General features: G+C 61.2%; 244 protein-coding genes, 3 tRNA genes and 5 pseudogenes (1 of these 252 cut by a window edge). 145 read left to right on the plus strand and 107 right to left on the minus strand.

All coding sequences use genetic code 11. From position 1 onward, the window contains the following. Positions 1 to 52 precede the first annotated feature (52 nt). The 19 genes from V1290_RS00005 to V1290_RS00090 form a co-directional block, all read right to left on the minus strand. A complete protein-coding gene (locus tag V1290_RS00005; RefSeq protein WP_334362375.1) occupies positions 53 to 1,318 on the minus strand; it encodes a tyrosine-type recombinase/integrase in 1,266 nt (421 codons plus the stop codon). Beyond that, entirely contained in the window at positions 1,311 to 1,574 is a 264-nt protein-coding gene (locus V1290_RS00010) for a winged helix-turn-helix domain-containing protein (RefSeq protein ID WP_334362376.1), read from the minus strand. Before V1290_RS00010 ends, V1290_RS00005 begins: the two co-directional genes overlap by 8 nt. Before the next feature lie 390 nt (positions 1,575 to 1,964). Then, on the minus strand, positions 1,965 to 2,237 hold the full coding sequence (locus tag V1290_RS00015) for a hypothetical protein (protein WP_334362377.1): 273 nt from the start codon (positions 2,235 to 2,237) through the stop codon (positions 1,965 to 1,967). Beyond that, on the minus strand, positions 2,234 to 2,551 hold the full coding sequence (locus V1290_RS00020; protein WP_334362378.1) for a hypothetical protein: 318 nt from the start codon (positions 2,549 to 2,551) through the stop codon (positions 2,234 to 2,236). The genes V1290_RS00015 and V1290_RS00020 overlap by 4 nt, the downstream gene beginning before the upstream one ends. Continuing rightward, positions 2,544 to 2,870: a hypothetical protein gene (locus tag V1290_RS00025; protein WP_334362379.1), complete on the minus strand. Its 327-nt coding sequence runs from the start codon at positions 2,868 to 2,870 to the stop codon at positions 2,544 to 2,546. Before V1290_RS00025 ends, V1290_RS00020 begins: the two co-directional genes overlap by 8 nt. After that, positions 2,867 to 3,040, minus strand: a complete 174-nt coding sequence (locus V1290_RS00030) for a hypothetical protein (protein WP_334362380.1) — start codon at positions 3,038 to 3,040, stop codon at positions 2,867 to 2,869. The genes V1290_RS00025 and V1290_RS00030 overlap by 4 nt, the downstream gene beginning before the upstream one ends. 79 nt (positions 3,041 to 3,119) lie before the next feature. Beyond that, a complete protein-coding gene (locus V1290_RS00035) occupies positions 3,120 to 3,371 on the minus strand; it encodes a hypothetical protein (protein WP_334362381.1) in 252 nt (83 codons plus the stop codon). A gap of 211 nt (positions 3,372 to 3,582) precedes the next feature. After that, positions 3,583 to 3,939, minus strand: a complete 357-nt coding sequence (locus V1290_RS00040) for a hypothetical protein (RefSeq protein WP_334362382.1) — start codon at positions 3,937 to 3,939, stop codon at positions 3,583 to 3,585. Positions 3,940 to 4,082: 143 nt separating this feature from the next. After that, the gene (locus V1290_RS00045) at positions 4,083 to 4,430 is read right to left on the minus strand and encodes a DUF968 domain-containing protein (RefSeq protein WP_334362383.1); all 348 of its coding nucleotides are present in this window, start codon (positions 4,428 to 4,430) and stop codon (positions 4,083 to 4,085) included. Continuing rightward, positions 4,427 to 4,882 carry a hypothetical protein gene (locus V1290_RS00050; protein WP_334362384.1) on the minus strand — a complete coding sequence of 152 codons (456 nt, stop codon included), beginning with the start codon at positions 4,880 to 4,882 and terminating at the stop codon, positions 4,427 to 4,429. The genes V1290_RS00045 and V1290_RS00050 overlap by 4 nt, the downstream gene beginning before the upstream one ends. A 12-nt stretch (positions 4,883 to 4,894) precedes the next feature. Then, on the minus strand, positions 4,895 to 5,332 hold the full coding sequence (locus V1290_RS00055) for a hypothetical protein (protein WP_334362385.1): 438 nt from the start codon (positions 5,330 to 5,332) through the stop codon (positions 4,895 to 4,897). 1 nt (position 5,333) lies between these two features. After that, a complete protein-coding gene (locus V1290_RS36375) occupies positions 5,334 to 5,447 on the minus strand; it encodes a hypothetical protein (RefSeq protein WP_442895039.1) in 114 nt (37 codons plus the stop codon). Between the two features lie 31 nt (positions 5,448 to 5,478). Then, entirely contained in the window at positions 5,479 to 5,832 is a 354-nt protein-coding gene (locus V1290_RS00060) for a siphovirus Gp157 family protein (RefSeq protein WP_334362386.1), read from the minus strand. Then, positions 5,822 to 6,061 (minus strand): hypothetical protein, encoded by a 240-nt coding sequence (locus V1290_RS00065; protein WP_334362387.1) that lies wholly within the window; start codon positions 6,059 to 6,061, stop codon positions 5,822 to 5,824. Before V1290_RS00065 ends, V1290_RS00060 begins: the two co-directional genes overlap by 11 nt. A 46-nt stretch (positions 6,062 to 6,107) precedes the next feature. Next, the gene (locus V1290_RS00070) at positions 6,108 to 6,332 is read right to left on the minus strand and encodes a hypothetical protein (protein ID WP_334362388.1); all 225 of its coding nucleotides are present in this window, start codon (positions 6,330 to 6,332) and stop codon (positions 6,108 to 6,110) included. Next, on the minus strand, positions 6,329 to 6,610 hold the full coding sequence (locus V1290_RS00075) for a ribosomal protein L7/L12 (RefSeq protein WP_334362389.1): 282 nt from the start codon (positions 6,608 to 6,610) through the stop codon (positions 6,329 to 6,331). The genes V1290_RS00070 and V1290_RS00075 overlap by 4 nt, the downstream gene beginning before the upstream one ends. 103 nt (positions 6,611 to 6,713) lie before the next feature. Then, positions 6,714 to 6,941, minus strand: a complete 228-nt coding sequence (locus V1290_RS00080; protein WP_334362390.1) for a hypothetical protein — start codon at positions 6,939 to 6,941, stop codon at positions 6,714 to 6,716. Beyond that, complete coding sequence (locus tag V1290_RS00085) at positions 6,938 to 7,138, minus strand: hypothetical protein (protein WP_334362391.1); 201 nt, start codon at positions 7,136 to 7,138, stop codon at positions 6,938 to 6,940. Before V1290_RS00085 ends, V1290_RS00080 begins: the two co-directional genes overlap by 4 nt. A 5-nt stretch (positions 7,139 to 7,143) precedes the next feature. After that, positions 7,144 to 7,518, minus strand: coding sequence for a hypothetical protein (locus tag V1290_RS00090; protein WP_334362392.1), 375 nt, complete (start codon positions 7,516 to 7,518; stop codon positions 7,144 to 7,146). Positions 7,519 to 7,546: 28 nt separating this feature from the next. Between V1290_RS00090 and V1290_RS00095 the strand changes: the two genes are divergently transcribed. Beyond that, complete coding sequence (locus V1290_RS00095) at positions 7,547 to 7,879, plus strand: hypothetical protein (protein ID WP_334362393.1); 333 nt, start codon at positions 7,547 to 7,549, stop codon at positions 7,877 to 7,879. Here V1290_RS00095 and V1290_RS00100 read toward each other — a convergent pair. Then, positions 7,856 to 8,179 (minus strand): helix-turn-helix domain-containing protein, encoded by a 324-nt coding sequence (locus V1290_RS00100; RefSeq protein ID WP_334362394.1) that lies wholly within the window; start codon positions 8,177 to 8,179, stop codon positions 7,856 to 7,858. The two genes, V1290_RS00095 and V1290_RS00100, sit on opposite strands and share 24 nt — an antisense overlap. A gap of 88 nt (positions 8,180 to 8,267) precedes the next feature. Between V1290_RS00100 and V1290_RS00105 the strand changes: the two genes are divergently transcribed. From V1290_RS00105 to V1290_RS00315, 45 genes are all read left to right on the plus strand, one after another. Continuing rightward, positions 8,268 to 8,477, plus strand: coding sequence for a hypothetical protein (locus V1290_RS00105; protein WP_334362395.1), 210 nt, complete (start codon positions 8,268 to 8,270; stop codon positions 8,475 to 8,477). Then, positions 8,474 to 8,662, plus strand: a complete 189-nt coding sequence (locus V1290_RS36380) for a ClpX C4-type zinc finger protein (protein WP_442894951.1) — start codon at positions 8,474 to 8,476, stop codon at positions 8,660 to 8,662. The genes V1290_RS00105 and V1290_RS36380 overlap by 4 nt, the downstream gene beginning before the upstream one ends. Before the next feature lie 859 nt (positions 8,663 to 9,521). Beyond that, a complete protein-coding gene (locus V1290_RS00110) occupies positions 9,522 to 10,151 on the plus strand; it encodes a GIY-YIG nuclease family protein (RefSeq protein ID WP_334362396.1) in 630 nt (209 codons plus the stop codon). A gap of 60 nt (positions 10,152 to 10,211) precedes the next feature. Further along, positions 10,212 to 10,646, plus strand: coding sequence for a helix-turn-helix domain-containing protein (locus tag V1290_RS00115; RefSeq protein WP_334362397.1), 435 nt, complete (start codon positions 10,212 to 10,214; stop codon positions 10,644 to 10,646). Next, positions 10,639 to 10,812 carry a hypothetical protein gene (locus V1290_RS00120; protein ID WP_334362398.1) on the plus strand — a complete coding sequence of 58 codons (174 nt, stop codon included), beginning with the start codon at positions 10,639 to 10,641 and terminating at the stop codon, positions 10,810 to 10,812. The genes V1290_RS00115 and V1290_RS00120 overlap by 8 nt, the downstream gene beginning before the upstream one ends. Before the next feature lie 172 nt (positions 10,813 to 10,984). Then, positions 10,985 to 11,458: a VRR-NUC domain-containing protein gene (locus V1290_RS36385; RefSeq protein WP_442894952.1), complete on the plus strand. Its 474-nt coding sequence runs from the start codon at positions 10,985 to 10,987 to the stop codon at positions 11,456 to 11,458. Then, positions 11,379 to 11,612 (plus strand): DUF2312 domain-containing protein, encoded by a 234-nt coding sequence (locus tag V1290_RS00125; RefSeq protein WP_334362399.1) that lies wholly within the window; start codon positions 11,379 to 11,381, stop codon positions 11,610 to 11,612. The genes V1290_RS36385 and V1290_RS00125 overlap by 80 nt, the downstream gene beginning before the upstream one ends. After that, complete coding sequence (locus tag V1290_RS00130; protein ID WP_334362400.1) at positions 11,612 to 12,391, plus strand: hypothetical protein; 780 nt, start codon at positions 11,612 to 11,614, stop codon at positions 12,389 to 12,391. Before V1290_RS00125 ends, V1290_RS00130 begins: the two co-directional genes overlap by 1 nt. Positions 12,392 to 12,398: 7 nt before the next feature. Next, entirely contained in the window at positions 12,399 to 13,019 is a 621-nt protein-coding gene (locus V1290_RS00135; protein ID WP_334362401.1) for a hypothetical protein, read from the plus strand. Positions 13,020 to 13,060: 41 nt separating this feature from the next. Then, on the plus strand, positions 13,061 to 13,540 hold the full coding sequence (gene nusG / locus V1290_RS00140; RefSeq protein WP_334362402.1) for a transcription termination/antitermination protein NusG: 480 nt from the start codon (positions 13,061 to 13,063) through the stop codon (positions 13,538 to 13,540). Continuing rightward, entirely contained in the window at positions 13,537 to 13,788 is a 252-nt protein-coding gene (locus tag V1290_RS00145; RefSeq protein WP_334362403.1) for a hypothetical protein, read from the plus strand. Before nusG ends, V1290_RS00145 begins: the two co-directional genes overlap by 4 nt. Before the next feature lie 498 nt (positions 13,789 to 14,286). Beyond that, a complete protein-coding gene (locus tag V1290_RS00150) occupies positions 14,287 to 14,487 on the plus strand; it encodes a hypothetical protein (protein ID WP_334362404.1) in 201 nt (66 codons plus the stop codon). An 84-nt stretch (positions 14,488 to 14,571) separates the two neighbouring features. Then, positions 14,572 to 15,066: a hypothetical protein gene (locus V1290_RS00155; RefSeq protein WP_334362405.1), complete on the plus strand. Its 495-nt coding sequence runs from the start codon at positions 14,572 to 14,574 to the stop codon at positions 15,064 to 15,066. A 130-nt stretch (positions 15,067 to 15,196) separates the two neighbouring features. Next, positions 15,197 to 15,370, plus strand: a complete 174-nt coding sequence (locus V1290_RS00160; RefSeq protein ID WP_334362406.1) for a hypothetical protein — start codon at positions 15,197 to 15,199, stop codon at positions 15,368 to 15,370. Positions 15,371 to 15,987: 617 nt separating this feature from the next. After that, positions 15,988 to 17,190 carry a hypothetical protein gene (locus tag V1290_RS00165; protein ID WP_334362407.1) on the plus strand — a complete coding sequence of 401 codons (1,203 nt, stop codon included), beginning with the start codon at positions 15,988 to 15,990 and terminating at the stop codon, positions 17,188 to 17,190. A gap of 105 nt (positions 17,191 to 17,295) precedes the next feature. Beyond that, positions 17,296 to 17,418 carry a hypothetical protein gene (locus V1290_RS00170; protein ID WP_334362408.1) on the plus strand — a complete coding sequence of 41 codons (123 nt, stop codon included), beginning with the start codon at positions 17,296 to 17,298 and terminating at the stop codon, positions 17,416 to 17,418. Between the two features lie 17 nt (positions 17,419 to 17,435). Further along, positions 17,436 to 18,002, plus strand: coding sequence for a portal protein (locus V1290_RS00175; protein ID WP_334362409.1), 567 nt, complete (start codon positions 17,436 to 17,438; stop codon positions 18,000 to 18,002). Between the two features lie 62 nt (positions 18,003 to 18,064). Then, entirely contained in the window at positions 18,065 to 19,708 is a 1,644-nt protein-coding gene (locus V1290_RS00180; RefSeq protein WP_442895040.1) for a cell envelope integrity protein TolA, read from the plus strand. Positions 19,709 to 19,871: 163 nt separating this feature from the next. Beyond that, a complete protein-coding gene (locus V1290_RS00185) occupies positions 19,872 to 20,174 on the plus strand; it encodes a hypothetical protein (RefSeq protein ID WP_334362411.1) in 303 nt (100 codons plus the stop codon). Positions 20,175 to 20,190: 16 nt separating this feature from the next. Then, complete coding sequence (locus V1290_RS00190) at positions 20,191 to 21,276, plus strand: hypothetical protein (RefSeq protein WP_334362412.1); 1,086 nt, start codon at positions 20,191 to 20,193, stop codon at positions 21,274 to 21,276. Between the two features lie 12 nt (positions 21,277 to 21,288). After that, positions 21,289 to 22,251 carry a DUF5309 domain-containing protein gene (locus tag V1290_RS00195; protein ID WP_334362413.1) on the plus strand — a complete coding sequence of 321 codons (963 nt, stop codon included), beginning with the start codon at positions 21,289 to 21,291 and terminating at the stop codon, positions 22,249 to 22,251. A 15-nt stretch (positions 22,252 to 22,266) separates the two neighbouring features. Then, positions 22,267 to 22,830, plus strand: coding sequence for a hypothetical protein (locus V1290_RS00200; RefSeq protein WP_334362414.1), 564 nt, complete (start codon positions 22,267 to 22,269; stop codon positions 22,828 to 22,830). Positions 22,831 to 22,832: 2 nt separating this feature from the next. Continuing rightward, on the plus strand, positions 22,833 to 23,531 hold the full coding sequence (locus tag V1290_RS00205; protein ID WP_334362415.1) for a hypothetical protein: 699 nt from the start codon (positions 22,833 to 22,835) through the stop codon (positions 23,529 to 23,531). Next, positions 23,518 to 23,883, plus strand: coding sequence for a hypothetical protein (locus V1290_RS00210; protein ID WP_334362416.1), 366 nt, complete (start codon positions 23,518 to 23,520; stop codon positions 23,881 to 23,883). Before V1290_RS00205 ends, V1290_RS00210 begins: the two co-directional genes overlap by 14 nt. Positions 23,884 to 23,887: 4 nt before the next feature. Beyond that, positions 23,888 to 24,160 carry a hypothetical protein gene (locus tag V1290_RS00215; RefSeq protein WP_334362417.1) on the plus strand — a complete coding sequence of 91 codons (273 nt, stop codon included), beginning with the start codon at positions 23,888 to 23,890 and terminating at the stop codon, positions 24,158 to 24,160. Then, entirely contained in the window at positions 24,160 to 24,471 is a 312-nt protein-coding gene (locus V1290_RS00220) for a hypothetical protein (protein ID WP_334362418.1), read from the plus strand. Before V1290_RS00215 ends, V1290_RS00220 begins: the two co-directional genes overlap by 1 nt. Further along, positions 24,471 to 25,112, plus strand: coding sequence for a phage adaptor protein (locus V1290_RS00225; RefSeq protein WP_334362419.1), 642 nt, complete (start codon positions 24,471 to 24,473; stop codon positions 25,110 to 25,112). Before V1290_RS00220 ends, V1290_RS00225 begins: the two co-directional genes overlap by 1 nt. Positions 25,113 to 25,303: 191 nt before the next feature. Beyond that, complete coding sequence (locus V1290_RS00230; protein WP_334362420.1) at positions 25,304 to 27,763, plus strand: hypothetical protein; 2,460 nt, start codon at positions 25,304 to 25,306, stop codon at positions 27,761 to 27,763. Next, entirely contained in the window at positions 27,763 to 29,460 is a 1,698-nt protein-coding gene (locus V1290_RS00235) for a hypothetical protein (RefSeq protein ID WP_334362421.1), read from the plus strand. Before V1290_RS00230 ends, V1290_RS00235 begins: the two co-directional genes overlap by 1 nt. Next, the gene (locus V1290_RS00240) at positions 29,457 to 29,777 is read left to right on the plus strand and encodes a hypothetical protein (protein WP_334362422.1); all 321 of its coding nucleotides are present in this window, start codon (positions 29,457 to 29,459) and stop codon (positions 29,775 to 29,777) included. Before V1290_RS00235 ends, V1290_RS00240 begins: the two co-directional genes overlap by 4 nt. Next, entirely contained in the window at positions 29,774 to 30,166 is a 393-nt protein-coding gene (locus tag V1290_RS00245) for a hypothetical protein (protein ID WP_334362423.1), read from the plus strand. Before V1290_RS00240 ends, V1290_RS00245 begins: the two co-directional genes overlap by 4 nt. Next, complete coding sequence (locus V1290_RS00250) at positions 30,156 to 31,010, plus strand: tail fiber domain-containing protein (protein ID WP_334362424.1); 855 nt, start codon at positions 30,156 to 30,158, stop codon at positions 31,008 to 31,010. The genes V1290_RS00245 and V1290_RS00250 overlap by 11 nt, the downstream gene beginning before the upstream one ends. A 13-nt stretch (positions 31,011 to 31,023) precedes the next feature. Further along, positions 31,024 to 32,226: a hypothetical protein gene (locus V1290_RS00255; protein ID WP_334362425.1), complete on the plus strand. Its 1,203-nt coding sequence runs from the start codon at positions 31,024 to 31,026 to the stop codon at positions 32,224 to 32,226. Continuing rightward, positions 32,226 to 34,253 carry a hypothetical protein gene (locus V1290_RS00260; RefSeq protein WP_334362426.1) on the plus strand — a complete coding sequence of 676 codons (2,028 nt, stop codon included), beginning with the start codon at positions 32,226 to 32,228 and terminating at the stop codon, positions 34,251 to 34,253. Before V1290_RS00255 ends, V1290_RS00260 begins: the two co-directional genes overlap by 1 nt. A 130-nt stretch (positions 34,254 to 34,383) precedes the next feature. Beyond that, positions 34,384 to 35,100: a lytic transglycosylase domain-containing protein gene (locus V1290_RS00265; RefSeq protein ID WP_334362427.1), complete on the plus strand. Its 717-nt coding sequence runs from the start codon at positions 34,384 to 34,386 to the stop codon at positions 35,098 to 35,100. A 3-nt stretch (positions 35,101 to 35,103) separates the two neighbouring features. Next, on the plus strand, positions 35,104 to 36,126 hold the full coding sequence (locus V1290_RS00270; RefSeq protein ID WP_334362428.1) for a phage tail protein: 1,023 nt from the start codon (positions 35,104 to 35,106) through the stop codon (positions 36,124 to 36,126). Positions 36,127 to 36,277: 151 nt separating this feature from the next. Continuing rightward, a complete protein-coding gene (locus tag V1290_RS00275; protein WP_334362429.1) occupies positions 36,278 to 36,736 on the plus strand; it encodes a M15 family metallopeptidase in 459 nt (152 codons plus the stop codon). Between the two features lie 12 nt (positions 36,737 to 36,748). Continuing rightward, the gene (locus V1290_RS00280) at positions 36,749 to 36,940 is read left to right on the plus strand and encodes a hypothetical protein (protein ID WP_334362430.1); all 192 of its coding nucleotides are present in this window, start codon (positions 36,749 to 36,751) and stop codon (positions 36,938 to 36,940) included. Further along, positions 36,937 to 37,182 (plus strand): hypothetical protein, encoded by a 246-nt coding sequence (locus V1290_RS00285; RefSeq protein WP_334362432.1) that lies wholly within the window; start codon positions 36,937 to 36,939, stop codon positions 37,180 to 37,182. Before V1290_RS00280 ends, V1290_RS00285 begins: the two co-directional genes overlap by 4 nt. A gap of 4 nt (positions 37,183 to 37,186) precedes the next feature. After that, on the plus strand, positions 37,187 to 37,402 hold the full coding sequence (locus V1290_RS00290; protein ID WP_334362433.1) for a hypothetical protein: 216 nt from the start codon (positions 37,187 to 37,189) through the stop codon (positions 37,400 to 37,402). Continuing rightward, positions 37,399 to 37,575: a hypothetical protein gene (locus tag V1290_RS00295; RefSeq protein WP_334362434.1), complete on the plus strand. Its 177-nt coding sequence runs from the start codon at positions 37,399 to 37,401 to the stop codon at positions 37,573 to 37,575. Before V1290_RS00290 ends, V1290_RS00295 begins: the two co-directional genes overlap by 4 nt. After that, entirely contained in the window at positions 37,572 to 37,784 is a 213-nt protein-coding gene (locus tag V1290_RS00300) for a hypothetical protein (RefSeq protein ID WP_334362435.1), read from the plus strand. The genes V1290_RS00295 and V1290_RS00300 overlap by 4 nt, the downstream gene beginning before the upstream one ends. A gap of 8 nt (positions 37,785 to 37,792) precedes the next feature. Beyond that, on the plus strand, positions 37,793 to 38,239 hold the full coding sequence (locus V1290_RS00305) for a hypothetical protein (RefSeq protein WP_334362436.1): 447 nt from the start codon (positions 37,793 to 37,795) through the stop codon (positions 38,237 to 38,239). Beyond that, entirely contained in the window at positions 38,240 to 39,184 is a 945-nt protein-coding gene (locus tag V1290_RS00310) for a metallophosphoesterase (protein WP_334362437.1), read from the plus strand. A gap of 1 nt (position 39,185) precedes the next feature. Further along, positions 39,186 to 39,533 (plus strand): SprT-like domain-containing protein, encoded by a 348-nt coding sequence (locus tag V1290_RS00315; RefSeq protein ID WP_334362438.1) that lies wholly within the window; start codon positions 39,186 to 39,188, stop codon positions 39,531 to 39,533. Positions 39,534 to 39,643: 110 nt separating this feature from the next. On the opposite strand, the gene V1290_RS00320 is transcribed toward V1290_RS00315, so the two are convergent. From V1290_RS00320 to V1290_RS00345, 7 genes are all read right to left on the minus strand, one after another. Further along, positions 39,644 to 39,931 (minus strand): hypothetical protein, encoded by a 288-nt coding sequence (locus tag V1290_RS00320; protein ID WP_334362439.1) that lies wholly within the window; start codon positions 39,929 to 39,931, stop codon positions 39,644 to 39,646. 365 nt (positions 39,932 to 40,296) lie between these two features. Continuing rightward, positions 40,297 to 40,446 carry a hypothetical protein gene (locus V1290_RS00325; protein WP_334362440.1) on the minus strand — a complete coding sequence of 50 codons (150 nt, stop codon included), beginning with the start codon at positions 40,444 to 40,446 and terminating at the stop codon, positions 40,297 to 40,299. A 447-nt stretch (positions 40,447 to 40,893) separates the two neighbouring features. Beyond that, the gene (locus tag V1290_RS00330) at positions 40,894 to 41,091 is read right to left on the minus strand and encodes a hypothetical protein (RefSeq protein ID WP_334362441.1); all 198 of its coding nucleotides are present in this window, start codon (positions 41,089 to 41,091) and stop codon (positions 40,894 to 40,896) included. 56 nt (positions 41,092 to 41,147) lie between these two features. Further along, on the minus strand, positions 41,148 to 41,420 hold the full coding sequence (locus V1290_RS00335) for a hypothetical protein (protein WP_334362443.1): 273 nt from the start codon (positions 41,418 to 41,420) through the stop codon (positions 41,148 to 41,150). Positions 41,421 to 41,548: 128 nt separating this feature from the next. After that, positions 41,549 to 41,761, minus strand: a complete 213-nt coding sequence (locus V1290_RS36390; RefSeq protein ID WP_442894953.1) for a peptide chain release factor-like protein — start codon at positions 41,759 to 41,761, stop codon at positions 41,549 to 41,551. 720 nt (positions 41,762 to 42,481) lie between these two features. Next, the gene (locus V1290_RS00340; protein WP_334362444.1) at positions 42,482 to 42,700 is read right to left on the minus strand and encodes a hypothetical protein; all 219 of its coding nucleotides are present in this window, start codon (positions 42,698 to 42,700) and stop codon (positions 42,482 to 42,484) included. A 34-nt stretch (positions 42,701 to 42,734) separates the two neighbouring features. After that, on the minus strand, positions 42,735 to 42,953 hold the full coding sequence (locus V1290_RS00345) for a hypothetical protein (RefSeq protein WP_334362445.1): 219 nt from the start codon (positions 42,951 to 42,953) through the stop codon (positions 42,735 to 42,737). Between the two features lie 13 nt (positions 42,954 to 42,966). Here V1290_RS00345 and V1290_RS00350 point away from each other — a divergent pair, with 13 nt between their 5' ends. Continuing rightward, positions 42,967 to 43,185, plus strand: a complete 219-nt coding sequence (locus V1290_RS00350) for a hypothetical protein (protein WP_334362446.1) — start codon at positions 42,967 to 42,969, stop codon at positions 43,183 to 43,185. Between the two features lie 5 nt (positions 43,186 to 43,190). Here the strand turns inward: V1290_RS00350 and V1290_RS00355 are convergent, their stop codons facing one another. After that, positions 43,191 to 43,601 carry a hypothetical protein gene (locus V1290_RS00355; RefSeq protein WP_334362447.1) on the minus strand — a complete coding sequence of 137 codons (411 nt, stop codon included), beginning with the start codon at positions 43,599 to 43,601 and terminating at the stop codon, positions 43,191 to 43,193. 122 nt (positions 43,602 to 43,723) lie between these two features. Further along, positions 43,724 to 43,951 (minus strand): hypothetical protein, encoded by a 228-nt coding sequence (locus V1290_RS00360; protein WP_334362448.1) that lies wholly within the window; start codon positions 43,949 to 43,951, stop codon positions 43,724 to 43,726. A gap of 875 nt (positions 43,952 to 44,826) precedes the next feature. Between V1290_RS00360 and V1290_RS00365 the strand changes: the two genes are divergently transcribed. After that, positions 44,827 to 45,150: an H-NS histone family protein gene (locus V1290_RS00365; protein WP_334362449.1), complete on the plus strand. Its 324-nt coding sequence runs from the start codon at positions 44,827 to 44,829 to the stop codon at positions 45,148 to 45,150. Between the two features lie 774 nt (positions 45,151 to 45,924). On the opposite strand, the gene V1290_RS00370 is transcribed toward V1290_RS00365, so the two are convergent. Beyond that, complete coding sequence (locus V1290_RS00370; protein ID WP_334362450.1) at positions 45,925 to 46,176, minus strand: PilZ domain-containing protein; 252 nt, start codon at positions 46,174 to 46,176, stop codon at positions 45,925 to 45,927. Positions 46,177 to 46,433: 257 nt separating this feature from the next. Here V1290_RS00370 and V1290_RS00375 point away from each other — a divergent pair, with 257 nt between their 5' ends. Then, entirely contained in the window at positions 46,434 to 46,709 is a 276-nt protein-coding gene (locus V1290_RS00375) for a hypothetical protein (protein ID WP_334362451.1), read from the plus strand. A 55-nt stretch (positions 46,710 to 46,764) separates the two neighbouring features. Here V1290_RS00375 and V1290_RS00380 read toward each other — a convergent pair whose 3' ends face one another. The 3 genes from V1290_RS00380 to V1290_RS00390 all read right to left on the minus strand — a co-directional run bounded on the left by V1290_RS00380 (position 46,765) and on the right by V1290_RS00390 (position 47,583). Continuing rightward, positions 46,765 to 47,037 (minus strand): DUF3551 domain-containing protein, encoded by a 273-nt coding sequence (locus V1290_RS00380; RefSeq protein WP_334362452.1) that lies wholly within the window; start codon positions 47,035 to 47,037, stop codon positions 46,765 to 46,767. A 98-nt stretch (positions 47,038 to 47,135) separates the two neighbouring features. Then, entirely contained in the window at positions 47,136 to 47,393 is a 258-nt protein-coding gene (locus tag V1290_RS00385) for a hypothetical protein (protein WP_028346177.1), read from the minus strand. A 113-nt stretch (positions 47,394 to 47,506) separates the two neighbouring features. Continuing rightward, positions 47,507 to 47,583: transfer RNA gene (locus tag V1290_RS00390), tRNA-Arg, on the minus strand. A gap of 308 nt (positions 47,584 to 47,891) precedes the next feature. Between V1290_RS00390 and V1290_RS00395 the strand changes: the two genes are divergently transcribed. The 6 genes from V1290_RS00395 (at position 47,892) to V1290_RS00420 (ending at position 59,081) form a co-directional block, all read left to right on the plus strand. Next, positions 47,892 to 53,105, plus strand: a complete 5,214-nt coding sequence (locus tag V1290_RS00395; protein WP_334362453.1) for an alpha-2-macroglobulin family protein — start codon at positions 47,892 to 47,894, stop codon at positions 53,103 to 53,105. Between the two features lie 11 nt (positions 53,106 to 53,116). Further along, positions 53,117 to 55,261, plus strand: a complete 2,145-nt coding sequence (gene pbpC / locus V1290_RS00400; RefSeq protein WP_334362454.1) for a penicillin-binding protein 1C — start codon at positions 53,117 to 53,119, stop codon at positions 55,259 to 55,261. A 77-nt stretch (positions 55,262 to 55,338) separates the two neighbouring features. Continuing rightward, entirely contained in the window at positions 55,339 to 57,081 is a 1,743-nt protein-coding gene (locus tag V1290_RS00405; protein ID WP_334362456.1) for an ArnT family glycosyltransferase, read from the plus strand. A gap of 1 nt (position 57,082) precedes the next feature. Beyond that, on the plus strand, positions 57,083 to 57,928 hold the full coding sequence (locus tag V1290_RS00410; protein WP_334362457.1) for a phosphatase PAP2 family protein: 846 nt from the start codon (positions 57,083 to 57,085) through the stop codon (positions 57,926 to 57,928). 71 nt (positions 57,929 to 57,999) lie between these two features. After that, a complete protein-coding gene (locus V1290_RS00415) occupies positions 58,000 to 58,743 on the plus strand; it encodes a glycosyltransferase family 2 protein (RefSeq protein WP_334362458.1) in 744 nt (247 codons plus the stop codon). After that, a complete protein-coding gene (locus V1290_RS00420; protein ID WP_334362459.1) occupies positions 58,743 to 59,081 on the plus strand; it encodes a lipid-A-disaccharide synthase N-terminal domain-containing protein in 339 nt (112 codons plus the stop codon). Before V1290_RS00415 ends, V1290_RS00420 begins: the two co-directional genes overlap by 1 nt. A 3-nt stretch (positions 59,082 to 59,084) precedes the next feature. Here V1290_RS00420 and V1290_RS00425 read toward each other — a convergent pair whose 3' ends face one another. Continuing rightward, on the minus strand, positions 59,085 to 60,770 hold the full coding sequence (locus V1290_RS00425) for a Na/Pi cotransporter family protein (protein WP_334362460.1): 1,686 nt from the start codon (positions 60,768 to 60,770) through the stop codon (positions 59,085 to 59,087). A gap of 269 nt (positions 60,771 to 61,039) precedes the next feature. Here V1290_RS00425 and V1290_RS00430 point away from each other — a divergent pair, with 269 nt between their 5' ends. Further along, complete coding sequence (locus tag V1290_RS00430; RefSeq protein ID WP_028346170.1) at positions 61,040 to 61,285, plus strand: PilZ domain-containing protein; 246 nt, start codon at positions 61,040 to 61,042, stop codon at positions 61,283 to 61,285. A 171-nt stretch (positions 61,286 to 61,456) separates the two neighbouring features. After that, positions 61,457 to 62,284 carry a tetratricopeptide repeat protein gene (locus V1290_RS00435; RefSeq protein WP_334362461.1) on the plus strand — a complete coding sequence of 276 codons (828 nt, stop codon included), beginning with the start codon at positions 61,457 to 61,459 and terminating at the stop codon, positions 62,282 to 62,284. A 159-nt stretch (positions 62,285 to 62,443) separates the two neighbouring features. Here V1290_RS00435 and V1290_RS00440 read toward each other — a convergent pair whose 3' ends face one another. The 5 genes from V1290_RS00440 to V1290_RS00460 all read right to left on the minus strand — a co-directional run bounded on the left by V1290_RS00440 (position 62,444) and on the right by V1290_RS00460 (position 67,684). Beyond that, positions 62,444 to 63,727 (minus strand): AAA family ATPase, encoded by a 1,284-nt coding sequence (locus V1290_RS00440; protein WP_334362462.1) that lies wholly within the window; start codon positions 63,725 to 63,727, stop codon positions 62,444 to 62,446. Next, positions 63,724 to 64,464 (minus strand): CpaD family pilus assembly protein, encoded by a 741-nt coding sequence (locus V1290_RS00445; RefSeq protein WP_442895041.1) that lies wholly within the window; start codon positions 64,462 to 64,464, stop codon positions 63,724 to 63,726. Before V1290_RS00445 ends, V1290_RS00440 begins: the two co-directional genes overlap by 4 nt. 43 nt (positions 64,465 to 64,507) lie before the next feature. Next, the gene (locus V1290_RS00450) at positions 64,508 to 65,968 is read right to left on the minus strand and encodes a type II and III secretion system protein family protein (protein WP_334362464.1); all 1,461 of its coding nucleotides are present in this window, start codon (positions 65,966 to 65,968) and stop codon (positions 64,508 to 64,510) included. Positions 65,969 to 65,985: 17 nt separating this feature from the next. Next, positions 65,986 to 66,777: a Flp pilus assembly protein CpaB gene (cpaB, locus tag V1290_RS00455; protein WP_334362465.1), complete on the minus strand. Its 792-nt coding sequence runs from the start codon at positions 66,775 to 66,777 to the stop codon at positions 65,986 to 65,988. Between the two features lie 280 nt (positions 66,778 to 67,057). Then, positions 67,058 to 67,684 carry a GntR family transcriptional regulator gene (locus V1290_RS00460; RefSeq protein WP_334362466.1) on the minus strand — a complete coding sequence of 209 codons (627 nt, stop codon included), beginning with the start codon at positions 67,682 to 67,684 and terminating at the stop codon, positions 67,058 to 67,060. Positions 67,685 to 67,842: 158 nt separating this feature from the next. Here V1290_RS00460 and V1290_RS00465 point away from each other — a divergent pair, with 158 nt between their 5' ends. The 7 genes from V1290_RS00465 (at position 67,843) to thrS (ending at position 75,472) form a co-directional block, all read left to right on the plus strand. After that, positions 67,843 to 68,643, plus strand: coding sequence for an enoyl-CoA hydratase/isomerase family protein (locus tag V1290_RS00465; protein WP_334362467.1), 801 nt, complete (start codon positions 67,843 to 67,845; stop codon positions 68,641 to 68,643). A 9-nt stretch (positions 68,644 to 68,652) separates the two neighbouring features. Further along, positions 68,653 to 69,906, plus strand: coding sequence for a CaiB/BaiF CoA transferase family protein (locus V1290_RS00470; RefSeq protein ID WP_334362468.1), 1,254 nt, complete (start codon positions 68,653 to 68,655; stop codon positions 69,904 to 69,906). A gap of 50 nt (positions 69,907 to 69,956) precedes the next feature. Next, entirely contained in the window at positions 69,957 to 70,949 is a 993-nt protein-coding gene (locus V1290_RS00475) for a Bug family tripartite tricarboxylate transporter substrate binding protein (RefSeq protein WP_334362469.1), read from the plus strand. A gap of 10 nt (positions 70,950 to 70,959) precedes the next feature. Beyond that, entirely contained in the window at positions 70,960 to 71,442 is a 483-nt protein-coding gene (locus V1290_RS00480; RefSeq protein ID WP_334362470.1) for a tripartite tricarboxylate transporter TctB family protein, read from the plus strand. A gap of 11 nt (positions 71,443 to 71,453) precedes the next feature. Then, positions 71,454 to 72,980 carry a tripartite tricarboxylate transporter permease gene (locus V1290_RS00485; RefSeq protein WP_334362471.1) on the plus strand — a complete coding sequence of 509 codons (1,527 nt, stop codon included), beginning with the start codon at positions 71,454 to 71,456 and terminating at the stop codon, positions 72,978 to 72,980. Further along, complete coding sequence (locus V1290_RS00490) at positions 72,977 to 74,026, plus strand: 4-hydroxythreonine-4-phosphate dehydrogenase PdxA (protein ID WP_334362472.1); 1,050 nt, start codon at positions 72,977 to 72,979, stop codon at positions 74,024 to 74,026. The genes V1290_RS00485 and V1290_RS00490 overlap by 4 nt, the downstream gene beginning before the upstream one ends. Before the next feature lie 207 nt (positions 74,027 to 74,233). Next, complete coding sequence (gene thrS / locus V1290_RS00495; protein WP_334362473.1) at positions 74,234 to 75,472, plus strand: threonine--tRNA ligase; 1,239 nt, start codon at positions 74,234 to 74,236, stop codon at positions 75,470 to 75,472. Here the strand turns inward: thrS and metC are convergent. After that, positions 75,469 to 76,662, minus strand: coding sequence for a cystathionine beta-lyase (gene metC / locus V1290_RS00500; protein WP_334362474.1), 1,194 nt, complete (start codon positions 76,660 to 76,662; stop codon positions 75,469 to 75,471). The two genes, thrS and metC, sit on opposite strands and share 4 nt — an antisense overlap. Before the next feature lie 335 nt (positions 76,663 to 76,997). Here metC and V1290_RS00505 point away from each other — a divergent pair, with 335 nt between their 5' ends. Genes V1290_RS00505 through V1290_RS00520 form a run of 4 tightly spaced genes read left to right on the plus strand, consistent with a single transcriptional unit; the run spans position 76,998 to position 81,518 of the window. Then, positions 76,998 to 78,014, plus strand: coding sequence for an amino acid ABC transporter substrate-binding protein (locus V1290_RS00505; RefSeq protein WP_334362475.1), 1,017 nt, complete (start codon positions 76,998 to 77,000; stop codon positions 78,012 to 78,014). A gap of 24 nt (positions 78,015 to 78,038) precedes the next feature. Then, the gene (locus V1290_RS00510) at positions 78,039 to 79,244 is read left to right on the plus strand and encodes an amino acid ABC transporter permease (RefSeq protein ID WP_334362476.1); all 1,206 of its coding nucleotides are present in this window, start codon (positions 78,039 to 78,041) and stop codon (positions 79,242 to 79,244) included. Then, positions 79,241 to 80,764 (plus strand): amino acid ABC transporter permease, encoded by a 1,524-nt coding sequence (locus tag V1290_RS00515; RefSeq protein WP_334362477.1) that lies wholly within the window; start codon positions 79,241 to 79,243, stop codon positions 80,762 to 80,764. Before V1290_RS00510 ends, V1290_RS00515 begins: the two co-directional genes overlap by 4 nt. Before the next feature lie 10 nt (positions 80,765 to 80,774). After that, positions 80,775 to 81,518, plus strand: a complete 744-nt coding sequence (locus tag V1290_RS00520) for an amino acid ABC transporter ATP-binding protein (protein ID WP_057844192.1) — start codon at positions 80,775 to 80,777, stop codon at positions 81,516 to 81,518. A gap of 66 nt (positions 81,519 to 81,584) precedes the next feature. On the opposite strand, the gene V1290_RS00525 is transcribed toward V1290_RS00520, so the two are convergent. The 3 genes from V1290_RS00525 to V1290_RS00535 all read right to left on the minus strand — a co-directional run bounded on the left by V1290_RS00525 (position 81,585) and on the right by V1290_RS00535 (position 84,301). Next, complete coding sequence (locus V1290_RS00525) at positions 81,585 to 82,625, minus strand: cysteine synthase A (protein ID WP_334362481.1); 1,041 nt, start codon at positions 82,623 to 82,625, stop codon at positions 81,585 to 81,587. 90 nt (positions 82,626 to 82,715) lie between these two features. Next, complete coding sequence (locus tag V1290_RS00530; protein ID WP_334362482.1) at positions 82,716 to 83,945, minus strand: cyclopropane-fatty-acyl-phospholipid synthase family protein; 1,230 nt, start codon at positions 83,943 to 83,945, stop codon at positions 82,716 to 82,718. 56 nt (positions 83,946 to 84,001) lie between these two features. Continuing rightward, positions 84,002 to 84,301: a DUF1365 family protein gene (locus V1290_RS00535; RefSeq protein WP_334362483.1), complete on the minus strand. Its 300-nt coding sequence runs from the start codon at positions 84,299 to 84,301 to the stop codon at positions 84,002 to 84,004. Between the two features lie 402 nt (positions 84,302 to 84,703). Here V1290_RS00535 and V1290_RS00540 point away from each other — a divergent pair, with 402 nt between their 5' ends. The 9 genes from V1290_RS00540 (at position 84,704) to V1290_RS00580 (ending at position 97,626) form a co-directional block, all read left to right on the plus strand. Continuing rightward, a complete protein-coding gene (locus V1290_RS00540; RefSeq protein ID WP_334368895.1) occupies positions 84,704 to 86,164 on the plus strand; it encodes an efflux transporter outer membrane subunit in 1,461 nt (486 codons plus the stop codon). Next, a complete protein-coding gene (locus V1290_RS00545; RefSeq protein WP_334362484.1) occupies positions 86,154 to 87,557 on the plus strand; it encodes an efflux RND transporter periplasmic adaptor subunit in 1,404 nt (467 codons plus the stop codon). The genes V1290_RS00540 and V1290_RS00545 overlap by 11 nt, the downstream gene beginning before the upstream one ends. A gap of 48 nt (positions 87,558 to 87,605) precedes the next feature. Next, on the plus strand, positions 87,606 to 90,755 hold the full coding sequence (locus V1290_RS00550) for an efflux RND transporter permease subunit (protein ID WP_334362485.1): 3,150 nt from the start codon (positions 87,606 to 87,608) through the stop codon (positions 90,753 to 90,755). Further along, positions 90,756 to 93,860 (plus strand): efflux RND transporter permease subunit, encoded by a 3,105-nt coding sequence (locus V1290_RS00555; protein ID WP_334362486.1) that lies wholly within the window; start codon positions 90,756 to 90,758, stop codon positions 93,858 to 93,860. 36 nt (positions 93,861 to 93,896) lie between these two features. Further along, on the plus strand, positions 93,897 to 94,628 hold the full coding sequence (locus V1290_RS00560) for a tRNA-uridine aminocarboxypropyltransferase (RefSeq protein ID WP_334362487.1): 732 nt from the start codon (positions 93,897 to 93,899) through the stop codon (positions 94,626 to 94,628). 205 nt (positions 94,629 to 94,833) lie between these two features. Beyond that, positions 94,834 to 95,310, plus strand: coding sequence for a hypothetical protein (locus V1290_RS00565; protein WP_334362488.1), 477 nt, complete (start codon positions 94,834 to 94,836; stop codon positions 95,308 to 95,310). A gap of 425 nt (positions 95,311 to 95,735) precedes the next feature. After that, positions 95,736 to 96,596 carry a hypothetical protein gene (locus V1290_RS00570; RefSeq protein WP_334362489.1) on the plus strand — a complete coding sequence of 287 codons (861 nt, stop codon included), beginning with the start codon at positions 95,736 to 95,738 and terminating at the stop codon, positions 96,594 to 96,596. A 168-nt stretch (positions 96,597 to 96,764) separates the two neighbouring features. Then, positions 96,765 to 97,205, plus strand: a complete 441-nt coding sequence (locus V1290_RS00575; RefSeq protein ID WP_334362490.1) for a hypothetical protein — start codon at positions 96,765 to 96,767, stop codon at positions 97,203 to 97,205. 347 nt (positions 97,206 to 97,552) lie between these two features. Beyond that, positions 97,553 to 97,626 (plus strand) — tRNA-Cys (locus tag V1290_RS00580). Positions 97,627 to 97,684: 58 nt separating this feature from the next. Here V1290_RS00580 and V1290_RS00585 read toward each other — a convergent pair. Then, positions 97,685 to 97,864, minus strand: coding sequence for a hypothetical protein (locus V1290_RS00585; protein ID WP_334362491.1), 180 nt, complete (start codon positions 97,862 to 97,864; stop codon positions 97,685 to 97,687). A gap of 255 nt (positions 97,865 to 98,119) precedes the next feature. Between V1290_RS00585 and V1290_RS00590 the strand changes: the two genes are divergently transcribed. After that, the gene (locus V1290_RS00590) at positions 98,120 to 98,377 is read left to right on the plus strand and encodes a hypothetical protein (RefSeq protein ID WP_334362492.1); all 258 of its coding nucleotides are present in this window, start codon (positions 98,120 to 98,122) and stop codon (positions 98,375 to 98,377) included. A gap of 31 nt (positions 98,378 to 98,408) precedes the next feature. Here V1290_RS00590 and V1290_RS00595 read toward each other — a convergent pair whose 3' ends face one another. Then, on the minus strand, positions 98,409 to 99,062 hold the full coding sequence (locus tag V1290_RS00595; protein ID WP_334362493.1) for a TetR/AcrR family transcriptional regulator: 654 nt from the start codon (positions 99,060 to 99,062) through the stop codon (positions 98,409 to 98,411). Between the two features lie 101 nt (positions 99,063 to 99,163). Between V1290_RS00595 and V1290_RS00600 the strand changes: the two genes are divergently transcribed. From V1290_RS00600 to V1290_RS00610, 3 genes are all read left to right on the plus strand, one after another. Beyond that, positions 99,164 to 99,985: an NmrA family NAD(P)-binding protein gene (locus V1290_RS00600; protein ID WP_334362494.1), complete on the plus strand. Its 822-nt coding sequence runs from the start codon at positions 99,164 to 99,166 to the stop codon at positions 99,983 to 99,985. Between the two features lie 2 nt (positions 99,986 to 99,987). Further along, positions 99,988 to 100,473, plus strand: coding sequence for an anthrone oxygenase family protein (locus V1290_RS00605; protein ID WP_334362496.1), 486 nt, complete (start codon positions 99,988 to 99,990; stop codon positions 100,471 to 100,473). Positions 100,474 to 100,840: 367 nt separating this feature from the next. After that, positions 100,841 to 100,999, plus strand: a complete 159-nt coding sequence (locus V1290_RS00610; protein WP_334362497.1) for a hypothetical protein — start codon at positions 100,841 to 100,843, stop codon at positions 100,997 to 100,999. A 333-nt stretch (positions 101,000 to 101,332) separates the two neighbouring features. Here the strand turns inward: V1290_RS00610 and V1290_RS00615 are convergent, their stop codons facing one another. The 3 genes from V1290_RS00615 to V1290_RS00625 form a co-directional block, all read right to left on the minus strand. Next, a complete protein-coding gene (locus tag V1290_RS00615; RefSeq protein WP_334362499.1) occupies positions 101,333 to 101,590 on the minus strand; it encodes a hypothetical protein in 258 nt (85 codons plus the stop codon). A 140-nt stretch (positions 101,591 to 101,730) separates the two neighbouring features. Beyond that, positions 101,731 to 101,892 (minus strand): hypothetical protein, encoded by a 162-nt coding sequence (locus V1290_RS00620; RefSeq protein WP_334362500.1) that lies wholly within the window; start codon positions 101,890 to 101,892, stop codon positions 101,731 to 101,733. A gap of 735 nt (positions 101,893 to 102,627) precedes the next feature. Further along, on the minus strand, positions 102,628 to 102,777 hold the full coding sequence (locus V1290_RS00625) for a hypothetical protein (protein WP_334362501.1): 150 nt from the start codon (positions 102,775 to 102,777) through the stop codon (positions 102,628 to 102,630). Between the two features lie 233 nt (positions 102,778 to 103,010). On the opposite strand from V1290_RS00625, the gene V1290_RS00630 reads away from it, so the two are divergent. After that, a complete protein-coding gene (locus V1290_RS00630) occupies positions 103,011 to 103,637 on the plus strand; it encodes a hypothetical protein (protein ID WP_334362502.1) in 627 nt (208 codons plus the stop codon). Positions 103,638 to 104,122: 485 nt separating this feature from the next. Here V1290_RS00630 and V1290_RS00635 read toward each other — a convergent pair whose 3' ends face one another. The 4 genes from V1290_RS00635 to V1290_RS00650 all read right to left on the minus strand — a co-directional run bounded on the left by V1290_RS00635 (position 104,123) and on the right by V1290_RS00650 (position 106,093). After that, a complete protein-coding gene (locus V1290_RS00635) occupies positions 104,123 to 104,371 on the minus strand; it encodes a DUF3551 domain-containing protein (RefSeq protein ID WP_334362503.1) in 249 nt (82 codons plus the stop codon). A gap of 46 nt (positions 104,372 to 104,417) precedes the next feature. After that, positions 104,418 to 104,609, minus strand: coding sequence for a hypothetical protein (locus tag V1290_RS00640; protein ID WP_334362505.1), 192 nt, complete (start codon positions 104,607 to 104,609; stop codon positions 104,418 to 104,420). Between the two features lie 105 nt (positions 104,610 to 104,714). Then, positions 104,715 to 104,918, minus strand: coding sequence for a hypothetical protein (locus V1290_RS00645; RefSeq protein ID WP_334362506.1), 204 nt, complete (start codon positions 104,916 to 104,918; stop codon positions 104,715 to 104,717). A gap of 887 nt (positions 104,919 to 105,805) precedes the next feature. Further along, positions 105,806 to 106,093 (minus strand): hypothetical protein, encoded by a 288-nt coding sequence (locus V1290_RS00650; protein ID WP_334362507.1) that lies wholly within the window; start codon positions 106,091 to 106,093, stop codon positions 105,806 to 105,808. Positions 106,094 to 106,400: 307 nt separating this feature from the next. Between V1290_RS00650 and V1290_RS00655 the strand changes: the two genes are divergently transcribed. Next, complete coding sequence (locus V1290_RS00655; protein WP_334362508.1) at positions 106,401 to 106,982, plus strand: hypothetical protein; 582 nt, start codon at positions 106,401 to 106,403, stop codon at positions 106,980 to 106,982. A gap of 767 nt (positions 106,983 to 107,749) precedes the next feature. On the opposite strand, the gene V1290_RS00660 is transcribed toward V1290_RS00655, so the two are convergent. Next, positions 107,750 to 107,824 (minus strand) — tRNA-Asn (locus V1290_RS00660). Positions 107,825 to 108,097: 273 nt separating this feature from the next. On the opposite strand from V1290_RS00660, the gene V1290_RS00665 reads away from it, so the two are divergent. The 5 genes from V1290_RS00665 to V1290_RS00685 all read left to right on the plus strand — a co-directional run bounded on the left by V1290_RS00665 (position 108,098) and on the right by V1290_RS00685 (position 114,893). Beyond that, on the plus strand, positions 108,098 to 108,277 hold the full coding sequence (locus V1290_RS00665) for a hypothetical protein (RefSeq protein WP_334362509.1): 180 nt from the start codon (positions 108,098 to 108,100) through the stop codon (positions 108,275 to 108,277). Positions 108,278 to 108,415: 138 nt separating this feature from the next. After that, entirely contained in the window at positions 108,416 to 109,081 is a 666-nt protein-coding gene (locus tag V1290_RS00670; RefSeq protein ID WP_334362510.1) for a protein-L-isoaspartate O-methyltransferase family protein, read from the plus strand. 249 nt (positions 109,082 to 109,330) lie between these two features. Next, positions 109,331 to 110,737, plus strand: a complete 1,407-nt coding sequence (locus V1290_RS00675; protein ID WP_334362511.1) for a TolC family outer membrane protein — start codon at positions 109,331 to 109,333, stop codon at positions 110,735 to 110,737. A gap of 319 nt (positions 110,738 to 111,056) precedes the next feature. Further along, on the plus strand, positions 111,057 to 111,752 hold the full coding sequence (locus tag V1290_RS00680) for a PopZ family protein (RefSeq protein ID WP_334362512.1): 696 nt from the start codon (positions 111,057 to 111,059) through the stop codon (positions 111,750 to 111,752). Between the two features lie 273 nt (positions 111,753 to 112,025). Continuing rightward, on the plus strand, positions 112,026 to 114,893 hold the full coding sequence (locus V1290_RS00685) for a valine--tRNA ligase (RefSeq protein ID WP_334368896.1): 2,868 nt from the start codon (positions 112,026 to 112,028) through the stop codon (positions 114,891 to 114,893). 167 nt (positions 114,894 to 115,060) lie between these two features. Here the strand turns inward: V1290_RS00685 and V1290_RS00690 are convergent, their stop codons facing one another. Beyond that, complete coding sequence (locus tag V1290_RS00690; protein ID WP_334362513.1) at positions 115,061 to 117,367, minus strand: glycoside hydrolase family 113; 2,307 nt, start codon at positions 117,365 to 117,367, stop codon at positions 115,061 to 115,063. A 554-nt stretch (positions 117,368 to 117,921) separates the two neighbouring features. Further along, the gene (locus tag V1290_RS00695; protein ID WP_334362514.1) at positions 117,922 to 118,827 is read right to left on the minus strand and encodes an AraC family transcriptional regulator; all 906 of its coding nucleotides are present in this window, start codon (positions 118,825 to 118,827) and stop codon (positions 117,922 to 117,924) included. A 214-nt stretch (positions 118,828 to 119,041) separates the two neighbouring features. On the opposite strand from V1290_RS00695, the gene V1290_RS00700 reads away from it, so the two are divergent. From V1290_RS00700 to V1290_RS00710, 3 genes are read left to right on the plus strand one after another with little or no spacing between them, the layout of a single operon-like run. Then, positions 119,042 to 119,677 (plus strand): (2Fe-2S)-binding protein, encoded by a 636-nt coding sequence (locus tag V1290_RS00700; protein WP_334362515.1) that lies wholly within the window; start codon positions 119,042 to 119,044, stop codon positions 119,675 to 119,677. Positions 119,678 to 119,679: 2 nt separating this feature from the next. Continuing rightward, the gene (locus V1290_RS00705; RefSeq protein WP_334362516.1) at positions 119,680 to 120,657 is read left to right on the plus strand and encodes an FAD binding domain-containing protein; all 978 of its coding nucleotides are present in this window, start codon (positions 119,680 to 119,682) and stop codon (positions 120,655 to 120,657) included. Beyond that, entirely contained in the window at positions 120,654 to 122,768 is a 2,115-nt protein-coding gene (locus V1290_RS00710) for a xanthine dehydrogenase family protein molybdopterin-binding subunit (protein ID WP_334362517.1), read from the plus strand. The genes V1290_RS00705 and V1290_RS00710 overlap by 4 nt, the downstream gene beginning before the upstream one ends. 1,004 nt (positions 122,769 to 123,772) lie before the next feature. Here V1290_RS00710 and V1290_RS00715 read toward each other — a convergent pair. Then, positions 123,773 to 124,378, minus strand: a complete 606-nt coding sequence (locus tag V1290_RS00715; RefSeq protein ID WP_334362518.1) for a DNA-3-methyladenine glycosylase — start codon at positions 124,376 to 124,378, stop codon at positions 123,773 to 123,775. A gap of 154 nt (positions 124,379 to 124,532) precedes the next feature. Between V1290_RS00715 and lipA the strand changes: the two genes are divergently transcribed. The 4 genes from lipA (at position 124,533) to V1290_RS00735 (ending at position 128,737) form a co-directional block, all read left to right on the plus strand. Continuing rightward, complete coding sequence (lipA, locus tag V1290_RS00720; protein ID WP_334362519.1) at positions 124,533 to 125,492, plus strand: lipoyl synthase; 960 nt, start codon at positions 124,533 to 124,535, stop codon at positions 125,490 to 125,492. Between the two features lie 9 nt (positions 125,493 to 125,501). Continuing rightward, positions 125,502 to 125,975, plus strand: coding sequence for a type II toxin-antitoxin system RatA family toxin (locus V1290_RS00725; RefSeq protein WP_065744589.1), 474 nt, complete (start codon positions 125,502 to 125,504; stop codon positions 125,973 to 125,975). Positions 125,976 to 126,039: 64 nt separating this feature from the next. Further along, complete coding sequence (locus tag V1290_RS00730) at positions 126,040 to 126,954, plus strand: NAD(P)-dependent oxidoreductase (protein WP_334362520.1); 915 nt, start codon at positions 126,040 to 126,042, stop codon at positions 126,952 to 126,954. 109 nt (positions 126,955 to 127,063) lie between these two features. Next, positions 127,064 to 128,737 (plus strand): thiamine pyrophosphate-binding protein, encoded by a 1,674-nt coding sequence (locus V1290_RS00735; RefSeq protein WP_334362521.1) that lies wholly within the window; start codon positions 127,064 to 127,066, stop codon positions 128,735 to 128,737. Between the two features lie 7 nt (positions 128,738 to 128,744). Here V1290_RS00735 and V1290_RS00740 read toward each other — a convergent pair whose 3' ends face one another. Together V1290_RS00740 and V1290_RS00745 are read right to left on the minus strand one after the other, a co-directional pair. Further along, positions 128,745 to 129,347: a CinA family protein gene (locus tag V1290_RS00740; RefSeq protein ID WP_334362522.1), complete on the minus strand. Its 603-nt coding sequence runs from the start codon at positions 129,345 to 129,347 to the stop codon at positions 128,745 to 128,747. A 1-nt stretch (position 129,348) separates the two neighbouring features. Further along, positions 129,349 to 130,545 (minus strand): bifunctional 2-C-methyl-D-erythritol 4-phosphate cytidylyltransferase/2-C-methyl-D-erythritol 2,4-cyclodiphosphate synthase, encoded by a 1,197-nt coding sequence (locus tag V1290_RS00745; protein WP_334362523.1) that lies wholly within the window; start codon positions 130,543 to 130,545, stop codon positions 129,349 to 129,351. Positions 130,546 to 130,830: 285 nt separating this feature from the next. Here V1290_RS00745 and dusB point away from each other — a divergent pair, with 285 nt between their 5' ends. From dusB to ntrC, 3 genes are read left to right on the plus strand one after another with little or no spacing between them, the layout of a single operon-like run. Continuing rightward, on the plus strand, positions 130,831 to 131,832 hold the full coding sequence (gene dusB / locus V1290_RS00750; RefSeq protein WP_334368897.1) for a tRNA dihydrouridine synthase DusB: 1,002 nt from the start codon (positions 130,831 to 130,833) through the stop codon (positions 131,830 to 131,832). Next, positions 131,829 to 133,004, plus strand: a complete 1,176-nt coding sequence (locus V1290_RS00755) for a two-component system sensor histidine kinase NtrB (RefSeq protein WP_334362524.1) — start codon at positions 131,829 to 131,831, stop codon at positions 133,002 to 133,004. The genes dusB and V1290_RS00755 overlap by 4 nt, the downstream gene beginning before the upstream one ends. Before the next feature lie 9 nt (positions 133,005 to 133,013). Continuing rightward, the gene (gene ntrC / locus V1290_RS00760; protein WP_334362525.1) at positions 133,014 to 134,459 is read left to right on the plus strand and encodes a nitrogen regulation protein NR(I); all 1,446 of its coding nucleotides are present in this window, start codon (positions 133,014 to 133,016) and stop codon (positions 134,457 to 134,459) included. Between the two features lie 125 nt (positions 134,460 to 134,584). Here the strand turns inward: ntrC and V1290_RS00765 are convergent, their stop codons facing one another. The 3 genes from V1290_RS00765 to V1290_RS00775 form a co-directional block, all read right to left on the minus strand. Beyond that, positions 134,585 to 135,517 carry an MBL fold metallo-hydrolase gene (locus tag V1290_RS00765; RefSeq protein ID WP_334362526.1) on the minus strand — a complete coding sequence of 311 codons (933 nt, stop codon included), beginning with the start codon at positions 135,515 to 135,517 and terminating at the stop codon, positions 134,585 to 134,587. Positions 135,518 to 135,613: 96 nt separating this feature from the next. Then, positions 135,614 to 136,831, minus strand: a complete 1,218-nt coding sequence (locus V1290_RS00770; RefSeq protein ID WP_334362527.1) for an NAD(P)/FAD-dependent oxidoreductase — start codon at positions 136,829 to 136,831, stop codon at positions 135,614 to 135,616. A gap of 530 nt (positions 136,832 to 137,361) precedes the next feature. Beyond that, complete coding sequence (locus V1290_RS00775; protein ID WP_334368898.1) at positions 137,362 to 138,309, minus strand: helix-turn-helix transcriptional regulator; 948 nt, start codon at positions 138,307 to 138,309, stop codon at positions 137,362 to 137,364. Positions 138,310 to 138,785: 476 nt separating this feature from the next. On the opposite strand from V1290_RS00775, the gene V1290_RS00780 reads away from it, so the two are divergent. Then, positions 138,786 to 139,718 (plus strand): helix-turn-helix domain-containing protein, encoded by a 933-nt coding sequence (locus V1290_RS00780; protein WP_334362528.1) that lies wholly within the window; start codon positions 138,786 to 138,788, stop codon positions 139,716 to 139,718. A 28-nt stretch (positions 139,719 to 139,746) separates the two neighbouring features. Here the strand turns inward: V1290_RS00780 and V1290_RS00785 are convergent, their stop codons facing one another. Further along, positions 139,747 to 140,604: a catalase gene (locus V1290_RS00785; protein ID WP_334368899.1), complete on the minus strand. Its 858-nt coding sequence runs from the start codon at positions 140,602 to 140,604 to the stop codon at positions 139,747 to 139,749. Between the two features lie 375 nt (positions 140,605 to 140,979). Between V1290_RS00785 and V1290_RS00790 the strand changes: the two genes are divergently transcribed. The 4 genes from V1290_RS00790 (at position 140,980) to hflX (ending at position 146,622) form a co-directional block, all read left to right on the plus strand. Further along, positions 140,980 to 143,325 carry a sensor histidine kinase NtrY-like gene (locus tag V1290_RS00790; RefSeq protein ID WP_334362529.1) on the plus strand — a complete coding sequence of 782 codons (2,346 nt, stop codon included), beginning with the start codon at positions 140,980 to 140,982 and terminating at the stop codon, positions 143,323 to 143,325. Next, the gene (gene ntrX / locus V1290_RS00795) at positions 143,315 to 144,685 is read left to right on the plus strand and encodes a nitrogen assimilation response regulator NtrX (RefSeq protein ID WP_334362530.1); all 1,371 of its coding nucleotides are present in this window, start codon (positions 143,315 to 143,317) and stop codon (positions 144,683 to 144,685) included. The genes V1290_RS00790 and ntrX overlap by 11 nt, the downstream gene beginning before the upstream one ends. A gap of 300 nt (positions 144,686 to 144,985) precedes the next feature. Further along, on the plus strand, positions 144,986 to 145,234 hold the full coding sequence (hfq, locus tag V1290_RS00800) for an RNA chaperone Hfq (RefSeq protein ID WP_006020546.1): 249 nt from the start codon (positions 144,986 to 144,988) through the stop codon (positions 145,232 to 145,234). A gap of 11 nt (positions 145,235 to 145,245) precedes the next feature. Continuing rightward, the gene (hflX, locus tag V1290_RS00805) at positions 145,246 to 146,622 is read left to right on the plus strand and encodes a GTPase HflX (RefSeq protein WP_334362531.1); all 1,377 of its coding nucleotides are present in this window, start codon (positions 145,246 to 145,248) and stop codon (positions 146,620 to 146,622) included. 20 nt (positions 146,623 to 146,642) lie between these two features. On the opposite strand, the gene mazG is transcribed toward hflX, so the two are convergent. Further along, a complete protein-coding gene (mazG, locus tag V1290_RS00810; protein ID WP_334362532.1) occupies positions 146,643 to 147,494 on the minus strand; it encodes a nucleoside triphosphate pyrophosphohydrolase in 852 nt (283 codons plus the stop codon). Between the two features lie 130 nt (positions 147,495 to 147,624). On the opposite strand from mazG, the gene queC reads away from it, so the two are divergent. Further along, positions 147,625 to 148,335: a 7-cyano-7-deazaguanine synthase QueC gene (gene queC / locus V1290_RS00815; protein ID WP_334362533.1), complete on the plus strand. Its 711-nt coding sequence runs from the start codon at positions 147,625 to 147,627 to the stop codon at positions 148,333 to 148,335. A 56-nt stretch (positions 148,336 to 148,391) separates the two neighbouring features. On the opposite strand, the gene V1290_RS00820 is transcribed toward queC, so the two are convergent. Genes V1290_RS00820 through V1290_RS00835 form a run of 4 tightly spaced genes read right to left on the minus strand, consistent with a single transcriptional unit; the run spans position 148,392 to position 151,346 of the window. Next, entirely contained in the window at positions 148,392 to 148,778 is a 387-nt protein-coding gene (locus V1290_RS00820; RefSeq protein WP_334368900.1) for a nitrile hydratase accessory protein, read from the minus strand. Continuing rightward, positions 148,778 to 149,437 (minus strand): nitrile hydratase subunit beta, encoded by a 660-nt coding sequence (nthB, locus tag V1290_RS00825; RefSeq protein WP_334362534.1) that lies wholly within the window; start codon positions 149,435 to 149,437, stop codon positions 148,778 to 148,780. The genes V1290_RS00820 and nthB overlap by 1 nt, the downstream gene beginning before the upstream one ends. Next, positions 149,437 to 150,075, minus strand: a complete 639-nt coding sequence (gene nthA / locus V1290_RS00830; RefSeq protein WP_334362535.1) for a nitrile hydratase subunit alpha — start codon at positions 150,073 to 150,075, stop codon at positions 149,437 to 149,439. Before nthA ends, nthB begins: the two co-directional genes overlap by 1 nt. 53 nt (positions 150,076 to 150,128) lie before the next feature. Continuing rightward, a complete protein-coding gene (locus V1290_RS00835) occupies positions 150,129 to 151,346 on the minus strand; it encodes an MFS transporter (RefSeq protein ID WP_334362536.1) in 1,218 nt (405 codons plus the stop codon). 148 nt (positions 151,347 to 151,494) lie between these two features. Here V1290_RS00835 and V1290_RS00840 point away from each other — a divergent pair, with 148 nt between their 5' ends. Together V1290_RS00840 and V1290_RS00845 are read left to right on the plus strand one after the other, a co-directional pair. Beyond that, positions 151,495 to 152,301 (plus strand): enoyl-CoA hydratase/isomerase family protein, encoded by an 807-nt coding sequence (locus tag V1290_RS00840; protein WP_334362537.1) that lies wholly within the window; start codon positions 151,495 to 151,497, stop codon positions 152,299 to 152,301. 210 nt (positions 152,302 to 152,511) lie between these two features. After that, positions 152,512 to 152,889, plus strand: a complete 378-nt coding sequence (locus V1290_RS00845) for a rhodanese-like domain-containing protein (protein ID WP_028346093.1) — start codon at positions 152,512 to 152,514, stop codon at positions 152,887 to 152,889. Between the two features lie 71 nt (positions 152,890 to 152,960). Here V1290_RS00845 and V1290_RS00850 read toward each other — a convergent pair whose 3' ends face one another. The 4 genes from V1290_RS00850 to V1290_RS36395 all read right to left on the minus strand — a co-directional run bounded on the left by V1290_RS00850 (position 152,961) and on the right by V1290_RS36395 (position 157,052). Further along, positions 152,961 to 154,163: a Xaa-Pro peptidase family protein gene (locus V1290_RS00850; protein WP_334362538.1), complete on the minus strand. Its 1,203-nt coding sequence runs from the start codon at positions 154,161 to 154,163 to the stop codon at positions 152,961 to 152,963. Positions 154,164 to 154,606: 443 nt separating this feature from the next. Then, positions 154,607 to 155,089 (minus strand): transcription elongation factor GreA, encoded by a 483-nt coding sequence (gene greA / locus V1290_RS00855; protein WP_334362539.1) that lies wholly within the window; start codon positions 155,087 to 155,089, stop codon positions 154,607 to 154,609. A gap of 54 nt (positions 155,090 to 155,143) precedes the next feature. After that, positions 155,144 to 156,652, minus strand: coding sequence for an ATP-binding protein (locus V1290_RS00860; RefSeq protein WP_334362540.1), 1,509 nt, complete (start codon positions 156,650 to 156,652; stop codon positions 155,144 to 155,146). Between the two features lie 271 nt (positions 156,653 to 156,923). Then, positions 156,924 to 157,052: a hypothetical protein gene (locus V1290_RS36395; protein ID WP_442894653.1), complete on the minus strand. Its 129-nt coding sequence runs from the start codon at positions 157,050 to 157,052 to the stop codon at positions 156,924 to 156,926. Between V1290_RS36395 and V1290_RS36400 the strand changes: the two genes are divergently transcribed. From V1290_RS36400 to V1290_RS00915, 11 genes are all read left to right on the plus strand, one after another. Continuing rightward, positions 157,002 to 157,130 (plus strand): hypothetical protein, encoded by a 129-nt coding sequence (locus tag V1290_RS36400; protein WP_442894954.1) that lies wholly within the window; start codon positions 157,002 to 157,004, stop codon positions 157,128 to 157,130. The genes V1290_RS36395 and V1290_RS36400 overlap by 51 nt on opposite strands. A gap of 207 nt (positions 157,131 to 157,337) precedes the next feature. Continuing rightward, positions 157,338 to 157,604, plus strand: a complete 267-nt coding sequence (gene gvpJ, locus V1290_RS36405; protein ID WP_065744562.1) for a gas vesicle protein GvpJ — start codon at positions 157,338 to 157,340, stop codon at positions 157,602 to 157,604. Between the two features lie 20 nt (positions 157,605 to 157,624). Beyond that, positions 157,625 to 158,359 carry a GvpL/GvpF family gas vesicle protein gene (locus tag V1290_RS00875; protein WP_334362541.1) on the plus strand — a complete coding sequence of 245 codons (735 nt, stop codon included), beginning with the start codon at positions 157,625 to 157,627 and terminating at the stop codon, positions 158,357 to 158,359. An 11-nt stretch (positions 158,360 to 158,370) separates the two neighbouring features. Next, positions 158,371 to 158,616, plus strand: coding sequence for a gas vesicle protein GvpG (locus V1290_RS00880; protein WP_028346090.1), 246 nt, complete (start codon positions 158,371 to 158,373; stop codon positions 158,614 to 158,616). Next, entirely contained in the window at positions 158,613 to 158,936 is a 324-nt protein-coding gene (locus tag V1290_RS00885; RefSeq protein ID WP_334362542.1) for a gas vesicle protein, read from the plus strand. Before V1290_RS00880 ends, V1290_RS00885 begins: the two co-directional genes overlap by 4 nt. Further along, complete coding sequence (locus V1290_RS00890; RefSeq protein WP_334362543.1) at positions 158,933 to 159,718, plus strand: GvpL/GvpF family gas vesicle protein; 786 nt, start codon at positions 158,933 to 158,935, stop codon at positions 159,716 to 159,718. Before V1290_RS00885 ends, V1290_RS00890 begins: the two co-directional genes overlap by 4 nt. Beyond that, complete coding sequence (locus V1290_RS00895; protein ID WP_334360054.1) at positions 159,715 to 159,912, plus strand: gas vesicle protein; 198 nt, start codon at positions 159,715 to 159,717, stop codon at positions 159,910 to 159,912. Before V1290_RS00890 ends, V1290_RS00895 begins: the two co-directional genes overlap by 4 nt. Before the next feature lie 47 nt (positions 159,913 to 159,959). Then, positions 159,960 to 160,214 (plus strand): gas vesicle protein K, encoded by a 255-nt coding sequence (locus V1290_RS00900; RefSeq protein WP_334362544.1) that lies wholly within the window; start codon positions 159,960 to 159,962, stop codon positions 160,212 to 160,214. Between the two features lie 417 nt (positions 160,215 to 160,631). After that, positions 160,632 to 161,651, plus strand: a complete 1,020-nt coding sequence (locus V1290_RS00905; RefSeq protein ID WP_334362545.1) for a TRAP transporter substrate-binding protein — start codon at positions 160,632 to 160,634, stop codon at positions 161,649 to 161,651. Between the two features lie 19 nt (positions 161,652 to 161,670). Then, complete coding sequence (locus V1290_RS00910) at positions 161,671 to 163,569, plus strand: TRAP transporter large permease (RefSeq protein WP_334362546.1); 1,899 nt, start codon at positions 161,671 to 161,673, stop codon at positions 163,567 to 163,569. Positions 163,570 to 163,599: 30 nt separating this feature from the next. Next, entirely contained in the window at positions 163,600 to 165,249 is a 1,650-nt protein-coding gene (locus tag V1290_RS00915) for an acyl-CoA synthetase (RefSeq protein WP_334362547.1), read from the plus strand. 3 nt (positions 165,250 to 165,252) lie between these two features. Here the strand turns inward: V1290_RS00915 and V1290_RS00920 are convergent, their stop codons facing one another. From V1290_RS00920 to V1290_RS00950, 7 genes and pseudogenes are all read right to left on the minus strand, one after another. Beyond that, positions 165,253 to 165,885, minus strand: a complete 633-nt coding sequence (locus tag V1290_RS00920) for an antibiotic biosynthesis monooxygenase family protein (RefSeq protein WP_334362548.1) — start codon at positions 165,883 to 165,885, stop codon at positions 165,253 to 165,255. Positions 165,886 to 165,928: 43 nt separating this feature from the next. Beyond that, positions 165,929 to 166,735, minus strand: a complete 807-nt coding sequence (locus V1290_RS00925; RefSeq protein WP_334362549.1) for an MBL fold metallo-hydrolase — start codon at positions 166,733 to 166,735, stop codon at positions 165,929 to 165,931. Continuing rightward, positions 166,732 to 167,523, minus strand: coding sequence for a TatD family hydrolase (locus V1290_RS00930; RefSeq protein WP_334368901.1), 792 nt, complete (start codon positions 167,521 to 167,523; stop codon positions 166,732 to 166,734). The genes V1290_RS00925 and V1290_RS00930 overlap by 4 nt, the downstream gene beginning before the upstream one ends. A gap of 14 nt (positions 167,524 to 167,537) precedes the next feature. Continuing rightward, positions 167,538 to 169,478: a methionine--tRNA ligase gene (gene metG, locus V1290_RS00935; protein WP_334362550.1), complete on the minus strand. Its 1,941-nt coding sequence runs from the start codon at positions 169,476 to 169,478 to the stop codon at positions 167,538 to 167,540. A 52-nt stretch (positions 169,479 to 169,530) separates the two neighbouring features. Continuing rightward, positions 169,531 to 170,571 carry a DNA polymerase III subunit delta' gene (locus V1290_RS00940; RefSeq protein WP_334362551.1) on the minus strand — a complete coding sequence of 347 codons (1,041 nt, stop codon included), beginning with the start codon at positions 170,569 to 170,571 and terminating at the stop codon, positions 169,531 to 169,533. Beyond that, positions 170,568 to 171,255 (minus strand): annotated as a pseudogene (gene tmk / locus V1290_RS00945) (dTMP kinase). The gene V1290_RS00940 and the pseudogene tmk overlap by 4 nt, the downstream one beginning before the upstream one ends. A 2-nt stretch (positions 171,256 to 171,257) precedes the next feature. After that, complete coding sequence (locus V1290_RS00950) at positions 171,258 to 172,520, minus strand: D-alanyl-D-alanine carboxypeptidase family protein (protein ID WP_334362552.1); 1,263 nt, start codon at positions 172,518 to 172,520, stop codon at positions 171,258 to 171,260. A gap of 165 nt (positions 172,521 to 172,685) precedes the next feature. On the opposite strand from V1290_RS00950, the gene V1290_RS00955 reads away from it, so the two are divergent. Next, on the plus strand, positions 172,686 to 173,630 hold the full coding sequence (locus tag V1290_RS00955; RefSeq protein WP_334362553.1) for an alpha/beta fold hydrolase: 945 nt from the start codon (positions 172,686 to 172,688) through the stop codon (positions 173,628 to 173,630). 74 nt (positions 173,631 to 173,704) lie between these two features. Here the strand turns inward: V1290_RS00955 and V1290_RS00960 are convergent, their stop codons facing one another. Continuing rightward, entirely contained in the window at positions 173,705 to 174,628 is a 924-nt protein-coding gene (locus V1290_RS00960; protein ID WP_334362554.1) for a septal ring lytic transglycosylase RlpA family protein, read from the minus strand. A gap of 1,140 nt (positions 174,629 to 175,768) precedes the next feature. Here V1290_RS00960 and V1290_RS00965 point away from each other — a divergent pair. Continuing rightward, positions 175,769 to 176,392 (plus strand): hypothetical protein, encoded by a 624-nt coding sequence (locus V1290_RS00965; protein WP_334362555.1) that lies wholly within the window; start codon positions 175,769 to 175,771, stop codon positions 176,390 to 176,392. Between the two features lie 371 nt (positions 176,393 to 176,763). On the opposite strand, the gene V1290_RS00970 is transcribed toward V1290_RS00965, so the two are convergent. From V1290_RS00970 to V1290_RS00990, 5 genes are all read right to left on the minus strand, one after another. Beyond that, on the minus strand, positions 176,764 to 177,627 hold the full coding sequence (locus V1290_RS00970) for a S1 family peptidase (RefSeq protein WP_334362556.1): 864 nt from the start codon (positions 177,625 to 177,627) through the stop codon (positions 176,764 to 176,766). After that, positions 177,624 to 177,980 (minus strand): hypothetical protein, encoded by a 357-nt coding sequence (locus tag V1290_RS00975; protein WP_334362557.1) that lies wholly within the window; start codon positions 177,978 to 177,980, stop codon positions 177,624 to 177,626. The genes V1290_RS00970 and V1290_RS00975 overlap by 4 nt, the downstream gene beginning before the upstream one ends. 14 nt (positions 177,981 to 177,994) lie before the next feature. Further along, the gene (locus V1290_RS00980; RefSeq protein ID WP_334362558.1) at positions 177,995 to 178,735 is read right to left on the minus strand and encodes a hypothetical protein; all 741 of its coding nucleotides are present in this window, start codon (positions 178,733 to 178,735) and stop codon (positions 177,995 to 177,997) included. 145 nt (positions 178,736 to 178,880) lie between these two features. Continuing rightward, positions 178,881 to 179,393, minus strand: coding sequence for a hypothetical protein (locus tag V1290_RS00985; protein WP_334362559.1), 513 nt, complete (start codon positions 179,391 to 179,393; stop codon positions 178,881 to 178,883). Then, positions 179,380 to 179,871, minus strand: coding sequence for a hypothetical protein (locus V1290_RS00990; RefSeq protein ID WP_334362560.1), 492 nt, complete (start codon positions 179,869 to 179,871; stop codon positions 179,380 to 179,382). The genes V1290_RS00985 and V1290_RS00990 overlap by 14 nt, the downstream gene beginning before the upstream one ends. 354 nt (positions 179,872 to 180,225) lie before the next feature. Here V1290_RS00990 and V1290_RS00995 point away from each other — a divergent pair, with 354 nt between their 5' ends. After that, on the plus strand, positions 180,226 to 180,927 hold the full coding sequence (locus V1290_RS00995; protein WP_334362561.1) for a site-specific integrase: 702 nt from the start codon (positions 180,226 to 180,228) through the stop codon (positions 180,925 to 180,927). A 1,264-nt stretch (positions 180,928 to 182,191) separates the two neighbouring features. On the opposite strand, the gene V1290_RS01000 is transcribed toward V1290_RS00995, so the two are convergent. Further along, complete coding sequence (locus V1290_RS01000; RefSeq protein WP_334362562.1) at positions 182,192 to 182,647, minus strand: hypothetical protein; 456 nt, start codon at positions 182,645 to 182,647, stop codon at positions 182,192 to 182,194. Positions 182,648 to 182,868: 221 nt separating this feature from the next. Further along, positions 182,869 to 183,150, minus strand: coding sequence for a hypothetical protein (locus V1290_RS01005; RefSeq protein ID WP_334362563.1), 282 nt, complete (start codon positions 183,148 to 183,150; stop codon positions 182,869 to 182,871). Between the two features lie 389 nt (positions 183,151 to 183,539). Here V1290_RS01005 and V1290_RS01010 point away from each other — a divergent pair, with 389 nt between their 5' ends. Continuing rightward, on the plus strand, positions 183,540 to 183,698 hold the full coding sequence (locus V1290_RS01010; RefSeq protein ID WP_334362564.1) for a hypothetical protein: 159 nt from the start codon (positions 183,540 to 183,542) through the stop codon (positions 183,696 to 183,698). A 31-nt stretch (positions 183,699 to 183,729) separates the two neighbouring features. Here the strand turns inward: V1290_RS01010 and V1290_RS01015 are convergent, their stop codons facing one another. Then, complete coding sequence (locus tag V1290_RS01015) at positions 183,730 to 184,602, minus strand: hypothetical protein (protein WP_334362565.1); 873 nt, start codon at positions 184,600 to 184,602, stop codon at positions 183,730 to 183,732. Positions 184,603 to 184,789: 187 nt separating this feature from the next. On the opposite strand from V1290_RS01015, the gene V1290_RS01020 reads away from it, so the two are divergent. The 11 genes from V1290_RS01020 (at position 184,790) to V1290_RS01070 (ending at position 193,450) form a co-directional block, all read left to right on the plus strand. Then, positions 184,790 to 185,527 (plus strand): hypothetical protein, encoded by a 738-nt coding sequence (locus V1290_RS01020; protein WP_334362567.1) that lies wholly within the window; start codon positions 184,790 to 184,792, stop codon positions 185,525 to 185,527. A 57-nt stretch (positions 185,528 to 185,584) separates the two neighbouring features. Continuing rightward, entirely contained in the window at positions 185,585 to 186,001 is a 417-nt protein-coding gene (locus V1290_RS01025) for a hypothetical protein (RefSeq protein ID WP_334362568.1), read from the plus strand. Positions 186,002 to 186,007: 6 nt separating this feature from the next. After that, a complete protein-coding gene (locus V1290_RS01030) occupies positions 186,008 to 186,394 on the plus strand; it encodes a hypothetical protein (protein WP_334362569.1) in 387 nt (128 codons plus the stop codon). Positions 186,395 to 188,234: 1,840 nt separating this feature from the next. Continuing rightward, a complete protein-coding gene (locus V1290_RS01035) occupies positions 188,235 to 188,474 on the plus strand; it encodes a hypothetical protein (RefSeq protein ID WP_334362570.1) in 240 nt (79 codons plus the stop codon). A 257-nt stretch (positions 188,475 to 188,731) separates the two neighbouring features. After that, the gene (locus V1290_RS01040) at positions 188,732 to 188,959 is read left to right on the plus strand and encodes a hypothetical protein (protein ID WP_334362571.1); all 228 of its coding nucleotides are present in this window, start codon (positions 188,732 to 188,734) and stop codon (positions 188,957 to 188,959) included. A gap of 1,222 nt (positions 188,960 to 190,181) precedes the next feature. Beyond that, positions 190,182 to 190,394: a hypothetical protein gene (locus V1290_RS01045; protein ID WP_334362572.1), complete on the plus strand. Its 213-nt coding sequence runs from the start codon at positions 190,182 to 190,184 to the stop codon at positions 190,392 to 190,394. A 10-nt stretch (positions 190,395 to 190,404) separates the two neighbouring features. Next, positions 190,405 to 190,617 carry a hypothetical protein gene (locus tag V1290_RS01050; protein WP_334362573.1) on the plus strand — a complete coding sequence of 71 codons (213 nt, stop codon included), beginning with the start codon at positions 190,405 to 190,407 and terminating at the stop codon, positions 190,615 to 190,617. Positions 190,618 to 190,697: 80 nt separating this feature from the next. Further along, the gene (locus V1290_RS01055; RefSeq protein ID WP_334362574.1) at positions 190,698 to 190,874 is read left to right on the plus strand and encodes a hypothetical protein; all 177 of its coding nucleotides are present in this window, start codon (positions 190,698 to 190,700) and stop codon (positions 190,872 to 190,874) included. A 683-nt stretch (positions 190,875 to 191,557) separates the two neighbouring features. After that, positions 191,558 to 191,842 carry a hypothetical protein gene (locus V1290_RS01060; protein WP_334362575.1) on the plus strand — a complete coding sequence of 95 codons (285 nt, stop codon included), beginning with the start codon at positions 191,558 to 191,560 and terminating at the stop codon, positions 191,840 to 191,842. Between the two features lie 13 nt (positions 191,843 to 191,855). Next, a complete protein-coding gene (locus V1290_RS01065) occupies positions 191,856 to 192,065 on the plus strand; it encodes a hypothetical protein (protein WP_334362576.1) in 210 nt (69 codons plus the stop codon). Positions 192,066 to 193,183: 1,118 nt separating this feature from the next. Then, positions 193,184 to 193,450 (plus strand): hypothetical protein, encoded by a 267-nt coding sequence (locus V1290_RS01070; RefSeq protein WP_334362577.1) that lies wholly within the window; start codon positions 193,184 to 193,186, stop codon positions 193,448 to 193,450. A 354-nt stretch (positions 193,451 to 193,804) separates the two neighbouring features. Here V1290_RS01070 and V1290_RS01075 read toward each other — a convergent pair whose 3' ends face one another. After that, positions 193,805 to 194,719 carry a hypothetical protein gene (locus V1290_RS01075; RefSeq protein WP_334362578.1) on the minus strand — a complete coding sequence of 305 codons (915 nt, stop codon included), beginning with the start codon at positions 194,717 to 194,719 and terminating at the stop codon, positions 193,805 to 193,807. Between the two features lie 1,702 nt (positions 194,720 to 196,421). On the opposite strand from V1290_RS01075, the gene V1290_RS01080 reads away from it, so the two are divergent. Continuing rightward, positions 196,422 to 196,646, plus strand: a complete 225-nt coding sequence (locus tag V1290_RS01080) for a hypothetical protein (RefSeq protein ID WP_334362579.1) — start codon at positions 196,422 to 196,424, stop codon at positions 196,644 to 196,646. A 6-nt stretch (positions 196,647 to 196,652) separates the two neighbouring features. Here the strand turns inward: V1290_RS01080 and V1290_RS01085 are convergent, their stop codons facing one another. The 3 genes from V1290_RS01085 to V1290_RS01090 all read right to left on the minus strand — a co-directional run bounded on the left by V1290_RS01085 (position 196,653) and on the right by V1290_RS01090 (position 197,535). Continuing rightward, the gene (locus V1290_RS01085) at positions 196,653 to 196,865 is read right to left on the minus strand and encodes a hypothetical protein (RefSeq protein ID WP_334362580.1); all 213 of its coding nucleotides are present in this window, start codon (positions 196,863 to 196,865) and stop codon (positions 196,653 to 196,655) included. Between the two features lie 5 nt (positions 196,866 to 196,870). After that, entirely contained in the window at positions 196,871 to 197,101 is a 231-nt protein-coding gene (locus tag V1290_RS36410) for a DUF6894 family protein (protein ID WP_442894955.1), read from the minus strand. Positions 197,102 to 197,289: 188 nt separating this feature from the next. Beyond that, positions 197,290 to 197,535, minus strand: coding sequence for a hypothetical protein (locus tag V1290_RS01090; RefSeq protein ID WP_334362581.1), 246 nt, complete (start codon positions 197,533 to 197,535; stop codon positions 197,290 to 197,292). Between the two features lie 149 nt (positions 197,536 to 197,684). Here V1290_RS01090 and ligD (V1290_RS01095) point away from each other — a divergent pair. Next, positions 197,685 to 198,574: pseudogene (gene ligD, locus V1290_RS01095) on the plus strand (non-homologous end-joining DNA ligase). Positions 198,575 to 198,901: 327 nt separating this feature from the next. Next, positions 198,902 to 199,279: a hypothetical protein gene (locus tag V1290_RS01100; protein ID WP_334362582.1), complete on the plus strand. Its 378-nt coding sequence runs from the start codon at positions 198,902 to 198,904 to the stop codon at positions 199,277 to 199,279. Positions 199,280 to 199,282: 3 nt separating this feature from the next. On the opposite strand, the gene V1290_RS01105 is transcribed toward V1290_RS01100, so the two are convergent. Together V1290_RS01105 and V1290_RS01110 are read right to left on the minus strand one after the other, a co-directional pair. Next, a complete protein-coding gene (locus V1290_RS01105) occupies positions 199,283 to 199,495 on the minus strand; it encodes a transglycosylase domain-containing protein (RefSeq protein ID WP_334362583.1) in 213 nt (70 codons plus the stop codon). Then, positions 199,489 to 199,743: a hypothetical protein gene (locus V1290_RS01110; RefSeq protein ID WP_334362584.1), complete on the minus strand. Its 255-nt coding sequence runs from the start codon at positions 199,741 to 199,743 to the stop codon at positions 199,489 to 199,491. Before V1290_RS01110 ends, V1290_RS01105 begins: the two co-directional genes overlap by 7 nt. A gap of 983 nt (positions 199,744 to 200,726) precedes the next feature. Here V1290_RS01110 and V1290_RS36415 point away from each other — a divergent pair. The 4 genes and pseudogenes from V1290_RS36415 to V1290_RS01130 form a co-directional block, all read left to right on the plus strand. After that, positions 200,727 to 200,780, plus strand: a pseudogene (locus V1290_RS36415) (hypothetical protein); the annotation flags it as partial. A 227-nt stretch (positions 200,781 to 201,007) separates the two neighbouring features. Next, on the plus strand, positions 201,008 to 201,661 hold the full coding sequence (gene ku / locus V1290_RS01120; RefSeq protein WP_334362585.1) for a non-homologous end joining protein Ku: 654 nt from the start codon (positions 201,008 to 201,010) through the stop codon (positions 201,659 to 201,661). Between the two features lie 139 nt (positions 201,662 to 201,800). After that, on the plus strand, positions 201,801 to 203,015 hold the full coding sequence (locus V1290_RS01125; RefSeq protein WP_334368902.1) for a DNA topoisomerase IB: 1,215 nt from the start codon (positions 201,801 to 201,803) through the stop codon (positions 203,013 to 203,015). A gap of 90 nt (positions 203,016 to 203,105) precedes the next feature. Beyond that, positions 203,106 to 203,282 carry a hypothetical protein gene (locus V1290_RS01130; RefSeq protein ID WP_334362586.1) on the plus strand — a complete coding sequence of 59 codons (177 nt, stop codon included), beginning with the start codon at positions 203,106 to 203,108 and terminating at the stop codon, positions 203,280 to 203,282. Between the two features lie 204 nt (positions 203,283 to 203,486). On the opposite strand, the pseudogene V1290_RS01135 reads toward V1290_RS01130, so the two are convergent. Continuing rightward, a pseudogene (locus tag V1290_RS01135) lies at positions 203,487 to 203,833 on the minus strand (PRC-barrel domain-containing protein). A 519-nt stretch (positions 203,834 to 204,352) separates the two neighbouring features. Here V1290_RS01135 and ligD (V1290_RS01140) point away from each other — a divergent pair. After that, positions 204,353 to 205,237: a non-homologous end-joining DNA ligase gene (gene ligD, locus V1290_RS01140; protein WP_334362587.1), complete on the plus strand. Its 885-nt coding sequence runs from the start codon at positions 204,353 to 204,355 to the stop codon at positions 205,235 to 205,237. 171 nt (positions 205,238 to 205,408) lie between these two features. Here the strand turns inward: ligD (V1290_RS01140) and V1290_RS01145 are convergent, their stop codons facing one another. The 5 genes from V1290_RS01145 to V1290_RS01165 form a co-directional block, all read right to left on the minus strand. Continuing rightward, positions 205,409 to 205,693: a hypothetical protein gene (locus V1290_RS01145; RefSeq protein WP_334362588.1), complete on the minus strand. Its 285-nt coding sequence runs from the start codon at positions 205,691 to 205,693 to the stop codon at positions 205,409 to 205,411. Between the two features lie 124 nt (positions 205,694 to 205,817). Beyond that, positions 205,818 to 206,006, minus strand: a complete 189-nt coding sequence (locus V1290_RS01150; RefSeq protein WP_334362589.1) for a hypothetical protein — start codon at positions 206,004 to 206,006, stop codon at positions 205,818 to 205,820. A gap of 27 nt (positions 206,007 to 206,033) precedes the next feature. After that, a complete protein-coding gene (locus V1290_RS01155) occupies positions 206,034 to 206,285 on the minus strand; it encodes a hypothetical protein (protein ID WP_334362590.1) in 252 nt (83 codons plus the stop codon). A 416-nt stretch (positions 206,286 to 206,701) separates the two neighbouring features. Then, a complete protein-coding gene (locus V1290_RS01160) occupies positions 206,702 to 207,364 on the minus strand; it encodes an SOS response-associated peptidase (RefSeq protein ID WP_334362592.1) in 663 nt (220 codons plus the stop codon). A 546-nt stretch (positions 207,365 to 207,910) separates the two neighbouring features. After that, positions 207,911 to 208,933 carry a GTP cyclohydrolase II gene (locus tag V1290_RS01165; RefSeq protein WP_334362593.1) on the minus strand — a complete coding sequence of 341 codons (1,023 nt, stop codon included), beginning with the start codon at positions 208,931 to 208,933 and terminating at the stop codon, positions 207,911 to 207,913. 232 nt (positions 208,934 to 209,165) lie between these two features. On the opposite strand from V1290_RS01165, the gene V1290_RS01170 reads away from it, so the two are divergent. Then, positions 209,166 to 210,011: a RibD family protein gene (locus V1290_RS01170; protein ID WP_334362594.1), complete on the plus strand. Its 846-nt coding sequence runs from the start codon at positions 209,166 to 209,168 to the stop codon at positions 210,009 to 210,011. 129 nt (positions 210,012 to 210,140) lie between these two features. On the opposite strand, the gene V1290_RS01175 is transcribed toward V1290_RS01170, so the two are convergent. The 4 genes from V1290_RS01175 to V1290_RS01190 all read right to left on the minus strand — a co-directional run bounded on the left by V1290_RS01175 (position 210,141) and on the right by V1290_RS01190 (position 213,865). Further along, a complete protein-coding gene (locus tag V1290_RS01175; protein WP_334362595.1) occupies positions 210,141 to 210,542 on the minus strand; it encodes a 6-pyruvoyl trahydropterin synthase family protein in 402 nt (133 codons plus the stop codon). 9 nt (positions 210,543 to 210,551) lie between these two features. Next, entirely contained in the window at positions 210,552 to 211,541 is a 990-nt protein-coding gene (locus tag V1290_RS01180; RefSeq protein WP_334362596.1) for a zinc-dependent alcohol dehydrogenase, read from the minus strand. Between the two features lie 145 nt (positions 211,542 to 211,686). Then, entirely contained in the window at positions 211,687 to 212,754 is a 1,068-nt protein-coding gene (locus tag V1290_RS01185) for a glycosyltransferase family 4 protein (RefSeq protein WP_334362597.1), read from the minus strand. 100 nt (positions 212,755 to 212,854) lie between these two features. Next, on the minus strand, positions 212,855 to 213,865 hold the full coding sequence (locus V1290_RS01190; protein WP_334362598.1) for a class I SAM-dependent methyltransferase: 1,011 nt from the start codon (positions 213,863 to 213,865) through the stop codon (positions 212,855 to 212,857). Positions 213,866 to 214,010: 145 nt separating this feature from the next. Between V1290_RS01190 and V1290_RS01195 the strand changes: the two genes are divergently transcribed. Then, positions 214,011 to 214,961, plus strand: coding sequence for an EamA family transporter (locus V1290_RS01195; RefSeq protein ID WP_334362599.1), 951 nt, complete (start codon positions 214,011 to 214,013; stop codon positions 214,959 to 214,961). Between the two features lie 347 nt (positions 214,962 to 215,308). After that, positions 215,309 to 215,529: pseudogene (locus V1290_RS01200) on the plus strand (DUF892 family protein); the annotation flags it as partial. A gap of 90 nt (positions 215,530 to 215,619) precedes the next feature. Here the strand turns inward: V1290_RS01200 and V1290_RS01205 are convergent. The 3 genes from V1290_RS01205 to V1290_RS01215 form a co-directional block, all read right to left on the minus strand. Further along, on the minus strand, positions 215,620 to 216,477 hold the full coding sequence (locus V1290_RS01205; RefSeq protein WP_334362600.1) for an SDR family oxidoreductase: 858 nt from the start codon (positions 216,475 to 216,477) through the stop codon (positions 215,620 to 215,622). Positions 216,478 to 216,719: 242 nt separating this feature from the next. Then, positions 216,720 to 217,799 carry a glycosyltransferase family 4 protein gene (locus V1290_RS01210; protein ID WP_334362601.1) on the minus strand — a complete coding sequence of 360 codons (1,080 nt, stop codon included), beginning with the start codon at positions 217,797 to 217,799 and terminating at the stop codon, positions 216,720 to 216,722. A gap of 32 nt (positions 217,800 to 217,831) precedes the next feature. After that, entirely contained in the window at positions 217,832 to 219,154 is a 1,323-nt protein-coding gene (locus tag V1290_RS01215) for a glycosyltransferase (RefSeq protein ID WP_334362602.1), read from the minus strand. Positions 219,155 to 220,815: 1,661 nt separating this feature from the next. Here V1290_RS01215 and V1290_RS01220 point away from each other — a divergent pair. Further along, complete coding sequence (locus tag V1290_RS01220) at positions 220,816 to 221,016, plus strand: CsbD family protein (RefSeq protein WP_334362603.1); 201 nt, start codon at positions 220,816 to 220,818, stop codon at positions 221,014 to 221,016. A gap of 197 nt (positions 221,017 to 221,213) precedes the next feature. Here the strand turns inward: V1290_RS01220 and V1290_RS01225 are convergent, their stop codons facing one another. Next, on the minus strand, positions 221,214 to 221,378 hold the full coding sequence (locus V1290_RS01225) for a DUF3309 family protein (protein WP_108522349.1): 165 nt from the start codon (positions 221,376 to 221,378) through the stop codon (positions 221,214 to 221,216). A 168-nt stretch (positions 221,379 to 221,546) separates the two neighbouring features. On the opposite strand from V1290_RS01225, the gene V1290_RS01230 reads away from it, so the two are divergent. Further along, a protein-coding gene (locus V1290_RS01230) for a DUF1236 domain-containing protein (protein ID WP_334362604.1) crosses the window boundary here: on the plus strand, positions 221,547 to 221,920 show its 5' portion. Its footprint extends 400 nt past the window's final position; only the first 374 of its 774 coding nucleotides appear in the window; the start codon lies at positions 221,547 to 221,549; its stop codon lies beyond the right edge, outside the window.

Below are 221,920 nucleotides of genomic sequence, written 5' to 3' on the forward strand. Positions count from 1 at the left end.
ATTTCCTAACAAAACCAAACACTTACAAAACTGTCCGCTATCCGTCCGCTATTCAGGTTTTCGGCTTGTTCCTGTGATGGGCCCTGATGGCCATCACTTCCGCAGCCGCCTTGGCGTCGTTCCTCGAATAATTCTGAGTTTGCGAGACGTTACTGTGGGTTGCGGCCTTCCTGACCTTCTCCATGTCAGCGCCGGCCTCGGCCGCTTCAGTGATCGCCCCGCTTCTGGTGTCCATATTCTTGACGTGCTTCGGGACGCCCGCCGCGTTCGCCAGCTTCCGCCATTTGCGCCGGAACTCGGTATTGCGGTACGGCCACGCGTTGATCTCGCATAGGATGACCGGGCCCGAGGCCGGCATGGCGGCCCGTTCGGTCGTGCCGAACATGATCTGAAGCTCCTCCATGACCATCGGCGCCAGCCGCAGGTCGATCTCGACCTTCTTGGTGCGCTTGCTGGTGACGTGGCGCATAATCAGGTTCTCGTCGATCTTTTCCCAGCGCAGGCCGGTCACCCACTTTCGGACCTTTTTCTCGCCCTTGAACTTGACCGTCTGGATGACATCCGAGACGCCCGGCTCGTCAACGGGGATCCACTCACCAATGACGTCCTTCTGGCGCATGGTGCATTCAAACTGGATCGCCTGGGCCAAGGCAATGTAGGGCCAGCCGCGCTCGTGCGCCTTCTGCCGGATGGCTATCGCCTGAGCGGCTGATAGGACGACTTCCCTCGGCTTGGTCCCCTTGTAGCTCTGGCTCGATAGCGTCTCGGCGAGGCGGGCGCACTCCTTATCGTCCAGTAGGCCGGCGCCGAACCGGAATAGGGTGCGCAGGGTCGCGATGAACGCACCACCGGCAGACACCTTCTGCCCGTTGTCGCTCCATTCCTTGTACCAGGAAAGGATCATCCGGCCGCCGATCTCGGCAAGCATGACATCGCCAAACCGCTTGTCGATGCGCTTCAGCAGAGCTGCCTTGCCCTGCCGCGCGTCGTAGCGCTTCCTGTGGAAGGCCGAATCCGGGTCGGTCTGATACTTCTCAATCAGGTTGTGCAGCGTGACCAGCGGAAAAAGCTTGCCGCCAGCATCCCGCTCGCGCCCCCAGATAAGCATAGTCGATTGCAACTCATCGCACTGCGATGCAATTTCCAGCTTGTCGATCTCGTCGGGCTCCACGCCTTCCCAAAGCCGCTTGGCACCAGGTGCATAGCCGCGCTTCACCAAATCGCTGCGTGCTTGCCAATAGGCCACCCAGCCCTTCTTGCGTTCGCGCCAGACTAGGCCCGGCGCGTCCTCGACGCGGGGCGGCGTTCGTTCAGTCATCGCTGACCCTCCCTGCAGGTTGTGAGGTCGCAACTATAAGGCCATTACGCTTGTCCAGCCACGCCTTCACTGCCGGCCAATAGCGCCTATTGTTGAAAAGTGGCTGCTTGCGCGGGAAGCCGTACTTGCTCTCCAGGCCCGGCAGGATCTTGCGCATATACTTTTCCGGCACGCCAATGCGGCGGATCAGTTCTGCATCGCTCAGATACAGCTTGCCTTGTTCGCGCTCGATCGTATCGGCGGCCGGCATCGTCATGCTTCGCTCTTTTGGTTACCGGAAGACTGCGTTGACCAGTCCATGCACCGCTCGCTTTCCTTCTCTTCAATGCAAGGGATAGCCACGGCGGCGCCGCAAAAACGGCAACCGGATGGCTTAGGGACTAATATCCTGGCGTTCGGCGCCCACGACCGAATGCGCTTGGTGCGCTCTGCGTTCTCGTCGGCCGGTTCGTATTCGATCATTGGCCACCTTGCTCTTTCTGACTTCCCACATGATCGCGAAAGTGCTTCGGCTCCCGCTCAAGTGCATCTTCCATCTCTTTGAGAGAGATATTCAGTGCGATTTTCTGATCGGGGTGCAATCCAGGGCGACAGTCAAAACAGCGCTCCCAACCTAGCACGCACCCACAAGACAAAACCCTTTGCATCACTCGGATTCCTGGGGAGTGCGATGGACTACCTTGAGCCCGGCGGACGTCATGGCATCAATAACCGCCCGCTGCGCCAAGCCGCGTAGTCCCTCGTGGTAAAGGATGTCGCAAAGCATGGCCTCTGGGCTGCTCTTTGGCTCATCAATCTTGAGCAAGCCAAGGTTCTCCAGCGCCGCCACAAGCCTCAATGGCGTGAAAAACCATTCCTGACCGGGGACGTTGTACTGAAAGCATTCCTCGGCCTTCTTGACCGCTTCATCTCTAGTCATTGTGACTTTCCTAGTTGCGAAGTGTCCTCTGAGGTGCGGCGCTTTGTCAGTTCGGCGTGCGCACCCTCAACCAATTCGCCACCGCAGAACGGACACAGGTTCATGACCAGCCCCTTCTTGCTGTGCTTGCCGGATTTGAGGGTCACGAGATCGCGTGAAAACTCCATGGTTTTCATGTTCATCATTGTGTTCATCTTCGCGCCCTGGTAGCGCGTGCCGACGCCGCCAAGTTCAAGCACTTCGTCGAGCGCCCAGCACTGTTCGATGACACCCTTGGTGACCTTGCACGGCCATGGCTTCTTTGTTTCAGTCATCTTTGCCTCCACAGAGTGGGCGCGAGTGCGCTGATCCCAACCTGATCGCGTCCTCAATGATGTTTACGATCTCTTCCCTGGTCCATGTTTCATGCGCCGATTCCGAGAATAGGTCGGCAAGCAACCTCAGAGCATCTGCCGATTTCTGCGGTTCTGCGAGACCCAATGGTCGGCCGATGAAAGCAAGCAGGTGATGCGCGCAATTTTCAATCACGCCAGCGTCAATTTCTGATGCCCCAGCCAAATGATTGTGGCCGATCGTCAAGATGCTTTCCCCGTTCACGCTGACGGAAACTTCCCAGCTCTGGACCTTCGTCATCGCACCACCTGATCGTTAACGAGAACCCAGCAGAGCAAGCCCCAGGCAACAGCAGCCGGCGGGATCAGAAACAGCCATGCCAGCTTGCTCCAAAACCAGCCATAACCGCACATCGTGCAGCGCTCGCCGTTGAACAGGCAGAACCTGTGCTTGCAGCCGTGGCGTCTCATTTGCGCGCCTTCCTTCTGCGCTGGCTGGCGAGATACCGCGCCAACGCTTCCCTCGATCTGAACTTTGGTTTTCGGATTTTCATTCTTCGCCCCCGCGAGTGTGGAGAGATTCCGCGAGTGCGTCGGCCAGAATCTGCCGCAGTTCATCGCCGCGCCTCTGCTGCTCTTTGGTGGGCGGATTGCAAACGTCGCAGCGTTTGGAGCAATATTCGCAGTACGGGTCGTCCTGATCGACGCAGCAGCCATCGATGCAGTGATTGACGCGACCTTCGCCGCCGCAGTTCCAGCACTCGCCGTCATCGTAATGATCGTCGTAATCCGTGTCGCTCATGCTTCACCTGTCGGACGGAGTGGAGAGGATACCGAGCATGCATCTTCAACGGCGTTGCAAATATCGACGTTGGCGCAATCCGTTTCGTCAATGCAATGCGGGCAGCTTGGCGGCGCCTTGCGCGTCGTCGATGATTGCGCGCGCCGGTAATCGTTCTCTTGGCCGCAGCTCGGAACATCGTCGATGGTCATTGGCTGTGACCGGGGAGCACTCATGACAGAGATGCCAAATATCGAGCGCGTTTCAGCGCCCCGCCGAACGTGCGGTCTTTCCGGTCGGTGCCATTACCGAAGATGCTATGTCTGTCGATTGCGATGTCGCCAAAATTCTGAGGGATACAAACGAAGGCGCGGCGGCCGTCTCGACGATGGTCGAAGTGAGTTCCTCCAACGCATACGTCTTTGAAGCCCATGGCCGTGAAGTACTGCGCCAGCAGACAATGACCATTGCAGCCGTAATCGTATGTCTTGTCCGCCGGCTGCTTCTCCAACCACGCAATCAGGCTTTCGAGCGAGAACGGATCAGCCTTAACTTCGAAAATCGTCGCCCACTTCGGATCGTAAAGCATTTGAATTCTCCTGTTAAAATTCGCTCTCGCGGATTCCCTTCATAGCCGCGGTGTAGTCGGGATCAGCCACCAGGCTACGCCGACAATCGTCTCGCCGAACAGGGCGAGGAAAAGAGCAGCGGCAGCGAAGATCAAAAGCGCCTTCATTGGATGCCCCTCGTTGCAATCACTTCCTGCGCTAGTTCGTGGTTTCCGCTGGCGGCGTACAATCTCAATGCCAGCGACCACGGGTTGATGCCGCGCTCTTGCCAGAACTGGACTTCGTTGCAGGAATGCTGTTCGCGATGGCATCGGTTGCACAGCGGCAATGACCACATATCGCTCGGCTTCTCTTGCTTGCCGGTGTAATCCTTGCCCCAAAGCCTGTTTGCACTTCTCAGGTGCGCAGCCTCGGTCGAGGTGTTGTCGCCGCACGAGATGCAGATCAGCGAGCGGATAAAATCGAGGTGTTGTTCGTCGCGTTGACGGGGCAGGCGCTGTCTCGTTCTCATAGGTGCGCCCATTCCCGGTAAGCGGCATCAATCTGATGCCAGAGCATGCGGGCCTTATGGTTCACGCCAAGCTGCGATCGTGAGTTGACGCCACATAGCTTGCGAACCGCCTCGGCCGCCTCCTGCGCGGTCTTGGTGTCTATTCCGTGCTCGACCGCGAGGTAGTCTCGGAAGCGCGGTTCAGCACAACGAATGCCAGCTTGTGCGGCGGGCTGGACATCTCGCCAGTCAAGCTTGCCCTTGGGTTGCTCTTTCGGCAGTTCATCGTCGCCGATTTCCACCAGCGCAGCCTGGAAGCGTGTTCCCATAGCCGCGCTGGTTAGTCGTTGATCCATGTCCGCCGCCTGCACGGTGAATGTAATTTTCCAGTCGCCAGATTGAGTTTGGCGCATGGCGTCCTTCTTGAGCTCAAGAGGGATTGCGTTCACGAGTGCTCGTTCAGCGGCGGACATGACCGGGGCCTCTTATCGAAACTCAGGAGCGAACGGCACTTCGTCGTTCAACGACGCGCCGCCGCCGACCATGTTGTCCGACACGCCGCCAGTCATTCGGCGCGGACTTGTCGAGATCGGGTCTTCACGGGTCGGCTTGTTGTCCTTGGCGGTCGGAACACGGCACCGGATGGCGGGCGCGACCTTGCCTTGGAAATCGACCATCACGGAAAACAGGATAAGGGGCTGGTCGTACCAGTCTTCCGTGTCGTCGCCGTAGGCGTCGGCAATGGTGCCGGCATTGGTCTTATTGAGAACGACGCCCTTGTCCTTGCCCTTGAAGTACAGAACAGGCTTGGCATCGTCGCCGATCTTCTCGCGTTCGACGTTCGCCATGATGACCCTGACTTCACGGCCCTGGAGATCGGCGGCTTTCAAGTACTTTGATGGGAATTCTTCGGACATTTTCATTTCATTTGATCCTGATTGAGAGTGATGGAGTTGCGTTCGACAGTTGAAAGCCCGGAACCGTCTTTCCGGTTTTCAGCGCCTCCTTGATCGCCGTGCGGTCTGGAGTGCGAGAAATCTTGCAAAGTTCGTCGGGTAGAGACGCCGGGTCAGCCTCGCCAACAAGCTGCGCGCGTGCCCTTGCGAATGGTTATGGTGGCCTCTGGAAGCTCAAGCTTCGCCAGTTCGGCGCTCTCCATCAGTTTGAAGAGCAGATTGCGCAGCCCTTCCATCCGATGCAGCAAACGGGCCTTGCGCTCCTGCAATTCAGTCAGGCGCCCAGCCGTGCCTTCTGCTAAGGCTTTGCTGTCCTCGATGCGCCGCAAAAGCTGCGTGAGCAGTTCTTCAAACTTGGTTTCGCTCTCCAGGGACGCCAGCCAAGCTTCGTCATCCTCCAGCAGCTCAGGATGAGCCACTTTCAGGTTCTCGATTTGCTGGCGGACGACGAGCGGGTTAAGCTGCATGGGACCGCTCAACGGGCTTGCTGTTGTAGAGCTTACGGGCGTCGCGGACCGTCTTGAGCGCGTCAATCAAGACCTGCTCTGCTTTGTCGATCTCGGCCTCGGCGCGGGTTTCGAAGTTCCGGCGCGTGGTGAGCAGGCTCGTGAAGCCAGCCAAGAGCTGGGCATCCTGTTGCAGCCACATCGCCTTGGACTCGATCGCCGCCAAAATGCTTGATGTCTGATCGCTCATGACGCTTACCCCGCTGCAATTATGAAAAAGATGCCGAACATCGCGACTAAACAGAAAGCAGCCTCGTATCCGTTACACATGACGCCATTTCCTCACTCACTAGACGCAACTGAACTTCGTACTCGTCCGCCCGCACTTCGGCGAAGAAGGACCGCAAAAGGCTGTCCATCCGGATTTGGTCATCCAAGTTCTTGGTCCGCTCTTCCGGGGTTAGTCCGGCCTCTCGCAGTTGCTGCCAAACCGAAAGGGCGGCTTCGTCATGGGCGTTCATGCCGCGTGCTCCGACAAAGCTGGCCAGTAGGTCTCAACCGCGTCCTTGGACTCCTTGAGCGGCAGGCCGGTCAGCGCGCGATAGCACTTGATGGCTTCGATCTTGCTGGAGTTGCTCCGGATATGAGCCATCAGGGTGTTCACCACGACAGGATCGGCGCGGCCAACGCTGCTGACGGAGATCGTTGCCTCAATATCGCGAACGTCCTCGTATGAGAGAGGGCGCCCCGCAAGGGTCGTGATGACCGAAACCAAACGGCCGAAATCAATCTTGTCCATCACATCCACCTCCACCAAAACAGCCAAGGGAAGAACACTTCGAAGGGAAGGGGCGCCGGGTCTTTTTTGCCGCCCTGCAGGAGAATGAGCTTTGGTTTGCGCTTCATTCGGCCACCGCTTGTTTGCAGGTTGCGCAGGTGACATCATCGCCATCGCACTTGTAGGCAGCGTTAGCTGGGACATCGCGTTGACAGAGCGTCCAGATCAGCCGAACGCCGGGGTGAACGTTTGATCCCTCGCAGGCGTGAACGGAATCCTGCTTGTCGCGCCAGTAGATCGGCTTGCGGTCGATGGTGCGGAACGTCTGATTGCGGCCGAGATTGTCCATCACTTGAGCCTCCGCGCTTCGATCTGCTGCTGTTGCAGGCTCTTGAACTGAGTTGCCCCGCCGTCGTGGAAGGCTTCGCAATGGCGCTCATAAGCGGCCTCGGCGGCGTTCTGCTCGCACTCGTCGCAGATGAATTCGTAGTATTCATTCTCGGGGTTGGTGCAGTCTGCGCCGCAGCAGTCGCAGGCGGGATAGAACATCGTCGTTACTCCGCGGCCTGTGCGAATTCTGGGAAGTCGTGAGCCTCGAACTCGGCCAGCGCGCGGGCCAGAGCTACTTCGCGGGCTTTGGTGGCAAGCCGCTTCGTTGCAGCCCAAGCTTCCGAGCCGGCGCCGAAGTTGATGTTGGCTGCGTTGAGCTGGTCAGCCCATTCCTTGTCGGCGGCGTTGACCGCGTAGAGGAAGTTCATATCGGCTTCGTTGTGCGTCTCTTGGTCGTACACAACGGCGGCGACGGCCCAGACTTCGTATGGAGTGGCGGTCATCTGAATTCCCCCGATCATCTGCGGCGTGCTGCCGTGTGCATCTGATGGGGAGAAGAATATCACATCCTGTGATGGCGTCAACAAGAAAAATGACAAACTGTGATATTTCGAAGTTTAGGATGTGATGCAAATTGCAAGCAAGGTTAACTTTACAGCCGATTCAACCCGTGGCAGCATTATGGCTGTTAATAGACAATTAAGAGAAGATTTGACCGTTGTTCATGCTTCGTTCTTAGTGGTGACGGTCGAGAAGCGGGGGCTTTTTGGAATGGGAATGCCGCAACAATGGCACCGTCGCCACGCAATGATGCTTGCCAGTCAACTGCCGGAAAACAGCGATGATGCCCGTTTGGTCGTTAAGGCCATGACGGAGCTATTAGACACGTTTATGGCAAAGAGCGAGGGGGCGGCGCCCGCTCGGGCGGCGAACGTGCTACCGTTCGCGGGTAGCGGTTAGGCCTGTTTCCTCGGATTCCTTGGCCTCTTCAGCCTCGATTCGCTGCCGGAGGTCGAAGGAGAGGCCGCGTTTATCGCCCTCCCAGAGCCACATCGGATCGAAGCCGGGGATCTTCCGCGCGAGCTGAATAGCCTTGTCCATTGGCACCCGGCGCTTGCCGGTTTCGAACTGGCTCATGCCTGATTGAGGCCACCCGATTCGCGCCGCGAAGGCGCTCGCGGTGTCAATCCGCTCCGCCTGGCGAAGCCATCGAAGGCGCCGGCCCTGCTCTGCGAAAGGATAATCGGGTTCCGTACTCATACGGTCCAATCTTATACACAAAAGGAACTACGTCTAATTCCGATCTGTGAGGCTTGACTATATCACCCGATGTGATATTTTGGCTCTCATGGTCAAACAATTGCACACGGTCAAAGAGGTCATTTCGGAACTGGGCGGCCAAGATGCCGTCAAGCAGTTGACCAATAGCAAAAGCGCATCGCGCGTCCCGATGTGGAAGAACCGCAAGCGCTTCCCGGCCACGACATACACCGTTTTGAAGTCCGCTTTGCAGGAACGCGGGTTGTCCGCGCCCGATGATCTTTGGGGCATGCAATGAGTAACGGCAACTGTTCGTTCTGCGGCAAGCGTCACGATGAGGTGTTCCGCCTTATCAGCGCTGACGGCGCCAAGATTTGCAACGAATGCGTCGGGCGATGTGCCGACATGATCGCGGATGAATACCGCAAGGTTGCGAAGGAAGTTCAGTTTCCTCCGACATCAGACGATGGGGCTGGGGCATGAGCTGGTACGGGGTTTTTATGACGTGGGCGATCCTCAACGAGGTGCTGATCCTCGCCATTTTCACGGGGAGGGTGGGATGCCCAGACAATTCGGAATCATGAGCGACCGGCAACTCCCGGGGGGCAGCGAGTTGCCGGCCGCTAGCAGCACGAAGCAATACAATCGTGCTGATCTCTTTCTGTCAGGGTTCTCCCCAGACTACCGCGATTTAGGTCGCGGTCCTTTTATTCAAGCTGTGCTCGATGTCGGGGCTGTTCTTGCGTGCTTCCTTATCGTTAGCGCTGTTGCCCTGAGCATTCCGCTCAGCATCTTCATGCTTCTGATGTGTTCGTTCTAAGTACCTAACAACGTTCGCCGTTACAGCGGCGAGCGTCAAAAAGCTAAGTGTCTCGTTATCGTTCGCGTGAGTGGGTTTCTTCATGGTGAGAACATCAAACACCATAAGGATTCCAAATGTCGGAAAAGTCATCCGGAGTAAGCCAAATGCGTAGAGAGATCGCCATCGTCGCTGGCCCCAAGGACTGGGGTGATACCCGAGAGAGTTGGCTGGATCGAGTGCCGCGCGCAGTTTGCAAGGCCCTCGGAACCGAAAAAGAAACGGTCTCTTTCCGAACGGTTAAGGCGCTTTGGTACGGCGAAATAACAGACCCAGCACATTGGGCGGCAAGGGACATCCGGCGTGCAGCGGAGTTGATAGAGGCGAAGAGGGAGGCCGCCGATTTGGCTTCCCAGTATCAACAGATCGCTGGAGGAATGCGTGCGACGGACGAGAATTTTTATAGCACGGAAATTGATCGCCTTGAGCGCCTTGCTCGCATCATTGGCGGTTTGGATCGCGCCCTGAAATCAAGGGTGGCAAATGATCTATTTCATCTCGAACGGCAACGGTGCCATCAAGATTGGCTTCACCTCCGATCTAGAGCAGCGCCTATCGGCCTTCCGAACCACGATGCCGACTTTGGAAGTTATCGGCACAATGGAGGGGAGCCGGGGGCATGAGCGGACCTTACACAACGAGCTATCTAGCTCTCGGCTGACGGGTGAGTGGTTTAGCGACTGCGAACATGTCCGCAAGGTGATTGATGAGGCAATCAAGTATGGCGTCCATGAATGGAAGCCAGAGCGTTCCAACAAATATGTCCCGAGCGAGTGGGATGATCGCGCCTCGCAACTGGCCGAGATTATTTCCGAGGGGAAATCTACCTATCAGGTGGATGAGATCGAAGAGGCGTTCTCCATCCCTAAAGGGACGCTATGGAAGCTAAAGTACCGCCAGCACCGCGAGGTATCGGCCGGCGAATACTTCGCCTTACTGCGTGCTGCGGGCCGAGTGCTTGCTCTTAAGCGAGAGGCCCTCGAACAACAGGTCGATTTTGTGCGCTCGCTGGAATTGGAAGACGCCAGCAGCCACAACGCGCTGCTGGATGCGGAGCGCGCATATCAATCTATGACGCCTGAAATCCATATCGGATTCGATCCACCGAAATAAGCTGACCGCCTGCGCCAGCATCGCATTTGCGCGGGCAAGAGTAGGGGTAGGAAAATGGGAATGTCTAAAGGTATCGATTGCGACTTCATGGAGAAGTCGCAAAAGGCTACTGACGATCTATTATCTCTTCTGATTGAGCACCACGATTATTCAGTGCGCCATCGGTATGGCAACAGGCCCAAGCTGGTCAAGATTATCGCCCGCGACAGGCTGACCGTTGACGCCATCAAGAAGGTCGTCTGCGAGCACTTCGGCGTTGCTCATGAGGACATGATTTCGGCTCGCAGGAACCGCGAGGTACAGCGCCCGCGCGCTGTCGCGATGTATTTGGCGCGGGAATTCACCAGCCATGGCTTCCCGCCGCTGGGCCGGTTCTTTGACCGAGACCACACATCGGTGCTCCACAGCGTCAGGGTGATGGAAGAGAAGATCAGGGCGAACACGGACCCGATCGTCAAGGATGTCGAGTACCTCCGGGAGGTGCTCAGTGCCTAACAATCCGATCCTCGACCTGGTTGTGGATAGAAGCCCCGTGCAAAAGCTGATGCGCGTGGAAAAGCTGCGCGTCGAACTTCTCGAGCTTGGCTACGAGATCGTGCCGGCCAAGCCGGTTATGTCGGAGTTTTGGCGCAACAAGCTGGCGAAGCAGGCCGCCGAATGACGCCGATTTCAACGTTGATAATCCGAATGGCAAGGCTCCCGCGCAATCATCGGATAGCGCATCTGCGCTCGTTGGTGCTTGATCTCCCAGCTAGATCAATTCGGCGCCGGGAATTGGAGCATCTATTGCGGGATGAGATGACCAAGCAGCTCAAGGCTGAGAGCCGCGCCGCATGAAGCGACCCGAGCAGGAAATTCACAAGGCAGTCGTCGCGCATCTCAACGCGCGATCGGAGCCTCGTGTGTTCTTTTGGCACACCCCAAACGAGGGTAAGCGGGGCTGGGTCAACGCCGCCGCTCTAAAGGCCATGGGAATGACAGCGGGCGTGCCTGACTTGCTTATTCTTAAGGCGGGTCAGTTGCATGCTCTAGAATTGAAGGCTCCCGGCGGGCGCCTGACGCCTTCCCAGCGGCTAATCCTGGAGAGGATGGAATCCTGCGGCGCACAGACAGCCGTTGCGCATTCCATTGATGAAGCACTCGTGACCCTGGAGTTCTGGGGGATTCTAAAACGATCAGTTCAGTTGCGTTCTGCGTCATCCGAAACACCATTGCAGGGGCAATCAAATGAACGACCACAACGGACAACTGAAGGCGCTGGTCGAGCGGATCGAGAGCGTCAACGAGGATATCAAGGGCCTTACTGAAGACCGGAGCGACATCTTCAAAGAGGCGACCGGGCAAGGCTTCGACGCTAAAGCCTTACGCAAAATAATCGCGCTGCGGAAGCTTAGTTCCGAAGATCGAGCAGCCCAAGAGCAGATCCTGGAAACCTATTTAAGCGCACTCGGGATGATCTAATGGGGCGCTGGTTTCGAGTCCACGACGACCTCGTGGATGATCCAAAGGTGCAGCTTTTGTCCGGCGACTTGGTGAAGGCGTTGCTCAATTTGTGGTGCCTGGCATCGCAGAATGACGGCGTTTTACCAGCCATGTCGGCCATGGCTTTCAAACTCCGCATGAAGCCCCAACAGGTAGCAGTGGTCATTGCCGAACTTTCGAACGCTGGCCTCATTGACCGCGACGGCGACGAATACAGGCCCCATAACTGGGATAAGCGCCAGTACAAGAGCGATACGGACAAAACCGCAGCCGATCGGGCAAAGCGTTACAGGGCGAAGAACCGTGACGCGAACGTATCCGTCACGCGTGACGCTGACCGTGACGCTAACGCGTTACGCGAACGACCAGAGACAGAAGCAGATACAGAACAGAAACAGATAACCGAACCTATCGGTTCGGGCGCTGAGGCGCCTCCTATCGATCCGTCGCAAGCGGAGCGGGATTATTTCGCTCGAGGCAGGGACGTTCTCGGCAAGAGCGCTGGCGGACAGCTCGCCAAGCTTTTGAAACTCAACGGTGGGAACGTAGCCCTATCGAGATCAACGCTCGAATTGGCCGCTACGAAGCACGACAAAGCGGCATTCTTCGCCCGAGCGATCAGCCGCCAATCACAGGGGCCGCCCGCTGGGAAAGGCGGGTTTGTATCGGTTTTGATGGACAGACACAGGGAACGGCAAGATGGCACAGCAAGCGATTTCGAGGCAAAGCACGACGAGCGCGGTTTCGCCTCCGGTTGATGTTTGGATGGCGAAGGAGTTGGCGTTCCGTCGCTCTGCGATGATTGAGGGGCGGCTGCATGAACCGCTGCCATCGATCATTCGTGGCAAGATGGAAAACCGCCGTGCGGTGGTGATGTCGTCCACCCGCAGCGCGACACGGAATGAGATCGAGGAAACCGTTGCGGCGCTGATGATGGCATATCCATCAATGCGCGGGTTGTCCCACATCGAGGCTCAGGTTTTGATCCGCAAATATGCCGACGACTTGGCTGATATGCCGCTGTGGGCCATCAAGGCCGCGGCTAGGGATATCTCGCGCGGTGCCGTTTCGGACATGAGCCCGGACTTTGCGCCCAGTGCGCCGCGGGTCCGGCAACTCGCCGATGAACACCTGGAGTGGTGCAAGAAAGAACTGCGGGACCTGAAGGCGATCTTGACGGCAGATGTTGAGCCGCCGGCAAATCCTGAAATGAGGGCGCGGATCAATCTTGGATTCCGCAAGCTCCATGAGAATCTGTCTGGCAAATACGTGGTGCCGCCAGAGCCTCCCAAGCCTCAAGCGATGACCGCTGAGCAACTGAAGCAGCACTATCAAAAGCACGGCTTGGCGTTTCAGCCGAAAGAACAACCAGAACAAGCAGAGTAATCGCGCGTCCAACTGCATAACACATTCGGGGCAATACGAGAATGATTCACCGCACCACCGAGGCTCCCGATAGCGGAGCGGTCACCCCGGCTCTGGAGGATGACGCGCCGCATTGGGCGGTCTGCCGCGCGTTCTCCAACCGGGTCCACTGGCTACGGCCAGAGATCGAGAAAACCAACCACGGGACGTTTATGCCAACCTACGTCCGGGTGTGGTCAAGCGATGGCAAGCTGTCCATCCGAGAGCGGGCGCTGATGCCTGGCTATCTGTTCTTCATGACCAAGCCGAAGCTGTGGGGCGAGGTCAAGAACGTGGAGGGCGTCTATGACGTGCTGACCAACAACGGCAAAGCCAGCAAGGTCACGCCCGACGAAATGCAGCGGATGGTCCTCGGGCACATCCTCGGGACCGCAAACGAGGTTGATCTGGCGGGACTGGAGCGCCAGCGCGTGAGACAAAACGCGAAGCGGGATCGGGCTAGGCGGTCGCGTCCCAGCAAGCGGGCGAGGGCTGCGGCATGAGCGAGATGATTGAGCGGGTGGCAAAGGCCATCCAGAGACGAGCGTTGGAACGCGGCACCAACCCGGTCCATCCGGCGGCTATCCATCATTTGGCGGCAGCCGCCATCGAAGCAATGCGGGAGCCGACCGTTGAAATGCTTGTGGCGGCTCAAGAAGATTGGATGTGTGTTCGAGCCGCCGAGGAACGCGGCGATTTTATTTGGCGCGCAATGATCGACGCGGCGCTTAATGAGGGGGCTGAGAAGTGACTGACGCAACCGAAACAGATTTGGTTGAGTTGCGTATCAACGCTGCGGTTAGAAGGGCGCTTGAATCCGCAGCGGCGGCCGTGGAGAGGCTTTCAGGCAATCGACACTACCAAGCGGCGTACAAGACGGCAGCGCGCGCTGTGCGCTCCCTGAAGCCTGATTAGGTGGCGTGGGTGTGGACTGGGTGTGGGCGACAAATCGGATTGTATCGCGCATTACCGTCGTCAACGGTGACGTGGTTCATCCTTTCCGCCGGGCCTGCCAAAAATTCGGTTCAGGCCAGAGGGCTTTCTTTGCCCAAATTTCAATTCACAGTTCGGGCATCCTCAAGCAGACCGATAGAGCGCATCCCCCCTGCTGAACGGCCGTTTTACGTGCCGAGGCTCTCGACATGCTGAGGGTGCCCGAAACCCAATTCCAGCCGAGACGTTGAGCAAACTCGGTGCTGTGCACGGTGCTGATAGAGATCAGGTTCGCATCTGGTCGGCTGGAGTCAAAATGAGCGCTGAGATTATTCAATTCGTGCCGAGGCCAAATCCGAACAGGGCAACGGAAATTGACTCCACGAAGGGTTGGACGCTCCAGCCTGACCTGACGTGGAAGAAAAACGAGATCGTTCCATTCGGCGGCGCCGGCATTGACGGGATGGTCTACGAATCGTCGCTTGGGTTTGTCGCGCCAGACAAGGACCCAGCATGATTAGCTGCCCGCATTGGGGAATGTTTCGAGTCCACTCTTGGCCTGAGGACTTCTGGGTATTTATTAGCATGTCCGGCGGGCGGCGTGAATGAAAGCGACCTGGCTTGGTTCGCTGCAAGACTAGCGATAGCGGTACACGAAACACGAAGGTTAACCCCCGAAATGTCCGCATACGAGCTAAAGCAGGCTCTAAGGGACCTCCCGGGGATTGAGACCCTAACCATTAGCTACGCCGGGAACGGCAACCAACTGGTCACGATAGGCGATCAGACCGCAGAAGTCGGGCCGATGGCGAGCAATGAAGAAATCAGGCTTGCCTTTCTGAATCCATTCATACGAACCGAGAACACCAAGATGTCCATCAGTGGGTACGAGCCGGGAGCCATTAGGGCGCGCCTGGAAGCGCTGAAGAAAGCTGGCAAGGATCGGCGGGACGCAGCCATCGCCAAACTGGACGAGGCTGGCAAGAAGCATGAAGCGGTCTCTGAGGAGATCGAGCGGGTAGCGGGTCAGCTTGAGAAGGAAGCCGACGCTGCGCTTCAGGAGTTTGCCGAGTTCAGCAATGGCGGGCCGGCATGACGTATCCTGTAGGATATATATACGCTGGTCCGTTCATGTACCACCCAGACTCAACGAAGCATTGGCCGAAGGATCAGTGGGTCGTTTTTGATGGCAGCGACTGGGTGCCATTTAGCAAATGGAAGCGCGCATGAGCATTATCGACGAGCACGAGGAAATCAGGCGGCGCATGGAAGAGCTGAGGGCGGCGGCTCAGGAGTCACTGACTGGCACCAGCGCGCCTGTAACCGGCCAAGAGCCCAAGATAGGCGAGTATGCGGTTGGCTGGCCGTATACCGCCAGTGCGGACTATGACCCGGCTTGAAATGAAATCAAGTTTTCAAGATGGCCCACGGGGGTTCTAGACCGGGAGCAGGACGTAAGCCGGGCGCTGCTACGAAGGTCAACCAAGAAGCCCGGCAGAAGGCCCTAGAGGGCGGTATTAGTCCCCTCGAAATACATGCTGGGGCTGATGCGCAATGAGGAATTGGACCGGGAGACTCGGTTGGACGCTGCCAAGTCAGCGGCACCCTACGTCCACGCCAGATTGGCAGCGGTAGAGCATTCAGGCGGTATGACGCTGACGCATGAGGACGCTTTAGATGAGCTTGACGAGCCGGGAACGGACGATCAGGCGACGATTGAGGGATGATCTACCGCACTACGCCGAGAAGTGCCTTCGGATTAGAACCAAATCGGGGGCGATCGAACCGCTAAAGCTCAACAGGGCTCAGCGGTATGTCCACGATCAGTTGGAGGCCCAGAAGGTCAGAACCGGCCGTGTTCGAGCCCTGATCCTCAAGGGCCGTCAGCAGGGCTGCTCAACGTATGTTGAGGGGCGATACTATCATCGGGTTTCACATAGCCGGGGGCTTCGCGCGTTCATCCTGACGCATGAGGACGCTGCTACGCAAAACCTGTTCGAGATGGTCAACCGCTACCATGAGCATTGTCCACCCGCTGGTGAAGCCATCGACGGGCGCGGCGAACGCCAAGGAACTTAACTTCGACGCGCTAGACAGCGCCTACAAGGTCGGCACAGCCGGCACGAAGGGCGTAGGGCGGTCATCTACCTTGCAGCTCTTCCATGGCTCTGAGGTGGGGTTCTGGCCCCATGCGGATACTCATGCTGCGGGCGTCTTGCAGGCCGTACCTGACGAGCCTGGAACTGAAGTGATTTTGGAGAGTACGGCTAACGGCGTTGGCAACTTCTTTCATCAGAAGTGGCGCGATGCTGAGACTGGCAGAAGCGAATATATTGCCATCTTTGTGCCTTGGTATTGGCAGGAGGAGTATCGCAAGACGCCTGCTGAAGACTTCGCGCTCGATGAAGAAGAGCAGGAATACAAGGAACAGTACGGCCTCGACGAGGCGCAAATGTGCTGGCGCCGGGCCAAGATTGTTGAACTGAAAGACCCGGTGCTCTTCAAGCAGGAATACCCGGCGACTGCCGCCGAGGCGTTCCAGATGAGCGGGCATGATAGTTATATTCCTCCAGCTCTTGTTGCTAAGGCGCGTAAAGCCAAGTGCGAAGCGTCCGGCGCACTAGTGATCGGCTACGATCCAGCGTGGATGGGAAGCGACCGCCATTCCATGGCGTGGCGCAGGGGGCGCCAAGTTACGAAAGTCGAGTCGAAGCAGAAGTTTGACACGGTTCAGGGTGCTGGTTGGGCCAAGAAGGTCATCGACGACGACAAGCCGGCCAAGATGTTCATCGACGTGGGCGGCGTCGGCGCAGGCGTTTACGATCAATTGATGCACATGGGCGAGCCATACTCAACGATTGTTGAGGCGGTTAACTTTGGTTCCGCGCCCTTCGAGCCACAGCCACTGGACGAGCACGGGAAGCCAAGCGGCGGGCCGCTGAATCGGCGTGCGGAAATGTGGATGAAGTCCAAGGAATGGCTGGAAGACCCAGCAGGCGCGCAAATACCCGATAGCGACAGCTTGCAGGCCGATGCCTGCGGCCCGTCATACAAATACGACAGCAACACGAGGTTGGTTTTGGAGAAGAAGGAAGACATGCGCAGGCGTGACGCGCTCAGTCCTGACGAGTGGGATGCTGTGGCGCTGACATTTGCCAAGCCGGTCGCTCCGTCGAACTTCAACCGTGCCATCCGCTACCCCAATCAGGGCTACGCGTAATGGCCAAGATGTCCACGATGGACCTCAAGGCGATGTGCCGATGCCTGCGGCCCGTCATACAAATACGACAGCAACACGAGGTTGGTTTTGGAGAAGAAGGAAGACATGCGCAGGCGTGACGCGCTCAGTCCTGACGAGTGGGATGCTGTGGCGCTGACATTTGCCAAGCCGGTCGCTCCGTCGAACTTCAACCGTGCCATCCGCTACCCCAATCAGGGCTACGCGTAATGGCCAAGATGTCCACGATGGACCTCAAGGCGATGTTGGATGCGCAGAAGGCGGATTCGCTTGCCGCCATGAGCGCTGCTGATCTGGCTGCCGAGCGCTCTGACGCGATGGATTACTACCTCGGCGATATGTCGAAGGACATGCCGGCGCAGGATGGGCGATCGAAGGCCGTGTCGACCGATGTCGCCGATACCATCGAAGGGCTGATGCCTAACTTGATGGATATCTTTGCGGGATCTGATGAAGTGGTTCGGTTTGAACCCGTTGGGCCGGAAGACGAAGAGGCGGCGCAGCAAGAGACCGATTACGTCAATCACGTGTTCATGCAGCAAAACCCTGGCTTCATGGTGCTGTATTCCTTCATCAAGGATGCGCTGCTTTCAAAGGTCGGCATCGTCAAGGTTTGGTGGGAAGAGAGCGAACAGGAAGAGCGGGAGACCTATTACGATCTGACCGACGACCAGTTTGCGCTGCTGGCGCAGGCCGTGGCGGCATCAGGCGGCATGATGAAGATCGTTGAGCATAGCGTGAACGGGGAGGGCGACGCGCCCACCTCCAATCCGGAATACGAGGCGACCAGCTAATGGACGCCGTGACGCCGCAGACCATGATGTCTACCGCGCTGACGCCATTGCCAAAGCCGGTCATGCACGACGTGACCATCGTCACGACCAAGAAGCTTGCCCAAGCCAAGGTGATGGGCGTTCCCCCGGAAGAGTTCGGGATCGAGCGCGGCGCCCGCAACATCAAGGACTGCAACTACTGCTTCCACGAGGTCGTCACCAAGACTGAAGGCCAGTTGATCGCGGAAGGCTTTGACGAGAACCAGATCAAGGCGCTGGGCGATTATACCGGCTACACCGATATTGAGACGATCGCGCGGGATTCGATCAACGAGCATTTCGGATCAAGCGATGTCAACAAGTCGGCCCGACTGGTCAAGATCACCGAGCATTACGTTCGGATGGACTACGAGGGCAATGGTCGGCCTTGCCTGTACCAGGTCATCACCGGAGGAGATCAGGGCGAGATCCTGCGCAAAGACGGCAAGGAGTGCATAGAGCCGTTTGACGCGATCCCGTTCGCTACGACGACGCCGGTCCCGATCACCCATCGATTTTTCGGGCGATCGATTGCTGATCTCGTGATGGACATTCAGCGGGTTAAGACTGCGCTGATCCGCGGTGCTCTGGATAATCTCTATCTGCACAACAATCCGCGGGTTGAGGTGGCAGAGGCGATGGCCGGCCCGAATACGCTGGATGACCTTCTGGTGAGCCGGCCGGGCGGCGTGGTCCGTACCAAGAATCCGGGCGGGCTAAACTGGCAGGTTGTTCCGGACATCACCGGATCGGTCTACCCCATGTTCCAGTACATGGACGCGACCAGGGAAACCCGAACCGGCCTCTCCAACCAATCGCAGGGCATTGATGCCAACGCGCTGCAGAACCAAAGCGCGACCGCCGTCGCTCAGGTCTTCTCTGCCTCGCAGATGCGGATGAAGCTGATCGCCCGCATCATGGCCGAAGGCGTGCGCGACATCTTCGCGCTGCTGCACGGCACGATTCGCAAGCATGGCCAGCAGCAACAGACGGTTCGGCTGCGCAATACGTGGGTTCCGGTTGATCCGCGGCAGTGGAAAACCCGCGCAGATATGACGATCAACGTTGGTCTTGGGACCGGCGGCAAGGCCCAGCAGTTCGCGCAAGTGATGGCGTTGGCGAATGTGCAGAAGGAAATGCTTGCCGGCGGCAAGGCCAATCTGGTTGACGATCAGGCGCTGTTCAATACCGCGTCTGAATTGACCAAGATCATGGGCTACAAGAACCCCGATAAGTTCTTCAACGACCCGAGCGCTAAAAACCCGCAGACGGGTGAGTTGCTGCATCCGCCTGTCCCGCCGCCAGAAGACCCGAAGGTTACGCAGATCAAGGTGCAGGCGGAGCTGAAGAAGCAGGAAGACGAGCGCAAGGCTCAGATTGAGGCTATTCAGGCTCGGGCCGACATCGAGACCAACAATAAGAAGGTTGAAGCGGACATTATCCAGAATCGCGAAAAGGCGGCGATCGAGGAGAGGTTGGCGGTTCTTCAGTTCCAACTCGATAATGCGCGTGACCAGCGCGAGCACGACTACAAGATGGCGCAGTTGCAGGCCAAGACCGCCGCAGATCGCGAAAAGCACGAGCAGCAATTGGAAGCGGGCGTGTTCAAGGTGGCTGCCGGCGCTGAGGCCCACGGCCAGAAGATGGAGCAGATGAAGAACGCTCCCAAGCCGAAGGGTGGCAAGTGATCCGCATCAAGTCAGTTTCGATCCGCGAGCGCGATGTTAAGAACCCCGGCGCCAAATCGCACCTACAGTACGTCATGGAGGACGGCGAAGGGTGGGATTTAGCCCATTTCCGCCTCCATCATTTCGAGTCTGGCGATAGACTCGTTTTCCATCGGGTGGAAGCTTGAGCGACGAAATCGCCCTCCAGAAAGCCACAGCGCGGGCTGCACGCGCGCAACGGCTGCTTGAGGATGAACTGCTGGCCGAGGCATTCACCTCACTGGAAAGCTCTTATACGAGCGCTTGGCGGGCAACCACAATTGACGACGTATCCGGCCGGGAAAAGCTTTTCCTCGCCATCAACATCGTCGGCAAGGTCCGCGATCATCTGACGACCGTTGTCAATAACGGGAAACTGGCGGCGAAGGAATTGAAAGACCTTGCCGAGACGGCCGAGCGCAAGAAGCGCTTTGGAATCCTAACCTAACCACAAGGAACATCATTTGACCGACGAAACCGGCGCTCCCGCTGGAGGCGACGCTATTGCTGTCGTCCAGGCGCCCGCTGATACCGGCGCAGATCTATCCATTTCTCAGGCTGCTCGCGCCCTCGCAGCAGCCCGGCACAAGCCGAAAGAAGAATCCGCTCCCGTCGAGCAGCCCCAGGCTGATCCGGTTGAGCAACCCGAATTGGCGCAAGCCAACGCTGACCCGGAAACGGCCCCCAGCGAAGAACCCGACGCAGCCGACCCTCAGACACCTGAGCCCATCGAGCCGCCGAGGTCTTGGACAAAGGCAGAAAAGGAACGCTTTCAATCCTTGCCTCGTGAGACGCAGGAATATCTGCACGCTCGCGAACAGGAGCGGGAACGGGATTTTCGCCGTAGTCAGAACGAAATCGCTGAACAGCGCAAGGCAATCGAAGCCGAGCGCCAGAAGGCGGAACAGGTAAGGCAACAGTACGAGGCCCAACTACCGGGCGTCATGCAGGCGCTTCAGGACGCGCAGAACGGGGCATTCGCCGACATTAGAACCGTCGATGATGTCACCAAACTGGCGAACGAAGATCCGTTCCGATATCTGCAATGGCAGGCGCATCAGACAAAGCTGCAGGCTGTCAACGCGGAACTGGAGCGGGCGAAGGATGAAAAGTCGAAAGCTGAGCAATCCGAATGGGCAAACCACGTCCAGAAGGAAAATGCTCTCGCTGCCGAATACATCCCCGAGCTTGCAGACAAGGACAAAGGCCCCAAGCTGACGCAGCGCGTTGCGACTGAATTACTGCCCGAACTCGGTTTCAAGGACAGCGAACTCGCGGACCTGGCAAGTGGGAAGTCCAAGCTTTCCATCTATGACCACAGGGTTCAGCGACTCCTCGCCGATGCCGTGAAGCTGCGGGACATTCAGAGCGCCAAGACGGCTGTAGTCGCCAAGCCGCTTCCACCCGTTCAGAAGCCCGGAACTGCAAGGCCGCAAGGCAATGCACATTCCGAGCAAATCCAAGCCCTCACCCGAAAACTCAACGAGACCGGTGATCTTCGCGTCGCGCAGCAGCTTCGTGCGCTGCAGGCCAAGCGCCGGGCATCATAAGGACTTACGTTAATGGCACTTCCTACCAATACCTTCGCCACCTATGAGGCGATCGGTAACCGCGAAGACCTCAGCGATATGATCTATCGCATCGATCCGACCGACACCCCGTTCATGACGGGCGTCGAGCGGGAAAAGGCGACTGCGGTTAACCACGAATGGCAAACCCAGGCGCTGGCTTCCGTCGATACCTCTAACGCGGTTCTCGAAGGCGACGACGCCGTGACCGATGCCGTGACCCCGACTGTTCGTCTCGGCAACATCTGCCAGATCTCGGACAAGGTTGCCCGCGTTTCCGGCACGCAGCAGGCGGTTGACCACGCCGGCCGCGACAACGAACTCGCTTATCAGGAGATGCTGAAGGGCCTCGAACTGAAGCGCGACATGGAGTCGATCCTGGTCGGCACCAACCAGGCCAAGAACGCCGGCGCTGATGCGACCGCCCGCAAGACGGCCTCGATCCTGTCTTGGATCAAGACCAACACCAGCAAGGGTACCGCTGGCGGCGCGGCTGACCCGACGACTGCGGATGGTGCTGGTACCCGTACTGACGGCACCCAGATCGCATTCACCGAAGCCCGGCTGAAGACCGTTCTTTCGGCGATCTGGACCTCGGGCGGCAAGCCCAACATGATCTATACTGGCGCCTTCAACAAGCAGGTGTTCTCGACCTTCACGGGCCGTTCGACCCCGATGGAAGAGGCGAAGTCGAAGAAGATCGTGGCTTCGGTCGATGCCTACGATTCTGACTTCGGCGTGCTCAAGGTCGTTGCCAACCGCTTCCAGCGCACTCGCGACGTTCTGGTGTTGGAAATGGACAAGTGGGCGGTTGCCTACCTGAATGGCCGCAAGATGGTCTCGATCGCGCTGGCGAAAACCGGCGACTCCGACCGTCGCCAAATCCTCTCCGAATACTCGCTGGTTGCTCGCAATGAAAAGGCGAGCGGCGGCGTGTTCGACAACACCACTTCCTGATAGGAGCACCCACTAATGTCCACTATCTACACTTTCCATCAGGAATGCTCGGCCCTTTCCGAGGCTCCTGCGCGCACTGACGTTGTGCTGATGTATGACACCAGCGCCGGCACCACCAAGCGCATCACGACCGACTATCTGGCTGGCGCGACCTCCACGCCGGTCGATACCACGGCCACCACGCTGACGATTACGGCGGCGGCGCATGCCAACCGTACCGTGACCATCTCCTCTGCGGCGCCGATTGCGATCACGCTGCCGCAGGCGACGGGCACGGGCAACAAGTACCGCTTCGTTGTTGCGGTTGCGGCGACCGGCACGGCTTCCACCATCAAGGTAGCGAACGCTACCGACGTGATGATGGGCTATGCGTTTGCTGTGACAACGACCTCGGATAACGGCGAGGGCTTCAAGACCACTGCCACTTCTGACACCATCAGCATGAACGGCACCACGCTGGGCGGCGTTGTCGGCGACATCTACGAAATCGAGGATGTCATCACCGGCAAGTTCTCCGTGAAATGCTTCACGGCCCCCACGGGAACCGAAGCAACGCCGTTCAGCGCGACGGTCAGCTAGGCATGAAGCTGGATATGGCGGGCGTTTCCGTAATGCTCGCCATGCCAACCCATCGAGATATCCCGGCCGGTACTGTCGCCTCGCTCCTGGCAACGCAGGACCTTCTCACGGTCAAGCGCGTCCCCTTCGAGGTGCAGCTACAGGTCGGGAATTCTCTCGTTACCCACGCCCGTTCCAAGATCGCCCATACCTTCCTGCAATCGGACAAGTCCCTTCTGTTCTGGGTGGACTCCGACATTGAATGGAAGGCTGCCGATTTCCTCCGTCTTTGTGCGCTCGCGACCAAGATGGATGTCGTTGGCGGCGCGTACCCAGCCAAGAAAGACCCGATCACCTTCTTTCTTGATCCCTCAAGCGGGGGCGAGATCGAAAGCAATGAGTATGGCTGCTTGAAGATCGGTGGATGGGGCATGGGGTTTACCGTCGTCACCCGCCGCGTGATTGAGGCTTTAGCGGATAAGTCTCCCAAGCTGAAGTTTAACGGCGTGGATGAGCCGATTGCGCACATCTTCCGGTGTGATGAGCACAATGGATATGCGCGCGGCGAGGATATGGCGTTCTTTGCTGACGCGAAAGACCTCGGTTTCGAGGCGTTCTTAGACCCAAGCATCACCCTGGGCCATATCGGCTCGAAAACCTATACGGCCTCGATAGCGGACATGCTCAGGCCCATTGAAGGAGAATCTGATGGCACTTCCTGAAAACCGGCCGCTCAGCGAGGCGCAGGTCAGCGCGTATCTGGCCGACCTTTCGACGGCAAGCTCTGCATTCGTCGCCTCGCCGTGGCGCGGCAAGATCGTGCGGGTGCATTCCGTAATCGGCGCCGCGATCACTACGGCGAACGCGACGTGGACGATGGAAATTAACGGGACCGCAGTTACTGGAGTTTCCGTGACCGTCACGCAGTCCGGTTCGGCGGCGGGTGACGTGGATAGTGCCATTCCGACTGGCGCGAACTACGTCAACGAGGGCGACACGATCGAGTTTATCTCGGCCGGCGAGAGCGACACGACCAGCCCCGTGATGTTCACTGCCGTGATCGAGCGGGACTGATCCCATGCAGAAGCGCCTTAGCACAGTCCATAAGTTTACGATGTCCGGCACCTCACAGGCGACTGCTGCATTCGGGGCGCAGACTTACAAGGTGCGCGTCGCCACCCATGACCAGCCGGCCTATATCCGGATCGGCGACGGCACGCCTACGGCGGTCGATACGGATAGCTTGTTTCCGCTCGGCTGGTCGGAATGTTTTGACGTGACGCCCGGCCAAAAGCTTGCGGTCCTGCAGGCTGGCACTGCCGGCATTCTGACGGTCACGGAACTGACCTGATGGATGTTCGCTTCCACCTCGACAGCAACGGCCAAGACCTTGCGATTGAACATCGCCAAGACGTTGAACCTATCCTGGAGTGGAACAAGGAAGCGAGGCGAGACGAGCAGCAGAGCGATTGGGGCCGTCATGTCGCGCGTATCCCTAACGTGATCTATGTCAAGTGGTTCGATGAAGAGCACCGCAAGGGCAACACGCAATTGCGGATGTTCACGCCCGAGTTTGACGCGATCGTCCAGAAGAAGCTGCAGGATCCGGAGTGGGCGTATCTCCGGGTTGACCGTCCTAAATTGCAGGCGGGCTGGCGCTAATGGCTATTTCGACATACTCGGAATTGCAGAGCGCGGCCGCGAATTGGCTGGCGCGGGACGACCTTACGGCGCGCATTCCCGAGTTTGTCACGCTATGCGAAGCCAAGCTGAACCGCGAATTGTTCGTGCGGCAGATGGAAGTGCGGTCAACCACGACATGCGATACGAGCGACACTGAGCCGGAATTTATCTCGCTGCCGACAGACTTCCAGTCGATGCGACGGATCAGGCTCTCCAGCGTCACCGGCAAGCCACGGCTGCGGTATCTGAGCGGCACGCAAGCTGATGAATATCGCTACGGCAACGATAACACGTCGGGCCAGCCGTCGCACTTCACCATCATGGGCTCGGAAATCGAACTGATCCCGACGCCTGACGCCAACTACACGATCGAGATGGTGTACCGGAAGAACATTCCGGCGCTGGCGTCAAACAGCACCAACTGGCTGCTGACCTTGGCGCCTGACGTTTATCTCTATGGCACGCTCCTGGAATCGGCCCCTTACATCAAGGAAGACGAGCGTATTGCCGTCTGGGCCGCGGGCCTGTCCCAAGCGGTCGAAAGCCTCAACAAGCTTGGACAACTCGCGCAATACAATTCAGGCCCGATGACCATGACGGTTAGCGGGGTTACGCCGTGACCTGGACCGCCGAAGACCGAACAATCTGAAAGCTGGACCGCTATCTCCGTGGAAGAATACCCGCGCGTATTCAGCCCTCGCGTCTTTGCAACACGGGTTGTGTCCGGTCGGCGCGTTTTCGACACCGGCCCGACATCCGGCGTCTGGGATGCCCAAACCGAGCAATCTGAAACCTGGACGGTCGTTACCTAATGGCGCTTACGATCACTCATGCTCAGGTCGCCGGAACGGGCGTCGATGCTGACGCTATTGTAGACGGTGCGGATTGGGATGCAAACCACACCATCTCGGGAAGCGTTGCTGCGTCTGAGGTAACGAGCGGCGCCGCGCTTACCAAGACCGACGACACTAACGTAACGCTGACGCTGGGCGGCGGGCACGCAGCGGCGCTTCTATCTGCCACATCAGTCACCGTTGGCTGGACCGGCACGCTTGCGCTTTCCAGATTTTATAACGCCTCAGCAAGCAGGAAGATTCTTGCGCGGCAATCCGCCGGGGCAGGTGTGTTTGAGGAAACCACTGCTTCTTCTTTCCTCAACGTCCTCTATGCGGAAGACTATGGTGTTCTGGCTTCGAATACCGCGGCTGCAAACGACACTGCATTCTCCTCCCTGATTACCGCCATCGGGACCGGGGGCAAGCGGGTTATCTTCCCGACCGGCAAAATACAGTTTTCGACTGCCCTTAACCTGTCCAGCCTGACCAATGTTGTCTTTGAAGGCGGGGGCGGCCTTGACCTGACCTACTCTGGAAACTTCGGAACGGTCCTGCATTTTACTGGGACCGGCTCGGGCAACATCATTAATATGACGAACCACCGCGGCCTATGGTGGCGGGATATTCAGGTCGTTTATAGCTCCAACTCCTTTACTGGAACTGTCTTTAACTGTTCCACAACGTTTACGACTGGTTGCGCCTCCGGCTTTGAGCGTGTCCAAGTCTATCAGATCACCAATAACGGCCACACGGCTGGACAGTGCTTCTATCTCAAGAACAATGTGGATGTGACGTTCTATAACGTCTACGTCTCACACGCTAGCTACGGCTGGGTTGGGCTGTTCGATGGCGACGCCACATCGCCCACGAACGAAACCAACATGATTAAGTTGGTTAATTGCACATCCATCGGTCTTGGCAGCGCGGCAATCGTAAATCCGATCATCGGATGGAGTTGCTACGGGTGCAATTTTGAATTGGCCAACTCTGGCGCACCCGCTGGGTTTCTTGCGACTGGCGCCCATACCGTTACCAATCTCGGTCTTTATGGGTGCGTCTTTGCTGATAGCACTGGTGCCGGCACGTGGGTTGATCTTCCCGTCAATATTTTCAACTTCACGATGATTGGCGGAGCCGTTCTGACCGCCTCTGCCCCCAGCGGGACGGGTATGATTTTGGGCAACACCGTTTGCTCTGGTCTTGTTATCAACGGTGTTCTCTTCAGTGGACTTTCTACCGGAATTTCTTTGTCTGCTTCTGGGACTATTGCAAGCATCATCGGCAACGAGTTCCTGAGCACCACCACAGCTCTCTCAGGGGCGGCCAATCTTGACGCCACGTCAATCGTCATCGCCAACAACGGACTTAGCCCCCGAGCCATCGCTGCCAGCGCAGGTGGCACTGGCTTTACATCGTACACGACGGGCGATCTACTTTACGCAGATAGCGGCACGACACTTGCCAAACTGGCCGATGTCGCGACCGGAAATGCTCTCATCTCGGGAGGCGTCGGAACGGCCCCATCATGGGGCAAGATAGGCATATCAACGCACGTCAGTGGCCTTGGGACGGGAGTTGCAACATTCCTTGGCACTCCTTCGAGTGCTAATCTTGCGTCTGCGGTGACTGACGAGACCGGCAGCGGTTCTCTTGTATTCGCCACCAACCCGACGCTTCCCAATGGGTTTGTCGGACAGTCTACTGGCAATCCCTTTAGTTTTCGCGCGCCCTCGGGCGGCGATGTAGCTCTTGTTCGCTATAATTCCCTAAATGCTGGCGAGGCTGTTGGATTTGGCTTCCAAGATGCCGGGTCAACAAAGTGGACCCTGGGCAAGACGACGGCCAACGACTTTCAGATTGTTGATTTTGCTAACTCTGTTAATGCGCTAACGATCACTGACGGGGCGGCATCTGCCGGGTTGGTCACTGTTGGGTATACGACTGCCAGCTCTTCCTCATCTACGGGCGCGCTTGTTGTTAGTGGCGGCGTTGGTGTTGGTGGCGCGCTGCACATTGGAACGCCGCTCGCCGTCAGCAGCGGTGGTGTCGGCGTAGCTGCGCCATCCATATACATTTCAGCCAGCGCTAACGATGTCGATTTTAATTCCGTCGCAGATACGGCGCTGACGATTTCGCTACCGAGCGGTTATACACGGTACCGCCTCCAGGCGCTCATGATCTACGGCGCAAGCGCGGCAGCAACAAGTGCTCAGTTCGCACTATATACGGCGGCGGCAGCCGGCGGTACGGCGATTGTTACGCCAACGACATGCACGGTCAACACGGCATCCGCCGACACGGCGACGAGCCTTCAGGCCGTTGGCCCGTCTATCAATGCGATGTTTACTGATACTTCGTTGTTTTTCCGCATTACGACCGCGCACGGCTCTGCCGTCACCGCTGACGTAGCGCTTCAGATACAACCGCTCCCATAATGCCACTGCTTCCTTTCGGAGAATACCGCCCGGACGTTTCGGACTACGAAGGACAGGCAACCCGTCACATTCTGAACGTCATCCCGCGGGGTGATGGTTACGGGCCGTTTAGAGATTTTGCCATCCTTTCTCAGGCGCTTCCCGCAGCTTGTCGAGGGGCCTTCTACGCGCTGAAGTCAGACGGTTCGGTTGCGATCTTCGCCGGGACTTCTGACCGGCTCTATCTGGCGAGCAACACCGACTATTCGTGGACGCCCGTCAGCAAGGTCGCAACATTTACGGTCACGATTGCCTCTCCCGGCGTCGTTACCAAGACCGCGCACGGCTTTGCGGCTAACGACCCGTTTGTGCCGACCACGACCGGCGCGCTTCCCACGGGGATGACGGCAGGTACAAAGTACTTCGTCAAGACAGTTCTTTCTGCCGACACGTTCACGTTTTCAGCCACGGCGGGCGGGGCCGCGATCAATACATCTGGTTCGCAATCCGGCACGCACTCGCTAACGCATCTCTATTCGTCGCTGTCCTCGGATGCGCAATGGCAGTTTGTGCAGTTCGGCAATCTGGTACATGCGACCCAAGAGAACGTCCCTCTGCAGGTCTATGACCTGTCGTCGTCCAGTGCGTTCGCCGATGTCGCCGGGTCTCCGCCGCAGGCGGCCTATATCAGCGTTGTTGGTAGGTTTCTGGTTCTCTCCGGGCTATTGTCCAACCCGTATCGAATTCAATGGTCGGGCCTGAACGCAACGACCACATGGACCAGCGGGACGAACAGTTCCGACTTCCAGGACTTCCCGGACGGCGGCATTGTTCGCGGTGTTGCGGGCGGCGAAGCGGGTATCGTGTTCCAGGATCAGGCCATCCGGCGGATGAGCTATATTCCGGGCTCGCCGCTGATCTTCCAGATTGACCGCATCGCGGAAGGCAAGGGCCTGTTTGCGCCCTATAGCCTCATTCGTGCGGGTGAATTGATCTTCTTTCATTCTGCCTATGGTCTCTACAAGATCGCGCCGGGCGGCATCCCCGAACAGATCGGGCGCGAGAAGGTTGACCGGACGTTCTTTGACGATCTCGACAAGACAGAACTACGGATGTTCATTGGTGCGGCTGACCCGCGATCAACGCGGGTTTTCTGGGCCTACAAATCGACCTCGGGGACAACGGGACTTTACGACAAGATTCTTGGCTATGACTACGCGCTGGAGCGGTTCTTCCCGCTGGAGATGACCGGCGAATATATCCTTGGCATGTCGCAGCCCGGTATCACGCTGGAAAATCTGGACTCGATTTCCTCATCGCTCGATGCCCTCGGCGCCTCGCTAGACAGTTTTGCGGTTTCGACGCAGCCGCTGATTTCGCAGTTTTCGAGCGAGCACAAGTTGGGGTTCTTCCAAGGCACGAACCTTGAAGCAACACTTGAGAGCGGCGAGCAGGGCACGGACGGCCAGCGGATTCGCGTCAGGGGCTTCCGGCCGATCACAGATGCGCCAACCGTCTATGGCTCAGCCTCTTATCGGGAAACCCAGCAGGCGACGCCGACCTCTACGAGCGAAATCCTGATCAATTCGAGGACGGGGCGCTGTGACCTGAACAGGTCAACGCGGTATTCGCGGCTAAAGGTCCGCATCCCGGCCGAGACGACGTGGACCTATGTGGCTGGCGTTGAGCCGGACTTTGCGACGGAAGGCAAGCAGTGACGGTCTATTTGCCCGAGATCAATGAGACTGATCTCAAAAAGATCGTCCTGGCTTTGCAACAGCTTGGGGCCGGGCGGTCCAATGCTGTCGGGACGGTCACGCTGACGCAGAACTCGGCAACGACGGTTGTAACGACAAGAACCGGGACTTGTGCGCCTGGATCTGTTCCGATCCTGATCCCGACGACCGCAAATGCGGCAACCGAGTTCGGTGCGGGCACCTGGTACATTTCTTCGGTTGGCGTCGATACGTTCACGATAACGCACGTGAACTCTGCGACGGCAAGCCGAACGTTTTTATACGTGATTGTTGGATGAGCGTCGATCTACTCTGCGTCAACCCAGCAGACACTCAAAAGGTTTGGCCGCTGGCGCGCGATTTGATCCGTGCGGCGATCGAACGAACGGGCTTAAGCGACTTCGCCGATATCGAGGAAGACGTTCTCTCGGGCGATCAGTTGCTCTGGCTTGCGATTAGTGACCACATCGAGGCGGCGGCGACCACGCACCTTACGTGTGGCGTCTGCACGATAACAGCTTGCAGCGGACATCAGCGAGAGCGCTGGCTCCCCCTGCTGGCACAAATTGAGAAATACGCAAAAGACGAAGGCTGCAAGATGCGTATCTACGGCCGCGTAGGGTGGCAGAGAGTGCTGGACGGATATCACGTTGAGCATGTGATTTTGGAGAAAGACCTTGGGCGGTAAGAGCACTCAAAGCACGACGCAGCAGAGCACGACAGCACCTTGGGAGGCGGCCCAGCCCGCGCTACAGGGCATCCTGAGCCAGTTGCAGGGCAACCTCAGCAATACTGGCGTGACCGGCGCGGAAAGCGGGGCTCTCTCGACGCTGGTCAACAACGCCAACAGTGCCTCAGCGACCTATGCCCCGCAGATCGCGGATTACGCCAAGACGCTCTTGTCTGGTGGCGGCGCGACGGATCAGGCCGGCAACGTCAACGCCAACTATCAGCGCTATGTTGACCAGACCAACCCGCTCGCATCGAACACCAATTATAATCCCTATGACACGCCGGGGTTCCGCGACGCGATCAACACGGCGACGGCTGACATCACCAACAACACAAACGGGATGTTCGCAGCAGCCGGCAGAGACTTCAGCGGCGCCAATTCAATGGCACTTGGCCGGGGTTTGACGCAGGGCTTGGCGCCGACGATTGCCGCTCAGTACAATCAGAACATCCAGAACCAGCAGGGCGCGGCGGGCAATCTCTACAACGCCGGCAACACCAATGCGGGCATTCTGGCGGGGCTCCAGCAGCAGAAGCTCGCGAACCAGGGTGCGGGCGTTACGGCGGCGGGACAAGCGACCGACGCGGCGAATGCGGGCGCCAATGCGACGCTTCAGGCTGAAGCTGCGCGGCGCGGGATTCCCGTGCAGGCACTTGGTTTGCTCGCTCAGATCGGCATTCCGATTGCGGCGCTGGGTTCGCAGTCGCAAGGAACGGGCAAGCAGGAAAACCAGATGTCGGGGGCGGATCAGTTCCTGAAGCTATCGACCGGCATCACCAATCTTGCCAAGATTTTTTGAGGGCTGAAATAGAATGGGCCTGCTTGATTCTCTCTTTGCTGGCGGCACGGGCGGCGGCGGTCTTCTCGACTTCCTGCGCAACAACGCAATGAACCAGCAGTTCAGCGGCGGCTTACAGTCCGATCAGGCGCAATACGGGGTGCCGATGCAGGCGTTGTCGCAGGTGCCGGCAACTCCAGCGCAGAATGTGCCCCAACCTCCAATGGCGCAGCCGGTGCAGGCCGCTCCGAATGCTGGACCGACGCCAGCCGCGCCCCCGCCGATGCCGGCTAGTCCGACACAGCAGGGTCTTCCGCCAGCCTTCGGTGGCGGCGGCTCATTACTTGGTCGCATTGGTAGTCCTGATGGCCTTATTGCGAAGCTTACGGGCAATGATAGCCGCTCGGTCGCGCAGCAGAACCTCAAAGCGCAATACGACGCTCTTGTGCCCGTCCTTGGCTCGCAGAAGGCCATGCTCGCCGTGATGAACCCGGAGGCCGGCAAAATCCTTCTGGGGCAGGCGCTAGAAGCCAAGCTGCCGGAATATGGCGTTGTCCGGAAAGACCAGTTCGGGAATGAGATATACGGCTGGAAAGACCCCAAGAACAAATCAATTACGGAATACAATCAGCAGGCTAGTCCCCCCGCGGCGCCGTCTGCCATCCCCGCAGCACCTCCCGGAGTCGATCCAAAGATATGGCGCGACGAGCAGTCCAAGCGAGCGACTGGAGACGCGTTGCCAGCGAATTTTGACGATACCAGCAAGCTGCGTACCGAGCTTTCCAAACTACCATCGTATCAGAACATCTCGCAGGCCGCGCCCATCTACAAGTCCATGCGTGATGCTGCGGGCCGCAACACGAAGGCCGCTGACCTCAATCTGGTCTACGGCCTCGGCAAGATCATGGACCCCGGCTCGGTCGTTCGAGAGGGCGAAATCCACATGGCTAATAACGCGCAAGGTTGGCAGGAAAAGCTCAACGGCGTCATTGCGCAGATCAATAACGAGGGCGGCCTGACGCCCGCTGGCCGTCAAGCGTTGATGGCCGAAGCGCACAGCCGGATGCAGTCTTACAAGCAGATGTATGACCAGGACGCCGAGCGTTTTCGCGGCATTGCCACGCGCACCCGAGCAAACCCTGACGACGTTGTTCACGACTTCGGCGAGTTCCAGCCTTGGGTCGCCAAGTCCTCTGAGCCCGTTGTAATCGACGGCTACAAAATCAAGGCCAAGTAATGGGTGTATTCGAGATCACAGCCCCAGACGGCAGGGTCTACGAGATTGAGGGGGCGAGCGCACAAGGCGCATTGGCTGCGCTCCAGAAGCATCTAGGTGCTGCAGCCCCGCAGCCCGCCCCCGCCATGCAGGCCGAGGCGGGGCCTATGCCCTCAACAATGGAGGGAATGGGTGGAGTAGTGCAGGCCGGTCCTGATCTTGGTGAACAGGTCAGGCGGGTTGGCAGCAAGCTGGACGATTGGGCGAGGCTGGCAGCCAATGGCGCGACGTTCGGGCTGGCTGATAAGTTTGCGGGCGGCATGGACGCGCTGACCGGGCGCGCACCGTCATATGATGCTGGCGTAAAGGCCAATCGAACTGCGACGCAGGATGTGCGCAATCGGTTGCCGGAATCAGCTGTGGTAGAAGGAGTAGGCGGCCTTGGCGGCGGCATTGGCTTGATGCGGAGCGGCCTGACCTTGGCGGGCCGCGTTGGTCCGAACATGCTGCCTCGCGTGCTTGGTTATGGCGCGGAGGGCGGCGCATATGGTGCGGCGCATGGGGCGGGCAATACCTATTCCGAGAACCCGAAAGACTATCTTGAAGCGGCAACGAAGGGCGCGACCACAGGCGCACTAATCGGCGGCGGGTTGCCTGTAGCGGGCGCGGCAGCCGGCGGTCTCTATCGAACCGGGGCGGCGTTCCTCGGCCCCCGCGTTGAAGGGGCCAGCCGCGGCGCGTCGGCAATGCTCCGCGGCGCCGCTCAGGCTGACGAAGCAGGACTGCGCGGCCTATCCGAGATGGGGCCGGATGCGATGCTGGTTGATGCTGGTCCCGCCATGCTCGGTCTTGGTCAGGGTGCCGGCACTGGCGCGGGCGCGGGCCGTACGGCGCTGGTTGATGCGTTGCGCAACCGCGATGCGGGCACTGGACAGCGGCTGGCCCGCGCGCTGGATGAAAATCTTGGCCCATCGCCGATGCCCTCGCGGGTTGAGGCGGGGCTATCCGGCGACCGCGCTTTCATGGGGCAGGAGTATCAGCCATTGCTGCAGGGCGCTGGCCCCGTCAACACAAGAGGTCTGGCGGCGCAACTTGACGCCATGGCTATAGCCGAGCGGGGAGGTGCACAACGGGCCGCGCGCCAAGTCCGCGAGATGCTAAACGACCCGGTAGCTACGCGGGAGTTAGACCGCAACCCGGCGGCGCTTCTCAATAGCAGAGAGGCCATAGACGGCTTACTTAAAACAGAGGTTGACCCCAACACCATCCGCGTTCTCACGCAGGCACGGCAGGCGGTTGACGCTGAGCTGACTCGCGCAGTTCCCGGCATCAAATCGATAGACGCGCCAATCGCTGAATCCCATCGGCAGTCGGCCGCACTTCAGCGCGGCACTCAGGTCCTTGATAGTGGTAAAACCGCTATCAGGCCCGGCGAACTCTCCGACGAAATCAGGCTGTCGGCCTTACCGCAGGGCGAGATGATTGGCCCGTCTGCCGCCCCAACACGGTTGCGGCAGGGCACGCGAGCCGAGCTCGACCGGCTTGTCGGCACCAACGTCAACGACCTGAATACGCTAGAACGCAAGATCGGCACGCCGCAGGACTGGAACAGCCAGAAGCTCGGAACGATCTTCGGCGACGATGCGCGGGACGCCGTAGTTAAATCCCTGATGGATAATCGGAAGTTCCGGCAGTCTTACCAGGACATCGTGCAAAATTCCCAGACCGCCCAACGCATGGAATCCGCAGCGGCTATGAGGGGCTCGGAAGGCGGCAACGTCCCGCACGATACGACGATAACCGGCTTGGGGCTGAAGGCTCTCAATGCAGTAGCGAAGGCCATTGCCGGCGCCAGCAACGCGAGAACCAAGGATGAGATTGGTCAAATCCTGGCGGCGGAAGGTCCAGAGGTCCGGCGCATAGCGCAGGACTTGCTGAGGTCCGCTTGGTCAACGGGCCAAAATTCGCGGGCGATCATGCGGGTTATGTCTTCTCCTTATTGGATTTCCGCAACGACGCCTGTCGCCGGTCGTAAATCCACGCAATGAGGCACAGCGCCGGGAATCCGATCAGGAACGCCAAGTCCTTATCCCCGACGAATAGCTCCCATCGGTTAACTAGAAAGGCGACGAACGCGCCCAGCGCGAGCGTTGCTATGAACGCGGAAAATTCGATCATATGGGCCTGATAGACTCCATCATTGGCGTAGAGAGCGGGGGCAATCCCAACGCCACCAATCCTCGTTCGTCTGCGTCGGGGCTCGGTCAGTTCATCGATTCCACCTGGCTTGCGACCATTCGCACCGCAAGACCCGACATTGCTAACGGCAAATCAGATGCCGAACTTCTTGCCCTTAAGACCGACCCGCAACTCTCCCGAGAGATGACGGAAGCTTATGCGAACCAGAACCAGGGCATTCTAGCAAGGGCGGGTGTCCCCGTCACGGACGGAAATATCTATCTAAGCCATTTTGCCGGCCCTGGCGGGGCGGTGAAAGTTCTTCAAGCAGACCCCAGCGCGCCGGTTTCTGCCATCCTTGGGGATGCGGTCGTAAAGGCCAATCCATTCCTAGCTCGGATGACTGCAGGGGACTTGCAGGCGTGGGCGTCCAAGAAGGTCGGCGGTAGCGCGCCCCAAGCAGCACCCTCATCAACGGCTCCCGCTGCGGCTCCTGCGGGCCTTCTAAAGCCAGCCAATGCTGGTCTTTTGGCGCAAGCCCCGGTCTTTCCGGCCGCTACTCCGCAGGCCCAACCCGCTCAGGGCGGCGGCCTATTCGCCCAGATGCCAGCCGAGCAGGCCCCACAGGCCCAGCCGATCTTCTTTGCGCCCCGCCGCTCGCCCGATCTCTCCAAGCTCAAGGCTGCGTTCAAGCCGCCCGTTTTCTCCCGAGGATAATCAATGGCACTTCCGTTCTACAATTGGAGCCGCACGGCTGCGTCGAATGCCACGGCTGATGCAACCGTAAATTGGGCCGAAGGCATGGCGCCCAGCGCCGTGAACGATTCGGCCCGAGCTATGATGGCTTCTGCCGCTGGCTTCCGGGACGACATTGCGGGAGCTATCGCAACCGGCGGCACGTCAACCGCCTACACCGTGACATCGTATCAGGTCTTCAATTCGCTTGCGAACATGAACGGCCAGATGATCGCCTTCACGCCGCACGCGACCAACGGTGCAACGGTCACGCTCAATGTTGACGGGCTCGGGGCAAAGCCGCTGCGTTCGGCTCCCTCGGTCGAACTGCCGGCTGGCGTCCTGGTGCAGGGCTCGCCCTACATTGCGCTCTATAATTCGAGCGATGCCGTTTTCTACCTGCACGGCTATTACGTCAACCCGTACTCCATCCCGATCGCTGGCGGGATCGATTTCTGGGGCACGACCGCGCCGAACAGCTCGTTTGCATTCCCGGCAGGGCAGGCGATCAGCCGAACCACTTATTCAGCTCTATTTGCCATCATGGGAACGACCTATGGGCCTGGCGACGGGTCCACGACGTTCAACCTGCCGGACAAAACTGAACGTGTTTCGGTTATGAAGGCGGCGACGGCAACGCGGCTAACCTCCACGTATTTCGGCGGCGACAGCACAGCGCTTGGCGCAACCGGCGGTTTGGAGAGCAACACGCTTTCGCTCGCGAAATTGCCCACGGGGATTACTTCGGCGAACGCTTCGCAAGTCATCAATGTCAGCAATGCTCCCTCAACGAATTTCCCTCTGATTGGGACCACGACACCGACGACGTTTACTGGTGGTATTGGTTCGCAGTTTTACGCGATCCCAGTCGCAAACGGTACGATGTCTATTCTGAATCCCGGGCAGGTCACAAACTCTATCAGTGTTACGTCGAACAATACGAGCGGCGAGGCTCACAACAACGTTCAGCCCACCATCGTCTGCAACTACATCATTCGGATTATTTAGCTTCCGGCCACTTAGTCAGGTGGCGGGTTAAGAGCACGGCGCACAAAACAAGCAGCAAAAAGACTGCCGCCAAAGATCCGAAGAACCAAAGCATGTGGACTCCCTCCAGCCGGGGGGGATCCTACCACCACAACTCCACAGCGAGCAATAGATGACAACTTGGCCCACCCAGGCTGAGTGCCGGCGCTTTTACGGCGCGCCTGGCACGAACCAGACGATTCTGACCTTGCCATACGACATGACCTACGATGGCAAGGTCGTTAAGCGCATGACGATCAACAAGAAATGCGCCGACAGTGCGTTCAGGGCGCTGACTAAGATCGCATCAGAATACAGCGCCAGCGACCGAGCAAAGCTTGGGCTCTCGATCTTTGGGGGCTGTTACAACAACCGGCCGATGCGCGGCGGAACTCAGCTTTCGATGCACGCCTATGCCTGCGCGATCGACTTCGATCCGAACCGGAATCAATTGAAGTGGGGTCGGGATAAAGCCCGCCTCGCTCAAAAGGACTGCGAAGCCTTCTGGGCTGCGTGGGAAGAAGAGGGCTGGGTATCGCTCGGCCGCACCCGAAACTTCGACTGGATGCACGTACAGGCAGCCAGACTTTAACAGGAGAAAACCATGACTGCAATTTTTGCCTACATCATCAATCGCATGAAAGAGCCGTCCACCTACGCAGGTCTCGCGTCTCTGCTCGGCCTTGTCGGCGTCAATCTGGCCCCTGAGCACCTACAGGCGATTGTTTCGGTCGCGACCGCTATAGCCGCCGCTGTTGCCGTGTTCGTTCCCGACCTGAACAAGCCGGAAGCATGACCGCTTCTACAATTCTCTCGATTATCTCCGGAGTCCTCGCCCTCGCCCGCTGGCTGGTCGGTTACGCCGAACAGAAAAAGTGGATGGAGGCGGGGGCTGCGGAAGCAACTTTGAAGGGTTTGCAGGATGCAGACGAGGCTATCAAGGCGGGCAATGAGGCTAGGGCTGCCGCTCGCGCTACTCACACTAACGATCCCGCTAGCATCCTGCGCGACGATGACGGCTTCAAGCGTCCCGACTGACAAGGTGGCTTGCCAAGCCTTCAAGCCGATCTACTGGAGTGGCAAGGATACGCAGGCCACTGCTGCGGAAGTGAAAGAGCACAACGCCGCTTGGAAGGCCATCTGTCAGAAGCCAGGTGCGAAGTCTGACAAGAAGGTTGCCGCTCCAAAATCTGCTGGCGTGACGTTCAAGGACCGCTGGCATGAGGGCGTCAAAGTCGTGGCGACGGCATTTCGATGAGCGACGAACTACAACGCGCAATGGGCCGCGTCGAAGCCAAGGTTGATCTGCTCATTGAGCTAACAGGCAAGTACGACGATCGGCTGACCAAGGTCGAGCGCAAGGTGTGGTGGTCAAGTGGCGCTGCCGCAGTGATCGCCTTCATCACAACCAACCTCATCGGCAAACATTGATCGACTTCCGCGCCGGCATCATAGCCGTCACGATCTGCGCGCTGGTTGCTATCGCTGCGAACCGTCCGCAACCGGTCAAAGACAACCAAGTCCCGTATTGCGTGATTGTCGAGAAGGCCGCTCAGCGCGACCGGTTCGGCAATTGGCATGTGGGCTGGGGACAGGGCTACGGCCCGTGCTCATTGCAGGACATCTACCGCGAAATTTAGGGGTCATCATGCTTTTCGGCATCCTCCTTTTCATTGCCGGCGCATTCATCGCCACCCAGAACACACAGAGCAAGATCGCGTGGCCGCTGATTATCGCAGGCCTCGTGCTGATCGCGGTGCCGGTGAGAGCACAAGAACCGCACCAGCACCGCCCGCTGGATTTTCCGATCCATCACAAATTCTACAAGCACTGGAAAATGCCGGACAACCGAGCTGTTTCCTGCTGCAATGATGACGACTGCCGGCCCGCTGAAGCCTACATGAGGGGCGGCCAATGGTACGCCCGGCAAGAGGGCGATACAGGCGATTTCACGCCGATCCCCAAACACAAGGTTGACCTCGGGCTACCTGACAGCCCGGACAATCCCGATGGGCGCAATCATTTGTGCGGCAGGCGCTATGGCCCCGCTGCTGAGTTCACCACGTACTGTTTTCAGCCAGCAGCGGGGTACTGAATGGCCGGCAAGACATGCTCTGACGATGAGTTTGTAAGGCTATTCCAGACATACGGTGCAACGGAGACAGCAAGGCAACTAGGGTGCATGGAGCGGGCGGTTTACAAGCGCCGCGCCAATCTCGCGAGATTCGATCCGATCACGGCGCCGACGAAGCAGGCGATTAACTTCCCCGGTCGCCTGCCGCTTGAGATACGAAACGGAACGGCATTGATCGGGTCCGACTTCCATATCTGGCCTGGTGAGCCGTCAACCTGCCTCCGGGCCTTCAAGAAGTTCGTTGCCGACATCAAGCCATCCGCCGTCATCCTGAACGGCGACGTGATGGACTTCCCAAGGATCAGCCGGCACCCCCAGAATTGGGAGAAGGCGCCAGACCCGCAGGAAGAGATCGAATCCGTACAAGATCACCTCAACGATATCGTGCAAGCCTGCAAGCGCGGCGCTCACAAAGTCTGGACTTTGGGGAATCATGACGCGAGGTGGGAGGCAACGTTCGCTAACGCTGTCCCGCAAATGCGTGGCGTCAAGGGTGTGCATCTAGCCGACCATTTCTCCGGCGTTTGGCAGAAAGCAATGTCTTGCTTCATCAACGAGGGCGTTCCTGGCGGCGCGACGATGGTGAAGCATCGCTGGAAAGGTGGAATGAACGCCACCAGAGCGAATGCTCTAAATGCAGGCGTCAGCATGATTACGGGGCATCTCCATTCGCAGAACGTTCGACCTCTCTCTGACTATAATCGCTTTGATCGTTATGGGGTTGATACTGGCTGCGTGGCTGACAAGGAACATCGCGCGTTCAGCTACACAGAGGATTCAGCATTGGATTGGCGCTCGGGCTTTGCGCTCCTGACGTATCGGGACGGGATACTGATGCCGCCAGAGCTTATCACCAAGATGGACGCTAAAACGGTCTGGTTCCGCGGCCAGCTTCATAAGGTGTGATATGGCGCTCCCGCTGAATGTCGAGATGCTGGCGGCGGCCTATGACTATCTGTGCTGCACCCCGCCGTTCAACAAAATGAATATGCCGCACTCCGAGGACGTTAAGTTCTCCATTGGCAGACGGAAGAACGAGTTCGGGCGTTATCAGTGGATAGGCGGAGAACATCACATGGTGTTTTCAAGCCGAAACGTCGGGCGGCATATACTGCTATTGCAAACGATGTCGCATGAGATGGCGCACCTCTTCTTGGAAGTGAACGGCATGTGCGACGAACACGGTCCCGTCTTTCAGAAACTGGCAGATAAAATCTGCAAACATCATCCCGAATTTGACCGGCTGAACTTCTGATGGGCAAGACTCTCATTGTCGCGGTGGGTCTCGCCTATGCCTACATTGCGATTGAAGCACTCTTCAGGAAGAACTATCCGACAGCGATCATCTTTGGCGGGTATGCAGCGTCAAACGTCGGCCTTTGGCTGCTCGCTGACTAGGGCAGCATCTATTGCTCGTTCCCAATGAGCATCGAACATAACTTCCGTCCTATGGCTCAGTTCGTAATAGGCATTGCGTTGTTCGTCAGTCGGCTCCCGCATCGCTTCAATGGCCGCGCGGGCTTTTGCCCGCCAGAAGTTTCGCCCGCTCTCATTTAGCAGTGAATGCCAGCCACAATCCTCTGACTTAAACTCAGAGGCGCTGGTCTCAAAAGCCAGTAAGGCTTGCGCCACACGGTCAATCATTGCGCCCATGTAAAATCTCCTGAAAGTGCTTTATTTATAGCATTTCGCGACAAATCATGATAGTGTTTCCGCATGAAGCGAGACCGCATTTTCCACTGGGCCAGACATCACGCGCTTAACGATTGGATACAACTTGGCTGGGTCTTCTCAAAACCAAATGAAGTCATGCATCACCACGATTACAGCTTCCTCCTTGAGTGGCTTTGCGAGTGTCCAATCGTCCGACCCAAAGACCGCTAGGTTCTTCCGGATCACTTTCCCGGAGAAGGGAAAGCCAATGCTGAACATTGGGCCCGGCGATCACACGGTTCAGCGCTGGCAGCTCTCAATGGAAGAAATCCGCGGCCTCGTTCTCGACTGCCTGCCGGAACTTCTCAACTCCCGATGACCTCGTATTGAAAGGCCACGCCTTCCGGATCGTTCTTATCGAACCAGGCTTGAGCGGCTTCTGCAGTGGCGAAGACCTTCAGGTAGTCCTCGTGGCGGGCATCTTTGCTCGTATCGACATAGATCCAGACGGTCATCGAAGCTTCTCCCGCTCCTTCCTCGCAAACTCCCGAGCTGCTTCTAGAGCCTCTTCACGGCCCATCGTGACACTCTTCGAAATCGACCGCCGGCCGGCATTGTCATCCCAAAAGAACATTTCTCTCCCGCGAGGATACACGACCTCAAAGCTTCCAGTATCGGGAATCCCCTCTGGGCTGTGCGGAATGATGCGGACGGGATCGTCTTTAGCCATCCAGTTCATATATTTCGGGCATGGATATTCCAATAGACACTTCCAAATATGAATCTCAGCACGGCAAGCCCAAGGGGAAGAGATATTGGGCCTTTACAATTGTTTCGCCAAGCATCACGACCAGGGACAAATACTATCGGGTTCCTGAATCTATGGATTACAAGAAAGCCTGTGAGAAGGTGAGGGCGGTTGCGGCCATGCGGCGATCGGAACTGATCGTGCTGGAGCCGGACTAGCCCTTATATTTGGCTTTGAGCCGCTCTAACTCTTCGCGCTCGCGGTTCTCTACTTCGGCCTGTTGCCGCTCATCGGCCGAACACTGAGCCTCCAGATAGTTGCTCATGGCCTTCGCGTGCTGCTCTTGCAGCCATTCGATCGCGCGATAATCGACGCCCGGGACATCATGTTCCGTGAAATTCCACCCAAGCATCGAGCTTGTCTGTATGGCCGTGCATGCTGAACTCAATTTTCAGGCTGATACGGTGCTCACCCATTGTTTCTATCCTTGGCCAAGACCGAAAGCCCGGCACCCATCTCGCGGCACATGCCGCAGAACTCTGCGTGCCCGTCGTCAATGGGGTCCTTGCAGTTTTTGCAAGGCGCGGCCTTCCGTTTGCGAATGGCGTTGCGACTGGTAATCATCTTGTAGCCGTCCTCAAATTCGGCACAGCAACTGTTCATTTTGCCACGCGCCGTAACTCGGCAAAACTGCCCCTTCCGATCCTGCCGGTTCCAGTAATAGACGTAGGGGAAATCCATTTTGCTCTCGCGGGCTTTCGCTTAGGTCCGCTGGGCTCGTTTCCAGCCGATGCAATAGCCGGTAAAAACGCCAAGGCCCCAAAATACAAAGGCGGCCAATACAGGGTCTATCATCTTTCGGCTCCTGCTCAACTGCGAAAGTGTGGCGACGTGAGGCCGCCCAAGATCATATCCATCGCGATCGACCTATTGCGGTGCTGGGATCGCTCTGTCTTGCACTCGGCGGTTAGCCCGGTCGGCAGGTGCGTTACCCTCACCCCCGTTTCCGTTCCGACGTGCTGCCCTCCTGGAGGGCTTCTGCGGGCTACTTCCACCTTCAAGTCTTCAGGATTGATGTCCATCTCATCCTCGATCTTCGGTCAAGTCCGAGGTGGTGCAGGTTTCTTGATTTGAGCCAGACACCAGACGACCCACTTGGGCGGCACCTGTTGAATGATCTTTATCGCTTCTTCTCGGGTCATGTCGGTCAAGTGCGCTGGCGCGGTCGGAAGCGCCATTGGTTGTTACAACCACATAGCCCGCGTCGATAGCATTCCCGCGCCATCGTGGCGCCATCTGCGGGGGCGGGGCAGCGATAGCGATAGACGATCCGATAAATCCAATCATATCGGAAAGCTAATTCCTGTATCAGCCACAACATCATCGGCCCCCATTCGCGCTAGGCTCATAGAAGCTCGCGCCGCACTTTCTGCACATGGTTCTATGAAATCCGCTTGGCTCTGCGCTCTTGGGCACGGGTATCAGATCGTGGTCGCACCGGGCGACCCGAACGGCTCCCTTGGCTGCCTTGATCAGTTTATGTGTCACTGTTTCGCACCCCCATTCGAATCCGGCGGGGCGGGGAGGGGCATCCAGTGGGTCGCCCCTATGAACGGGCCGCGCCAAGTCGATCCCGTGACACACCACGACGTATCGATCCCATCGTAGTATCCGGATGCAACGATATTCCCGTCCCATCCTGCCAGATCGTCTTTCGAGCCGCCGACCTGCGGCCCGTAAAGCAGTATGGTTTTATCCTTCGGCGCCGTCTCGATTGGTTGCCAATTCATCTCTTTCCCTTTCTACTGAATATCGCCGACGTAATGCGCCACCTGTCGGGCGCGGACGATCTTGTATTTGCTGAGATCGCTGCCACCCGGAACGGTCCTCCAGAAGCGCTCTAGATGGCCCCTGGCTTGCCCCTCAGTGCTGAACACCTCGGATGTCCACATATCCCCGTAAGGGTTCAGGATGCCGTATCCGGTGTTGCTGGCTGTCTTCGGCCGCTTGTCCTTAGCCACTGTTTCCGTCTCCTTGCCAATCTGAGGAAGCGGCTTAGGCCGCCTCCTTTGCACGTTTGCGGTACATCAGGACAAGTTCGGCGCGCTCTCGGAGAACCTTCTCGATCGCAGCCTGATCTTCCGTTCCGCAAATCTGTTGCGCCAAGTCCCAAGCCACATCGATCCAGGCGGCCTTAGACATCTTCCATTCCCGCTCCACTTCATACATTAGGTCGGCGGGCATCATTACTGTCGGCTGGTTTTTGAGGTTCATTTCGGCTAATCCCTTGCTGATGTTTCGTACATACGATATATTCCGGCCTGTCGTCAATATCGTACATACGAAAAATGACATGGGACGCAAAAAACTTTGGACTACCCGCCTGACCCTACCGCTCGCCGCCGAGACGGTTGAGCGGCTGGACGCTGCCTTGCGGGATGGCGAAGCTCGGCTTGACTTGATCCGGGAGGCCATCGAACGGGAACTAAAGCGGCGCAAGGCGTAGCTCGGCTACTGAATTCCGGCCGGGTCGCAGATCTCGCATCTCGCGCGAGCGTCGCAGATCCCGCACTTGAATGGGTTCTGTGGGGTCTCCTTGTCGGCCGGGATTGGATACCCACAAGCCTGATTTAGCTGCCAATTCTCGGTTCCGTTGCGTTCAGCAAGAAGCCGCCAGTATTCGGCCTTGGTCCGCAATGCCTTGATTTCATCTACCAGCAAGCGCTCTGACCGCATGGACAGGCACCCTGTTTGTCGTTCCGCCACCTGATTCCCCACATCGTCGATGATCGATTCAAGTTCACTCATGTTCTCTTCATTCCTTAGTTTGGCCATATCGCGCGGGTCGGTCGGATCAACATCACAGACGCAATGGATGAAGCCGCAATGCCCGAGGCGTCGGCACCGTCCTAGAAGCATCATGTTCCACTCTTTCGGACAGCCGGCCTGATCGCTAGTGCAACAGGCCGAAGGTACAAAATCCCAGCATGAAGCCGCAGATTATGCCAACCGTCAGGCCACCAAGTTCAAAGTCATATTTCATCCTAGACTCCAATTTTCGGGCCGATATTGTCGAGTGCTGCAATAGCCTGAAGGGCTTGCAGCCGGTCGGACGAGCCAGAGATGACCTCCAGTGCGCCGCGGTATCGTTCGTTTTCTTGCCGTAGCCTGTGAATCTCGATCGCTGCGCATTCCCGCATGTTGACCCGGTCAAGGGCCGTGAGGCCGCATCGTTCGAAATCCATCAAGCGCTCGATAATGTCTCGCTCCATCAATCCCTCTTTGCGGCTCAATGCGTCAGTTGCTCTTTCGGATAGCGGACAGCTTTTGGCCTAAGTCATTGCCGAGCGCTGATAATTTCCTGATTGCGTCTGTCACCTAGGCACTCCGGGCCTCGTCTACTCCTGACCGCGAACACTCGAGCCGCCGCTTACCTCGCTTCATCGGCGCCATCACATCGCAAAACCAAAAGCGCGCCACGCGCTCGTCGGCATGCGCACAGTGGCTCACTGATCCGTCCGGGCTCCCTCAACCCAGCAGCCGGTAGATGATGCTGGTCGATGCACCGGCCAAGCAGAACGCCAGCGCCATACACACCAGCGCCTCGTCGCGATCGAATTCGGGTGGTGGCGGACTCAAGGGGGCCTCGCGCTCGGCCGTTCATTCATGAGACCGGGGGAAACGTATCGAGAGCGTTACGTTTCCTCTCGCCAGGCTATTTCGTGGTCGTTTGCGGCCGTTTCGGTTCCGCGGCAAAGCTCAGTGCCTGATCGCGCGATTTGCGTTCTGATAAAATCGTTATGATTCAATGGCTTTTTAAAGTTCCCTTAAATCATAAATGAGTTCCTGTTCAGGCCGCACCGCCGCGCGGCCCGAATAGCCGGGTGCCGCTCCTATCACCTACCCCAGGGAGACGCGCGCTCGGCTATTATGGGCGATTGTCGCCGCCGGCGCTTCCTTAATGATTGCGGGCGAAGAAAATCTGGTGCAGCTTCTTGGTGCATCTTCGAGCGGATTCCGTTATGGTTGTGTGTCACGATGCCAAGGGATGGAACTTTTCTGCCCGAAGGAGGTTCTAAATCAGCCCTATTCTACTCATGTTTTGCAACCAACGATGATAGCCATCGAATCATGATTGGGGACGGTCGTGAACCGGAAAGCCTTAAAATCAATGTCCACGGATGAGCTGTGGGCACTCCACGAAGAAGTAACCGCCAGGCTTGCAACGACTCTGCTTGCAGAGAAGCGCCTCCTTGAAGATCGCCTGAAGCAGCTCAAGGGCGTCGTCGAAGCTGAGCGCACGAAATCATCGACAGGGCGGCGTCCATATCCGACGGTCGTTCCGAAATTCCGGAATCCCGATCGGCCGTCCGAGACGTGGGCAGGCCGAGGGAAGACGCCTCGCTGGCTCGCTGCAAAACTGAAATCCGGCAAGCGGATCGATGATTTCCGAATTAGGAATGTAGCCTAGCTAGGCAGGTCTACGGTCGTTCGGTGGCGGCGTGGCTTGCACTTCGCCTGCGAGCGCGAGTTCTCGTTCGATTTGGAAATGCCGGGCTTGAAGCGTCTTCATGCTCTCCGGCACCACCTGCGTGACGTTGACCTGGGTTCAGATGCCGGCGTCACGGTCTCCCTTCAGCTTTGCTTTCTTTCAGCTTGCTTGGCGGGGATCTTGGCGGGGATCCTGGGGGCTCCGCATCGAGCGTCGTTTCAATACTCGTCTCAAAGGCTCTGACAATTCCCATGCGCGCGAACAGCATGGGTCCACGATCTTCGGCGGCATCAATAAGCATCTGGATGGCGAGCCGCCATTCCTGACGTTCGCGTTCGGGCTGAGGAAGGGTCCTTATGTAGTCGGCGGCGTCTCGCAGGGTTTGCGCTGGCGGCCCTTTCGGGAGCGGCACAGGCTGAGCGAACGGACGATCCCAAGACATGTTCGACCTCCCGTCACAAACTCGAAACGACCGACCGCAAACGATACGCGAAGGCGGCTCGCCCGTCATTAGCTTGCGTGCCGGTGGAACCGAAGGGATTCGACGCGGAGCCCCGCTGTTAGTTCCATTCTCCAAGGCTGTTTTGTCTCCAAGCCTGTTTTGCCTCCAAGCCTGTCTTGCCTGCTGCGGTCTTGCCTGACAGGACTTCTGGGCTTTGCAGGATACGCCTAGATGGCGGCTTCGAGCGAGTTGGCGCGTGAGCCGCCCGCGTCGGCGCAACGGATGCGGGATGGCGCCTGGTCGCAGATCGATCAGTTTTGAAACGCAACACCGACGAAATCGCCTTGCCGCCAGATTACGCGGCATTCGCGAATGTTGTGAAAATTGTCGAAGGTCAATTCGAAATTTAGGGGCAGCAGGTTGAGGTCGTGGAGTTCAATTCCAGCCCCGGAATTCGTGACATCCTGAACGCGGCAGGTGAAGACACCGCGCCGAGCGTCGAAGAACAGCAACGCGCTTTTCGAAATCGTCGTCCTTGCGACAGATCGGCGGTCGAATTCCATCTCGGCTACCAACGGTTCACGCAGCCCTGGCAAGCAGGCTAACGGATTGTCCCAGGGCGGCAATCAGGTTCGGCCTTTTTCGTAAACAATCAATTTTAATGATTGTAGAAAGTCGCGTTTATCGGGCGGAGCGGCGCCGTCACGACGGTAATAGTTGCGGCTTAAGCACAGCTCCGACCGTTCCGTTGGCGGAACTCACAATCGGGCTTGATGCGTCGCTGAAAGCCATGGCCCTCTGACATAGAGAGGGGAATCACATGGCCTTACGTTGGATGTGTGTGCTGGCGCTGTGTCTGGGTACATCAAGCGCCGCATTTGCGAGTGACCAGTCCGGTGTCTTGCGTCGAATTTCGTGTCCGGTCGTGCGTTACTACGTGGCGAAATACAGCGCGCCCGCCGCAGAGCACTGGGCACGGAGCAAGGGCGCGAGCGACGCCGAGATCGAAGCGGCCCGGCGCTGCCTGCAGTCCGACACGACGCGAACGGCTAGGGCACCACGAAGGCCGCTGGCGCTAGGCAGCTACGGCTGGTGAACAGCGGGCGGGAGTGGCGAGGTGCGAGCCACGCCCCATCGAAGCGAACCGATTTTCAATAGGACTGATACCGCTTCGGGCGCTTGCCGCGCCCGGCATAGTACGGGTTAACGACGCATTGCGCGGAGCGGCCCGATGCTGACGCCTGACACTGCGCCATGGTTCGATAGTGGCACTCGAAATAGTAGTCCACGAAGCCTTGGTAGACCTGCAGGCAAACGGGGTAGCTGGGATCGTAGGTCTGAGCTCGGGCGGGTGCGGGCAGGGCGATCGTCGCGGCCAAAATCGTCAGAGCTATTGCCGTGACGGGTGCGTGCGGCAGTTTCATCCCAATATCCTCCCAGCCTTCCTCGCAGAATTATCGCGGTTCTCTCCCCACGACAGAACACCAGCGCTCCGAGCTTATTCCAGCAGGCAGCACACTCGTCAGACTTCCCAGTCCTGAAATCCGTACTCGCGATAGATGACGGCGCGATCGGCATGGGGGTTCAGCCGGCACTTGGCCTGGGCGAGATGCAGGTTGATGGTCCCGGGCTGACAATTGGCTGCCAAGAGCTTCCGGATATCGTCCATCTGCTGGCGCGACTGCTGGGTCGGCTCGAGCTGCTCAAGTGCGACCAGCGCCGTCGCCAGCGCTTCCGTGACGACCCATTCGTCGTGGCCGGTGATTCCCTTTTTTGGCATGACGTCCGCATCCTTTGTCAGGGCAACGGAAGCAATCGCTGGCCGGCATCATAAGCCGAGAATCCAACCGAGACGAGAATGAAGTCGAAATTGCGGAAAAGCGCGAAATGGTATGGCGATCCCAGCAGGATTCGAACCTGCAACCCACGGAGTAGAAATCCGTTACTCTATCCAGTTGAGCTATGGGACCGTCGGGGCTGTCTCGCCGCCTTGAGCCTTTCTACCACTGCCAATATGAAAAATCCGCCTTCCCGCCAAGACGGTCGAACCGATTTCCTCAAGGGTGCGACAAAGCCAGACGGCGGGCCGTAGCCTCGGGCCTGCCCCAATATACATGCCTCCCCGCTGACCGTCTGCTACGGGACGGCCGCGACCGTTTGGACTGCCTAAGCCATGCATGCGACCCTTCCGCAAGCCTTCACCACCGCCATCAGTCCGTCACCTTTTCGCGCCTTTTTTGGTCGTTACGCGGCATCTGTCCGCGGCAAGGAGCCCATCATGATCGGTTTGGTTCGCGCCACAGTGATTTGCGCCACGCTGGCGCTTGGCCTGACGGCGGCGGGGGCCGCGGACAAGGCATTCAAGCGCGACGAGCTGGCCGATTCGGCCGTGAAGCTGGAGGCCCAGATCAAGAGCGAGGCGGGGCCGGTGGCGAAATCCTCCGCGACGCTGCGCAACGACGCCGACGCCGCCTTCAAGCGCGCCGACTTCCGGGTGGGCCTGCAGATCCTCGGCCAGATCGCGGCGACCACGCCAGAAGACAGCGCCAACTGGCTGCGGCTCGCCAAGACCATCTTCCAGATCCGCTCCGTCAGTTCCAGCGAACAGACCTTCCTCTATGAGCGCGCCTCGACCGCGGCCTACATCGCCTATCAGCGCGCCGGCAACCAGGCCGAGGAGGCTGATGCGCTGGCCGTGCTGGGCCGGGCGATGTCCGAGCGCAAGCTGTGGCGCCCGGCACTGGATGCGTTGCGGCTGTCGCTCGACATGCGTGAGGTCGCCGAGGTCCGCGGCCAGTACGAGAAGATGCGCGATCAGCACGGCTTCCGGCTGCTCGACTATACCGTGGATTCCGACGGCGCCTCGCCGCGCGCCTGTTTCCAGTTCTCCGAAGACCTCGCCAAGCGGGTCGATTTCGCGCCCTTCGTGGCGCTGGCCGGCACCGACAAGCCGGCGCTGACGAGCGAAGGCAAGCAGCTCTGCGTCGACGGGCTGAAGCATGGCGAGCGCTACAACATCAACCTGCGCGCCGGCCTGCCGTCCACGGTGAAGGAGAGCCTGCCGAAATCGGCCGAGTTCAACGTCTATGTCCGCGACCGCAAGCCGTTCGTGCGCTTCACCGGCCGCGCCTATGTGCTGCCGCGCACCGGCCAGCGCGGCATTCCGCTGGTCAGCGTCAACACGCCTTCGGTGAACGTCAACGTGTTCCGGATCGGCGACCGGAACCTGATCAACACGGTGGTCGACAGCGATTTTCAGAAGACGCTCTCCAGCTATCAGCTCTCCGATCTCGGCAACGAGCGCGGGGTCAAGGTCTGGTCCGGCGAGCTCGCCACCGCCTCGACGCTGAACCAGGACGTCGTGACGGCTTTCCCGGTCGACCAGGTGCTCGGAGATCTGCAGCCGGGCGTCTACGTGATGACGGCCGCCGCCAAGGGCCCGGGCAGCAGCAGCGACGATGACGGCACACTGGCGACGCAATGGTTCATCGTCTCCGACTTGGGCTTGACGGCGTTTTCCGGCAATGACGGCATCCATGTCTTCGTCAATTCGCTGGCTTCGACCGAAGCCGTATCTAAGGCCGAAGTGCGGCTGGTCGCGCGCAACAACGAGATCCTGGCCACGCGCAAGACCGACGATGCCGGCCACGTGCTGTTCGAGGCGGGGCTTGCGCGCGGCGAGGGCGGGCTCTCGCCGGCGTTGCTGACGGTGATGAGCGAGAAGGCGGACTACGCCTTCCTTAGCCTGAAGACCAATGCCTTCGACCTCACCGACCGCGGCGTGTCAGGACGGATCGTGCCGCCTGGCGCCGACGCCTTCGTCTATGCCGAGCGTGGGGTCTACCGGTCGAACGAGACCGTCTACCTGACCGCGCTGCTGCGCGACGGGCAGGGCAACGCCTTGGCCGGCGGGCCGCTGACGCTGGTGATCGAGCGGCCGGACGGCGTCGAATTCCGCCGCGCCCAGCTCCCCGACCAGGGCGCGGGTGGCCGCTCCATGGCCGTGCCGCTCAATTCGGCGGTCCCGACCGGGACCTGGCGGGTGCGCGCCTTTACCGACCCCAAGGGCTCGTCCGTCGGCGAGACCACCTTCATGGTCGAGGACTACATCCCCGAACGGATCGAATTCGACGTCTCGGCCAAGGAAAAGGTGATCAAGGCTGAGACCCCGGTTGAACTGAAGGTCGCTGGCAAGTTCCTTTATGGTGCGCCGGCGTCGGGCCTGCAGCTCGAAGGCGACATGCTGGTCGCCCCCGCAGCCTCCGGGCGGCCCGGCTATCCCGGCTATCAGTTCGGTGTGGAGGACGAGGAAACCGCTTCCAACGAGCGCACCCCGATCGAGAACCTGCCGGAGGCCGACGCCAATGGTGTTGCGACCTTCCCGGTGTCGCTGGCGAAGGCGCCGACCTCGACCCAGCCGCAGGAGGCGCAGATCTTCATCCGGATGGTGGAGACCGGCGGCCGCGCGGTCGAGCGCAAGCTGGTGCTCCCCGTGGCGCCGACCGCGGCCCTGATCGGCATCAAGCCGCTGTTCGGCGACAAGAGCGTCGCTGAAGGCGACAAGGCCGAGTTCGACGTGGTCTTCGTCAGCCCGGACGGCAAGCAACTGTCGCGCGACGATCTGCGCTACGAACTCTTGAAGATGGAGTCGCGCTATCAGTGGTATCGTCAGAATTCGTCCTGGGAATATGAGCCGGTCAAATCCACCAAACGCGTTGCCGATGGCGACCTGACGCTGACATCAGACAAGGCGGCGCGGGTGTCGGTCGCGCCGGAGCCCGGCCGCTATCGCCTGGACGTCAAATCGAACGAGGCGGATGGCCCGATCACCTCGGTGCAGTTCGACGTCGGCTGGTATTCCGACGGAAGCGCCGATACGCCGGACCTGTTGGAGACCTCGATCGACAAGCCGGAATACGCCTCCGGCGACACCATGGTGGTGTCGGTCAATGCCCGCACCGCCGGGAAGCTCACCATCAACGTGCTCGGCGACCGCCTGCTGACGACCCAGACCGTCGACGTCAAGGAAGGCACCCAGCAGGTCAAACTGACCGTCAGCAAGGATTGGGGCACAGGCGCCTATGTGCTGGCGACGCTGCGGCGACCGCTGGACGCGGCGGCGTTGCGGATGCCCGGACGGGCGATCGGGCTAAAATGGTTCGGGATCGACAAGAAGGCGCGCACGCTCCAAGTCGCGCTGTCGCCGCCACCGCTGGTTCGGCCCGGCACCAGCTTAAAGATCCCGGTCAAGCTGGGTGGGCTCAATCCCGGCGAGGACGCCAAGGTCGTGGTCGCCGCGGTCGATGTCGGCATTCTCAACCTGACCAACTACAAGCCGCCGGCACCCGATGACTATTATCTCGGCCAGCGCCGCCTGACGGCCGAAATCCGCGACCTCTACGGCCAGTTGATCGACGGTATGCAGGGTACCCGCGGCCAGATCAGGACCGGCGGCGATTCCGCCGGCGCCGAGCTGCAGGGCTCACCGCCCACGCAGAAGCCGCTCGCGCTCTATTCCGGCATCGTCACGGTTGGCGCCGACGGCACCGCCGAGATCAGTTTCGACATTCCGGAGTTCGCCGGTACTGCACGCGTGATGGCGGTGGCGTGGAACGCGACCAAGCTTGGCCGCGCCACCATCGATGTCACGGTGCGTGACCCCGTCGTGCTGACGGCGACGCTGCCGCGCTTCCTGCTCAATGGCGATAAGGGCACCATGAGTTTCGACCTCGACAATGTCGAGGGCGCCCCTGGCGACTACAGCATCAGCGTGAAGACCTCGGGACCCGTGAAGGTGACGGGCAATCCGACCACGACGGTCAAACTCGCGGCCAAGCAGCGGACCTCGATGTCGCTGGCGCTCGATGCCGGCGGCGCCGGCACCGCCAATCTCGACGTCGACATCAAGGGCCCGAACGGGCTGACGCTGGCGCGGCATTATGCGCTCGACGTCAAGGCGGCGACGCAGGTGCTGGCGCGGCGCTCGATCCGGACATTGGCGAAAGGCGAGAGCCTGACGCTGACTCCTGACATGTTCTCCGACCTCGTGTCGGGCACCGGCAGCGTCTCGCTGTCGGTCAGCCTATCCACCGCACTCGATGCGGCGACCATTTTGAAGGCGCTGGATCGCTACCCGCACGGATGCTCCGAGCAGATCACGAGCCGCGCAATGCCGTTGCTCTATGTCAATGATCTGGCGGCCGGCGCGCACCTGGCGATGGATACCGCCGTCGACCAGCGCATCAAGGACGCGATCGAACGGCTGCTGGCGCGGCAGGGCTCGAACGGCTCGTTCGGGCTGTGGTCGGCGGGCGGCGAAGACGCTTGGCTCGACGCCTATGTGACGGACTTCCTGACGCGGGCCCGCGAAAAGGGCTTTGCGGTGCCGGACGTGCTGTTCAAGAACGCGCTGGATCGCATCCGCAACTCCGTGGTCAATGCCAACGAGCCGGAAAAGGACGGCGGCCGCGATCTGGCCTACGGCCTCTACGTGCTCGCCCGCAATGGCGCAGCGCCGATCGGCGATCTCCGCTATCTCGCCGACACCAAGCTGAGCAATCTCGCAACGCCGATTGCGAAATCGCAGCTCGCCGCGGCGCTGGCGCTGGTCGGCGACAAGACGCGGGCGGAACGGGTCTATGCGGCGGCACTCGATGCGCTGGCGCCAAAACCGGTAATCGAGTTCGGCCGCGTCGATTACGGCTCGGCGCTGCGCGACGCGGCGGCGCTGGTCTCGCTCGCCAGCGAAGGCAACGCGCCGCGGGCGACACTGACACAGGCCGTTCAGCGGGTCGAAGCGGCGCGGGGGCTTACGCCCTACACCTCCACGCAGGAGAATGCTTGGATGGTGCTGGCCGCGCGAGCGCTGTCAAAGGAAACGCTGGCGCTCGATATCGATGGATCGCCGGTCAAGGCCGCCGTCTATCGCAGCTACAAGGCCGAGGCGGTGGCCGGCAAGCCGGTCAAGATCACCAATACCGGCGATGCGCCGGTGCAGGCGGTGGTCTCGGTCTCGGGCTCGCCGGTTACGCCGGAGCCCGCGGCTTCCAACGGCTTCAAGATCGAGCGCAGCTATTTCTCGCTCGACGGCAAGCCCGCCGACGTCACCAAGGCCAAGCAGAACGATCGCTTCGCGGTGGTGCTGAAGATCACCGAGGCCAAGCCGGAACGCGGGCACATCATGGTGGCCGACTATCTGCCGGCCGGTCTCGAGATCGACAACCCGCGCCTGGTGTCGTCCGGTGACTCCGGCACGCTGGACTGGATCGAGGACGGCGCGGAGCCGGAGCATACCGAGTTCCGCGACGACCGCTTCACCGCGGCGATCGAGCGCGCCAGCGACGACCAGTCGGTGTTCACGGTGGCTTACATCGTGCGCGCGGTCTCGCCCGGCAAATACGTGCTGCCGCAGGCCCATGTCGAGGACATGTACAACCCCTCGCGCTACGGCCGTACCGGCACCGGCTCGGTCGATGTGCGTCCGGCGAAATGAGCGATGGTGGGATGAGCGACGCGGCGTCACCACAATCTCAATCGTCATGCCCGGGCAAGCCCGGCCATGGCGGTGGTATTGGGCCTCGCCGCTTTTTCCGGATCGCCGTAACGCTGGCCTTTGTCCTCGTCGTCATCACGACCGCCTTCGCGGGTTGGGTCTACGCGCTGGGCCCATTGCCGCTGGAAGAGGCGCGCAAAGTCTCCACCACCATCGTCGATCGCAACGGCAAGCTGCTGCGCGCCTATGCGATGGCCGACGGACGGTGGCGGTTGGCGGTGGAGGCAAAGACCGCGGTCGATCCCGGGTATCTCAAGGTGCTACTTGCTTACGAGGACCGCCGGTTCTGGTCGCATGGCGGCGTCGATCCGCTGGCGCTGGGACGGGCGGCGCTGCAACTGGCGAGCCGCGGCCACATCGTCTCCGGCGGCTCGACGATTACGATGCAACTGGCGCGGCTGATGGAGCCGCGGCGCGAGCGCTCGGTCTACGCAAAGCTGCGCCAGATGGTGCGCGCGGTCCAGCTCGAGCGGCAACTGAGCAAGGACGAAATCCTCGATCTCTATCTGGCGCTGGCGCCGTTCGGCGGCAATCTCGAAGGCATCCGCGCCGCATCCATTGCCTATTTCGGCAAGGAGCCGAAGCGGCTTTCGCTCGCTGAAGCCGCATTGCTGGTCGCGCTGCCGCAATCGCCGGAACGCCGCCGGCTCGACCGTCATCCGGAAGCCGCCCACGCCGCACGGGACCGCGTGCTGGCACGGATGGTCGAGGATGGCGTGGTGTCGCAAGAGGACGCGGCGCAGGCCAAGGCGGTGGCGGTGCCGCGGCTGCGCAAGCCGATGCCGATCCTGGCGCCGCATTCCTCCGATTCCGCGATGGCGACGGTGAAAGGTACGCCGCTGATCAAGCTCACGCTGGATTCCGGCTTGCAGAAGACGCTGGAAGCCTTGGCGCGCGACCGTGCCGTGGCGCAGGGACCGAATATTTCAGTCGCCATCATCGCGGTCGACAACGAAACGGGCGACGTGCTGGCGCGCGTGGGCTCGGCGGATTATTTCGACGAGCGCCGCGCCGGACAGGTCGACATGACCCGCGCCGTGCGCTCGCCTGGATCGACGCTAAAACCGTTCATCTACGGGCTCGCGTTCGAGGATGGCTTTGTGCACCCCGAAAGCCTGATCGATGACCGCCCGATCCGCTTCGGCTCCTATGCGCCGGAAAATTTCGACATGACGTTCCAGGGCACCGTGCCGGTGCGTAAGGCGTTGCAACTCTCGCTGAACGTGCCGGCGATCGCGCTGCTCGACCGTGTCGGCTCCAGCCGGCTGTCGTCGCGGCTGAAGCAGGCCGGCGGCAATCTCGTGCTGCCGAAGGACGAAGCGCCGGGTCTGGCGATGGGCCTTGGCGGCGTCGGCGTTACTTTGCAGGACCTGGCGCAGCTCTATGCCGGGCTGGCGCGGCTGGGTGCGGCGCGGCCGTTGCGCGAGATCGTGCTCACCAAGGACGAGCGTGAGCCGCTCCGGCTGATGGACCACGCCGCCGCCTGGCAGGTCGGTAACGTATTGCTTGGCACGCCGCCGCCGGAAAACGGCGTGCATAACAAAATTGCGTTCAAGACCGGCACCAGCTACGGCTATCGCGACGCGTGGTCGGTCGGTTTCGATGGCCGCATCACGATCGGCGTGTGGGTCGGGCGTCCCGACGGCGCGCCAGTGCCGGGCCTGGTCGGCCGCACCGCCGCCGCGCCGATCCTGTTCGACGCCTTTGCGCGCACCGGGAAAATCCCTGCGGCGCTGCCGAAGCCGCCGAAAGGTGCGCTGATCGCCAGCAACGCCAAGCTGCCATTGCCGCTGCGGCGGTTCCGTCCGGTCGGCGAACTGATCCGGACCGGCAGCGATTCTGCGCCGCGCATCCAGTTTCCCCTGAACGGGTCGCGCATCGACGTCGACCGTTCAAGCGACGGGCAGGCCGCCGGGATGCCGGTCAAGGTTGCCGGCGGCGTGCTGCCGCTGATCATCATGATGAACGGCACTTCAGTCGGCGAGATCGACAGCCGTCGCCAGCGCCTGGTCGATCCGCCCGGACCGGGCTTTGCCCGGTTGACCGTGATCGATGCGACCGGCGCGGCCGATACCGTGGTCATCCGGGTACAGTAAGGAAAAACGCTCTGTTGACCACGACTTAGGGGTTTTGCGGTGTTGTTTGCACTGCGGTTTCATCGTATGCGAACAGCATGGTGGAAACCTTGCACCCCCCACGCTTTGGAGCGGGCCAACAGCCTGTAAAACCTGCGCATTCCGGCCGCAGGTTGGCCGTTGTGTTCGACTTCGCCACGGCGAGTCATTTTCGCGGCATCGTGTTTCTGGTGCTCTGCAGCATCGTGCTTTTCCTGCCCGGATTCTTCAACATTCCGGCAATCGACCGCGATGAGGCGCGCTTTGCGCAGGCGACCAAGCAGATGGTCGAAAGCGGCGATTTCGTCGACATCCGCTTCCAGGACGACGTCCGCTACAAGAAGCCGGTCGGAATCTACTGGCTGCAGGCCGCCGTGGTCGAAACCGCCTCGTCGCTCGGTCTGCCGCGCGCGCAGTTGCGCATCTGGCTTTACCGGATTCCCTCCCTGATCGGGGCCATCGGCGCGGTTCTCCTGACCTACTGGGCGGCGCTCGCCTTTGTTACGCGGCGCGGGGCCGCGCTGGCAGCACTGATGATGTGCAGTTCCGTCCTGCTCGGCGCCGAAGCGAGGCTAGCCAAAACCGATGCGATGCTGCTGTTGACCGTTGTCGCCGCGATGGGGGCAATGGCGCGGGTGTATCTGTCCTGGCAGCGTGGCGAGGATCCGGCGCGTCCGCCCTGGGCCCCGCCGGCGATCTTCTGGACGGCGCTGGCCGGCGGCATCCTGCTCAAGGGACCGCTGATCCTGATGTTCGTCGGGCTGACCATCCTGGCGCTCGCGATCCTCGACCGCTCGGCGGCATGGCTTTGGCGGCTGCGCCCGGTTTGGGGGCTGATGTGGACGCTGGTGCTGGTACTACCCTGGTTCGTTGCGATCTTCTGGCGCGCGGGCGAGGCATTCTTCTCCAATTCGCTCGGCGGCGACATGCTGAGCAAGCTCGGCGCTCAGGAGTCCCATGGCGCGCCGCCCGGCCTCTATCTGGTGCTGTTCTGGGTCACGTTCTGGCCGGGCGCGGCGCTGGCGGGAATGGCGGCGCCGGCGGTATGGCGCGCGCGGCGCGAGCCCGGCGCGCAATATCTTCTGGCGTGGCTGGTTCCGTCATGGATCGTGTTCGAACTGGTGCTGACCAAGCTGCCGCATTACGTGCTGCCGCTCTACCCGGCGGTTGCGATCCTCACCGCCGGCGCGCTGGAGCGCCGCGTGCTGTCGCGCTCCTGGCTGATGCGCGGTGCAGCCTGGTGGTTTGTCATTCCGGCCGGGGCATCCGTGATCGCCGTCATCGGCGCCATCAAGCTGACGCATTACCCGGCATTTCCGGCCTGGCCCTTCCTGGCGGCGGCGATGATTTTCGGCCTGATCGCGTGGTGGATGTTCGAGGACAGCCGCGCCGAGCGCTCGCTGCTGAATGCCGTGGTCGCGGCGATGTTTCTGGCGGTCGGAATCTACGGCATTGTCATGCCGTCGCTGACTGCCATGTTTCCAAGCGCCGAGATCGCGCGCGCGCTTCGCAACGTGGTCTGCGTCGGGCCGAAGGCGGCCGCCGCGGGCTTCCACGAGCCGAGCCTCGTCTTCATGACCGGTACCGGCACGCTGCTCACCGACGGATCCGGCGCGGCCGATTTCCTCGGGCAGGGCAGTTGCCGCTTCGCGCTGGTGGAATCGCGCACCGAACGCGCCTTCGTCCAGCGCGCCGAAGCGATCGGGCTGCGCTACAACGTGGCGACGCGGATCGAGGGCTATAACATCTCGCAGGGCAAGGCGATCTCGATCGCCATCTTCCGCTCGGAAGGCACGGAGTAAGATGGCTGCGAGCCCTTCTGTTGACGATTCCAAAAACTATCTAGCGCGTTTCTCCACGCTGACGTGGCTGTCATTGGCGCAGCTCGTGCGGTCGCCGTCGCATTCGCGGCGAGCCGAGGCCGCTCGCCGCGCGGCGCGTCACGTCTTGTGGATCTCGGCCGGTCTCGGCGCAGCGATCGTGGTGCTGATGTATGCGATCGACGCGTGGGAAATCGCCCAGATGCCAAAGCGCGGCACGCCCTCGCTGTGGTGGGTCCGCATTCTCACCGATTTCGGCAAGGACGAATATGTGTTGGCGGGGCTGGGAGGATTGTTGATCGCGGTCGCGATCACCGCACCGGCCCTGCATGGCATCCGCCGCTCATTGCTGCTCGGTCTCGGAACACGGCTGCAGTTCATCTTTTGCGCCGTCGCCGTGTCCAGTCTGGTTACCGAGGTGCTGAAGTACAGCATCGGTCGCGGTCGGCCATTTGTCGGCGGCGAGGCCAATGCTTTCCACTTCTCGCACTTCGCAGGCAATCCCGCTTATTTCAGCTTTCCTTCCGGCCACGCCACGACCGCCTTTGCGCTCGCGTTCGCCGTGTCGGTCATCTGGCCGAAGGCTCGCTTTGCGATGGCCGTCTACGCCCTCGTCATTGCGGCGACCCGTCTGGTGCTGGTCGCCCACCATCCGAGTGACGTGGTTGCCGGGGCCCTGGTCGGCATCGTCGGAGCGATGTTCGTGCGATACTGGTTTGCGGCCCGCCGGCTCGGATTTGTGATCCAGCGCGACGGCAGCATCGTGTCCCTTGCCGGGCCCTCGTCCGGGCGCCTCAAAAGGGTTGCCCGGGACGCTTTCGCCCCATAAAAGCGGACGCCGCCAGACGGCCCGATACGCCCGGTTCCGGGTCCTTCCAAACCAACCAGACGAGTGCCGATTTGACACCTGCCGACAGAGATGCGGTCGCCGTTTCAATCGTTGTACCGGTGCGCAACGAGGCGGACAACGTCGCGCCGCTGATTGCGGAAATGGTCAGCGCGCTCGGCAGCCGCTGGGCCTACGAGATCATCTATGTCAACGACGGTTCGACGGATGCGACCGCCGAGCGGCTGGCGGCGATGATGAAACAGTATCCGCAGCTTCGGCAACTGAAGCACGCCGCCTCGTCCGGGCAATCGGCCGCAGTGCGCAGCGGCGTGCGGGCTGCGCGCGGCGCCATCGTAGCGACGCTCGATGGCGATGGGCAAAACAATCCGGCGTTCCTGCCGGACCTGATTGCGGCCGTCGAAAAAGGCGACGGCCGCGTCGGTCTTGCGGCAGGCCAACGCGTCGGGCGCAAGGACACCGGCTTCAAGAAACTGCAGTCGCGGATCGCCAACGGCGTTCGCAACGCGATCCTGCGCGACGGTACCCGCGACACCGGTTGCGGGCTGAAGGCGTTCCCGCGCGAAGTGTTCCTCTCGATGCCCTATTTCGACGGGCTGCATCGGTTCCTGCCGGCGCTGGTGCGCCGCGAAGGTTTCGACATCGCTTACGTCGACGTGATCGACCGCCCGCGCCAATCCGGCGTGTCCAATTACGGCTTCTTTGACCGGTTATGGATCGGGATCATGGATCTTGCCGGCGTGTGGTGGCTGATCCGGCGCAAGAAGTCGACGCCCGTTGCGATCGAGGTTCGCTGATGCTGATTCAATTTGGCCAGGCGCTCGGCGACTATCTCTACGACGTGTTCGTCGCCAAGTTCGATTTCTGGCTGGCGTTCGGGCTGATCGCGCAATTGCTGTTCACCGCGCGGTTCCTGGTGCAGTGGATATCGAGCGAGCGGGCCGGACAGAGCGTGGTGCCGATGGCGTTCTGGTTCTTCTCGATGGGAGGCGGCATGATGACGCTGATCTACGGCATCGCCAAGCGCGAGCCCGTGATCATCATCGGCCAGTCGTTGGCCACGATCATCTATATCAGAAACATCATGCTGATCGTGAAGAACCGTGCCACCGCCTCGAAGACGCTCGATCGCTGACCGTCAGCGGCTCGGTGCCGCCGTGGGCAGCGCGAGCAATTCGCTTTCTGCGCTGCGATGGGCGGCGAGTTCGCCGGCGGCATCGAGCACGGGGTAGGCGACCGAGCAGATGTGCGAGTGGATGCGCCGGAGGTCGCGCAACACGTCGAGATGAAGCGACGTGGTCTCGATGGTTTCGGGCCGGCCTTCACGCAAGCGGTCGAGGTGCCGCTCGGTGGCGGCGAGCTCGGCATTGCGCAGCGCGGCCTTTTCGGCCAGCAGTTTTCGCGCTTCGTTGAGGTCACCCGACATGAAGACCCCGAACGCGATCCGCAGAGAATCCATCGTGCGCTTGTGGAAGGCGGAAAGCTCCTCCGCGCCCTCGGCCGAGAACTGGAAGCGGCGCTTGATCTTCTTGGTGGCCAGTTCGCTCAAATTCTTGTCGATGATGTCGCCGATATGTTCGAGGTTGATGGCGAAGGAGACGATCTCCATCGCCCGGTGTCCCTCGCGCTCGTCGAGACTGCCGCGGGTGAGCTTCGTGACATAGAGCTTGATCGCCTCGTCGAGGCTGTCGACGATGTTGTCCATCCGCGAGACCTCGTCGACCAGCGCGCGGTCGTTGGTCATCATCGCCGCCATCAACTTGCGCAGCATGATCTCGACGTGATCGCCCATATGCAGGGTTTCGCGGGCGGCATCCGCCAGCGCGAGGGAAGGGGTCTCGAGTGCGCTCTCGTCGAGATAGCGCGGACCTGTCGGGTCGGCTTCCTTGACGCGCTCGGGCAGCAACCTCTTCAACAGCCGCGCCATGCCGTCGAGCAGGCCAATGAAGAGAGCTGCGGTCGCAACGTTGAAGGCGATGTGGAACAGGGCGGTTGCCTTGGCTACATCCGGTTGCCACGCGATCAGAAGCTCCGCGATCGGCTGCAGGAACGGCGCCACCAGCAGCACGCCGACAAGCCGGTTGACGAGATTGCCGAGCGGAAGGCGATAGCTGGCGGGATTGTCGCGGCGCGCGCCCTCGACGATCGGATTGATGGCGCTGCCGAGATTGGCGCCGAGTACGAGCGCCAGCGCCGCAAAGGGGGTGATGAAATGCGCATAGGCCAGCGACATCACCAGCAGCACGCTGGCAACAGAGGAATGCACGAGCCAGGTCACGATCGCAGCGAACAGGATGCAGAGCACGGGATCGCCGGTGATGGCGTTCATGAATACGCGTACGCCCGGCGCGTTCTCCGCCGGCGCCAGCGTGTTGAGCAGGATGTGCAGCGCCAGCAGCATCAGGCCGAGCCCGATAAAGACGCGGCCGATGTCCTTGATGCGCGAGCGCGGCCCGGTGCGGAAGGCGACCAGACCAATGATGAACAGCACCGGCGCGACGGCGGCGATGTTGAACGACAGGATCTGCACGATCAGCGTGGTGCCGACGTTGGCACCGAGCATGATGGCGAGCGCAGGCACCAGGCTGACGAGCCCGTCCGACGTAAACGAACTCGTGATCAGCGCCGTCGCGGTGCTGCTCTGGAGCAGCGCGGTCAAGCCGAGGCCGGCGGCGAGGGCGGAGAAGCGGTTGCTCAGGGCCTTTGCCAATAACAGACGCAAGTTCGGCCCGAACGCGCGCAGGATTCCGCTGTGGACCATGTGCAAGCCCCACAGCAGCAATGCTACGCCGCCCATCAGGTCGAGAAGGACCAGGCTTCCCATGCGCGTCAGTTTCCGCCAAATCGAGTCGAGGGGTCAGGCTATCGCCTGACGAGGGGCGATCAACCCTTTAATTTGCCGAAAATTGCCGGGCACGGGCGCTGCTCGATCGTGGCTTGCCGGTGTTCGAAGGTTTTCGGCTCCGGATTCGGTAAACGGAATTCAAACGTATCAGTTACATTGCGAGCCGTCGCGCTAGGTCAATTCCAACAATTCTTCGGTAAAGCTGAGGGCACCTTCGGGTGAATCACTCCAGCAAGGCCAGGGTAGACATGTTAGCGAATCGCCGCAGAAGCGAACGACGTGCGTGCAGAAACTTTGCGAAAATACAGTTTGCGACCGGCGGATTGCCACGCGACTGCATGATTACAGACATGTCGGATGGCGGCGTGAAGATCATCGCCGAATATCCCGAAATTCCTCCCGAATTCACGGTGATCTTTTCGGAGGGAAGGCCGCGTCAGTGCAAGCTGGCTTGGCGGATCGGTTGCGAACTCGGCGCGCAATTCCTCGACTAGGCCGCTCGGTCGCCCCGCTGGTGCGGTCGGCCCGGAACGGGCCGGCAAGCGCATGCACGGCGCGAGGCGCCCGCAAAGGTCGCCAATTACCGCAAAAGCGGGCCAGCTTAACCGGAACTTAGGGTTAAGCTGTGAACACTTCTGGACAGTCGCCGCCGTGAGTCCCGCTACATGTTCCAGAAGTTGCCTCATCCGCTCCGCGTCACGCGGCTCCTTGCGTGCGCATCGACCCTGATCCTGGCGTTGGGGATTGGCGGCTGCCAGACCTCGGGACTGTCAGACATTACCGGTTCGATCGGCGAGAAGGCCGACACCGACCACGCCGCCGATCCGCGCCGCGATATCCAGCTTTACCAGGAACGCTATCGCGCCAATCCGAAGGATGCCGACGCGGCCCTGAAATACGGTAAAGCGCTTCGCGCGACAGGGCAGCGGTCGCAGGCGGTTGCGGTGCTCGAACAGGCCTCCATCGCCCATCCGGGCAATAAGCCGCTGCTCGCAACCTATGGCCGCGCGCTGGCGGATAACGGCAATTTCCAGCAGGCCTTCGACGTGCTCGGCCGCGCCCACAGCCCCGACGATCCCGATTGGCGGCTGCTGTCGGCGCAGGGAGCAACACTGGATCAACTCGGCCGATACGAGGAGGCGCGGCAATACTATGCGAGCGCGCTGAAAATCGTGCCCGACCATCCGTCGGTGCTGTCCAATCTCGGACTGTCCTACGTGCTTTCGAAGGATCTGCCCAGGGCCGAGGAGACGCTGCGCCGCGCCCACAGCCTGGCCGGGACCGATCCGCGGGTGCGCGCCAATCTTGCACTGGCGGTCGGCCTGCAGGGGCATTTTGCCGAGGCAGAAAAGATCGTGAAGGCCGATCTGCCGCCCGCCGAGGCGGCAGCCAACGTCGCGCAATTGAAGCGGATGCTGGCGCGAAAGGACAAGGAGAACGCGCGGGCCGAGGCCGACAAGATGCCGATCGCCGCGGCCCGACGCCTCGACTAGGCTGGAGCCTTTTCGGTTCTGATCGATTCAGAGCCAGCAGAGCCTGAATTCACCCCGGATCAAGTCCGGGGCAGGCTCCCGGATCAAGTCCGGGGCAGGCTTTCGCCCGAAAACGCGATCAGCGCCGCCGTCCGACGCCGCTGCGCCGTCATCCTTCGCTCACGCCCTGCGGGCCGTCGCGCCCTGCAGCTTCTTGATGATCGGTGCCAGGAACGAAATCCGCGACCGCTTGGTCACGGCATGACCCGTCATGCGCTGCGCGATCTGCAGGAACATCTGGGTGGTGCGATGCTTGGCGGCGATCTGCGCGATCATCTGGCCGTTGTTGGCGGCGGTGCCGAACATCTTCGAATCGAACGGAATGGCCGCAATCGGCTGGCTCTCGATTGCCTTGGCGAATTCGCGCGTGGATATCTCCGGACGCTTGTGCATGCCAACCTGGTTCAGGCAATAGAGCGGCGGGCGGTCATTGGGCCGCGCCGCCTTCAGCACGTTCAGCATGTTCTTGGTGTTGCGCATATTGGCGAGGTCAGGCTCGGCGACGATCAGAATGTCGTCTGCGCCGACCAGCGTGCGCTTGGTCCATGCCGACCATTGGTGGGGAACGTCGAGCACGATGCAGGGGGTCGTCATGCGCATCGTATCGAAGATCGCATCGAACGCGTCGGCGCCGAAATCGTAGACCTGGTCCAAGGTCGCCGGCGCCGCCAACAGGTTGAGGCGGTCGGTGCATTTCGCCAGCAGACGCTCCATGAAGGCGGAGTCCGGCCGTTCCTGCTGGAAGACGGCATTGGCAATGCCCTGAACCGGATCCTGATTGTAATCGAGGCCGGCGGTGCCGAAGGCAAGGTCGAGATCGATCACGACGGAATCGAGCGCGAGATCGCGCGCAATCGTCCAGGCCACGTTATGCGCGACGGTGGATGCACCGACGCCGCCCTTGGCGCCGACGACGGCGACGATGCGGCCGACGGCCACGGCCTCGGAGGCCGCGTACAGGCCGCATATTGCGCGCACGACATCGATGGGTTCGATCGGTCCGGTAACGTAGTCGCTGACGCCGCGCCGCACCAGTTCGCGATAGGGCGTGACATCGCTGGCGCTGCCGATCACGACGACGCGCGTTCCCGCGTCGCAGACGGTCGCGAGTTCATCGAGCCCTTCGAGGATATCGCTGCCGGGTTCGGTCTCCAGCAAGATCACGTTCGGCGTCGGCGCCGTGTGGTAAGCCTCGATGGCGGCGGCAATGCCGCCCATGTGAACTGAGAGGTGCGCCTTGCCGAGACGGCGGTCTTCGCTCGCCGCGCGCACCGCGGTTGCGATCGCCACACTGGCGCAAAAGGCCTGTACCGATACGCGCGGCGCCGGCGAGATGTATTCCTCGGGCTGCGCCGGCGTGTCGTCCAGTTGCTCGTCGGAGTTTTGAAAGACGCGGCTGATCATTTGCCTGTATCGCTGAGTTTGGCCTTCTCGGCTTCGGGATAGGTGGTCGCGGTCGATGCACCCTTGCGATATTTGTCAAAGGCGATATCGCGCCGCGGCGTGTAGGCGGCGGTCTCTGGACGCGGTTGCTCGAGGTCCGCCGGATTGTCGACCATCGCCGCGAGGTTGCGCTGGGTGGCGCAGCCGAAATTGTGGTAGGAGCGGTTTTCGTTATAGGCGACATTGTCGATGTTCGGCCCGAGGTCTTGCGGCCAGAGCCCGCACGGACCGGCCACCGCCTTGATCTTCGGATAGCTCAGCCTGATCGTCGGCAAGGTCCTGATATCGTCGGGGTGGTAGTGACGCCGCGTGATGGCGCGCGAGGGCACGCCGCCCGCCAACAGCACCGATCGGATTTCCTGATACGACGACGCGGCCGCGCGCGCGTTCGCCGTGTCGATCGGGACATCGGCGATGATTGCGCCGGTGCCTTCGCGCATCCAGGCCTGCGCCAGGCCCATGACGTCGGCGCGCTGCGGCCCCGAGAGGCCGCCGCGGCCTCGGCCGACGAACACGACGATCGAGTGGTCGGCTTCGGTTACGGCAATCGGATGACGGTGGCGGTAATCGTCAGATACGCTTGCGGTTGTCACGATTTCCGTGGACTGCCACGTGCAAGCGCCGAGTGTCGCCGAAAGGCCGAGAAGGGCGCCGAGCAGCCCCCCGGCCTTGACGCGATGGAGCGGTGTTCTGGTTATCATCGTTCTGTCCTCGTCCCCACGCGGTGAACAGTTCTGAAACTCAATCAATGATGAAGCCAAAGTTGCCCTGGACGCCGGCGACCGGATCGACGCGGGCGGCGAGGCCGTAGATGCGGTTGATGCGTCCGAGCAGCGTGGACTGGGAATCGGCAGCCGGCGCGAAGCCGTCATCGGGCCGCGACAGCTCTTTCTGCGCGACCGCGCGCACAACATACGGCGTCACGAGAACCATCAGTTCGGTCTGGTTGTTGACGAAGTCCTGGCTGCGGAACAGCGCGCCCAGAACCGGCAATTGATCAAGCCCGGGCAGGCCGTTGATGGCCTGCTTGGTCTGCTCCTGGATCAGGCCGGCCATCGCCACCGAGCCGCCGGACGGTACTTCCAGCGTGGTCTCTGCACGCCGGGTCTTGATCGAGGGAATGGTCGTTCCACCGGCACCGCCCGTCAGGGAGTTTTCCGTCGAGACTTCCGACACTTCCGTCATCACCCGCAGGCTGATCCGCCCCTCACTCAGGACTACCGGCGTGAAGTTGAGCGAGATGCCGAATTTCTTGAAGCTGACGGTCTGGACGCATTGTCCGATGGTGCCGCCCGTGGTCGTTTGGCAGGTCACGCCGGTCGGAATGGGAAATTCGCCGCCTGAGATAAACGTTGCGGATTCGCCGGAGATCGCTGTGAGATTGGGTTCGGCGAGCGTCCGCACGACACCGGCGGATTCCATCGCGCGAAGCGTCGCCCTGACCGACGGCGCCGAGCCAAATTGCCCGATAAGGCTATTGCCAGGGACGAGGGGCTGGTTGTTTGCCGTGAAGGGATTGTTATTGTTGAAGAGCACCGACGTGTTGCCAACATTCATGCTGGCGCTGAGATCGATGCCCATCTGTTTGATGATATCGCGCCGCACTTCCGCGACAGTGACCTTCAACATCACCTGGTCGCGGCCGCGAACGACGATCGAGTTGACGACCTTCTCGGATCCGCCGACCAGCCGTGCAGCGATCTCGCCGGCCTGTTGGGCTTCGACCGGGCTCGATACCGAGCCAGTCAGCAGTACGCTGTCGCCGACGCCCTCGATCTGAATCCCCGGCAACGACTGCCGCAGCGCGGCGCGCACGCCGTTGAGATCGCGTTTAATTGCGATGTCGTAGGACGCGATCTGCTGGCCATCGCCGTCGAAAAACACCACGTTGGTCTGGCCGACGGCGCCGCCGATGATGTAGGCGCGTTGCGGGGAGCGAATGACGGCATTGGCGATCTTCGGATCGGCCACCAGCACGTCTTTTACGTCGCGTGGCAGGTCGACGACCACCGACTTGCCGATGCCGAGCGAGAGGAAGCGCATCTTGACCGGGCCGATTGCGGACGTCGTGACCGGATCCTTCTCAGACTCGGCTGCGACCACGGGCAGCAGCGGCCCGAGCGTCAGCGCGGCGACAGCCGACAATAACAGGGTGCGCACCGCCACGGTTCGCATCGCTGACTGATTTTCCCCAAACTTCATATCGGGCGTCCTTTCGGTCACTTCTGTGCCGTCGTTTGATTGGCGACTCCGTAGCGAACCACGTTGACGCTCTCGTTTCGTTTTTGAGCCTCGGAACGGCCTTCGGCCGCGTTGACATCGGTGATACTGCGCAGCGCGAGCGACAGCGTGCCGCTCTGGCGCGCGCGCGCCAGAGTCTCGGCCTGCTCGGGCTTCAGTTCGAGTGTGGCGGTGCGGCCGACGAGGGAGTTGCTGCCCTCTTTTTCCTTTGGCGCCTGATCGATCGCCAGCACGCGGATGTTGGAGAGAATGATTTCCGATTGGGCGACGTCGGGTCCCTTGCTGTCCGGATTCTTTTCACGCTTGGAGAGGATGACGTCGACACGGTCGTTGGGCAGGATGAAGCCGCCGGCACCGGTTTCCGGCGAGATCTCGGTCGAGATCGCCCGCATGCCGGTCGGCAGGATGGCGGCCATGAAGCCGGAGCCGTTGGCTTTGACCAACTTCTGCTCGCGGATCGGCTCGCCCGCGAAGAATGGGCTGCGCGCGATCGAGCCTGCGATTTCCTTGATGGCTTCGGCCTTGCTGGCTCGGTTGATCAGATTGCTGCCGGCGGCCGCGGCAGGCCAGGCCTGCCATTGCAGGTCCTCGGGCTTGACCTGCTGGCCGAGCCCGATGTCGGACTTCGCGACCAGAATTTCCACCGTCGGCAACGGTGCGACAGGTTCGGCTACTGGTCGAGATGTTTCTTCCGTGCCACGGGCGAGATAGGCGGCAACACCGCCGGCACTCAATGCGATGGTCAGAACGACGACACGTGCGATGTTCATACGCTTTGCTACTCTTACGCAGGGACGTCCCAACTACACGGCAGATGGCGGCCATCCCCGGAGGTATGACTAGGCATCAAAGGTATAAGGGAACTTGAGGGTTGAATTATTTGGTCGATCGCACGGCGGGATTCGCCGTCATGGTGAACGGGTGGTTATCGTTTTGGGAAAACCGCTCCGCAAAACCCCGGGGTCGTCTCGGCGTGGGCGTAGCGACGGCCGAATGCGGGTAGAGATGGACGGGCGCTTCGGATGAGAATCAGCGTCAGGCTAGACGCTGCTATGATGCGCGAGCCTGATCTTGCGGCTCGGTCTCCGCGAAGCCAGCCTGCAAGACCTCCTCGCGCTTGTGGCGCAGATGCGCGCGCAGGATATGCGACAACCCCACGCCGTCGCGGCGTTGCAGTGCATTGAGGATCGCTTCGTGCTCCTGCACCGCCAGCGCCCAGCGGCGCGGTGTCATCGGCGTGACGTAGCGCGCACGCCGAATGCGGGCCGTGACGGATTCATATAGGCCTGACAGCACCGGGTTGCCGGCCGCGGCGATGATCGCCTCGTGGATGGTGCGGTTGCAGCGGTAGTATTGAAGAAGGTCGCGATCGCCGTAGTGCCGCACCATCGTGGCGTGGACGGCGGCGACCTCGGCGATATCGGCATCCGTGATGCGCTCACAGGCGAGCTCGCCAGCCAGGGCTTCCAGCCCCTGGCACACCTCGAACAGGTCGCGCATGTCCTTGTCGGTCAACGTGGCCGCGCGCGAGCCGCGGTTCGGCAGCAATTGAACCAGGCCCTCGGCGGCGAGCACCTTGAGGGCTTCGCGCAGCGGTGTGCGCGAGATCTGCAGCTTTTCACAGAGGTCGCGCTCGGGAATCCGCGCGCCCGGCGGGATCTCGCCATCGAGCAACATGGCGCGGACGCGGCCTACGACTTCCTCATGAAGCATCCCGTAAGATCCAATTTGCATGCAAAAGAGGTTATATCACCGGAATTATGCTAGTTCCAGCTTGATAAACCATATTTTTGCATTCAGAATTGATTAAGGTCGATTAAGAAAGGGCCGGCAGCATGGATCACGACGTGACTGTAGGGGAGGATGACCTCCTGTTTGCCCTCGATGACGGTATCGGCCGGATAACCTTCAACAGACCGCAGGCGCGCAACGCCTTCACCTTCGCGATGTACGAGCGGTTGGCTGCGATCTGCGAGCGCGCCAACCGCGACCATGGGATCAAGGTGCTGCTGCTGCGGGGTGCCGGCGACAAAGCGTTTGCCGCGGGCACCGACATCAACCAGTTCCGGGCCTTCAAGGCGCCGCAGGACGGGCTCGACTACGAGAACCGCATCGACCGCGTGCTCGGCATCCTCGAAACCTGCCGGGTGCCGACGATTGCCGCCATCAACGGCGCCTGCACCGGCGGCGGCGCGGGAATCGCGGCCTGCTGTGACCTCCGCATCGGCACCAGAAGCACGCGGATGGGGTTTCCGATCGCGCGCACGCTCGGCAACTGCCTGTCGATGTCGAATGTCGGCCGCATCACCGCGTTGATCGGCCCGGCGCGCGTCAAGGATCTGATCTTCACGGCACGGCTTGTCGAAGCCGAGGAGGCGGCCTCGGTGGGCCTGCTCAACGAGGTCGTCGATGATCTGGCCGCGCTCGACAGGCGCGCCGACAAGATCGCAAGGCTCGTTGCCGGCAACGCGCCGCTGACGCTGAGCGCGACCAAGCAGGCAGTCGCCCGGCTGCAGAAACGGCTGACGCACGAGGAGGGCGAGGACCTCATCCTGATGTGCTACACCAGCCAGGATTTCCGCGAAGGGCTCGACGCGTTTCTCACCAAGCGCGCGCCGCAATGGCGCGGCCAATAGGAGCCCTTAATGTCCCTTCAAAACGACACGACGCCGCGTTCGGGGCCGCTTGCCGGCCTCAAGGTCATCGATCTCACCCATGTGATGGCGGGACCGACCTGCACGCTGATGCTCGCCGACATGGGCGCCGATGTCATCAAGATCGAGAAATGGCCAAATGGCGACGACACGCGGCACTCGGTGCCACCGAAGATCGGCGACGAGGCAGCCTCCTTCCTGATGATGAACCGCAACAAGCGCGGTATCGTGCTCGACCTGAAGACCGCAGGCGGCAAGGAAGTGCTGCGGCGGCTGATCGCTGACGCCGACGTGCTGGTCGAGAATTTCGCGCCGGGCGCGATGGAGCGGTTAGGCTTCGGCTATGAGGAACTGCATCGGGATTTTCCGGCGCTGATCTATTGCTCGCTCTCTGGTTTTGGCCGAACCGGCCCGTACAAGCATCGCCGGGGCTTCGATCTGGTCGCCCAGGCGATGAGCGGCATCATGAGTTTCACGGGCGAACGGCTGGATGGTCCGCCGGTCAAATGCGGCCCGCCGCTGTCCGATATCACGGCCGGACTCCTCGCCAGCATGGGGATCCTGGCCGCCTATTCGCATCGGCTCAAGACCGGTGAAGGGCAGTGGGTGGAGACCTCGCTCTACGAGGCGGCGCTGGTTCAGACCTATTGGCAGTCGACGATTGCGCTCGCCAGCAACGTGGCGCCGCGCGCCATGGGCTCGGCCCATCCGCTCAACGCACCGTATCAGGCGTTCGAGGCATCCGATGGCTGGCTCGTGGTAGGCGGCGCCAACAAGAAGCACTGGCTATTGATGCTGGAAGCGCTTGGCGCGCTGGAACTGGCTTCCGACCCGCGCTTCGTCAACGGCTCCGACCGCATGGCGAATCTGAAGGAGCTCGAAGCCGAATTGAGCGGGCGTTTCCGCAAACAGACGCGGGCGCATTGGCTGGCGGCACTTGACGAGAAAGGCGTGCCCTGCGGCCCCGTGCACGACATGCTGGAAGCGTTGAGCGATCCGCAGACGCTCGCGCGCGAGATGGTGGTTGAGGTCGAACATTCGACCCTCGGACCGGTGAAGACGATCGGGCTGCCGGTCAAATTCTCGGCGACGCCCGGGAAGGTGCGTTCGGGCGCGCCTGTTTATGGCGAGCATACGCGCGAGGTGCTGCGCGAACATGGTTTTGATCCGGCGCAGATCGATGCGTTCGAGCGGGAGGGGGCGATCGTTGCCGCCTCGGCCGGCCGCAAGGAGCAGGTCGCCTGACGAGAAGACGAGAATACGAACGACAACAAGAAGCCTACCCGGAGGAAACCATGAAGATCACGTCAAAACTGCTGCTGTCCACGACGGCTTTCATGCTCGCGGGCGCGCTTCCGGCCATCGCGGCCTGGCAGCCGCAGAAGCCGATCGAGTTCGTCGCTACCGCGGGGCCGGGCGGCGGCACTGACAATCTTGCGCGCGCCGTCCAGAGCATCGTCACCAAATACAAACTGACCGACCAGCCGGTCGTGGTCGTCAACAAGGGCGGCGGCAGCGGGGCGGAAGGCTATGTCTACGGCAAGGCGTCCGCCGGCGATCCCTACAAGGTGATCTTCGGTACCTCGAACGCGTGGCAGCAACCGCTCGTCTCCAAGGTTGCCTTCAACTACACCGATCTCACCCCGATCGCCGCGATGGCGCAGGACGAGTTCCTGCTGTGGGTGAAACAGGACGCGCCCTACAAGACGGCGGGCGACTTTCTCAAGGCGGCGGCCGCGACCGAGTTCAAGATGGGCGGCGCGCAGTCCAAGGACACCGACGAGGTGCTGACGCGGATGATCGAGAAGGCGGCCCGCGTCAAATTCACCTACATCCCCTTCAAGAGCGGTGCTGAGGCTGCCGTGCAACTGGCCGGCGGCCATATCGATGCCCACGTCAACAATCCCTCCGAGAGCCTTGGGCAATGGCGCGGTAGCACCCAGCGCCCGCTCTGCGCGTTCAGCCCGAAGCGGTTGCCGCAGGGACCGAAGGTCACGACGTCAGAAGGCTGGAGCGACGTGCCGACCTGCGTCGAGCAGGGGCTTGCGATTTCGCAATATGAGCAGCCGCGCACGGTGTGGCTGCCCGGCAAGGTCAGCCCGGAGCAGGCGGCGTTCTACGTCGACCTATTGAAGAAGGTGCAGGCGACGCCCGAGTGGAAGGAATACATCGAAAGGACCTCGCAGGTTGATACCTTCCTGACCGGCGCTGCGCTCGACAATTTCATCAAGCAGGACCTCGAACATGTAAAGCAGGTCGCGGGCGAACAGGGCTGGCTGGTGAAGTAGGGCCGGACCGATGATATCACGACGCGCGCTCGAGATAGCCGCCGCGGCGCTGACCGGAATCTTTGGCGTCGTTGTCGTTGTTTCCAGCATCGACAACGGCATCGGCTGGTCGAGCGCCGGCGTCGACGCCGGTACGTTTCCGTTCCTAACCGGAATCATCATCGTGCTCGGCAGCCTTTACAACATAGGGCAGGGCGCCATGGGGCGCGGCACCCTCGCAGTGGTCAGGACAGCCATCACGCCATCCGAGTTGCGCCGCCTCGCGGGCTTGTTCGTTCCAGCCGCGATTTTCGTCGCCGTCATTCCAATGGTTGGAATGTATCTCGCCTCGGCGGGCTACGTTTTTGCGGTGCTGGCGTTGCCGAAACGACAATCGGTTTTGCGCGCGCTTGTCATCGCCGCGGCAACGCCGCTTGCGCTTTACGTCGTGTTCGAGCGCATGTTCCAGGTGTCGCTGCCGCACGGCGCGCTCGCCACAGCGTTCGGTTTCTGAAGGACGGGGCGATGGAAAACCTTCAATCGCTGCTGCACGGTTTCACCATCGCGGTCACCGTTCCGCACCTGACGCTGATGGTGATCGGCGTTCTGCTCGGCATTCTCGTCGGCGTTCTGCCCGGCCTTGGTGCGCCAAACGGAGTGTCGCTATTGCTGCCGCTGACCTTCGGCATGCAGCCGGTGTCGGCGATCATCCTGCTTTCGAGCATGTATTGGGGCGCGCTGTTCGGCGGCTCGGTGACGTCGATCCTGTTCAACATCCCGGGCGAACCTTCGTCGGTTGCCACCACCTTCGACGGCTATCCGATGGCGCGCGACGGCAGGCCGACGACGGCGCTGGCCACCGCTTTCGGCTCGGCGGCGTTCGGCGCGCTTGTCGGCGTAGTCCTGATTACGTTTTTGGCGTCGTGGGTGGCGCAGGTGGCGCTCGCCTTCGGACCGCCCGAATACTTCGCGGTCTATTTCCTCGCCTTCGCCAGTTTCGTCGGCATGGGCGGTGCGGCGCCGATCAAGACGGTGGTGGCGCTCGCGATCGGCTTTGCCATCGCCGCGATCGGTATCGATACGGTCTCGGGCAGCGTGCGGCTCACCATGGGTATCGACGAGCTGGTGAAGGGCGTCAGCTTTGTCGTTGCCGTGATGGGGCTGTTCGGTATCGGCGAGTTGCTGATTGCGGTGGAGGAGGAGTTTCAGGCCCGCGCGGTATCGTCGAGGGTGGATTGGAATGAAGTCTTCCGGGCGCTCGGGCGTCTGCCGCAGCACGGCATTGCGTTGCTGCGCAGCGCCGCTATCGGCTGCTGGATGGGCATTACACCGGGCGGTCCAACCGCGGCTTCCTTCATGAGCTATGGTATCGCCAAGCGCTTCTCGAGCAATGGCGCTCGTTTCGGTACCGGCGAGGCCGAGGGCATCGTCGCGCCGGAGACCGCCGACCACGCCGCCGGCACCAGCGCGCTATTGCCGATGCTTTCGCTCGGCATTCCCGGCTCGGCTACGGCCGCTGTCATGATGGGCGGGCTGATGATCTGGGGATTGAATCCCGGACCGATGCTATTCGTCGACCAGAAGGATTTCGTCTGGGGACTGATCGCCTCAATGTATGTCGGCAACATCGTTGCGGTTGCGCTCGTGCTGCTCACCGTTCCCGTGTTCGCCGCCCTGATGCGCATTCCCTTCGCCGTCATCGCTCCCCTGATCGTCATCATCTGCGTGGTGGGCGCCTATTCGGTCTCGAACTCCTATCTCGACGTCGTCCTGATGCTCGGCTTCGGTGTCGTCGGCTATCTCTTCAAGAAGCTGCACTATCCGTTGGCGCCGTTGGTGCTTGCGATCGTGATCGGCGACAAGGCTGAGGACGCGTTCCGGCAGGCCATGCTGATGTCGAAGGGATCGCTCGGGATATTCTTTGCAAACCGGCTGGTGACGACTCTCGTTCTGGCCGGGATGGCGTTGCTACTGCTTCCGCTCGCCCTGCAGATTGTGCGTCTGCTGCGAAAGCCGGACGAAGCCGCTGATGAAAAGGTGAGGACCATATGAAGCTGCATAGCCCCAGCAAGCCGGTGATCGCGCTGGCGATGGGAGATCCCGCCGGTATCAGCCCGGAGCTGACCGCAAAACTCGCCTGCCTCGATGAAATCCTCTCCCGCGCACGCCTGATCGTGATCGGAGACCGCCGCGTTTTCGACGAAGGCGCGCGCGTGGCCGGCGTCAGGACGGACCTGCCAAATGTAGCGCCATCGGCGGACCCGCGATCAATCGGCAGTGACGCCGCTTTTATGGACCTTGGGCATCTCGATTCCGCGACCGTCGAGCGTGGTGTCGCGAGCCAGGCCGGTGGCGCGTTCGCGCTGGAGAATTATCGTCGCGCGCTCACGCTGGCGCGTGACGGGCAGGCCGACGCCGTCTGCTTCACGCCGTTCAACAAGAAGGCGATGCGGCTCGCGCGCGCGGAGTATGACGACGAGATCGCGTTCTCCGCCGAGGTCGCCGGCCTGAAAACGCCAGCCAGCGAATTCAACGTGCTCGACAGGCTCTGGAATGCCCGCGTCACCTCGCACATCGCGCTCAAGGATGTGGCCTCGCGCCTCTCCGTCGAACGTATTCATCGCGCGCTGAAACTGACCGATGCCTGCATGCGACAGGCCGGCTTTGCCGAGCCCCGTATCGCGGTGGCTGGTCTCAACCCGCATGCCGGTGACGGCGGCAATTTCGGCCGCGAGGAGATCGATGTGATCGAACCTGCTGTCATGGCCGGCCGGGCCGAAGGAATAGCGGCGGAAGGGCCGTTTCCGGCCGATACGGTTTTCCTGCGCGCCAAGAACGGGGCCTTCGATGCGGTGCTGACGATGTACCACGACCAGGGCCAGATCGCGATGAAGCTGATGGGCTTCGATCGCGGAGTGACAATTCTCGGCGGCTTCCCGTTTCCGATCTGCACGCCGGCGCATGGCACGGCCTATGACATCGCCGGCCAAGGCGTCGCCTCGGTTGGGGCCAGCCGCGCGGCTTTGTTGCTCGCGGCTGAGATGGCGGGCGCGGCCGGGTTGCGAAATCGGACGCCAAGCGCTGGCGTTGACGCCTGAGCGTTTTACCGCCATATACAGAGCATGAAGAAGCTTCAGTCAGCCGCATTGACCACCACCGCGACCGCTTACGGCGGATCGCCTGCTGGTTGCGCGCGCTAGAGACAAGCGTACTTCACCCAGAAAAGGCCCCGCCGGCGACGGACGGGGCCTTTTCTGGTTTTTGGCGGTCACCGTCCGCGCTTTTTCCCATCAAGGAACACAGCCATGGACGATCTCGACCACAAAAATCTCGGCGTGAAGCTCAAACTCTGGCACCTTCAGGAAGATGCGCCGGGCATGGTGTTCTGGCATCCGCGCGGCTACGCGGTCTACCGGGTGCTGGAGGATTATGTCCGGCGCAAGATGCGCCAGGCCGGCTATGCCGAGGTCCGGACGCCACAGCTTCTGCCAAAGGAGTTCTGGGGCCGCAGCGGGCACTGGGACAAGTTCGGCGAGCACATGTTCCGGGTCGACGACGGCGAGCAGGCGATGGCGCTGAAACCAATGTCGTGCCCGTGCCACGTGCAGATCTTCAACAAGGGGCTGCGCTCGTGGCGGGAGCTTCCGATCCGCTATGCCGAGTTCGGCGCCTGCCACCGCAATGAGCCGTCCGGTTCGCTCCACGGCATCATGCGGACGCGCGCCTTCGAGCAGGACGACGCGCATGTGTTCTGCCGCGAGCAGGACGTGGAGCGCGAAGTCGCGTGCTTCATCGCCCTGCTGGGCGAGGTCTACCGGGAACTCGGTTTTCCCGACTACGAGGTGGCGCTGGCGACGCGGCCGGCGGTGCGTGCCGGCGACGACGCGACCTGGGACTGGTCGGAAGCGAAGCTCGGCGATGCCGCGCGGCGCTGCGGCCTCGTGCCTCAAATCAACCCCGGCGAAGGTGCGTTCTACGGACCGAAGCTGGAATTCGCGCTGCGCGATCGGCTGGGACGATCCTGGCAGTGCGGCACCGTGCAGGTCGACGGCGTGCTGCCGCAGCGGCTCGAGGCGTCCTACGTCGCCCCCGACGGCAGCCGCGCGAGGCCCCTGATGATCCACCACGCCATCTTCGGATCGCTCGGCCGCATGATCGCGATCCTGCTCGAGCACCACGGCGGCGTGCTTCCCTTCTGGCTGTCGCCAGACCAGGTCGCGGTCGCGCCGATCTCGAAAGACCAGGCCGGATACGGCGCGGACGTGCTGTCGGCATTCGAGGATGCCGGAATCCGGGCCGTTGCCTATGACGGCGCCGATACTCTTTCGCGGCGGATCGTGGCGGCGCATGACATGGCGGTGCCGGTGATGGCTATCGTCGGCGGGCGCGAAATGAGGGACGGCCGGGTAACCCTGCGCGAGCGCGACGGCTCACAGGCCGACGTTCCTCTGGCCGAGGCGGTGTCCCGCCTGCAGGCGAGGGCCCGGCCGGGCGCTCTTGCGGCTGAAGCCCTGGACGCTCGAGCTTATGGCTTCACGCCCTAGGCGGCAGCCCTCAATGCCGCAAAACCGCGATCGAGATCGGCCTTGAGGTCGTCGACATTCTCCAGGCCGATGTGGAGCCGCAGCGTCGGCCCGCCGGGGGACCATTTGGTCGCGGTGCGGTAAGGATCGCAGTCGAACGGGATGATGAGGCTTTCGAAGCCGCCCCACGAATAGCCCATGCCGAACAGCCTGACGGCGTCGAGCAGGGCATCGACCGCCTTCTGCGGTACCGGCTTCAGCACGATGCTGAACAGGCCGGAGGCGCCGGTGAAGTCGCGCTTCCAGATCGCGTGGCCGGGATGGCTTTCGAGCGCCGGATGCAAGACCTGCAGCACCTCGGGGCGGCCGGCGAGCCAGCGCGCCATTTCCAGGCCCGAGCGGTAATGTTGCGCGAGCCGCACCGATAGCGTGCGGGTGCCGCGCAGCGCCAGGAATACGTCGTCCGGTCCGGCGCAGACGCCGAGCAGGCGGATACCCTCGGTGAGCAGCGGCCAGGCTTTTGCACTCGCCGAAATCGTGCCGAACATGATGTCGGAATGGCCGCCGATATATTTGGTGGCGGCCTGCATGCTGATGTCGACGCCCTGGTCGAGCGAGCGGTGAAACAGTGGCGTCGCCCAGGTGTTGTCGTCGATGACGAGTGCGCCCTTGGCATGCGCGACTTCGGCGATGGCGGGAATGTCGCTCATTTCAAACGACTGCGAGCCGGGCGCCTCGACCAGCACCGCCCTGGTGTTCGGTTTGAACAGTTTCTCGATCCCGGCGCCGACCAGCGGATCGAAATAGCCGACCTCGACGCCGTAACGGGCCAGCATGCCGTTGCAGAAGTTGCGCGACGGCCGGTAGACATTATCGGTCACCAGCAGATGATCGCCGGCCTTCAAGACCGACAGGAGTGCGGTGGTGATTGCAGCAAGTCCTGATGGCGCGAGGCCTACGCCCGCGCACTGCGGGCCCTCCAGTGACATCAGCACGTCCTGCAGCGCCAGTGTGGTCGGGGTGCCGTGACGTCCGTAGGAGAATTCGGCGCGGTGGGCGTGCAGGTCCTCGGCGGTCGGGTAGAGCACCGTCGATCCGCGGTATACCGCTGGATTGACGAAACCCCTTTGTCCCTTGGTGTCGCGGCCCGCGGTGACCAGTCTGGTTTCGGGCTTTTGCGGGTTGGACGGACCGTCGTGCGAAAAGCTCATGCGTTTGCATTATCCAAGACGTTATGCCGCAGCCACAACTTGATCGCGAAAACACCGGCGAGCGGCGGCTCAAAGCCGGGTGCGTTAATAACAAGACACAGAAGAGGGCAGTCAACCCCTTGACCCGGCACGCCAGTCGTTCTGAGATGCGCGCCAACGAACAGTCGCTGCAAGTTGAGGGGCCTGCCGCGATATCAGATCCACCGCCTGACCGGACTGGCACGCTAAATGCACGGTCGGGACGACGCTTTTCAGCGAGGGATCAGCGGGTTGGCCCCACAACGTCAGGCGTTGCCTAAAACGATCTCCGGACGTCCCCTTGAAAGGCCTAACCCATGAAACGCGTATCTCTGGTTGTTACCCTTGCCCTTGCCGCCGGCCTCTCGGCCCAGGCCGCCTCGGCGCAAACCCTCAAGACGGTCAAGGACCGGGGCATGCTGTCCTGTGGGGTCAGCCAGGGCCTGCCGGGCTTCTCGACGCCGGACGACAAGGGTAACTGGACCGGGCTCGACGTCGACATCTGCCGGGCGATCGCGGCTGCCATCTTCAACGACGCGACCAAGATCAAGTTCGTCCCGCTCTCGGCCAAGGACCGTTTCACCGCGCTGCAGTCGGGCGAGATCGACGTGCTGTCCCGCAACACCACCTGGACGTTGTCGCGCGATACTTCGCTGGGCGCCAACTTCACCGGTGTTACCTATTATGACGGCCAAGGCTTCCTGGTGAAGAAGTCGCTGAAGGTGAATTCGGCGCTGGAACTCAACAGTGCGTCGGTTTGCGTGCAGACCGGCACCACGACCGAGCAGAACCTCGCCGACTACTTCAAGGGCAACAACATGAAGTACGAGGTGATCGCGTTCGCGACTGCCGACGAGACCGTCAAGGCCTATGAGTCCGGCCGGTGCGACGTGTTCACCTCCGACGTCTCCCAGCTCTACGCCGAACGCCTGAAGGTCGCCAACCCAGCCGATCATGTCGTGCTGCCCGAGGTGATCTCGAAAGAACCGCTCGGGCCGATGGTCCGCCATGGCGACGATCAGTGGTTCGATATCGTGAAATGGACGCTTTATGCGATGGTCGGTGCCGAAGAGCTCGGCTTGACACAGAAGAATGTGGACGAGATGGCCAAGTCCGACAAACCTGAGGTCAAGCGCGCCGTCGGCACAGACGGCAATCTGGGCGAGCAACTCGGCCTGACCAAGGACTGGATGGTGCGGGTCGTGAAGGCGGTCGGCAATTACGGCGAGTCCTTCGAGCGCAACGTCGGTTCCGGCTCCAAGCTCGGTATTGCCCGCGGCCTCAACCAACTCTGGAGCAAGGGCGGTATCCAGTACGCCCCGCCGATCCGCTAAGCGCCAGCGAGAGGGGCTGCGGCGATGGCCATCGAACCCCGAAAACCACCGTCGCAGCTACTTCCCAGGCTGCAGCGCGCGCTCGGCGGCCGGGCTGGCTGGAGCGGCTTCGTCCTCCAACTGCTGTTCGTCGCCGCGCTCGCATGGATCTCCTACGAGATCGTCGCCAATGCCCGTGCCAATTTGCAGGCGCAGCGGATCACCGCGGGCTTCGGCTTCCTTGCCAACAATGCCGGCTTTGACGTCAGCCAGAGCCTGATCCCCTATTCGGGGTCCGATCCCTACACGCGCGTCTTTGTGGTTGGCCTGCTGAACACGTTGCTGGTCTCGGTGATCGGCATCTTCTTCGCCACCTTGATCGGCTTCCTGGTTGCCCTCGGCCGGCTGTCGCCGAACTGGCTACTGGCGCGAATCTCGGGCGGCTATGTCGAACTGATCCGCAACCTGCCGCTGCTGTTCCAGATCCTGTTCTGGTATCTCGCGGTGCTCGCCGCTTTGCCCAATCCGCGACAGAGCATCTCGATCTTCGACAGCTTCTTTCTCAGCAATCGCGGCCTGGTCATTCCGAAGCCGATCGGGGAGCCTGGCTTCGAGCCGTTCGTCGTCGCCTTGCTGGTCGCGATCGTCGCCGCGATCATGTTGTGGCGCTACGCGCGCCGTCAGCTCTTCCAAAGCGGCAAGGTGATCAAGGTCTGGCCCTACACGCTCGGCATGATTGTCGGCCTGCCGTTGCTCAGCGTGCTGATTTTCGGCCTACCTGTCACGTTTGAGGTGCCCGTGCTCAGGGGCTTCAACTTCGCCGGCGGCTCACGCCTGATACCGGAATTCGTTGCGCTGACGCTGGCGCTGTCGACCTACACGGCGGCCTTCATCGCCGAGATCGTGCGTGCGGGCATTCTTTCGGTGCACAAGGGCCAGATGGAAGCCGGTTCCTCGCTCGGACTGCAGCGCGGTTCGGTGTTGCGGCTGATCGTGATCCCGCAGGCGATGCGCGTGATCCTGCCCCCGCTCACCAACCAGTATCTCAACCTGACCAAGAACTCCTCGCTGGCGGTTGCGATCGGCTATCCCGATCTGGTCTCGGTGTTCGCCGGAACCACGCTGAGCCAGACCGGGCAGGCGATCGAAATCATCGGTATCACCATGGGCGTCTATCTCCTGATCTCGCTGGTCACCAGCGCAATCATGAGTTTCTATGGATGGCGGATCAGCCGGAGCATGGGCGGATGAGCGACACGACCGCATCCAATTTCGTCCGTCAGGACCTCGTGCCGGAGCGGGCCGCGCCCGTGAAGACCACCGGGTTCATCGGCTTCCTGCGCACGCGGCTGTTCAATTCTCCGACCAATATCCTGATCACGATTGTCAGCCTGTTGCTGCTTTGGGTCACTGTCGTTCCGGCCGTGAAGTTCGCGCTGGTCGATGCGGTCTGGACCGGCACGGATCGGACGGCCTGTCTCGCTGAAAATGTTGGACGCCCGGTCGGCGCCTGTTGGCCGTTCATTCAAGCGAAGATTTACCAGTTCATCTATGGCTTCTACCCGGAGCCGGAGCGCTGGCGCGTCAACCTGACCTTCATTCTTGCCGCCATCCTGCTGGTTCCGCTGCTGATTCCGCGGCTGCCGGCCAAGGGTCCGAACGCCATTCTGTTCTTCGTGGCGTTACCTGTCGTCGCCTTCTTCCTGCTGCGCGGCGGTGGACTGGGGGGCTTCGGCGTGAGCTGGACCGCCGGGCTGCTGTCTGGCTTCAACGACAGCATCGGCGACGGCGGCAGGAAGCTGGTGGCCGCGGGCGAGGCGACGGCCGTTATCGGACCGCTGCTATGGGTCCTCGGCAAGCTGATCGTGCTGGCGAGCACGGTGATTGGCTGGGTGTTGCTGCCGCTGACCTGGTTGCGCGATCAGATCCAGGCCTTCGGCCGGCCGGTCTGGACCGACCTCGCCGCGACCGCGTTGATCGTGTCGGCGCTGCTGTTCTGGCTCGGTGGCGGCTTGCGGTCCGGCTGGCGTCCGCTCATCACCTGCCTTGGGGTCTTTGTCGCCATCGCCTTCGTGATCGCGGTGATGGGTCTCGACAGCGGTGGACTTCCGGAGGTCGACACGCGGTTGTGGGGCGGCCTGCTGGTGACGCTGGTGGTGTCCGTTGTCGGCATCGTCGCCTCGATGCCGGTCGGCATCGCGCTCGCGCTGGGGCGGCGCTCGACCATTCCGCTGATCCGAATCTTCTCGATTGCCTTCATCGAGTTCTGGCGCGGCGTTCCGCTGATTACCGTGCTGTTCTTTGCAACCTACATGCTGCCGCTGTTCGTGCCGGCCGGCTTCACCATCGACGGGCTGATGCGCGCCCTGATCGGCATCGCGCTGTTTGCCGGTGCGTACCAGGCCGAAGTCATCCGCGGGGGTCTGGCGGCGATTCCGCGCGGACAAGGGGAGGCGGCGAGCGCGCTCGGCCTGTCCTGGGCCAAGACCACGGCGCTGATCGTGATGCCGCAGGCGCTGCGCCATGTCATCCCCGGTCTCGTCAACAGCTTCATCGCGCTGTTCAAGGATACCTCGCTGGTCTCGATCGTTGCGCTGTTCGACCTGCTTGGCAGTCTGCGTGCCTCGTTCTCCGATCCGGTCTGGTCGACACCGACGACGCTGTTTACCGGCTTTGCCTTTGTCGGCATCATCTATTTCGTCTTCTGCTTCGGGATGTCGCGTTACTCGCTGTTCGTCGAGAACCGGCTGAACGCCCATCGTCGCAACTGAGTACATCACCATGACCGCAAACTCGATCGTTGGCATCAACGCACTCAACAAATGGTACGGCGATTTTCACGTCCTGCGCGACATCAACCTCGATGTCGCCAAGGGCGAGCGGATCGTGATCTGCGGCCCCTCAGGTTCGGGCAAGTCGACGCTGATCCGCTGCATCAACGCGCTGGAGGAATTCCAGGAAGGACAGATCGTCGTCGAGGGCATCGAGCTCGGTCCGAACCTGCGGCGGGTGGATGAAGTTCGCCGCGAGGTCGGCATGGTGTTCCAGAGCTTCAACCTGTTTCCGCACCTGACCGTGCTGGAGAACTGCACGCTGGCGCCGATCTGGGTACGCAACATTCCGAAAAAGGACGCGGAGGCGACCGCGATGAAATTCCTGGAGCGGGTCAAGATCCCGCATCAGGCCAACAAATATCCCGGCCAAATGTCGGGCGGTCAGCAGCAGCGCGTTGCCATTGCTCGCGCGCTGACCATGAATCCGAAGGTGATGCTGTTCGACGAGCCGACCTCGGCGCTCGACCCGGAAATGGTCAAGGAAGTGCTCGACACCATGGTCGACCTCGCCAAGGAAGGCATGACCATGCTGGTGGTCACCCACGAAATGGGATTTGCCCGCGAAGTCGCCAACCGCGTCGTCTTCATGGACGCGGGCCAGGTGATCGAGTCAAATACGCCGCATGAATTCTTCGCCAACCCGCAGCACGCCCGGACGAAGCTGTTCCTGAGTCAGATCTTGCGGCATTGAAGATGGCGAATGGGGAGCGGCGAATGGCGAACAGGGAAACGCCATTCGCTATTCGCCACTCGCCTCTTAAACCTTCTCGAACGGCACGTCGATCTTGGTACGCTTTTCCAGCCATGCCGGCACCGGCAGGTTCTTCGAGCGCATGAATGCCGGATTGAACAGCTTTGACTGATAGCGGCCGCCGGAATCGGCCAGCACGGTGACGATGGTCTTGCCGGGTCCGAGCTGCTTTGCCAATCGGATCGCGCCAGCGACGTTGATACCGGTGGAGCCGCCGAGGCACAGGCCTTCCTGCTCGAGCAGTTCGTAGATCACCGTTACGGCTTCCTCGTCGGAAACCAGGAAAGCGTCATCGACAACAGCGGTCTCGATGATGGGCGTGACGCGGCCGAGCCCGATTCCTTCGGTGATCGAGTCCCCTGGCGTCGATTTGGCCTGACCATGCTTGAACAGCTCGTACATCGCAAAGCCGTGCGGATCGGCACAGGCGGTCACGATGTCCTTGTTCTTTTCCTTCAGAAAGCGGCTGGCGCCCGCGAGCGTGCCGCCGGTGCCGACCGAGCAGATAAAGCCGTCGACCTTGCCGCCGGTCTGCTCCCAGATCTCAGGACCCGTGGATTCGTAATGCGCCTTGGCGTTGTCGAGATTGTTCCACTGGTCGGCGAACAAAACGCCGTTCGGCTCGGTCTTGCGAAGCTGGTCAGCGAGCCGCCGCCCGACGTGCTGATAATTGTTCGGATTGGAATAGGGCAGTTGCGGCACTTCGATGAGCTCGGCGCCGCACAGCCGCAGCATGTCCTTCTTTTCCTGGCTCTGCGTTTCCGGGATCAGGATCAGCGTGCGGTAACCGCGGGCGCTGGCGACCACGGCGAGCCCGATGCCGGTATTGCCGGCGGTTGATTCCACCACGAGCCCGCCCGGTTTGAGATCGCCGCGCTTTTCGGCCTCGAGGATCATCCATTTGCCGGCGCGGTCCTTGACCGACTGGCCGGGATTCATGAATTCGGCCTTGCCGAGAATGGTGCAGCCGGTCGCTTCCGAAGCGTGCTTTAGCTTGATGAGGGGCGTGTTGCCGATCGCTTCGATGACGTCTTTGTTGAAGGCCATGTTTTTGAAATCGCCGGTTCGTTTGCCTAATCGTTAGGCGACCCTAAAGGAGGGCCGCCAGCCATACAAGCCAGCGTTGGGGCAGGGCGATCAGTCCGATTTCGCAAACACCACCTGGCGCACGTCGATATTTCCGGACAGGAAACCGGCCTCGCAATAGGCGAGGTAATATTCCCACAGCCGCCGGAAGCGATCGTCGAAACCCGACGGCGTCAGGTTCGGCCAGGCCGCGCGGAAATTGCTTCGCCAGATCGCGAGCGTCTTGGCATAATCTTGCCCAAAGATGCGTTCGCGGATGACGGGAACGCCGAAGCGTTCGCCGAGCGTTTTCAGGATCTGCGGCGACGGCAGCATGCCGCCCGGAAAGACGTAGCGCTGGATGAAGTCGACTTCGCGGCGATAGGCCTGGAACAGGCTGTCCTGGATGGTGATGGCCTGGATACCGGCGAGGCCACCCGGCAGCAGGCGGTCGCGCAACTGTGAAAAATATTTCGGCCAGAATTGCTCGCCAACCGCCTCGATCATCTCGATCGAGACGATCCGGTCATAGCGGTCGCGCTCGTCGCGGTAGTCCTGCAGCTTGATCTCGACCCTATCGCCGAGTCCGGCGTTCTGAATGCGCGCCTGTGCGAATTCGCGCTGTTCCTTGCTGATGGTGAGGCCTACGACCTTGGCGCCGAACGTCTTGGCGGCGTATTCGGCAAAGCCGCCCCAGCCGCAGCCGATCTCCAATAGCTTCTGGCCCGGCCGCAGATCGATGGCCTCGGCGAGCCGTCGGTATTTGTTGTGCTGCGCAGCCGTCAGGTCGGGCGTGTCGTCCTCGAACAGCGCCGACGAATAGGTCATGCTGGGATCGAGCCAGGCCGAATAGAAGGCGTTGCCGATGTCGTAATGCGCATAGATGTTGCGGCGAGCCTGCCGCTTTGTGTTGCGGTTGAGCCAATGCCTGACGGCCTGGAAGGTGCGCGTCAACGGGTTGCCGATCAGCATGGTCTGCATCCAGTCCTGGTTGACGCAGAACAAATAGAGGAATTGCGTGAGGTCGGGCGTGTCCCATTCGCCGCGCAGATAGGCTTCCGCAATGCCGATGTCGCCGCCGCGCACGAGCCGCGAGGCAAACCCGTAATCGTAAATCTTCATCACGGCGGCAGGACCCGGCCCGTTGCCGCCCAACCGGACCACGCGGCCGTCGGCCAGTGTCACGTCGAGCGTGCCGTGTTGCAGCTTTGAACCAAAGCCCAGCGCCAGCCGGACCAGGCGGGGCAATTCCGGAAACGTCGCGTCTACAGTTTCCGATGTGACCGAAATCAACTCGGGCATGTGCGATCCATCGAATTGCGGTTTACCCGGGCTTCGCATGGCCGATCGACCCTGCTTCAATGCTTGGCACGGGGTGGACAACGCCGGCGAAGTATAGACGTTGATTTTTCCACTCGCCAAGCCGGTATTGAAGGCCGCGCCCTCCGGTGGGACCGGCCGCATGCCTCGTGGAAGCTGCAGAGCGCCGCGCGGTTGACGCAGAGCAGCAGCGATTGCCGGTTTGAGTCGGCCACGTCCAGATCGATCAGCAGGCTCGTCACGCGATAGCTGAAGCGATGGCCGATCGGCTGCGGCCGCGCATGCATGCTCGTGGAATCCCTATCCGGTCCATGCGCCGCAGAATCAGGGCCCTCCATTGCATGGTGCGAAATACGGCTGTTCCCGGAGTTTCAAATCGGCCACAGGCCGGACTCCACTGTGCGAGGACCCGGTGTTGGACGTCAGAACGGGGGAAAAACCCCATGAAATCTTCGTAAGAATTCGGCGGTCCTGCGGCGTCGCGACATCGTTCCAAGCCCTATAAAACAAGGGGAAGTGAGCTCTTTGTCGCCCGTTTTGCGCACCTGAACGTACGATCGGCGAGAGGCTGCGCGGGGCTGTCCGCGTGCTGATCGCAAGGCTAATATCGCGGTTCGGTTCCAACGGAAGCATCACCCCGTGAACGTATCGCAGCCCAACAGGAGAAGCGCTCATATTGCGCCGGGCCGGGATTTGCCCGGTGGAGAACGGGTGTGACCCAGCGAATTGCAACTGCTGCGATCGAAGGTTGGCCTGTTCTCATTCCGGGCGGCAAGCGGCTGGCGCGATCGCTTGCCGTGCTTGGCCTCGTCGCCAGCTCCGCGGGCTGCATCCTGACCAAGGACCTTCCCGACCCTGCGCTCGACATCCCCGAAGGCTACAAGGCGGCGCGGCTTTCGAAGGCCGCGGACGCACCGCCGACGCTCGACTGGTGGCGCGGATTTCGCTCGCGGGAGCTGACGGGCCTGATGGAGGAGGCGCAGACCGTCAATCTGGATATTGCGGCCGCCACCGCGCGGTTCAGGCAGGCCGATGCGCAGGCACGAATCGCGGGCGCGGCGCTGCTGCCAACTCTCAGCGGTACCGGTTCGGAGAGCTATTCCCGCACCTCCCGTTCGAGCGCCAGCGGCCTGTCCATTGGCGGCCGTGAGGTGGTCAACTATTCGGCATCGCTCAGCGCCAGCTACGAATTGGATTTCTGGGGCAAGAACCGCGACGCCGCCCAGGCGGCGGAGGAGACCGCGGTCGCCAGCCGCTTTGACCGCGACGTCATCGCGCTGACCACGCTGACGACGGTTGCCAATGCCTATTTCCAGGTGCTCGCCGCGCAGGATCGGATTCGTACCGCACAGCGAAACATCGCGAGCGCCGAGCGCATCCTCAACGCCATCAAGGAGCGCTTCAGAGCCGGCACCGGTACCGACCTCGACGTCGCGCAACAGGAAAGCGTGGTGGCCAATCAGCGCGCGCTGGTGCCGCCGCTGCGGCAGACGCTCGACCAGAACATCAACGCGCTGGCAATCTTGGTGTCGCGTCCGCCAGACTCCGTGCGTGTCACCGGCGGAACCCTCAATCGGATTGCCGCGCCGCGCGTCACGCCGGGCCTGCCTTCCGAGTTGCTGACGCAACGCCCTGACATCCGCCGCCAGGAAGCGCAGCTTGCCTCGGCCACCGCTAATGTCGGCAGCGCCCGCGCGCAGTTCTTTCCGAGCATTCAACTGACGGGGCAGGGCGGTTATCAAAGCTCGGCGTTGACGGCGCTGTTTCAGCCGCAAGCCGCGTTCTTCAGCATGGTCGGCAGCCTGACCCAACCGATCTTCGACGGCGGCAGGATCCTCGGCAATTTCGAGCTCACCAAGGCGCTGCAGGATGAACTGCTGCAGACCTACCGCAAGACGGTGGTGCAGGCTTTTGCCGATGTCGATAACGCCCTGATGTCGATCCGCCAGACCACCGAGAGGCTGCGGCTGCAGCGCGAGGTCGTGGCGTCGTCGCGGCGGGCGTTTGAATTGTCCGAGCAGCAGTTGCGGGCCGGGACCGCCGACATCGTCGTTGTGCTAAATACGCAGCAAACATTATTCCAGGCCGAGGATGCGCTGTCGCAGGCTCAACTGGCCCGGCTGCTGGCAATCGTCAGCCTCTATCAGGCGCTGGGGGGCGGCTGGGAGCCCAGGATGGAAAGGCCGGTCGATGCTCTTTAAGCCGGAAGTGAAAGACGACCCGAAGACGGCGGGCAAGCGCGTCGTGCGCGGCATTGGCCGGCGGATGGTGTCACTTTCGATCACGCTGTTGATCCTCGGCGGGCTCGGCTACCTCGGCTGGAACGCCTTTCAGCAGAAGCAGACCGGCCGTGGCGGGCTTGGCGCACGTCCCGATCTCCCGGTGCCGGTGCTGGCGGCTATGCCCCGCACGCAGGATGTGCCGGTCTATCTCGATGCCGTGGGCTCAGTCCGCGCGCTGAACACGGTGACGGTGCGCGCCCAGGTCGACGGCAAGCTGATCAAGGTGAACTTCGTCGAAGGTCAGGACGTCAAGCAGGGCGACGTGCTGGCCGAAATCGATCCCGTGATCTACCAGGCGCAGTACGATCAGGCGGTCGCGAAGAAGGCGCAGGACGAGGCGCTGCTCGCCAACCAGAAGCTCGATCTGGCGCGCTATCAGCAACTCGCCGCGTCGAATGCCGGCTCCAAGCAGCAGGCCGATACGCAGCGCGCCGTGGTCGCCCAGCAGGAAGCGCTGGTGCAGGCCGATCAGGCCGCGATCGACAATGCCAAGGCGATGCTCGGCTATACCAAGGTCATCGCCCCGTTGTCTGGGCGCGCCGGCCTGCGCCAGGTCGATCAGGGCAACATTATCCGCGCCTCCGACGTCACCGGCCTCGTCATCATCACCCAACTGCAGCCGATCGCCGTGCAGTTCAGCCTGCCGCAGCAGCAGATCGTGCGGGTCAACGCTGCCGCCGCCAAAGGCGTGCTGGCGGTGGACGTGTTCGGCAATGACGGCGTGAGCGTCATCGACACCGGTACGCTCAAAGGCATCGACAACCAGGTCGATCCGACCACCGGCACGCTGAAGCTGAAGGCGGAGTTTCCCAACGCCAAATTCCAGCTCTGGCCCGGACAGTTCGTCAATGTGCGGCTGAAGGTCGAAACGCTGGAGAAGGCGATCGTGGTGCCGAGCTCGGCGGTGCAACGTGGTCCGGTTGGGACATTCAGCTATGTGATCGGCCCCGGCAATGTCGCGACCGCAAAGCCGGTCGTGGTGACGCAGCAGAACGAAAACGATGCCGTCATCGCGAGCGGCCTTTCGATTTCCGATCGCGTGGTGACCACCGGCTTTGCCAATCTGTCCGACGGCGCCAATGTCTTGATTGGCACCGACGACAGGGCGCCAACAGCCGACCTCGCGCCGCGCAAGCGCAGCCGCAGCCCCGATGCCAAGGGAGACTCCAAGGCAGGTCCGGGCAAGGAGGGTCAAGCAAACGATGGCGAGCGCCGCGGCAAGCGCGAGCGCGGCGAGGGCGATCAAAAGGGACAAACCGGCCCGGCACCGGCCGAGCCAGCGCGCGGCGGCGCTGCGAAGTCGCAGCCATGATCGATGCGCCGCACGCCTGAAATGAATTCGTAAAGTGAGCACGCAACCATGAGCGTCTCCGAACCGTTCATCCGCCGGCCGATCGCGACCTCGCTACTCGGGATCGCGCTGATGATCGGCGGCGCGCTCGGCTACTGGGCGCTACCGGTATCGGCGCTGCCGCAGGTCGATTTCCCGACCGTGCAGGTGACGACGCAACTGCCGGGTGCCAGCCCCGACGTGGTCGCCTCGCTCATCACGGCGCCGCTGGAGCGCCAGCTCGGGCAGATTCCCTCGCTGTCCTCGATGCAGTCGACCAGTTCGTTCGGCGTCAGCCAGATCTCGCTGCAGTTCGACCTCAACCGCGACATCGACGGCGCCACCCAGGACGTCCAGGCGGCCATCAACGCAGCGGCAGGTATCCTGCCAAGGAATCTGCCGTATCCGCCGACCTACGCCAAGGTAAACCCGGCAGATGCGCCGGTCCTGACGCTGGCGCTGACGTCGGAGACGATTTCGCTGCGCGCCATGAGCGATATCGCCGACACCATCCTCGGACAGCGGCTCAGCCAGATTTCCGGCGTCGGGCGCGTTGCGATCCTCGGCGGGCTCAAGCCTGCGGTGCGGGTGCAGGCCGATCTGGCGCGGCTCGCCGCTTACGGCATCTCGATGGAAGATTTGCGCAGCGCCATCGCCGGCGCCAACGTCTCAGGGCCGAAGGGATCGCTCGACGGTGCGCAGCAGGCCTACACCATTGCCGCCAACGACCAGATCGCGGCAGCGGAGGCCTACAAGCCCATCATCATCGCCTATCGTAACGGCTCACCTGTCACGATCGGCGACGTCGCCACCATCATCGACGGGCTGGAGAACGATCGCACCGGCGGCTGGTATCAGGGCACGCCGGCCGTCATCATCGACATCCAGCGCCAGCCCGGCGCCAACGTCATCGAGGTCGTCAGGCAGATCCGCGACGAAATACCCAAGGTGCAGCGCGCGATTCCGGCCGGCGTCAATCTGACCATCGTCTCCGACCGCACCGTTACCATCCGCGCCTCGGTGCGGGATGTCCAGTTCACGCTGATCCTTTCCGTCGTGCTGGTGACGCTGGTGGTGTTGCTGTTCCTGCGGTCGCTGCGCGCGACCCTGATCGCGGGCGTGGCGCTGCCGTTGTCGCTGATCACAAGCTTCGGCATCATGTATTTTTCAGGCTTCAGCCTCGACAACCTGTCGCTGATGGCATTGACGATCGGCACCGGATTCGTGGTCGACGATGCCATCGTGATGATCGAGAACATCGTCCGTCACATGGAGAACGGCGAGTCGGTGATGGAGGCGTCGCTGAAGGGCGCCAGCGAAATCGGCTTTACCGTGATCTCGCTGACGGTGTCGCTGATCGCGGTCTTCATCCCGCTGCTGTTCATGTCTGGGTTGGTCGGGCGCATGTTCCGCGAATTTGCGCTGACGCTGACGATTGCGGTCGTGACCTCGGCGATCGTGTCGCTGACGCTGACGCCGATGATGTGTTCGCGGCTATTGAAGCATGTCGGGGAAGAGATGACGGTCCCGGGGCTTGCCGCCGTCAGCCGCTTTATCGACCGCATGGTCGCCTTCTACCATCGCACGCTGCTGTGGGTGCTGCAGCGCCAGCGCGCGACCCTTGTGGTGACGTTCGCCACCATCGCCGCGACGCTCTTTATGTACGTGATCGCGCCGAAGGGCTTTCTACCGCTCCAGGATACCGCCTCGATCACCGCAGTGACCGAGGCCGGTCCCGACGTCTCCTTTGCCGAGATGCAAAGCCGGCAGGCGACGGCGGCGGCCGCGATCCAGGCCGATCCGGACGTGGTCGGCGTCGTCTCCGTGATCGGGGCCGGATCGGTCAATCCGACCACCAATGTCGGACGTCTGGTGATGACGCTTAGACCGCGCGGCGAGCGGCACGATGATATTTCCGCGGTGGTCGACCGGCTGAAACAGCGCACAGCGAAAATTCCCGGCATGACCATCTATTTCCAGCCGGTGCAGGACGTGCAGATATCGACCCAGTCGAGCCGCTCGCAGTACCAGTATACGCTGACCGGCACCGATGCCGCGCAGGTGGCGCTGTGGTCGCAGAAGCTCGTTGCGGAGATGCGCCGGGAGCCGCTGTTCCGCGATGTCTCGTCGGAAGCTCAGGAGGGCGGTTTGCGCGCCGCGCTCGACATCAACCGCCAGCGCGCCGGCCAGCTCGGCGTCAGCCTCCAGGCGGTCAACGACACCCTCAACGACGCCTTTGCGCAGCGGCAGATTTCGACGATCTACGGCCAGGCCAACCAGTATCGCGTGGTGCTGGAGGCGATGCCGATGTACCAGCGCGATCCGTCGATCCTGTCGAAACTCTATCTCCCGGGGGCCGCGAGCACGACCGCCGGCGCGCCCGGCGCCCAGGTGCCGCTATCGGCGGTGGCGACGCTGACCCGCACTACCGCGCCGCTGGCGATCTCGCACCTCGCGCAGTTTCCGGCGGTGTCGCTCAGTTTCAACCTCGCCCCCGGCGAGGCGTTGGGCGATGCCGTCGAGGCGGTCAAGCGGATCGAGACCAGGATCGGCATGCCCGGCAGCATCGTCGGCGTCTACTCGGGCGATGCGGCCGAATTCTCCAAGTCGCTGGCCGGCCAGCCATGGCTCATTCTGGCGGCGATCGTTACCATCTACATCGTGCTTGGCGTGCTCTATGAGAGCTACATTCACCCGATCACCATTCTCTCGACGCTGCCGTCCGCCGGCGTCGGCGCCATTCTGGCGCTGATGCTGTTCGGGCAGGATCTGTCGGTGATCGGCCTGATCGGCATCATCCTGTTGATGGGCATCGTCAAGAAGAACGCGATCATGATGATCGACTTTGCGCTTGAAGCCGAGCGGCATCAGGGCATGTCGCCTTCCGAGGCTATCGTGCAGGCCTGCCTGTTGCGCTTCCGCCCCATTATGATGACGACGCTGGCGGCGCTGTTCGGCGCGCTGCCGCTGGCGATCGAAAGCGGTACCGGCGCAGAATTGCGCTTTCCGCTCGGCATTTCCATCATCGGCGGCTTGCTGCTGAGCCAGTTGCTGACGCTCTATACGACACCGGTGATTTACCTGGCGCTCGATCGACTCAACCGGAAAATTCAGAAGGCCGTGCCGGAGCCGGGGCCCACCGGGCCGCCGGTCGCCGGCGCCACCGAGGGGATGCAGTAGATGGCATCGATCTCGGAGCCCTTCATCCGCCGGCCGGTTGGCACCACGCTGCTGGCGATCGGGCTCTTCCTGGTCGGCATGGTCGCCTATGTTTTTCTGCCGGTCTCATCGGTGCCCAATGTCGACTTCCCGATGATCCGGGTGTCCGCCACGCGTCCCGGTGCCGATCCTTCCGTGATGGCCTCGACGGTTGCCGCGCCGCTGGAACGCCGGCTCGGCCAGATTGCGGGCCTTGACCGGATCACCTCGACCAGTTCGCTCGGGTCCACCAGCATCCAGTTGCAGTTCTCGATCGGCCGCAACATCGACCGTGCCGCGCGTGACGTGCAGGCGGCGATCAACGCCTCGCTGGCGGACCTGCCGACCGACCTGCCGTCGTTGCCACGATTCCGCAAAGCCAATCCCGCGGCCGCCCCGGTGTTCGTGCTGGCACTGACGTCGAAGACGCTGACGACGAGTGCGATGTACGACGTCGCCGATACCGTGATTGCGCAGCGCATCTCGCAGGTTCCGGGGGTCGGCGAAGTCAACGTCACCGGCGCCGACCAGCCGGCGGTGCGGATCGCGCTCAATCCGGTGGCGCTGTCGAATGCCGGGATCGCGACCGACGACGTGCGGCTCGCGATCATCAACGCCAATCCGCTGGGACCGGTCGGGATCTTCAACGGCGGCCGCCAGAGCGAGACGATCTCGACCAACAAGCAGATGCGTACCGCGGCCGAATTCCGCGACATCATCGTCAAGAGCTCCGCCGGCAATTTCGTCCGCCTCGCCGATGTCGCCGAGGTCGAGGATTCCGTCCGCAACAGCCGCTCGATCGCCTGGTTCAACAAGCAGCCGGCGGTCCTGATCCAGATCACCAAGCAGGGCGATGCCAACGTGATCGATACTGTCGATCGGGTGCGGGCGCTGCTGCCGGAACTGAAGCAGTGGCTGCCCGGCGGCGTGGAAATTTCGGCGCTCGTCGACCGCACCGGCACCATCCGCGCCAGCGTGCTCGACATGCAGTACACGCTGCTGGCGACGGCATTTCTCGTCATGGTGGTGGTGTTCGCGTTCCTGCGGCGGCTGACGCCGACCATTGCGGCCGGCGTTTCGGTGCCGCTGGCGCTGGCCGGCACCTGCGCCGGGATGTGGCTCGCAGGCTTCTCGATCGACAATCTGTCGCTGATGGCGCTGGCGATTTCCGTCGGCTTCGTGGTCGACGACGCCATCGTCATGATCGAGAACATGTACCGCAACCTCGAACATGGCATGGCGCCGTATCCGGCGGCGCTCGAAGGCGCCAAGCAGATCGGCTTTACCGTGCTGTCGATCAGCCTGTCGCTGATCGCGGCCTTCACGCCGCTGATTTTCATGGACGGGATCGTCGGCCGGCTGCTGCGCGAATTCTCGCTGACGCTGACCTTTGCCATCGTGGTGTCGACTGTCGTGTCGCTCACGATCACGCCGATGATTTGCGCGCATTATATCAAGGAAGCGACCTCCGATCGCGCGACCTGGTTCGACCGGCTGGTCGAGGGCACGCTGTCGCGCATCGTTTCCTTCTACACCTGGACGCTGCGGGCGGTGCTCGGCTTCCCGTTCCTGACCCTGCTCGTGTTCTTTGCCACCATTGCTCTGACGGTGGTGCTCTATATCAAGACGCCGAAAGGCTATTTCCCGACCGACGACAGCGGTCTTGTGATTGGCGCGACACGTGCATCTCCCGATACCTCGTTCCAGGCGATGCTCGGGCTGCAGCAGCAACTGGCCGACATCGTGATGGCCGATCCTGCAGTCGCCGCCATCGGCTCTTCGCTCGGCGGCACCGCCGGTCCGGGCGGCGGCGGCTCCAACCGCGGCACCATGTTCATCAGCCTGAAGCCGCCGGAGGAGCGGGCCGGCATGTCGACGGAGCAGGTGATCGATCGCCTGCGCAAGAATCTCTACCGGGTCGCCGGCATCCGCCTGTTCATGTTCGCGGCGCAGGACCTCCGCACCGGCGGCCGGCAAAGCGACTCCGATTACCAGTACACGCTGTCGAGCACGAATCTCGAGCTCCTGCAGAAATGGGCGCCGCTGGTCGCCAAGCGCATGGAGACGGTGGAGGGCATCACCGACATCTCCAGCGACCGCGACCCCGGCGGGCTGCAATTGTCGCTGGTGATCGACCGCAAGACCGCCTCGAGCCTCGGCGTTAGCGTCCAGGACATCGACAACGCCCTGAACAACGCCTTCGCGCAGCGCCAGATTTCGATCATCTATACCCAGCGCAACCAGTACATGGTGGTGCTGGAGATCGACCCGAAATTCCAGAGCGATCCTTCCAATCTGGAGCGGATTTATGTGGCAGGCGCCAACGACGCCCAGGTGCCGCTATCGGCCGTAGTGCGCTACCAGCGCGGCCTGTCGCCGCTTGCGGTGTACCACTCGCAATCGTTCCCCTCGACGACGGTCTCGTTCAATCTGCTGCCCGATGTGCCGCTGGAGGTTGCGACCTCCAATATCCAGCGCGCGGTCGAGGAATTGCACATGCCGGAGGGCATCCGCGGCAGTTTCGACGGAAGTGCCGGCGATTTCAACAAGACCAGCGGGCGGCAGCCGCTTCTGATCCTCGGCGCATTGGTGGCGATGTATATCGTGCTCGGTGTGCTCTATGAGAGCTTGGCCCACCCGATCACGATCATCTCGACCCTGCCGTCCGCGGGCCTCGGCGCGCTGCTGGCGCTGCAGGTGACGAATACGCCGCTCACCGTGATCGCCTTTGTCGGCATCATCCTGTTGATCGGCATCGTCAAGAAGAACGGCATCATGATGGTCGATTTCGCGCTCGATGCCGAGCGCCACCGCGGCCTGTCGTCGGCTGACGCGATCTTCGAGGCCTGCCGCGCCCGCTTCCGGCCGATCCTGATGACGACGATGGCAGCGCTGTTCGCCGGCATTCCGCTGGTCATCGCCACCGGCCCCGGCACCGAGCTGCGCCGGCCGCTTGGCATCACCATCATCGGCGGATTGGTCGTGTCGCAGATCCTGACGCTGTACACCACGCCGGTGATCTACCTTCTGATCGACCGGCTGCGGCAGCGATCCCGGCCGGCGGCGATCGCCGCGCCTGCCGAATAGTTGGATTACTGCCTCCGGAAAGCGTATAGCGGGCGGATGTCAGACCAATCCAGTTCCGAGGCCGGAACCGCGGTGGAGGCCGTTCCGGAGTGTCCGCGTTGCGGCAAGCCGCTGCCGCTCTGCATCTGCGACAGCGTCAGGCCGATCGAGAGCAAGATCTCGCTCCTGATCCTGCAGCATCCGCAGGAGCAGGACAGGGCGCTCGGCACCGCGCGGCTGACGGCGATGCACTTCAAGGACGCGGTCGTCAAAATCGGCCTGTCCTGGCCGAGCCTCTCCAAGGCGCTGGGACGGAAGATCGACGATCCCTCCCGCTGGGCGGTGCTCTATCTCGGCTCGGCCAAGGTCAGCGATCTCGACACCGATGCCGAGATCGTGGCGATCAACCGCAAGGGCGAGGTCGAGCCGCACCAGCGCGCCATCCTGTCCGGCATCGAAGGCGTCGTGCTGCTGGACGGCACATGGAGTCAGGCCAAGGCGCTGTGGTGGCGTAACGCGTGGATGCTGAAATGCCAGCGGATCATTCTGGGTCCGAAGCGCCCGTCGCGTTACGGCAAACTCCGCAAGGAACCACGCCGCGACGGCCTCTCCACCATCGAGGCCGCCGGCCTGCTGCTCGCCGGGGTCGAGAAGCGGCCCGAGATCGCGCAGACACTCAACGCCAGCTTCGATCGCATGCTGGCACGGTATCGGGAAGTTCAGGCGGAGATGCCGGAACTGGCGCCAAAGCCGAAGAAGCGGGACTATCGACGGCGCAAGCGCGCCTAACTCCGGACTCTCAAGCAAGAGCTGCGTCGACGAGGTCGGTGGATCCCAAAATGTGCAGTTGGCCCCGCAAAAACGTCATGACCATGATACCACCGCGTCGGTTCCAATGTCTGCAAGGATACATAGCGATCTGTGGACAAGGATGACATTCCCATTGACGATGATAAATTCTCGGCTCTCCGCGTAACAATTTGGAGCAAAGTCGATGTCTTTAACCACCGAAATTCTCACTCGTTCTCCATTGCTTGACGCTGATGAAATCGAAGGGGAAATCGGCACTCTCATCTACAACGCCCGGCGAGCGCCCGCTATCCGAGAACTACCCCACAGCGATGACCACCCGTTGCCGAAAGGCCCGATGCCCGACTATGTCGAGCACAAGGAAGGGGTCAATCAGGTCGGCAAACTCTCTGCCGAAGCTGTGGTCCGAGAATATGATGCGGCAGTGAAGGAGATTGAAGCACTCGGTGTGGAACTAACCGACGCCGCCAAACGATGTGAGGCGATGGTGGCTGGCGTTCACGCCATGGTGTCCGAGATCAAGGAACTGGCTGCGAACTATCGCGAAGAAGGCAAGCGCTACTTCCTGCAGATCGAGGATTGTTCCCTGATGACGTCCGAAGTCCGCACCGTCTGCGAGACGCTCAAGAAGAAGATTGCAGGTAGTAGTCTCGTCGCCTGATGTTCCGGCTGTGGCCGGTCTTGCTGGTGGCCGCGCCGTTCATCGTCGTGGCCATCAGCATGCTGTTGTAATCGCGCAACCGGGGCGCGGCGGCTTCAGGCTGTTTTTTACTGGCTGGCCGCTAATCCGGATCGCGGCCTATTGCGACCCGTCCAAGCCCCTGTGTCATCGTGGCGATATGTCGCCAACGCCGCGGCGGGCAACGGGGATCCATTTGCAGGCTTCATGGATTATCTGTGTCGACTGTATCCGAAGTCGAGCGCCACGGCGCGGCTCGTCTTCAGGTACATACGCGCAAGGCTCGAGATGACAAAAGCGTCGGGGGACCATGCCCTTGAAGTCATCGGAATTCGAGCCGCAAATTCTGCAATTGAACGGATGGAACTTGTCTCCTGTACGTTCTCCAGGGAAAGGATATTCGCGCATTGTCGTCTTCGATCAGCTCGCATCTCCCTTTCGGCGGCGCCGAAATCAGCCTGCGAAAGAAATTCCGCCTGTTCTTCACGGTCGGCATCATCGTCCTGTTACTCGGCGGCGCCAAGGCAATCGTTCACTATTTCGGATTCGAGTTCCTCGAGCTCAACGGGCTGGTGACCAGCGGCATTGGTGGCGCCATATTCATTATCGGCTTCCTGCTGTCGAGCATTCTCAAGGATTACAAGGAAGCCGAACAAATTCCGACGGCACTGCGCACCGCGGTCGAAGCCATCGACGGCGATCTGGAATGCTTCGCACGGACCAACGAGCGCTTCAATCTCAGGGAAGCGCGGCTGATCCTGATCGGGGTCATTGCAAAGCTGCGCGAAGGCCTGGACCGTGCCTACGACCACAAGAATATTGCCCCCGTGCTCGACGAGCTCAGCAAGCTGACGCCCATCCTCGGTCGACTGGAGGGCATGGGCATGGCTGCGAATTTCGTCGTACGTCTTCGCACCAATCAGGATGCGATCCGCAGGGTGCTGCTTCGCATCTACACCATCCAGCGCGTCGAATTCGTCCCATCGGTGCATGTGCTCGTACAAACACTGGTGTTCTCGATCATCGTCCTGTTGCTCCTGCTGAAGACGGAGGGTGATCCGGCAGCGGCCCTGCTGTTTGGATTCATCACCTACATGTTCGTCTACGTCCTGTATCTGATCCGGCTGCTCGAACAGCCGTTCGCCAAGGGACAGGGCTCCGTCGATGATGTCAGCTTCTTCCTGCTTGATGAACTGGAGGAGCAATTGCGGCGCTCGCTCGACCCCGCCGTTGCACGGCGGCGGCTTCAGGCAGTAGAGCGGGTCTGAGCAAGTGCACGATGTGTGGATGGCGCGGCGACGGTGGTGCGCCGTCCGCGTCCGCTATTTGTTTGCGCGGCCTGACCGCGCCAGGCAGGTTGGATGTTGCGGACACACGTTGCTCCATTCCGTCGCTCGCACTATGACTGACGCGTCGGATGCAAGCGGAGCAACGCGATGGAACTTGTGGCGCATTGGCGCCTGTCGAAGCAGGCTTTGATCGATCTCGTTTTCTTCTGCGGCGTTCCGATCGTGTTGGCAATGCTTTCGGTCGTTCTCGGACCGCATGCGGCCACCATGGGAGGCGCCGGCGCGACGCTCTATGTTCTCTCGCTCGCCATTGTGCCCTGGTGCCTGACCGGCCTCGCCACCCAATTGGTGAGCAAAACAGCCGGGCGAAGACTGCCGCTTTGGCTGATCGCAGCGATCGGCGCTATGGCCGCCGGCCCCTTCGTGTCGCTGTACGTCTATTTCGTCAATTCGATCGCTTTAGAGATTCTGGCCTGCGCTGGACGCTTTGCGGCCCGCGACGTTCAGCGCGGAACATCTCAAATCCGCCGCCCTGTCCGAGGGGCGGGCTATCGTTCTCTGGATCGCCTTTGTCATCATTTTCCATGAGACGCTGGGCTGGGAACGGTTTGCGGTACCGGCCAAGGAAACGGGCTGCGAAGATCGCTTTCAACTGAGCGGCGCCGAATGGACTGCGGAAGACGATGCGCTGCTGCGCTCGCTGATCGGGAGCGGCAAGCCCCCGAGGGCGATCGCGCTGGAAATGAAGCGGACGGTAGGGGGCATCCGCGCAAGGACCGCCAAGCTGGGTCTGCGGAATAATCGTCTTGGCGATCCGTCTGGAGGTTGAGGAGGCGGCCCTTTTCGAACGGTGTCGGTTTGCTAACCAGCGCAGGCAGGAATTGCGCTGCTTGGTTGCCTATCCGGGGCGGGGCGTATATGAGTGCGCCCGATGGGGCCACGTGGCGGAGTGGTTACGCAACGGTCTGCAAAACCGTGTACACCAGTTCAATTCTGGTCGTGGCCTCCATTCATATAATCAATGACTTAGACCGATTATATGAGAGGCCGCAGCAAGCCGGCCACGATCAGCAGGCGGCGTACCAGCTCTCAGGAAACGGAACCAGCGGCCAAGAGGCCCCATTGTCGTTGGCGGCGCGCGGCGACGGATAAAGGCGCTGGGTCTGGACCACGAAATCATCCTCCGGGGCTGGCGCAATGGCCGTCTGCACGGTTTCCAGCAGCAGATCGTATTCAACTTCGCTCATCGCGCTCTCCGGGTTCCAGAGGCGATGATCTCAAAAGTATTTTGTTCCCAGATTGAGCGGATCGTTCGAATTTTATCGATCCGGCGGCCGCGGCAAAGCTGGTTACTAAAGTGTTGAACTCTCCACGCAAACACTAGGTCCGCGCACGCGCGGCGCGTGTGAGAAAAATCACATTTTGCAGAATTCAACTCGCGTATTCGGCTTGGATGACGCCCGCCTTGTCAAGGCGGGGCCTGGTCCAGGGAGACGCGGGTCATGAAGGCAAGGTTTGCGCGAGGTGCGGCTATTCTCTGTCGTTCCCATCGGGCTTCGACGCTCGGCTTCCTGCTTACGCTGATGGCCACTGGTTCGGCCAATGCCCAGCAAGGCACGCCTGAACAGCGCCAGGCCTGCACGCCCGACGTCTACCGGCTCTGTGCCGGCGAGATCCCGAACGCGCGTGCGATCACCGCATGCCTGCGCCGGCAGAGGGCGAGCCTGAGCCCGGCTTGCGCTGCGGTGTTCGAGCGGTAAGGGCAGGGCGGTACGGCATCCGCCGACGTTCTCACATCTCCAGCGCCGCCAGATTCTTCGGCAGCATCCGCTTGAACAAGATGAGGATGCGGGCGGCTTCCTTTGTGTCCTGCGTGATGGCATGGCGGACGGTCGCCGCGATCAGCGTCATCATCAGTTGGGAAAACGAGGCCAGCGCAGTTGCTGATACATCGGGTGCGATCCGCCGCAGGGTGTCGCCGAGCAGCCCGGCGAGATAGACGCCGTCCTCCTCGTCAAGCTTTTGCAGCGCCCGGTCGGCCTGCGTCGCTTGCCAGATGTCGCGCATGACCGGCACTTCCATGAACATCCGATAGTAGCTGTCGGTAATGCGGCACAGGGCCGGGTGCAGATCCCGGGCAGCCCTGACCACGGCGAGATCGCGCCGCACGCAATCGCGGCCGATCGCGTTGTAGCGTTCCGCGAGCGTGCCGATGATCGCGGTCTTGTCCGGAAAGTACTGATAGAGCGAGCCGAACGGCACGCCGCTGCGTTCGACGACGTCGCTCATGCGGAAGGCTTCGCTGCCTTTCTCGGCCATCAGCTCTGCCGCGCATTGCAGGATTTTCTCGAACCGCTCGCGGCTGCGCTGTTGGGTCGGGACCAGCCGCGCCAACACGGGCGCAGCCGTTGCGGCCACCTTCTGTCCGGCTTTTCGCCTCGCCATCGGTTCTCTCACACAAATGCGACTTGACGTTATCAATACGAGAGTTTATCGGGTTTAGCAAATACGAGATATTCTCGCATTACCTTCAAAAGGAGCGATCCATGTCAGAACTCCCGATCCTGATCGTCGGCGGCGCGGGCAAGACCGGCGCGCGGGTCGATGCGCTGCTGCAGACGCGCGGCATCCCGACACGGCCGGTGTCGCGTTCGACACCTGTCCCGTTCGACTGGACCCGGCCCGAGACGTGGCCGGCCGCGTTGGCCGGCGTCTCGATGGCCTATGTCACCTACCAGCCGGACCTTGCGGTCGAAGGTGCCGCTGATGCGATCGCGGAAGTGGGCCGGCTGGCGCGCGACAATGGGCTCGAGCACGTCGTATTGCTGTCGGGGCGCGGCGAGCCGGGCGCGCAGCGGGCGGAGGCGGCGCTGCAGCAATCCGGCGTTCCCTGGACCATCGTGCGCGCAAGCTGGTTCGATCAGAATTTTTCCGAGGGTTATCTGCGGGAAGGCGTGCTCGCCGGCGAAATCGCGTTGCCGGCCGGCGCGGTGCCCGAACCGTTTGTCGATGCCAACGATATCGCCGAAGTCGCGGTCGCGGCGCTGACGGATCGGCGTCATGCCGGCAAGGTCTACGAGGTGACAGGACCGCGCGCGCTGACGTTCGCGCAAGCGGTCGCCGAGATCGCCGGTGCCGCCGGCCGCCCGGTCCGATACCGGCAGATCGCGGCGAAAGATTTTGCGGCCGGCATGCGGCCCCATATGCCGGACGACGTCATCGAACTGATGTTGGAACTGTTCACCGTCGTGCTCGACGGGCGCAATTCGGGCGTCGCACACGGCGTCGAGGAGGCACTCGGGCGTCCGGCGCGGGACTTTTCCGATTATGCCCGCCGAACCGCCGCAACCGGTGTCTGGAGGGCATGATCATGCTGCAGATGTTGATCGCCGGTCTGCTGTGGTTTTGCGCCATCGGCTGCGGTCTGCTCGCCGGCCTCTACTTCGCATTCTCGACCTTCATCATGACGGCGTTCGGCCGGATCGGACAGGCCTCCGGCATCGCGGCGATGAACGCAATTAACGTCACGATCGTGCAGTCGCTGTTCATGCCGATTTTCCTGGGAACGACGGCGGCGAGTGCGGCGCTGGCGGTGACCGCGCTGTTGCGCTGGAGTGAGCCCGGCGCGATGGCGATGCTGGCCGGCGGCATGCTCTATGTGCTCGGCATGTTCGTGGTGACGATGGTCTTCAACGTGCCCCTGAACAACGCGCTTGCCGCGGCCGATCCTGGAAGCCAGGAGGCCGCATCCCTGTGGGCGCGCTACCTGACGGACTGGACGTGGTGGAACCACGTGCGGACGGTCGCATCGACAGCGGCTTGCGCGCTGTTCATTGCCGCGATTGCGGCGAGGTAGGGCGCCGGCGATACCGGCAAACAAAAGCCGCCCGGATCACGGGCGGCTTCGCGTTGGGTAGTCGAGTGTGGTGTAATTAATTTCCGAAATTAAATATGGGGCCGCCATTCCAATGCGCCAAGCCGGGAAGCTGACCGGGCGCCAAGCAGGAACGGCCCTTGTGACTCTCCGTTCTTAAATGCGCCGGTTTACGCCGGTGGATTCTGACGAATGTGCAGTTTGTGCCAAGCGTTAGCTCCGTAGTTCTGCGGTGTGCATAATCTCTCGTTCACCCCTGTATTGCCAAAACTCCCATACATCCATCGACACTGCTTTTCATGATCGCGGGGACGACTTGGTGAGTGATTGGAAGTCTCAGTGGGATTCTATGACGATCGATGAGCTGTTTGAGCTCCGCGAACTAATGCAAGATGTCCTCAGCGAAAAACTGAAGGCCAAGAAGGCCGAGATCGAGCGTAGACTGCAGACACTCAATCGACCGTCGGGCGAAGGGACGAAGTCTCGCAACCCCAAGACCGATCAGTGAGAAACCCAGCTCATTGCCGAAGGGCTATCTGACGACGCCAAATGGGGCAGCTCTTGACCGCGTGTTGCAGCCTCCGCTGATCTTACCGTTTCCCTGAGCTTCTGAATTTCGGCCATTCGGTTCTTAAGATCGTTGGAGACTTGCTCAAGGCGGTGCATATGTACCCCGATTGACTGTTCCATGTTTGCACCTTGCACGCCACAAACGTCGGTTACGTCCCGTACAACACCGAACCTATCAAGCCTATTCCATCTGCTTCGTGACAGTCCGATAGATGAGGTCACATGTGTTATTTCTCCGGCGGACCGGCCGGACCGGGCTGGGAATCCGAAGCTATTTGGTCAGGTGCGCCAGCATGGCCTCACAGGCCTTCTCGGCTTCGGCAAACGTCTTAAAGGGTGATCCGCCTACCTTGATTGCAGGCCGGTTGAGATTGATGGGGCGCCAGGAAGCGACAAAGCCAGGCCGCCCGTGAAGTCCAGGACCAGTGGTACTCTCGTGACTAATCACAAATGAGAAGCCGCGCTCGCTCGCGCTCCATATCTCCAGCTCCTCTTTCGCGGGAGCAACGCGCCTGAAGTGCAGGGCCATCGCCACGATCCAGCGAGTCGCTAAACGGCCCAAGGGCTTGGGCGGAATCTCGCCCGAGACACACCATGCGGATTGGCATGTGTCTCGCCAAGATGGGGCGCGGGCTCTTTAGGCCATGAGGACTGAGGACGCCCTCTTACTCACGCTAGGCGGGTTTCTTTTTTCTTTCGATCGAGCGCAGCCGCTACCTGCGCTTGCCTGACCAACTCGCGCAAGAACTCCAATTCGGCGCGCTGCGTCAGAAGGATGGAGTAGGCGTCAATTCGTTGCTGAATATCAATGCGCGGCTGAAGAGAAGGCATTTAGAAAACCCCTCACTAACTAATACTAATACTTCATTGTGAAGAGGGGAGACGGCAGCTTCAACAGGATTCGTCTAATTTGAGAGCCACATCCGGAGTCTTACGGACGCTTCGATTTGTGCGCAGAGCCTTCGCGAAGAGGCCTCGAACTCAGGCAGCCTCTTTCATTCGCGGCGCAGGCAGGTGGTTCACGCGGACGGCCCTTTGTCACCGGCCGTACAGACGATCGGTCCGATTGAGGTCTAGTCTGCACACCCCCGGCAACATCCCCAAGCCGGGGGTTTCTCCAAGGTGCGGCGGCCCCGGAGCGTTGCGTATTGCCGGGGCCGCTCGCGTCACCCATGCGCTGGTACTGTCCGTATTCAGGCCCCGGTATCCTGATTTTGCTAGTGTCCTAGATCGACTGTTAACAAATGCGCGATTGCTGCCATTATGGCCCGTGCTCGCAATGAGCTTTTTTGGAGGAAAGAATGAAAATTTTTATCGTGGCATTATCGCTGGTATTGTTAAGTTCTGTGGTTCCAATGACTACAGCTTCAGCAGGTCGGATGGACGGCAAGGGCAACTGTTCGGGAGGAGTATGCACCGACAAGGGAGTGCTGTGTCCAGCGGGGACCTGTTCTAGGGCCGGAACACCACGTGCCAAGGACGCCAAATATTGTTCTGCTGCGAATTGTAAAAAGTAATGGACCATAACTTCGATTGTGATGAGGCCGCCTCAGTTGGCGGCCTCTTTCATTCGAGGAGCTCATACTCGAACGCGACGTCTTCCGGATCGTTCTCCTTAAACCAGGCTTCGGCAACATCTTGGCTCGCAAAGACCTTGACGTGATCAACGTCGCCAACTTCCTTGCTGGTATCGACGTATATCCAGACAGTCGTCATTGATCCCTCTTCAGCTTGCGCTTTCCCCAATGATGACTCTTGCGATCGGGATCAAAGACCCGTTCGACGTGACGGTTCAACGCCCGCATGACGCCGATCCGGGCCAACATCGTTGGACCGCGTTTCTCCGCAACGAGGATCAGCGCTCGCGCGCGCAGCGGAATTGCCGAATGACAGGGTTAAAGCTAACTTTTGCGGTCCGGTAAGATCGCGGCCCCGAAAAAGGTGCGGCCATGCTAAAGCGCTGGCATCTCTGGAATTTCTTCGGTTCCGCTTACTTGACACGGCTGTACTGGCTGGTGCGGAATCTCTTGCCGTGGGGCAACACCGTACAATTTGCCCTCATCTTTCCAGCCAGGATGGATCACAATTCCGTATTGCCCCCCAACGGAGGAGACCATTACCAAGGTGGCGGAATCGCGAACGTGGGCACCGTGCCATTCAACCCATTACTGCTGCAGGTTTCGGCTGTAATCGGAAATAACAACCTGCCGGGTCCCGGCCCCGCTACGGTGAGGGTAGGTCTTAAAATCTATGGTCCAACAGATCTGTTGTACCCCGGCGAAGTAACAGGCACTTCATTCGGCCTGAGTCTGGCCGCTATTCAGTCAGCTATCCCCGAAGTCACTGCCCGGACTTCCTACAACTACTTCGGCTTGGACACGATCTTGCGCTTTCACAATGGAGTCGCCGGCGTGAACACCTCAGTTGATATAAACTACACCGCGACACTGGGCCGAGCTTCGGCGACTTTCACAACTGTCTACACCAACGGCCAACAACCAAATTACGAAACGCCCACTGTTACTCCTGGCTTTAGGTACTCTGAAGTACGGCTCGAGCCAGTAGGGCCACCATAATCGAATTGAGTCACGTTATGTCGCTCTCCGTGCCCTCGCTGGCGATCCTGGACGGCATCGATGTGCCGGCGCCGGGGCGCTCGTGTTCGGGGCAGGAAGGCCGGGCTACTCGGGTGAAGTCCCAAGCGGGGAGATGGACAAGGCGGGGGAGCCACTTCAAGAACCCCAGGACCCTGCACGGACCTCCGGGACCGGCCGAACCGGGCTGGGACTCCCTTGGCGTGGCACCTTAGCCGGTGCACCGTTGCCGTGGCGTCGCGCGGGCCAGGGTGCGATGTATTCCCCGAGGATGCGCCTGGCATCCTCCATAGCCCGCAGTACGATGTCTTGATCCGGGGTATTCATGGTACGCGCCTTAACTAAGCGCGATTCAATCACATCCCCCTGGCGATGGCTCCTAAAGCGATCCTAGGATTTGCCAGACGATCGCCCGCACCAAAGTCACCAGCATCGCATAAGCGGTTCTGCGGCCAATGCGGTTCACTTTAGTTGACCCGGCGATGCCGCCGATAGCCCGCGGGCTCTTGCGAACTCGCGAAATATGGATTGATAACGCACTGTGCCGATCGGCCCGATGCCGACGCGTTGCATTGGGGCAGCGACGTGTAGCTGCATTCGTAATAGATGGTCCGGTCGTACAGGCGCAGGCAAACTGGATAAGCCGGATCGTACATCTGGGCAGTCGCCGGAGAGACCATCCCGATCGTTAAAATCGCCAAGGCCAGAATGCGCATCAGAGCCTCCTTCTGCATTCAGCCCAAGGAGTGCCAGCCTCACTCTTTAGCTGATAATCTCCTTGACCTTGATGCCCCGCAAGGCCTCGATGCAGTCAGCTACCAAATGCAAGAACTCATGCCGCTTTATGCTTTTCACCTGACGCCCTTCCATATTGATGAGAATGAACCTCGCCATTTCGTGGGCGACTTCAAACTGCGATTTGCCGGTAACCTCAACATCGATCCTTTCAGCCATTTCGCTCTCCGCTAGTTGGAATTGGAAAGCAGCAGCCTGTGGCGAACACCTTGATGTGCTCGGGATCGCCAACCTGCTTGCTGGTGTCGATGTAGACAAAGACGGTCATTGGTCTCTCTTCAGTTTGCGCCTGCCCCAGTGATGACTTTTGCGATCGGCGTTGAAGACCCGCTCGACGTGACGATTTAACGCCCGCATGACGCCGATACGGGCCAGCATCGTCGGCCCGCCGCTCTCCGCAACCAAGATTAGCGCCTCCATCGCCGCCTGCCATTCCGGCGCTGAGTGCTCGGCCTTCGGCAGATTCATGATGTAGGTAGCGGCATGTAGGTAGCGGCATCCTTCAACGTGAGGAGCCGCCGACCATCGGGAAGCGGTATTGGATCCTCAAACGAGGCGGACCAAGGCAATAAATCTACTCGGGCAATGATCTTGGGTGTTCCATCTTATCCAAGACTATCGGTAGCGGCTTGTCATCTTGTTCTTGTTTTGTACTATCGCCAAATGACGACCGATCGTGAAATCGACACCCTGTTCAGGCGGCTCCGGCTCTACGACCAGCTCGGGCGCCGGGCCGAAGGTCTTTTTCGAACAATCCAGAGAGTATCGAAGGAGAGCTATGGGCCTAGATCACGTCAGTTCCGAAATAGAGCGCATGCGCGTTCAGGTCGGAAGGCAGCGTAAGGAGATCCTCCAGCTTCAGCGTGCCGGCATATCGACTGCGCGCTTGCCGGTCGGCCACAGTAATTTGAGTCGGGCCACGTCGGTGGTCTCCCAAGCGACCGGTGGCGCTCGAAAGCCCGACAACAGATAGCGCTTTTTTTCACAGCAGACCAGGTGCGGTCTTTAAACCTGCGCGCAACGATCGACACTGGTTCATGAGCGTATTTTAGAAGCTTTCGATCGTCACTCTTGGACCAAGGTCGGCGCGGTGCACCGGCTCCTGCATTTCTTCGAGCAGTTCTGATCGCGGCTTCCGTGCGGTGAGGTAAGAGCTTGATCGCCTCCGCCACGGAATAGCGGCGTACGATTTCGTATTCATCAGACGTCCATCGATTGGTACCGTGGCTCATCGCTGTGCACTCTGGAGGGAGCATCCGGCGGCCACTATAGGTTGAGCGGGACTATGTCCGAAATGTGCAGGGGGACATCTCCCCGCTATCCACGCGCCGAAGCGCCCCGAAAGGGGATGGATTTTAGGTTGGGCCGAAAGCACTGATGAGCCCGATCACTATGGGGATGAGACCAGCGCAAATCCACAATGCGGGTGCACTGGAGCTTAGGCCGGCAATAAGGATCCAAAGACCGAAGCCGACGATGAAGGCCGAGATCGCATAGGCGGCCGCTTTTTCCATGTTCGATCCAACAGCAAAAGCGGGATCGACGCCTCTACGACTCTCTGCGAGCTCAAACGTTCCGGCGTGCGCGGGCCGTATGTCAACTTCGTTGAACGGTTTCCCCGCTTCGATGAGCCTCGTCGACACGGGCGGCTCCGGCTCCAAATCCTGATGTAGGTTGCGCGTTAGAGAGCTACGCTCTTGGCTCGGATCGACCTTCTTTGGCTTTAGCAAGAGTTCATCCTCAAGTGATCTGTACAGCGTGTAGTCCTCTCGAACCGGGGTTCGTTAACTTCGCGGGAATAGCATCTGATTAATCGCGGCGAGACATCCTCGCGGGTAGTAATGCGTAGAGCCGTCGCTGTCCTCCAGCGGCGGCTTTTTCGCGCCGGTCTGTTTAGGCTGGCTTGCCACCTATCGGCGTTCAGCTAACTTCGGTGCAGCGGAGTGTCCGATGAATTGGCGATCTGGGGCAAGGAAGGCAAGCCTATGGATCCTGGGGTCTCTTGGCGTCGGTATATTGGTTGCCAAGGCTATTGAAAAATGGGGAGACCGAATTGGGTATCTCGACGACCCCACAAAGGGTCTCCAGTGGGCGCTCGCCAAAGCTGCTGCAGTCACGGAACACTGGTTCTTCTATCCAGCTTTGACTTTCCTGATCGGATTGGCGATCGGCCTTTGGGCTGATGCGTTATTTCGCAGCAGAAGTGCCGAAAGGGAAGCGGAGCTTGCACTGCTGGGATACGATCTGAGGGAATTTTCAGGCTTCATTGTGGACCGGGCTGGCCAGATCAACCAACGGTGGCCGACGTGCATAAGTGACCGCATGACGGACCTGCAAGCCTTATTAAATCGGGCGCAGGGCGCTGGGCTAGCCGCTCCTCCGCCGGAGGTCATGCGGTTAAGTGACGATGGCGAGCACTTTGCCGGTTACCTCCACGAGGTGGGCACGTTTCTAATCAACAATCAGTTTGCGGAAGCGAAGAACGCCGCCATTCATTGGAATGCAGAGATCGAAAGATACGCCAGCCGTTGAGGCCCGATAGAACCGTAGGGCGCGGCAGAGCCCCGAACCGCAAGGGTTCCATTGCCGCTTGGAACCCCGCGCAAGGTTGGCAATTAAGCTTTTGTGAAGATGACCAAAGCAATCCGTCAGCTGGCGGTCACCGGAGAACGCGCGCAGCGGCGAACGCGGCTGACGAGTTTGTGGCTGATCAAATGAAATCTTTGGCCCAGGCCTTCAGAGCTCAGGCCGAAGTTATGAAGAAGAACAAAAAGAACAAGAAAAAGAAGAAATGAGTTTCTCGATAAAGGCAAGGTGCAAGGAGGGTGAAATCCTGCATCGCAGGAAGACCCCTGAGGCTGCGCTGAAGAAGGCTCGCGAAATGTCGCAAACTGGGTGCTACGACATTCACATCACCACGCCGGAAGAAAGAGACTACCATTCGTCAGAGTTTCCAGACCTACCTCGCACGCCCGTTGCGCGGCGATCATCTCAGCCGTCCCAGATCGGAGGGCATCGAAGCCGATAGGCTTTGATTGCCACTAGACTTTGGCCCGGCGTCATCGCCGGCTTCTTGTCGGGCGCTCTCGACTGGCCCCGAGCCCGGCATGCGGACTAGTGATAGATATTCGTCTAGCCGCGCCGTTCTGAGCGTGGCACGGGCCAGATGCGCGCGGCGAGGTTGTTCTCGCACTATCTCGATTATTCACACCATGCCTAAGTGGCCCCCAGTGTGGCCCCGATACTAAAAGAGCGCCTTTCGGCGCCATTTACATCTGGACTAACTATCTGAATTCATTTGGCTCCCCGGGCTGGATTCGAACCAGCGACCATTCGATTAACAGTCGAATGCTCTACCGCTGAGCTACCGAGGAATAGGCGAAACAAAGGTTCGCGAGCGGGCAGCGTATAACAAAGCCTCTCGGGCTTGCAAAGGACCAAATCACAGGCTGCGCATTTGCTTGACGCCGGACCGGAAAGTCACCGCACTACAACGGTTTGTTACCGCTTTCGTCCTCCGGGTAGACGGCTGGCGGAACCGGGCGCAGGGCAATTGCGTCATCTATAGGGGCCCTGGATCGGGGCCGCCAATTCGACTCAATCGGCCCAGAGCCTCTGTGGTGCCGGGTTTCACGGGAGCTGATTCGATGCCAGCCAAAGTGACCGAACTGACACGTGCGGCACCTCCGATCGTTCCGAGCGACATTCCCACCATGAGCGACGACGAATGCCTGGTTCGGCTCGCGCAAGCCGTTGAAGAACATGATGACGGGCATCTGGATGAGGTGGCGCGGCTGATCGCCCGATTAGCCGTCCCGATAGAGTAGGCGACAGCAGCGGCTTTTCCCGGCGGCGGTGGCTCGCAACAGGCGCCCGCATGTTGCGTTTTGCCGGAGCTTGTACCAAAGATGGCCCGGTTTCAGCTCCCCCGGCGGCAACGCCGCATGCTTTCAGGGTCTTCGCCTATGTCCGGTTTTGCGACCGCGCGCCAGAAAATGGTCGATGGTCAGGTGCGTCCGAGCGACGTGACCGATATCCGAATTCTCGATGCCATGCTGGCGGTGCCGCGCGAGGCCTTCGTTCCCGAAAACAAGCAGGCGCTGGCCTACCTGGATCTCGATCTCGACGTCAGCGAAGGGGGCTCGGCCAAGCGCTTCCTGATCAAGCCGGCAGTGCTGGCCAAGATGCTGCAGGCGGCCGAGATCAGGGCGACCGATCGCGTCCTCGTGGTCGGCTGCGCCACTGGCTACGCCGCAGCCGTGATCGCTCGATTCGCGGCCCAAGTGACCGCGACGGAGAGCGATTCGGCGCTGGCGGCGAGGGCACAGGCGATTCTGGCCGCCAATGGCTGTGGAAACGTGACCGTTCGGGCCGCGGCGCCGGCCGATGGAGACCCGGCGAACGCACCTTATGATGTCATCGTGCTGAACGGCGCAACCGAGATCGTACCGGAGCGGCTCTACGGGCAATTGCAGAATGGTGGCCGATTGGTGGGTGTTTTTGCGAAGTCGCTGCCCGCGCGGGCCACCATGGTGACCTGTTCGCACGGCGATTTCGGTCACCGGACGCTGTTCGATGCCGTTGCCCCGGTGCTGCCCGGCATGGAACTAGTTCCGGCCTTCGTTTTCTAGCCTTTCAGCCCTTTCCACGCCCAATAATCGCCCGTTGCGGCCAGCTAAATCCTGTTCGAAATCAGAAGTGTGGCCCGATTGCCCCACGTGAAGAGTTTCGTCGGCGGTTTGCTTGCGGGGGTGTTCCGTCCAGGCTACCTGCGGAATAAGGTGAGCCGGGACTCACTTCAAGTGAAGCGACGTTCGGTTAATGATCGTGTGCGATCATGTTCATGGGCCGGGCGTTCAAAAATGATTGGAATGCTTGGGATGCGTGGGGTGAAGGCATTTGCCGGGGCCGCGGCTTCGGCCCTTCTATTAGTGTGCATGGGCCCGACGCCCGTCTTGGCCGACACGATCGAGGCAGCGCTGGTGCGCGCCTATCAGAACAATCCGCAGCTCAACGCGCAGCGCGCGCAGGTGCGCATCACCGACGAGAACGTGCCGCAAGCGCTGTCGGGCTATCGTCCCAGGGTTTCGGTCACCGCGAGCGCGGGCTACCAATATACGGATACGCTCAGTACGCAGGGCGGCACCCCCACCCAGATCGTGAGAACCCCTATTGTCGGCGCCAATCCGCCGCGCAGCATCGGCGGGACCGTCACGCAGACGCTCTTCAACGGCCAGCAGACCGCGAACAGGACCAGAGCGGCGGAAGGCCAGGTTTCCGGCGCGCGCGAAGCGCTGCGGGCACTCGAATCAGCGGTCCTGCTCAGCGGTGCCACGATCTACATGGACTATCTGCGCGATTCGGCGATCGTCGAGGTGCAGAAGAGCAACGTTCGCGTGTTGGAGCAGACGCTGAAACAGACGCGCGACCGCTTCAATGTCGGCGAAGTCACGCGCACCGACGTGGCGCAGTCGGAGGCGCAGCTCGCCGCCGGTAAGACGCAACTCCTGACCGCCGAAGCCAATCTGACGACGACGCGCTCGAACTTCCGCCGCATCATCGGCAACGAGCCGCAAGCGCTGGCGCCGGGCTCGCCGGTCGACCGCTTCCTGCCGTCGACGCTGCCGGCGGCCGTCGAGCTCGGGCTGACGCAGAACCCGAACGTCACCGCGGCGATGTTCGGCATCGATGTCAGCTACCTCCAGGTCAAGGTGGCCGAAGGCGCGCTGTTGCCGACGGTCACACTGCAGGCCGCGGTGCAGCAGTCCTGGGAGCAGAGCCTGATCCAGTACCGCTCGTTCGGCGCATCGGTCACCACGCAGCTCTCGGTCCCGATCTATCAGGGCGGCGGTGAATATTCGCTGATCCGCCAGTCCAAGGAAACGGCGGCGCAACAGCGTCTCGTGCTCGATCAGACTCGCGACCAGACCCGCGCCAACGTGGTCACGGCATGGGGGCAGCTCGTCGCCGGCAAGGCGCAGGTCGCCTCCGCCCAGGCGCAGGTGCAGGCGTCGGAAATCGCGCTGAACGGCGTGCGCGAGGAAGCCAAGGCCGGACAGCGCACCACGCTCGACGTGCTTAACGCGCAGCAGGCGCTGGTGAATGCGCGCGTCGCGCTCGTCACCGCGCAACACGATCGCGTGGTTGCGTCATACTCGGTGCTGGACAAGATCGGACGGCTGACGCCGCAGGTGCTGAACCTGCCCACCACGATCTACGATCCGAGCGTGCACTATCATCAGGTGCGCGATAGCTGGGCCGGCGTTCGTACGCCCGACGGCCGCTGATCTCCGAGTACATTTCCGCACAGTCGGGATGAAATCGTCGCCCGGCGCCTGATGCGCCGGGCGCTTTGCTTGCAATCAATTGTGGCCATGACGTACCGTTTCCGGGGCGAGCTGAGCGATTCGTGGCCCGCGTCTTTGCATCTCATGGACGCGCGTCGGGTTGCGTTTTTGAGGGGAGCAGACCTCCCGCAGCGATGCTGCGGGCGGGCTTGATCTGGGGACAAGTCAGGCTTGTGCGGTGAAAATCCCGGCCTGCATTTCCGGAACCGGCAATTCCCTCTTGGCTTTGGTGTAAAATGGTTTCGATGTGGAGTCGGAGATGACGCAACCTGCAAAGGTCCAAGAGCCCTCGATGGAGGAGATTCTGGCGTCGATCCGTCGCATCATTGCCGACGACGAGGCAAAGCCTGCCGCTGCCAAGCCGGAGGCCGCTGCGGCGCCGCCACCGAAACCGGTGATGAAGGACATCCCGCCGTCGGCCATTGCCCCCAAGCCGGCTGCTCCGAAGCCTGCGCCGGCCCCGCCGCCTGCACCCGCGCCTGAACCGGTCGCCAGCAACAGCCAGGACGACATCGACGCGATGCTGGCGAGCCTCGATGCGGCAACGCCCGAGGCCGATATCAGGCCGGCGCCGCAGCCGGAAGCCGACGTGTTCGAGCTCACCGACGAGATGGCGCTGCCGGATCCGGCGCCACCGAAAGCCTCCTTCAACAAGATCGAGCCGGAGGACGACATCGAGTTCAGCGAGTCCCACAGGGGGCGGCAGCCAGGCCACGAGCCGCCGCCGTTCGAAGCACCGCAGCAGCCGATCTTGTCGCGCTCGACCGTCTCCGCGGTCGAATCCGCCTTCAATTCGCTGGCCAATACCGTGCTGAGCAATAACGCGCGGACGCTGGAAGATCTGGTCAAGGAAATGCTGCGGCCGATGCTAAAGTCCTGGCTCGATGACAATCTGCCGGGATTGGTGGAGCGGATCGTCAAGGCCGAAATCGAGCGGGTTTCGCGCGGGCGCTAGTCCCAAGATTGCATCAAGACTACATCGAGGCAGCCTCGGCGGCGTCGATCGCGGACCCCATCCGCACCTTCAAACCGGCGTTACCGCGGCTCCCCGCTGCCGCCGGACTTGAGTTGTCAGGTTGACTTGAGGCGCTGTGGCGGCTTTCTAGGGGCGGCCCGGCGCCTATCACATCAGAACCGGGCGCTACCACGTTGATTTGATTCACATTCTATGAGCGGACCGGCGACGGATTTGCTCAAGAACGCCCTCTACATCCCCAATTGCAGTGCCATGATCGAGAAAAACTACCAGCCCGCCGATATCGAAAGCCGCATGTCCCGGATCTGGGAGGAAAGCGGCGCGTTCAAGGCCGGCCGCCCGGAACGGAAAGATGCCGCGCCGTTCACCATCGTGATCCCGCCGCCCAACGTGACGGGCTCGCTGCATATGGGCCACGCGCTGAACAATACGCTGCAGGACATTCTCTGCCGCTTCGAGCGCATGCGCGGCCGCGACGTGCTGTGGCAGCCGGGCACCGACCATGCCGGCATCGCGACCCAGATGGTGGTCGAGCGGCAATTGATGGAACGGCAGGAGCCGGGCCGCCGCGACCTCGGCCGCGCCAAATTCCTCGAGCGGGTCTGGCAGTGGAAGGCGGAGAGCGGCGACACCATCGTCAACCAGTTGAAGCGCCTCGGCGCCTCCTGCGACTGGTCGCGCGAACGTTTTACGATGGACGAGGGGCTGTCGCGCGCGGTCGTGAAGGTGTTCGTCGAGTTGTACCGCGACGGCCTGATCTACAAAGACAAGCGGCTGGTGAACTGGGACCCGAAACTGCTCACCGCGATCTCCGATCTCGAGGTGCAGCAGGTCGAGGTCAAGGGAAGTCTCTGGTATCTGCGCTATCCGATCGGGGGCAAGACATTTAGTCCCGACGATCCCACGACCTTTATCGTGGTCGCGACCACGCGTCCCGAAACGATGCTGGGCGACACCGCGGTTGCCGTGCATCCGGAGAACGAGCGGATCGGGCATCTGATCGGGCAGCATGTGATTCTGCCGCTGGTCGGCCGCCGCATCCCCATCATCGGCGACCACTACGCCGATCCCGAAAAGGGCTCAGGCGCGGTCAAGATCACGCCGGCGCACGATTTCAACGACTTCGAGGTCGGCAAGCGTCACGGCCTGCCGCAGATCAACGTGTTCGATCGCGAGGGCTGCTTGGCCCTCGTCGACAATGAGGATTATCTGCGAAGCTTGCCGGAAGGCGCGCTGATGCTCGCGGAAGAGCTGCACAATGTCGATCGCTTTGCCGCGCGCAAGAAGATCGTGGCGCGGCTGGAAGATTTCGGCTTCCTGGAAAAGATCGAACCGAACACGCACATGGTGCCGCATGGCGACCGCTCCGGCGTGGTGATCGAGCCCTATCTGACCGACCAGTGGTATGTCGACGCCAAGACAATGGCGCAGCCGGCGATCGCGGCCGTGCGCTCGGGCGCGACCAGCTTCGTGCCGAAGAACTGGGAAAAGACCTATTTCGAATGGATGGAAAACATCCAGCCCTGGTGCATCTCGCGCCAGCTTTGGTGGGGCCACCAGATCCCGGCATGGTACGGGCCCGACGGCAAGGTGTTTGTCGCCGAGACCGAAGACGAAGCCGTTGGCAACGCACTCGGCTACTACGTCGAGCAGGAAGTCATCACGCCGGAGCAGGGCCGCGAGATGGCGCTGGATCCCGCCAAGCGAGAGGGCTTCATCACGCGTGACGAGGACGTGCTCGACACCTGGTTCTCATCAGGGCTATGGCCGTTCTCGACGCTCGGCTGGCCCGACGAAACGGCGGCAGTGAAGCGCTATTACCCGACCAACGTGCTCGTTACCGGATGGGACATCATCTTCTTCTGGGTCGCCCGGATGATGATGATGGGCCTGCACTTCATGAAGGACGCGCCGTTCTCGACCGTCTACATCCACCGCCTGGTTCGCGACGAAAAGGGCGCGAAGATGTCGAAGTCGAAAGGCAACGTCATCGACCCCTTAGGCGTGATCGACGATTTTGGCGCGGACGCGCTGCGCTTTGCGCTGGCGCGCGGGGCGGCTCACAACCACGACATCAAGCTGTCGCCGCAACTGGTCGAAACCAATCGCAATTTCGCGACCAAGCTCTGGAACGCCTGCCGCTTTGCCGAAATGAACGGCTGCGAGAAGCCGGACGGCTTCGATCCTGTGAATGCCAGGGAGACGCTGAACCGCTGGATCGCGCATGAAACCTCGCGCGCCACGCGTGAGGTGACCGAGGCGATCGAGGGCTATCGCTTTAACGATGCTGCGAATGCGATCTATCGTTTCGTCTGGAACGTCTATTGCGACTGGTATCTCGAACTCGCAAAACCGCTGCTGATGGGCGAGGAGGGCGCGGCGAAAACCGAGACCCGCGCCATGATCGCCTGGGCGCGCGACGAGATTCTCAAATTGCTGCACCCGTTCATGCCCTTCATCACCGAGGAGCTCTGGGCGGTCACGGCCAAGCGCGACGGCATGCTGGTGTTGGCGGAATGGCCGCGCAAGGTCAGTTCGGTTACTGCCGAGCAGATCGCCGCGATGGCGATGGCAGGGCCCGGCGATCCAGTGATTGCGCCGGCCATGGTCGCGCTCGATGCCGGCGATTTCAGCGATCCGGCCGCCGAGGCCGAAATCGGCTGGGTGGTCGATCTCGTCACCGCCATCCGTTCGGTACGTTCGGAAATGAACATCCCGCCGGCCACGTTGATCCCTTTGGTGCTGTCGGGTGCGTCCGAGGAGACAAAGGAGCGCGCGCAGCGCTGGAACGACATCGTCAAGCGGCTGGCGCGGCTGGCCGAGATCACGTTTGCTGACCGCCCACCGGAAGGCGCCGTTCAGTTGCTCGTGCGTGGCGAGGTTGTCGCTCTGCCGCTCAAGGGCGTGATCGATCTGTCGGCCGAAAAGGCCCGGCTCGACAAGGAAATCGTCAAGGCCGACGCCGACATCAAGCGCGTCGACGCCAAGCTCGGCAACGAGAAATTCGTGGCCAATGCGCCCGAGGAGATCGTCGAAGAGGAAAAGGAAAAGCGCGAGGCGGCGGTGGCACGCAAGGCAAAGCTGCAGGAAGCGCTGGAACGGCTGAAGCTGGCGTCGTAGCCACCAACCGCACGTCATTGCGAGGAGCAAAGCGACGAAGCAATCCATCTTCCGTTATGCCGCGATATGGATTGCTTCGCTTCGCTCGCAATGACGACGGAGGGTTCTCCGTCATCATCGAGCACTCCATCGATGCTGGACCGGCGTCAGGACCATCCCGATAAGCCTCACACGAACAGAAAATCGCCGGCGTGGAGTTGGCTCAAAGTCTTGTCCTGAATCTCGATCGCATTGTTGGCGTCGACCGTGATCACGACGCTGGTGCCAACCTCGGCCATGTGCGATTGGAGCGCGCTGAAGTCGGCAAACACGGTTTTGCTGAACTGAATGATATCCTGCACGCCATCTGTGTTCTGGAAATCGGCGACGGTGTCCTTGCCGAGGCCGGGGGCGAACACGAACGTATCGTTGCCGGTGCCGCCGGCCAGATAATCGTTTCCGCCAGCGCCGATCAGCCGGTCATTGCCGCTGCCACCGTACAGGAACTCGCTGCCCGTGCCGCCCTGCAAGCTGTCGTTGCCGTCGTCTCCAAACATTTGGGTTGCCGCCGGGCCGCCTTTGAGCTGGTCGTCGCCAGCGTTGCCGTGCATCGTATCCAGTCCGCCGCCGCCGGAGAGATAATCATTGCCGTCACCGCCATTCAGGACATTGGCTACCCAGCCGCCATAGAGCTGGTCTCCGCCGCTGCCGCCGTCGAGCAGGGCGCCAGTATCGCCGGTGCTGGCCTTGATGACGTCGTTGCCGTCGTCGCCATAGAGCTGATCGGTCGCCGTGGTGATGCCGGCGCCGCTGTTGATGGTGTCGTCGTCTGCCCCGCCGCGGATCACATCCGCACCGGGACCACCATTGATGGTGTCGTTGCCCGCGCCGCCCTGGATCGTGTCCGTCCCGGCGCCGCCGTTGATCACGTCCTTACCTATTCCTCCGTCGAGGCTGTCATTGTCCGTCGACGAACCGAAGAACAGGTCCTGATGGCCGGTCATGTCATAGTGGATGGACTTGTTCTGGTAGAGGTTCCATGTTCCCGGCGAACTCGGATTGACGCCTTCCGACACGGCAAGATGCTCGCCGTTGACGGTGATGTCCTTGATATAAAGGTTGCGGTCGCCATTGGCGTTGGCGATATCGTTGATGAAAGCGAGATCGAGGCTGGAGACGGTAGCTGGGTTGGCGAATGTGAATGTAAAAGTCTGGAAACCCGAAGGATCGGTCGCGCCGCGGAATTCGACCGTGCTGCCGATCTGCTGCCCGTTGATCAGGAGCTGCATCTTGGCGCCGACGCCGTCGACGACGGAGCTGTAGCCCGTCACCGTGACTGATGTCTCCGTGAGTTTCGGAATTGTATCGGGGCCGCCGGTAATGGTGTCGTCGCCCCCGTCTGACTTGATCGTGTCGTTGCCGACCCCGCCCGACAGCACGTCATTGCCGCCGCCGATATCTATCAAATCGGCGGAGGGAGAGCCCGTTAGGGTTTGGCCGGGCGGCTGGTGCTGACCTCCGTACCATTCGGTAATCAACCCCTGTGCAGGCTTGCCTGAGGGTGAATAGCCGATCGGGGAATACTTGTTGTTCGTATCCCAGTTCCAGATCGACGCGCCCCTGAACCAGCTTCCGCCTTCCGATCCCCACACCTGAAAGAAGGCATTGAAGGCATCGTATTGCTCCTGGACATCCTGCGTCGTGCTCTCGGCCCAGCCGCCCGGACTGATATTGGTTCCGTCGACACTGCGGTAGCCGGTTTCGGTGAAGAACACCTGCTTGCCGTACTGCAAGGCAAGGGAATGGAAGAAATCGACCGGCGACATGTGGTTCATCACCTTCGCCCAGTAGTCGTCGGCGGACATGGTGTTCCACGCATTGACCATCTCCTCGACGGTCGGGTCCGTTTTCGTCGTCAGCGGCGGATAAGCATTGATTCCGATGACATCGACCTTGTCCCAAAAGCTGACGTTGATGGCTTCGTCGGTCGCGGCCGCATAGGTGATCTCGCCCTGGAATACGGCGCGTACGGAATCGATGAGGTCGACCCAGTAGCTTCGATATTGGGGTCCGGATAGTTTGCCCAGCTCATTGCCGATCACAAACATGCCGACGCTTGCTTGTTCGGCGAGCTCCGCCATGTGAACCATTTGGTTCTTGTAGGAAGCAAAGAAAGCAGCGGGATCGCCCGGATTGAGCACGTATGCAAGCGAGCCGTCGAGGGCCGAGACCATGGGCTTCAGCGTGACCGAAAGGCCGAGCGCCTGCGCATTTGCAATGGCCTGCAGAATATTGGCGTCGCTCTCGGTCTTGTTGGGATCGGCGACGACGTCATTCGACGTCCTGGTTTGCATAAAGAGCCGCGGAGCGAGCTCGATCGAATTTGCATTCGTACCCGCGATCGCCTGCATGGCGGCGAGCGCGGAACCGGCGACGAATGCACCATTGTAGTTGGAGAGAAATCCAAATCCTTGAACAGGAAAAACGCCAGCCATCTACAGCTCCCTTTTACTTTGTAGTTTTCTGTTGCTGGTTGGAGGCGCGCCGCTATTTGCGCAAATTCACCACTCTGCGTGTTCCGCACGTTCGACGCAGCACAATTTGTGAGCACTTCACCGCGCAAAGCGAAACAGCAGGCCACACTTACGTGTGCAACGTGGGCGTGTCGTGACGGGATTAAGTCGATGTTGCGATTGTTGATGAAGCGACGTGCGTCGTTACGGCGATGTTACCATTTCAACTCAATTCGAAACGGCCTGCTCAGGAACTTCGACTCATTCAACCGACAACGCCATCGGCAGTTCCGCTGTCTTGGTGTGTGCCCATCCCACGCTTGCGATGATGTCGCGTTTTGCTCGAGCGTGCATACGGACGTCCGCCGGAGCGGACTCTGGCAGTTGGCAAACCTGTCAAGTTGAGGAAGTCTTGGTCTGGCGCAGATAGCTTAGAGACGTGCAGCTATTCCGTCCCGCGCAGCAAGCGTTGACCAGCGTCACGACGTTGGGCCGGGTTGCGGTGGACGGGCGTCTTGCGTGTCATGGCTATCACACTATCGATACGAGCGCCGCCACTCGCCTGGAGCTACACCCAGAGCTCTCGAGAAGGTGCGAGTGAAGTGACTTTGGTCTGTGAAGCCACAGCGTTCGGCAATTGTCTCAAGTGAGAGGGTCGAATTTCGGAGCAAATCTTGCGCGAGTTCGATCCGCCGTGCCAGTAGCCACTTATGTGGCGGCACCCCAGTCGTTATACGGAAGGCCCGGGCGAAGTGGCTGCGCGACAAACCACACTCGCGCGCGAGGTCGACGACACCAATCTTTCCATCGATGTGCGCCAGCAACATTTCCTTAGTCCGCCGCTCCTGCCATGGAGCAAGCCCGCCCCGGATCGGGTGAAAGACCATAGGGTTTTCGCCATAGAACGCCGTCAAATGCGCGAGAAGCGCCAGCGCGACATAGTCGACAAATAGCTGGCTCGCAGCATCGGGCCGCTCGAGAGCCGGGAGCAATCCTTCTCCCAGGTTCTTGATGACGTGGTCCTCGAAAGCTAGCCCTCTGCGAGCCCGAAGCGACCCGACCGGACGGAGTTCGTGCTCCTCCTGGAATCGATCGAGAGCTTCGCGCGAAGTGTACATCGAAATGCAATCCGCTGCCCCCCCATACGTCAGAGCCTCGTGCTGCTCATTGCGATCGAGAAGGAGAAATTGTCCGCTGTCGATTGGCATCCGGGGCACCGGCCGGCCATCGATCCAGTATGGGCAGGGGGGCAGAGGTTGCCGGTGCAAACAGATCATGTAACCGGCCTTGCGCTCGAACCGGAACGGTGTCCCGGCCTCGGATTCGCGCCAGAACATCCGTGTGGCCGTGACTTCCGCCATTTGCAAGGCGCGCATGACAAGCGCGGGTGATTGATTGAGCTCGACGGGACTAGCAGGACGCCGCCCGAACGTCCCAGTCATCGGAGTGCTCCACAATGATTGCGGGCAGTGAAAGTCTCAGCTTCACTGAAAGGTATGACACTTCCGTACAAAATGCAGCACTCCAGTCACTAGCGCATGAACGGCCACGCCGATATCTGCTCCATCTCCTCGGTCGCACCGACTCTCGCTGAACCAATACCGCCCGCGAGTGCACCGCTGACACCGCCAACCGCGGCGTGACGTAGGAGACTGTATGAATACATATGAGCAGGCGAGCTTAACACCTGACCCGGAAGCCGGCCATGATGACGGCCGGCGCGAATTGTCGCGCCGTTCGGTCCTGATTATTGCAGGGGGAGCCGCCTCCCTCGCCGCTCCGGGAGTTGCCGCACAATCGACACCGCCCGGAAGGTCTCGAAACGTGTCGACGGCATCGGTCCAATTAACAGTCAACGGCAAACCGCATCAGCTCGAAGTCGATCCCCGCCGCTCGCTGCTCGATGTGCTGCGCGAGACGCTCGATCTCACCGGCACGAAGAAAGGGTGCAATCAGGGCGCCTGCGGTGCTTGCACCGTCCTTCTCAACGGCAGGCGTATCGTCTCCTGCCTGACGCTGGCTGCGATGCATGAGGGGGCTGAGATCAAGACGATCGAGGGCCTTGAAACGAATGGCGAGCTTCATCCGCTCCAGGCTGCGTTCGTCGAGCTCGACGGTTTGCAGTGCGGCTTCTGCACCCCCGGACAGATCATGTCGGGAATAGGCTGCATCGCAGAAGGCCATGCAGGTTCGCCGGATGAAATCAGGTTTTGGATGAGCGGCAATATCTGCCGTTGCGGTGCCTATCCGGGCATCGTCGCTGCGGTCGCCGACGCTGCCAAGAGGGCCTGACCATGCTTCCATTCACGCTCGAGAAGGTGACCTCCGTCCAGGCCGCCATCGCCGCCGCATCGTCCGGCCGACGTTTCATCGCCGGCGGCACCACGTTGATCGACCTGATGCGGGAGGAGGTGGAGCAGCCGGCACACCTCGTCGACATCAACACGCTCCCGCTCTCCGAAATCCGCATCGAGGGCTCCGATCTCGTGATCGGCGCGCTCGCCCGCATGGCCGATATTGCCGCCCACCCCGACGTACAACGCCTGCACCCGCTCGTCGCCGAAAGCCTGATCGAGGGCGCCTCGCCGCAGTTGCGCAACATGGCTTCCATCGGCGGCAACCTGCTCCAGCGCGTGCGCTGCCCATACTTCCGGATGCACGACGCGCCCTGCAACAAGCGCACCCCGAACTCCGGCTGCGCCGCGATCGATGGCCTCAATGCCGGCCACGCCATTCTCGGCACGAGCAATCATTGCGCGGCAACGCATCCTTCGGACGTTGCCGTCGCGCTGGTCGCGCTCGATGCCACGATGCAGGTGAGGGGGCCACAGGGCGAGCGCAGCTTTCCGGTTGAGGAGCTGTTTCGCTTGCCGGGCGATACGCCGCATCTCGAACACACGCTGCTGCCTGGCGAGCTCATCCTCGCGGTGCGGGTCCCCGGCGGTCCGTTCAGCCGGCGGGCGCGCTATCTCAAGGTGCGCGACCGCGCTTCTTACGAGTTCGCGCTCGTATCCGCCGCCGCCGCACTCGATGTCGGGGACGGCTTGATCCGTCAGGCGCGGCTCGCTGTCGGCGGCGTGGGCACTCGGCCGTGGCGCCTGCGCACGGTGGAGAAAGTGCTGATCGGCAAGACCCCGGATCGCAAAATCTTCGAAACCGCCGCCCGGCTGGCGCTCGAAGGAGCCCGTCCGTTGTCGGGCAATCATTACAAGCTCGAACTCCTGCCCCGGACGATCGTCCGCGCTCTTGAAATGTCGGGAGAAGCCGCATGACGACGAACGTGATCGGAAAGCCGCTGCCGCGCGTGGATGGTCGCGCCAAGGTCACGGGCGCGGCGCGCTATGCGGCCGATTTCAACCAGGGCGGCCAGGCCTATCCGGTGATCGTCGGTGCCACGGTGGGGCTCGGCCGCGTGACCGGTATCGAGACCGCGCCGGTTGAGAAGATGCCGGGCGTCGTTGCCGTCATCACGCATCGCAATGCGCCACGCCTGCCATACGCACCGCACAAGAGCTATATCGATCCGGCGACAGGCGAGCGGCTGCATGTGCTGCAAGACGACCAGGTGCGCTTCTACGGGCAACCGGTAGCGATCGTCGTCGCCGATACCCTCGACCAGGCGGAGCGCGCGGCTGCGGCGCTGCGCATCTCCTACACGGCCGAGCGGCCGCTCGTTGATCCTGCCGACCCAAAAGCCCGACCTGTCGTTCCGGAAGCTGGGAAGCAGCCGGATGCGAGGCTGCCGGCCGACACCGCGCGCGGCAATGCCGACAGCGCGCTCGGGGACGCGCCGGTGAAGGTCGACGAGGTCTATGAAATCGCGCGCGAGAACCATAATCCAATGGAGCCGCACGCCACCGTCGCGGCCTGGAATGGCAATCGGCTGACGCTGTGGAGCAAGAGCCAGTTCGTCGTCAACGAACAGGCCGAGATCGCAGCCGTGTTCGGCCTGCCGCCCGAGAACGTACAGGTGATCTGTCCGTTTATCGGCGGTGCCTTCGGCACGTCGCTCAGGACGTGGCCGCATGTCACGCTTGCGGCCATGGCGGCACGACAGGTGGGACGTCCCGTCAAGCTCGTACTCACGCGCAAGCAGATGTTCTTCATGACGGGCCATCGGCCCCGCACCCTGCAGCGGATGGCTCTAGGCGCCACGGCGGATGGCAAGCTCACCAGCATTGTGCACGAAGGCACCGGCGAGACGAGCCGCTATGAAGAGTTCATGGAGGCCCTCACTTCGGTCACGAGCTTCCTGTACTCCACGCCGAACGTGCGGACCCGCTACCGGCTGCTGCCACTCGATATCGGCACCCCGAACCATATGCGTGGCCCCGGCGAGGCAAGCGGTGTCTTTGCGCTCGAATGTGCCGTGGATGAACTGTCGTACAAACTCGGAATCGATCCGATCGATCTGCGGCGTCGCAACGAGCCGGCGATCGATGAGGGCGAGAACAAGCCGTTCTCCAGCCGGTCGCTGATGAAATGCCATGATCTCGCCGCCGAACGTTTCGGCTGGTCGCGGCGGTTACCCGAACCGCGTTCGATGCGCGATGGCCGGCTGCTGGTCGGCATGGGCGTGGCATCGGCGAGCTATCCGGCCTTCCATGCGCCCGCGAATGCGCGAGCGCGGCTGCTCCCGGACGGCACCGCCGAAGTTGAGATCGCGGCAAGCGACATGGGCCCCGGCACCTACACGTCGATGACGCAGGTTGCCGCCGAGACGCTGGGGCTGCCTGTTGAACGGGTGCGTCTGAGCCTTGGCCGCTCTGACTATCCGCCGGCTCCATCCCATGGTGGCTCATGGACGATGGCCTCGGTCGGCTCTGCGATCCGCGCCGCCTGCATGGCCGTGCAGGAGGAAGCCGCAAAGCGCCCGCGGGACGGCCGACCCATCGAGGCTACGGCTTCGGCTCAGCGCGATCCCGATGTTGCGGCCCGATTTTCGATGCACTCCTTTGGAGCCGTATTTGCGGAGGTGGCCGTCGATCCCGATGTCGGCACGATCCGGCTGCGCCGCGCCGTGTGCGCCTATGGCATCGGCCGCGTCGTCAATCCGCGACTTGCGAGGAGCCAATGCATTGGCGGCATGATCGGCGGGATGGGCATGGCGCTGATGGAACGCACAGTCCTCGATCCGCGCGACGGCCGCCCGGTCAATGCCCATATGGCCGATTACCTGCTGCCCGTGAATCTCGACATTCCCCAACTTGAAGCGCACTTCGTCGAGGAGATCGATCCACACGTCAACGCCCTCGGCGTCAAAGGCCTCGGCGAGATCGCGCTCGTCGGCATGGCCCCCGCCATCGCCAACGCCGTGTTTCACGCCACCGGCAAGCGCGTGCGGACCTTACCGATCCGGATTGAAGATGTGCTGACGGTGTAGCTCCGTCTTGAGTGGCCGGGTCCGCTGGTGCAACTACGGTGACAGCACACAATCTTGCATCGAAGATCCGGCAGATCATCCGATGGGGCAAATCACTTCTGATTTTCAGAAATCAGGTCAAGCCCTGGAATCAAAAATATTCCGCTTCGCGCCAGACCCAAATCACCGGTAAAACTCCCGCCATCCCGTCCCGAGAAGAGGGGCGTTGGCCATCGTCACGAACGTTGGGACGGGTTGCGGTGGACGCGGCAGCGTCGGGCGCGTGGATGTGGTCGCAGGGCGGTTTTGCCGTGAGCGGACACAGCGCGCAGGACGTACGGCGCTTAAACGCCTCCGTCCGAATTTTGGCCGGCACGCACTTGGCCGGTCGGAATCTCTGGCAGAGGAAGCTGCGTACGGCAAAACCGTGTGGTCCTGGCACCCGTGGCTGGTGTCAAGCTGGCGGAGGTTTGCAGCGCTCAACCGAGTCATGCGAGCCGTCAATTCGTCAGTGATGGAGGCAAAAGGAATTCGTCTCCAGGGAGAGCGCGGCATAAGACGTAAACCCATCGCGCAGGGAATGCCGGGATGCTCCGGCTGTACCTGTATGCTCGTGTGCGCATTCTTGAAGTGCACCTTGTACACGAGACCGCGGGTGCAGCAAAGCACCCGGCATTCCCTGCGCCCTCTCACTCTTTGGGGGGCGAACGATTTGCAAAAGCTCGGGCGCATCGTGTCGCGAGAACGCCGACACGCATTCGCTGTCATCGCCCGGCTTGACCGGGCGCCCAGTATTCCAGAGACAGCGATGATTGAACCGATAGGCCGCGGCGTACTGGATCCCTGCCTTCGCAGGGATGACGATGGTGTTTTGTGTTGCTATCTCCACGTCATTGCGAGCCACCCGGTCGGCGCGAAGCGCCGCCGGATGACAGGCTCCGCGAAGCAATCCATTTTCACCTCATGCTCAGCGCGATGGATTGCTTCGCTGGCGCTCGCAATGACGGCCGAAGGAGAATCCGTTGTCAAAACGGTTTGCTCAAAAACCTCGACCCCTTCAATCCGTAGCGCCATGGCAGATCGACCGCTTTGGTGATGCCGATCCGCACGCCTGCGGCAATGTCGAGTCTGCCCATGCGTGCATGCAACGCAAATGGCGGCACGTCGAGTGGCAGTTCGTTATGCTTGATCGTAATCCCGAGCGCTTCGCAGAGCTTGCCCGGCCCCGAACACAACGCGCGCTCATCCTGCTGGCCGCGGCGGCGGCGCATCGCGGCAATGCCGTGGGTCGGCTGCAGCGCGCGTATCAGGACGGCGCTGGCCGAACCTTCCTCTTCGCAGACGAAATTTACGCACCAGTGGATGCCATAGGAGCGGTAGACATAGGCAAAACCCGGCGGGCCGAACATCACCCGGTTGCGCGGCGTCGGCCCGCGAAACGAATGCGCGGCCGGGTCCAGATGGTGATAGGCCTCGACCTCGACGATGGTGCCGCCGACGCCGTCGACCAGGAGCGTCGCGCCGATCAGGTCGGGCGCGACCTCATGCACGCTGCGGTCGAAAAACGAGCGTTTCAGCGGCTTGCCGAGCCGGAGGGCGGCGCCGCTGGCAGGCTTGGAGTTTTGAACCATTTTCAGGTGAGAATCGTTCGCGGAACAGGTGAAATTCGTCATTATCTTGCACGATCTGCTAGGTTTCGCGAGCTAGCTTGTGGTTTTCCGCAACAGAGTTGCAGCCGTCGGCGACACGGATTAGCTAGGTATTCTCGTAACATCCGGACTTAACATGGTCGTTCTCGTCGATACCGTCTCCCTGAACCAGGTTCGCCCGCGTCACCCCGAAAAGGTGAACCGGCCGGATGCGCTGTCGCCGCCGAAGCCGGACTGGATCCGGGTGCGCGCGCCGAACACTCGCGGCTATGCCGACACGCGAAAGATCGTCAAGGAAAACGGCCTCGTCACGGTGTGCGAGGAGGCCGGCTGCCCGAATATCGGCGAGTGCTGGGACAAGAAGCACGCCACCTTCATGATCATGGGGGACACCTGCACGCGGGCCTGCGCGTTCTGCAACGTCAAGACCGGCATGCCCGGCGCGCTCGACGCCAATGAGCCGGAACATGTCGCGGAGGCGACCTTCAAGCTCGGGCTGACCCACGTCGTGGTGACCTCGGTCGATCGCGACGACCTCGCCGACGGCGGCGCCGAGCACTTTGCGCAGACGATTCGCGCCATTCGCGCACGCTGCCCGACCACGACCATCGAAATTCTGACCCCCGACTTCCTGCGCAAGGAAGGCGCGCTGGAGGTGGTCGCGGCAGCGAAGCCCGACGTATTCAACCACAATCTGGAAACCGTACCGGCGCGTTATCTCACGGTACGCCCGGGCGCGCGCTACTTCCATTCGATCCGGCTGTTGCAGCGGGTCAAGGAGATTGATCCCACGATCTTCACCAAATCAGGCATCATGGTTGGCCTCGGAGAGGAGCGCCACGAGGTGCTGCAGGTGATGGACGATCTGCGCTCCGCGGACGTCGATTTCCTGACCGTCGGGCAGTATCTGCAGCCGACCCGCAAGCACCACGCCGTCATGCGCTACGTGACGCCGGACGAATTCGCGGGCTACGAGAAGGTCGCTTATACCAAGGGTTTTCTGATGGTGTCGGCCAGTCCGCTGACCCGCTCGTCGCATCATGCGGGTGAGAATTTCGCCAAGCTCAGGGCGGCGCGGGCTGCGCTACACGGTTGAGCGCGTCCAATGCCTCGCTTTTCCAGCAAGCGCCGGGTTCATCATACCGCGTCGCATATGTTCGATCTGGTCGCCGATGTCGAGCGCTATCCGGAGTTCGTGCCGCTGTGCCAATCGCTGAGGATACGGCAGCGGACGCAGAAAGCTGACGGCACTGAAGTCGTCGTCGCCGACATGACGGTATCGTTCAAGCTGGTACGGGAGTCCTTCACCAGCCGGGTGACGCTGGACCGGCCGAACCTGAAAATCATGGTCGAGTATTTGAAGGGCCCTTTCAGCAATCTGGAAAACCGCTGGACGTTCGAACCGAAATCCGAAACCGACTGTGACGTCGGATTCTTCCTGTCCTATGAATTCAAGAGCCGGATGCTGGCGATGCTGATGGGGACGATGTTCGATACGGCCTTCCAGCGTTTTGCCGCCGCGTTCGAAAAGCGGGCGGACGTGATTTACGGGAAGCCCGCCACCGGGACCCGAAGCTAGTCTCCGCAACTCGGCGCGATCGGCTCTCGGAAAAATTCCAGGAAACAACAACGGAACGGTTGAAATGACGACATTCGAGCGCGTTGGCTTTATCGGCCTCGGTGGAATGGGACGGGGCTTGGTCAAGAACCTCGTTGCCAAGGGCGTGGCGGTCGCCGCCTATGATCTCAACCCGGCGGCTGTGGCCGTTGCCAAATCGTTTGGCGCGACCGCTGCCAGCGGTCTTCAGGAAATTCGCGACAACTGCCGCATCGTCATGATTTGCGTCAACGAGGCCGAGGATGTCGAGGCGTTGATGACTTGCAGCGATGGGCTGCTTGCCAGTCCGGCGCCGGGATTCATCATCGTGGATCATACCACCGGCAGCCCGCAGATGGTCGCAAAGCTCGACCGCATGGTGCGGGCAGCCGGCGGTCGGTATGCCGAAGCACCGATGACGCGAACCCCGAAACACGCCGACATCGGCAAGGTCAACGTACTGTTCGGCGGCGAGCGCGACCTGCTCGACGACCTCAGGCCCTATTTTGAGCTCTATGCCGAAAACATCTTCCACATCGGCCCATTGGGACACGCGATCCGCCTCAAGCTCATTCACAACTATATCGCCTTCGCCAATGTGGCGGCGTGGTGCGAGGGGTTTGCGCTCGCGGCCAAGGACGGGCTCGACCTCTCGCAACTCATCCGCATCATCTCGGCAGCCGGCGGCAAGAGCGGCATGCTCGATCTTTACGGCCAGGCCACGCTCGATGGCGACTTCACCCCGCTGATGTCACTGGCGAACGCCCGCAAGGACGTCCGCTATTATGCGCGCTGGCTGGAGGAGGCCGGTCTGCCCGGGTTCATGGCTGAGGCCGTGCACCAGACCTACCGGCAGGCGGCGCTGCTTGGGCACGACGGCGAGTCCTGCACAGCCGTCATCAAGGCTTACGAGGCCGTGACTGGCGTGGACGCACGGGTGCGGCCGAAAGACCAACAATAGGGAAGATGCCGAGCCGCATATCTGATTTCGCAGGAAACCGGTTGCTGGTGCCGACGCCATTCATTAAGCCGGGTCCAAATCCGTGATCCCGCAACAGAGGGACGAGACGATGGACGTAAATCTTCGAACCGGTGGCCATATTCTCATCGAGCAACTGGCCTTGCACGGTGCCGACACCGTGTTCGGCGTGCCCGGTGAAAGCTTCCTGGCTGCCCTCGACGGCATATACCAGAGCCAACGCGTGCGGTTCATCAACGCGCGGCAGGAGGGCGGTGCGGCCATGATGGCAGAGGCCTATGGCAAGCTGACGGGACGGCCCGGCATCGTGTTCGCCACCCGCGGCCCCGGCGCCACCAATGCGTCCTCCGGCGTCCATGTCGCGTTCCAGGACTCGACGCCGCTGATCCTGCTGCTTGGCCAGGTCGGACGCGACATGATGGAACGCGAGGCGTTCCAGGAAATCGATTATCGCCAGATGTTCGGGCCGATGGCGAAATGGGTCGCCCAGATCGATGATGCGCGGCGGATTCCCGAGTTCATCTCGCGCGCCTTCTTCACCGCGACCTCGGGCCGTCCCGGCCCGGTCGTGCTGGCGCTGCCCGAGGACATGCTCACCGACACCGCGGAGGTGGCGGATGCGCCACCTTACAATCCGATTCCGGTCGCGCCCGATGACGGCGCCTTGCGGCAATTCCATGCGCTGCTGTCGGAGGCGAAGAGGCCATTCCTGATCGTCGGCGGCGGCGGATGGAGCGATCAGGCTCGCCGCGATCTCGAAACGTTTGCCGCCGCGCACGAGGTTCCGGTCGGCGTCTCGTTCCGATGCCAGGACTATTTCGACAATCTGCATCCGGCCTATGGCGGCCATGTCGGCATCGGTCTGGACGCAAAAATCGCCGACCGGATCCGAACCAGCGATCTGGTGATCGCGCTTGGTGCGAGGCTGGGGGAGGCCACCACATCCGGCTACACGCTGTTTGATATTCCGAAACCGAAGCAGCCGCTGGTTCACATCTATCCCGACCCTGAAGAGATCGGCCGCGTCTATTCGCCGACGCTCGGCGTGGTCGCGAGCAGCGCGGCCTTTGCAGCCGCCATCAAGCGGCTGGAGCCGAAGCATCAATCGCGCGCCGACTATGTCAAGGCGGCGCATGCCGACTACCTCGCCTTTACCGAGCCGACCCGCTCGCCCGGCGACGTGCAGCTCTCGCAGGTCGTGCGCGGTTTGAGCGATCGCTTGCCCCATGACACCATCATCTGCAACGGCGCCGGCAATTATGCCGTCTGGGTGCACCGTTTCTGGCGTTATCGGCAATTTCGTACCGAACTCGCGCCGACCTCGGGATCGATGGGCTATGGCTTGCCCGCGGCCGTCGCCGCCAAGCTGCAGCATCCGGAGCGAACGGTGATCGCGTTCGCCGGCGACGGCTGCTTCCAGATGACCGGATTGGAGTTCATGACCGCGGTCGAAAATCGGCTGCCGCTGATTGTGATCGTCTGCAACAACGGCATGTACGGAACGATCCGCATGCACCAGGAGCGGACCTATCCCGGCCGTGTCTCCGGCACCGATCTGACCAATCCCGACTTTGCCGCACTGGCACGCGCCTGTGGCGGCTTCGGCGCATGTGTCGAGCGCACTGAGGATTTCGCGCGCGCCTTCGACGAGGCTGTCGGCAGCGGACTTCCGGCCATCATCGAGCTTTCGATCAGCCCAGAGGCGTTGACGCCGGTGAGCTCGCTGAGCGAAACGCGCGCCAAGGCTTTGGCCGCGGCGGTTTGATACTGGTTTATGGCCGCGTCGGCCGGCGCCGTTTAACGGCGCTGCGCCGCGGCGTACGGGCCACCCGTGGGCGTAGCCGGCTCATCGTTTCGCGTCGCGGTTTGGCGGAAGCTTGCGGTCCGCGGGCGAGCTCCATCAGCATGCGCAGCGCTTCCACCACCGAGCGCTGGCGCACGGTGGTGCGGCCAATGGCGCCAAAGCGGAATTCGCGATGCAGGATCTTGCCGTCGCGCGACGCGACCGCGAAATGCACGAGTCCGACCGGCTTGCCCGGCGTGGCGCCGCCGGGACCAGCGATGCCGGTGATGGATACCGCGAGATCGACGCCGGCCTTTTCCAGCGCGCCGACCGCCATTGCTGTCGCGGTTTCCTTGCTGACTGCGCCGAAGGTTGTCAGCGTCGAGGCTTTGACGCCGAGCATCGCGCGCTTGGCTTCATTGGAGTAAGTAATGAAACCGCGGTCGATGACATCAGAAGAGCCGGGAATGTCGGTGAGCGCGCCGGCCACCAGGCCTCCTGTGCAGGACTCCGCGGTGGCGATCGTCAGCTTGCGCATCCGGCACACATCAAGCAGCGAGCGGGCGAGGGCGCGGGCGTCGCTGCCGCTCATCTTACTCGCTCCAACCTTTATCGTTCCAAGGCAGGCGGATGGTAGCGCTCGCGGTTGCGGCGATGCCTTCCTCGCGGCCGGTAAAGCCGAGCCGTTCGCTGGTCGTCGCCTTCACCGCAATGCGGGAGATGTTGAGCCCGGTGATCTCGGCGATGCGGGCGCGCATGACATCGCGCAGCGGCCCGATCTTCGGGCGCTCGCAGATCATCGTGACTTCGAGATTGGCGATTCGTCCGCCCCGCGCGGTGACGCGATCGACGGCGTATTTGAGGAATTTGTCGGACGCTGCACCCTTCCACTGCGGATCACTCGGCGGAAAGTGCGAGCCGATATCGCCATCTGCCAGCGCACCGAGGATGGCGTCGACCAGGGCGTGCAGGCCGACGTCGCCATCGGAATGGGCGAGAAAGCCTCTGACGTGCGGCACCCGTACGCCGCAGAGCATCAGATGATCACCGTCGCCGAAGGCGTGCACGTCGTAGCCGGTGCCGGTCCTGATGTCGCCGAGCTGGGCGGCGAGCCGGGCTTCTTCACGAATGAAATCTTCAGGCGTCGTCAGTTTCATGTTCGCAGGATCGCCTTCAAAGGTCGCCACCGTCAATCCCGCCCATTCCGCGAGCGCCGCATCGTCGGTGAAATCGCTGCGGCCGTCGCGCGCGGCGCGGCGATGGGCATCGAGAATGACATCGAAGCGAAACGCCTGCGGCGTTTGCGCGATTCGCAACCATGCGCGTTCGGGCGTCGCCTCGACGTGACCGGCATCACCGACCTGCTTGATCGTATCGGTGACGGGAATTGTCGGAATAGCAGCGCCCGTCCGACCGGCGGCATCGATCGCACGCGAAATTACCGCGGAGGTCACAAAGGGACGCGCGGCATCGTGGATCAGGACGATGTCGGGCTTCTCCGCAGCCAGCGCCTCGAGTCCAGCATGCACCGAGGCCTGACGGGTGGCTCCGCCACTTGTGGGAGGTTGATGGCGCAGTCCTGCGACGGCTTCGTTGAACATGGCGGCGTCATCGGGATTCACCACCGGTTGCACGGCGAAGATGTCTGGATGCCGGCTGAACGCTTGCATGGCGCGGAAGATCACCGTCTGCCCACCGATCTCGCGATATTGCTTGGGTCCCCCGGCGCCGGCGCGAAGCCCGCGTCCGGCTGCGACGAGAATGGCTGCGGTACGCTCAGGTCTGGGCATCTGGACTCAAATACGAACGAATTAGGGGTGGTGAGGAGGGCGGCTGTGCTGGCGCACAGCCCTTACCATGCCGAATGAGGAAAAACAGAGCGATTCCCACGAGCTGTGGGAAAAGCGGTTTTTGTTGCAGTGCACTTGCGCAAATGATAGATCTGTCTAAAGTGTAGGCAAGAAGCTTGACTGCCCAAGATTTGTGCTCACAATATGCGCCGACGGTTGCAATGACGCCGCCGCCCCAACCAAGAGAACGCCGTGACCGGCCCGGAAAGTTCACGCTCTAAGCCGTTGAAAATAGGCGAGATTGCTGTCGCCAACCGGGTCCTTCTGGCGCCGATGTCCGGCGTCACCGACGCCCCCTTTCGACGCCTTGCCGCCACGCTCGGCGCCGGACTGGTCGTCTCCGAGATGACCGCCAGCGACGAACTGGTGCACGGCAGACCGATGTCGATTCTGCGCTGCGAGACGGCCGGTATCGGATCGCATGTCGTTCAGCTCGCGGGCTGCGAGGCGCATTGGATGGCGGAGGGGGCGAGGGTTGCGGAGGCTGCCGGCGCCGACATCATCGACATCAACATGGGCTGTCCGGCGCGTCATGTCACCGGCGGCCAGTCCGGCTCGGCGCTGATGCGCGATCTCGATCATGCGCTCAAGCTGATCGAAGCCACGATCGCGGCGGTCAAGGTGCCGGTGACGCTGAAGATGCGGCTCGGCTGGGACGATCGCTCGCTCAACGCGCCCGAGCTGGCGCGCCGCGCCGAAGCCGCCGGGGTGCAGATGATCACCGTGCACGGGCGCACGCGCTGCCAGTTTTACAAGGGCGTCGCCGATTGGGTCGCCGTGCGCGCGGTCAGGCACGCGGTTTCCGTGCCGCTCGTCGTCAACGGCGACATCACCTCATTCGAGCAGGCGGTCCGCGCGCTGGAAGTGTCGGGCGCGGACGCCGTGATGATCGGGCGCGGTGCGCAGGGCCAGCCCTGGCTGCCGGGCCAGATCGGCCGTCGGCTTGAGACCGGACAGGCTGAGACTGCGCCGTCGCTGGCCGAACAACTCGCGCATGTGCGCGCACTCTACGACGAAATCTGCAGCCATTACGGGCTGCGCATCGGGCTCAAGCATGCGCGCAAGCATCTCGGCTGGGCGCTGGAGGTGGCGGCGCAATGCAGCCGCGCACCGGTGGAGACGCTGAAGGGCTGGCGGCAAAAGATTCTGACGTCGGAGGATCCGCACCGCGTCCACCGCTCGCTGCAGGACGCGTTTGACGATTTCTCATGGAGTGCTGCTGCATGAATTCAGCCGCAGAATATCGCCGCGCCGTGCCCTCCGAAAGCGAGGCCATTCTCAACGCGCTGCCCAACCCGGTACTGCTGGTGGCGCCGGACGGCCGCATCGTCGACGCCAACATCGCTGCCGAATCCTTCTTCGAGATTTCGACGCAGTTCCTGCGGCGGCAGTCGCTGAAAGAATTGGTGCCGTTCGGGAGTCCACTGCTGGCGCTTATCGACCAGGTGCGATCGAGCAGCTCGCCCGTGAACGAATACAAGGTCGATCTCGGCACGCCCCGCATCGGCGGCGACCGCCAGGTCGATCTGCACGTGGCCCCGCTCACCGAACGGCCCGGCCACATCGTCGTGATGCTGCAGGAGCGCACCATCGCCGACAAGATGGACCGTCAGTTGACGCATCGGAGCGCGGCGCGCTCGGTAATCGCGTTGGCCGCGATGCTGGCGCACGAGATCAAGAACCCGTTGTCGGGCATCCGCGGCGCGGCGCAATTGCTGGAGCAGGCGGCCTCGTCCGAAGACCGCATGCTGACGCGGCTGATCTGCGATGAGGCCGACCGCATCGTCACCCTGGTCGACCGCATGGAAGTGTTCGGCGACGACCGCCCGGTGGCGCGGGGGGCAGTCAACATCCATTCCGTGCTCGACCACGTCAAACGGCTGGCGCAGTCCGGCTTCGCCCGCAACATCCGTTTCATCGAGGAATATGACCCGTCGTTGCCGCCGGTGTTGGCCAATCAGGACCAGCTCATTCAGGTCTTCCTCAATCTCGTGAAGAACGCCGCGGAAGCGGTCGCCGATCTCGGCAGCGATGCGGAAATCCAGCTCACCACCGCCTTTCGTCCCGGCGTCCGCCTATCGGTGCCGGGCAAGAAATCGCGGGTATCGTTGCCGCTGGAGTTCTGCGTCAAGGACAATGGATCCGGCGTGCCGGAAGACCTGCTGCCGAACCTGTTCGATCCCTTCGTGACGACGAAGCAAACCGGGAGCGGGCTCGGTCTCGCGCTGGTTGCCAAAATCGTCGGCGATCACGGCGGCATCATCGAATGCGAATCCCAGCCGCGGAAGACGACGTTCCGGGTGCTGATGCCGATGTTCAATCCCGCCAAACAGTTCGACCAAAGCAACCGCGACGGCGTTCCGGGTACGCTGCCGCCTGCCTCACAGGACGCAAGATGAGGAATAGCAATGCCCGCAGCAGGTAGCATACTCGTTGCCGATGACGACACCGCCATCCGCACGGTTCTGAACCAGGCTCTTTCGCGCGCCGGATATGAAGTGCGCCTGACCGGGAACGCCGCGACGCTGTGGCGCTGGGTGAGCCAGGGGGAGGGCGATCTCGTCATCACCGACGTGGTGATGCCAGACGAGAACGCGTTCGATCTCTTGCCCCGCATCAAGAAGATGCGGCCGAACCTTCCTGTCATCGTCATGAGTGCCCAAAACACCTTCATGACGGCAATCCGGGCGTCGGAACGCGGCGCCTATGAATATCTGCCGAAGCCCTTCGACCTCAAGGAACTCATCACCATCGTTGGCCGCGCATTGGCCGAGCCGAAGGAGCGGGTGACGAGCGCCGCGGACGAGGGTGAATTCGATTCGATTCCCCTGGTCGGCCGCTCGCCGGCGATGCAAGAGATCTACCGGGTGCTGGCGCGGCTGATGCAGACCGACCTCACGGTGATGATCTCCGGCGAGTCCGGCACCGGCAAGGAACTGGTTGCCCGCGCGCTGCACGACTACGGCAAGCGCCGCAACGGCCCGTTCGTCGCCGTCAACATGGCGGCGATCCCGCGCGATCTGATCGAATCGGAGTTGTTCGGCCACGAGCGCGGCGCGTTCACCGGCGCCAACACTCGCGCCTCAGGCCGGTTTGAACAGGCCGAGGGTGGGACTCTGTTTCTTGACGAAATCGGCGACATGCCGATGGAGGCGCAGACGCGGCTGCTGCGGGTGCTGCAGCAGGGCGAATACACCACCGTTGGCGGCCGCACCCCGATCAAGACCGACGTACGGATCGTGGCGGCAAGCAACAAGGATTTGCGCATCCTGATCCAGCAGGGCCTGTTCCGGGAAGACTTGTTCTTCCGCTTGAACGTGGTGCCTCTGCGCCTGCCGCCGTTGCGTGAGCGGATCGAGGATCTGCCCGATCTTATCAGGCATTTCTTTTCGCTCGCCGAAAAGGACGGCTTGCCGCCGAAGAAGCTCGACACGCTGGCGCTGGAACGGCTCAAGCAGCACCGTTGGCCCGGCAACGTGCGCGAGCTAGAAAACCTCGCGCGCCGGCTGGCTGCGCTTTATCCGCAGGACGTCATTACGGCCTCGGTGATCGATGGTGAGCTGGCGCCGCCGGCCGTCACCTCGGGCGCCAACGCCCCGATGGGCGTCGAAAACCTCGGGGGCGCGGTCGAGGCCTACCTGTCCTCGCATTTCTCGGGCTTTCCGAACGGCGTGCCGCCGCCGGGCCTCTACCACCGCATCCTCAAGGAAATCGAGGTACCGCTGCTCACCGCGGCGCTGGCGGCCACGCGCGGCAACCAGATTCGCGCGGCCGACCTGCTCGGCCTCAACCGCAATACGCTGCGGAAGAAGATCAGAGATCTCGATATCCAGGTCTACCGGAGCGGCGGCTAGGGATTGCTAAGCCCATCCGCCGGCCAATGCTTGTTCACCCGCGATCATTGCGCGCCCAACCGGGAGGCGCGCACTCCTTAACGCTATGAGTACGCGCCCTGGTTCGGCCCTAACCCAACAAGCGATCAGTAGTCCCAGATGGCCGGTACCCAACGAAAGGCGTCGCCGTCGACCGCCACATGGCCGATGGATGGGAACGGCAGGTGAGTGGCCACCAGGAGGCCGCCGGTCGCCGCCAGCTCCCGCAAAAGACTGATACGAACGCGTGCCGACTCCTCGGGGTCATGTTCGAAGCCGTTGTACCACTCGGGGTGTTCGAACCCGACCGCGAACACGAGGTCGCCGGCGAACGTCAGCCGGTCGCCGCCGGACGCCAGGCGGACCACGCTGTGCCCGGGGGTGTGGCCGCCGGTGCGATGGACGACCACCCCCGGCGCCACCTCGTACTCCTCCTCAAACGGCCGCAACTGGCTGCGGTACTCTTTCACGAACCGCTTGGCGGCCGATCGAAGCGCGTCCGGGAATCCCGGCGGCATGGAGACGTGGGAGAAATCGGGCGCTTCCCAGAACTTGACCTCGGCGGCCGCCACGTGGATCCGCAGGTCCGGACGCAGCCGTTCCTTGACCCCGTCGACGAGCAGCCCGCCAATGTGGTCCATGTGCATGTGGGTGAGCACCACGTCGGTCACGGACGCAAGATCGATGCCGGCGGCCTCCAGTCGCTTGATCAACTGCCCGGCCCGCGGCAAGTGCAAGTCCGGGTCGAACCCTAGACCAGCGTCGACGAGTATGGTCCGGCCGCCGCTACGCACCACGACCACGTTCAGCGCCCAATCGAACGCGTCCGGCGGCAGGAACATCTCGTCCAGCCAAGCCGCCCGGACGGCCGGGTCGACGTTGTGGGCCAACATTGCGGTTGGGAGCGGTAGCACGCCATCGCTGACCACCAGCACATCAATCTCGCCGACCTTCAGCGCGTAGCGCGACGGAACCAACTCTTCAGGCCCCGGCCTACTGGGTTGTGAGGTGTTGTCTAAGCTCATGTCTGTTAGGCTCATGTTTGTCTCCTGCTTCATGGTAAGGGCTGCTGGCTGGTCTCGGTTGAGCAGGCTGCGCAGCCAGCAGCGAGCGCAAGCCCGTTTCGCGTGAAGGGTCTAGAGGAAGCCAGTCACATCGGTCACACGCTCCGGATCGGCCGATGCCAACGCCGCCGCGCGCTCGGCCTGCGGCGGATAGATCCAGACGGTGTTGATCTCCTGCTTGGTCTTCTTGGCGACGTCGCCGACCATCTTGACGTTGCGTTCCCAGCCGCTCGTGAAAAGTGCGCCGGCCTCTCCGAGGTCGAGACAAGTGACATAGCCCTTCTGGTGATATGGCTTGGTCGGGACTCCCAGGAGCTCCGCGGCGGCATTATTGCCGGCAAAGGCACCCATCCGCGTGGCGTGCTGGCACGACATCAGCGCGTAGTTGCCGACATCGTCACACGCCGCGCGAGCGGCGTCGCCGGTGGCAAAGACGCCATCCACCGACGGCACGCGCAAATCCCGGTCGACAAGCAGCCGGCCGAAATTGTCGCGCTCGGCGGGGATCTGCGCGGTCAACGGTGCGGCGCGAATGCCGGCGGCCCAGATCACGGTCTCGGCTTCAATGCGCTCGCCACCGGAAAGCGTGACGCCGGATTTGTCGAGCGACGCGACGCCGGCACCGAGCCGCGTCTCAACGCCAAGCTTGCGCAGGGCGTCCTCAATGACGGGGCGGGGACCCGCGCCCATATCGGGAGCGATCGCGCTGTTCCGGTCGACGATGATGACGCGCGGGTTGGCATCCTTGCCAAGGATCGCACGGAGCCGCGCCGGTATCTCGGTTGCCGCTTCGATGCCGGTGAAACCACCGCCGGCGACGACGACCGTGTCGCGCCCGTTCATTGCCGGACGATTGGGCAGGCTATGCAGATGCCGGTCGAGGGCAATCGCGTCGTCGAGTTGGTCGACGCTGAAGCCGTGTTCGGCAAGACCGGGAATGTTCGGGCGGAACAGGCGGCTGCCCGTAGCCACGACCAGGCGATCGTAGGAGAGAGACTTTCGGGTGCCTTTGGCGGTAGCGACTTGCACCATGCGAGCCTTGGTGTCGATCGTTTCGGCGCTGCCTTGCACGTAGACAACGTCGATTGCCTTGAGGACATCGAGCAGAGGCGCCGTCAGGGTCTCCGGCTTCGATTCGTAGAGCCGGGGACGGACCACCAGCGTCGGCTCGGGTGCGATCAGTGCGATCTCGAGCTCCTCGGGCGAAACGCCCTGGATGTCGCGCAGGCGGGCTGCGGAAAGTGCGGCGTACATGCCGGCGAAGCCGGCTCCTATGATAACAAGTCGCATGGTTTGCTCCTGTGGTTAGATTCTCTCGGACCTGCGCGCGTCATCGCCGCCGCCCTGCATTGGCGGCAAACCTCTTCCGATCGATGACGCAAAGATGATGTGAAACGAGTCCCGGCTGTTACGGCGCGGGGCAGTCCAGCATTAGCGGCATTGGCATGGGACGTTCACATGCCGTTCGGCAGCCCCCGGATCCCGGGAGCGAGCCGCGTTGAAAGGCCATCAACGGAGCGGGCTTCGCGGGCCAGTCCTTGTAAAAGATGATGGAACTGACGGGGCTGGCGGTTTGGACGGCATGTGCCGGAATTTCCGTTTCTTCGCCCGCTGCCGAGGTGAAGCGAACGCTCAGCGAAAGTCCGTACATGAGTGCTGTCGCGACGACTCTCCGCCGCGGTGCGATTGCAAACGGGTTAGCGACGTTCATCCAGGCCATCGTTTATCTCCATCCGTTGTTGGCGTTGTGCCACGCTGATCTAGCGAATTGGATTTGCGACTGCCCCAGAGCGATTGCCGTACCTGTAGAGCGATTGCGGTTACCGAATGCGTCGCCGCCAATCGCTCGGGGTTTCGCCCGTCAGCTTTCTGAACGCGGCGGCAAAAGCGGTCTGCGACGAGTAGCCAAGCGCGGCTGCGATCGACACGATCGAATCGTTAGTGTCGCGCAGCATGTTCATGGCCTGCTCGAGTTGGTACTGCCGTAGCCAGGCATGCGGCGAAAGCCCGGTACTTTCCTTGAAGGCACGGCAGAAATGGAAGCGCGACAGGCCGGCATCGGAAGCAAGCGCCGCGAGCGAGACGTCCGCATCGGCATCCGAACGCAAGCGCTCGATGGCGCGGCCGAGCACCTTCGGCGACAACCCGCCCATGACCGGCTGGATCGTGGTTGGCGAGCCGGTGTGCGCAGCCAGCAGACGCGTGGCCAGGAGGTCCGTCAGTTGCTGCCTGAAGAGCGTATCCAGCGCCTCATTGCCCTCCAGGACATCCGAGGCGCTCAGGAGCAATCGGGACGTAATGGGGTCGGGATGCGCCGTTCGCTCCAAGAGATTGGTCGATGTGGCAATGTCGGCTTCGTCGGCAACCCGCTTGAGCGTTGTGTGAGGAAGATAGAGCTGTACGACATCAACAGGTTTCGGAATATCCCATCGGGAGCTTGATCCTTCCGGAATGATTATCACAACCCCGGGACGAAACGTTCCAATCGCAACCGATCTTCCTGATCGCCGCTCCATGCGCTGCACTGAGCCGTTGTAAGCCATGATGACGTGATGGGTCATGGGTTCGACAACGTCGTGCAATGGGTCGTGCTTCCAGTGGGCGATCCCGGCCCCGGAAGTGTCCAAAGCCATGCGGAGTGGTTTGGTGTGAAGCACGCGTGCCATCTCCGCATCGGCAGTACGGGAGTCGGCGATCTGCGAAGGATCCGCGTCTGACGCGGTGTGCGAATTCACTTGCGAAGAATTGCGCAGGATTGGCTTGCTCATGGCAGTTGCTCGCTTGAAGGGGGGCCTTTCGCTCGTGCCGTCGGGCCTGACTTGCGGTGCTGACGCGAAGCTATTGCTTCCTGTCTGCCCGCACTGATGCGCCAAGCGTCGAGAGCTTTCGGTGCGTGTTCTAGGCGCGTAGAACTACCGGGTCTTTCCCAAAGCGGCGGTGCTTTGCCTGATCTTGCTGCAAGCGGCCATCAAGCGTTTGTGACCGAAGTCGCTCAACAGTTGAGCGGGGTCGGCCTCTGCCGTCGAATGAGGCAAGGGCCGCTACCACTGCGTGTGCTTGCGTTGAAAACGGACAACAGCGCTGCCATTCCAAAAGCAAGCTGCTGCGCTTGTGTCACAAAAACGATGAAATAAGGCCTCGGCCAAACATGGTAGACGGCCGCGCTCCGAAAGCAGATAATATGCATTCGTTTCGCTGACGGCGCGATGCCAGTCCTTCCAACTTCAAAAGCAGGATAATGCATATGGCACAGGCGGGCGCCTTCGGCGCGAGGCTCGGGCGATTCCTGCACTTGAAAGATGCGCCGCCGTCGCTGGTCACGCGTTCACTGCGCGGCGTTGAACTTGCGGTCACCGAAACGCGCGATGATAACCCGGTACCCGGCCTTTCCGGCTCGCTGACACCGGAGGACGCCTTTCTCGTCAGCCTGAAGCTTCACGATTATCCGGACTGCGAGCTTTGGGAGCGCGGCAAGTGCATCATGAAGAGGGATGTCCAGGCCGGTGCGACCTATCTGTACGATCTCAAGTGCGATCCGCGCTATGTGATCGACAAGCCGTTTCATTCCCTGTTTTTCCATCTTCCGCGCTCGGCGCTCGACGGCATCGCTGAACAGTCCGGCGCGCCGCGCATTGGCGATCTTGCCTGTGAGCTCGGCGTCGGCCACGACGACACGGTCGTCCGTCATATCGGCGCCTCGTTCCTGGAAGGATTGCGGCGGCCATCCGAGGCCAACCAGCTTTTCATCGATCACATGATGCTCGCGCTCACCGCGCACGTTGCCCAGACCTATGGCGGACTGCGGCGCAATGCCGAGCTGGCCCGCGGCGGCCTTGCGCCGTGGCAGGTCAAGCGCGCCTGTGAAAGACTGGAGGCCGACCTCGGCGGGACACTTTCGTTGAAGCAGATCGCGGCAGAATTCGATCTCTCGGTCAGCCACTTCTCGCGCGCCTTTCGCATCTCCACCGGCCTGCCGCCACACCAGTGGCTGCTTCGCCAGCGTGTGAAGACGGCCAGGCAGCTTATGACCGTTCGCGACCTGCCTCTGTCGGAAATTGCGGTGTCGGCGGGGTTCGCCAATCAGAGCCACTTTACGCGGGTGTTTACCTCCGTGATCGGCGTCAGCCCTGGAGTGTGGCGTCGCGAAATGCTGGGCGCACCGGAAAGCGAAACGTGATCGGAGCCACGGGAGCGGCCTCGTCCGCTCAGCGACGCCTTGTCTGCGAGATAGTGTAGGCGGCGCGGCGGGCCGCAAACATCTCGTCCAGCGGATGACCGATGCCTTCGGCCAGAGTTGCCGGATTGAAGACGGGCTCGTCGCACGCATCATTTGCTTCAACACCGGTGATCACGATCGTTCCCAGCCGCACCGCTTCGCGTCCGTCCTCATCGGGCCATCGGACGGTCACGTCCATGACGGGGTCACCGGGACGACCCAGCAGCGCCACTACGCTGAACCTGATATCGCGAGCCGCGATCCGGGTTTCGAGGTCGTCGTGCAGCAGCCCGGCAGGCTTAACCCTGACCTTGGGCCCGGTCGCCTGTTCGCCAACCGGCGCGACCTTGAACTTGATGAACCTGGTTTCGCCCTTTGAATTCGTCGCGGGAAAAGCGTGCACTCCCCAATAGGTTGTGCAGGCAAAGCTTGCGGGTGGCGGATGCGCGGCCATGTAGCGTGCCTGATGCAGCGTCTCGGGATTGGCAACTGAGAATGCCTCGACCTTTTCCATGTCCGGCCTGCCGTCGGGTCCTGGAATGCGCGCTCGGAGGAAAGCCAACATCTGGTCAAGCGTCCTCGCGAAATGAACCGGGGCGCTCTGTGTGAATATTTCCGAGCGCTGGCCATCGCTGCCAAGCCGGAAGCTGAAACCGCGCAGCAACGTGTCGTTGGTGTCGAGGCCCCCTTCCACCGAGAAGCGCGCCAGCACGCGCGATGGCTTGGTGAAGCTACAGGATTTCGTGATCTCCTTGGCCTGATCGGATGGCGCATAGGTGCCACGAACGCATCGACCCCTGGCAAAGCTAGCACGTGCCTTTGGCGGAAGACTGGCTACCCACTTCATAGCAACGACGATGGATGCGGGGCTGGCAGGGCCGCGCGGGAACTTGGGCAGGGCGGGACCTCGGGTTCGAATGTTGGTGCACGGTTCTGGCCCAGGACGGCTTGGGCGTCTTTCCCGAATCCCCCATGCCTTGTCCGATTCTGCGACAAACCTTGCCGATGGCATCTTCCCCGATGGGTTGCCGTCACGTTGCGGATAGTTGCCTGGTGAGGATGATTCGACGCTTGGCAATTTTACCACTCGCGTGAAAAGAATGCCCGTAAGCTGTTGATAAAACAAACATCTTACTGATGCCGCAATTCGGCAACATTGTGATATGAATGCATCAGTCCGCAATTGGCGGGCCATAGCCATTCAGCTCACCGAATTGCCGGAATGACCACCGCAGAGACGAACTCGGCACCATCGTTCGACCCATCGCTTACCGAATCCGGAGGGGGGATCCTGCGGAAGTGGGTGGCGCCGTTTGCGGTCGCCGTCGCGCTGCTGTCGGCATTTCTGACCTTCATCGTCCTGGCCGGCCTGACGCCGATCGAGCCTACTCGCCAGGTTGTCTATTCGTTCCTGCTGATCAATGCAGCGACCACACTTCTGCTGGTCGCAATCATCAGCCGCGAAGTCTGGCTGGTGATCCAGGCGCGGCGGCGTGGCCGGGCCGCGGCACGGCTGCACGTTCAGATCGTCAGCCTGTTCTCCATCATCGCCGTGCTGCCGGCCGTACTCGTCGCGATCGTAGCCAACGTGACCATCGACCGCGGCCTCGACCGGCTGTTCTCGGGTCCGACGCGCGAGGTCATAGAGAACTCGCTGACCGTTGCCCGCGCCTACATGCAGGAGCACGCAAGGCTTATCCGTGGCGACATCCTGGGTATGACGGAAGATATTGCCCGCGCGCGACCGTTGTATGATCAGGACCGGCGGTCGTTTCAGGAACTGCTGACCGCAAATGCGGCCGCGCGAAACCTGCCAGCCGCGATGCTGGTTGACAAGGATGGCAACATCCTGGTCACGGCGAAGACCGGAATCCAGCAGGAATTCACGACACCGCCTCGGGAATTTCTCAGCAACGTCAATGAAGATGAGCCGCCGATCGCGGTCTTTCCCGAAGCCAATTATGTGGCCGCGGTGATCCGGTTGCGCGCCTTTGACGATACCTTCCTTTACGTGGCACGCCTGCTCGATCCGCGTGTGATCAGCCAGCTCAAGCAGACCGAGGCCAGCGTCGCCGAATATGCCCAGATCGAAGCCCGTCGGCTCGGGATTCAGGTCGCCTTCGCGCTGATGTTTGCGGTGATTGCGCTGACCATTCTGATGGCGTCGGTGCTGATCGGGCTGAATTTCGCCAACTGGCTGGTGGCGCCGATCCGAAATCTAATGAGCGCGGCCAACATCGTTTCGACCGGCGATCTGCATGTCCAGGTGCCGGTCCATAAATCCGAGGGTGATCTCGCCCAACTCGGCGAGACCTTCAACAAGATGACGGCCGAATTGCGCACCCAGCGCGACGAGCTGGTCAGCGCCTCGGAGCTGATCGACAGCCGACGCCGCTTCATCGAGGCGGTGCTGTCCTCGGCCAGCGCCGGTATCATCGGCGTCGACGCTTCGGGTAGCGTCGGCATCCTGAATCGCTCGGCCGAGAAACTGATCGGCCACGCGGAATCGGAGACGCTGGACCATCCGCTATCGGACGTCCTGCCCGAGCTCGACGACATGATGAAGACCGCGCGTGAGGGGACGCAGCGCCTGGTGCAAGGCCAGATCACGATCACCCGCGACGGCCACGAGCGCAACCTGTCGGTCCGCGTCAGCGCCGAGCAGACCAGCCACTCGCGCGACAGCTACATCATCACGCTCGATGACATCACGGAGCTCGTCTCCGCGCAACGTACCTCGGCATGGGGCGACGTGGCGCGCCGCATCGCCCATGAGATCAAGAATCCGCTGACGCCGATCCAGCTTTCGGCCGAACGCATCCGCCGCAAATTCGGCAAGGTCATCACCGAAGACAAGAACATCTTCGAACAATGTACCGAAACCATCGTGCGACAGGTCGACGACATCAGGCGGATGGTTGATGAATTCTCCCGCTTCGCGCGGATGCCAAAGCCGGTCATGGAAGGCGAGGACGTCGCCGACACCGTGCGGCAGGCGGTATTCCTGATGAAGGTCGGGCATCCCGATCTCGATATCGAGGCCGATATCAAGCAGGACCCGATGCGCGCGCAGTTCGACCGCCGGCTGATCTCCCAGGCGCTGACCAACATCATCAAGAACGCGACGGAGGCGATCGAGCAGGTGCCGCCGGAAGAACTCGGCAAGGGACGCATCGACGTCATCGCCGCGCGCGAAAACGACGACATCGTGATCGACGTGATCGACAACGGTATCGGCCTGCCGAAAGTGAGCCGCGCGCGGTTGCTGGAGCCTTATGTGACGACGCGCCAGAAGGGCACCGGTCTCGGGCTCGCCATCGTCGGCCGCGTCTTGGAAGACCATGGCGGCCGCATCGAGCTCAAGGACGCCTCCGATTTCCGCCCCGGTCAGCGCGGCGCCTGGATGCGGCTGCGGTTCGCCGTAACCGGCCATGCGCCCAAGCAACCGGCTCCGGAGGCAAAACCACAGACTGACGAAACCAATGAGGCGGCATCCGCGACCAATGATGAACAAAAACCGAAGCCGCAACGGGCAACTGACAAGGCAGGTGTAACCCATGGCCAGTGACATTCTGATTGTCGACGACGAAGCCGATATTCGTGACCTCGTTGCAGGCATCCTGGAAGACGAAGGCTTCAATACCCGTACCGCGCGCGACAGCGATTCGGCGTTGGCCGAGGTCGCCAACCGCCGCCCGCATCTGGTGTTTCTCGATATCTGGCTGCAGGGCTCCAAGCTCGACGGCCTGCAACTGCTCGAGCAAATCAAGAAGGAGCACGCCGACGTTCCGGTGGTGATGATCTCAGGCCACGGCAACATCGAGACGGCGGTGGCGGCGATCAAGCGGGGCGCCTATGACTTCATCGAAAAGCCGTTCAAGTCCGACCGGCTGATCCTGGTGGCGACGCGGGCGCTGGAGACCTCGCGCCTCAAGCGCGAGGTGAAGGAACTCAAGCAACTGGCTCCTACCGCGAGCGTTCTCACCGGACGCTCCGCCTGCATGAACCAGTTGCGCCAGACCATCGACCGCGCGGCCAAGGCCAACAGCCGTATCCTGATCGTCGGCCCCTCCGGCTCGGGCAAGGAATTGGCGGCGCGCATGCTGCACAATGCATCGAGCCGTGCAGAAGGCCCGTTCGTCGTCATCAACGCCGCGGCGATCACCCCGGAACGGATGGAAGTCGAGCTGTTCGGCATCGAGCAGACGAACGGCGAGCAGCCGCGCAAGCCTGGCGCGCTGGAAGAGGCTCACGGCGGCACGCTGTTCATCGACGAAATCGCCGACATGCCGCGCGAAACCCAGAACAAGATCCTGCGCGTGCTGGTCGATCAGACCTTTCAACGCTCGGGAGGCGCCGCCAAGATTCATGTCGACGTCCGAATCATCTCCTCGACCGCGCGCAATCTGGAGGAGGAGATCGCGGAAGGGCGATTCCGGGAGGATCTCTACCATCGACTGTCAGTAGTGCCGATTCGTGTTCCCCCGCTGTCGGAACGCCGCGAGGATATCCCCGAACTGATCGATTATTTCATGGACCAGATATCGGCGGCGACGGGCTTGCCGAAGCGGCAGATCGGGCAAGATGCAATGGCGGTATTGCAGTCCCATGTCTGGCCCGGCAACGTCCGCCAGCTCCGGAACAATGTCGAGCGCGTCATGATTCTGGCCGGCGGCGGTCCGGAAGCGATCATCACAGCCGATATGCTGCCTCAGGATGTCGGCTCGATGGTGCCGGCGATGCCGACCAGCAACAATGGCGAGCACATCATGGGGTTGCCGCTGCGCGAGGCGCGGGAAGTGTTCGAGCGTGACTACCTGATCGCGCAGATTAGCCGGTTCTCGGGCAATATTTCGCGTACGGCCGAATTCGTCGGCATGGAGCGTTCAGCGCTGCACCGCAAGCTCAAGGCGCTAGGGGTTGGCTGAGGCTGATTGAATCGCTTATTGCGATACGAATCGAGCGCACCCCCAACCGAATGGCATCTCTCCGATCCATGCATCTGCTAGGGAATATTTATCTCTTTCCGGACACTTGCGGAGAATGGCCACTGGGTTCCGCGCCGCTGGCGCCCGAACCGGCTTGCCTAATATCCGCGCGTACCCTCTAATCGTGCTGTCGAGCCGACCGGAGGGGGATCTCAGGGTGGGCCGGCAGGTCGGGGCAGGCTCCGTGAGAGGGCAACAACGGCTTAATAAAAAGAAGCACAAGACGGCGGGACAAAAACAATGGCGGCAGACCGCGCACAAAATCTACAAGACACCTTCCTAAATCACGTTCGTAAAACAAAAACGCCACTGACGATCTTTCTGGTCAACGGAGTAAAGCTGCAGGGGATAGTCACCTGGTTCGACAATTTCTGCTTGCTGCTTCGGCGCGACGGCCACTCGCAGCTAGTCTACAAGCATGCGATCTCGACCATCATGCCCGGCGCTCCGATCCAGTTGTTCGAGGGCGGTGAGGATGCTCCGGCTTGAGAGTGAACTGATTGGAACCCTTCGACCGTGAAGGGAGCGCCGACCGTCCGCGGTCGGCGGGGGCCAAACAAAGCGGGCGGGTGATCGTCATCGGCCCATATTTGCGAATGCGCCGCGGCGATGCCGATGCGCAGGCGAACGAGGCTGCGCGCGATTTCGAGGGCCGGCTCGAGGAAGCCACGGGTCTGGCGCGCGCCATCGACCTCACGATCGCCGACGCGCTGATTGCGCCAGTGACCCAGATCCGTCCAGCGACTTACCTCGGCAAGGGAAAGGTTGAGGAGATCACGGGCCTGATCGCAGGCCACGACATCGAGCTGGTGGTGATGGATTGCGCGTTGGCGCCGATCCAGCAGCGCAACCTCGAGAAGGCCTGGAACACCAAGGTGCTCGACCGCACCGGGCTGATTTTGGAAATTTTCGGCCGCCGCGCCAAGACCAAAGAAGGTGCGCTGCAGGTCGAGCTCGCGCACCTGAACTATCAGCGCAGCCGTCTGGTGCGGTCCTGGACCCATCTGGAGCGCCAGCGCGGCGGTTTCGGCTTCATGGGCGGTCCCGGCGAGACCCAGATCGAGGCCGACCGCCGCCTGATCGGCGACCGCATCACGCGGCTGGAAAATGAACTGAAGAAGGTGCAGGCGACGCGGCGGCTGCACCGCGCCGGCCGGCAGCGGGTGCCGTATCGCGTGGTTGCGCTGGTCGGCTACACCAATGCCGGCAAATCGACCCTGTTCAACCGGCTTACCCGTGCCGACGTGCAGGCGGCCGACATGCTGTTTGCGACGCTGGACCCGACCTTGCGCGCGCTGAGCCTGCCGCATGGCGGCAAGGCGATGCTCTCGGACACTGTCGGCTTCATCTCCAACCTGCCGACGCAGCTCGTCGCCGCCTTCCGCGCCACACTGGAAGAGGTGCTGGAGGCCGATATCATTCTCCACGTCCGCGACATCTCGCATGAAGACGCGGAGGCGCAGGAGCGCGACGTTGATGCCGTGCTGCGTCAGCTCGGCATCGATCCGGATGCCGGCGCACGTATCCTCGAGGTCTGGAATAAGATTGATCGCTTCGATCCCGAGGAACGCGAGAACCTGCGCAACATCGCCGCGCGCCGTCCGCCGGAGCGGCCATGCTTCCTGGTCTCCGCCGCGTCGGGCGAGGGGATCGATGCGTTGCTGACCGCGATCGAGGATCGCCTGGCGGCGACGCGCACAACACTCGACCTCTCCATCGACGCTTCCGATGGCGCCGGCATAAGTTGGCTGCATCGAAATGCCGAAGTGCTCAACAAGGAGCTCCGCGACGGACGCTTCGACATGACGGTGCGCGTCGACGAGACCAAGCGCGATATCGTGGTGTCGCGGTTCGACGCCGTTCCGCGGGTGGCGTAATTGTCGCGCGAACGCGCGTCCTATCTCCGATCACTCCGCGCTGAGGCTGCGGCCGGCTGTTCCGCATCCTTGGCTTCATTCCACAACGCATCCATTTCGGCGAGTGTTGCGTCCTCGAGCGAGCGGCCTTTGGCCGCCAGCACGCGCTCGATATAGGCAAAACGGCGCTCGAACTTGGCGTTGGTGCCGCGCAGCGCGGTTTCGGGATCGGCGCCGACATGCCGCGCCAGATTGACCAGCGCGAACAGGAGATCGCCGGTTTCGGCCGCGAGTTCGTCAGGCTTGCCGTTGTCCAGGGCTGCTTCGATCTCGTCAGCCTCCTCGCGAATCTTATGCAGGACTGCGCGGGGATCGTTCCAGTCGAAGCCGACGGTTGAGGCCTTGCGCTGCAATTCCATCGCGCGTGTCAGCGCCGGCTGGCCGGCCTTGACGGTTGCGAGCAGCGATCTGTGCGCGGTCTCCTCCGGCGGCCGCCGCGCCGCGCGCTCGGCCTTTTCCTCGGCCTTTATGCGTTCCCACGCGCTCTTGACGCCCGCGGGAGCGATGTTGCCGTCCTTGTCGGCGAACACATGCGGATGACGGCGAATCAGCTTGCCTGTGATCGCCTCGACCACGTCGCCGAAGGCAAAGGCGTTTTGCTCTTCCGCCATGCGGGCGTGATAGACGACCTGCAGCAGGAGATCGCCGAGTTCCTCGCGGAGATCATCGAGATCGCCCCGTGTGATCGCGTCGGCCACCTCATAGGCTTCTTCGATGGTGTAGGGCGCGATGGTCGCAAAGTTCTGTTCGAGGTCCCACGGGCAGCCCGTGACCGGCGTGCGCAGTGCCGCCATGATCTCGATGAGGCTGGAAATATCGCGGGAAGGGGTCATGGGGTTTCCGTCGCTTGGAGGGGCAGGTCGCTTTATGCCGCAAGCGATCGACCGATCCCAGCGGAACAGGCCAAAATCGAGGCAGTTTCCACCGGTTGGCCTTGGGGCGCGGGAGTGCTAATTGCCCGTCATGAGCGACCAATCACCGTCCGAAACCGCGCTGGTGCTGTTTTCCGGCGGGCAGGATTCCACGACCTGCCTGGCCTGGGCCTTGCGGCGCTTTGCACGCGTCGAAATGCTCGGCTTCAGCTACGGCCAGCGCCACGCCATCGAGCTGGAATGCCGCAACCGGCTGCTGTCGGGCTTAAGGTTGTTGCGGCCGGATTGGGCGGCAAAACTCGGCGAGAGCCACACGCTGGAGATCCCGACGCTTGCAGAGATTTCCGATACCGCGCTGACCCGCGATGTCGCGATCGAAATGGGCGCTGACGGCTTACCCAACACCTTCGTGCCAGGCCGCAACCTGGTGTTTCTCACCTTCGCCGCGGCGCTGGCGTACCGGCGTGGCATCCGCCACATCGTCGGCGGCATGTGCGAGACCGACTACTCCGGCTATCCGGACTGCCGCGACGAGACCATCAAGGCGCTACAATCGGCGCTGAATCTCGGTATGGCAAAGAATTTTGAGCTGTATACGCCGCTGATGTGGCTCGACAAGGCATCCACCTGGAAACTCGCGCACGAACTCGGCGGAGCAGGGTTGGTCGATCTGATCCGCGAGCACTCCCACACCTGCTATCTCGGCGAGCGCGGCGCGCAGCACGATTGGGGTTATGGCTGCGGTGAATGCCCGGCCTGCGCGTTGCGGGCGAAGGGCTGGCGGGAGTATGTAGGGGCGTAGTCGGCGGGACTTGCGCCGTGCGTTCGCTTGTCGTCGCCTGCGAAGGCGGGCGGTGGCTACTTCCCGAAATCCTCCGCCCTCAGCTCGATCGGCGCGCCGTGGGGCGTGCGGTCGGCGGCGTGGTCCCAGGCGTCACGGTAGCGATGCAGGACATCTGACGTTGTGACGCCCTTGGCGGCGACGAGGGTTTCCAGCGTCGCGAGCCAGTGCCGGTAGTAGGTCTCGCCCGTATCTGGATCGCCTTCGGCCTGCGCGCGCTTGATTTGCGCACCCAGCGTCTCCGCCCATTCCTTCCAGGTGAAGACGCCGGCCTCATGCAACGCCAGCGCCATCGCAAAGGCGCGCGCTTCCCATGGCTCGCGAAACACCGGGCCGTCTTCATCGCGCGGCACGCCGGGAACGGCGACCGCGGCGCGCATGGCCTGTTGCGGGGTCAAATCCATCACGCGCGCTCCAGATAGGATTCCCAGGCGTCGACGGAGACACTGAGCGTCGGATCGCCGTCCTTGCCCCACAATTCCGGTCCGTCGAAACGCACGGTGTAGAGCCATTGCGGGTCTTCGCCTTGGCCGAGCGAGTTGGTGTCGGGGAAGACGTGGCAGCCGTGATTGAGCTCGATGGTGCCGAGATGGCCACGGACATATTGCGGCAGCCGCGTATGCGTCACCGGGTGGATGTCTTTCATCCGCACGGTGTCGCCGACCGCAAACATCGCAGGCGCTTTCGCCTCGCGTTCGGTCGGGCCGCCGCGGCGGATCGCCGGCGTGACCTCATTTGGAGCGATCGGCTTGACGCCGGGCTTAGGCGGCGACAGCACTTTGCCCGCTTCGATTTCCTCGCGCGTCACCAGCCCGCGCTCGATCATCAGCGTTTCCAGCCCGGCCAGCCATAATTCGAAATAGCTCTTGCTGAGGTAATCCTCGGGCGGCCGGTTCTCGCGCGCAAACCGCGACATATCGATGTTCCAGCCGCCCGGGCGCGCCATGGCAACCGTCAGCGCAAAGGCCCGGCGCTCCCAGTCAGCATGAAACACCGGCTCGTTCGGCTCGGGTACGACAGGCCCAAAACCCTTGGCGCCGCCCATGTCATGCGCGCCGTCCATCAGGCAGCCTCGCCAGGCTGTTTGGGCAGGCCGGTGCCGATCATGCTGTCGCGGGTGACGAGTTCGGCGAGTTGTTGTTCACTCCAGCCCTCGGTACCCGCAGGGCGCATCGGCAGTACGAGGTAGCGGATTTCGGCGGTGGAATCCCAGACCCGGATTTTGGTGGTGTCCGGCAGCGTCACGCCGAAATCCTTCAGCACGCCGCGCGGATCGGACACGGCGCGGGAGCGATAGGGCGCGGACTTGTACCAGACTGGCGGAAGCCCCAGCACGGGGTGCGGGTAGCAGGAGCACAGCGTGCACACGACCATGTTGTGCTGCTCGGGCGTGTTCTCTACGACGACCATGTGCTCGCCCTGGCGGCCGGAATAGTCGAGCTCGGCAATCGCAGCCGTTGCGTCCTTCATCAGCCGTTCGCGATAGGCGGAATCGCTCCATGCCTTGGCGACCACGCGAACGCCGTTGCGCGGTCCGATTTTCTTTTCATAGAGATCGATCAGGAGGTCGAGCGCGGCCGGATCGACATAGCCCTTTTCGGTGAGGATCGATTCCAGCGCGCGCACGCGCAGCTCGGTCTCCGAGAGTTCGGAGTGGTCGTGGTGGTGATGGCCGTGGTGATCGTGATCATGGTCGCTCATGCCGTGAGGATAGGCGCAAAATCCGGGCTATGTCGAGGCTGGGAATCCGCTCTTTAAGCCGGCTGCAGCCGCTCGCGTGATCGCGACGGCAGTGCCGGGAACGTCAGCGCAATCGCCATTGCGGCGAGGCCTACGCTGAGCGCGCCGATGTAGAGCCAGCGGTAATCGTGGAAGGTGTCGAAGATCATGCCGCCGGCCCACGGCCCGAACGCCATGCCAAGGCTCGATACCATTGTCGCCGCGCCGAACACCGTTCCCATGATCCGCGGGCCGAAATATTCGCGCGCCAGCACGGCATAGAGCGGCATCACGCCGCCATAAGCCGTTCCGAACACGATCGCGAGTGCATAGAACTCGCCGAGTTTGCTGACGTAGAGATAGGTCCCAATCGCCAGCGCCTGCACCAGCAGGCCGCAGACCAGCACCCGCTTGGCGCCCAGCCGATCGGCGAGGATGCCGAGGAGGAGACGCCCGCCGAGCCCCGACAGGCCTTCCACGCTATAGATGCTGACTGCGGTCATCGCCGGGATGCCGCAGAGCATCGCGTAGCTGACCATGTGGAAGATCGGCCCGGAATGCGCGGCGCAGCAGGCGAAGAAGGTCAGCGCCAGCACCAGGAACTGGGGCGAGCGAAGCGCACCTGCAACAGACCATTCCGCTCCCGGATCGTTGCCAGCGAGCGACGCCGGCGTGGCGGATGGCCTTACCACCAGCGGCTGCCGGACCAGCAGCGCGGCCGGTATCAGCAAGGCCCACGCCATCAAGCCCACGATCATCATCGCGGTACGCCAATCATAGGTCGAGATCAGCCAGCGCGCGAATGGCGAGATCGTCATCGGCGCCACGCCCATGCCTGCGGACACCAGCGAGACGGCAAGGCTGCGGTTGTTGTCGAACCACTGTGTCGCCGCCGCAATCATCGGCGCGAAGAAGGCGCCTGCGGCGAGGCCGACGAGAATGCCGTAAGCGAGCTGGAATTCGAGCAGGGAGGTGGCGCGGCTGGCTAGCAACAGGCCCGAACCCAGGAGCAGGGCGCCGCAGAGGACGACCGGACGCGTGCCAAACCTGTCGCTGGCCGCGCCCCAGGCAAACCCGGCAATTCCCATGGTCAGGAAATCGATGGTCATCGCACCCGAAATTCCGGCACGCGACCATCCCGTTTCCGTCGACATCGGTTCCAGATAGACGGCCAGCGAGAACATGGCGCCGATGCCGACGCATGTCATCAATGCGCCCGTGCCGACGATCACCCAACGATATGATGGTCCCATCTGCAAAATGCTCCTTGTTCGCCCCGATCCGCGCCACGCGGATGCGATGGTTTCGCGAACAAGACGAAGCGGAATGGACGAAGGATTCAGGTTCGCCGGAATTATTTCTGGTCTAAGCTTTTGGAAAAGACTGATAGGGAGCGATGGGTTGACCGGATTTGTGACGATTGAAAAAGGCCTCGGGCCCGACGGCCGTATCGCTGTGGTGCGTTTCGACCGCGGCGACGGCATCAACGCGTTGTCGCCGGAAGCGCTGCGCCAGCTCACTGACGCCGCCCGCAGTTTTGAAGACGACGGCGCAACGTCAGTCGTGGTCCTGACCGGCGGCGCAAAGTCGTTCAGCGCCGGCTTTGATCTCAAGGACCCCGAGGGTCGTTCGCGCAAGACCATGGACCTCGGAGCCTTGCGCCGGCACTTGAAGCTTGGGCCGCGGCTGACCCGGGCCTGGCAGGACATGGAGCAGATCACGATCGGCGCCATCGAGGGTTTTTGCGTCGGCGGCGGCGTGGCGCTGGCGGTCGCGCTGGATTTCCGGGTGATGGCCCGCGACGCCCATATGCGCGTGCCCGAGATCGGTCTCGGCATGAATATGAGCTGGCAGAGCGTGCCGCGCATGCTGCATCTGATGGGACCGGCCCGCACCAAGCAGGCCGTCATCCTGGCCGACCAGCGCATCACCGCGGCCGAGGCCTACGAATGGCGCCTGGTGGAGGAGGTCGCTGATCCCGGCAAGGCCTTCGACGCAGCGATGGCGCTCGCCGCCAAAATCGCCGCTCAGCCGCCGCTATCCGTCGCCATGACCAAGCTGACGGTCAATCGCCTCGCACACGCGCTCGACGATCTCGCCAGCCACATGGATGTCGACCAGTTCGCGCTGGCGAGCATGACCGAGGATCACAAGGAAGGCGTCGCCGCGTTTCTGGAGCGACGCAAGCCGAAGTTCAGGGGGAAATAGCGCGGTATGGCCGCGTTGGCCAGATTTGCCGCGACAACCAGTGGGATTGCCACGCCCAAAAATATGGCGCAGCATCCTTCAATTGCATGATCGAAATCAAAACAGGATGGGCTATTTGCCCCTTGCAACCTGCAAGCATTGCGTGCCTTGCGGGAGCTTAGATTGTACACCAGCCGTTGCTGGCGAGCCCACATATGGAGAAGGCCCCCAATGAAAACCGTGCAAGCGATGCTCGCCGAAGCCGATGCTGAAGTCCCGCGTATCAGTCCCGATGAAGCTAAGGGATTGCTGGGAAGGGCCGATGTGCTTTTCCTCGATGTTCGGGAGCCAGCGGAAGTTACTGCCTCTGGAAAAGTTCCGGGTGCCGTCGCCATACCGCGCGGCCTCGTGGAGTTCAAGGCGGATCCTGCCTCAGCGATGCATGATAAGGCCTTCGACCGGACCAAGACGGTTATTGCTTACTGCGCATCCGGCGGGCGTTCCGCGCTGGTGGGAAAGACGCTGAAGGATATGGGTTACGGCAACGTACGCAATCTCGGCGGCTTCAAAGGCTGGTTGGACGCAGGCGGAGACGTCGAAAAGGGCTGAGGCTCAAAGTCAACGTTCGCGCACGACCGCGCATCGCGCGACGGTCGTCGCAAGCTGACTTCAAAAGCACCTCACCGCGCCACTGCGCTGCCGCCAATATTCCAGCCGCGGCTGCCTTCGCCGAAGATCTCGTAGCCGGTTGCGGTCACTGCAACCGTGTCCTCCAGCTTAATGAAGCCACGGCGCGGGTGCTTCATCGTCGTTTCGACCGACACCACCATGCCGGGCTCCAAGGGCCGGCGCGCGTCCGGGTCATCGTAGGGAATAGGGCCCTTGGCTGTCAGGCGAGGGGCCTCGTGGCTGACTAGCCCCATGCCGTGCGCCAGGAAGTCGGTGCAGTCGCGCTGGTTCGACTGCGCGAGCCGCCTTTCCGCCGCGGCATAGATTTCGCCGCCCATCGCGCCCGGCCGCACTGCGGCGAATGCCGCCCGCTGGATGGCTTCAATGTCCGTCAGAAGATCCGTCAATTCGCTGTCCGGTTCGCCCAGCACAGCCATCCGCGCGAGGTCGCCAATGTAGCCGTGATAGTTGCCGCCGGAATCCAGCGAGAGCACGTCGCCGGTTTCCCAGCGCTGGGCGGAAGGCGCGCGGTTGTGGCTGGCGCCGCAGGCCAGCAGGCAATACTCGAAAGTCAATCCGCGCTTGACCTCTGCGATCCTCAGTGCGTCGAAGAGCTGCTGCTTGGTGGTGCCCGGGCCGTGGTTTGCGATCACCTCGTCCATGGATTCGATCACCAATTCCGAAGCCTTTTTCAGCTTGGTCAGCTCCGCCGGCGACTTCACGGCACGCAGGCGCTCGAGCACCAACAGCGCATCCTTGATCTCGCTATCGGGCAAGGCGTCCGAAAGAGCCCTGCCGGCATCCATCGGCAGGAACGGCATCTCGACGCCGATGCGCTTCATCGGTACGCCCGCGCTCTTGATCAGGCCTGCCGCCAGCGAAACGGCATCCAACGAGCCGTTGCCCTCGGTGCGGACTTGCGGAACCCAAAGTGGCGCCACGGCCCGCTGGTGCGTTTCCAGCCGGTGTCCAATATAGGCCGCCTTGTCGGGCGCGCCCTTCGGGTAGATCAGGACGGGCAAGTACCGGCTGACGCCGAGCGCGTCCATGTAGTCGAAGAAGATCGCGCGCTCCGCGTCGAGCAGGTATTGGACGTTATGCTTGGAGGTCGCGACCAGGATATCAAGACCGGCCGCTTCCATAAGGGAATCGAGCTTAGCGGCGTCAAATGGAATGGCGCGAGGTTCGGTCGGACGACTGACGCGTTCTTGCATGATGAGACCTCCGTTGCGGCCGGCATGAACCAACTGGCCTCGGGGCTTTGTGTTTCGCCTGGAGCCGCATTGTGAGTGGGAAGCGGGAGGCGTACCAGCGATGAAATCGGCGAGCTCCAATGCAGATTGACGAACGCTGTGCACTCCAAAGCGAATTGAAAATTTGATCGGATAAAAAAATCAATACTTTCAATGTGGTTCCTAAAACGAACTCGGAGTCCGATTTAAGTCAATCACGAGTCAGTGCGTCTGACGCGGTCGACTTGCCGGGTCCCGTCGGACCCAGCGCCAGCTCTGAAGGCTCTGGAACAAATGATGGCCTGTCACCATGCTTGAACACTGGTGATGGCCGCGCCCGCAAGGTGAGCCAGCCTCGCGATATGGTCGGTTTTGGCGCAAAGCCCGGCCCTTCCGAACATCGGCGGCGTCCGGTGCGGGAGGTGCTACGAGATCGAAATGATCTCAAGTTTCTGACCTGATGCGTCGACCTCATCACCAACGGCTTTGCCCATCAGCAGCCTTGCCACTGGTGACACGAAGGAGATGGATCCTGCCTTAGGATCTGCCTCGTCCTCCCCCACGATACGATATTTTTGTACGCGTCCATCGTCGCGCCTGAAGGTCACCGTGCTCCCGAAGGCGACAGTGTCAGTCGACGTCGGATTAGGGATGACCTGAGCCGTCCGAACTCTCGCCGCAAAGTAGCGCATATCGCGCAGCGGGATTGCCGCTTGCCGGCGTCGTTCATTAACGTCCTCGATCTTCTGCGCCGTCTCATAAGCCTCGCGGGCCTGGTGGAGTTCAGATTCCAGAGCCTGCAATCCCGCTTCCGTAACAAGATTCGGATGAGGTGAAACGGGGCGGTCGGGAAGCAAAGTCTCCGACGCAGTTTCGGCACTGTCTTCCTTGGTGAAGGCAACGCTCAAGCTCAGGACTCCTTTCAGGCGTAGTAATGTCTGAGTGCGCGCTCGACCGTCGCATCATGGAGCCGAATTGCTACAGCCTTGCTCGGCCGGCAGTTCCTCGGCATTGGGGTCGCCCGGTGCCGTCGCCCAGGCCAGTTCGACGAGCGTCACGATCCGCCGACCGGCACCGTCAAGCTGGCAAACAAGGAGGCCCTGCTCCTCGATGTAGGTCAGCAGACGCCGTGCACGGCGCAACGAATGTGAGCCATAGGCGCGTGCAATCGCTGCATCGCCCGGGCAGGGCCAACCTTCCTTCGCGGCGCGGGCGATCATCATGAAGACGCCCTGCATATCCTCCGGCAGAAGCGAGGCGCGGACCGAGACATCCTGCCACCCGTCATCCTCTGCCATATCGGAGCTGAGCCCGGCGCGGGCGCGTGTCAGCATGCGACGGAAGTCACCTAGGTCCGGCACGGCCGAACCGAGGCCCTCTATTCGGCAGCGGACCACGAACTCCTGATAGAGTACGCCGATGGCACGGAATCCGGCCTCGGGCTCCGCCATGATGGCGCGCAGAATACGGTCCACTCGTTCACGCCGCTCCGCCAGCTCCTCAGCGCTGAGTGGCTGGTCCACCGCTTCGGGATGGATTTCCAGCGCCGCTGATTTCGCCGCCATGAGCTGGGCGAGGAGGTCTGGCGGCGACCGACGCTGGGGCCGATTGTTCTCGGGCGGCGGCGCTGCCAGGATGATGGCGCGTGCGTCAAGTGTCGCTTCCGGCAGAGGCGTCAGGCGCGGGGTCGCGTTGCGCGGCGCGGTATCGGTTGGACCAATACGCAGTCCTAGCGGACGGCGGGAGAGGGCCGGTCCCAGCGCCATGAATTGTCCGCGCTCCAGATCCCGGAAGGCCTCTGCCTGTCGCCGTTCCATGCCCAGAAGGTCGGCGGCGCGGGCCATGTCGATATCCAGAAAAGTTCGGCCCATGAGGAAATTGGACGCCTCGGCCGCGACGTTCTTGGCGAGCTTCGCCAGTCGCTGGGTGGCGATGACCCCCGCAAGCCCTCGTTTGCGGCCGCGGCACATCAGGTTCGTCATGGCGCCGAGCGAGAGTTTGCGCGCCTCGTCCGAAACCTCGCCGGCGACTGCCGGTGCGAAGAGCTGCGCCTCATCCACCACCACCAGCATAGGATACCAGTGGTCGCGGACGACTTCGAAAAGCCCGCTGAGGAAGGCGGCGGCGCGCCGCATCTGGTTCTCGGCGTCGAGCCCCTCGAGATTGAGCACCGTGGAGACGCGATGGATGCGCGCCCGTTCGCCGGCGACCTGCAGACCCCGCTCGGTATGGTCCTCGGCATCGATCAGGAGGTGGCCGAAACGGTCGGAAAGCGCGACGAAGTCGCCTTCGGGATCGATGACGGTCTGTTGCACCCAGGGGGCACTCTGTTCCAGCAGCCGGCGCAGCAGATGGGATTTGCCGGAGCCCGAATTACCTTGGACCAGCAGGCGAGTCGCAAGCAGTTCCTCAAGGTCCAGAGTCGCCGGGGCGCCTGCGGTCGTGTGTCCCATCTCGATCGCAACGGTCATGTCTCGACTCAAAGTCTCTCCAGGGAGGCGGGGCTTAACAACCTGATCGCAGCCCGTCGAGCAGCCCATGGCCGATCACTCTGCGTTCTCCACGGTTTGTCGTTTCTGATCGGATCTAAGTCTCGGCAGCAAAAAACGGAGATGTTCGCCGGCTGTTTCACCGCTGCATTCGAGTCCACTCTTGGTTCCATTCGAGTCAAACCGCCGATTTTCCTAGTTGCATCGGAGTCCCCTAAGAGCACCAAGGCGCGACGCCCGATTGGAAGTTTGGCTAGGACATGATCTTTGAACGTACGATTAAAAACCGTACGCGACTGATTACGGTAATTAGCGATGGGCGAGGGAACTGATGGAGCAGATGACCATGCGCTCCGTGGATCTCGATCCCTTCGAGTCCAATTTTGGCAGCCCGGCGGGCGGCCGCTGCAAATCGTCGCGCACGCGCTGCCAGCGAAGCGCCGCGTTATGCCGGCAGTGAGGCCCGACGGAAACCCTTTGCGCTGACAGTGAAAATTGGCGGCGAGCGCATGCGGCAGCGCGAGGCGACGCGGCTTACGTCCTCGTTTTGAAACCAGTGCGAAGCCATGCGCGTATCAGTTTCCTGAAGGACAAATCGTGTTTTCCGGAAGGAGCAAACCGTATGACTGGAATAGCAATGACTCAAACGCCTCAAGCAAACGGCAGATTGTCGGGCGAGCTGTACAAAGTCGTTGAGTTGATCCTGGACCGCGGGCTGGTCATCGACGTGTTCGTGCGTGTGTCGGTGATCGGCCTCGAGGTGGTCACCATCGATGCGCGGGTCGTCGTGGCCGGCGTCGATGCTTACCTGCGCTTCGCCGAGATGTGTGGCCGCCTCGATCTCACCGGCAGCAGCCCCCGGATCGGCCGCTCGCTGCCCGACGGCGCGCTGCCGCTCGAGCTACCCGGCCGGGCGCGCACGGAAATCGGCTGACCCAACGGAAAGGATGACTGATGAGCAGCTATGTCTACTGTGTCACGCGTGCCTCGCACCCACTACCGCTCGAAGGCGCGGTGGGGGTGGGGGAGCGAGCTCCCGCCCTCCGGCTCGTGCGCGAGCAGGATCTCGTCGCGGTGGTTAGCGACGCGCCGGAGAACTTGCGCGCGAAGCGGCGCGATCTGGTGAAGCACGATGCGGTCATCGGACGGATCTACGCAGCCGGCACCGTGCTGCCGATGCGGTTCGGGATGGTCGCGCCCGACGACGAGGCCGTGCAGACGGAGCTTCGATCGAGGGCGCGTCGCTATGGCGAACTGCTGTGCCGGATCGATGGCCATGTCGAGCTCAACGTCAAAGGCTTTCATGCGGAGGAAGCTCTTCTCCGCGACCTCTTGCTTCAGAACGACGAGTTACGCGCGCGAAATCACGCACTTCGCGCCGCAGATGGCGGCAGCCATCAGGACAAGGTGGCGTTCGGCGAGCGCGTGGCCGCCGCCGTTGCGGAGCGGCGCGCGCGTGACGCGGGCCAGGTCATCGCCCGCCTGCAACCACATGCCGCGCAGATACGTCGGGGCCCGCCGGTCGCCGGTTGCTTCGTCAACGTATCGTTCCTGGTGGCGTCGGGCGCCCGGGCGGACTTCGATGGTGCCCTGTCGCCGCTGCGCCGCGAGCTGCCCGGCTACGCAAGCGTCGAGCTGTACGGGCCCTTGCCGCCTTACAGCTTCGTCGGCAACGAAGCGGACGTGTGAGGGCCGTGGCGGTGGGACTCCTGTCGCATGTCTTGTTGCTGCCGCTCGCGCCGGCCCGCTTCGCGCTGTGGACCATCGACCGGGTCGTCGACGCCGCTGCCGAACAGCATTGCGGCCCGGCAGCCATCCGGCGCGAGCTGGCCGAGCTTTCGCGGCAACTGGATGAAGGGTTGATCGATGCCGAGGAATTCGATCGACGTGAGGACGAGATCCTCGACCGGCTGGACGAGGGACGAAAGCGAGGAATGATCGCATGATGGAATCTGATCGCATGATGGAGTGGCACGGACCCCAGGGTGCTTCGCCGAACCTGGCTGACATTCTGGAGCGGGTTCTGGACAAGGGGCTGATCATCGCAGGCGACATCAAGATCAACCTGCTCGACATCGAGCTTCTAACCATCAAGCTCCGGCTGTTGGTCGCGTCGGTGGACAAGGCCAAGGCGATGGGGATCAACTGGTGGGAGCACGATCCGGCGCTTTCCCAGACGCGGCCGCGGCAGCTCGCGGCCGAGAACGCGCGGTTGCGCAAGAAGATCAGGGCGCTGGAAACCGCCACTCTGGAGGCACAGCGATGAGCACGGCGAGCTATACTTACGCGGTCGCGCGCCCGTTCAATCCAACCCAGGCGGCCGGTCTCGTCGGCGTCGACGGCGCCGCGATCCATCTGGTCCGCCACCAAGACCTGGTCGCCGTGGTCAGTCCGCTTGCACCTGCCGACGCCGACGAGACCGCGCTGCGAGCCAGGCTGGAGACGCTGGCCGAGCTAGAGGTGATCGCACGCGCGCACCACAGGGTCGTGGCGGCGGTTGCCGCGTGCACACCAACGCTGCCGTTCCGCCTCGCGACCGTTCACCGCACCGACGACCGCGTTGCGCAGTTGCTACGCCGGGAGCACCGGCGCTTCCGCGAGACGCTGGATCGATTCGCGGGCCGCGTGGAGGTGGGGGTGAAGGTCTACGTGCAGCACGCGGGTGCATCTGCCGGCGCCATGTCCGTGGCCGAGAAAACCGACGGGTCCGGATCGGCGGGCGCGGGCAGGGACTACCTGCGCAACCGCCGCGAGCAGCGCGATCGGCGCCAGCACGCGTGGCGGCGCGCAACCACTGCGGCCGAGCAGATGGACGCCGTTCTCGCCGGGCTTGCCGTCGATCGCCGCCAACACCGAACGCAGAGCGCCGAGCTGTCCGCTGCTCCAGGCGAAAATGTATTCAACGCAGCCTACCTGGTGGATGCCGGGCGCGCCGAAGAACTCGCCGCCCGTGTACAGCGGCTGGGCGCCGAAAACCCGCACGTGACGCTCGAGATCACGGGCCCCTGGCCGCCCTATTCGTTCGCCGACAGCGAGGAGCGCACGTGAGCCCCGCCGCGTTCCCGGACCGAGAGGTCGCACTAGTCGACCTGCTCGACCGGCTCCTGGCGGGTGGCATCGTGCTGGCCGGAGACATCACGCTGGCGATCGCCGACATCGACATGGTGCAGATCTCGCTTCGCGCTCTGATCACGTCGCTCGGCCGGACCACGCGATCTGGCGCAGCGGAGCGAGACCAGTGAGCGCCGGCGTCGCTGGACATGAGCCGGGACCGCGCCAGCGAATTTCGATGGCGCCTGACACGGTCGAACGAGATCTGGCCCGCCTGGTGCTCACCGTCGTGGAGTTGCTGCGTCAGCTCGTGGAGCGACAGGCGCTTCGTCGTGTCGACGAGGGCGGCTTGACCGAAGCGGAGGAGGAGCGCGTCGGCATGACGCTGATGCTTCTAGACAACCGCATATCGCGCCTGCGGGAGCACTTCGGGCTCGCCGCCGAGGACCTGAATATCGACCTGGGACCTCTCGGTCCGCTGCTTCCGCGTTGAGTTCCCTCGGTCTAACGTCGAGCACATTCTGGCTGCGAAATTCCTAGACCTGAAATTCCTAGACCTGAAGTGCACAGGGCGCCGTAAATCCAGGCAGACTCAAATAGAGCACGAATGACTCGGATCGAACCCGAAACGACGAGGCGCGAGTGCCGGATACACCCTAAATTCGCATAAGGTATATTATGGAATATCAACATCTACAATTAGATCAGATATTTAGGCGAATATGCTGGCAAATCTAGTCAGCTCTGGCGCCGAAGCTGCTCGTCCTGATCTGCTGCGTCCCGGCCATTCCTATTGCCGACACTTGCTGACGCTGCAATAAGCGCGCGAGCGCGGTGATCGCTGATGATGCCGTGGACCGCAGGTCCGTGTCGCGGACCTCAAGAACAATAACTCTCAAGGGAGACTGGAATGAGCTTTTCACGACGCACGCTTCTCAAGGCATCCGCTGCGTCAGCGGTTTTGGGCGGCATCGGCGCACCGTTGGTGGCGCGGGCCCAGAGCGCGGAATTCACCTACAAGTACGCCAATAATCTTCCGGACGGCCATCCCATGAACGCCCGCGCCAAGGAAATGGCCGCGGCGATCAAGGCCGAGACCAACGGCCGGTTCGATCTGCAGATTTTTCCGAATAACCAGCTCGGTTCCGATACGGACATGCTGAGCCAGATCAGGTCTGGCGGCGTCGAGTTTTTCACGCTCTCGGGGCTCATTTTGGCGACGCTGGTGCCGGCGGCGTCCATCAGCGGCATCGGTTTTGCGTTCCCGGATTACGACACGGTCTGGAAGGCCATGGACGGCGGCCTGGGTGCCTATATCCGCGGCGAGATCACCAAGGCGAACCTCGTGGTGATGGACAAGATCTGGGACAACGGCTTCCGCCAGACCACATCCTCGACCAAGCCGATCAACGGCCCGGAGGATCTCAAGGGCTTCAAGATCCGGGTGCCGGTGTCGCCGCTCTGGACCTCAATGTTCAAGGCGTTCGATGCAGCGCCCGCCTCGATCAATTTCAGCGAGGTTTACTCGGCGCTACAGACCAAGATCGTCGAGGGCCAGGAAAACCCGCTGGCGATCATCTCGACTGCCAAACTATACGAAGTGCAGAAATTCTGTTCGCTGACGAATCATATGTGGGACGGCTTCTGGTTCCTGGCGAACCGCCGCGCCTGGGAAAAGCTGCCTGAGGATGTCAGGACGATTGTCGCCAAGAATATCAACGCGGCGGCCATCAAGGAGCGCGAGGACGTCGCCAAGCTGAACGCCGGGCTGCAGCAGGAACTGGCCGGCAAGGGCCTGACCTTCAACCAGCCCAACGTGACGCCGTTCCGCGACAAGCTGCGCTCGGCCGGCTTCTACGCGGAATGGAAAGGTAAATACGGCGAGCAAGCTTGGGAGCTGCTCGAGAAATCCGTGGGCAAGCTGTCCTAAGCGCATGTGAGGGGCCGTCGTGGCTCATGCCGAACTGAGTGAAGTGGTTGGCGGTGAGGTGGCTCAGCCCCCTCGCCGCCGTTCGTTGCTGGCGTCGATCGAGCACGCCCTTGGAATGCTGGTCGAGCTTCCCGCAGCGCTGCTGGTCGTCGCCGAAATCGTCATCCTGTTTGCCGGCGTAGTGGCGCGCTACGCGCTGCACCGGCCGCTGGTCTGGTCTGACGAACTGGCCTCAATCCTGTTCCTGTGGCTCGCCATGCTCGGCGCCGCCGTCGCATTCCGACGCGCCGAGCATATGCGGATGACGGCGGTCGTCGCCAACGCGAAGCCTGCGATGCGCGCCTATCTCGATCTGGTGGCGACAGCAGCCGCCCTGGCGTTCCTCATCCTGATCGCCTGGCCGGCTTATGAATACGCCTACGAGGAAAGCTACATCACCACGCCGGCCCTGCAGATCCTCAATAGTTGGCGTGCCGCGGCGCTGCCGGTCGGCATTGCCCTGATGGCGCTGTTTGCTTTCCTGCGTCTGGCCCGCGTCGGCAACATTCGCACGGTGCTGGGCGCGATCCTGTCGGTCGCACTTGTCATCGCGATATTCTGGCTGCTCAGGGGCTCGCTCAAACCGCTCGGCAACCTCAATCTGATCATCTTCTTTGTCGGCGTGGCCGGCTTCTGCGTGTTTGCCGGCGTACCGATTGCGTTCGGCTTTGGCTTGGCGACCTACGGTTATCTGGCACTGACCACGGGCACGCCGCTGATGGTGCTGGTCGGGCGCATGGACGAGGGCATGAGCCACCTCATCCTCTTGTCGGTGCCGCTGTTCGTGTTCCTGGGCCTGCTGATCGAAATGACCGGCATGGCGCGCGCCATGGTGGCGTTCCTCGCAAGCTTGCTCGGCCATGTCCGCGGCGGGCTACATTACGTGCTGGTCGGCGCGATGTATCTGGTATCGGGTATCTCGGGCTCCAAGGCCGCTGACATGGCCGCCGTGGCGCCGGTGCTGTTTCCCGAGATGAAGGCGCGCGGCGCCAAGCCGGGCGATCTGGTCGCCCTCCTCTCCGCCACGGGCGCGCAGACTGAAACCATTCCGCCGAGCCTCGTGCTGATCACCATCGGCTCGGTCACCGGCGTCTCCATCGCGGCGCTGTTCACCGGCGGCCTGTTGCCGGGCCTCGTGCTGGCGATCACGCTGTCGGCGCTGGTGTGGTGGCGTTACCGGAACGAGGATCTGCGCCACGTCACGCGGGCGAGCGCCGCCGAGATCGCCCGCGCGTTTGCCATCGCCCTGCCGGCGATCGCGCTGCCCTTCGTGATCCGCTACGCCGTGGTCGAAGGCATCGCGACCGCAACCGAGGTTTCCACCATCGGCATCGTTTATGCCTTTGTCGTCGGCTACCTGATTTACGGTCTCTTGATCTACCGCAATTTCGACTGGCGGCGGATCGTGCCAATGTTGGTCGAGACCGCCTGCCTGTCGGGCGCGATCTTGCTGATCATCGGCTGCGCCACCGGCATGGCCTGGGGCCTCACGCAGTCCGGCTTTTCGCGGACGCTGGCGGCCGCCATGACCGGCCTGCCCGGTGGCTCGGCGACGTTCATCGCCGTCTCGATCGTGGCCTTCGTGATCCTGGGCAGCGTGCTCGAGGGGATTCCTGCGATCGTGCTGTTCGGGCCGTTATTGTTTCCGATCGCCCGTGCGGTCGGCGTCCACGAGGTCCATTACGCGATGATCGTTATTCTCGCGATGGGTATCGGGCTATTCGCGCCGCCCTTCGGAGTGGGCTATTATGCGGCCTGCGCCATCGGTCGCGTCGACCCGGCCGAGGGTATCCGGCCGATCTGGGGTTACCTGCTGGCGCTGATGGTCGGCCTGATTATCGTGGCGATCTTCCCGTGGATTTCCATCGGGTTCCTGTAAGGTCAAACCTTTGTAGATGGGACACAGCCAATGAGCGCAGCCCAGAACCAGTATTCGATCGGATTGGACAAGACGGCGGCGAACTACGTACCGCTGACGCCGCTGAGTTTTCTTGCCCGCAGCGCCGCCGTCTATCCCGATCACATCAGCACGGTGTATGAAGGCCGCAGTTTTACCTGGGTCGAGACTCATGAACGCTGCCGGCGCTTTGCGTCGTGGCTCGCCGGGCGCGATATTGGCGTCGGCGACACCGTCGCGGCGATGTTGCCCAACGTTCCCGCGATGAACGAGGTGCATTTCGCCGTGCCGATGGCGGGTGCGGTGCTGAACGCACTGAACATCCGGCTCGACGCGCCCTCGATTGCCTTCCAGCTCGACCATGGCGGCGCGAAAATCATCCTGGTCGATCCCGAATTTGCCGGCGTGATTGCGGAAGCGCTGACGCTGATGAACGGGCCAAAGCCCTTCGTCGTCGACGTCGATGATGTGGCGTTTGCAGGCGGCAAGCGGATTGGTGAGATCGAGTACGAGGCGGCGGTCGCGGCGGGCGATCCTGGCTTCGTCGCACGGCTTCCGGGCGATGAATGGGACGCGATTGCACTCAGCTATACCTCGGGCACGACGGGCAACCCGAAAGGTGTCGTTACTCATCACCGCGGCGCTTATCTCAATGCTGTCAGCAATATTCTGGCCGGCAATCTCGGCCAGCATCCCGTGTATCTCTGGACGCTGCCGATGTTTCATTGCAACGGCTGGTGCTTCCCGTGGACGGTCGCGGCCGCCGCCGGCACCAATGTCTGCCTGCGTAAGGTCGATCCGGCAAAAATCTTCGAGTTGATCGCCAAGCACGGCGTCACCCACATGTGCGGTGCACCGATCGTCTACAACACGCTGATCAACGCGCCCGGTGCGCCCAAGGGTGACAAGGCTCGCCGCGTGGTCGGGTTGATCGCGGGTGCCGCACCTCCGGTCGCCGTGCTCGAGGGCGCCGAAAGCATCGGCATCAAGCTGACGCACGTCTATGGCCTGACCGAAGTCTACGGCCCCGCCTCCGTCTGCGCCGAGCAGCCGGGCTGGGACGAACTGCCGGCCGACCAGCGCGCGCAGCTCAAGCGCCGGCAGGGCGTGCCCTACCCGCTGGAGGAAGCCGTCACCGTGCTCGACCCGCAAACCATGCAGGAGGTCCCGCGCGATGGCGAAACCATCGGCGAGGTGATGTTCCGCGGCAATATCGTGATGAAGGGCTATCTGAAGAACGAGAAAGCGACGCAGGAAGCCTTCGCCGGCGGCTGGTTTCACACCGGCGATCTCGGCGTGCTTGACGAGCATGGCTACGTTATCATCAAGGACCGCTCCAAGGACATCATCATCTCCGGCGGCGAGAATATTTCCTCCGTCGAGGTCGAGGACGTCCTCTACAAGCACCCGGCCGTGCTGTTCGCCGCCGTGGTTGCCAAGCCCGACCCGAAATGGGGCGAAGTGCCCTGCGCTTTCGTCGAGTTGAAGGAGGGCGCCAAGGCGACGGAGGCCGAGATCATCGCCTTCTGCCGCAGCCATATGTCTGGCTTCAAGACGCCCAAGGCCGTCGTGTTTGGCGTCATCCCGAAGACATCCACCGGCAAGATCCAGAAATTCATGCTGCGCAACCAGGTGGACTCGGCGAAGGCGATTTCGGCGTGACCGTTATTGCGAGCGAAGCGTGACGGGCGGATAGTACTGCGGCGCTTCGGTCCGTTCGTACATCCCGTAGTCGCGCATGACCTCGAAAACGCGGAAATACTCGGTTGTCGGATCGGCAAACAGCCGGGCGCCGAATTCGATGCCGGCTTGATCGTCTGGTAGATCGATCAAATGCGCGAAGCGCCCGTCACGATAGACGCTTGCGAAAGCGTCACGGCGCCATCCGGTCTCTGCCGGAAGCGTGGCGTTCTTCGATTCAGCCACCAGCACATAAGTCGGCTTGCGCCTTGCCGGATCGTTGTAGGGCGTACGCCGCTCGGGCTGCCAGATCGGCTGGCCGGGCTTTGCTTCGTGGATCACCTGGGCGACCCGGATGCGATAGTCCGAAAAGACCTTCTCGCGGCCGATCGTCTGGACGTCGTGATGGTGAGCATGGGCTCGCCACGCCGTCAGGGTCCCCTCGTCCTGCCATATCTGATACGACAGCAGCAGGTTCTCTCGCGTCAAACTCCTGAAGCGATCGATGAAGAGACAGCCGCCCGTCGCCTCAAGCTCGGGCTTCAGCGAGGCCGCAAGATCGAGATAATGATCGCGGTGTCCGGGCCTTGTCTGGACTTCAAAGAACAGGCCAATCATCGACGTCCCTCCGCTTCCGGCGCGCAGACTTGCCGCGGCAGACTCAGCCTGCGCTGTTCAGCGTCAGCCGCAAGCCATCATAGGCCGGGATCACGCCCGGCGGCAGGCTCTGGCGCAATACCTCGTAGTCGAGGTCGGAATGCATGTTGGTGATGACAGCCTGCTTCGGCTTGAAGCGCTCGATCCAGGACAGCGCGTCGTTGACGCTGAAATGGCTGGGATGCCCGGCATAGCGCAGCCCGTCGACGATCCAGAGATCGAGGTTTCGCAACGCAGGCCAGCTCTCCTCGGGAATGTCGTGGAGATCGGGGGTGTAGGCGGCGTTGCCGATGCGGAAGCCGAGCGCCGGAATTCTGCCGTGGTGAACCAGGAAAGCGGAAAGCTTCACCGGCCCGCCCTTCCCTTCGGTCTCATGACTCTCGCCGGCCTCGATCGCGTGGCGCGTCAGGATCGGCGGATAGTCGCTCCCCTCCGGCGAGATGAAGCAATAGGAGAACCGCGCCATGATGTCTTTGGCGGTCGACTGGTTGAAGTAGACGGGAATGCGGCGGCGCTGGTGCAGCACGACCGATCGGAGGTCGTCTATGCCGTGGGTCTGGTCGGCGTGCTCATGGGTCAGGAACACCGCGTCGATGTGATCGACCTCCGCATCGATCAATTGCTCGCGCAGATCGGGCGAGGTGTCGATCACGATCCGCGTGGTGCCGTGGGCACCCGTGCGCTCGACCAGCAGCGAGCAACGGCGGCGACGGTTCTTGGGATTGTTGGGATCGCAGGCGCCCCAGCCGAGTGCTGGCCGCGGTACACCGGCGGAAGAACCACAGCCGAGGATCGTCAGCGTCAGCATCATGCCGCAACCTTCGGCACCGGCACTTTGGAGAATAGGCGGAAGAAGTTTTCGGTCGTCTGCCGCGAAATCTCTTCCAGCGAGACGCCGCGCGTTTCCGCCAGCACTTTGGCGACTTCGACCACGTAAGACGGCTCGTTGCGCTTGCCGCGAAACTTGCCGGGCGCCAGATAGGGCGAGTCGGTTTCGACCATGATGCGGTCGGCCGGAAGTTCGGCCGCGAGCTCGCGCAAGGCTTCCGATTTCTTGAACGTCAAAATGCCCGTGAACGAGATCGACAGGCCCAACGCAATTGCCTTCATCGCCAGCTCGCGCCCGCCGGTGTAGCAATGGAGGACGGCTTTAAAAGGTCCCTTTGCCACTTCGTCTTCGAGAATGCGGCCGCAATCCTCGTCGGCTTCGCGGGTGTGAACGACCAGCGGCAGGCCCGTGGCGCGCGCGGCCGCGATATGTGCGCGAAAGCCGCGCTCCTGCGCCTCTCGCGAACCGTGCTGGTAGAAGTAATCCAGCCCCGCCTCACCGAGCGCCACGATCTTCGGATGCTTGGTCAGCTCGATCAGCTCACTGGCCGGAATGCCGTCTTCCTCATCGGCTTGATGCGGATGGGTGCCGACCGAGCAATAGACGTTGGGGAACCGCTCGGCGATCGCGAGCAGTCCGCCGAGTCGCTTCACCCGGGTCGAAATCGTGACGATACGACCGATCCCGGCGGCCTCGGCGCGCGCGACGATGGCGTCGAGATCCTCGGCAAAATCCGGGATGTCGAGATGGCAGTGGCTATCGACGAGCATGGCTTGCAAACGGCTCAATCCACCTTTGGTTCGACGTAGCGTGGAAATACGCCGACCGGCGGCGGCAGCGTCGTTCCCGGCTTAATCCGCGTGGCAAGCGCCGCGAAATCGCGCGCTTGTTTCTCGTTGGGAATGCCGAGGCTATCCAGCAACTTGGCCGACGCATCCGGCATCACCGGCTGCGTCAGAATCGCGACCTGACGCACCACCTCCGCCGTCACGTACAGCACGGTTTTCTGTCTGTCAGGATCGGTCTTGGCCAGCGCCCAGGGCGCCTCGCCCGCGAAATAGCGGTTGGCCTCTGCCACCACGGCCCACACCGCGTTCAGCCATTGATGGATCTGCTGGGTCGCCATCGCGGTGCGCGAGGTTTCCAGCATGGCGTCGGCCTGCGCCAGGATCGCCTTGTCGTTATCGGTGAACTCGCCGGGCTCCGGCAGCACGCCGCCGAGCTGCTTTGCGATCATCGACAGCGAGCGTTGCGCCAGATTGCCGAGATCGTTGGCGAGGTCGGCGTTGATGCGCGCGACGATGGCTTCATGGCTGTAGTTGCCGTCCTGTCCGAACGGCACCTCGCGCAGGAAGAAATAGCGCATCTGGTCGACGCCATACTGATCGGCCAGATTGAAGGGATCGACAACGTTGCCGACCGACTTCGACATCTTCTCACCCCTGCTGAACAGGAAGCCGTGCGCGTAAACCCGCTTCTGGACCGGAATGCCGGCCGACATCAGGAACGCCGGCCAGTACACCGCGTGGAAGCGAATAATGTCCTTGCCGATGACGTGGACGTCCGCCGGCCAGTAGCGCCAGTTCGGATCGTTTTCGTCGGGAAAGCCTACGCCTGTGATGTAGTTGGTCAGCGCATCGACCCAGACATACATCACATGCTCGGGATCGTTCGGCACCTTGACGCCCCAGTCGAACGTCGTGCGCGAAATCGACAGATCCTTCAGACCGCTCTTTACGAAACTGACGACCTCGTTGCGGCGCGAATCCGGGCCGATGAAATCCGGCTGGGTTTCGTAGAGCTGCAGCAAGCGGTCCTGATAGGCGGATAGCTTGAAGAAGTAGCTCTTCTCCTCGACCCACTCGACCGGCGAGCCCTGCGGGCCAAGGCGCACATTGTCCTCGCCGAGGACGGTTTCCTCCTCGGCGTAGTAGGCTTCGTCGCGCACCGAATACCAGCCGGAATAGGTATCGATATAGATATCGCCATTCTGCTGCATCCGGTCCCAGACCACCTGAACCGAGCGATGATGGTCAGGCTCCGTGGTGCGGATAAAGCGGTCGAACGAGACGTTGAGGCGCTCGTCCATCTCCTTGAACCGGCCGGCATTGCGCGCGGCAAGCTCGGCAACGCCCATTCCTTCGGCTTCAGCGGTTTGGACCATCTTGAGGCCGTGCTCGTCGGTGCCGGTAAGGAAAAAGACGTCCTTGCCGTTGAGCCGCTGAAACCGCGCGAGCGCATCGGTCGCAATCGCCTCGTAGGCGTGGCCGATATGCGGAAGGCCGTTCGGATAGGCGATCGCGGTCGTGATGAAGTAGGTGTCGCGCTCGGCGGCTGCTGCCGGCTTGGCGACGGGAGCCGGCTTCGCACGTGGCGCTGCGGGCTTCGGAATTTCTGCGACCGGCGCCGCTTGAACGGCAGGGCTCGCTTCCTTCGGCGTTACCGCGCGCTTCTTCGACGGAGTTTTCGTAACGGATTTCTTCGCCGACTTTTTGACAGCTTTCTTGACAGCTTTTTTGGTCGACTTCTTCGCCGACTTCTTCGAAGCCTTCTTTGCGGCCGTTTTCGAAGCCTTGCCGTCCTTCTTCACGACGCGCTTGCTCTTGGTCGCACCTTTCCTGGCCGCACGCTTCTTCGCCGCCTTCTTGCTGGCACTAGCGGCCGGCGATCTGCCAGCCTTCTTCGCCTTGCGCTTTTTCGAAGCTTTCTTTGCAGCCGTCGCCACCACGAATTCCTTTATTGCTCATAGATTGTCGGGATTGATATCCGGCGGAGGATTACCGCGTCGCGTCCGCGAGCATCCCGAACACCGAGAAAACCAGCGGTTTTCGCTCCAAATTATAGGCTTCGGTGTCGCGCGCGGCGCGGATGATCTTTTCCCATACCTCCGCCAGCCGTGCAAGGCGGGGCAGATTTGCATTGGCATCGTCGACGCGCAGCTTTTCGCCGATCCAGCGATCGATGCCGTCGATGAAAGCAGCCAGCGCAACCCGGTCGCTGGTGCCCAGCGCATCGCCAAGTGCATGCAGTTCGCGCGGGTCGACCTGCGGCAGCGTCGCCAGCAGCGCCGCTGTCCGCTGCTGCAACTTCAGCGCGTCGCCGCCGAGCAGCGTCAGTGCGCGGGACACGCTCCCCTCCGAGGCATCGGCAGCTTCCGACAGCGCGGGATCATCGGGTGCGATGTCGGCGGCTCGCGCAGCCGCGCGCACGACGTCGCCGGTCGCAAGCGGCCGCAGCGGCAGCTTTCGGCAGCGGGACAGAATCGTGGGCAGAGCCCGCGCCGGCGAATGGCTGACGAGCAGAAACAGCGATCGGTGCGGCGGCTCCTCGAGGATCTTGAGCAGCGCGTTGGCGGCGTTTGGATTGAGCTCGTCGACGGTGTCGACGATACATACGCGCCAGCCGTCGACCGCCGCGGTCGAGCCGAAAAACGAAATCGTCTCCCGCGTCTCATCCACGGTGATGACTGTCCGCATCACGCCGCGATCATTGAGACCTCGTTCCAGCACCAACAGGCCACCATGGGCACCGGCGGTGATCTGACGCGCGACCGGATCACCCGGATCGAGTGCCAGCGTCTCGGCGCGCTGCACCGAAGGCTGCAACGGATTGGGATTGGCAAGCACGAAACGGGCCATGCGATAGGCCAGCGTCGCCTTGCCGATGCCCTGCGGGCCGCCGATCAGCCAGGCATGCGGAATGCGCCCACTGCGATAGGCATTCAGCAGGGCCGTCTCCGCCTCGCGGTGACCGAACAGATCTGCCGTCTCGCGAGGATGTGTGACTGCCGTTTCCTGCTCGACCTTGCGCGCGCTCATGCCGTCCCCGCCGAGCTCGGGACCGCGAACACATGGTCGCGCAGCGCCGTCCAGACGCGGGCAGCGACCGCGTCGGCATCGGCATTGGCGTCGATCAGCACGCAGCGCTGCGGCTCTTCGGCGGCGATTTGCTTGTAGGCGTCGCGTAGGTGCTGATGGAATTGCAGGTCTTCCGACTCGAACCGGTCAGGCACGCCGCTGCCGCGGCGAGCCGCCGCGCGCCGCAAACCAACTTCAACCGGGATGTCCAGAATGATGGTGAGGTCCGGCTTCAGATCACCGATGGTGACGCGCTGCATGGCGTTGAGCACGAGCGGAGAGATCTGCCCCAGGCTGCCCTGGTAGGCGCGGGTCGAATCCGAGAAGCGGTCACACAGCACCCATGTTCCCTGGCTGAGCGCGGGCTGGATAACGGTGCGAACGTGATCGTCGCGGGCTGCCGCAAACAGCAACGTCTCGGCGTCCGGTCCGAGCAGCTTGCCCATTCCCGACAGCACAAGATGCCGCATGATTCTCCGCCCCCGGCGAGCCGCCCGGCTCGCGGGTGACGATGGTACGCAGCTTTGCCGCGGCAAGGCGCTCGGCGAGTTTCCTGATCTGCGTGGACTTGCCCGAGCCCTCGCCGCCTTCAAAGGTAATGAACTTCCCGCGTCCGGAAGGTCGCTGCAGCGTTGCCTGGGTCATGCTCAGAGCTTCTCTGCGCCCGCGCGGAACATGCCGATGACGAGCTCGCTGACCCCGTCGATTGCGCGACGCACGGTCGAACCGGTTCCGATCGCTTCAGCGGCATAGACCGGTGCCTCCACGGCGATATTGGCGCCGCGCCACACCTTGACGGCGCCGACCGGCTGGCCGGATTGGATCGGCGCCTGGACCGGGCCCTTGTAAACGATCCGCGCGATCAATTTCTCACTGCCGTTTTTCGGCACCATCACCTTGATCGGCTCGGGGCTGGCAAGCTTCACCGAGCGGCTTTCGCCGCCAAACACCTTGGCATAGCCGACCTGCTGATTGGCCGCGAACAGCGTGCGCGTCTCGAAATTGCGAAAACCCCATTCCAGCATCTTCTTGGCCTCTGAGGCACGATCGTCGGGATCCTCTAGTCCGTTAATCGCAACAATCAGCCTCGTGTCGTTCTGCACGGCCGAGCCGACCATGCCGTAGCCGCCCTCCTTGGTGTAGCCAGTCTTCAGCCCGTCGGCGCCATTTAGCGTGTTCAGCAGCGGATTGCGGTTCTGCTGCCGGATCTTGTTCCAGGTGAATTCTCTCTCGCCGAACAATTTGTACGTGTCGGGATAGGCCAGGATCAGGTGGCGGGCGAGTTTGGCTAGTTCGCGAACCGTCATCTTGTTGGCAGGGTCCGGCAGCCCGCTGGAGTTTCCGAAGGTCGATTTCGTCAGGCCGAGTTCGCGCGCCCGTTTGGTCATGAAGTCGGCGGCAAAAATCCGCTCGTTGCCGGCCATGCCTTCGGCAAGCGCAATGCAGGAATCGTTGCCGCTCTGGATGATCGCGCCCTTCAGCAGGTCGTCCACCGACACCTTGCTGTTGAGAATGGCAAACATGGTCGAGCCGCCGGCCGGCGCGCCGCCCTTGCGCCAGGCGTTTTCGCTGATCCGATATTCGTCTGTCGGTTTGACCTTGCCCTGCTTGATGGCGTCGAACACAACCTCGACCGTCATCAGCTTCATCATGCTGGACGGCGCCCGCAATTCGTCGGCGTTCTTCTCGAACAGCACGCTGCCGCTGGAAGCCTCGACTAGGATCGCGGTCGGCGCATCGCCGTCAAAGCCGCCGTCGTCCTTCTTCGGAGCGCCCTGCACGCTGTTGTTGGCGGCATACACGATGCCGCCCCAGCCGACCGAGAGCGCGACGACCGCGGCCATCAGGCCACGCCACGGGATGATGGTCGCCGTGTCGGATTTACGGGAAACGGAAGTCTCTGCTGCCATCGGCAATGTCCTGAATCCGTGCGTTCTAACAGTTGGAAGTATCGCAAACAACACAGGTTTTTGGACTTGTGGCCGTGTCGATCTGATTGCGGTGCCGAACGAAGAAACGTATCGTTGCGATGCTGCAATTTCCGGACAAGATACGAAAAACGGGGCGGAAACGCGATGCCAACCTCTCGCACTATTTCCGTCAACGGGCTCGACTTCTTTGTCTTCGAACAGGGCCAGGGGCCGCTGGTGCTGCTCTGCCATGGCTGGCCCGAGTTATCCTACTCCTGGCGGCACCAGGTCGGAGCCATCGCGGAAGCCGGTTTCCACGTCGTAGCCCCCGACATGCGCGGGTTCGGCCGGACCAGCGCGCCGGCGGACGTCGGCGCCTACACCATCTTCCACAATGTCGGCGACATGGTCGCGCTGGTGGCGGCACTTGGCGAAAAGCAGGCCGTCATTGTCGGCCATGACTGGGGCGCGCCGGTCGCCTGGCACGCGGCGATGTTCCGGCCCGATATCTTTACCAAGGTGGCGGGCCTCAGTGTTCCTCCCCCTTCCCGCGGACGCGGCCTGCCGCTGGAGACCTTGCGAAACAACGGCATCACCAATTTCTACTGGCAGTATTTTCAGGCGCCGGGCGTGGCAGAGGCCGAATTCGAGCGCGATGTCGCAGCGACCATGCGAATCGTGCTGGCCGGGCGCGGGTTCTCCGATCCGGCGGCCCACCAATTTGTTCAGGAGGGCAAGGGATTTCTCGCTGGCGCCGATCCGAATCGGCCATTGCCGGACTGGCTGACCGAGGCCGACCTCGCCTATTTCGCGGCCGTCTACCAGGAGTCCGGCTTTCGCGGCGGACTGAATTGGTACCGCAATATCGACCGCAATTGGGAACTGACCGCACCCTGGCAGGGCGCGCAAGTCCACCAGCCGTCGCTGTTCATCGCGGGATCGAAGGATGGCGTCATCACCGGGCTGATCGGCGCCAAGCTGGTCAACGAGATGGAGCGGGTGCTGCCGAACTTGCGGCAAAAACTCATACTCGACGGGGCCGGTCACTGGATTCAGCAGGAGCGGCCTGATGAGGTCAACGCCGCCCTGATCGCCTTCCTGAAGGAGTAGCTATATTTGACCCGTTGCGAACCGGGCGCCACCCACGGATCATGTCCGAGGGCATGCTTCGCTTGAAACGCTATCTAGTACAGCCCTCGCCCGCTGAGGACTTCGCTCGGGCCACGTGGATCGATCGGCAGGTAAGCCTGGCGTGGTGCCACATAGCTGGCCTCGTTCTCGTAGGACACGGCGCGCGGATTTTCCGTGGCACGGCCACGCGTGCGACTGGAAGCCGACATTTCCGAGGTTGCGTTGATCGAGGCATGGTCCGCTGAGGTATTGCCGAGGCTATAGGGCCGTCCCTCCGGCATCGGCACCTCGCCCCGGATTCGGCCGGCGGACGACGGCATCTCGGGAACAAACGGACGAGCCGAGGCGACCCGGACCGTCGCCGGGGACGGCGCGGGCTCGCCGGTCCGCAGCGTCGCCAGGAGCTGGCGGTCGTCGGAACCCTCAAGCGGGGCCCGGCCGACATATTCAACCCGCACCCGAGCGACGCCATTTGCTTTGAAATCAAGCAGTTCGGCGGCCTTGTTCGAGACGTCAATGAGGCGGTTGCCGTGGTAAGGGCCACGGTCGTTGACCCGGACGATCAGCGACTTGCCGTTCCGAACATTGGTGACGCGGGCGTAGCTCGGGATCGGCAGGGTCGGATGGGCCGCCGTCAATGAGGTCATATCGAAAACCTCGCCATTGGCGGTCAACCGGCCGTGGAAATCGTCGCCATACCAGGAAGCCATTCCCTCAGCGCGATAGTTCGGATCCTCTTCCGGCACGTAGACCCGGCCCGCGACGGTGTAGGGCTTGCCGATACGGTAAGTTCCCCCGCCCTTCGGCACGGCCTCTCCGAACGCCACCACACGGGGGCTCGAGGAGACGCCGTATTTGGGATCGATCCGCCTGGCGAATTTGTCCGACGAGGCGCAATTGGCAAGGACAAGGCATGTTGCCACGGCAACAGTACCACGAATTGCCAGAACGATTGTTGTTGGCCGTCGAATCCCCATCACCCCAACTACCATTTCCAGCGGCCGACTGCCTATGTCGAAGCGTTGCGGCCTTACCCCACGATGCGGCCCACCTCCGCATCACGTGGTGAAGATATCGCAACCGGAACACGGCGGAAATGGGGTGTGGTCCCACGTGGTGAATGAATGGTTGCTTCGCGCGCCGCCCGTCGAACTGGGCGAAACGCTTCGATTCACACTGTATGCGCCCTTCGTCATAGCCTCCCTGTGCCGCTTTCAGACAATCTGTTGCACCAAATCATCACTCACGACCGATATGCGATTTTGGCCCGTGAATCTTTTTGACTGTGCAACGATGCAGTCGTTCTGTGCGTTGCAGGGGCGCAAAGGATTTGTGCGATGATCGAGACAGTAACAGCGTTGATGGGCCTGGTGAGCGCAGGCATTTTTCTTGCCCATGCATTTGAAGGCTATCGTTCCAGAGCGTGAGTTTTGAAGGCCGGCGGCGGTAGCCGCTGAGGCTTCAGAGAGAAATGGCTCGGTAGTTCCGATCGGGGAATCGGAAAGGTCTAATAAATTCGGACGAGCATCGGGTGTGGTAGGTATCTCATGAGCAACCACGACATCGTCTCTAACGGATTTCTTGCGCTGGCGACTGCCAGCTTCGTGCTGCTGTGCTCCAGCCTGCTGGCCGTTGCGTTCGGTTGAACAAGGACACGAACCAATTGCGGTCACGGTGCCGGGACGATGTGATCCCGGCGAGAATTGGCATCCGCCCGACGAACCACCGGCGAACGCATTTCGGCCGATGTCGCCACCCCTGATTCCCGGCGCGTATGAAGTGCACCACGCAACGTGCACGCGGCTAGCAAAGGCAACGCCCTCGACGCTGGGTTTCTTCCAAAATAAAGGGATGGGATGCACATCGGGGGCCATGTTCGCATTGCGTTCGAGCCAGCCCTACGCTAAGCGACTGAAATTCCAGAGCTGGAAGGGTGGCCGAGTGGTTTAAGGCACCGGTCTTGCAATACGAAATGCCCTTTCCCGGGCTTTCCCGACTGGTAGCTCCCCTTTTGTTTTTATTGACTTTTCTAAGAAGTAGCTTCCCGGCCAATACCGCCGCTTCCTTGCCTTTCCCGGCAGCATTGTCCCCAAAGTTGGCCCCAAGGTTTCCTCAGCGTGACCACCGATCGACGCGTCGACTATATCCTGCAAAACGCCGTTCGTCTCATTACGGTCGCCACCCGATGTGCGTGGTCCTTTGGCGCTGCGGACGGGTTGAGTGACGCTCTGCAGGCGCCAACCGATCAGCACGGCGATTGGCGACAACCCGTCTCCGTTCTGCATCGGGATGCATTGCTGATGGCTGCCTTGAGGGTCGCTCTTCTGCTCGACGCCGATGTCAACGTGGTCAGCTTTCAAACCGTCTTCCACGACCTGAAGCAGCCGGACGTCCAAGCGGCGCTCCTGCAGCAACTGGAAGCTAACCGCGGCCCTGACGTATTTAAGCCGACGCGAGCCAACCTGATTGCCGAATACCTGGCGACCTACCGGGCGATCGATTGGAAGGTGCACGGTCGACTTACGCACTTTCGTAACTTGGGCATAGCTCACCTGACGCTTGGTGAATTGAAGAAGTCGGTCACGATCGCGGAGTTGAGGACGCTGGTTGGGATTGTCACTCACTTGGCTGGCAATCTGCAGCACCTCGTCGGGACCCACTTGGCCTTCCATGACAGTATGGCCGACGAGTGCCGGGATCAGGTGGTGCGGCTGGTGGCAAAGGTCCGGTCCCAGCCCTGACGATTTTGCATAGCCCCCACGTGCTGTAGCTTCACGCAGCCCTATCCACAACGTATTGATAATTTGCAGGGCATTCCCAGCAGCGCTCTGATGGGCGCGCCACGACCAGAAAATTACCTTTGGAGAGATGCGGGAGTCCTGAGTCTTCCGCATCGATGTCTTTTGCAGCGACTATCGCTGTAGCCACTCGACCAATCTGACTGCAGACCGCTGGCCGGATCACATGAGGCTGTCGGATATCGAGCCGCAATTTGTCTGCAAGGCCTGTGGCAAGCGAGGCGCCGACGTGCGGCCGGACTTCCACGGTACCAGCAAGCGAGCCGGGAGGGTGACAGTTCTTATCGCCGCGCCAATGCTTGTCGAGACCAAACTCATTCTGGTCCACTCGGTTCGGGATCAGTTTTCCCTACCATAACGTCATTTACCTTGATCTCGACCCTTTGCTTGTCCTTCTCAATTTGAGTGAGCTTCGCGTTCAAGATCGATCCTACTGAATGCCCCGAAATCGACCGATCCAGTAACGGCTGCGGCTCGGGTGCGTGACTGATGAATGCAAACGGCTTGATGTTGTCGGGCGGCGCATATTTAGCTACGAGACCGCCGCTCATGCCACTGTACACTGCAATGCTCGTTTGAACACTCGCGGACTTGAGAAGATAAGTAGCCTCCTCGAAAATCTCTTCGACGTATCCTACGCGAACAACAAGTCGGCGTTCCATTGTCCCGATTTGTGGATTGTCCATGCCGCTGTTGACCTTCATCTCTCCGATCCCAATCATCACAACGACGTCGCCAACGTTTGGCACTTGGTCATCGATCCAGAAGAACTTCCGAAATAACTTTGGTTCATCAGTCGGAGCTAGAACAGTAAGTACCGCGAGGTCAGTACTGCTATCCCAGATCGCAATTTCAATCGGACAGACATGGACCTTCCCGTCGCTAATGTAGATCGCCTTCACCTGCTTTAAATCGACTTCTTTTGGTGGCGGCAAAAACTCCCGTGGAGTTGTCGCATGATGAACCTTGTCAGGTCGCAGAATATTCTCGACATGCTCGAAGCAATGCGCAGCGGAAATTGCTGCTCCCTTGTAACCCTCTGCGGATATGAGAAATGCTGTTCCAATCAGCACAGGTACTAGATCGTGCCCAATCACCATTAAGGTAAGAAGACCGGCGTTCAGCGGATGGCCGCTTTCAATCTCGGCCTCATTCCATTGGCAACCGTTTGGAATCATTGCGCTGTACCTCGATCCATTTCAACGGCGCCGTGGAACCAAGTCCAAGCCATTCCCTCAGCTAAACGACCACGCCGAACGTCGTCGAGCCGATCCACCTCTAAGCCGACGCCGGTGACCACCGCAAATGAACAGTGCGGGTCTGGATGTGCGCTGAAGCGCAGGCTCTGCAGCGGCTCGGTCAAACGCGCCGAACTTGCGAAAGCCTTGATCGCCATTGTCGCGCGCGAGGAAGCGGACGAGCGTGCCAACAGTCCGGCACAGGTGCTCGGGCGCAATCTGCTACGCGTCTTCATCAGTCGGCAAATGCCGTCGCCGTTGAAGCCGACCAAGCCGACGTTGACCTTAGTCAATTGAAACCTGCGGCTTACTGACGTTTTTTACCAACAATCACGTGGACTGTTTCTGCGTTGGGCACACTAACGTTGTCGACCACGTCAAGCGTGGCTTCAACGCCCTCTGCGACAAGTGCTAGCCCCAGTGCATCGGCCGGGCCTGAGAGCACCACGTTATGGGCTGGTTTGATCTGTAACGCGACCCCGAAGAATCCGAGTTGCCCTATCGCCGGCTTGCCATGGAAGGAATACGTCAAAGACAATTGACCTTCGGGGGCGGCCCAATCAACCCAGACCCAGCCAGCCCTCTCAAGCGTCGCTGTTATATGTGATAAAAAGATAATTGCTTCTGGATCACCGGGGATCGCTGCTGCATCGAACTTCGTACCACCAAACTTCTTGAGTTTTTCAACAAGCCTCGACATCTGTTCATCGGACAGCAATCGAGGGGCCTTCAATTTTTCCAACGCGAGTTGTGCCTCGGCCGCCCTAGCGTTCGCCTGTGCTGCACTTTCATTTGCCTTGGCGATGCCTTCCTCCGCGATAGCTAGTTTTGCCCTTGCATCGTCGCTTCGGGCTACCAGCCTTGCTATTTTCTCGTTTGACGCGCGCTCCTTAGCTTGCGCGATTTTTGCATTTTCAGCCGAAAGCTCAGATTGCCAGCGGCTATGCGTTAAAGCTGCGGCCCAACTAATTGCGCCAATGATGGCAGTGGCTAACAGCCCCCAAACTCTAACCTCGTTCGCCCACCCGACCTTGGTCGCAATATCCATGATCCATCGTTCCAACCTGTCCGCGAGAAAGATACGTTACAACAACGCAAGATTGACCGAAACGGCCACTGACAGGTAATCCCCGTTTTCTGTCGCCCAAAATCGATGGGGCCGCCGCTCTCCGTCGTGTCAGCGCTGACACGCGTCAGTCGTTCCAGCGGATCGCTTCCCCTCGAAGGTGGCGCGTATCAGCAGCAAACTGCAAGTCCGCAATCAAACGCTTCTGATTGATGACAGGCGCGATCGCCTCGCGCAAAGAGCGAAGCACTCGCAAGCATTCCTCGCGGCCGGGCACGATGAGACTGTAATTGCTTGGATATCGAAAATCGAAATCATTGTTCATTTCGAAAATGTTCACGGTGAAGGGTCTCAGGTCTGGCACGCTGGGCAACGATGCAGCGTCGCATTTGTCCAGCATATCGACGAGCTTGTGACCAAATTCTTTTGTGTTGCGAATCTGCTTTTTCGTCGCGATCCCCGAAGCGACTAGATAGGCTTTCAGAAAGAGTTCAAGCGCGTGCGCACATAGAAAATAGGTCGGGAACGTGAGATCATCGCGTTGGCTCAACGCCTCAAATGCATCGAGATACTGAGTTGCTCGGTCCAGCAACTGGCCGCCATACAATCCGGGCGGCTCTGGCATTTCAACGTACGGCACCGGAGTCCTCTTGGCTGGCCAAGTCTCGCAACTGATCTAATGCAGGGCTGGTACCATAGGCATACTCACCACACTCAGTGCCAGCGTAGGCTTTCGCGAGCACCTTGGCTTCACGCGCCACGTCTTCAACTCCAAAGTAGAGGGATATCGCCTCCCGTGATGCTAGACGTCGCGGCCACGGCTTCCCGTCGATAACCTGCGGCTGCACTATCATTGCGCGGGGGCCTCGCTTCGCCCCCTTCGGACCTGCAAAACCCACCTCGGTTATCGTGAGCGGAAAATTGCTAAAGTTGGTTACGGAGATGCTCAGCATCGGAGGTCCTCCGTTATTCGGGAACGCAAACGCCGGCCTCACAACCAACCGCACGCGCCGCTGGCTAAGAGCATTCCAGGTATTCATGACGCCGAGCACTGCGCCAATCGACGCCAGTCCGACCGTGATGATGTCCTTCCAAGCCAGCGCGTTGAGCTGATCCATAGCCGCTCCCCAACGATTCGCGATGGGCGGGAGGATGACACACGCTGAGCGTGCCTGTACGAGGAGGCTCGATTGTCCCTGTTATTCACAGGGGAAGACGGGATGGCCGCCGATAGTCTCGGCGGCCCCAGCCCCAAAGGGCTTTGTTTTGTGATGTGTTGTGACGATACCAAACCGTTCCAGACCGGACGGTCGGAGGTTAACGCTCTGTCTCGCTGGCACTCTGGACGCTAGCTCTGGACACTGGCCCCGCGGGGCGCTCGTCACTCGCTCTCGTCTCTCATACTCTGGTGCTGCGAGAAGATTCCAAACCCGGCAGGGCATGACATCGTTGACGGCGACAATGACGAGGAAGTGGCCGACGACGACATCGGCGAAGGTCTTAGCGAAGCCGAACTGGCGAAACTGGTAGCCGGGTTCAAGCCGTCGAACCTCTACCCCATCGTTGTCCTCGCTGCCGCGACCGGTGCGCGCCGCAACGAGCTGTTGGCACTCCGCTGGGCCGATCTGGACGTAGAGAATAAAAAACTTCGGATTGAATGGGCGCTGGAGCAAACCAAGAAGCACGGCATTCGGCGCAAGCGTCCCAAGACCAAGCGCGGCCGGCGCACCATCGACATCGACGATGCCATCATCTCTAAGCTGCTGCCTGAACGAGAGCGTCACCTGCGCATTCAGGCGGGTATCCCTGATGGGGTCGAGGTTGATCTCGGCCTGATCCGCCTGCCAGCCGGTGCGCTGATGTTCCCGGCGGTTCCCGAGGCGGGCGAGGAGTTCGATTTTGTAAAGCCGCGCAATCCCCGCAACTTCAGCAAGGAGTTCGCTCGGCGCGCCGGGAAGCTCGACTTCGGCAAAACCCGCTTCCACGACTCGCGCGGTATCCACGCCACCGCCCTGCTCGACGCCGGCAATGCCGTCCATACTGTCGCGCAGCGCATCGGCGACGATCCGGCCGTCCTGCTCCGCAACTGCGCCAAGCGGAAGCGGTCGAAGGAAGCCGACAAGAAGCTGGCCGAGACGATCAGCTCCATCGCGGCGGGGTTCTTGGGGACATGAGGAGAACGGTCGGGGCCAATTTCTAGGGGCTTTGTCCCCAAGTTGGCCCCAAAGTCGCTTCTGTTCTCATTGCGTTCAGCAACGACGTGCGCTAAGCGACTGAAATTATTGGTCTGGAAGGGTGGCCGAGTGGTTTAAGGCACCGGTCTTGAAATTCTGGAATGGCCGTCTCGTCTAGTATCGAGACGGCTTATTGAGTCTGTAATTGTTGGGGAATTTCCCTACCGCAGTCTCCTTTCGTACCAGCTTGCCCCACGTCGTCCCAACCAGTTGGGTAGCAAACCGGGTAGCAAACCGCAGCCCCGAAGCCCCAATGCACTGCAGGGGGCGATGCCGTGGAAATAGGTCTTTGGATCGTGCTGACGCTCGCCGCGGTCTACCTGCTGGCGCGCTGGTTACTCGCCCGTCTGTTTCCGAAAGACACGCCATGATCGCCGACGCGGCGCTAGCCGACACCGTACGGCTTGTTCAGGAAATAGTCGCGATTGCCCAGCGCCTTCTCGGCGTACTGATCGATCGCGACTGTGATCGGCCTGGACGTGCTGATCCGGTGCCATGCGGCCGGTCAGACTCCCGCTGATGGGCCTGACGTCAAGGCCAGTGCCCTCACTTGAGATGTCGGCGGAGCTTTCCGTTGTGCCGCTATCGGACCCATAGGGCCACGAGGGCACACGCGAAGCCTACCACCAGGATGCCCGCAGCCGTTACCGTGACTAGGTCAATTGACCAGGGGTGTCCTTTTCCACCGATCAAGTCGAAATGTCTGGAGCGTCTGTCGTCCCTGAATGTCTGAAGGCGCATGATACGCACCCCTTGTGCGCGCTGGACGATCATTCAATCGGCGACAGCCCAGACAGTTCCTTGAAATGCGCAACGGACTGCATGGACGCTCGGTCGCGATGGCAGTGTCCTCGCGTGCCTGGACCCAAAAGGGCCCCGAAAGGACACGCTCCCGAGTTGGAATGCGAGGCTCCCCGCAAGGGATACGGCCGACAGATGCCCCCGGCCCCCGCAGGACACGGCGCCGATCTGACCAAAGGGCCCGCCAGCGTGAACCTGCGGTCCCCTCTCGTGCTACTCCGTCAAAGCCAGCCCAACTGATGAAAAAGGCCCGGCGGTGAGGCCGGGCCCGTCTTCCTAGTCGCAATTCCGTCCTCAGGCGCGTTTTGCTGATCCGGACTTCCTCCGGCTGGCCCATCTCACCCAGCCCAAGCGGTCGCCGCCCTTCCCCTGCTTTGCGGCGCTTCCCGAGCGGATTGCAGCATCATACGCTCCTCTCCTGCCTGAGTGTCTGTAGCGCTTCTGAGACGTTCTCCAGCAGCAAGTGTTGCCAGGAGCGCGTTTTGCCATCGCTGCTCACTAGGCCCTCCGGCCACATGTGTCCGTCGACATCGCTGGTTACGGCATGCTCGATCAGGGCGCACAGGCCGGCCATTGTGGTGGGCGTGACGCTCAAGAGTTCGATCGCAGCGTCGTCCGCAGCGCCCGTGGTTCGGATTATCTCCCGCTCGCCTTCAATCCATCGCGGATCGTCTGTCTCGACAATCTCTTCGCCCCGAACGGTGATCCGAGACCGGCATTTTCCGTCTGGGAGCTGTAGCTCGAGTTCGCCCTGACGGTCGACACACGCGAGCCAACTGGCCTGCGCCGCCTTGTGCCTTTCAATGGCTTCCAGGATCGGGTCAGGGGCTTGCCCAACGGCCGCTGCGGTTGCGGACACCGAGAGCGCCGTCGCAATGGTAGCGCCTCTAGCGGTCACCGCGACGGCTTGAGATAGGAAGCGGCGCCGAGAGGCGTGGACGTCATCAGTGGCAGTCGGCTCGTCGTTGCTGTTGCTTAAGACGCAGATCAGCTCGGGTCATGTGGAATAGCCCTTCATGGTTCGGGTTAGGGCCGAGGCGGAAGCGGCAACTTCCCCTCGGCTCGCCTTTAAGGTAAAACCTAAATTATGGCAAAGTCAATAAAGGTTGAACCTAAAAGACGCGGCAGGCCCGCCACCGGGAAGGATCCGCTGATGGGCTTTCGCGCGTCGCCGGTAATGCGCGCTTCCGTTGTGAGGTGGGCTGAAGACCAGCCGGACAACCCGTCGCTGTCGGAAGCAATCCGCCGCTTGGTGGAAATTGGGCTGTCTGAGTCTGCCGGGATCAAGAAACCCCGCGCGCTCTCAACAAGCAAACAGAGCGCCGCCCGAGCCGCTGATTTGGCGGCAAAGACGATCGACAAGCACATGGACCCAAAGGCGCCGCCTGGGGAGCGAGAGGTCCGGAAGCGCAAGCTGATTCAGGGTCCGAGCCCGTTCCGAGAGACTCGTAAGGATCGGCCGCGCAAATGAAGGAATGTGGTCCGCCGGCTGGTCGAGCTGGGCGCTGAAGGCGAATTAAAGACGATGAGAGCCAGATGGACCTTCAGACGGCTGCCAAGCTTACTGCGCTTTCGGAGGCCCTCGATGCCAATCAACTGCCGGGTTATTTGGGGTCCCGATTGCTACACCCACAGACAGCATACGCTGTTTTGCTAACGAAACCGCCCCTCCTGGGGGCGGATCGCCGCACGCCGGAACGTTTGAGCTCGCAGAGAGTCGTAAAGGCGTCGATCCCGCTTTTGGATCGAACATGGAAAAAGTGGCCGCCTATGCGATCTCGGCCTTCATCGTCGGCTTCGGTCTTTGGATCCTTATTGCCGGCCTAAGCTCCAGTGCACCCGCATTATGGATTTGCGCTGGTCTCATCCCCATAGTGATCGGGCTCATCAGCGCTTTCGGCCCCAACTAAAATCCATCCCCTTCCGGGGACGCCTCGGCGCCTAGTCCCACAGGCCCCGTGTGACGGTGTCGATCCTAGCGCCGCCGCCGTCCTCGTACAGCGCCTCGTCCAGCGATAGGAGCCGGCCCTCGCCGAACTTTGCGAACTTTGTCGGGTAGAGTCTGTTGAACTCGGCGATATAGCGCGTGATGCGGGCGGGCACGTCCTCGCGCATTAGCAAACCACCGAGAAGATCCTCGAAGATGCGGGCCACGATATCGTCGCGATGCGGATTGCGCTCCGGTATCATGTCGCGGATCTTGTGATAGTCGTTGATCTGTTCCCGTTTCGCGGCATTACGTTCGCGCTGATGGCGAAGCCTTTGTCCCACCCTCAGACTATCCGAGATTGCGTCCATCACGAAGCGGTTAAACTCTGCATCTTCTTGACGATATCGCTTCAAGATTTTCTGCTGACAATTATCAGCGATCGGTTTACGGCGCCGCCCCCCCACGGGTCGGCCGTGCGTTATCTGACCTATGGATACACCCTTCAGCAACGCCGCCTTGACTGCAACAATCTCCTCGGCCCTAATCGGTCTTGCGCGTAAGTCAGTGGCTCGGCGGCAAGCCGCACAGTATCTGCGATAACCACCGGCAGGCCCTTGGATTTTTACGTTGTTGCCCGACATCAAATGGAGCCCGGCTCGACAATGTGTCGTTACCCGCGCGGCCGTAGCCTTCCGTAGATGGGCGGCCTTAGCATTCGCCTCGATTAACGGCCTGGCCTCTTTCTCATAGTCTGGATGAGCCTTGAAAAAGGCCTCGAGACGCGGCGCCTTAACACCAAACCTCCGGAGCGTTTGTCCCTCCCTCAGCGCCGCCATCATGCGCGCCGCCTTCTCGTCTGAGATCGCCGTCTGTGTTGCCGCCATCTTCCTGCACCCCAGTGAGCGCGTGATTGCGCCGGCAGATGCAGAACCTGAGTCGCGGCGGAGCGGTGACGGCCGCTGTCACTGCCTTACCACAGTTGAGGCGAATGCCTGTGAGTCGCGCGAGACAGGCCTTGCCCTCTCCTACTAGTTGCGCTGGAATGCACGCTGGGACTGGGGAGTTTTCACTATGCGTATTTTACCAATTGCGGCGCTTTGCGCTACGCTGGGCGGCTGTGTGTCGAACGGCGAAACCGTTTCTTTCAAAGCCTCAAATCCTCAGCAACAGGCGCTAATGCGCGACGGGCAACCTGCCCTCGTCTCACGGCAGAAGACTTTACTCGTGCTGGTCAAGCCGGCCGCGCGCCAGCTTCAGGCCAATGGCCGGCCGGTGTTCGTGGTGGGTATTAACAACCTGGGACGCCAACCCGTAGATTTCCGGGTCGGGCAAGTCGAGGCGATCCAGCACGTCGCTGGCACCGACTACAGCATGCAGGTGGTCAGTTATGAGATGCTGGTTCAGGAAGAGAAAAATCGACAAGTGGCGGCCGCCATTTTAACGGGTCTCGCTGTTGCCGGAAACTCATATAGCGCCGCAAACGCAGGCCGCGGAAGCTACACGACGCCCAGCGGCCGGACCGGAACGTTTTACAGCCCGACGGCCGCCGTGATTGCGCAGAACAACGCAGCTGTGCAGAACGAGGCGATGGTAGCTACGACGATCGAGGCGGGTCAGCGCAACATGGCCGCGCTGGAGCAAGCTGTCATCAAAGACAACACTCTGATGCCCGGCGAGTGGTACGGCGGGCAATTGCATTTAGCACCACCAACGGACCAAGCTGGCGGCCAAAAGACCTACACGATCGTCATCACGGTCGGTAGCGAGCGGCATGTTATCAACGTCGCCCAAGGTCCCGCGGGTGCATAACGGCTCTCGCGGCAGCCATCCGCCGCTTGTCGAACTGGGGCTGAAGGCGAAGGGCAAATGAGACCAGAGGTTAGCTTGCTAGGTTTTCTATTGGCAGTTTGCTATCCCGCGGTTGCGTTGGGCGAGAAACTGACCCTCGCTTGCACATTTGACGGAAGCGAAAGGCGAGGCCCGGAACGCGAAAAGGACGTAAATCAGATCTTGATCGATACCGATCTTCCAGCAGTTGAGCTTCGAGTCGCTCAGACTATGGGGACGAATAACGAGGTCAATTTCGGCTATCGAAATCGCCAAGCCATAGGCATGACCGACGACAAGATTCTGCTCTACTTTCTTGGTTCGAAAATGGGTATGGCAGCAATCAGACTAGGCGTTCCGACCTCTATTGTTCTCGACCGAATTAGTGGTTCGATGGTTTGGTCTTGGGCCGATGAGAGTGGTTCGCGCGCTTATCGCTTTAAGTGCAAATCGTAGGCGAAGATGAAGCTCACAGTGGCAATTTTGATGCTTTCAGTTTGTTCAGCGCAAGCAGCCCAAGTCGTCTTGGTTTGCAATGGCAACCTTAACTTTCCCGATAACGCGCCAATGACCATCAATGGCGACAGCGCAATGATAGACTTCGATGCAGGAACGTTTAAGCCGCCAATTTACCAGCCCTATCAAATCACCAAAGTCACCGATACCGATGTGAACTTCGGGCTTGAAACAGGCACAACGTCAATATTTGGCACTATCGACCGTATTTCCGGCAGCCTATCAATGAACGTTATGAAACCGGAAGAGCGGAAAAAGATAATGGCGGGTCACAGCGCGAAAATGCTTGCTTGGATGTCGGCCAAGTGCGTTCCAGCGAAGCGGATGTTCTAGCTCCATTTAGCCCACGCCGCACTTCAGAGCCAGGCGATCACCGCTCCTCGTCCGGATGCACCCACTTGTAGGGCGTGATCTCGCGGGCCGCGGTCAGCTTGATCATGCGCACCGGCGGAGCGTAGCGGCCCTTCTGGACATGACCGGCATTTCAGCGAGGCTTCCAGCTTCCATGTGTCGCGTGGCCAGCGAACGGCGTCGGGCAGCAGGCTGCCTCCATAGCCCTTGCCGTCCGAACATGACTTAGAACCAACCCTTATACAGGCAGAATCCAACCAGCCGACGATGGCCGCGATGGCTGCGATGTTCAGGTCTCGTTGTGACATTTACTATCGGCCTCGCGGACGGCCTTCCTGGCGATTACAGCGGCCCCGAAGCGGCCTTGCAATGCCACTAGCTTTAGGGGTCGGGAACGGACGTCTCGCGCTACAGACTGCGCCGCAAATTGCATATTTTCCCCGGGATGAAGGAACGATGGTTTTTCCCCAGAGTCGAATCCATGCCTCCGGCACTATGCCTCCAAAGCCCCAGGCCGGAGGAAAACCTGCCTAGGTTGGCGGTCCCAGCGCTCAGCTCTGTAAGCGCTGGGGCCGTTTAGAGACGCGCTGGATCGCGGCAATGGCCTTACACTTCAGCCGCGTTGCTCCCGCGAAAAGAGGAGCTGGAGATATGGAGCGCGAGCGAGCGTGGCTTCTCATTTGTTATCAGCAACGAGAGCACCAGTGGTCCTGGACTTCATGGGCGGCCGGGCTTTGTAGCTTCCTGGCGCCCCATCGATTTCAACAGGCCTGCAATCAAGGTAGGCGGATCACCCTTTAAGACGTTTGCCGAAGCCGAGAAGGCCTGTGAGGCCATGCTGGCGCACCTGACCAAATAGCTTCGGATTCCCAGCCCGGTCCGACCGGTCCGCCGGAGTCTTGCAGAGTCAGGGCCTCTTGAGGGGCGCGGCCTGGTCCATCCCCGCTTGGACTTCACCCGAGTAGCCCGGCCTTCCCTGCGCCGGCACATCGATGCCGTCCAGGATCGCCAGCCAGGGCGCGGAGAGCGAGATAACGCGTAATCCCGACCGCCTTGGGCCCGGGCACCAGGTAGGCGGCCCGGCGCGCGATGCACTAGCCGACGCTGTAGGGCTTGTTGAGGAAGTAGTCGCGGTTTCCGAGCGCCTTTTCTGCGTACTGATCGATCGCGACCGTGATGGCCTGGACGTGTTGATCCGGTGCCATGCGGCCGGTCAAACTCCCGCTGATGGGCCTGACGTGAGATGTCGGCGGAGCTTTCCGTTGTGCCGCTAGCGGGCCCATAGGGCCACGAGGGCACATGCGAAGCCTACCACCAGAATGCCCGCAGCCGTTACCGTGACTAGGTCAATTGACCAGGGGTGTCCTTTTCCACCGATCAAGTCGAAATGTCTGGAGCGTCTGTCGTCCCTGAATGTTTGAAGGCGCATGACACGCACTCCCTTGTGCGCGCGTTGGATGATCATTCAATCGGCGACAGCCCAGACAGTTCCTTGAAATGTGAAACGCAAAGACCGTGGGCCTGGGACGCTCGGTCGCGGTGGCAGTCTCCTCGCGTGCTTGGACCCAAAGGACCCCGCAAGGACACGCTCCCGAGCTGGAATGCGAGGCTCCCCGCAAGGGATACGGTCCGACAGATACCCCCTGCCCCCGCAGAACAGCACCGATCTGACCACCACCCCGATACCCGTCGCGCGGTGGATTTTGTGTTTCTCTGCCCGGCTATCCGCACCCGGACCCACGACGTACGGGTCCCTCGAAGCCAGCTAGGCACAACGGATTGATAATTTGCCGACCGACCGCGGTGACGCTTTGATAGCGGCATGCGGCCTCAGAAGATCACTTTTGGCGAGATGCGGGAATCCGGCGTCTTCGGTGTCGTCATCTTCTGCGGCGACTATCGCTGTAGCCACTCGACAGCGCTCAAGGCTGATCGCTGGCCGGATCACGTTCGACTTTCCGATATCGAGCCGCAGTTCGTCTGCAAGGCGTGCGGCAAGCGCGGCGCCGATGTCCGTCCGGACTTCCACGGTAGCAGCAAACGGGTAATGGGACTGCGCTGACGCTAGTTCCGGAATTAACCTGCGCGACGGCTATCAAGCTTAACACGCGAGTTTAGTTGCGGCCGATCCGAACAGGTCTAGCGTGGCCGCAGGTCGCGCAGAGATGGCCATAGCCCCCGCTGCGTACTGCGCGATTAGGGGCCGCTCCGTGCCCTCGTGGCGGCCCCGCCCCCTATTTTGAAAAGCTATTTCCCTTGCCCTGGTCCACCTCGTTTGAGGATCCAATATCGCTTCCGAATGGCCGCCGGCTCCTCACCTTGAGGGATGCCGCCAGCTACATCACGAAGCTGCCGGAAGCCGAACACTCCGCGCCGGAATGGCAGGCAGCCATGGAGGCGCTAATCCTCGTTGCTGAAGGCGGCGGCCCGACAATGTTGGCCCGAATCGGCGTCATGCGGGCATTGAACCGTCACGTCGAACGGGTCTTTGATCCCGAGCGCAAAAGTCATCATTGGGGCAAGCGCAAGCTGAAGAGAGACCAATGACTGTTTTTGTCTACGTCAACACCAGCAAGGACGTTTAACGACCCCGAGCACGTCAAGGTGTTCGCCACAGTCGAAGCAGCGCAGCCTTGGTTCAAGGAGAACGACCTGGAAGGCGTGGCCTTTGAGTATGAGGTTCTGGAATGAACCGGATTGGCCGCAGGACTGCTTACGCGATGATAGCGATCCTGATTTTCGCGATTGTCTGGCAGCTGCTCGGGTCGCTGTAGCGGCCCCGGCAACGCTCCGGGGCCGCCGGACCTTGGAGAACCCCCCGGCTTGGGGACGCGCCGGGGGACGTACAGAATAGCCCGCCATTGGATCATCGTCTGTACGGCCGCTGACAAAGACCAGGCGGCGCCGTACTTGAGAAGTGCTCGAATGAAAGAGGCCGCCAACTGGAGGCGGCCTTAGCTCTAGATAGGGGGCCTCAGCCCGGGGGATGAAAGCCACTCGTTGATGTGATTTGCTGTATCCATCAGACGCGCCCGGCGCATGAGGTCATCACGTTCTCGACCTGGTGGCAGCTTGTTCGCTCGTTCCTCTAGATCTTTCGCGACTTGCAAGACCCGCTCTTCAAGAGCGGGACGATTCGCGCGCTCTTCCTCCGAAAACCGATTCCTGCGTTTGATGGGGGTCGATTGGCCCATTCTGGTTCCTCCCGTTGATGGAGGGGTAACGACCGGGAACGATCTTTGATCCTAATCGCATCCGGGTACTGGCCAAATATGCCCACTGGAAATTGAGCCACCCGGAACAAAGCCGGGTCGGGAAAATTAGGCAATGATTAGGAGTGGGACTTTACGGCCCCAGTGTGCACATCCCCCGAAGCATTGGGGCCGTTTTTTGGTGACTGTGCGCGCCTCTGTCGATTGCCCGGGGAGCGCATTCAGCGGCCCCAGTGTTTCCCTCCCCGAGGCGCTGGGGCCGTTCTTAGTAACCTGCGGGCAACGCCCGAAAGAGCAGCATCAATTCACAGTAATCATCCCGGGTGCTGTCCCAATCAGCACTCGTGGCCGGGCACCGTGGAACTAATGTTCCCGATAGGAGTCTAGCTGTGGCTCTCAGCTGTTCCAGCCCCCAAGCCCCAGCTGAGAGTTGGCGGCCCCGGTGAAGCGGAGACAAGCCGGGGCCGCTTCGCAAGAAAAGCCCGCCGGCGGGCCGCGTCATATCCCTGTGGCACAGGCATTGCACTTCAGTGGATGACTGGGATTTCAGGGCCGTCATGTCCGAACGAGTTCTGTACGAAAGCAGCAACGGCGATTCCTGGTCTCTTGCACGCGACCCAGCTTCCAATTTGCCTGCCGTGAAGCATCAGCCGAATCCCGGCGGACAAACATCCTACATGCCGATCGGTAGCTTCCTGGTGAGCGGTGCCAGCAGTTCAGAAAAACACGGACTACTGAAGCTTATCGGCACCACCCTAGGTGATGGCTAGTGGGATCAGGATGGACAAGCAGTCGAAAACGGCGGCGGACCTGGAGCAAACCGTAAAGGTGAGAATGGGTGCCGGCGATTTTGATGTGATTGTTCAGCGCGGTCCTGACGCAGGATGGCACGCCATCGTTCAAGCGCACCAACCGGGAGAGGCTCACCATTTACAACTGATGGCAGACGCGATCGTTACCGAGTTGTGCCAGCACTACGATCTGAGTGATTAGGCGCCCCTCTTCGCCATCAGAGAAGCATCGGAGGAACGCTGGCCACTCTTAAGCATTAGACGTCCCGAAAGGAGGGCGCCATGGTGCGTGATCCTTGGACTTTCGCGGCAGCTCTTGCGATTGGCTTCATTGCCTGGGTTGTCTTTGCTAACCCTCAAAAGAGCTCGCCACGCCTAGAAGCCTCTCAATTCTTAAGTGCCGATCCTGACTTGCGGCTGATCTCTGAGCGCAGCGAATACCTGCGGACTGAACGCTGACTAGGCGGGCCCAGAAAATCACCTTCGGAGAGATGCGAGAATCTGGCCCTCGCCGGCTGCTCGTCTACTGCGGCGATTACAGGTGCGCCCATTCGGTCGTGGTGAGTGCTGAGCGCTGGTCCGATCAGGTCCGGCTCTCCGATCTTGAACCACGCTTTACTTGTCGTGTTTGCGGTCATCAGGGCGCCGATATCAGGCCGCTATTCGAACCGCGCGCGCATGGGCGCGTGAAGAAACGACCCTGGCGCGGGGCTGGGGGCTGGGGTGCGCCAGAGCCGTCCCTACTCAAGAGGCACTCTTCCGAGCGCCGAATCATCTTACCGGGAGAAAGCGGCAAAACCGTGCGACCCCGAGCGCTCACGGTAGGCTTCCAACTTTGGCTAACGCGAAACGGGAAAATCAGTCTATTCGCAATCTGTTCTTGAAAATGCCCTGTCTTATTTCACGGTGGATCGCATTTAGTGCCGGCTGATCGTACAGCGGGACGGCAAGCGCGTGCGGCTGTTCACCCGCAACGGCTACACTGGAGCCACCGCTATCCGCTGATCACCGAGGCAGCGCTGCGGAATCGTCAGAGCTCGTTTGTGATCGACGGGGAAGCCGTTCTGCTGGGCATAGATGGCCGCTCCGACTTCGACGGCCTCCACAGCCGCCAGCATGACGAGGAGGTCTAGTTCTACGCCATGCTGGTCGCCGTCGGCGAGGACATCCGAAAGCTGCCCCTCAGCATGCGGAAGGCCAGCCTCACCAAGCTCCTGGCCCGACGTGTCGATGGCATCTTCCTGAGCGACTTCGAACAGGGCGAGATCGGCCCGGACCTGTTTCGCCATGCCTGCCTGACGGGCCTCGACGGTCTCGTCTCAAAGCGCAAGGACAGCCGCTACCGCGCCGGCCGGTCGCCGGACTGGATCAAGGTGAAGAACCGGACCCATCCAGCGCTTGACCGCGTGAAGGATTCCTTCTCATGACAGTGTTTGTTACGTGAATACCAGCAAGCAGGTTGGCGACCCCGAGCACATCAAGGTCTTCGCCACCACGGACGCCGCGGAAAAATGGTTTGAGAAAAACGACCCCGAAGGCGTCGCCTTAATACGAGGTTCTGGAATGAACCGGATTGGCCGCAGGACCGCTTACGCCATGCTCTTGATCTTGATGCTGGCAATCGTCTGGCAGGCGCTCGGATCGCTGTAGGCCAGTCGCTATGCCAATAGGAACAATCGAAGGGTAACCCAATTGAATCCGCGCTCAAGTAAGGCGCGTACCAATGACCGAACCGGATCAAGACACCGTATTGCGGGCTATCGACGATGCTAGGCGCATCCTTGGGGAATACATCGCACCCGGCCCGCGCGATGCCACGGGAACGGTGCACCGGCTGATAACCGTTCTCGATAGAGATGAGGTTGTCCACGCTATCGATCGAATGAAAAGGCGCCGGACCCTTCGCCTTGTGGAATAGAGGCTCGCCGGGCGCCATCGGCGGGCGGCGCAATTGTTTCGTCTTAGTCAATTTGTCAGAGATTCGCCGCTCGCAGAACTAATTGCCGTTTCTTCCCGCATCGACCCTACCTCAGTTGATTGGGGTCGGAGCCATGGACCTGTTTCGGGCTGAGAAGATTGCCACTATCAGCGACCTATCCGACGAGACCTGTCTTCTCTGCGGTGGCAAGCTCGCTCTGGTCAGAGTGATCATTGATTCCGACACAGGGAATGCCTTTCACCTATTCGAATGCAAGAAGTGCGGAGCCCGCATTTGGTTCGAATAGGCGAAAGGTCCGCTACTGGCAGGCCGCTCTTCGAACACGCGCACATGGGGACTGGCTGACCCAGACATGCCCTGGCCCAGAATAAAGATGGCCCCAGCGCGGGGGCTGTATGCGCCGGGGCCATCCAAGTTACTTACTTTCAGCCAGATAGGGTAATGGGTACCCATCTGGCGTACCCATAGAAGCGGGAAAACGTGGCAATGTCTGCCCAATAGTGAACAGAACGCGAGAACATCCGTGGAGCCCTCTCAGCCCTGCGTCGGCCCCTTCTCAGGAACCTACAGCCTTGCTGAGAGTCGATTCCATCGCTCCCCGGGGGATCGTGGAGACGAACCGGGAGAAAGTGGCGGCCCCAGCTTCTTTCCGGCGGCTGGGGCCGTTTCTCATTCAGATGCCGGCGAAATCCGCAGAGCCCGCCGGAGCCCGATTGACCAATGACCGTGTTCTTACGGGGTCATTATTGGCCAACAACTTGCGATGGGTGCTTCAACTGTTCGGCAACGAATGTCCAGGTGTGCCGAACTAAGTCATTCGGAGCTCCCAATGAGTATGCAGCCTCGATTTGAGACAGCGCGCGAAACTGCAGTGATTAGTAAGATACTGGCTGATCTTGTCCGCACCGTTCAACTGATCGAATGCGAGATCGCGGCCCAAGAAGAGCGCGCCAGCGTTTCCGACCGGTCTGATGTCAAGTATCCAATGCTGGCAAGGACCCTGATCGAGCGGCGCGATAATCTCAAGATGACCATCGACGCCCTTGAAGAGCGTCTCGCCGAGCGAGCGCCGCACGAGCAAGCAACCGCGGCTTAGCGCCAACGCAAAAGCCGTCGCTGGGGAGCGGTGCAGCAAGCTGCCGCCTGCGGACTAAGGCCCGCCGGCGGGCCTTGATCTTGTGGGCAAAGGCCGCGAACTTCAATTCGAGACGCTTGTCTCAAGCGCCAGAAGTTCGGGCGACACCCTGTTGCGGATCGGCGCCGGCAGCCAGATAGGCCGGCGTCACCATCATGTCGGAGTGCATCCTTCGTGGCGTGGGTTAGAGCCGGGGCGGTTGTGGCAAACGCCGCCCTGGTTCGCTGTTCAGGAGCCGGCGGGCCGCTTGCCGAGGACAGCAAGGCCCTAAGCACAACCGCATTCTAAGAGGCACCGCACTCGAATAGGATGTTGTCATCCGCGTCCGCAACGATCAGCGTTCATATCGGCGGAGACCGTCCCCTCGCGGCCCGTGCCCCGCGATCGGCCGAGCCCATTTGATGACCGCGCGCGGATTATCTCCGCTCCATCGACCCGTTCGCCAGCCGCAATTTTGACCTCGAACTTTCGGCGCTCTTCCTCTGACGTTGCAGAAGACGCCAACTCCGTAAGAACACGCCAGCCAACATTGCGGAAAATCTCGGGTCGCTTGCCATATCGCCGAGCCACGCGCATCATCTCGGCGACCTCGAGGGGATTGTCGAGCCCGAACTGCTTGCGAACAGCCCAGCCGAACTTCTGGTTGCTCGGTAAGGTGTCCCTTAGCGCCGCCAGCTTGCGGCCGAGATCCATTTTCCGCTCGACATTCTTGTTTCTCGCTGCGGCAGTCGCTCGCTTGTCTGCTGCAATCCGCTCCTGTTTGCTTGGCTTTGGCGGCGGTTCCGGCTGCGGCGGAAACAGGATCTTGCGCACCTTGTTCTGAACGATCATCGACAGATAGTGACCGATGCTCGGCTCCTTAAAAAGGTCGAGTCCGCGCATCGTCTTCACGATCTCCTGGAGCGGGATGTGATCGAAGGCGGCTACCAAATCGAGGCCGCGGTCTGCAAATGATTGCTTGCTGCAGACACCGTACACGGCGCTGACGAAGGGTTCGGCGAAGGCGCCTCCGTTGCCTTCCGATTCGAGAATGCAGCGGCAGGTTAGGATGATCTGGCCGCGGGCGTCGTAATCAAAATATTTGCGCCGATACAGAATCTTCTGGAACGTGAACAGACCATGGTCGTCGATCGGTGGCGCGTCGATCGCGTCAAGGATACAGTGGACTTCTGCGGCCAGTTCTGGGGTTTCCCAGTCATGAACATAATTCGCGAACGCCCGCACGCTCATTTGCTGTCCCTGATACTGCAGCCCCCGACCGCGCTTTCATCCGGCGTCGACCGGGCTGCGAGCGCTGGCCCGCCAAGGATGGCGCTCGATCTTCAAGTAAGATGCGCAAATGCATCCAGCAATGGACGTGCGGGCTCTCGATGCGCCCGCTTGCGCTTCGACAGTTGCGCACGCCGATGACGAGGTTGTCGTCGAAGTTCACCGACGGAATAGGAAGTCGATGGATTGGAAGCGTCTAGGAATGCGAAAATCAATCGCACGCAATCCACAATGCACACTGTGCTTGCGAAGCAACCTTTTACAAGCGGCTACATCACCGCTGATGATGCCCGCAAAGCGGGTCGGTGATGGCAACACATCAAGGTGTTCGCCACCAAGGACACCGCTGAAACCTGGTTCGACGAAATGATCCAGAAGTCGTTGCCTTCGAATATCCAGTGCTAAGCCAATGACAGGCCGCGGCCGGACCATTGATGATTCTAACCGACCCGAGCTGGATAATCTCGAGCTATGTCCGTCGTTCTGCCTTTTCTCTGATCGCTGAGGTAGTAGTGTGAAGCCGCAACCGCAAAGAGAAGGAGGACGCGATGAATTTCGCTCCCGTTCTGGCGGCACCACTGCTGTTAATTCTGACTAGCACGAGTTTCACTAGTTCATCAGCGCAGGCGCAGGTTATCAAACCTCTCCGTGAGTGTTGGACAGTTTTCCCGCTTAGTATTTTCGAAGGCAAACCCTGGTTCGAGGCTCCATCGTGCCCGGCCGGGTGGGCTCCCAAATGCGCCAGGCAAGCTGGTCTGTGCGTCACCCAGTTAGGTGAACAAGCAGCCGTTTGCAGGGAATGGCAATGCGTGCGCGGGCCTGTGGACATAACAAAAGGCCCTCCCGTGATAAAGAACCACGGGAAGAACTCCCTCGTCCCCCATTTCCGTGTGAGCCTTTCAAGTGCCCCTTCCCGTGGTAAAGCCAGCACGGGAAGAACTCCCTCGTCCCGTGTGGGCCTTTCAGCTGCCCTCTAGCACCAAGGCCCCAGCTCAGAGACGTGGAGCTGAGGTCCCTGGAGGCCAGCCCTTCACCCACAAAGGTCCACGCCGAAATCACAGCACCGTGCTGCGGCCGCCTCTCGCTACAAAAGTTAACCGCGCTAGTTTACAGCAAGGTGCCGGAACGCAATGACTGCACCGACATTAATTTTTTTTGCTATATGTCGGAATTCGATGCTGTACTGTCCTCGGTGTGACAACAGTCGGTGGGTTTGTGAAAATCACTTCGATCGGCCGTTCTTGGGAGAAAGGGCCTGTGGTTGCGGCGGCGCCGGCGCACCTTGCCCGAACTGCAATAGAAATCCGGCCGATCCTGACGACGTGCCGGCGATGCCGCCCGATCTAAGCTAAACCGATCGCGGCTGGCTGACGGTGCACGAATCCGGGACCTTCGTGACCCTCACGCCGGCCGGCGCCAAGCTGTTCGCCTGAGCAGCCTGTTCTAACGCCGTCCCCTTGGGCACTGATTTGTCGAGCAAAAATGGCCCCAGCGCGGGACGTGCGCCGAGGCCATTCGAGTACCTTCTTTCACAGCCAGACAATCTGGCGTCCAACATCGAAGCGGGAAAAGATGGCAACGTCTGCCCAGTATTGTACAAAAGGCTGTTCCAAATCTCGCGTACCGCCTCAAGTTCCCGTTACCCAAAGCCCTGGGATAACCGATGCCCATTTATCGCCTGTTGCAAAATATGCCGATGGGACCAGAAGAGATCAGCCGCTTGACGACCGCCTATGAGCAAGCATTGCGCGCCATCGGCATCGTTGACCGGGGCGATCCATTGGCTGAACTTCTCGCCAGGAAAATCATCGAAGTCGCACAGACTGGCATACGCGAACCGGCCGACATCTCTGCGCAGGCGATTAAGGAAATGGGCATCCCAACGTAGAAGCCTTCATGTCGCGCCAACCTCGTTGATCGTCACCAGGAAGCGCTTCTCCTTGGCCACCTCTTGGGTGATCTCGACCGATTGCACAATCCCCGTGAAGGTCGCGAAGCTGCCGCTCAGGTCCAGACCCGAAACGCTGATAGCCTCCCCCTTCCGCCGCGATCGATTGCAACGGCGAACCGTACTCGCGCTGTCCTCGCTCAGATAAAACTGCGGCATAAGCTCTAGCGTAGTGGTCGATCTGCCGCGACTGTGAATTTGGCCTGAAGCAGGGGTCCGGCTACATCGCGAACTTCGATTGCCAAATTATGGGAGATGGAATCCCCGGAATTTCTGCGAAGCGCATCCCTCGCCATGTCCACCAGAGATCGCGCCGCTGCGTCCTGCGCAGCCTCGATATCCAGCAACTCTATTCCCTCCTCGTCGACTACGAGGCTGCCCGGCCTCCCGCACATCAAAATAGTAACGTGGCATGGGGACCTCTAACTACGTTCGCCGGGTAGAGATCTTCACCAACCGAGCGCCAAAGGCCCCAGCTCAAACGGCTGAACTGAGGCCCTTGAGGAAGAACGGCAGCCCGACACCCACATCAGGCTGACGCTACGAAGCTGCGCCAGCCCATCCGATTCTGCCATAACAAATGTTAGTTGATCACCGTCGTCCGCCGGCTCGCGCTCTTTTCTTTCTCCCGGCTCTCTTTTCCACGCACCCCTTTGAATTTCTTGGCTGCCTTCGTCTTTTTCGCCGGCTTGTTTACCGCCATAAACTCACCGGACTTCTTGCTACGCTTAGTCCAAGCCGTCGCGCCGCGCAGCTTGGTCTTCACCTGCGACCGCTTCTTTACCGCGCCTTTCCGCGCGTTGTCGCCCACCGGTTTGTTGGCTGCCACACTCATCCTCCCGTTGATTTACATCTGGTGACGACGGGAGAATCCTTGAGGCTTCCGAATGTTTCCGGGCGCTGGAGCATAGCAATTCGGGAACGAATCCGACCTGGAGTATTGAAACGATCTATTTTTGTTGAGTTGGAGTTTTTGGCATGGCGTTCCAGCGCAAGAAGGCGATGGCGATCGGCGTGAAGGCGCCTTTCCCCGGATTCGTCGAGCCCGCGCTGGCGACGTCGATCGAGAAGGTACCGTCCGGCGATCGCCGGATCCATGAAATCAAGTTCGACGGCTACCGAGTCCAGCTCCATATCCACAATGACGCGATCAAGGTTTTCACCCGGCGCGGCAATGATTGGACCAAGCGCCTCAGCAGAGTCGCGGCCGATGCCTATCTGATCGACGCAGGCAGCGCGATCATCGACGGCGAGGTGGTAGCGCCCGCCGCCGATGGCACCACGGATTTCTCGGTGCTACAGAACGAGTTGCGCGGCAAGTCAACGCGGATCGTATGGTTGCTTTCGACCTGATCTACCTCAACGGCCATGATCTGCGAAAGCTGCCGCTGATCCAACGCAAATCGCATCTGAAAAAACTGATCGAGAAGACGGCGATCCAATGACGGCAAAGAGATGTTCGCGCACGCCTGCAAGGTCGGACTGGAAGGCGTCCTCTCAAAGGTCCGCGATAGCCGCTACCCATCGGGGCGCGGCCGGTACTGGGTCAAGAAGACCTGCACCCAGCGGGAGACGCTGACCATCGCGGGCTTTGCACTGGACGGCAACGATTGGGATAGCATCTATGTCGGCCGCCGCAAAGGCGATAACCTGATCTATGCCGGCAAGGTAGACCATGGCTTTGACAAGAAATCATCCGCCGAGCTGCGCAAGCGCCTGACGCCACTGATCCGAAAAACCCAGCCCTATACCAAGCGGATCGCGCACAAGGGCATCTGGGTGGAGCCAGAATTGCTCGCCGAGATCGAGTACCGAGCCAAATCGGGTGAAGGCATCCTTTCTTCAGAGGCCTTCGGGAGGACCTTTGATGGACGATTTCGATCGCTTCTGGGAATGGGCAAACAAGCCGCTCGACAGCAGGCTGACGATCCCGGGCCGACATTCATCACACGGTCACGTCGCTACCGCCGGAAGCGCGGCACGACCGTGCCAAGTTCAATGAGGCCCTGCGAATGGTACAAGAGACCGCCGGCGGAAATTCCGCGCTACACCGGCCGTAACTCGGACAGACGAGTGCGCCTCGGCCCGCCGTCGGACCACTGGGGACGAGTGGTGTGGCCGGTGGTCGCAACATTGGCGAGGAACATCCGCGAGCGCCGACCATTTAACTGGGGCGCTACCAGAGGAACGGATTCATGGCATACCAACCCAATCCGAACGATCCCCATCGTGCGGGCCGGAGTGATGAGGAAATGCGGCGTCGCGATAATGAGCTGCAAGCCGATCCCCAGCTCGCCGAAGGTCCCGCCAGCGGCACCAAGGTCGCAATGTACGCCATCGCCATCGCAGTTGTGCTGGGTGTCCTGTTCTACGGCCTCAATAACAACAGCGTGGACCAGGCGGGCGTCACGCCGCCCAGCGAGACCGCGCAGCAGACCCAGCCGGCCAACCCTGCGGGGCCCTCGGGCAAGACTACCCAGCCCGGCACGACCACCGGAGCGGCGACGACCAACCGTCCAACGCCGCCGTCTCCAAACCCCACAGGTACGGAAGTCGATCGCAGCAAACAGTAAAGGTCAATAAAAATGGCCCCAGCGCGAGGCATGCGCCGAGGCCATCCAAACGGTGAGGATCGCTTCCTTGTCCATGTGAAAGTCGAGCCATAGCGCTGCGAATGCCTCGCGCAGTTTGCGGTTCATCGACTGTTCGCGCCCGACAAGACCGCGCAGCCTCACGAGCTGCTGGGTGATTGTGTGCTGGTAGAAGCGGCGATCTTCGATGCTCAGCACCGCCTTGACGAGCAGGTCCGGGAAGGCGTTGCGGGCATCTGCGTCGGCGAGAGGTCCGACGCGTCCGAGCGGGCGGCCGTCCGCCGCTTCCAGCAGAAGGGAATGCCGGTCGAAGCGTGCCGGCGTGTCAGCGAACGGCGCGCCGTACAGCGCCCACAGAATCCACCCGTGATCACGATGGCCACAACCAGCGTCGCCATGACCATGCCCTGGATGAACGCCACGATGGCGATAGCGCGGCGCCTCACTTCCCCTCGCCTTTCATCGCTGGGCGCTTGCCGCACTGGTCCGCTTTCCGCCGCCACTTCGCCAGGGCTGCGCCCCGCAATTGCGTGAGATATCGCCCAAACGCCATCAGGTCCGACTTGATGGCGCTGAACAAGACCCGCCCAGCCATCGCGCTGCGTAAGCTTCCCGCTTGGTCCTGCCGCGCGCCGGCGGCCTCGGGAGACGGGGGCCCCTCGGACCCGGTACGCTCGGAAACCTCCGCCGGCCGGCGCTGTTCCGAGTCGGCGTCGCTGGCGGCGCGTCGGCCGCATGCGGCACAATCTCTCCAGAACCATCCTGCAAGTCGGAACTGTGGCGCATGGGGTTTTGCCGGTTCGTGGTTTCAACGTGGCAAGGGCGCGCCACACCCGACAACGGCCAAGATCACGATTTCGTTTCCGCTCGCGCCTACCGAATCGCCGCAGTTGAACGGCCGCCGATAGTTGCGTGGTCGCGCCGAATTAGTTCCTCGAGCGAGGAAGCCAGCTTCTTAGCGAGAACAAGTCTTCGCTACGGTTCGGTGGAGACGTTATCGCTGAGCGCGGGCCCCACGCTCAGGTAACGCGGCTGAAGCGCGGAGTCCGACGGGTTGGGCTTAAAGAGCTGTTTGGTGCGCTATTGAGCGCGTCTGCCTTGGTTCGAAAGCGGTCCTGCCCTGAGCTCGTGTTTGTCGGATGCCGTTGAAACTCGACGTTTGAGCATCGAGCCTGCTTGACGCAGGACGTAGCAGCGGCGGGCTCGAATCTCCGCAGGACCATCGGAACATTCCTGTAAGAGATGTGGAACACGCGCCACCCTGAAGCTCCTGACCCTTCCGTCCGTTGACACCGCGGGCTTGACCATCGGCTACTGTACCCTTTTTGCGTTGGAGTTTCCGGTGCCGGCATCCCGACCCTACTGGAAGGGCTATCTGAAGCTGTCCTTCGTCTCGTGTCCCATCGCGCTCTATCCCGCAAGCTCGGCCGTGGAGCGGATCTCCTTCCGGCAGGTCAACCGGCGAACAGGCCATCGCCTCAAAGGCCAAGCCATAGACGCAGCGGACAAGGCGCGCGGCTATGAGGTCGGCGAGAACGAATTTATGCTGGTCGAGGACCGAGACCTTGAACAAGCGCGACGCGAGCGCCCGGCGGGGCGCGACGCGAGCGCCCGGCGGCTGGTGAGGTTGAGCTTGCCGCTCCGCCCCGCCGTGAAAGCCCGCCAACCGTTCCCGCCAGCCTTCACGACGCGGCCGCCAAAGAGGGCACCGTGGACTATGATGATGAAGACGAGGAGGAGGAAGCCGTCACTTTCCCGCGGCTGCAGAACACGCGCACAATCCAAATCGAGCGCTTCCTTCCCGCCGGGCAGATCGAGTCGCGATATTTCGAGAAGCCGTACTACATCATGCCCCGCGAGGAGATCAGTCAAGAATCGTTTGCGGTGATCCGAGATGCGATGAGCCGAGAGGCCGTTATCGGCCTTGCGCGCGTGGTACTGTCCTCACGCGAGCGGCCGTTTCTACTCGAGCCGACGGGCCGCGGCCTCCGCGGCGCAACGCTGCGCTTCGCACACGAGATCCGAAATGAGTCGGAATATTTCAGCGAGATTCCAGAGATCAAGCTGCCGCCCGAAATGATGAAGCTCGCGCAGCACATCATCCAGACGAAGTCGGCCGATTTCGATCCTGCTATGCTGGAGGATCACTATCGCAGCGCGCTCGTGCGCATCCTGCGCAAGAAACAGGCGAAGCGTCCCGCGCAGGCCCCTCCAGTCAAGCCGTTACGCGAGAACGTCGTCAACCTCATGGACGCGCTCCGGCGAAGCGTCGCCGCCGAGCGCCCGGCAAAGCCTACCCGCCGGAGCGGCGCGGCGAAACCGGCCACGGGAAGGCACGGCGGGCGCTACCGCAGAGCCGATTGACCAAACGAGCCATAGCTTCAGCGGCGCCCGCTCTTCGAGCCAGTGCAAAGGGTGGCGTTGTCTGACAGCTTATGCCCCTCAGGGAACCCCCTTTCATCAGAAAGGTTCATTTGGAGGCAGGATAGGAGGCGGTGTGTCGCTGGTCGAGCCACCGGATAGCGCGCAGGCGATCGTCGACCCGCGGGATGCCGCCGAATCTGCGGGCCTGAGTTATGTTTCCGTCGAACGGCCCGGTATTCGGCGCAAGAAGGCGGGGACGGGATTCAGTTACACACGACCCGACGGCTCGAGGCTCGAGCCTGACGCGCTGAAGCGGATACGGGCACTCGCGATCCCGCCCGCCTGGACTGACGTGTGGATCTGCCCGTTTCCGGATGGCCACATCCAAGCAACCGGGCGTGACGCAAAGGGTCGCAAGCAATATCGCTACCATGCGCGCTTCCGCGAGGTGCGGGAAAGCACGAAGTACGAGCATGTGGTCGCATTTGCAGACGCCCTGCCTTCCATTCGGGAAACAGTACACGAGCACATAGCATTGCGCGGTCTGCCGCGCGAAAAAGTTATGGCAACCGTCGTACATCTCTTGGAGACCACGTTGATACGTGTAGGGAATGACGATTACGCCAGGCAGAACAACAGCTATGGCCTGACCACGTTGAAGAACCGGCACGTGGCCATCGAGGGAAACGAGGTCCGTTTCCGATTCACTGGTAAAGGCGGCAAACAATGGTCGCTGCACGTACGAGACCGGCGTCTCGCCAAGATCATTAGGGCCTGTCAGGAGCTCCCCGGGCAGGAGCTCCTTCAGTACATCGATGAACAAGGCAATTGCCAGGATGTCACATCGACCGACGTGAATGAGTATCTCAAGGCAATTACCGGTAAAGACATTACGGCAAAGGATTTCCGAACCTGGGCGGGGACGGTGCTGGCGGCCATGGCCTTGAGCGAACTTGAGAGCTTCGATAGTGCCGCTCAGGCCAAACGCAATCTTCGCAGCGCGATCGAAAAAGTCTCCGCACGGCTCGGCAACACGCCGACGATCTGCAGGAAGTGCTACATCCATCCGGAGGTGCTGAACGCCTACATGGACGGAAATCTGGTCCTCGAGATCAAGTTACAAGCCGAGAGCGAGCTTCGGAGCGCTGTCGAAAATCTGAAGCCGGAGGAAGCCGCCGTGCTCGCGTTACTGCGCGCCCGGCTCGCCAAAGTGGCCGAACAGCCGAAGAGCGCCGATCCCAACGTGTTGTCTGGCAAGCGGGAGGCATTCCACAACCACGGGCCACGTGCCCAATCGTCTTTCCTCCTCAAGCCGCCGATCCAGCAAGCGAAGAAAACGGCCGACCGCCCCTGATTGCCGTTGCGCCCAGGGCGGCGGAACACGTGGGAAGCCGCTGACTTGCAAGTTCGAAGCCCTGCCCTGTGTTAGCAGCCGGAGCGGGCGATGGGCCAACGGACTCGTCCGGCAGGAGTGATCTCGATGCTGATGATGAAGAACGAACGGCGGCCGGCCCTCCAGACGCTACGCGGCTGGGCAATCTCGGTGCTGCCGGAGACGGGCCGCGAGGAGTACGACTGGAGAAGGACCGTGCAGATCCGCATTCCCACGAGATGGCGCTGATCGTCGCGTGCCAGGATCCGTCTTTTGGCGTTTCACCGAACGAAGCTCTTGCACCGTCAAGGACGTCCTTGACTCGATTGGCGATACACGCCCGGCGTGTCTGCCCGATCGGGGCTAGGCTGCTTCCCGCTTCTCACCGATTCCCGGGGCTCGACCAGTTCTTCAACGACTCAATTGCCAACTGGGAATGAGCGCTGTCTAGCGTTATAGGCCACCGCGCCCCTCCCAGTACGTAGGCGTTCCGTAGTACCGATGGGTGCGCGTTTCCCAATCTCTATCCTGCCAGGAGTCGTCACTGAACTGAGGCGCATCCTTCAGCTGTTGCTCGGTGATACTCGAAAACCACCAAGCGACGTATCATATGTTAGAGCGCCCCACCCAGCAAATCCGCCAAAGCTCATGACGGCATAAGCCACGCGACCTGACACCTTGTCGATAATGAGGTGATCAATCTCACCGATGTTCTGTCCACCTACCCCATAAACCTCGGTTCCCTGAATGTCTTCACTTGAGATGCATTGATGATCCGGATGGGCTGTAGCGCGGGCCATTGGCTTCTTCCCTCAGCGGGTTTTGTCGACTTAACTCGGCCGCTACGTGGTCGTTCCTGGCGCTTCGGAGGACATTTCACAACGAAAGCGCCCGCCGTAGCGCTCATCTCCGATCTATCGTCGCCGACACTGACTCTAACAACCTCCAGTCCGCAGTAGTCGCAGCAATAATAGGTGCCATCCCTTTTCAAGGCCGTACGGAACGGACCAGCCGGGGGCGGCCTGACGTTCGTGAGAGTATAACCGACCTGCTGTTCAAGCAGGGACACTTCCGAAATTGCCCACAAAACGGACATGCGGCCATAACGCGCGATGTCCGCGCCTGAGGATAAAACGGGCAATCCGCGATTAGGCCATGACGCCTTTGAACCAGCCGAGTGTCTTCGAGCCCCCTGATAGCAAGGTAGTGGCAGAAGCGATCACGCCCCCTGATTGTTCGAGATTTCTGAGAACTGCGCAAGAATGCTCGCTTTCCGGCGGGCTTTTTTGTGAGTTGAGTTATTGCCAAAGCAAATTCAGATGCCGGGGTTCATTAAGCCCCAGCTTGCGACGCTGAGGTCGACGGCGCCGAAGGGCGACCAGTGGCTTCATGAGATCAAATTCGACGGCTATCGCGTTCAGGTCCATGTCAACAACGGTCGCAAGAAAGTCTATACCCGCACCGGGCTGGACTGGACCAAAAGGTTCTCTGTCATTGCTGGCGCCCTCGATATTCCGGGTCAAGCCATCATCGATGGAGAGGTGGTTGTCATACTTGAGGGCCGCACCAACTTTTCCGAACTCCAAGCCGAACTTGCCGCCGGCAGACAAGATCGTTTGGTCTTCTATGCATTCGACCTCCTCTGGCGCGACGGAGAGGTTCGCAGCCGACCGCAGATCGAACGCAAGCAACGCCTTCTGGACCTGCTCAGCGAAAACGACATCGAACTTCCGGTCCTGTTTTCCGAGCACCTCGTCGGCGACGGACAGAAGATGTTTGAGCATGCCACCAAGTTGAACTGGGAAGGCATCATTTCTAAGCGGGCTGACGCCCCGTATCGGTCGGAGCGAAATGAGAACTGGCTGAAGATCAAGGCCGTGCACAAGGGCAAGTTTCCCGTCGTCGGCTTTGTCAAAGACCCTAGCGGCGTGGCCGCGCTGTACCTCGGCAAACAGGAAGGCAAAGAACTGGTTTATATGGGCAAGGTCGGGACGGGTTGGTCTCGCACTGTTTCCAGCCAGATCAGAAAACAGCTTGATACGGTGGTCAGTCCCAAGTCCAAGCTGACCCGGCCCATCAGAAAACCGAAGGCGACATGGGTCGAACCGAAGTTCTTCGCTGACGTCGAGTACCGAGACATTACATCGGAAGGTCTACTACGTGCCAGCTCGTTCAAAGCATTGTCGCGTGATAATAAATCATAATTGTCCCATCTGCTTCGGAGTTGGATGGGTATGCGAAAATCATCCCCAGCGGGCTTGGAGCGATGAACTGGGCTGCCAGTGCGGGGCGGGCATGCCCTGTGAGTGCGTCAGTGCTGACGGACTTGAGGAACCTGACATCAGCCAAGTCCTCGAAGCCCCGTCAACGCGCCACTAGCGCCGCGCGGTCTTCCGACGATTGTATGGTGAGCGGTTCACCGGTCTCAGGGAAATCCCCTCGCGTTGCGCCTTACTGGTGATCGACGCGGGAGGACGCTGCATCTTGAGACTGATAACGCCGGTTGGCGTGTTGGCTTTAGCAAACGAGCGAAGCTGCTTTATTTCCTTATCGCTCCACGGCTGGCGCGAGCGGCGTTTATACTTCGGGTTTGCTTTGCGCTGTCCCTTCTTGCCGATCGGCGATCCGGGCCGCTTCGATGCTGATCTTGTCGCTGCCATGAGCACCTCCAATGGAGGTTAAGGCACGGATCGGCCTAACGGTTCCCTACGTTTATAGAACGCTTTGATGGCAGGTAGGGCGAATGACACCCTGTGATCCGATGGCCGTCGCGGTAGATTGACGTTAGGTACACGGGCGACTTCTGCTGTTCGCATTCATGGCCCGCTCAACGTCGTCCGCCAGTTGGCCCAGATGCTTGGCTAGCCGGTCGAACATTTCGCGTTTAGTCCCATCGGTTGCTAGGTCCCGGATCAGCGCCGCTTCAGCCGCATCGGTCCGAAGCTTCTCCAGAGAGGCCTGATAGTCCTTCACTTGCAGTCCCCTTGCCAGTTCAGGCCACTAGGGTTCGGCCCTACTTTTTCGGATCGAACCCAAATTTTCTAGTGCCTTGGGCGGCTGTAGTCCGGGAGATCGAAGCCAATCGTTGATGTGAGATGGCTTTTCGGCCTGTCGGGCGCGCCGCAAAAGCAATTCCCTGGCAGTGCTTCCGGCAGGTTGCTTTTCCGCGGCCTCTTTAAATTTATTCGCCTCTTCCGCCAGCAGCTCTTCAAAGGTCACCGTGTGTTTTGATGCGCTTACGCTTTTAGCCATGCGGTCCCCTCCCCATCGCTAATTACACATCGCTTCTTCCACCCCGTCTGTCCGGTGGCCGACAGAAACAAATCAGCGCATCGCTCGCTCAATCGTGAATGCCGCAACGCGAAGCCCTTCGGGTTCAAATCCGAACCGTGATGTTGCCGCAACCGTTATAAGGTAGCAGGGACGGAGATCATGATGAAGCGCCGTCGATTTAAACAGACCGGTTCTCTTGAAGAGCGTCTCGCCGAACGTGCGAACGAGATCAGGGCACAGGCTGAAGCTCTTCCCCCGGGTAGCATCGAGCGTGAGCGATTAGAGCTGCAGGCAAGGCAAGCTGACACTGTCTCTCATATCAACGAGTGGCTGACCTCACCCGGCCTACAGCCTCCGAAATAGTCGAATTGCCCCGTCGGACGGCAGCGTAACATTCATGCAGCAGCCTTGTCCTCCTTGTCAGCTCCGCGTGCAACGATCTTGATCGCATCGTCGGGCATCGGTCGCTGCAGCGCCTTGGCCTCGTCCCACGGCGCTCTCATCCAAACGTCGCGTTCCTCGTCGGTCTGCAGGATGACCGGCATAGCTTTTGGATGGATCGGTTCGACAACGGCGTTCGGCGACGTGGTGAGAAATCCATAGACGTTGTGTGGACCGGGGATCGGCTTCGACTTCGTGCCGCGGTCGCCGTTGAACTCCGTCCAGATGCCCGCGAAGCAGGTCAGCGGCCGATCGTCATTGATCGCGAACCAAACAACGTCCTTCTTCTTCGTCTCCGGATTGGGTTCAGGTGCGTACTCGGCAAAACTGTTGAACGGCACCAAGCAACGGTTTTCCGGCTTCAGCCAACCTCGCCAATGCGGCGACGACGTATTGCGAATATTGGTAACCGGCGGCCCGCCAGTGCGCGGCGGTGGCGGCATGCCCCAGCGCATCATGACTACCTCGCGTTCGGTGCCCGAATTGCGCACGACCGGCGCCGGATAATCGGGAAACACGCCCGGCATCGGCGGTAGGTTGCCGACATAGCGATTCATCACGCGGAAGAGCGCGCGGATGGCTTCTTGGTTTGTGGTGATGCTGTAGAGATTGCACATGTGGAGAACTGCCGCGATAGATGGTTCCCGCTAGTCTCGATCAGTACGCAAGTCTCTCAGCTTTCGCATGTAGTAGCCCTGCCTTTGAAGCGCTGACCTAATCTCATCGCTGACCTTGACAACCCTCTTCTTGCTCTTGCGCCATTTTCCCAGCGTCGCAACAGGCGGTATCGGGCATCCCTTCTTCACAACGAGCAGATCACGTCTGGTGTTAAAATACACATCCATATGTCTATCTCCCAAAAAACGACTGAACTTATCGTTTGTGAGCAGAGCATGGGTTACCGAAACGCAACACCAAGCCATTGTTGTGCGCCTTCCTAATTTACCGCTGGCAGGGCGCGCAGTGATGCGCTTGACCAAGGTAAAGCGGCGCAGGCCCGATGAGCCAGCTAGGTCTCGTGGATTGCTCAGGGGCTTTGGCGACGCTGTAATTGCCAGCCATGAGCACCAAGAAACGTGAGGTCATCTGGGGCGGCCGGATCATGGGCGCGGACCCATACGCGACATGCAGACAGCCGCTCTCTCGATTACCTCGTCGGCCGGTCAATCCCCGCGCTCACTCCGGCAGTCCGGCTGGAGATCGCCCCTGAGATGGTGACCGGAGCGTACCGCCTTCGTCGTTAGGTACCGCTTGTTGTGGGGGATGACCGGCGCTTCCAGCGCGACGCGGGCAGCGATCTCGATTCCGGCTTTTGTGAGCCCATCGAGCTTGGCCGGATTGTTGGTGAGCAGGACGATCCGCGTGCAGTTCAGGGTTCGCAGCATCAACGCAGCAACGCCATAGTCGCGCTCATCATCTTCGAAGCCGAGGATCGTGTTGGCATCACGCGTATCGAGCCCGCCGTCCTGCAGTCGATAGGCTCTCATCTTGTTCGCAAGGCCGATACCGCGGCCTTCCTGCGCCATATATAGAATGACGCCGCCGCCGAGGCTTTCTACATGAGCGAGGGCCAGCCGAAGCTGGTCGCCACAGTCGCATCGCCGCGAGCCGAACACGTCTCCGGTCAAGCATGCCGAATGAAGCCGAACCGGCACCGGTTGGGTAAAATCTGGCTTTCCGACTATGATGGCGACCTGGTCCACGCCGAGAGCATCCCGAAACACGACAAAGCGAGCCGCTCTGCCCGACGCCAGTGGAATCGTTGCTTCGCTCGCGAGCGCAAGTGTATTCGTCGCGTCCGCGGCAAACCGATTGACCCCGTCCGCTTCGACCGTAGCGATCAACTGCATCAGGTCGTCGTCGAGGTTCGGCAGCACGTCCGCTACGAGAGCCGCCGGAAGGCTGCGGCTCAATTTAGCGAGCCGGATTGCCGCCATGGCGGCATGACTTGCAGCCTCCGCCGTTCCTGCAAAATGACCCTCGTTTTTGGCGCTGGCAGCGAGGTTGAAGATGGTGCTCACGCCGACTGCTCGGGAAAGTGGTAACGCCATTGCGGTCGATGTCTTGATGCCGATCGAGCGCGCTCGCTGTTGCGTGACGACGAGTTTCAGCGCGTTCGGACTGCACAGGACCGCAAAATCATCCAGGCGTTGTTCGTCAAGCCCGTCGACGGGCAACGCGAGCAAGGATTCGCCAGGTGCGCTAATACGAATCGGTCTTCGCGCCTGCAGCTCGCTTAACGCGCGACTGACATTGAGGCATTCCTTGTTGCCAAGCAGGGCTGAATTTGCAGACGAATGCGCGGCGCTCATTCGCGGGTGACCTTCTTTACCGGGCGCGTTCGTAGAACACCGAAAGTCCTGAATCATTCCGCTAGGAATCAGATGGATTTTTGCGGCCGAGTGGTCGATAGTAGCATTGATCGTTCACAGGTTCCGAATTTTGATCTCTGCCGTGCAGTTTGGCAAATTACGCACCCGTGAATTCGCGTCTCCTGATGCATGGGAGAGCTTTGTCCAGCGTTTTCGTAGAGGGCAGCAGCCCCTTCCTCGAGCCTGGGCGGATCTGTTTGGTCCGTTGCGTAACGGGGAAGTGGACGATCTCGTGATCGTAGGGCAGGTCGGCCAATCGCTCGATGGACGCATCGCGACGGCTACTGGCCATTCAAAGTATATCAATTGTCCGGCTGGCATTGAGCACCTTCACCGGCTGCGTGCGCTCGTCGACATTGTCGTCGTTGGCGTTCGCACGGCCGTCGCTGACGACCCGCAATTGACGGTCAGACAAGTAGCTGGCCCTCAGCCGGCGCGTGCCGTGATTGATCCAAGAGGCCGCCTTGGGGCCAATGCGAGATTGTTCGCCGATGATGGTGTTCGCCGACTGCTAATCACGGCAGAGGGCACACGTTGTACGCCATCTCCCGGCGTTGAAGTTGTGACCTTGCCGGCCGAACATGGAAATATAGCTCCGTCCGCCATCGTAGCCTCGCTGACACGGCTAGGGATGCGCCGCATGTTGATCGAGGGCGGCGCTGATACCGTTTCGCGCTTTATCGCGGCCCGGTGTCTCGATCGCCTGCATATCACCGTTTCGCCCGTCATGTTGGGCGCCGGTGGTCCTGGCATCCAGTTGCCGCCGCTCGAGCGGGCCGATCAAGCTCACCGTATGCCAGTGCGCGTGCACATGATCGAGGATGATGTTCTGTTTGATTGCGATCTCTCGGCTCAGCGCGTGGCGCTCGGTGTGGCAAAGAAGTCGACGTGACCTACGCGCAACGCTGAAGCGCATTTACTGACTGCGGCTTTCGTCTGGCCAGCCAGTGGTCGATTTCGGGGGGCGGATAGCGGTTCGTTTTCACACACGGAGCTGACGGGCACGGCGAAGACGACGTAATCACCACAAGGGTGCCTCGTACTGCGCACGGGCGACGTGTGACTCCGAGAGCGTGATGCGCAGGGCCTTGAGCTCCCGGCCGGGACGGCCGAGTTCGCCAGCTCGGGCCGGCTTCGCCAGTTCGTCGAAAATATACTTGGACAGAAATTCCGTAGTAGTGTTGCTACCCTTGAACTCGGGCACGTCGTCGAGATTGCGGTAGTTGAGTGGCACCAGCACCGCCTTAAGCGCATTGTGGGCGCGGCCGATGTCGATAACAATTCCATTGTTATCGAGGGTGTCCGCGATGAAGGCTGCATCGACTACGAAGGTCGCCCCGTGCAACGTCTGCGCGGGCCCGAAAACCGCGCCCCGGAACGAATGAGCGATCATGATGTGGTCGCGAACTTCGACGGTAAACAAGGCAGCTCCTTACGAATAGATGACGGGTTGGCAGAGTATGCCGGTCTTGGCGTCGAGAATTCCCGGCAGTTGATGCGGCAAATCGCCAAACGCAACCGCCGGTGCTAGCAATGCATCGAGCCGTTGATCATTGAGCAGTGCGATGGCGGCCGCAAGACGGCGGACGCACGTCCAGCGCGGACGGTGCGATTGAGCTACGCGCCCCACTTGGCTCGATATCAGCCGAAGCCGGCGGCTATGGAAGGGGCCGCCAAGCATTGCGGTCACTGCCGCGTCACCATACCAACTCATCTCGAGCACAGTAGCCTCGTCTCCGCCCAGTTCGAGCGCCATTCGTAGTCCGTCGGGCGAACCGCTGGCATGAACGATGAGGTCGCAGTCACCCCTTGCTTTCCCGGGTTCCGCGAAACTAACCCCGAGTGTTCCTGCTAATTTCGCCCGGCCTGGATTGATATCGACAAGGGTGACGTCCGTACCAGGAATCCGCCCGCACAGATACGCGACGAGAGAACCGACCGCGCCAGCCCCTATGACAGCGATGCGGTCGGCTGGTGCCGGTGCAGCGTCCCACACGCCGTTGAGCGCGGTTTCCATGCTGGCCGCCAGCACTGCACGTCGCGGCGGAACGTCCTCCGGAAGCGCGACCGCTGCGCTCGCAGGGATGTTGAAAGCGGTCTGGTGTGGGAAGAGCGCGAAGACGTTCTTACCCTGCAAGCCGCCTTCGCCGCCCTCGACTCTTCCGACGGCGGCGTAGCCGTACTTGACGGGAAACGGAAAATCACCCGCCATGAAGGGCGCGCGCATCCTCTCGAATTCGCTGACGGGTACGCGCCCGCCAAACACGAGTGATTCAGTGCCCCGACTGATTGCGCTATAGATGGTTTTCACGCGTACTTCGCCCGCGCCGGGCGGAGCCATCTCTTCCCGGCGAATTTCGACCTGTCCGGGACCGCGATACCATAGGGCCGAAGCGATATCGGCATTCGCACTAACAGCCATTTTCTAAGATCTCAAACTGGACTTCTCGGCGGCTTGACATGCAATAGTCTGCACCGCCCGCCGGCGAATGAGAAGCCATAACCCTCCTTGCTACTGCGACGTGCGCGCGCTCACCGAGCAAGCTGGATCTACGTGCCCCCAACTCTTAGCCGATCGTCTCGATTGCGCTGGCAAACAGTCGGGCGGAATCTTGCCAAGTGGGGAGCTGAGCCGCTGCCGTGCGAGCATTCGCGGCAAGCCGCCGCCGTTCAGGCGGATCGTCGATCAGACGGCGCAGCGCCTGCGCCAATGCGACCGTGTCCTCCGGAGCCACCAGCAGCCCTGCCTCCGCCGGCACTGTATCGGGGATTGCGCCCGCTCTGGTAGATACGACCGGAAGACCGTGCCCGATCGCTTCGGCGAGCGCCATCCCATACCCTTCGAAACGCGACGCAAGAACAAATATGTCGGATGCCAAATAGAGTTCGATGATGCGCTCAGGCGGCACGGCGCCCAGCACCTCGACCCTGTCGCTGAGGCCGTAGGCCTCGATGTCGGCGTCAAGCTGCGCGGCGGCGGTCGGGTTGCGGGTCCGGTCACCCGCGATCGTCAGCCGCCAGGGCTTGTCGGCAAGCGCGACCAGAGCAGCGATCAGCAGATCGTATCCTTTGTCCGGCACCACCGAGCCAATCGAGAGAAGCCGAACGACCCCATCCTTGCTGCCAGGCGCTGACGGAACTGGATCATTACCCGGTCGGACCACGCTGACGCGCTGAGCCGGGACGTCGTAATCAGCGATCACAATCCGGGCGGTTGCCTCACTCGTGACCACGACCTGCGCGGCAGCGGCGAGCGCAGCGCGCTCGCTCTCGCGGAACACGTCTGCCTGCGTTCTGTCTAGACCGGCGTGCAGAGCAAGCGGTTGGTGCACCAGCGCGACGAGCGGTGTGCGGGATCGGAGCGCGCCGGCCTCTGGCAGGGTCCCAAACGCAAGCCCATCGAGGACTATCGGGCAGCCGGCCGGCACCGCAGACAGTATCGCCAGCGCGCTCGCGCGCTGCGCGATGCTCGGGAACGGAAAGCTGTCGCCTATGTTGGCGACATCGACGCGCCATCCGAGCCGCCGAAGCTCCTGGACGATGCGTCGATCATAGCGATAACCTCCGGTCGGCGTGGCTAAATCGCCCGGCACGGCGAACGCAACGTGCAGTTCATTGCATGGAAACGTGCGCACGGTGCGGATCCGGCGATGGTTGCGTAAGGTTAGACGGATTTGCGCAAGCCGCAAGCCGAACAATATGCCTCTTCATGGCGCCATTCCTTTCGCCGCGCCGCTAGGAAGGTTTCGCTTCCTTCCAGGCGCATAGTGAGAGGCCGCCGCGAAAAGAACCCAATCGAGCGTGTCGCCCGATCACATCAAGCATGGTGAGCAGTCGCGCAACGAGGGCGGGCACGTCTCCTTTGGGAATAAACGTCCAGGGAACAGAGCGACTGCGGCGAAACCCAGCTTGAGCCAGCAGCACGGAAAATTCTTCGCGAGTCAGTATTCTGTCACTGGAAAGATGTTTGGTGTCAAACCCCAACACAGGCGCTATCGCCCGATACCAAACGTAATCGGCATTCGGTGTCAGGCAGAAAAAACGGCCACCAATCTTCAGCACCCTATAGATGCCAGCCAACACCGCTCGCTTGTCTAGCATATGCTCGAACGCACCGATACAAATCGCCAGATCAACGGACTCGTCTGCGATTCCGTTCAGCTCCTCGGCGTTGCCCACGTCAAACGTAAGGTTGGCTTTCCAAGCTGAGTTCCGAAGACGAGCGCGCGCCAATGCGATCATGCCCGGCGAGACATCAATCCCGATGCCACGAGCTACTTCAGGGGCAAGGGCGAACAGGTGATGGCCGTTGCCGCAACCGAGGTCCAGCACCACATCAGAGGGCCGGATTCGAGCCAAGTTTCGCACAAGCGCGAGTCGGTATTCGAGCAGTCGTTGCGGATCACCGTGCTGCTCGGGAGATCCTGTTGATACACATCGATCAAAGAAGGACCTGATATCCGCGGTGTTGCATGAGGGCGTGGTCCTGACACCGCGAAACATTGACCAAGGCCCTCGTCGTTCGGTGCCAAGCGTCTGTTCCCGCAGTGGGCGGCCTGCGAGATCGGCAGGACTAATCGAATTCCGCTTCTGTATCATCGGCATGGCAGTTACCGACTCTAGACGACAAAACAATTTAATTGCTTCGCTTAGGTTCCCCGGATCGAGGTGGGCGCGCCCCATTTGCCTCTCGTTCGGAACCTGGCGCGTCGATGCGATCGAGTTTTCGCAGACGCTGAATGCCACGCCGCATCGCCCGGCAGGGCCGCAAATGCTAGGCTTGAGAGTCCGGAAAAGAATAGGATCAACATCGCAGAATTCTTGGGGTTCGGTTCTGACGCGGTAGAACGCACGAGTGGGCCGTCAATCGGGATCAGCCACAGTCTCCGCCATGGCAGAACTGAAGGCAATTTCTGGCGGAGTGTCGATTATGAGCTGGTTTTTCATCGCCCTGTGTGCGCCATTCCTACTTGCTTGCGCCAATCACAACGACAAGTTTTTGCTGTCGAGATACCTCGAGCAGAAAAGTATCGGATCGATTGTCATACTCTCTTCGCTGTTCAGCGGCGTGGTAATCCCGATCCTGTTGTTCATTCAGCCGGACGTGGACGACGTCAGCTTCGTTCAAGGAACTGCGCTTGTCGCGACCGGGGTGTCGAGCGTCTTCGCCGGTGTTTTCTATCTCTACGCACTCGACATCGATGAGGCATCTTTCGTCACACCTTTTTATCAGACGGTGCCCATCTTTGCTTACTTCCTCGGCTATCTTATCCTCGGTGAAACGATCACGTTTGCTCAAGGATTGGGTTCGTTCGTTATTATTGTTGGTGCGCTTGCATTGTCGTTTGAGTCTGGTCGGCGGGGAATGCGGTTCAAGCGAAACGTTGTGGCACTGATGCTGGGTGCTTCTTTCTTGAGTGCGGTCAATGGCGTCATTTTCAAGCTGATCGCCGTGGACAAGGGTTTTTGGGTTTCGCTTTCATGGGGATTCGTCGGCCAAACGATGACCGGTTTGGCTTTGCTGGTCATCGTTCCAAGTTACCGCAGAGATTTTCTCGACCTATTCCAGCAATCGAAAGTCGCCGCTGTTGGCCTCATCGCACTGAGCAAAACATTGTTCAGTGTCAGCGAAGCCGTCACGCTTTACGCGACTCTCCTGGCGCCCGTCGCATTGGTTCTTCTCGTGAATTCGTTCCAGCCACTTTTCGTCTTTGCATTCGGTATCGTGTTGACCCTATTTTTCCCTCGCGTGGCCAAGGAATCGCTAGATCGCACGAAGATGCTACAAAAGGGCTTGGGAATTTGCCTCATGCTCGTCGGTGGTTACATGATCAGCAGATAAACATCTGACCGAGCTAACGAAGCCACTTTTAGCGGCGCACGAGTCCGGTATCGACTCCATCGTGACGGGCGCGCTGCTCGCGTCCGGACCTGGCACCTTTGAGACATGCCAGCCTATCCTGAGACTGTACGTTCACCGGGGTAGACCGGAAGTCGCCGTGATGCGGCCAAACCGACGCGAATGACCCCAATGTCTGGTCCGGCCGCGCGTTGCAAGAGGTTTCGTCAACCTGGCAGATGCGATCTTGCATCAATGTATCCGGCCTCTGATTGGAGCGTGTGGTGCTCCGAGCCATCATGGACATCAGCGTGCATACGAGCTGATTAGCGGACAGGCCTCGAATGGACGCGGGCGAATCGAAGGACAGGGCCGTACTTGATCTGCCACCGTCGCCGCCGCTTGGGCCGTCGATCACTATGAGAGCTGCCGATATGGGACGTTGATAGCCTAGGACGAGGAACTCGGCCATGACGAGATCGTGCGTTTCCTGACCACCAACCTCAATGAGGAAAAGGCGGCGAACACGAAGCTTAATACCATCGCGTTTCGGAAGGGCGTCAACAATCAAGGCGTCGAACGCCGCCTGACTCAGCACGGGCGCCGGTCCGGGGGGAATGGGGACTTGGCGGCGCCTCAAGGAGCCGGCGGGACGCCTTTTTTACAGGAAGGGCTTGCCGCCGGTGACGGCAATCGTCGCGCCGGATACGTAGCTTGAAAGGGGATCGGCCAGCATGACATAAGCGGTCGCCAGTTCGACGGGCTGACCGGGACGCTTCATCGGGACCTGTTTGCCGAAGTTCTTTACGGAGTCCCCAGGCAAGGTGGATGGAATGAGCGGCGTCCAGATCGGCCCCGGAGCAACCGCATTGGCACGAATGCCCTTCTCGGCCAGAAGCTGCGCCAGTCCCGCCGTAAAATTGTGGATCGCGCCCTTGGTCGTTGCATAGGCCAGAAGCGTCGGGTTGGGGACATCCGAATTGATCGACGCCGTGTTGATGATGCAGCTACCCGGCTTCATGTGGCTTATCGCTGCCTTGGTAAGATAGAACATCGCGTGGATGTTCACCTTAAACGTCAGTTCCCATTCCTCGTCACTAATGTCGTCGATCGAGTTGAAGCTGGCCTGATGCGCCGCGTTGTTGACGAGGATATCTATACCGCCCAGCTCCGATACGGCCTTCGCGATGACGGCGCGGCATTGACTGGAGGTCTGTAGATCGCCGGGAAGCAGGACGGCCTTTCTGCCGGCTTCCGTCACCAGCCGCTCGGTCTCCCGGGCATCGTCGTGCTCGTCGAGATAGGAGATCAAGACGTCAGCTCCCTCTCTGGCGTAGGCGATGGCAACCGCGCGGCCGATCCCGCTGTCGCCGCCGGTGATGACGGCCTTCTTGCCGTTGAGGCGACCGCTGCCCTTGTAGGACGTTTCGCCATGATCCGGCGCCGGCTTCATCGCGGCAGTCTTGCCGGGCATCGGCTGCTGTTGGTTTGGAAACGGAGGGCGGGGAAAATTCAGCATGGCTGCCCTCTCTCTGATCGCAATTGCCTTCCAACCCCCGTTTTGCAGATTGGTTCCTGCACCGAAGCAGGCGAACGGCGCGCGGACCTCGCGTATCCTCAAGTTGTTGATGGACTACCGCGACGGTTTCGTAATTCTGCTGGACGTCAGAGCGACATGGCCGTTTTTGCTATCCGCGGGGCCGGAATGGTTGGCACGCACGCGGAGACTAGCGGCCGCTTGCCTGTTACGGGGCCGGACGGCTATCGGGCACTGAGGGAACCAAGGCGGGCCTGATGCCGGGATGAACTTCGCTCATCAGGATGAATCAGTGCCTTGTAGTGGCGAAGATATTCTTCCGCCATGCGCCTGGCGGTGAACCTCTTCTCGAAATGCCCGCGCACCTGGCTTCGATCGAGTTCGGCGAGCCTTCCGATCGCTTCGACCGCTTCTGTTTCATCCGCTACGACAAACCCGGTAATGCCGTTGTCGATGACTTCGGGCACCGAGCCTGACTTGAACGCGATGACGGGCGTGCCGCACGCCATGGCCTCGATCATGACGAGCCCGAATGGCTCCGGCCAATCGATGGGAAACAACAGCGCCGCAGCGCCTGCCAGAAATTGCCGCTTCGCGTCATCATTGACCTCGCCGGTGAGCTGCACCTGCTCGCCATCGATCTGCGGCTCGAGCTGTTCCTTGAAGTAGCTTCTATCGCCGCGTGGGACCTTTGCGGCGATACGAAGCGGCATTTTGGCACCGCGTGCGATCCGGATGGCGGCTTCCGGTCCTTTCTCCGCCGTCAGCCGGCCCAGGAAGGCAAGGTAGGAGCCGGCCTCGAACGAAGGTCGAAACAGGTCGGCCGGCAAGCCATGGTAAACGGTGCCGATCCAGTTGGCCTCGCTTAGGGGAACGCGCTGATTGTCCGATATCGAAACGAACGGCGCGTCGGGAAAGCTGCGGACCACGTCCGGAAAGCCAGGCAAGTCCATGCGCCCGTGGCAGGTGGTTAGAAACGGAACGCCGAGCCGGCTCAGGAGTGGCAGGTGCAGCCAATCGATATGCGCGTGAATGACATCGAATTCGGTTGCATTGCGGGCTACCGCTTCCAATAACGCGGTCTGGGCAACCATCGGGTCGGTCCGCGGGCGGCCAAGGCGAAGCGCCCGAGGCCAGACCGCATGAAGCCGGGCTGACGTTGCCGAGTCCCCGCTGGCAAACAATGTCACCTCATGTCCCAGGCTCACCAGCTCATCGATCAGCCACGCCACCACGCGCTCGGTGCCGCCGTAAAGCTTGGGAGGGACGCTTTCGGCCAGAGGCGCTATCTGGGCAATCCGCATGGGCTTTCTACCATCGAGATCGAACCAAACCGTCAAACCACCGGCCGTTCGTATTGGGACAGCAGGTCGAGCCAATCCTCCAATAATCGGCTCATCAAAAAGTTCTGCCGCACGCTTTCTTTCGCGCGCGCACCGAGCTCCTCCCGCAAGTTCGGATTCTTCAAGAGCTCGACCATTCTCGCCGCCGCCTGATCGGGCGTGCTCACCAGAAATCCGTTCCATCCGTCCTTGATCTGGTGCCGGATGCCTCCGACGTCGCCGCCGATGACGGCGGCGCCCTTCCACATTGCCTCGGCGACGGTGAGACCAAAGCCCTCGCGGATCGACTTCTGCAGGACCACGGCGGCAGAGCGCTGCAGTGCGTTCACCAGGGTTGGATCGTCGACGCTGAGAACAATGATACCTTCATCGGCGACGCTCTCGATCGTCTCGAGGATTTGTCCGCCCTCGGGATCGTCAGAGGCATTATTGCCGACGAGCACGAGCGTGCAGTCGACCTGCTCTCTCGCCTTGCGGAAAGCCTCAATCACGCCCATCGGGTCTTTCCACCGATCGAACCTGGAAATCTGCGTTACCAGGGGACGATCTGTCGGAATTTTGTAGTTGCCGAGGAATTCCCGTCTCTCGCGGTCGGACATCTCACGGTTCTTCGCCGAGAACGGATCAATCGCCGGGGTGACGAAATGCTGACCGACCTGGAGATGCTGACCGTATTCGGGCAGCGAAAAGATAGTTGCGTTATATTGCTCGATGAACTGGCGCAGATAAGTCCAAACCGATGCGTGCGGCGACGACAGATCGACGTGACATTGCCAGAGCCACGGCATTTCCCGATCGGAAAAATGCGTGATGAGCGGCAGAGGCTGAGGATCATGCACGATGACTGCGTCGCAGTCGTCAAGATGAAGCCGCGTGGCATTTTCGAACACGACCTCTTCGTAGATCGTCTTTTCAGCGTCGGAAAACTCCAGGCTGGTGCCCTGCAGCGTATTGTGCAGCTTCTTGGTGCAGCCAAAGAAGCCCGGCGTTCCCTGAATCAAATGCCAGTCGGTTTCGATGCCGGTCGCATTCATCATAAGCGTGAGCGGCGTGAGCAGTTCGGTTACGCCTCCGCCGTAGAATGTCGAACTGATATGGGCGACGCGCATCGTGCGCACCCGATCCGCCTTCGCCGCGATGCGCTCGACCGTCGCAGCGCCGATGAGCGGCTCGTACTGTTCGAGCGTATGAAGCCCGAGAGTGGACCGTTGAACGGCGGAGCTGAGCATAGACATCGAAGGGTCGCCCTTACAGTTCTCGAGCGCGGGAACGCGGCCTCGTCGGATTTTACAAACTCCGCAAACTTGCAACGGCACAGGAAAAGTTGATCAGCGCCCCTCCAGGACGCTTCTTCCATTTTTTCCCATGCAATAAGTCTGGAAGCGCCAAGAAGTTTCTCCGGCTGGAGGTTGGTCGAGAAGTTGAACTAGATGAACATTTGTTCATCGCGCTTATTGGACGAGTAATGGAGCTGCTCGAAACGTGTTGATCCCGATCGCATGACACCTTGGCGCTCTCAGCTACTGTGGCGACTGAGCTGCGACCCGACCAAATCGAGCTCTGCCGTGGGGTGCATGCCGCTCGGCGAAACAATGCGCTCAAATGCGATTGGGCACGACTTGATCGAAGTCGTGCCACCGCGGGTCGCGAGCGCCGCCCCGACAGGTTCCAACGTGCGATATCTGTTGCCGTTGAACGTCGGACGCACCGGCAAAATGGGAAACTTCCAAAGACAACGTGAGTTGCTGTCAAATCGGACGTGCCGATTTCCGGCATCCGGCTTTCCGACCGGATTTCACTGCAGATCATGCGGCAGTGGGCCAAGATGCACGCGGCGAAGCCGCAGCACGCCGAGAGTTACCAGTGGTCACACTTGTTGGAGTTGGAGGATGGTCGATGAAGTTCTTCGAAAGGCGGTCGACACGGCTTGGACCATCTATCTGGCGGTGCATCGCGATGTCGACGTTGCGGACGGTCGACGATGCCTATTGGAGCGCCATTTGCGAGGGAAGTTGGAGGCCAGCCAAAGCGAGACTGAAGAACTCACGTGTTCTGGACTCGCCTATCTTGACCGGCTTCCCAGGGACGAATGATAAAGCGGATAGAATTGCTGCTCGGACAGATAGCAGCAGGAAGCGCGAGACCGGATTGGACATTGCTCGCCCTTTCGTCGCTGCTATCAGCGACGCTGGTCCTGGCATTGCAATCCGTTAGTAGATGAAGCCTTCACTCGCGAGTTGCCGTGTACGAATCAGGCAGCTCACCGAAGCGGTCACCAACTCGCGCGATTGAACAGAAGAAAGTCCGCCAGCGTTTCGAAGAGCTCTTCTCACCGCTCCGGATGGCGCGAGCAGCGGCCGCTGTGCAACCGTGTGAGTGAAGATCGCCCCGGGGCAGACCGTTTGAATGCATTGGCTAGTTATCTGCGCCCCACCAGAACACCGACCAAGAACGCTATAGTGAGTGCGTGTAGGGGCGCTTCTTGAGTCCAACGCGCCAAGCGGTCGAGAGGCGCACCTGGGTGCCGGCCTGCTTCGACGGCGTCGGCGACGGACTGAGTGGTTTCCTTGACCGTCTTGGTAGCCGCCTGAACGGCCTCCTTGGCCTGGTCGAGCTTGTTTGGGCCATCGATACCTTCACCGACCATCTGAGCTCTCCACGGCAACGCGGAAAATCGACGCCTGGAATGGAGAATGGTTCCCGGACACCTGTTCGACTGCATTGCAGGGCGCAATATTTGAGAAGATTGAGCAGTCCCGCCACAGCATCGTTCCGCTCGCTGCGCATATGTACTCGCGCGCGTTAGTTCGGAGTTCTGAAAGCTCTGTGCTGAATTCAGGGCTTCTTTTCGTCCGCCCTAAACTGTTCTTCTCCGGACGCACCCATTTCCCGATCGCACGCCGCTCCGCGGCTGCGACGAGTAGGAACGAGACGCTGCTCTAAGCGTTGCGGATTCACGTAAGCCGGAGGATCCATCATGGACTGGAACCGAATCGAAGGGAATTGGACCGAGGTCAAGGGCAAGGTCAAACAGAACTGGGCCAAACTGACGGACGATGACCTGACCGCTATCAACGGCCGGCGCGATGAGCTCGAAGGTCGGCTGCAAAAGCGCTACGGCTACGCCAAGGATCAAGCCCGCAAGGACGTTGATGATTGGTTTTCGACATTGCCCTGAACCTCACGGTTTAGAACAAACGCAAACTCGCTCGGTGTCCTTAAACCGCCTTGCCCCCCTGCGAGGCGGTTTTTGCTGCGACCGGATTTGGCAGTCGGACAAAAATATGCGCCAGGAACGACCGCAGCGGTCCTCGATGGTGCTAACCCGGACAAAACCTGTCCGTGCCGGTAATGCAACAGCTTGCCCGAAACGATTCAGATTCTGCCAAGCAGAATCAAAATCAGCAGGATAACAATTACGAGGCCCAGTCCACCGCCGCCGTAGTAGCCGGTCCCATAAAATGGGCCGCCGCCAATGCCACTAAAGCCACCCAACAAGGCAATCACCAAAATAATCAGGATGATCGTACTGATCGACATGGACTCTCTCCATTTCGCATGTGCGCCAGACTGGAGAGATAAGCCAACGCTGGAACTTTTGTTTCAACATGAGAGAGGGATTTCGAGCATAGGGACGCACCCAAGGAACGTCATAATCTCCTTTTCGTTAATCGCCGAGGGCAATGCAATCTGTGAGGAGAGGATTCTATGACTAAAGGTTTTTTGATCTCGGTCGCCGCGGCGGCTCTGATCGCTGGTACCGGTTTCGCCAATGCGCAGGGTACCGGGATGGGCCGTGAATCGCCGTCGGGCGGCGCCGCAGCCCAGCAGGGTGGCGCGACAGAACAAAAGTCCGACATGAAGTCCGAGCAGAAGTCGATGGGCGCTGAAAAGAGCCAGCGCACGGAAGACAAGGGCGGCAAGGACATGAAGGCGGAAGGCCGCGAAGACAAGGGCATGAAAGCCGAGGGCAAGGAGGACCGAGGCGGCATGAAGGCCGAACAAAAGGGTGATCGTGAGAAGACGACCGGCCAGGGCACCCCACGTGACCAAGGCCGTGATCAGAGCACGACACAGCAGCG

It is taken from the genome of Bradyrhizobium sp. AZCC 1578, assembly GCF_036924675.1.
Classification (GTDB): Bacteria; Pseudomonadota; Alphaproteobacteria; order Rhizobiales; family Xanthobacteraceae; genus Bradyrhizobium.

Bases quoted from the DNA above. Each gene is read 5' to 3' on its own strand.
- V1290_RS00005 (WP_334362375.1), bottom strand. From the start codon at position 1,318: ATGACTGAACGAACGCCGCCCCGCGTCGAGGACGCGCCGGGCCTAGTC.
- V1290_RS00010 (WP_334362376.1), bottom strand. From the start codon at position 1,574: ATGACGATGCCGGCCGCCGATACGATCGAGCGCGAACAAGGCAAGCTG.
- V1290_RS00015 (WP_334362377.1), bottom strand. From the start codon at position 2,237: ATGACTAGAGATGAAGCGGTCAAGAAGGCCGAGGAATGCTTTCAGTAC.
- V1290_RS00020 (WP_334362378.1), bottom strand. From the start codon at position 2,551: ATGACTGAAACAAAGAAGCCATGGCCGTGCAAGGTCACCAAGGGTGTC.
- V1290_RS00025 (WP_334362379.1), bottom strand. From the start codon at position 2,870: ATGACGAAGGTCCAGAGCTGGGAAGTTTCCGTCAGCGTGAACGGGGAA.
- V1290_RS00030 (WP_334362380.1), bottom strand. From the start codon at position 3,040: ATGAGACGCCACGGCTGCAAGCACAGGTTCTGCCTGTTCAACGGCGAG.
- V1290_RS00035 (WP_334362381.1), bottom strand. From the start codon at position 3,371: ATGAGCGACACGGATTACGACGATCATTACGATGACGGCGAGTGCTGG.
- V1290_RS00040 (WP_334362382.1), bottom strand. From the start codon at position 3,939: ATGCTTTACGATCCGAAGTGGGCGACGATTTTCGAAGTTAAGGCTGAT.
- V1290_RS00045 (WP_334362383.1), bottom strand. From the start codon at position 4,430: ATGAGAACGAGACAGCGCCTGCCCCGTCAACGCGACGAACAACACCTC.
- V1290_RS00050 (WP_334362384.1), bottom strand. From the start codon at position 4,882: ATGTCCGCCGCTGAACGAGCACTCGTGAACGCAATCCCTCTTGAGCTC.
- V1290_RS00055 (WP_334362385.1), bottom strand. From the start codon at position 5,332: ATGAAAATGTCCGAAGAATTCCCATCAAAGTACTTGAAAGCCGCCGAT.
- V1290_RS00060 (WP_334362386.1), bottom strand. From the start codon at position 5,832: ATGCAGCTTAACCCGCTCGTCGTCCGCCAGCAAATCGAGAACCTGAAA.
- V1290_RS00065 (WP_334362387.1), bottom strand. From the start codon at position 6,061: ATGAGCGATCAGACATCAAGCATTTTGGCGGCGATCGAGTCCAAGGCG.
- V1290_RS00070 (WP_334362388.1), bottom strand. From the start codon at position 6,332: ATGAACGCCCATGACGAAGCCGCCCTTTCGGTTTGGCAGCAACTGCGA.
- V1290_RS00075 (WP_334362389.1), bottom strand. From the start codon at position 6,610: ATGGACAAGATTGATTTCGGCCGTTTGGTTTCGGTCATCACGACCCTT.
- V1290_RS00085 (WP_334362391.1), bottom strand. From the start codon at position 7,138: ATGTTCTATCCCGCCTGCGACTGCTGCGGCGCAGACTGCACCAACCCC.
- V1290_RS00095 (WP_334362393.1), top strand. From the start codon at position 7,547: ATGCAAATTGCAAGCAAGGTTAACTTTACAGCCGATTCAACCCGTGGC.
- V1290_RS00100 (WP_334362394.1), bottom strand. From the start codon at position 8,179: ATGAGTACGGAACCCGATTATCCTTTCGCAGAGCAGGGCCGGCGCCTT.
- V1290_RS00105 (WP_334362395.1), top strand. From the start codon at position 8,268: ATGGTCAAACAATTGCACACGGTCAAAGAGGTCATTTCGGAACTGGGC.
- V1290_RS36380 (WP_442894951.1), top strand. From the start codon at position 8,474: ATGAGTAACGGCAACTGTTCGTTCTGCGGCAAGCGTCACGATGAGGTG.
- V1290_RS00110 (WP_334362396.1), top strand. From the start codon at position 9,522: ATGATCTATTTCATCTCGAACGGCAACGGTGCCATCAAGATTGGCTTC.
- V1290_RS00115 (WP_334362397.1), top strand. From the start codon at position 10,212: ATGTCTAAAGGTATCGATTGCGACTTCATGGAGAAGTCGCAAAAGGCT.
- V1290_RS36385 (WP_442894952.1), top strand. From the start codon at position 10,985: ATGAAGCGACCCGAGCAGGAAATTCACAAGGCAGTCGTCGCGCATCTC.
- V1290_RS00125 (WP_334362399.1), top strand. From the start codon at position 11,379: ATGAACGACCACAACGGACAACTGAAGGCGCTGGTCGAGCGGATCGAG.
- V1290_RS00130 (WP_334362400.1), top strand. From the start codon at position 11,612: ATGGGGCGCTGGTTTCGAGTCCACGACGACCTCGTGGATGATCCAAAG.
- V1290_RS00135 (WP_334362401.1), top strand. From the start codon at position 12,399: ATGGCGAAGGAGTTGGCGTTCCGTCGCTCTGCGATGATTGAGGGGCGG.
- nusG (WP_334362402.1), top strand. From the start codon at position 13,061: ATGATTCACCGCACCACCGAGGCTCCCGATAGCGGAGCGGTCACCCCG.
- V1290_RS00145 (WP_334362403.1), top strand. From the start codon at position 13,537: ATGAGCGAGATGATTGAGCGGGTGGCAAAGGCCATCCAGAGACGAGCG.
- V1290_RS00150 (WP_334362404.1), top strand. From the start codon at position 14,287: ATGAGCGCTGAGATTATTCAATTCGTGCCGAGGCCAAATCCGAACAGG.
- V1290_RS00160 (WP_334362406.1), top strand. From the start codon at position 15,197: ATGAGCATTATCGACGAGCACGAGGAAATCAGGCGGCGCATGGAAGAG.
- V1290_RS00165 (WP_334362407.1), top strand. From the start codon at position 15,988: ATGAGCATTGTCCACCCGCTGGTGAAGCCATCGACGGGCGCGGCGAAC.
- V1290_RS00170 (WP_334362408.1), top strand. From the start codon at position 17,296: ATGCGCAGGCGTGACGCGCTCAGTCCTGACGAGTGGGATGCTGTGGCG.
- V1290_RS00175 (WP_334362409.1), top strand. From the start codon at position 17,436: ATGGACCTCAAGGCGATGTTGGATGCGCAGAAGGCGGATTCGCTTGCC.
- V1290_RS00180 (WP_442895040.1), top strand. From the start codon at position 18,065: ATGCACGACGTGACCATCGTCACGACCAAGAAGCTTGCCCAAGCCAAG.
- V1290_RS00195 (WP_334362413.1), top strand. From the start codon at position 21,289: ATGGCACTTCCTACCAATACCTTCGCCACCTATGAGGCGATCGGTAAC.
- V1290_RS00200 (WP_334362414.1), top strand. From the start codon at position 22,267: ATGTCCACTATCTACACTTTCCATCAGGAATGCTCGGCCCTTTCCGAG.
- V1290_RS00205 (WP_334362415.1), top strand. From the start codon at position 22,833: ATGAAGCTGGATATGGCGGGCGTTTCCGTAATGCTCGCCATGCCAACC.
- V1290_RS00210 (WP_334362416.1), top strand. From the start codon at position 23,518: ATGGCACTTCCTGAAAACCGGCCGCTCAGCGAGGCGCAGGTCAGCGCG.
- V1290_RS00215 (WP_334362417.1), top strand. From the start codon at position 23,888: ATGCAGAAGCGCCTTAGCACAGTCCATAAGTTTACGATGTCCGGCACC.
- V1290_RS00220 (WP_334362418.1), top strand. From the start codon at position 24,160: ATGGATGTTCGCTTCCACCTCGACAGCAACGGCCAAGACCTTGCGATT.
- V1290_RS00225 (WP_334362419.1), top strand. From the start codon at position 24,471: ATGGCTATTTCGACATACTCGGAATTGCAGAGCGCGGCCGCGAATTGG.
- V1290_RS00230 (WP_334362420.1), top strand. From the start codon at position 25,304: ATGGCGCTTACGATCACTCATGCTCAGGTCGCCGGAACGGGCGTCGAT.
- V1290_RS00235 (WP_334362421.1), top strand. From the start codon at position 27,763: ATGCCACTGCTTCCTTTCGGAGAATACCGCCCGGACGTTTCGGACTAC.
- V1290_RS00245 (WP_334362423.1), top strand. From the start codon at position 29,774: ATGAGCGTCGATCTACTCTGCGTCAACCCAGCAGACACTCAAAAGGTT.
- V1290_RS00255 (WP_334362425.1), top strand. From the start codon at position 31,024: ATGGGCCTGCTTGATTCTCTCTTTGCTGGCGGCACGGGCGGCGGCGGT.
- V1290_RS00260 (WP_334362426.1), top strand. From the start codon at position 32,226: ATGGGTGTATTCGAGATCACAGCCCCAGACGGCAGGGTCTACGAGATT.
- V1290_RS00265 (WP_334362427.1), top strand. From the start codon at position 34,384: ATGGGCCTGATAGACTCCATCATTGGCGTAGAGAGCGGGGGCAATCCC.
- V1290_RS00270 (WP_334362428.1), top strand. From the start codon at position 35,104: ATGGCACTTCCGTTCTACAATTGGAGCCGCACGGCTGCGTCGAATGCC.
- V1290_RS00275 (WP_334362429.1), top strand. From the start codon at position 36,278: ATGACAACTTGGCCCACCCAGGCTGAGTGCCGGCGCTTTTACGGCGCG.
- V1290_RS00280 (WP_334362430.1), top strand. From the start codon at position 36,749: ATGACTGCAATTTTTGCCTACATCATCAATCGCATGAAAGAGCCGTCC.
- V1290_RS00285 (WP_334362432.1), top strand. From the start codon at position 36,937: ATGACCGCTTCTACAATTCTCTCGATTATCTCCGGAGTCCTCGCCCTC.
- V1290_RS00295 (WP_334362434.1), top strand. From the start codon at position 37,399: ATGAGCGACGAACTACAACGCGCAATGGGCCGCGTCGAAGCCAAGGTT.
- V1290_RS00305 (WP_334362436.1), top strand. From the start codon at position 37,793: ATGCTTTTCGGCATCCTCCTTTTCATTGCCGGCGCATTCATCGCCACC.
- V1290_RS00310 (WP_334362437.1), top strand. From the start codon at position 38,240: ATGGCCGGCAAGACATGCTCTGACGATGAGTTTGTAAGGCTATTCCAG.
- V1290_RS00315 (WP_334362438.1), top strand. From the start codon at position 39,186: ATGGCGCTCCCGCTGAATGTCGAGATGCTGGCGGCGGCCTATGACTAT.
- V1290_RS00320 (WP_334362439.1), bottom strand. From the start codon at position 39,931: ATGGGCGCAATGATTGACCGTGTGGCGCAAGCCTTACTGGCTTTTGAG.
- V1290_RS00325 (WP_334362440.1), bottom strand. From the start codon at position 40,446: ATGACCGTCTGGATCTATGTCGATACGAGCAAAGATGCCCGCCACGAG.
- V1290_RS00330 (WP_334362441.1), bottom strand. From the start codon at position 41,091: ATGCTTGGGTGGAATTTCACGGAACATGATGTCCCGGGCGTCGATTAT.
- V1290_RS00335 (WP_334362443.1), bottom strand. From the start codon at position 41,420: ATGGATTTCCCCTACGTCTATTACTGGAACCGGCAGGATCGGAAGGGG.
- V1290_RS36390 (WP_442894953.1), bottom strand. From the start codon at position 41,761: ATGGACATCAATCCTGAAGACTTGAAGGTGGAAGTAGCCCGCAGAAGC.
- V1290_RS00345 (WP_334362445.1), bottom strand. From the start codon at position 42,953: ATGAACCTCAAAAACCAGCCGACAGTAATGATGCCCGCCGACCTAATG.
- V1290_RS00355 (WP_334362447.1), bottom strand. From the start codon at position 43,601: ATGATGCTTCTAGGACGGTGCCGACGCCTCGGGCATTGCGGCTTCATC.
- V1290_RS00360 (WP_334362448.1), bottom strand. From the start codon at position 43,951: ATGGAGCGAGACATTATCGAGCGCTTGATGGATTTCGAACGATGCGGC.
- V1290_RS00370 (WP_334362450.1), bottom strand. From the start codon at position 46,176: ATGGAATTCGACCGCCGATCTGTCGCAAGGACGACGATTTCGAAAAGC.
- V1290_RS00375 (WP_334362451.1), top strand. From the start codon at position 46,434: ATGGCCTTACGTTGGATGTGTGTGCTGGCGCTGTGTCTGGGTACATCA.
- V1290_RS00380 (WP_334362452.1), bottom strand. From the start codon at position 47,037: ATGAAACTGCCGCACGCACCCGTCACGGCAATAGCTCTGACGATTTTG.
- V1290_RS00385 (WP_028346177.1), bottom strand. From the start codon at position 47,393: ATGCCAAAAAAGGGAATCACCGGCCACGACGAATGGGTCGTCACGGAA.
- V1290_RS00395 (WP_334362453.1), top strand. From the start codon at position 47,892: ATGATCGGTTTGGTTCGCGCCACAGTGATTTGCGCCACGCTGGCGCTT.
- pbpC (WP_334362454.1), top strand. From the start codon at position 53,117: ATGAGCGACGCGGCGTCACCACAATCTCAATCGTCATGCCCGGGCAAG.
- V1290_RS00405 (WP_334362456.1), top strand. From the start codon at position 55,339: ATGGTGGAAACCTTGCACCCCCCACGCTTTGGAGCGGGCCAACAGCCT.
- V1290_RS00410 (WP_334362457.1), top strand. From the start codon at position 57,083: ATGGCTGCGAGCCCTTCTGTTGACGATTCCAAAAACTATCTAGCGCGT.
- V1290_RS00420 (WP_334362459.1), top strand. From the start codon at position 58,743: ATGCTGATTCAATTTGGCCAGGCGCTCGGCGACTATCTCTACGACGTG.
- V1290_RS00425 (WP_334362460.1), bottom strand. From the start codon at position 60,770: ATGGGAAGCCTGGTCCTTCTCGACCTGATGGGCGGCGTAGCATTGCTG.
- V1290_RS00430 (WP_028346170.1), top strand. From the start codon at position 61,040: ATGTTAGCGAATCGCCGCAGAAGCGAACGACGTGCGTGCAGAAACTTT.
- V1290_RS00435 (WP_334362461.1), top strand. From the start codon at position 61,457: ATGTTCCAGAAGTTGCCTCATCCGCTCCGCGTCACGCGGCTCCTTGCG.
- V1290_RS00440 (WP_334362462.1), bottom strand. From the start codon at position 63,727: ATGATCAGCCGCGTCTTTCAAAACTCCGACGAGCAACTGGACGACACG.
- V1290_RS00450 (WP_334362464.1), bottom strand. From the start codon at position 65,968: ATGAAGTTTGGGGAAAATCAGTCAGCGATGCGAACCGTGGCGGTGCGC.
- cpaB (WP_334362465.1), bottom strand. From the start codon at position 66,777: ATGAACATCGCACGTGTCGTCGTTCTGACCATCGCATTGAGTGCCGGC.
- V1290_RS00460 (WP_334362466.1), bottom strand. From the start codon at position 67,684: ATGTTGCTCGATGGCGAGATCCCGCCGGGCGCGCGGATTCCCGAGCGC.
- V1290_RS00465 (WP_334362467.1), top strand. From the start codon at position 67,843: ATGGATCACGACGTGACTGTAGGGGAGGATGACCTCCTGTTTGCCCTC.
- V1290_RS00470 (WP_334362468.1), top strand. From the start codon at position 68,653: ATGTCCCTTCAAAACGACACGACGCCGCGTTCGGGGCCGCTTGCCGGC.
- V1290_RS00475 (WP_334362469.1), top strand. From the start codon at position 69,957: ATGAAGATCACGTCAAAACTGCTGCTGTCCACGACGGCTTTCATGCTC.
- V1290_RS00480 (WP_334362470.1), top strand. From the start codon at position 70,960: ATGATATCACGACGCGCGCTCGAGATAGCCGCCGCGGCGCTGACCGGA.
- V1290_RS00485 (WP_334362471.1), top strand. From the start codon at position 71,454: ATGGAAAACCTTCAATCGCTGCTGCACGGTTTCACCATCGCGGTCACC.
- V1290_RS00490 (WP_334362472.1), top strand. From the start codon at position 72,977: ATGAAGCTGCATAGCCCCAGCAAGCCGGTGATCGCGCTGGCGATGGGA.
- thrS (WP_334362473.1), top strand. From the start codon at position 74,234: ATGGACGATCTCGACCACAAAAATCTCGGCGTGAAGCTCAAACTCTGG.
- metC (WP_334362474.1), bottom strand. From the start codon at position 76,662: ATGAGCTTTTCGCACGACGGTCCGTCCAACCCGCAAAAGCCCGAAACC.
- V1290_RS00505 (WP_334362475.1), top strand. From the start codon at position 76,998: ATGAAACGCGTATCTCTGGTTGTTACCCTTGCCCTTGCCGCCGGCCTC.
- V1290_RS00510 (WP_334362476.1), top strand. From the start codon at position 78,039: ATGGCCATCGAACCCCGAAAACCACCGTCGCAGCTACTTCCCAGGCTG.
- V1290_RS00515 (WP_334362477.1), top strand. From the start codon at position 79,241: ATGAGCGACACGACCGCATCCAATTTCGTCCGTCAGGACCTCGTGCCG.
- V1290_RS00520 (WP_057844192.1), top strand. From the start codon at position 80,775: ATGACCGCAAACTCGATCGTTGGCATCAACGCACTCAACAAATGGTAC.
- V1290_RS00525 (WP_334362481.1), bottom strand. From the start codon at position 82,625: ATGGCCTTCAACAAAGACGTCATCGAAGCGATCGGCAACACGCCCCTC.
- V1290_RS00530 (WP_334362482.1), bottom strand. From the start codon at position 83,945: ATGCCCGAGTTGATTTCGGTCACATCGGAAACTGTAGACGCGACGTTT.
- V1290_RS00535 (WP_334362483.1), bottom strand. From the start codon at position 84,301: ATGGAGGGCCCTGATTCTGCGGCGCATGGACCGGATAGGGATTCCACG.
- V1290_RS00545 (WP_334362484.1), top strand. From the start codon at position 86,154: ATGCTCTTTAAGCCGGAAGTGAAAGACGACCCGAAGACGGCGGGCAAG.
- V1290_RS00550 (WP_334362485.1), top strand. From the start codon at position 87,606: ATGAGCGTCTCCGAACCGTTCATCCGCCGGCCGATCGCGACCTCGCTA.
- V1290_RS00555 (WP_334362486.1), top strand. From the start codon at position 90,756: ATGGCATCGATCTCGGAGCCCTTCATCCGCCGGCCGGTTGGCACCACG.
- V1290_RS00560 (WP_334362487.1), top strand. From the start codon at position 93,897: ATGTCAGACCAATCCAGTTCCGAGGCCGGAACCGCGGTGGAGGCCGTT.
- V1290_RS00565 (WP_334362488.1), top strand. From the start codon at position 94,834: ATGTCTTTAACCACCGAAATTCTCACTCGTTCTCCATTGCTTGACGCT.
- V1290_RS00575 (WP_334362490.1), top strand. From the start codon at position 96,765: ATGGAACTTGTGGCGCATTGGCGCCTGTCGAAGCAGGCTTTGATCGAT.
- V1290_RS00585 (WP_334362491.1), bottom strand. From the start codon at position 97,864: ATGAGCGAAGTTGAATACGATCTGCTGCTGGAAACCGTGCAGACGGCC.
- V1290_RS00590 (WP_334362492.1), top strand. From the start codon at position 98,120: ATGAAGGCAAGGTTTGCGCGAGGTGCGGCTATTCTCTGTCGTTCCCAT.
- V1290_RS00595 (WP_334362493.1), bottom strand. From the start codon at position 99,062: ATGGCGAGGCGAAAAGCCGGACAGAAGGTGGCCGCAACGGCTGCGCCC.
- V1290_RS00600 (WP_334362494.1), top strand. From the start codon at position 99,164: ATGTCAGAACTCCCGATCCTGATCGTCGGCGGCGCGGGCAAGACCGGC.
- V1290_RS00605 (WP_334362496.1), top strand. From the start codon at position 99,988: ATGCTGCAGATGTTGATCGCCGGTCTGCTGTGGTTTTGCGCCATCGGC.
- V1290_RS00610 (WP_334362497.1), top strand. From the start codon at position 100,841: ATGACGATCGATGAGCTGTTTGAGCTCCGCGAACTAATGCAAGATGTC.
- V1290_RS00615 (WP_334362499.1), bottom strand. From the start codon at position 101,590: ATGGCCCTGCACTTCAGGCGCGTTGCTCCCGCGAAAGAGGAGCTGGAG.
- V1290_RS00620 (WP_334362500.1), bottom strand. From the start codon at position 101,892: ATGCCTTCTCTTCAGCCGCGCATTGATATTCAGCAACGAATTGACGCC.
- V1290_RS00625 (WP_334362501.1), bottom strand. From the start codon at position 102,777: ATGACGACTGTCTGGATATACGTCGATACCAGCAAGGAAGTTGGCGAC.
- V1290_RS00630 (WP_334362502.1), top strand. From the start codon at position 103,011: ATGCTAAAGCGCTGGCATCTCTGGAATTTCTTCGGTTCCGCTTACTTG.
- V1290_RS00635 (WP_334362503.1), bottom strand. From the start codon at position 104,371: ATGCGCATTCTGGCCTTGGCGATTTTAACGATCGGGATGGTCTCTCCG.
- V1290_RS00640 (WP_334362505.1), bottom strand. From the start codon at position 104,609: ATGGCTGAAAGGATCGATGTTGAGGTTACCGGCAAATCGCAGTTTGAA.
- V1290_RS00645 (WP_334362506.1), bottom strand. From the start codon at position 104,918: ATGAATCTGCCGAAGGCCGAGCACTCAGCGCCGGAATGGCAGGCGGCG.
- V1290_RS00655 (WP_334362508.1), top strand. From the start codon at position 106,401: ATGAATTGGCGATCTGGGGCAAGGAAGGCAAGCCTATGGATCCTGGGG.
- V1290_RS00665 (WP_334362509.1), top strand. From the start codon at position 108,098: ATGCCAGCCAAAGTGACCGAACTGACACGTGCGGCACCTCCGATCGTT.
- V1290_RS00670 (WP_334362510.1), top strand. From the start codon at position 108,416: ATGTCCGGTTTTGCGACCGCGCGCCAGAAAATGGTCGATGGTCAGGTG.
- V1290_RS00675 (WP_334362511.1), top strand. From the start codon at position 109,331: ATGCGTGGGGTGAAGGCATTTGCCGGGGCCGCGGCTTCGGCCCTTCTA.
- V1290_RS00680 (WP_334362512.1), top strand. From the start codon at position 111,057: ATGACGCAACCTGCAAAGGTCCAAGAGCCCTCGATGGAGGAGATTCTG.
- V1290_RS00685 (WP_334368896.1), top strand. From the start codon at position 112,026: ATGATCGAGAAAAACTACCAGCCCGCCGATATCGAAAGCCGCATGTCC.
- V1290_RS00690 (WP_334362513.1), bottom strand. From the start codon at position 117,367: ATGGCTGGCGTTTTTCCTGTTCAAGGATTTGGATTTCTCTCCAACTAC.
- V1290_RS00695 (WP_334362514.1), bottom strand. From the start codon at position 118,827: ATGACTGGGACGTTCGGGCGGCGTCCTGCTAGTCCCGTCGAGCTCAAT.
- V1290_RS00700 (WP_334362515.1), top strand. From the start codon at position 119,042: ATGAATACATATGAGCAGGCGAGCTTAACACCTGACCCGGAAGCCGGC.
- V1290_RS00705 (WP_334362516.1), top strand. From the start codon at position 119,680: ATGCTTCCATTCACGCTCGAGAAGGTGACCTCCGTCCAGGCCGCCATC.
- V1290_RS00710 (WP_334362517.1), top strand. From the start codon at position 120,654: ATGACGACGAACGTGATCGGAAAGCCGCTGCCGCGCGTGGATGGTCGC.
- V1290_RS00715 (WP_334362518.1), bottom strand. From the start codon at position 124,378: ATGGTTCAAAACTCCAAGCCTGCCAGCGGCGCCGCCCTCCGGCTCGGC.
- lipA (WP_334362519.1), top strand. From the start codon at position 124,533: ATGGTCGTTCTCGTCGATACCGTCTCCCTGAACCAGGTTCGCCCGCGT.
- V1290_RS00725 (WP_065744589.1), top strand. From the start codon at position 125,502: ATGCCTCGCTTTTCCAGCAAGCGCCGGGTTCATCATACCGCGTCGCAT.
- V1290_RS00730 (WP_334362520.1), top strand. From the start codon at position 126,040: ATGACGACATTCGAGCGCGTTGGCTTTATCGGCCTCGGTGGAATGGGA.
- V1290_RS00735 (WP_334362521.1), top strand. From the start codon at position 127,064: ATGGACGTAAATCTTCGAACCGGTGGCCATATTCTCATCGAGCAACTG.
- V1290_RS00740 (WP_334362522.1), bottom strand. From the start codon at position 129,347: ATGAGCGGCAGCGACGCCCGCGCCCTCGCCCGCTCGCTGCTTGATGTG.
- V1290_RS00745 (WP_334362523.1), bottom strand. From the start codon at position 130,545: ATGCCCAGACCTGAGCGTACCGCAGCCATTCTCGTCGCAGCCGGACGC.
- V1290_RS00755 (WP_334362524.1), top strand. From the start codon at position 131,829: ATGAATTCAGCCGCAGAATATCGCCGCGCCGTGCCCTCCGAAAGCGAG.
- ntrC (WP_334362525.1), top strand. From the start codon at position 133,014: ATGCCCGCAGCAGGTAGCATACTCGTTGCCGATGACGACACCGCCATC.
- V1290_RS00765 (WP_334362526.1), bottom strand. From the start codon at position 135,517: ATGAGCCTAACAGACATGAGCTTAGACAACACCTCACAACCCAGTAGG.
- V1290_RS00770 (WP_334362527.1), bottom strand. From the start codon at position 136,831: ATGCGACTTGTTATCATAGGAGCCGGCTTCGCCGGCATGTACGCCGCA.
- V1290_RS00775 (WP_334368898.1), bottom strand. From the start codon at position 138,309: ATGAGCAAGCCAATCCTGCGCAATTCTTCGCAAGTGAATTCGCACACC.
- V1290_RS00780 (WP_334362528.1), top strand. From the start codon at position 138,786: ATGGCACAGGCGGGCGCCTTCGGCGCGAGGCTCGGGCGATTCCTGCAC.
- V1290_RS00785 (WP_334368899.1), bottom strand. From the start codon at position 140,604: ATGAAGTGGGTAGCCAGTCTTCCGCCAAAGGCACGTGCTAGCTTTGCC.
- V1290_RS00790 (WP_334362529.1), top strand. From the start codon at position 140,980: ATGACCACCGCAGAGACGAACTCGGCACCATCGTTCGACCCATCGCTT.
- ntrX (WP_334362530.1), top strand. From the start codon at position 143,315: ATGGCCAGTGACATTCTGATTGTCGACGACGAAGCCGATATTCGTGAC.
- hfq (WP_006020546.1), top strand. From the start codon at position 144,986: ATGGCGGCAGACCGCGCACAAAATCTACAAGACACCTTCCTAAATCAC.
- mazG (WP_334362532.1), bottom strand. From the start codon at position 147,494: ATGACCCCTTCCCGCGATATTTCCAGCCTCATCGAGATCATGGCGGCA.
- queC (WP_334362533.1), top strand. From the start codon at position 147,625: ATGAGCGACCAATCACCGTCCGAAACCGCGCTGGTGCTGTTTTCCGGC.
- V1290_RS00820 (WP_334368900.1), bottom strand. From the start codon at position 148,778: ATGGATTTGACCCCGCAACAGGCCATGCGCGCCGCGGTCGCCGTTCCC.
- nthB (WP_334362534.1), bottom strand. From the start codon at position 149,437: ATGGACGGCGCGCATGACATGGGCGGCGCCAAGGGTTTTGGGCCTGTC.
- nthA (WP_334362535.1), bottom strand. From the start codon at position 150,075: ATGAGCGACCATGATCACGATCACCACGGCCATCACCACCACGACCAC.
- V1290_RS00835 (WP_334362536.1), bottom strand. From the start codon at position 151,346: ATGGGACCATCATATCGTTGGGTGATCGTCGGCACGGGCGCATTGATG.
- V1290_RS00845 (WP_028346093.1), top strand. From the start codon at position 152,512: ATGAAAACCGTGCAAGCGATGCTCGCCGAAGCCGATGCTGAAGTCCCG.
- V1290_RS00850 (WP_334362538.1), bottom strand. From the start codon at position 154,163: ATGCAAGAACGCGTCAGTCGTCCGACCGAACCTCGCGCCATTCCATTT.
- V1290_RS00860 (WP_334362540.1), bottom strand. From the start codon at position 156,652: ATGACCGTTGCGATCGAGATGGGACACACGACCGCAGGCGCCCCGGCG.
- V1290_RS36400 (WP_442894954.1), top strand. From the start codon at position 157,002: ATGGAGCAGATGACCATGCGCTCCGTGGATCTCGATCCCTTCGAGTCC.
- V1290_RS00875 (WP_334362541.1), top strand. From the start codon at position 157,625: ATGAGCAGCTATGTCTACTGTGTCACGCGTGCCTCGCACCCACTACCG.
- V1290_RS00885 (WP_334362542.1), top strand. From the start codon at position 158,613: ATGATGGAATCTGATCGCATGATGGAGTGGCACGGACCCCAGGGTGCT.
- V1290_RS00890 (WP_334362543.1), top strand. From the start codon at position 158,933: ATGAGCACGGCGAGCTATACTTACGCGGTCGCGCGCCCGTTCAATCCA.
- V1290_RS00900 (WP_334362544.1), top strand. From the start codon at position 159,960: ATGGCGCCTGACACGGTCGAACGAGATCTGGCCCGCCTGGTGCTCACC.
- V1290_RS00905 (WP_334362545.1), top strand. From the start codon at position 160,632: ATGAGCTTTTCACGACGCACGCTTCTCAAGGCATCCGCTGCGTCAGCG.
- V1290_RS00915 (WP_334362547.1), top strand. From the start codon at position 163,600: ATGAGCGCAGCCCAGAACCAGTATTCGATCGGATTGGACAAGACGGCG.
- V1290_RS00920 (WP_334362548.1), bottom strand. From the start codon at position 165,885: ATGATTGGCCTGTTCTTTGAAGTCCAGACAAGGCCCGGACACCGCGAT.
- V1290_RS00925 (WP_334362549.1), bottom strand. From the start codon at position 166,735: ATGATGCTGACGCTGACGATCCTCGGCTGTGGTTCTTCCGCCGGTGTA.
- V1290_RS00930 (WP_334368901.1), bottom strand. From the start codon at position 167,523: ATGCTCGTCGATAGCCACTGCCATCTCGACATCCCGGATTTTGCCGAG.
- V1290_RS00940 (WP_334362551.1), bottom strand. From the start codon at position 170,571: ATGAGCGCGCGCAAGGTCGAGCAGGAAACGGCAGTCACACATCCTCGC.
- V1290_RS00950 (WP_334362552.1), bottom strand. From the start codon at position 172,520: ATGGCAGCAGAGACTTCCGTTTCCCGTAAATCCGACACGGCGACCATC.
- V1290_RS00955 (WP_334362553.1), top strand. From the start codon at position 172,686: ATGCCAACCTCTCGCACTATTTCCGTCAACGGGCTCGACTTCTTTGTC.
- V1290_RS00960 (WP_334362554.1), bottom strand. From the start codon at position 174,628: ATGGGGATTCGACGGCCAACAACAATCGTTCTGGCAATTCGTGGTACT.
- V1290_RS00970 (WP_334362556.1), bottom strand. From the start codon at position 177,627: ATGATTCCAAACGGTTGCCAATGGAATGAGGCCGAGATTGAAAGCGGC.
- V1290_RS00980 (WP_334362558.1), bottom strand. From the start codon at position 178,735: ATGGATATTGCGACCAAGGTCGGGTGGGCGAACGAGGTTAGAGTTTGG.
- V1290_RS00990 (WP_334362560.1), bottom strand. From the start codon at position 179,871: ATGGATCAGCTCAACGCGCTGGCTTGGAAGGACATCATCACGGTCGGA.
- V1290_RS01010 (WP_334362564.1), top strand. From the start codon at position 183,540: ATGGAAAAAGTGGCCGCCTATGCGATCTCGGCCTTCATCGTCGGCTTC.
- V1290_RS01015 (WP_334362565.1), bottom strand. From the start codon at position 184,602: ATGGCGGCAACACAGACGGCGATCTCAGACGAGAAGGCGGCGCGCATG.
- V1290_RS01020 (WP_334362567.1), top strand. From the start codon at position 184,790: ATGCGTATTTTACCAATTGCGGCGCTTTGCGCTACGCTGGGCGGCTGT.
- V1290_RS01025 (WP_334362568.1), top strand. From the start codon at position 185,585: ATGAGACCAGAGGTTAGCTTGCTAGGTTTTCTATTGGCAGTTTGCTAT.
- V1290_RS01030 (WP_334362569.1), top strand. From the start codon at position 186,008: ATGAAGCTCACAGTGGCAATTTTGATGCTTTCAGTTTGTTCAGCGCAA.
- V1290_RS01035 (WP_334362570.1), top strand. From the start codon at position 188,235: ATGCGGCCTCAGAAGATCACTTTTGGCGAGATGCGGGAATCCGGCGTC.
- V1290_RS01045 (WP_334362572.1), top strand. From the start codon at position 190,182: ATGTCCGAACGAGTTCTGTACGAAAGCAGCAACGGCGATTCCTGGTCT.
- V1290_RS01050 (WP_334362573.1), top strand. From the start codon at position 190,405: ATGGACAAGCAGTCGAAAACGGCGGCGGACCTGGAGCAAACCGTAAAG.
- V1290_RS01055 (WP_334362574.1), top strand. From the start codon at position 190,698: ATGGTGCGTGATCCTTGGACTTTCGCGGCAGCTCTTGCGATTGGCTTC.
- V1290_RS01060 (WP_334362575.1), top strand. From the start codon at position 191,558: ATGCTGGTCGCCGTCGGCGAGGACATCCGAAAGCTGCCCCTCAGCATG.
- V1290_RS01070 (WP_334362577.1), top strand. From the start codon at position 193,184: ATGAGTATGCAGCCTCGATTTGAGACAGCGCGCGAAACTGCAGTGATT.
- V1290_RS01075 (WP_334362578.1), bottom strand. From the start codon at position 194,719: ATGAGCGTGCGGGCGTTCGCGAATTATGTTCATGACTGGGAAACCCCA.
- V1290_RS01080 (WP_334362579.1), top strand. From the start codon at position 196,422: ATGCCCATTTATCGCCTGTTGCAAAATATGCCGATGGGACCAGAAGAG.
- V1290_RS01085 (WP_334362580.1), bottom strand. From the start codon at position 196,865: ATGCCGCAGTTTTATCTGAGCGAGGACAGCGCGAGTACGGTTCGCCGT.
- V1290_RS36410 (WP_442894955.1), bottom strand. From the start codon at position 197,101: ATGTGCGGGAGGCCGGGCAGCCTCGTAGTCGACGAGGAGGGAATAGAG.
- V1290_RS01100 (WP_334362582.1), top strand. From the start codon at position 198,902: ATGGCATACCAACCCAATCCGAACGATCCCCATCGTGCGGGCCGGAGT.
- V1290_RS01130 (WP_334362586.1), top strand. From the start codon at position 203,106: ATGGGCCAACGGACTCGTCCGGCAGGAGTGATCTCGATGCTGATGATG.
- ligD (WP_334362587.1), top strand. From the start codon at position 204,353: ATGCCGGGGTTCATTAAGCCCCAGCTTGCGACGCTGAGGTCGACGGCG.
- V1290_RS01145 (WP_334362588.1), bottom strand. From the start codon at position 205,693: ATGGCAGCGACAAGATCAGCATCGAAGCGGCCCGGATCGCCGATCGGC.
- V1290_RS01155 (WP_334362590.1), bottom strand. From the start codon at position 206,285: ATGGCTAAAAGCGTAAGCGCATCAAAACACACGGTGACCTTTGAAGAG.
- V1290_RS01160 (WP_334362592.1), bottom strand. From the start codon at position 207,364: ATGTGCAATCTCTACAGCATCACCACAAACCAAGAAGCCATCCGCGCG.
- V1290_RS01180 (WP_334362596.1), bottom strand. From the start codon at position 211,541: ATGGCTGTTAGTGCGAATGCCGATATCGCTTCGGCCCTATGGTATCGC.
- V1290_RS01195 (WP_334362599.1), top strand. From the start codon at position 214,011: ATGGCAGAACTGAAGGCAATTTCTGGCGGAGTGTCGATTATGAGCTGG.
- V1290_RS01205 (WP_334362600.1), bottom strand. From the start codon at position 216,477: ATGCTGAATTTTCCCCGCCCTCCGTTTCCAAACCAACAGCAGCCGATG.
- V1290_RS01210 (WP_334362601.1), bottom strand. From the start codon at position 217,799: ATGCGGATTGCCCAGATAGCGCCTCTGGCCGAAAGCGTCCCTCCCAAG.
- V1290_RS01220 (WP_334362603.1), top strand. From the start codon at position 220,816: ATGGACTGGAACCGAATCGAAGGGAATTGGACCGAGGTCAAGGGCAAG.
- V1290_RS01225 (WP_108522349.1), bottom strand. From the start codon at position 221,378: ATGTCGATCAGTACGATCATCCTGATTATTTTGGTGATTGCCTTGTTG.